The 228309-nt window shown below is 64.8% G+C and carries 203 protein-coding genes (2 of these 203 running past the window's edge); 125 read left to right on the plus strand and 78 right to left on the minus strand.

The features are described 5' to 3' along the window. The 6 genes from ACVZTU_RS00525 to ACVZTU_RS00550 all read left to right on the plus strand — a co-directional run. On the plus strand, positions 1–1295 hold the 3' portion of the coding sequence (locus ACVZTU_RS00525) for a transketolase-like TK C-terminal-containing protein (protein ID WP_482401102.1). It extends 1159 nt beyond the left edge of the window; 1295 of the gene's 2454 nt are visible here — the last part of the coding sequence; its start codon lies off the left edge, out of view; the stop codon is at positions 1293–1295. Positions 1296–1638: 343 nt separating this feature from the next. Beyond that, entirely contained in the window at positions 1639–3033 is a 1395-nt protein-coding gene (locus ACVZTU_RS00530) for an NAD-dependent succinate-semialdehyde dehydrogenase (RefSeq protein ID WP_139467696.1), read from the plus strand. A 378-nt stretch (positions 3034–3411) separates the two neighbouring features. Further along, a complete protein-coding gene (locus ACVZTU_RS00535; protein WP_139467697.1) occupies positions 3412–4128 on the plus strand; it encodes a FadR/GntR family transcriptional regulator in 717 nt (238 codons plus the stop codon). After that, positions 4125–5147: an asparaginase gene (locus tag ACVZTU_RS00540; protein ID WP_482401103.1), complete on the plus strand. Its 1023-nt coding sequence runs from the start codon at positions 4125–4127 to the stop codon at positions 5145–5147. Before ACVZTU_RS00535 ends, ACVZTU_RS00540 begins: the two co-directional genes overlap by 4 nt. A gap of 74 nt (positions 5148–5221) precedes the next feature. Beyond that, the gene (locus tag ACVZTU_RS00545) at positions 5222–6625 is read left to right on the plus strand and encodes an aspartate ammonia-lyase (RefSeq protein ID WP_482401104.1); all 1404 of its coding nucleotides are present in this window, start codon (positions 5222–5224) and stop codon (positions 6623–6625) included. Positions 6626–6719: 94 nt separating this feature from the next. Beyond that, a complete protein-coding gene (locus ACVZTU_RS00550) occupies positions 6720–8207 on the plus strand; it encodes an amino acid permease (protein WP_482401105.1) in 1488 nt (495 codons plus the stop codon). A gap of 40 nt (positions 8208–8247) precedes the next feature. Here the strand turns inward: ACVZTU_RS00550 and ACVZTU_RS00555 are convergent, their stop codons facing one another. The 4 genes from ACVZTU_RS00555 to ACVZTU_RS00570 form a co-directional block, all read right to left on the minus strand. Continuing rightward, entirely contained in the window at positions 8248–8982 is a 735-nt protein-coding gene (locus ACVZTU_RS00555) for a DUF402 domain-containing protein (RefSeq protein WP_482401106.1), read from the minus strand. Between the two features lie 133 nt (positions 8983–9115). After that, positions 9116–9499: a helix-turn-helix domain-containing protein gene (locus ACVZTU_RS00560; protein ID WP_139467702.1), complete on the minus strand. Its 384-nt coding sequence runs from the start codon at positions 9497–9499 to the stop codon at positions 9116–9118. Beyond that, on the minus strand, positions 9496–9837 hold the full coding sequence (locus ACVZTU_RS00565; RefSeq protein ID WP_139467703.1) for a DUF6204 family protein: 342 nt from the start codon (positions 9835–9837) through the stop codon (positions 9496–9498). The genes ACVZTU_RS00560 and ACVZTU_RS00565 overlap by 4 nt, the downstream gene beginning before the upstream one ends. Further along, positions 9834–10439: a TetR/AcrR family transcriptional regulator gene (locus ACVZTU_RS00570; protein ID WP_482401107.1), complete on the minus strand. Its 606-nt coding sequence runs from the start codon at positions 10437–10439 to the stop codon at positions 9834–9836. The genes ACVZTU_RS00565 and ACVZTU_RS00570 overlap by 4 nt, the downstream gene beginning before the upstream one ends. 207 nt (positions 10440–10646) lie before the next feature. Here ACVZTU_RS00570 and ACVZTU_RS00575 point away from each other — a divergent pair, with 207 nt between their 5' ends. From ACVZTU_RS00575 to ACVZTU_RS00585, 3 genes are read left to right on the plus strand one after another with little or no spacing between them, the layout of a single operon-like run. Beyond that, positions 10647–12287 (plus strand): class I adenylate-forming enzyme family protein, encoded by a 1641-nt coding sequence (locus tag ACVZTU_RS00575; protein ID WP_482401108.1) that lies wholly within the window; start codon positions 10647–10649, stop codon positions 12285–12287. A gap of 35 nt (positions 12288–12322) precedes the next feature. Further along, positions 12323–13651 carry a beta-ketoacyl-[acyl-carrier-protein] synthase family protein gene (locus ACVZTU_RS00580; protein ID WP_482401109.1) on the plus strand — a complete coding sequence of 443 codons (1329 nt, stop codon included), beginning with the start codon at positions 12323–12325 and terminating at the stop codon, positions 13649–13651. Then, a complete protein-coding gene (locus ACVZTU_RS00585; protein ID WP_139467707.1) occupies positions 13648–14853 on the plus strand; it encodes an acyl-CoA dehydrogenase family protein in 1206 nt (401 codons plus the stop codon). Before ACVZTU_RS00580 ends, ACVZTU_RS00585 begins: the two co-directional genes overlap by 4 nt. 26 nt (positions 14854–14879) lie before the next feature. Here ACVZTU_RS00585 and ACVZTU_RS00590 read toward each other — a convergent pair whose 3' ends face one another. From ACVZTU_RS00590 to pdhA, 5 genes are all read right to left on the minus strand, one after another. Next, the gene (locus ACVZTU_RS00590) at positions 14880–16394 is read right to left on the minus strand and encodes a sodium:solute symporter family protein (protein WP_482401110.1); all 1515 of its coding nucleotides are present in this window, start codon (positions 16392–16394) and stop codon (positions 14880–14882) included. Next, on the minus strand, positions 16391–16693 hold the full coding sequence (locus tag ACVZTU_RS00595; protein WP_259358100.1) for a DUF3311 domain-containing protein: 303 nt from the start codon (positions 16691–16693) through the stop codon (positions 16391–16393). Before ACVZTU_RS00595 ends, ACVZTU_RS00590 begins: the two co-directional genes overlap by 4 nt. Before the next feature lie 237 nt (positions 16694–16930). Beyond that, positions 16931–18448, minus strand: a complete 1518-nt coding sequence (locus ACVZTU_RS00600; RefSeq protein WP_482401111.1) for a dihydrolipoamide acetyltransferase family protein — start codon at positions 18446–18448, stop codon at positions 16931–16933. Next, positions 18448–19563 carry an alpha-ketoacid dehydrogenase subunit beta gene (locus ACVZTU_RS00605; protein WP_181271145.1) on the minus strand — a complete coding sequence of 372 codons (1116 nt, stop codon included), beginning with the start codon at positions 19561–19563 and terminating at the stop codon, positions 18448–18450. Before ACVZTU_RS00605 ends, ACVZTU_RS00600 begins: the two co-directional genes overlap by 1 nt. Further along, on the minus strand, positions 19560–20681 hold the full coding sequence (gene pdhA / locus ACVZTU_RS00610; protein ID WP_181271144.1) for a pyruvate dehydrogenase (acetyl-transferring) E1 component subunit alpha: 1122 nt from the start codon (positions 20679–20681) through the stop codon (positions 19560–19562). Before pdhA ends, ACVZTU_RS00605 begins: the two co-directional genes overlap by 4 nt. Before the next feature lie 288 nt (positions 20682–20969). Between pdhA and ACVZTU_RS00615 the strand changes: the two genes are divergently transcribed. The 3 genes from ACVZTU_RS00615 to ACVZTU_RS00625 all read left to right on the plus strand — a co-directional run bounded on the left by ACVZTU_RS00615 (position 20970) and on the right by ACVZTU_RS00625 (position 22614). After that, complete coding sequence (locus ACVZTU_RS00615) at positions 20970–21395, plus strand: hypothetical protein (RefSeq protein ID WP_039211600.1); 426 nt, start codon at positions 20970–20972, stop codon at positions 21393–21395. 129 nt (positions 21396–21524) lie between these two features. Then, complete coding sequence (locus ACVZTU_RS00620) at positions 21525–21944, plus strand: VanZ family protein (RefSeq protein ID WP_482401768.1); 420 nt, start codon at positions 21525–21527, stop codon at positions 21942–21944. A 109-nt stretch (positions 21945–22053) separates the two neighbouring features. Beyond that, a complete protein-coding gene (locus ACVZTU_RS00625) occupies positions 22054–22614 on the plus strand; it encodes a hypothetical protein (protein ID WP_062860487.1) in 561 nt (186 codons plus the stop codon). 505 nt (positions 22615–23119) lie between these two features. On the opposite strand, the gene ACVZTU_RS00630 is transcribed toward ACVZTU_RS00625, so the two are convergent. After that, positions 23120–23635, minus strand: a complete 516-nt coding sequence (locus ACVZTU_RS00630) for a YqeB family protein (protein ID WP_482401769.1) — start codon at positions 23633–23635, stop codon at positions 23120–23122. 109 nt (positions 23636–23744) lie between these two features. Between ACVZTU_RS00630 and ACVZTU_RS00635 the strand changes: the two genes are divergently transcribed. From ACVZTU_RS00635 to ACVZTU_RS00650, 4 genes are all read left to right on the plus strand, one after another. After that, positions 23745–24362 carry a TetR/AcrR family transcriptional regulator gene (locus tag ACVZTU_RS00635; RefSeq protein WP_482401112.1) on the plus strand — a complete coding sequence of 206 codons (618 nt, stop codon included), beginning with the start codon at positions 23745–23747 and terminating at the stop codon, positions 24360–24362. A gap of 165 nt (positions 24363–24527) precedes the next feature. Continuing rightward, on the plus strand, positions 24528–26477 hold the full coding sequence (locus ACVZTU_RS00640; RefSeq protein WP_482401113.1) for a hypothetical protein: 1950 nt from the start codon (positions 24528–24530) through the stop codon (positions 26475–26477). Between the two features lie 222 nt (positions 26478–26699). Further along, positions 26700–28592, plus strand: a complete 1893-nt coding sequence (locus tag ACVZTU_RS00645; RefSeq protein ID WP_259358107.1) for a siderophore-interacting protein — start codon at positions 26700–26702, stop codon at positions 28590–28592. Positions 28593–28661: 69 nt separating this feature from the next. Beyond that, entirely contained in the window at positions 28662–29675 is a 1014-nt protein-coding gene (locus ACVZTU_RS00650; protein ID WP_181271140.1) for an ABC transporter substrate-binding protein, read from the plus strand. 10 nt (positions 29676–29685) lie between these two features. Here the strand turns inward: ACVZTU_RS00650 and ACVZTU_RS00655 are convergent, their stop codons facing one another. Next, positions 29686–30141 (minus strand): Lrp/AsnC family transcriptional regulator, encoded by a 456-nt coding sequence (locus ACVZTU_RS00655; RefSeq protein WP_009883814.1) that lies wholly within the window; start codon positions 30139–30141, stop codon positions 29686–29688. A gap of 419 nt (positions 30142–30560) precedes the next feature. Here ACVZTU_RS00655 and ACVZTU_RS00660 point away from each other — a divergent pair, with 419 nt between their 5' ends. From ACVZTU_RS00660 to ACVZTU_RS00670, 3 genes are read left to right on the plus strand one after another with little or no spacing between them, the layout of a single operon-like run. Beyond that, positions 30561–31337, plus strand: a complete 777-nt coding sequence (locus ACVZTU_RS00660; RefSeq protein ID WP_139467716.1) for an electron transfer flavoprotein subunit beta/FixA family protein — start codon at positions 30561–30563, stop codon at positions 31335–31337. Between the two features lie 11 nt (positions 31338–31348). Beyond that, the gene (locus ACVZTU_RS00665; RefSeq protein WP_181271139.1) at positions 31349–32326 is read left to right on the plus strand and encodes an electron transfer flavoprotein subunit alpha/FixB family protein; all 978 of its coding nucleotides are present in this window, start codon (positions 31349–31351) and stop codon (positions 32324–32326) included. A 1-nt stretch (position 32327) separates the two neighbouring features. Beyond that, positions 32328–34967, plus strand: coding sequence for a cytochrome b/b6 domain-containing protein (locus ACVZTU_RS00670; protein WP_482401114.1), 2640 nt, complete (start codon positions 32328–32330; stop codon positions 34965–34967). Positions 34968–35082: 115 nt separating this feature from the next. Here ACVZTU_RS00670 and ACVZTU_RS00675 read toward each other — a convergent pair whose 3' ends face one another. Then, positions 35083–36204, minus strand: a complete 1122-nt coding sequence (locus tag ACVZTU_RS00675; RefSeq protein ID WP_482401115.1) for a YkvI family membrane protein — start codon at positions 36202–36204, stop codon at positions 35083–35085. Between the two features lie 198 nt (positions 36205–36402). Next, complete coding sequence (locus tag ACVZTU_RS00680) at positions 36403–37065, minus strand: GntR family transcriptional regulator (protein ID WP_482401116.1); 663 nt, start codon at positions 37063–37065, stop codon at positions 36403–36405. A 136-nt stretch (positions 37066–37201) separates the two neighbouring features. On the opposite strand from ACVZTU_RS00680, the gene glyA reads away from it, so the two are divergent. The 10 genes from glyA (at position 37202) to dapA (ending at position 49465) form a co-directional block, all read left to right on the plus strand. Beyond that, a complete protein-coding gene (glyA, locus tag ACVZTU_RS00685) occupies positions 37202–38593 on the plus strand; it encodes a serine hydroxymethyltransferase (protein ID WP_181271136.1) in 1392 nt (463 codons plus the stop codon). Then, entirely contained in the window at positions 38593–39810 is a 1218-nt protein-coding gene (locus ACVZTU_RS00690; protein WP_139467722.1) for a sarcosine oxidase subunit beta family protein, read from the plus strand. Before glyA ends, ACVZTU_RS00690 begins: the two co-directional genes overlap by 1 nt. A gap of 22 nt (positions 39811–39832) precedes the next feature. After that, on the plus strand, positions 39833–40123 hold the full coding sequence (locus tag ACVZTU_RS00695; protein ID WP_139467723.1) for a sarcosine oxidase subunit delta: 291 nt from the start codon (positions 39833–39835) through the stop codon (positions 40121–40123). Next, the gene (locus tag ACVZTU_RS00700; RefSeq protein ID WP_482401117.1) at positions 40120–43047 is read left to right on the plus strand and encodes a 2Fe-2S iron-sulfur cluster-binding protein; all 2928 of its coding nucleotides are present in this window, start codon (positions 40120–40122) and stop codon (positions 43045–43047) included. Before ACVZTU_RS00695 ends, ACVZTU_RS00700 begins: the two co-directional genes overlap by 4 nt. Continuing rightward, complete coding sequence (locus ACVZTU_RS00705) at positions 43040–43756, plus strand: sarcosine oxidase subunit gamma (RefSeq protein ID WP_139467725.1); 717 nt, start codon at positions 43040–43042, stop codon at positions 43754–43756. The genes ACVZTU_RS00700 and ACVZTU_RS00705 overlap by 8 nt, the downstream gene beginning before the upstream one ends. Further along, a complete protein-coding gene (locus ACVZTU_RS00710) occupies positions 43756–45222 on the plus strand; it encodes an L-serine ammonia-lyase (protein WP_482401118.1) in 1467 nt (488 codons plus the stop codon). Before ACVZTU_RS00705 ends, ACVZTU_RS00710 begins: the two co-directional genes overlap by 1 nt. A gap of 57 nt (positions 45223–45279) precedes the next feature. Further along, positions 45280–46134, plus strand: a complete 855-nt coding sequence (gene purU, locus ACVZTU_RS00715) for a formyltetrahydrofolate deformylase (RefSeq protein ID WP_092009573.1) — start codon at positions 45280–45282, stop codon at positions 46132–46134. A gap of 157 nt (positions 46135–46291) precedes the next feature. Beyond that, positions 46292–46960, plus strand: a complete 669-nt coding sequence (locus ACVZTU_RS00720) for a GntR family transcriptional regulator (protein ID WP_139467727.1) — start codon at positions 46292–46294, stop codon at positions 46958–46960. Between the two features lie 145 nt (positions 46961–47105). After that, positions 47106–48584, plus strand: coding sequence for a flavin monoamine oxidase family protein (locus ACVZTU_RS00725; protein WP_181271135.1), 1479 nt, complete (start codon positions 47106–47108; stop codon positions 48582–48584). Continuing rightward, positions 48581–49465 (plus strand): 4-hydroxy-tetrahydrodipicolinate synthase, encoded by an 885-nt coding sequence (gene dapA, locus ACVZTU_RS00730; protein ID WP_139467729.1) that lies wholly within the window; start codon positions 48581–48583, stop codon positions 49463–49465. Before ACVZTU_RS00725 ends, dapA begins: the two co-directional genes overlap by 4 nt. A gap of 17 nt (positions 49466–49482) precedes the next feature. On the opposite strand, the gene ACVZTU_RS00735 is transcribed toward dapA, so the two are convergent. Beyond that, positions 49483–50472: an Ldh family oxidoreductase gene (locus ACVZTU_RS00735; protein WP_139467730.1), complete on the minus strand. Its 990-nt coding sequence runs from the start codon at positions 50470–50472 to the stop codon at positions 49483–49485. A gap of 36 nt (positions 50473–50508) precedes the next feature. Further along, entirely contained in the window at positions 50509–51432 is a 924-nt protein-coding gene (locus ACVZTU_RS00740; protein ID WP_139467731.1) for an IclR family transcriptional regulator, read from the minus strand. A gap of 114 nt (positions 51433–51546) precedes the next feature. Between ACVZTU_RS00740 and ACVZTU_RS00745 the strand changes: the two genes are divergently transcribed. The 3 genes from ACVZTU_RS00745 to ACVZTU_RS00755 all read left to right on the plus strand — a co-directional run bounded on the left by ACVZTU_RS00745 (position 51547) and on the right by ACVZTU_RS00755 (position 55520). Continuing rightward, a complete protein-coding gene (locus tag ACVZTU_RS00745) occupies positions 51547–52140 on the plus strand; it encodes a dihydrofolate reductase family protein (protein WP_482401119.1) in 594 nt (197 codons plus the stop codon). Positions 52141–52368: 228 nt separating this feature from the next. Further along, on the plus strand, positions 52369–53997 hold the full coding sequence (locus ACVZTU_RS00750; RefSeq protein ID WP_139467733.1) for a GMC family oxidoreductase: 1629 nt from the start codon (positions 52369–52371) through the stop codon (positions 53995–53997). Continuing rightward, complete coding sequence (locus ACVZTU_RS00755) at positions 53994–55520, plus strand: aldehyde dehydrogenase family protein (RefSeq protein WP_139467734.1); 1527 nt, start codon at positions 53994–53996, stop codon at positions 55518–55520. Before ACVZTU_RS00750 ends, ACVZTU_RS00755 begins: the two co-directional genes overlap by 4 nt. Positions 55521–55651: 131 nt before the next feature. Here ACVZTU_RS00755 and ACVZTU_RS00760 read toward each other — a convergent pair whose 3' ends face one another. After that, positions 55652–56890 (minus strand): PucR family transcriptional regulator, encoded by a 1239-nt coding sequence (locus ACVZTU_RS00760; RefSeq protein WP_181271122.1) that lies wholly within the window; start codon positions 56888–56890, stop codon positions 55652–55654. A 249-nt stretch (positions 56891–57139) separates the two neighbouring features. On the opposite strand from ACVZTU_RS00760, the gene ACVZTU_RS00765 reads away from it, so the two are divergent. The 4 genes from ACVZTU_RS00765 (at position 57140) to ACVZTU_RS00780 (ending at position 60519) form a co-directional block, all read left to right on the plus strand. After that, positions 57140–58636, plus strand: a complete 1497-nt coding sequence (locus ACVZTU_RS00765) for a long-chain-fatty-acid--CoA ligase (protein WP_482401120.1) — start codon at positions 57140–57142, stop codon at positions 58634–58636. A gap of 91 nt (positions 58637–58727) precedes the next feature. Continuing rightward, positions 58728–59240, plus strand: coding sequence for a hypothetical protein (locus ACVZTU_RS00770; RefSeq protein ID WP_482401121.1), 513 nt, complete (start codon positions 58728–58730; stop codon positions 59238–59240). Between the two features lie 201 nt (positions 59241–59441). Further along, positions 59442–60245, plus strand: coding sequence for an ABC transporter ATP-binding protein (locus ACVZTU_RS00775; RefSeq protein ID WP_482401122.1), 804 nt, complete (start codon positions 59442–59444; stop codon positions 60243–60245). Positions 60246–60327: 82 nt separating this feature from the next. Beyond that, positions 60328–60519 (plus strand): hypothetical protein, encoded by a 192-nt coding sequence (locus ACVZTU_RS00780; RefSeq protein WP_039211572.1) that lies wholly within the window; start codon positions 60328–60330, stop codon positions 60517–60519. A 30-nt stretch (positions 60520–60549) separates the two neighbouring features. Here ACVZTU_RS00780 and ACVZTU_RS00785 read toward each other — a convergent pair whose 3' ends face one another. Both ACVZTU_RS00785 and ACVZTU_RS00790 read right to left on the minus strand, forming a co-directional pair. Next, positions 60550–61476, minus strand: coding sequence for a serine/threonine dehydratase (locus ACVZTU_RS00785; protein ID WP_482401123.1), 927 nt, complete (start codon positions 61474–61476; stop codon positions 60550–60552). 145 nt (positions 61477–61621) lie between these two features. Then, complete coding sequence (locus ACVZTU_RS00790; protein WP_482401124.1) at positions 61622–62986, minus strand: MFS transporter; 1365 nt, start codon at positions 62984–62986, stop codon at positions 61622–61624. Between the two features lie 289 nt (positions 62987–63275). On the opposite strand from ACVZTU_RS00790, the gene paaZ reads away from it, so the two are divergent. After that, on the plus strand, positions 63276–65312 hold the full coding sequence (gene paaZ, locus ACVZTU_RS00795) for a phenylacetic acid degradation bifunctional protein PaaZ (protein ID WP_482401125.1): 2037 nt from the start codon (positions 63276–63278) through the stop codon (positions 65310–65312). Between the two features lie 94 nt (positions 65313–65406). Here paaZ and ACVZTU_RS00800 read toward each other — a convergent pair whose 3' ends face one another. Genes ACVZTU_RS00800 through ACVZTU_RS00810 form a run of 3 tightly spaced genes read right to left on the minus strand, consistent with a single transcriptional unit; the run spans position 65407 to position 69625 of the window. Continuing rightward, positions 65407–66372 carry a diacylglycerol/lipid kinase family protein gene (locus ACVZTU_RS00800; RefSeq protein WP_181271117.1) on the minus strand — a complete coding sequence of 322 codons (966 nt, stop codon included), beginning with the start codon at positions 66370–66372 and terminating at the stop codon, positions 65407–65409. Next, the gene (locus ACVZTU_RS00805; protein WP_229664027.1) at positions 66369–68015 is read right to left on the minus strand and encodes an FAD-binding oxidoreductase; all 1647 of its coding nucleotides are present in this window, start codon (positions 68013–68015) and stop codon (positions 66369–66371) included. The genes ACVZTU_RS00800 and ACVZTU_RS00805 overlap by 4 nt, the downstream gene beginning before the upstream one ends. 5 nt (positions 68016–68020) lie before the next feature. Further along, positions 68021–69625, minus strand: coding sequence for a glycerol-3-phosphate dehydrogenase/oxidase (locus ACVZTU_RS00810; RefSeq protein ID WP_181271115.1), 1605 nt, complete (start codon positions 69623–69625; stop codon positions 68021–68023). Between the two features lie 67 nt (positions 69626–69692). On the opposite strand from ACVZTU_RS00810, the gene ACVZTU_RS00815 reads away from it, so the two are divergent. Then, positions 69693–70364 carry a TetR/AcrR family transcriptional regulator gene (locus tag ACVZTU_RS00815; protein WP_181271114.1) on the plus strand — a complete coding sequence of 224 codons (672 nt, stop codon included), beginning with the start codon at positions 69693–69695 and terminating at the stop codon, positions 70362–70364. A gap of 24 nt (positions 70365–70388) precedes the next feature. On the opposite strand, the gene ACVZTU_RS00820 is transcribed toward ACVZTU_RS00815, so the two are convergent. The 3 genes from ACVZTU_RS00820 to paaI form a co-directional block, all read right to left on the minus strand. After that, complete coding sequence (locus ACVZTU_RS00820; protein WP_181271113.1) at positions 70389–71090, minus strand: TetR/AcrR family transcriptional regulator; 702 nt, start codon at positions 71088–71090, stop codon at positions 70389–70391. Between the two features lie 107 nt (positions 71091–71197). Then, a complete protein-coding gene (paaK, locus tag ACVZTU_RS00825) occupies positions 71198–72493 on the minus strand; it encodes a phenylacetate--CoA ligase PaaK (protein ID WP_181271112.1) in 1296 nt (431 codons plus the stop codon). A gap of 159 nt (positions 72494–72652) precedes the next feature. Continuing rightward, positions 72653–73186 (minus strand): hydroxyphenylacetyl-CoA thioesterase PaaI, encoded by a 534-nt coding sequence (gene paaI / locus ACVZTU_RS00830; RefSeq protein WP_139467748.1) that lies wholly within the window; start codon positions 73184–73186, stop codon positions 72653–72655. A gap of 691 nt (positions 73187–73877) precedes the next feature. Here paaI and paaA point away from each other — a divergent pair. The 9 genes from paaA (at position 73878) to ACVZTU_RS00875 (ending at position 81797) form a co-directional block, all read left to right on the plus strand. After that, on the plus strand, positions 73878–74912 hold the full coding sequence (paaA, locus tag ACVZTU_RS00835; protein ID WP_259358138.1) for a 1,2-phenylacetyl-CoA epoxidase subunit PaaA: 1035 nt from the start codon (positions 73878–73880) through the stop codon (positions 74910–74912). Further along, positions 74909–75250, plus strand: a complete 342-nt coding sequence (gene paaB / locus ACVZTU_RS00840; protein ID WP_172172924.1) for a 1,2-phenylacetyl-CoA epoxidase subunit PaaB — start codon at positions 74909–74911, stop codon at positions 75248–75250. The genes paaA and paaB overlap by 4 nt, the downstream gene beginning before the upstream one ends. 13 nt (positions 75251–75263) lie before the next feature. Beyond that, entirely contained in the window at positions 75264–76244 is a 981-nt protein-coding gene (gene paaC / locus ACVZTU_RS00845; RefSeq protein ID WP_482401126.1) for a 1,2-phenylacetyl-CoA epoxidase subunit PaaC, read from the plus strand. Between the two features lie 5 nt (positions 76245–76249). After that, positions 76250–76795: a 1,2-phenylacetyl-CoA epoxidase subunit PaaD gene (gene paaD, locus ACVZTU_RS00850; protein ID WP_139467886.1), complete on the plus strand. Its 546-nt coding sequence runs from the start codon at positions 76250–76252 to the stop codon at positions 76793–76795. Further along, complete coding sequence (gene paaE / locus ACVZTU_RS00855; RefSeq protein WP_482401127.1) at positions 76795–77913, plus strand: 1,2-phenylacetyl-CoA epoxidase subunit PaaE; 1119 nt, start codon at positions 76795–76797, stop codon at positions 77911–77913. Before paaD ends, paaE begins: the two co-directional genes overlap by 1 nt. A gap of 105 nt (positions 77914–78018) precedes the next feature. Beyond that, entirely contained in the window at positions 78019–79182 is a 1164-nt protein-coding gene (locus ACVZTU_RS00860; protein ID WP_376905086.1) for a thiolase family protein, read from the plus strand. After that, positions 79179–80090, plus strand: coding sequence for an enoyl-CoA hydratase/isomerase family protein (locus ACVZTU_RS00865; protein ID WP_482401128.1), 912 nt, complete (start codon positions 79179–79181; stop codon positions 80088–80090). Before ACVZTU_RS00860 ends, ACVZTU_RS00865 begins: the two co-directional genes overlap by 4 nt. Beyond that, the gene (locus ACVZTU_RS00870) at positions 80087–80956 is read left to right on the plus strand and encodes a 3-hydroxyacyl-CoA dehydrogenase family protein (RefSeq protein WP_482401129.1); all 870 of its coding nucleotides are present in this window, start codon (positions 80087–80089) and stop codon (positions 80954–80956) included. Before ACVZTU_RS00865 ends, ACVZTU_RS00870 begins: the two co-directional genes overlap by 4 nt. A gap of 64 nt (positions 80957–81020) precedes the next feature. Further along, entirely contained in the window at positions 81021–81797 is a 777-nt protein-coding gene (locus ACVZTU_RS00875) for an enoyl-CoA hydratase/isomerase family protein (RefSeq protein WP_139467755.1), read from the plus strand. Here ACVZTU_RS00875 and ACVZTU_RS00880 read toward each other — a convergent pair. From ACVZTU_RS00880 to ACVZTU_RS00910, 7 genes are all read right to left on the minus strand, one after another. Next, the gene (locus ACVZTU_RS00880; RefSeq protein WP_139467756.1) at positions 81794–82543 is read right to left on the minus strand and encodes a TVP38/TMEM64 family protein; all 750 of its coding nucleotides are present in this window, start codon (positions 82541–82543) and stop codon (positions 81794–81796) included. The two genes, ACVZTU_RS00875 and ACVZTU_RS00880, sit on opposite strands and share 4 nt — an antisense overlap. Before the next feature lie 45 nt (positions 82544–82588). Then, positions 82589–84064, minus strand: coding sequence for a S1C family serine protease (locus ACVZTU_RS00885; protein WP_139467757.1), 1476 nt, complete (start codon positions 84062–84064; stop codon positions 82589–82591). A 133-nt stretch (positions 84065–84197) separates the two neighbouring features. Next, complete coding sequence (locus ACVZTU_RS00890; protein ID WP_139467758.1) at positions 84198–84806, minus strand: DUF998 domain-containing protein; 609 nt, start codon at positions 84804–84806, stop codon at positions 84198–84200. Next, entirely contained in the window at positions 84803–85240 is a 438-nt protein-coding gene (locus ACVZTU_RS00895) for a MarR family winged helix-turn-helix transcriptional regulator (RefSeq protein WP_139467759.1), read from the minus strand. Before ACVZTU_RS00895 ends, ACVZTU_RS00890 begins: the two co-directional genes overlap by 4 nt. Positions 85241–85510: 270 nt before the next feature. Further along, the gene (locus tag ACVZTU_RS00900) at positions 85511–85681 is read right to left on the minus strand and encodes a hypothetical protein (RefSeq protein ID WP_172172908.1); all 171 of its coding nucleotides are present in this window, start codon (positions 85679–85681) and stop codon (positions 85511–85513) included. Positions 85682–85696: 15 nt separating this feature from the next. Next, positions 85697–87067, minus strand: a complete 1371-nt coding sequence (locus ACVZTU_RS00905; RefSeq protein ID WP_139467760.1) for an L-lactate MFS transporter — start codon at positions 87065–87067, stop codon at positions 85697–85699. 204 nt (positions 87068–87271) lie between these two features. Further along, positions 87272–88057, minus strand: coding sequence for a SurA N-terminal domain-containing protein (locus tag ACVZTU_RS00910; protein WP_229664031.1), 786 nt, complete (start codon positions 88055–88057; stop codon positions 87272–87274). 248 nt (positions 88058–88305) lie between these two features. On the opposite strand from ACVZTU_RS00910, the gene ACVZTU_RS00915 reads away from it, so the two are divergent. Next, positions 88306–88662 carry a VOC family protein gene (locus tag ACVZTU_RS00915; protein ID WP_139906545.1) on the plus strand — a complete coding sequence of 119 codons (357 nt, stop codon included), beginning with the start codon at positions 88306–88308 and terminating at the stop codon, positions 88660–88662. On the opposite strand, the gene ACVZTU_RS00920 is transcribed toward ACVZTU_RS00915, so the two are convergent. Together ACVZTU_RS00920 and ACVZTU_RS00925 are read right to left on the minus strand one after the other, a co-directional pair. Then, complete coding sequence (locus ACVZTU_RS00920) at positions 88643–89818, minus strand: epoxide hydrolase family protein (RefSeq protein WP_482401130.1); 1176 nt, start codon at positions 89816–89818, stop codon at positions 88643–88645. The genes ACVZTU_RS00915 and ACVZTU_RS00920 overlap by 20 nt on opposite strands. Before the next feature lie 64 nt (positions 89819–89882). Further along, positions 89883–90665, minus strand: coding sequence for an NAD(P)H-dependent oxidoreductase (locus tag ACVZTU_RS00925; RefSeq protein WP_482401131.1), 783 nt, complete (start codon positions 90663–90665; stop codon positions 89883–89885). 67 nt (positions 90666–90732) lie between these two features. On the opposite strand from ACVZTU_RS00925, the gene ACVZTU_RS00930 reads away from it, so the two are divergent. Further along, complete coding sequence (locus tag ACVZTU_RS00930; RefSeq protein WP_180987771.1) at positions 90733–91068, plus strand: winged helix-turn-helix transcriptional regulator; 336 nt, start codon at positions 90733–90735, stop codon at positions 91066–91068. A gap of 56 nt (positions 91069–91124) precedes the next feature. On the opposite strand, the gene ACVZTU_RS00935 is transcribed toward ACVZTU_RS00930, so the two are convergent. Beyond that, a complete protein-coding gene (locus ACVZTU_RS00935) occupies positions 91125–91682 on the minus strand; it encodes a dihydrofolate reductase family protein (protein ID WP_482401132.1) in 558 nt (185 codons plus the stop codon). 159 nt (positions 91683–91841) lie between these two features. On the opposite strand from ACVZTU_RS00935, the gene ACVZTU_RS00940 reads away from it, so the two are divergent. Then, positions 91842–93041, plus strand: coding sequence for a M20 metallopeptidase family protein (locus ACVZTU_RS00940; protein ID WP_434592832.1), 1200 nt, complete (start codon positions 91842–91844; stop codon positions 93039–93041). A gap of 115 nt (positions 93042–93156) precedes the next feature. Here ACVZTU_RS00940 and ACVZTU_RS00945 read toward each other — a convergent pair whose 3' ends face one another. Next, positions 93157–94899: a BCCT family transporter gene (locus ACVZTU_RS00945; RefSeq protein ID WP_482401133.1), complete on the minus strand. Its 1743-nt coding sequence runs from the start codon at positions 94897–94899 to the stop codon at positions 93157–93159. Between the two features lie 74 nt (positions 94900–94973). Continuing rightward, positions 94974–95936 carry a flavin reductase gene (locus ACVZTU_RS00950; RefSeq protein ID WP_139467767.1) on the minus strand — a complete coding sequence of 321 codons (963 nt, stop codon included), beginning with the start codon at positions 95934–95936 and terminating at the stop codon, positions 94974–94976. Between the two features lie 142 nt (positions 95937–96078). Here ACVZTU_RS00950 and ACVZTU_RS00955 point away from each other — a divergent pair, with 142 nt between their 5' ends. The 6 genes from ACVZTU_RS00955 to ACVZTU_RS00980 all read left to right on the plus strand — a co-directional run bounded on the left by ACVZTU_RS00955 (position 96079) and on the right by ACVZTU_RS00980 (position 100925). After that, entirely contained in the window at positions 96079–96789 is a 711-nt protein-coding gene (locus tag ACVZTU_RS00955; RefSeq protein ID WP_139467768.1) for an amino acid synthesis family protein, read from the plus strand. After that, positions 96786–97337, plus strand: a complete 552-nt coding sequence (locus tag ACVZTU_RS00960) for an amino acid synthesis family protein (protein ID WP_181271102.1) — start codon at positions 96786–96788, stop codon at positions 97335–97337. Before ACVZTU_RS00955 ends, ACVZTU_RS00960 begins: the two co-directional genes overlap by 4 nt. Positions 97338–97352: 15 nt before the next feature. Then, positions 97353–98096 (plus strand): alpha/beta fold hydrolase, encoded by a 744-nt coding sequence (locus tag ACVZTU_RS00965; protein ID WP_172172890.1) that lies wholly within the window; start codon positions 97353–97355, stop codon positions 98094–98096. Then, a complete protein-coding gene (locus tag ACVZTU_RS00970) occupies positions 98096–99577 on the plus strand; it encodes an aldehyde dehydrogenase (RefSeq protein WP_259358149.1) in 1482 nt (493 codons plus the stop codon). Before ACVZTU_RS00965 ends, ACVZTU_RS00970 begins: the two co-directional genes overlap by 1 nt. A gap of 4 nt (positions 99578–99581) precedes the next feature. Beyond that, a complete protein-coding gene (locus tag ACVZTU_RS00975; protein ID WP_434592840.1) occupies positions 99582–99803 on the plus strand; it encodes a tautomerase family protein in 222 nt (73 codons plus the stop codon). Positions 99804–99878: 75 nt separating this feature from the next. Beyond that, positions 99879–100925, plus strand: a complete 1047-nt coding sequence (locus ACVZTU_RS00980; protein ID WP_434592843.1) for an LLM class flavin-dependent oxidoreductase — start codon at positions 99879–99881, stop codon at positions 100923–100925. A gap of 124 nt (positions 100926–101049) precedes the next feature. Here ACVZTU_RS00980 and ACVZTU_RS00985 read toward each other — a convergent pair whose 3' ends face one another. The 3 genes from ACVZTU_RS00985 to ACVZTU_RS00995 form a co-directional block, all read right to left on the minus strand. After that, positions 101050–101730 carry a GntR family transcriptional regulator gene (locus ACVZTU_RS00985; protein ID WP_172172886.1) on the minus strand — a complete coding sequence of 227 codons (681 nt, stop codon included), beginning with the start codon at positions 101728–101730 and terminating at the stop codon, positions 101050–101052. A gap of 312 nt (positions 101731–102042) precedes the next feature. After that, positions 102043–103257, minus strand: a complete 1215-nt coding sequence (gene fdhA, locus ACVZTU_RS00990; protein WP_482401134.1) for a formaldehyde dehydrogenase, glutathione-independent — start codon at positions 103255–103257, stop codon at positions 102043–102045. A gap of 171 nt (positions 103258–103428) precedes the next feature. Beyond that, positions 103429–104361, minus strand: a complete 933-nt coding sequence (locus ACVZTU_RS00995; RefSeq protein WP_139906551.1) for a LysR family transcriptional regulator — start codon at positions 104359–104361, stop codon at positions 103429–103431. A gap of 184 nt (positions 104362–104545) precedes the next feature. Here ACVZTU_RS00995 and ACVZTU_RS01000 point away from each other — a divergent pair, with 184 nt between their 5' ends. The 4 genes from ACVZTU_RS01000 (at position 104546) to ACVZTU_RS01015 (ending at position 111376) form a co-directional block, all read left to right on the plus strand. Continuing rightward, the gene (locus ACVZTU_RS01000) at positions 104546–105844 is read left to right on the plus strand and encodes an aromatic ring-hydroxylating oxygenase subunit alpha (protein WP_482401135.1); all 1299 of its coding nucleotides are present in this window, start codon (positions 104546–104548) and stop codon (positions 105842–105844) included. Continuing rightward, complete coding sequence (locus ACVZTU_RS01005; protein ID WP_482401136.1) at positions 105841–107355, plus strand: flavin reductase family protein; 1515 nt, start codon at positions 105841–105843, stop codon at positions 107353–107355. The genes ACVZTU_RS01000 and ACVZTU_RS01005 overlap by 4 nt, the downstream gene beginning before the upstream one ends. A 47-nt stretch (positions 107356–107402) precedes the next feature. Beyond that, positions 107403–108755, plus strand: a complete 1353-nt coding sequence (locus tag ACVZTU_RS01010; protein ID WP_181271097.1) for an MFS transporter — start codon at positions 107403–107405, stop codon at positions 108753–108755. Positions 108756–108817: 62 nt separating this feature from the next. Beyond that, on the plus strand, positions 108818–111376 hold the full coding sequence (locus ACVZTU_RS01015) for a GcvT family protein (protein WP_482401137.1): 2559 nt from the start codon (positions 108818–108820) through the stop codon (positions 111374–111376). Between the two features lie 141 nt (positions 111377–111517). Here the strand turns inward: ACVZTU_RS01015 and ACVZTU_RS01020 are convergent, their stop codons facing one another. The 3 genes from ACVZTU_RS01020 to ACVZTU_RS01030 all read right to left on the minus strand — a co-directional run bounded on the left by ACVZTU_RS01020 (position 111518) and on the right by ACVZTU_RS01030 (position 114218). Beyond that, a complete protein-coding gene (locus ACVZTU_RS01020; protein WP_482401138.1) occupies positions 111518–112576 on the minus strand; it encodes a PLP-dependent cysteine synthase family protein in 1059 nt (352 codons plus the stop codon). A gap of 92 nt (positions 112577–112668) precedes the next feature. Then, the gene (locus ACVZTU_RS01025) at positions 112669–113298 is read right to left on the minus strand and encodes a peroxidase-related enzyme (protein WP_482401139.1); all 630 of its coding nucleotides are present in this window, start codon (positions 113296–113298) and stop codon (positions 112669–112671) included. Between the two features lie 329 nt (positions 113299–113627). Beyond that, complete coding sequence (locus tag ACVZTU_RS01030) at positions 113628–114218, minus strand: TetR/AcrR family transcriptional regulator (RefSeq protein ID WP_482401140.1); 591 nt, start codon at positions 114216–114218, stop codon at positions 113628–113630. A gap of 116 nt (positions 114219–114334) precedes the next feature. Between ACVZTU_RS01030 and ACVZTU_RS01035 the strand changes: the two genes are divergently transcribed. The 11 genes from ACVZTU_RS01035 to ACVZTU_RS01085 all read left to right on the plus strand — a co-directional run bounded on the left by ACVZTU_RS01035 (position 114335) and on the right by ACVZTU_RS01085 (position 126093). Beyond that, positions 114335–115330, plus strand: a complete 996-nt coding sequence (locus ACVZTU_RS01035; RefSeq protein ID WP_482401141.1) for a hypothetical protein — start codon at positions 114335–114337, stop codon at positions 115328–115330. Continuing rightward, complete coding sequence (locus ACVZTU_RS01040; protein WP_482401770.1) at positions 115330–116613, plus strand: MFS transporter; 1284 nt, start codon at positions 115330–115332, stop codon at positions 116611–116613. The genes ACVZTU_RS01035 and ACVZTU_RS01040 overlap by 1 nt, the downstream gene beginning before the upstream one ends. Before the next feature lie 4 nt (positions 116614–116617). Beyond that, positions 116618–116959: a DUF1330 domain-containing protein gene (locus ACVZTU_RS01045; RefSeq protein ID WP_434592862.1), complete on the plus strand. Its 342-nt coding sequence runs from the start codon at positions 116618–116620 to the stop codon at positions 116957–116959. Between the two features lie 304 nt (positions 116960–117263). Further along, the gene (locus tag ACVZTU_RS01050) at positions 117264–118100 is read left to right on the plus strand and encodes an alpha/beta fold hydrolase (protein ID WP_482401142.1); all 837 of its coding nucleotides are present in this window, start codon (positions 117264–117266) and stop codon (positions 118098–118100) included. A 155-nt stretch (positions 118101–118255) separates the two neighbouring features. Then, positions 118256–119419, plus strand: coding sequence for a thiolase domain-containing protein (locus ACVZTU_RS01055; RefSeq protein ID WP_482401143.1), 1164 nt, complete (start codon positions 118256–118258; stop codon positions 119417–119419). Beyond that, complete coding sequence (locus tag ACVZTU_RS01060; protein WP_482401144.1) at positions 119419–121059, plus strand: AMP-binding protein; 1641 nt, start codon at positions 119419–119421, stop codon at positions 121057–121059. Before ACVZTU_RS01055 ends, ACVZTU_RS01060 begins: the two co-directional genes overlap by 1 nt. Continuing rightward, on the plus strand, positions 121056–121979 hold the full coding sequence (locus tag ACVZTU_RS01065; protein ID WP_482401145.1) for an SDR family NAD(P)-dependent oxidoreductase: 924 nt from the start codon (positions 121056–121058) through the stop codon (positions 121977–121979). Before ACVZTU_RS01060 ends, ACVZTU_RS01065 begins: the two co-directional genes overlap by 4 nt. An 84-nt stretch (positions 121980–122063) precedes the next feature. Then, entirely contained in the window at positions 122064–123101 is a 1038-nt protein-coding gene (locus ACVZTU_RS01070) for a DctP family TRAP transporter solute-binding subunit (protein ID WP_482401146.1), read from the plus strand. A gap of 1 nt (position 123102) precedes the next feature. Further along, positions 123103–123657, plus strand: a complete 555-nt coding sequence (locus ACVZTU_RS01075) for a TRAP transporter small permease (protein ID WP_181271090.1) — start codon at positions 123103–123105, stop codon at positions 123655–123657. Next, a complete protein-coding gene (locus tag ACVZTU_RS01080) occupies positions 123654–125198 on the plus strand; it encodes a TRAP transporter large permease (protein ID WP_482401147.1) in 1545 nt (514 codons plus the stop codon). Before ACVZTU_RS01075 ends, ACVZTU_RS01080 begins: the two co-directional genes overlap by 4 nt. Positions 125199–125325: 127 nt before the next feature. Continuing rightward, positions 125326–126093 (plus strand): SDR family NAD(P)-dependent oxidoreductase, encoded by a 768-nt coding sequence (locus ACVZTU_RS01085; protein WP_482401148.1) that lies wholly within the window; start codon positions 125326–125328, stop codon positions 126091–126093. Positions 126094–126197: 104 nt separating this feature from the next. Here ACVZTU_RS01085 and ACVZTU_RS01090 read toward each other — a convergent pair whose 3' ends face one another. Together ACVZTU_RS01090 and ACVZTU_RS01095 are read right to left on the minus strand one after the other, a co-directional pair. Beyond that, positions 126198–127154, minus strand: coding sequence for a PCC domain-containing protein (locus ACVZTU_RS01090; protein ID WP_482401149.1), 957 nt, complete (start codon positions 127152–127154; stop codon positions 126198–126200). 63 nt (positions 127155–127217) lie between these two features. After that, a complete protein-coding gene (locus tag ACVZTU_RS01095; protein WP_139467792.1) occupies positions 127218–128687 on the minus strand; it encodes an MFS transporter in 1470 nt (489 codons plus the stop codon). Between the two features lie 71 nt (positions 128688–128758). Here ACVZTU_RS01095 and soxR point away from each other — a divergent pair, with 71 nt between their 5' ends. Then, complete coding sequence (gene soxR, locus ACVZTU_RS01100; protein ID WP_139467793.1) at positions 128759–129226, plus strand: redox-sensitive transcriptional activator SoxR; 468 nt, start codon at positions 128759–128761, stop codon at positions 129224–129226. A 49-nt stretch (positions 129227–129275) separates the two neighbouring features. Here the strand turns inward: soxR and ACVZTU_RS01105 are convergent, their stop codons facing one another. Beyond that, positions 129276–130175, minus strand: coding sequence for a LysR family transcriptional regulator (locus ACVZTU_RS01105; RefSeq protein ID WP_139906565.1), 900 nt, complete (start codon positions 130173–130175; stop codon positions 129276–129278). A gap of 138 nt (positions 130176–130313) precedes the next feature. Between ACVZTU_RS01105 and ACVZTU_RS01110 the strand changes: the two genes are divergently transcribed. Then, entirely contained in the window at positions 130314–131777 is a 1464-nt protein-coding gene (locus ACVZTU_RS01110) for a M20/M25/M40 family metallo-hydrolase (RefSeq protein WP_482401150.1), read from the plus strand. Positions 131778–131856: 79 nt separating this feature from the next. Continuing rightward, positions 131857–133152: an MFS transporter gene (locus tag ACVZTU_RS01115; RefSeq protein WP_482401151.1), complete on the plus strand. Its 1296-nt coding sequence runs from the start codon at positions 131857–131859 to the stop codon at positions 133150–133152. A gap of 79 nt (positions 133153–133231) precedes the next feature. Here ACVZTU_RS01115 and ACVZTU_RS01120 read toward each other — a convergent pair whose 3' ends face one another. Then, a complete protein-coding gene (locus ACVZTU_RS01120; protein WP_482401152.1) occupies positions 133232–133933 on the minus strand; it encodes a YoaK family protein in 702 nt (233 codons plus the stop codon). Positions 133934–134137: 204 nt separating this feature from the next. Here ACVZTU_RS01120 and ACVZTU_RS01125 point away from each other — a divergent pair, with 204 nt between their 5' ends. The 3 genes from ACVZTU_RS01125 to ACVZTU_RS01135 all read left to right on the plus strand — a co-directional run bounded on the left by ACVZTU_RS01125 (position 134138) and on the right by ACVZTU_RS01135 (position 137039). Further along, a complete protein-coding gene (locus tag ACVZTU_RS01125; RefSeq protein WP_482401153.1) occupies positions 134138–135943 on the plus strand; it encodes a gamma-glutamyltransferase family protein in 1806 nt (601 codons plus the stop codon). A gap of 2 nt (positions 135944–135945) precedes the next feature. Then, positions 135946–136626 (plus strand): GntR family transcriptional regulator, encoded by a 681-nt coding sequence (locus tag ACVZTU_RS01130; RefSeq protein WP_482401154.1) that lies wholly within the window; start codon positions 135946–135948, stop codon positions 136624–136626. Between the two features lie 206 nt (positions 136627–136832). Then, positions 136833–137039: a hypothetical protein gene (locus ACVZTU_RS01135; protein ID WP_482401155.1), complete on the plus strand. Its 207-nt coding sequence runs from the start codon at positions 136833–136835 to the stop codon at positions 137037–137039. Positions 137040–137090: 51 nt separating this feature from the next. Here the strand turns inward: ACVZTU_RS01135 and ACVZTU_RS01140 are convergent, their stop codons facing one another. After that, on the minus strand, positions 137091–137588 hold the full coding sequence (locus tag ACVZTU_RS01140) for an SRPBCC family protein (protein ID WP_482401156.1): 498 nt from the start codon (positions 137586–137588) through the stop codon (positions 137091–137093). A gap of 1 nt (position 137589) precedes the next feature. Next, positions 137590–138000 carry an ArsR/SmtB family transcription factor gene (locus ACVZTU_RS01145; protein ID WP_420096894.1) on the minus strand — a complete coding sequence of 137 codons (411 nt, stop codon included), beginning with the start codon at positions 137998–138000 and terminating at the stop codon, positions 137590–137592. A 328-nt stretch (positions 138001–138328) separates the two neighbouring features. Between ACVZTU_RS01145 and ACVZTU_RS01150 the strand changes: the two genes are divergently transcribed. The 3 genes from ACVZTU_RS01150 (at position 138329) to ACVZTU_RS01160 (ending at position 141688) form a co-directional block, all read left to right on the plus strand. Continuing rightward, on the plus strand, positions 138329–139789 hold the full coding sequence (locus tag ACVZTU_RS01150; protein ID WP_482401157.1) for an APC family permease: 1461 nt from the start codon (positions 138329–138331) through the stop codon (positions 139787–139789). Continuing rightward, entirely contained in the window at positions 139786–140703 is a 918-nt protein-coding gene (locus tag ACVZTU_RS01155; RefSeq protein ID WP_376905053.1) for a universal stress protein, read from the plus strand. The genes ACVZTU_RS01150 and ACVZTU_RS01155 overlap by 4 nt, the downstream gene beginning before the upstream one ends. Before the next feature lie 133 nt (positions 140704–140836). Next, complete coding sequence (locus ACVZTU_RS01160) at positions 140837–141688, plus strand: fumarylacetoacetate hydrolase family protein (protein ID WP_482401158.1); 852 nt, start codon at positions 140837–140839, stop codon at positions 141686–141688. Positions 141689–141779: 91 nt separating this feature from the next. Here ACVZTU_RS01160 and ACVZTU_RS01165 read toward each other — a convergent pair whose 3' ends face one another. Continuing rightward, positions 141780–142307 (minus strand): hypothetical protein, encoded by a 528-nt coding sequence (locus ACVZTU_RS01165; protein ID WP_482401159.1) that lies wholly within the window; start codon positions 142305–142307, stop codon positions 141780–141782. Positions 142308–142587: 280 nt separating this feature from the next. Between ACVZTU_RS01165 and ACVZTU_RS01170 the strand changes: the two genes are divergently transcribed. From ACVZTU_RS01170 to ACVZTU_RS01220, 11 genes are all read left to right on the plus strand, one after another. After that, positions 142588–142935: a hypothetical protein gene (locus tag ACVZTU_RS01170; RefSeq protein WP_259358179.1), complete on the plus strand. Its 348-nt coding sequence runs from the start codon at positions 142588–142590 to the stop codon at positions 142933–142935. Position 142936: 1 nt separating this feature from the next. After that, the gene (locus tag ACVZTU_RS01175) at positions 142937–144385 is read left to right on the plus strand and encodes a sodium:solute symporter family protein (RefSeq protein ID WP_482401160.1); all 1449 of its coding nucleotides are present in this window, start codon (positions 142937–142939) and stop codon (positions 144383–144385) included. Positions 144386–144521: 136 nt separating this feature from the next. After that, positions 144522–145829 carry a CaiB/BaiF CoA transferase family protein gene (locus ACVZTU_RS01180; RefSeq protein ID WP_139467813.1) on the plus strand — a complete coding sequence of 436 codons (1308 nt, stop codon included), beginning with the start codon at positions 144522–144524 and terminating at the stop codon, positions 145827–145829. Between the two features lies 1 nt (position 145830). Beyond that, positions 145831–146298 carry an acetyltransferase gene (locus ACVZTU_RS01185; protein ID WP_180345552.1) on the plus strand — a complete coding sequence of 156 codons (468 nt, stop codon included), beginning with the start codon at positions 145831–145833 and terminating at the stop codon, positions 146296–146298. Positions 146299–146336: 38 nt separating this feature from the next. Beyond that, positions 146337–146897 (plus strand): dihydrofolate reductase family protein, encoded by a 561-nt coding sequence (locus tag ACVZTU_RS01190; RefSeq protein ID WP_482401161.1) that lies wholly within the window; start codon positions 146337–146339, stop codon positions 146895–146897. Between the two features lie 156 nt (positions 146898–147053). Continuing rightward, a complete protein-coding gene (locus ACVZTU_RS01195; RefSeq protein ID WP_482401162.1) occupies positions 147054–148001 on the plus strand; it encodes a hydroxymethylglutaryl-CoA lyase in 948 nt (315 codons plus the stop codon). 13 nt (positions 148002–148014) lie between these two features. Further along, positions 148015–149229 carry a CaiB/BaiF CoA transferase family protein gene (locus tag ACVZTU_RS01200; RefSeq protein ID WP_181271070.1) on the plus strand — a complete coding sequence of 405 codons (1215 nt, stop codon included), beginning with the start codon at positions 148015–148017 and terminating at the stop codon, positions 149227–149229. Positions 149230–149298: 69 nt separating this feature from the next. Continuing rightward, entirely contained in the window at positions 149299–150363 is a 1065-nt protein-coding gene (locus tag ACVZTU_RS01205) for a tripartite tricarboxylate transporter substrate binding protein (protein WP_376905047.1), read from the plus strand. Then, positions 150360–150956 carry a tripartite tricarboxylate transporter TctB family protein gene (locus ACVZTU_RS01210; RefSeq protein WP_376905046.1) on the plus strand — a complete coding sequence of 199 codons (597 nt, stop codon included), beginning with the start codon at positions 150360–150362 and terminating at the stop codon, positions 150954–150956. Before ACVZTU_RS01205 ends, ACVZTU_RS01210 begins: the two co-directional genes overlap by 4 nt. Positions 150957–150965: 9 nt before the next feature. Further along, on the plus strand, positions 150966–152480 hold the full coding sequence (locus ACVZTU_RS01215; protein WP_482401163.1) for a tripartite tricarboxylate transporter permease: 1515 nt from the start codon (positions 150966–150968) through the stop codon (positions 152478–152480). Positions 152481–152489: 9 nt separating this feature from the next. After that, the gene (locus ACVZTU_RS01220; RefSeq protein WP_482401164.1) at positions 152490–153188 is read left to right on the plus strand and encodes a helix-turn-helix domain-containing protein; all 699 of its coding nucleotides are present in this window, start codon (positions 152490–152492) and stop codon (positions 153186–153188) included. Positions 153189–153228: 40 nt separating this feature from the next. Here the strand turns inward: ACVZTU_RS01220 and ACVZTU_RS01225 are convergent, their stop codons facing one another. Then, positions 153229–153903, minus strand: coding sequence for an SRPBCC family protein (locus tag ACVZTU_RS01225; protein ID WP_482401165.1), 675 nt, complete (start codon positions 153901–153903; stop codon positions 153229–153231). A gap of 360 nt (positions 153904–154263) precedes the next feature. Between ACVZTU_RS01225 and ACVZTU_RS01230 the strand changes: the two genes are divergently transcribed. Both ACVZTU_RS01230 and ACVZTU_RS01235 read left to right on the plus strand, forming a co-directional pair. After that, the gene (locus tag ACVZTU_RS01230; protein WP_482401166.1) at positions 154264–156450 is read left to right on the plus strand and encodes a hydantoinase/oxoprolinase family protein; all 2187 of its coding nucleotides are present in this window, start codon (positions 154264–154266) and stop codon (positions 156448–156450) included. A gap of 131 nt (positions 156451–156581) precedes the next feature. Beyond that, the gene (locus ACVZTU_RS01235; protein WP_229664037.1) at positions 156582–158285 is read left to right on the plus strand and encodes a hydantoinase B/oxoprolinase family protein; all 1704 of its coding nucleotides are present in this window, start codon (positions 156582–156584) and stop codon (positions 158283–158285) included. 64 nt (positions 158286–158349) lie between these two features. On the opposite strand, the gene ACVZTU_RS01240 is transcribed toward ACVZTU_RS01235, so the two are convergent. The 8 genes from ACVZTU_RS01240 to ACVZTU_RS01275 all read right to left on the minus strand — a co-directional run bounded on the left by ACVZTU_RS01240 (position 158350) and on the right by ACVZTU_RS01275 (position 167354). Continuing rightward, positions 158350–159039, minus strand: a complete 690-nt coding sequence (locus tag ACVZTU_RS01240) for a FadR/GntR family transcriptional regulator (RefSeq protein WP_139467825.1) — start codon at positions 159037–159039, stop codon at positions 158350–158352. Between the two features lie 194 nt (positions 159040–159233). After that, positions 159234–160091, minus strand: a complete 858-nt coding sequence (locus tag ACVZTU_RS01245) for an HpcH/HpaI aldolase/citrate lyase family protein (protein WP_181271064.1) — start codon at positions 160089–160091, stop codon at positions 159234–159236. Next, the gene (locus ACVZTU_RS01250; RefSeq protein ID WP_139467827.1) at positions 160084–161457 is read right to left on the minus strand and encodes an MmgE/PrpD family protein; all 1374 of its coding nucleotides are present in this window, start codon (positions 161455–161457) and stop codon (positions 160084–160086) included. The genes ACVZTU_RS01245 and ACVZTU_RS01250 overlap by 8 nt, the downstream gene beginning before the upstream one ends. A 14-nt stretch (positions 161458–161471) precedes the next feature. Continuing rightward, complete coding sequence (locus ACVZTU_RS01255; RefSeq protein WP_139467828.1) at positions 161472–162626, minus strand: acyl-CoA dehydrogenase family protein; 1155 nt, start codon at positions 162624–162626, stop codon at positions 161472–161474. 4 nt (positions 162627–162630) lie between these two features. After that, positions 162631–163791 carry a CaiB/BaiF CoA transferase family protein gene (locus ACVZTU_RS01260; RefSeq protein WP_376905041.1) on the minus strand — a complete coding sequence of 387 codons (1161 nt, stop codon included), beginning with the start codon at positions 163789–163791 and terminating at the stop codon, positions 162631–162633. Between the two features lie 77 nt (positions 163792–163868). Further along, on the minus strand, positions 163869–164396 hold the full coding sequence (locus ACVZTU_RS01265; RefSeq protein ID WP_482401167.1) for a MaoC family dehydratase: 528 nt from the start codon (positions 164394–164396) through the stop codon (positions 163869–163871). A gap of 68 nt (positions 164397–164464) precedes the next feature. Next, complete coding sequence (locus ACVZTU_RS01270; RefSeq protein ID WP_180345554.1) at positions 164465–165805, minus strand: MFS transporter; 1341 nt, start codon at positions 165803–165805, stop codon at positions 164465–164467. Between the two features lie 55 nt (positions 165806–165860). Next, positions 165861–167354: an amidase gene (locus ACVZTU_RS01275; protein ID WP_482401168.1), complete on the minus strand. Its 1494-nt coding sequence runs from the start codon at positions 167352–167354 to the stop codon at positions 165861–165863. Positions 167355–167694: 340 nt separating this feature from the next. Here ACVZTU_RS01275 and ACVZTU_RS01280 point away from each other — a divergent pair, with 340 nt between their 5' ends. Then, a complete protein-coding gene (locus ACVZTU_RS01280) occupies positions 167695–168195 on the plus strand; it encodes an NADPH-dependent FMN reductase (RefSeq protein WP_259358188.1) in 501 nt (166 codons plus the stop codon). 183 nt (positions 168196–168378) lie between these two features. Here the strand turns inward: ACVZTU_RS01280 and ACVZTU_RS01285 are convergent, their stop codons facing one another. From ACVZTU_RS01285 to ACVZTU_RS01295, 3 genes are all read right to left on the minus strand, one after another. Next, positions 168379–168708, minus strand: a complete 330-nt coding sequence (locus ACVZTU_RS01285) for a putative quinol monooxygenase (RefSeq protein WP_139467834.1) — start codon at positions 168706–168708, stop codon at positions 168379–168381. Between the two features lie 82 nt (positions 168709–168790). Further along, on the minus strand, positions 168791–169576 hold the full coding sequence (locus ACVZTU_RS01290; RefSeq protein WP_446656385.1) for an acetoin reductase: 786 nt from the start codon (positions 169574–169576) through the stop codon (positions 168791–168793). A 169-nt stretch (positions 169577–169745) separates the two neighbouring features. After that, a complete protein-coding gene (locus ACVZTU_RS01295) occupies positions 169746–170573 on the minus strand; it encodes an IclR family transcriptional regulator (RefSeq protein WP_172172749.1) in 828 nt (275 codons plus the stop codon). A gap of 112 nt (positions 170574–170685) precedes the next feature. On the opposite strand from ACVZTU_RS01295, the gene ACVZTU_RS01300 reads away from it, so the two are divergent. The 8 genes from ACVZTU_RS01300 to ACVZTU_RS01335 all read left to right on the plus strand — a co-directional run bounded on the left by ACVZTU_RS01300 (position 170686) and on the right by ACVZTU_RS01335 (position 179386). Then, entirely contained in the window at positions 170686–171261 is a 576-nt protein-coding gene (locus ACVZTU_RS01300; RefSeq protein ID WP_482401169.1) for a hypothetical protein, read from the plus strand. After that, a complete protein-coding gene (locus ACVZTU_RS01305; RefSeq protein ID WP_482401170.1) occupies positions 171261–172862 on the plus strand; it encodes a GMC family oxidoreductase in 1602 nt (533 codons plus the stop codon). Before ACVZTU_RS01300 ends, ACVZTU_RS01305 begins: the two co-directional genes overlap by 1 nt. Positions 172863–173088: 226 nt before the next feature. Next, complete coding sequence (locus ACVZTU_RS01310; RefSeq protein WP_482401171.1) at positions 173089–173745, plus strand: dihydrofolate reductase family protein; 657 nt, start codon at positions 173089–173091, stop codon at positions 173743–173745. 80 nt (positions 173746–173825) lie between these two features. Beyond that, on the plus strand, positions 173826–174584 hold the full coding sequence (locus ACVZTU_RS01315; protein ID WP_482401172.1) for an HpcH/HpaI aldolase family protein: 759 nt from the start codon (positions 173826–173828) through the stop codon (positions 174582–174584). A 351-nt stretch (positions 174585–174935) separates the two neighbouring features. Next, on the plus strand, positions 174936–175784 hold the full coding sequence (locus ACVZTU_RS01320; protein WP_139467840.1) for an ABC transporter permease: 849 nt from the start codon (positions 174936–174938) through the stop codon (positions 175782–175784). An 11-nt stretch (positions 175785–175795) separates the two neighbouring features. Further along, on the plus strand, positions 175796–176824 hold the full coding sequence (locus tag ACVZTU_RS01325; RefSeq protein WP_172172741.1) for an ABC transporter substrate-binding protein: 1029 nt from the start codon (positions 175796–175798) through the stop codon (positions 176822–176824). A gap of 13 nt (positions 176825–176837) precedes the next feature. Continuing rightward, positions 176838–177617, plus strand: a complete 780-nt coding sequence (locus ACVZTU_RS01330; protein WP_139467842.1) for an ABC transporter ATP-binding protein — start codon at positions 176838–176840, stop codon at positions 177615–177617. Positions 177618–177736: 119 nt separating this feature from the next. Next, positions 177737–179386, plus strand: a complete 1650-nt coding sequence (locus ACVZTU_RS01335) for a M24 family metallopeptidase (RefSeq protein ID WP_482401173.1) — start codon at positions 177737–177739, stop codon at positions 179384–179386. A gap of 222 nt (positions 179387–179608) precedes the next feature. Here the strand turns inward: ACVZTU_RS01335 and ACVZTU_RS01340 are convergent, their stop codons facing one another. From ACVZTU_RS01340 to ACVZTU_RS01350, 3 genes are all read right to left on the minus strand, one after another. Then, positions 179609–181768 carry an aldehyde dehydrogenase family protein gene (locus ACVZTU_RS01340; protein ID WP_482401174.1) on the minus strand — a complete coding sequence of 720 codons (2160 nt, stop codon included), beginning with the start codon at positions 181766–181768 and terminating at the stop codon, positions 179609–179611. 109 nt (positions 181769–181877) lie between these two features. Continuing rightward, a complete protein-coding gene (gene kdgD / locus ACVZTU_RS01345) occupies positions 181878–182825 on the minus strand; it encodes a 5-dehydro-4-deoxyglucarate dehydratase (protein WP_139467845.1) in 948 nt (315 codons plus the stop codon). 100 nt (positions 182826–182925) lie between these two features. After that, positions 182926–183810 carry a LysR family transcriptional regulator gene (locus ACVZTU_RS01350; RefSeq protein ID WP_410709537.1) on the minus strand — a complete coding sequence of 295 codons (885 nt, stop codon included), beginning with the start codon at positions 183808–183810 and terminating at the stop codon, positions 182926–182928. A 199-nt stretch (positions 183811–184009) separates the two neighbouring features. Between ACVZTU_RS01350 and ACVZTU_RS01355 the strand changes: the two genes are divergently transcribed. Beyond that, a complete protein-coding gene (locus ACVZTU_RS01355; protein ID WP_139467847.1) occupies positions 184010–184807 on the plus strand; it encodes an IclR family transcriptional regulator in 798 nt (265 codons plus the stop codon). 73 nt (positions 184808–184880) lie between these two features. On the opposite strand, the gene ACVZTU_RS01360 is transcribed toward ACVZTU_RS01355, so the two are convergent. The 9 genes from ACVZTU_RS01360 to ACVZTU_RS01400 all read right to left on the minus strand — a co-directional run bounded on the left by ACVZTU_RS01360 (position 184881) and on the right by ACVZTU_RS01400 (position 195769). Continuing rightward, the gene (locus ACVZTU_RS01360; protein WP_139467848.1) at positions 184881–185813 is read right to left on the minus strand and encodes a beta/alpha barrel domain-containing protein; all 933 of its coding nucleotides are present in this window, start codon (positions 185811–185813) and stop codon (positions 184881–184883) included. A gap of 10 nt (positions 185814–185823) precedes the next feature. Continuing rightward, entirely contained in the window at positions 185824–187128 is a 1305-nt protein-coding gene (locus tag ACVZTU_RS01365; RefSeq protein ID WP_172172835.1) for a CaiB/BaiF CoA transferase family protein, read from the minus strand. A gap of 49 nt (positions 187129–187177) precedes the next feature. Continuing rightward, positions 187178–188659 carry a GntP family permease gene (locus tag ACVZTU_RS01370; RefSeq protein WP_482401175.1) on the minus strand — a complete coding sequence of 494 codons (1482 nt, stop codon included), beginning with the start codon at positions 188657–188659 and terminating at the stop codon, positions 187178–187180. 233 nt (positions 188660–188892) lie between these two features. Beyond that, the gene (locus ACVZTU_RS01375) at positions 188893–189993 is read right to left on the minus strand and encodes an alcohol dehydrogenase catalytic domain-containing protein (RefSeq protein ID WP_482401176.1); all 1101 of its coding nucleotides are present in this window, start codon (positions 189991–189993) and stop codon (positions 188893–188895) included. Then, entirely contained in the window at positions 189990–190682 is a 693-nt protein-coding gene (locus ACVZTU_RS01380; protein WP_482401177.1) for a phosphonatase-like hydrolase, read from the minus strand. The genes ACVZTU_RS01375 and ACVZTU_RS01380 overlap by 4 nt, the downstream gene beginning before the upstream one ends. A gap of 112 nt (positions 190683–190794) precedes the next feature. Continuing rightward, entirely contained in the window at positions 190795–192474 is a 1680-nt protein-coding gene (gene phnE / locus ACVZTU_RS01385; protein ID WP_482401178.1) for a phosphonate ABC transporter, permease protein PhnE, read from the minus strand. Continuing rightward, the gene (gene phnC, locus ACVZTU_RS01390; protein WP_482401179.1) at positions 192471–193388 is read right to left on the minus strand and encodes a phosphonate ABC transporter ATP-binding protein; all 918 of its coding nucleotides are present in this window, start codon (positions 193386–193388) and stop codon (positions 192471–192473) included. The genes phnE and phnC overlap by 4 nt, the downstream gene beginning before the upstream one ends. Positions 193389–193399: 11 nt before the next feature. Beyond that, the gene (locus tag ACVZTU_RS01395; protein ID WP_482401180.1) at positions 193400–194344 is read right to left on the minus strand and encodes a phosphate/phosphite/phosphonate ABC transporter substrate-binding protein; all 945 of its coding nucleotides are present in this window, start codon (positions 194342–194344) and stop codon (positions 193400–193402) included. A 309-nt stretch (positions 194345–194653) separates the two neighbouring features. Continuing rightward, positions 194654–195769, minus strand: coding sequence for a TIGR03364 family FAD-dependent oxidoreductase (locus ACVZTU_RS01400; protein ID WP_062860558.1), 1116 nt, complete (start codon positions 195767–195769; stop codon positions 194654–194656). Positions 195770–195956: 187 nt separating this feature from the next. On the opposite strand from ACVZTU_RS01400, the gene ACVZTU_RS01405 reads away from it, so the two are divergent. The 4 genes from ACVZTU_RS01405 to ACVZTU_RS01420 all read left to right on the plus strand — a co-directional run bounded on the left by ACVZTU_RS01405 (position 195957) and on the right by ACVZTU_RS01420 (position 199674). Further along, complete coding sequence (locus ACVZTU_RS01405; RefSeq protein ID WP_062860559.1) at positions 195957–196721, plus strand: GntR family transcriptional regulator; 765 nt, start codon at positions 195957–195959, stop codon at positions 196719–196721. 114 nt (positions 196722–196835) lie between these two features. Continuing rightward, complete coding sequence (locus tag ACVZTU_RS01410; protein ID WP_482401181.1) at positions 196836–198281, plus strand: dihydrolipoyl dehydrogenase family protein; 1446 nt, start codon at positions 196836–196838, stop codon at positions 198279–198281. Between the two features lie 22 nt (positions 198282–198303). After that, positions 198304–199245 (plus strand): phosphoglycerate dehydrogenase, encoded by a 942-nt coding sequence (locus tag ACVZTU_RS01415; protein WP_482401182.1) that lies wholly within the window; start codon positions 198304–198306, stop codon positions 199243–199245. A 39-nt stretch (positions 199246–199284) separates the two neighbouring features. After that, complete coding sequence (locus ACVZTU_RS01420; RefSeq protein ID WP_062860561.1) at positions 199285–199674, plus strand: MmcQ/YjbR family DNA-binding protein; 390 nt, start codon at positions 199285–199287, stop codon at positions 199672–199674. Between the two features lie 3 nt (positions 199675–199677). On the opposite strand, the gene ACVZTU_RS01425 is transcribed toward ACVZTU_RS01420, so the two are convergent. After that, positions 199678–200448, minus strand: a complete 771-nt coding sequence (locus ACVZTU_RS01425; protein WP_482401183.1) for a hypothetical protein — start codon at positions 200446–200448, stop codon at positions 199678–199680. Positions 200449–200597: 149 nt separating this feature from the next. Here ACVZTU_RS01425 and ACVZTU_RS01430 point away from each other — a divergent pair, with 149 nt between their 5' ends. The 4 genes from ACVZTU_RS01430 (at position 200598) to ACVZTU_RS01445 (ending at position 204451) form a co-directional block, all read left to right on the plus strand. Beyond that, positions 200598–201464: an aldo/keto reductase gene (locus ACVZTU_RS01430; RefSeq protein ID WP_482401184.1), complete on the plus strand. Its 867-nt coding sequence runs from the start codon at positions 200598–200600 to the stop codon at positions 201462–201464. Positions 201465–201502: 38 nt separating this feature from the next. After that, positions 201503–202033: a GNAT family N-acetyltransferase gene (locus ACVZTU_RS01435; RefSeq protein ID WP_482401185.1), complete on the plus strand. Its 531-nt coding sequence runs from the start codon at positions 201503–201505 to the stop codon at positions 202031–202033. A 43-nt stretch (positions 202034–202076) separates the two neighbouring features. Then, positions 202077–202787 carry a hypothetical protein gene (locus ACVZTU_RS01440; RefSeq protein WP_482401771.1) on the plus strand — a complete coding sequence of 237 codons (711 nt, stop codon included), beginning with the start codon at positions 202077–202079 and terminating at the stop codon, positions 202785–202787. 188 nt (positions 202788–202975) lie between these two features. Further along, on the plus strand, positions 202976–204451 hold the full coding sequence (locus tag ACVZTU_RS01445) for a PepSY-associated TM helix domain-containing protein (RefSeq protein WP_482401186.1): 1476 nt from the start codon (positions 202976–202978) through the stop codon (positions 204449–204451). A gap of 207 nt (positions 204452–204658) precedes the next feature. Here ACVZTU_RS01445 and ACVZTU_RS01450 read toward each other — a convergent pair whose 3' ends face one another. The 3 genes from ACVZTU_RS01450 to ACVZTU_RS01460 form a co-directional block, all read right to left on the minus strand. Continuing rightward, a complete protein-coding gene (locus ACVZTU_RS01450) occupies positions 204659–205579 on the minus strand; it encodes a carbon-nitrogen hydrolase family protein (protein WP_482401187.1) in 921 nt (306 codons plus the stop codon). A 150-nt stretch (positions 205580–205729) separates the two neighbouring features. After that, entirely contained in the window at positions 205730–207703 is a 1974-nt protein-coding gene (locus tag ACVZTU_RS01455) for a hydantoinase B/oxoprolinase family protein (protein WP_482401188.1), read from the minus strand. Between the two features lie 10 nt (positions 207704–207713). Then, entirely contained in the window at positions 207714–209801 is a 2088-nt protein-coding gene (locus ACVZTU_RS01460; RefSeq protein ID WP_482401189.1) for a hydantoinase/oxoprolinase family protein, read from the minus strand. Positions 209802–209977: 176 nt separating this feature from the next. Here ACVZTU_RS01460 and ACVZTU_RS01465 point away from each other — a divergent pair, with 176 nt between their 5' ends. Together ACVZTU_RS01465 and ACVZTU_RS01470 are read left to right on the plus strand one after the other, a co-directional pair. Then, complete coding sequence (locus ACVZTU_RS01465) at positions 209978–211129, plus strand: PucR family transcriptional regulator (protein ID WP_482401190.1); 1152 nt, start codon at positions 209978–209980, stop codon at positions 211127–211129. A gap of 9 nt (positions 211130–211138) precedes the next feature. Further along, positions 211139–213475: an MMPL family transporter gene (locus tag ACVZTU_RS01470; RefSeq protein ID WP_482401191.1), complete on the plus strand. Its 2337-nt coding sequence runs from the start codon at positions 211139–211141 to the stop codon at positions 213473–213475. 10 nt (positions 213476–213485) lie between these two features. On the opposite strand, the gene ACVZTU_RS01475 is transcribed toward ACVZTU_RS01470, so the two are convergent. After that, positions 213486–215147, minus strand: a complete 1662-nt coding sequence (locus tag ACVZTU_RS01475) for an AMP-binding protein (protein ID WP_482401192.1) — start codon at positions 215145–215147, stop codon at positions 213486–213488. A 172-nt stretch (positions 215148–215319) separates the two neighbouring features. On the opposite strand from ACVZTU_RS01475, the gene ACVZTU_RS01480 reads away from it, so the two are divergent. The 12 genes from ACVZTU_RS01480 to ACVZTU_RS01535 all read left to right on the plus strand — a co-directional run. After that, complete coding sequence (locus tag ACVZTU_RS01480; RefSeq protein ID WP_482401193.1) at positions 215320–216918, plus strand: acyl-CoA carboxylase subunit beta; 1599 nt, start codon at positions 215320–215322, stop codon at positions 216916–216918. An 8-nt stretch (positions 216919–216926) separates the two neighbouring features. Then, complete coding sequence (locus tag ACVZTU_RS01485; RefSeq protein WP_482401194.1) at positions 216927–218933, plus strand: acetyl/propionyl/methylcrotonyl-CoA carboxylase subunit alpha; 2007 nt, start codon at positions 216927–216929, stop codon at positions 218931–218933. Next, positions 218930–219724: an enoyl-CoA hydratase/isomerase family protein gene (locus ACVZTU_RS01490; protein WP_482401195.1), complete on the plus strand. Its 795-nt coding sequence runs from the start codon at positions 218930–218932 to the stop codon at positions 219722–219724. The genes ACVZTU_RS01485 and ACVZTU_RS01490 overlap by 4 nt, the downstream gene beginning before the upstream one ends. After that, positions 219721–220566, plus strand: coding sequence for a TIGR03084 family metal-binding protein (locus ACVZTU_RS01495; protein ID WP_482401196.1), 846 nt, complete (start codon positions 219721–219723; stop codon positions 220564–220566). The genes ACVZTU_RS01490 and ACVZTU_RS01495 overlap by 4 nt, the downstream gene beginning before the upstream one ends. Beyond that, the gene (locus tag ACVZTU_RS01500; RefSeq protein WP_482401197.1) at positions 220563–222341 is read left to right on the plus strand and encodes an acyclic terpene utilization AtuA family protein; all 1779 of its coding nucleotides are present in this window, start codon (positions 220563–220565) and stop codon (positions 222339–222341) included. The genes ACVZTU_RS01495 and ACVZTU_RS01500 overlap by 4 nt, the downstream gene beginning before the upstream one ends. Positions 222342–222345: 4 nt before the next feature. Next, a complete protein-coding gene (locus ACVZTU_RS01505; RefSeq protein WP_482401198.1) occupies positions 222346–223500 on the plus strand; it encodes an acyl-CoA dehydrogenase family protein in 1155 nt (384 codons plus the stop codon). Between the two features lie 28 nt (positions 223501–223528). Next, entirely contained in the window at positions 223529–225124 is a 1596-nt protein-coding gene (locus tag ACVZTU_RS01510) for an AMP-binding protein (RefSeq protein WP_482401199.1), read from the plus strand. Then, the gene (locus ACVZTU_RS01515) at positions 225124–225726 is read left to right on the plus strand and encodes a TetR/AcrR family transcriptional regulator (protein WP_482401200.1); all 603 of its coding nucleotides are present in this window, start codon (positions 225124–225126) and stop codon (positions 225724–225726) included. Before ACVZTU_RS01510 ends, ACVZTU_RS01515 begins: the two co-directional genes overlap by 1 nt. A gap of 310 nt (positions 225727–226036) precedes the next feature. Beyond that, positions 226037–226498: a MarR family winged helix-turn-helix transcriptional regulator gene (locus tag ACVZTU_RS01520; RefSeq protein ID WP_482401201.1), complete on the plus strand. Its 462-nt coding sequence runs from the start codon at positions 226037–226039 to the stop codon at positions 226496–226498. Between the two features lie 89 nt (positions 226499–226587). Beyond that, positions 226588–227631: a pirin family protein gene (locus ACVZTU_RS01525; protein WP_482401202.1), complete on the plus strand. Its 1044-nt coding sequence runs from the start codon at positions 226588–226590 to the stop codon at positions 227629–227631. A gap of 12 nt (positions 227632–227643) precedes the next feature. Next, complete coding sequence (locus ACVZTU_RS01530) at positions 227644–228018, plus strand: GNAT family N-acetyltransferase (protein ID WP_482401203.1); 375 nt, start codon at positions 227644–227646, stop codon at positions 228016–228018. An 8-nt stretch (positions 228019–228026) separates the two neighbouring features. Then, a protein-coding gene (locus ACVZTU_RS01535) for a carboxymuconolactone decarboxylase family protein (protein WP_482401204.1) crosses the window boundary here: on the plus strand, positions 228027–228309 show its 5' portion. 188 nt of this gene lie beyond the right edge of the window; only the first 283 of its 471 coding nucleotides appear in the window; it begins with the start codon at positions 228027–228029; its stop codon lies off the right edge, out of view.

Here is a 228309-nt window from a genome sequence, read left to right on the forward strand (position 1 = left end):
CGCAGATGCGCGAGCTCGCGGCCGCCTCGGGGATGGACTTGGACGATCCGTGGGTCGCCTTCGCTCCGGACACCCCGGCCGGCCGGTTCTGTGCCGAAACCGCGCGGCGGCTGCGACGGGAGCCGGTCACCGACCATGCCGTGGCCGCAGTGCCTGCCGAGCTGGGATTCACTCCGCGACCGCAGATCTCCACGCAGGCGGCGCTGGGCCGGTTCCTCTCCGACCTCAAGCACGTCGCCCCCGAGGTGGCCCAGCGGGTTGTGACCCTGTCACCGGACGTCGCGACGTCGACGAACCTCGGCGGATGGATCAACAAGACCGGAATCTGGTCACCGGCGGGCCGGCATGACTGGTTCTCCGACGATCGGGAACGGGTGCTGCGGTGGCAGGAGGGCACGAGCGGACAGCACATCGAACTCGGCATCGCCGAGGTCAATCTCGTCTCCCTGGCCGGAGAGCTCGGATCGACCGGGCAGCGCTGGGGACAGCCGCTGCTGCCGATCGCCACGATCTACGATCCCTTCATCAACCGTGCTCTCGAGCCCTGGACCTTCAGCCTCTACGCGGGTGGGCGTTCGATCATGGTCGGCACGCCCTCAGGGGTATCGCTTGCGCCCGAAGGCGGGGCCCACCAGTCGTTCAACACACCGTCGGTGACCTTGGAGATCCCGGGCCTGACGAGCTGGGAGCCGGCCTTCGCCCAGGACCTCGAGTGGACCCTGCTCGAAGCGCTGCGCGAACTCGCCGACCCGGACGGCGACTCCGCCTACTTCCGACTGACGACGAGACCGGTAGCGCAGGAGCTCGCAGATGTGCCCGAAGATCCGCTGCTGCGGGAACGCCGCCGTGATCAGGTCATCGCCGGCGGCTACCGGCTGACGACGAGACCGGCCGCCGAGGACGAGGTCACCCTCGTCGGCGCCGGGGCCATCATGACCGAGGTGATCGCGGCGGCGGCCCGACTGGAATCCCTGGGTGTGCGGGCGGGAATCGTCTGCCTCAGCTCACCGTCGAAGGTGTTCCGGTCGGTGCAGGATCGGTCTCGGGTCCGCTCGAGTGTCCGCTCGGCCATCGCTGACGAACTCTTCCCCGCAGAGCAACCGGCACCGCTGGTCACCGTCCTCGACGGGCACCCGCACACTCTCGCGTTCCTCTCCGGAGTGCGCGGGGACCGCACACGGAACCTCGGAGTCACCGAATTCGGTCAGGCGTCCTCGGTGGGGGAGGCCTATGCGATTCACGGGATCGACACGGACTCCATCGTGCGCGCCGGACTCGACCTCGTGGGGCGGTGAGTTCCCGCGACGCGAGGTGAACCGTTTCGATCCTCTGGTTCGATGAACAGGGACCGGAGCGGGCCCCTCGCCGAGGAGGGTGGTCCCCGATCGAGGCCGGAGTTCTCTCCTCGCGAGTGCGGTTCGGATTTCGTCGTGACCGATTCGGAATCCGCACCGCCTCGGCGAGGGGACCACGGGCGATCGGGGACTGAGGATTCCCCCAGGTTTCGGCACTTGTTGCGCGGGTCACGTATTGATAGCGTGGGTGGCAGGCATACGCATTCCGTCGATTCGGGCGGCAAACAGGTATGCAATTGCTTCAGCGGCGCCAACAGGCGCGCACAAGTCAAAGGAGTCTGGAATGAGCAACGTAGGCAGTGCTGCAGGCGGCTACCGTGTCGAGAACCCGGCCACCGGTGAAGTCGTCGAGAAGTTCGACAATGCCACCGACGAAGAGGTCCAGCAGGTCCTCGAATCCGCACACAAGGGCTACCTGAGCTGGCGCGAGAAGACGATCGAGGAACGCGCCGCGATCGTCAACAAGGTCGCCGCTCTCTTCGGCGAGCGCAAGGAAGAGCTCGCGAAGATCATCGCCGAGGAGATGGGCAAGCCCACCGCCGAAGGTGAGGAAGAGGCCGAGTTCTGCGAGGCGATCTTCAACTACTACGCCGACAACGGACCGAAGTTCGCCGCCGATGAGCCGATCGAATCGATGTCCGGCGGCAAGGCCTTCATCCAGCGCCGCCCCGTCGGCACGCTGCTGGGCATCATGCCCTGGAACTTCCCCTACTACCAGGTCGCCCGCTTCGCCGCACCGAACCTCGTGCTCGGCAATACGATCATCCTCAAGCATGCGGAGATCTGCCCCCGCTCCTCGGCGAAGATCGCCGAGATCATGAAGGAAGCCGGCATCCCCGAAGGCGTGTACTCCAACATCTACGCCACGCACGAGCAGATCGAGACGATCATCGCCGACGACCGCGTCGAAGGCGTGTCCCTGACCGGTTCCGAGCGCGCCGGATCGGCCGTGGCCGCCACGGCCGGCAAGTACCTCAAGAAGGCCGTGCTGGAGCTCGGCGGCTCCGACCCGTACATAATCCTCGACACCGACGACATGAGCGAGGCCGTCGACACCGCCTGGGGCACCCGCCTGTACAACACCGGCCAGGTCTGCAACGCGAACAAGCGGATGATCGTCATGGACGACATCTACGACGACTTCGTGTCCGGCCTGACCGAGCGCGCCCAGTCCTGGGAGAAGGGCACCCCCGCCGAGGCGGGCGACGGCAAGTACTCGCCCCTGTCCTCGCGTTCGGCTGCCGAGAACCTGCGCAAGCAGCTCGACCGTGCCGTCGAGCAGGGTGCGACCCTCGTCGGCGGCGAGCTCGCCACCGACGGATCCGCGTACGTCTCGCCGGCCGTGCTCACCGGAGTCACCTCGGAGATGGACGCCTACCGCGAAGAGCTCTTCGGCCCCGTGGCCACCGTGTACAAGGTCAGCAGCGATGACGAAGCACTGGCCCTGGCCAATGATTCGCGCTTCGGCCTCGGCGGCGCGGTGTTCGCCAAGGACGAGGAGCGTGCCGCGAAGCTCGCTCAGCGCCTCGATGTCGGCATGTCGAACGTCAACACCCCTGCCGGAGAGGGTGCGGAGATCCCGTTCGGCGGCACGAAGCGCTCGGGCTTCGGCCGCGAACTCGGCCCCTACGGCATGGATGAGTTCGTCAACAAGCGCATGTACTACGTGGCTGACTGACTGGGGCTTGGCTTCAGCCTTCGTCGAGAAACGGGCTGGGTGTCGAGAAACGCGTGTGCGCATGCGTTTCTCGGCACCCAGCCCGTTTTTCACTGTCTTGCATGTGGGCCAGCCCTTTCTGCATGGGCCGGGGTGTTCCCTGCGGGTGGATCCACCTCGAACTCTGCGCGGATGTCGCGGTGAATCCACCCGCAGGAGACACCCGCTCGCGGGCAGCACGGGCAAGCGACCGTGAATCTCAGAGTCTGAAACGCCTCTCTGATGGGTTGACGCACGTTGGGTGAGCGGGATTACACTCAAACCTGTCATACAGCTTGACAGGTTTGTCTGGTGGGCTGTGTGCCGGATCAATGATCGGATCGAACCGGAGGAGTGGTCATGGGGACGAACAGCCCGGCCGAACCCACGGCCAGACGCACGGCCGTAGAACGACTGTCCGCGGGTGAGGGCGTCGTGCGCAGTCTGCGTGCCGAGATCGCCGACGGCACCTTTCCCGTCGGCAACCGCCTTCCCTCCGAAGCGAAGCTCGCCGACCGATACGCCGTCAGCCGTCCCGTCATCCGCGAAGCCCTGCGCTCGCTGGCAACCCTCGGGCTGACAGAGACGAAGACGGGCAGCGGCACCTTCGTCATCGCCTCCGCTCCGGAGACCGGACTGCACCTCGGCGACTACTCCTCCCGGGATCTCCACGAGGCCCGACCGCATATCGAAGTTCCCGCCGCCGAACTCGCGGCCACTCGGCGCACCGAGGCCGACCTCGTCCGTCTCCACGCCCTGCTGCAGTCGATGAGCGCCGAGCCGAGTCCCCGCGGCTGGGTCGAGCTCGACGGAGAGCTGCACATCGCCATCGCCCGAGCCAGCGGAAACCGAGTCTTCGAAAGCGTCATCGCCGAACTCCGCGGTGCCCTGACCGCCCAGTCCGAGCTCCTCAACCTCGCCGCCAGCCGTCAACCGGACTCCGACGTCGAGCATGCGGAGATCGTCCGCGCGATCGAAGCCGGCGACAGCGCCCGTGCCCGCGACGCCATGGCCGAGCACCTCGCTCAGGTCGCTGTCGCCGTCACCGACCTCGCCCGAAATCCAGGAAGACCATGACCCACACAGCCACCCCCACCGCGACCCACCGCGCCCATGTCCCACTCGTCGAGGTCACCCGCGGTGATCTCGTCGAAGGCGTGCACTACGGTTCCTTCGCGGTCGTCGACTCCGAGGGCTGGCCGCTCACCTCCGCCGGTGATATCGATGCGCCCTTCTATCCTCGGTCGACCCTCAAGCCCCTGCAGCTGCTTGCGATGCTGCGTCTCGGCCTCGATCTGCCGACCGAGCTCCTCGCTCTCGCCGCGGCCAGCCACTCGGGATCCCCCGAACACATCGACGGTGCCCGCCGGATCCTTCATCAGTACGAGCTCGACGAGACCGCCCTCGGCAACGTCATCGACCTTCCCTATGGGGCGCCCGAGCGCGAAGCCCACCTCGCCGCCGGCGGACAGCGCAGCCGCTTGGCCCAGAACTGCTCGGGCAAACACGCGGCCATGGTCGCGACCTGCCGGATCAACGGCTGGGACCTCGCGGGCTACCTCGATCCCACCCACCCTCTGCAGCGGCACATCGGCGCCACCATCGCCGAACTCACCGGCGAGACGCCGGCGACCGTGTCGACCGACGGATGTGGAACACCGTTGCCGGCGATCTCGCTGACCGGAATGGCCCGCGCTTTCGCTCGCCTGTCCACCGTCTCGACCGGCACGAGCGCGGCGCGCGTCGCCGCCGCCATGCGCGACCACCCGGACATGGTCGCCGGTGCCGGGCGCGACGTCACCGCGCTCATGCGCACCGTCCCCGGACTCATCGCCAAGGACGGCGCCGAAGCGGTTCAGCTGCTCGGGATCGACGGCATGGGCATCGCCGTCAAGATCGCCGACGGCTCGGATCGGGCCAGGCTGCCGATCGCCACCCGGATCCTCTCTGCTCTGCCCGCACCGACCGAAAAGGCTGGCGACATCGTCAGCCCGCCCATCCTCGGCGGAGGACGGGAAGTCGGCGGACTGCGCGTGACCCGCGAGGTCGAGGACCGCCTCGGCGAGTGGGAACGCACCCGGTCGGTCGCCTCCTGAGCCTCCGCAGCCGAACCACCCACCAGCACCGACAGGCATCAGCAACAACGACGAACAAAGGCGACACGAGAACCATGAGCACGGATACACGCATCGAGCACGACCTCCTCGGCGACCGGGAGATCCCGGGCGATGCCTACTGGGGCATCCATACGCTGCGGGCGGTCGAGAACTTCCCGATCACCGCGCAGACCCTGCAGTCCAACCCCGACCTCATCCGCGGACTCGCCGCGGTCAAGCTCGCCGCCGCCAGGGCCAACCACGACCTCGGCCTCCTCGATGAGCAGCGGCGGGACGCGATCGTCGCGGCCTGCCGGGAGATCATCGACGGGAAGCTGCACGACCAGTTCCCCATCGACGTCATCCAAGGTGGGGCGGGCACCTCGTCGAATATGAACGCCAACGAGGTGATCGCGAACCGTGCGCTGGAGATCATCGGGCAGCCGCGCGGAACCTACACGCGGATCAGCCCGAACGACCACGTCAACCTCAGCCAGTCGACGAACGACGCCTACCCGACGGCTGTCAAGCTCGGTACGATCTTCGCGATCAAACGGCTGCTCACCGCCCTCGGGGAACTTCAGGACGCGTTCGCCGTGAAGGCGTCCGAATTCCACGACATCGTCACGATGGGACGCACCCAGCTGCAGGACGCCGTGCCGATGACACTCGGCCAGGCCTTCGGCAGCTACGCGGTGACGATCGGGGAGGACCGCGAGCGCCTCGGGGAGGCCGAGTCGCTGGTCCACGAGATCAACCTCGGCGCCACCGCCATCGGCACCGGCCTCAACGCACCCGCCGGATACGCCGAGGCGGTCCGCGACCATCTCGCGCAGCTGACCGGGCTGCCCCTGGTCACCGCACCCGACCTCGTGGAGGCGACCCAGGACGTCGGATCTTTCGTCCACCTGTCCGGGGTGCTCAAGCGCATCGCGGTGAAGGTCTCGAAGATCTGCAACGACCTGCGGCTGCTGTCCTCGGGTCCGCGAGCCGGATTCAACGAGATCAACCTGCCGGCAGTGCAGTCGGGATCGTCGATCATGCCGGGCAAGATCAACCCCGTCATCCCCGAGGTGGTCAACCAGGTTGCGTTCGAAGTCATCGGCAACGATGTCACGATCACCGCGGCCGCAGAATCCGGGCAGCTGCAGCTCAACGCCTTCGAACCCGTCATCCTGCACAGCCTGCACAAGTCGATCTCGCACCTCGAGTCGGCGGCACGGACGCTGACGACCCGTTGCATCGCGGGGATCACCGCCAATCCGGAGCTCACTCGCGCCGCCGTCGAACACTCCATCGGACTCGTCACCGCACTCAACCCCACCATCGGGTACCAGGCGGCGACGATGATCGCGCAGGAGGCGCTGAAGACCGGCCGCGGCGTCGCCGAACTCGTGCTCGAACACGGGCTGATGACCGCCTCCGAACTCGAACGTCTGCTCCGACCCGAACGGCTGGCGAACCTCACGACCGTGTGAGCGAACCGACTCCGGGCCGCCTGCAATCGACCACCTGACCACCTGACCGCCTGTTTCTGACAAGACCATCTGTACTCAACGAACGAGGACACTCATGACTGACAATCTCGGCTCCGACCGCAGCGCCGCCGTCGCACCCGCAGAACCGAGCTCGGGCCCGACCCGACCGAACCTCACCGCCGAGGACTCCGGGTATCAGAAGAACCTGGCCCCGCGCCAAGTGCAGATGATCGCCATCGGCGGGGCGATCGGCACCGGGCTCTTCCTCGGTGCGGGCGGTCGCCTCCACGAGGCGGGACCCTCGATCGTGCTGTCCTACGCGGTCTGCGGGTTCTTCGCGTTCCTCATCCTCCGCGCGCTCGGCGAACTCGTCCTGCACCGCCCGACCACCGGGTCGTTCGTCTCTTACGCCCGTGAGTTCTTCGGCGAGAAGGCCGCTTTCATCTCCGGGTGGTTCTATTGGCTGGTGTGGGCGACGACCGCGATCGTCGACATCACCGCGGCCGCGCTCTATATGGGCTTCTTCGGCCGCTACGTCGCCTGGATCGCGACCGTGCCGCAATGGGCGTGGGCGCTCATCGCGCTCGTCCTCGTCCTCGGACTCAACGTCATCTCCGTCAAGGTCTTCGGAGAGCTCGAGTTCTGGTTCGCGCTCATCAAGGTCGCCGCCCTCATCATCTTCCTCGTCGTCGGGGTCGGTTTCCTCATCTTCGGCACCCCCGTGGCCGGTCACGATCCCGGACTGTCGATGATCCTCGACAACGGCGGACTCTTCCCCAACGGTGCGCTGCCGGCGATCATCCTCATGCAGGGCGTCGTCTTCGCCTATGCCTCCATCGAGTTCGTGGGCACGGCCGCCGGCGAGACGGAGCACCCGGAGAAGGTGATGCCCAAGGCCATCAACTCCGTCATCCTGCGCATCGCGGTCTTCTACGTCGGATCGCTCACCCTGCTTGCCCTCCTCCTGCCCTTCACCGACTACGTCGACGGGGAGAGCCCGTTCGTCACCTTCTTCTCCTTCATCGGCGTCAAGGGCGCGGACACCGTGATGAACCTCGTTGTGCTCACTGCGGCCCTGTCCTCACTCAACGCGGGGCTCTACACGACCGGGCGCATTCTCAGGTCGATGTCGGTGGCCGGGTCGGCCCCGCAGTTCGCGCAGCGAATGAACCGCAGCGGCGTGCCCTACGGCGGGATCGTCATCACGGCAGTGGTCGCCCTCCTCGGCGTGCCGCTCAACTACCTGCTGCCGAGCGATGCGTTCGAGATCGTCCTCAGTGTCTCCTCGGTGGGGATCATCCTCACCTGGGGCATGATCGTGCTGTGCCAGATGCGGCTCAAGCGGTGGGCCGACCGCGGACTGCTCGAACGCCCCTCCTTCCGGATGATCGGTGCCCCCTATACCGGCTATGCGACGCTGCTCTTCCTCGCCGTCATCCTCGTCATGGTCTTCGCCGATTCCCCGCCGACCCTGGTCGTGACGATCATCGCCTCGGTGTGCATGGTCATCGGCTGGTTCGCCTGCCGGAAGCGGATCAGAGCCATCGCCGAGGCGGGGGAGGCCGTCGAGTTCGAGATGTGAGGTTGGTCGGTCGGCTGGGCCATGACGGTCGCGGGGCGGCTCAGTTCGCGTCGAAGTCCCAGGTCGCCTCGGTGTGGAGGTCAGGCATCGGCCAGTCGGGGTCCGGCTGGAAGTCCGGATAGTGCGAGTCGAAGGGAAAGGCCCAAGCGCGGATGTCGTCGATGGCTGAGTCCGCAGCGGCGCGGATGCGTGCGACTTTGTCGTCGGAGAACATTCCGGCTTCGCGCGCGAATTCGAGTTCGTCCTCGTCCTTGAGCCGGTAGGTGCCATCTGAGTCGACGACGATGTCGAGGACGTGGTCGGAGGTGAGGATGCCCCTGTCGAAGCGAGTGAAGGGGTCCTCGAGGTTGACGTAGAAGGAATCGCGTCGGGCCGACGCGACAGCCGCCCCGGACGAGCTCGCCTCGGCGGGGGCCGCCTCGGCGGTTAGTCCCGTGCGGTTCTCGAAGAACCACACCGAATAGTCGGCTCCCGGCTGGAAGACGGCGACGATGCCCGGTCCCTGCCACCGTTTGAGGCCCTGTGCCCGTGGGGCGCCGAAGCGGGCGGGTCCGTCAGCGGTGCGGATTCCAGAGCCGTCGGCGAGCACATGATGGAGCATCCTCGTCCCCGACTCCAGCCAGACGGCCAGGTGGTTCTCGTCGTCGGCGATGACCGTGACGGGACGTTGATCGTACAGGCCTGGGTGCGCTGGATTGGTGTAGGTCCACAGGATCTGGTCGCCGTATCGCCAGCGCTTCTGTACTGCTACGTCCCGGCTCCCTGCTCCGCTCATGCTCTCATTGTCCCGGACCGGGGTGAGCGTGAGCCGTGAGCAGGAGCTGGGAGCGGATGATCAGCTGTGGGCGGCTTTGAGGGCGGCGCGCTCCTCGGCGGTGGGGATCTGAACGATCGGGGCGAGGACGACGTCAGCGAATTCTCGTGAGGGTGGCGGGGTCGATGCCATTCGCCGTGAACCAGCGAGCTGCCGCCTTCTCGGCGATGCCTTCGGCTTGATCGACGAGGTGGCGTCCGCTGTCGGTGAGGGAGAACTCACCGGACTCTGCGCGCGAGAGCCAGCCGAGCTTGACGAGTGGGCTGCTGGAGCGGATGGTCTGCGATCGGGTCTCGCCCATCGCCTCGGCGAGGTCCTCCCTGGTCAGCCCCTGCGGATGTGTCCCGATGATGCGCAGTCGACGCAGGTCGTCGAGCGACAGGCCGACGCGTGCCAGGGCAGCGCCGACTGCCGTGTCGAGCGCACTCTTCGCCCAGGCGACGGTCAGTGCTGCCTCGAGGTTGGGTGCCGAGTTCATGACCGCCGTCCCGACCGTGTCTTGATGTCCTCGACGCACACTGCCGAGACCTCGGTGACCGCGCCTGCGAAGCCGCGGCGGTCGAGGTCGGTGGCGGCGAGCTCTTCGCCTCTGAGCTTGGCCAGCACCTCGGCGTCATCGGGATCGGACTCGTCGACGTCGATGAGGAACCGATGCTGGAAGAACACGAGCTCCGGTGTGTAGAGAAAGGTCCCCTCGGGCGTGAAGCGGGCGGCGAACATGTCGTGCTCGGACTGGGCCGCACGGAGGCGGCGGCGCTGCTCGTCGTTGAGGTCGGCAAAGCGGCCGCGGGCGGTGATGCGAAAGTTCCATGTCATGGAGCGGTCTCCTGGATACGGGTGGCGTGATCGAAGATGGCGACGATCTCTTCGGCAGCGATGTCGCCGTAGGTGGGCACCGCGGTGTCGAGGACCGAGCGCAGGGTCAGGGCCATCGTCGTGGGATCGAAGCTGCGCATCTCGCCTCGGCGCTGTCCGTCCTCGAAGAGCGCGACGAGGTCGGCGGCCGATTCGGTCGCGCGCTCGCCATAGCCGGCTGCTCCCGGTGCGCGCCTGGCGAGGTGACCGACAGAGGCGATGATGGCGGCAGCCCGCGTGGGATGTCGTCGGCAGTAGGCGATATGCGTCGAGATGTACTCCGCCAGCCTCTCGTTCGAACTCGCGGTCGAGGTCAGTGCGTGGCCGAGCTCGGGGCCGAGTTCGCCGACGATGGACTGCACGACGGCTGCGGCCAGGTCCTCCTTGTCGGAGAAGTTTCCGTGGACGGCGCCGCGGCTGAAACCGGCGTTCTCGGCCACCGCGACGAGTGAGGTCTCGGCGACACCGTGGTCGGCGAAGAGCGAGATCGCCGATTCGATGAGTCGCTGGCGAGTCGCTTCCTGACTTTCCCTGCGCGTCATGCGCTGCGGTGCTGAACTCATGACTTCAAGATACAGCAATGTATTTGAATACTGCAAAGTATTCGGGCCGGACTGGCGGAAACGGCCGGACCCCCTCCGCAGACCACAGCCGTCCTCGTCGCTCCTATACTGAGGATCGGTGCCCGGGGCCTGGTGATGACAGTCGAGGATCGGGCACATGCCGGTCCGGGATCGGGCCCGTGAGGAACGAATTCGAGGAGGACGGAATTGCCCATCACGTCGAGGATCCTCGAGGTCGCGGCCACCGATCCGGACCAGTTGGCCATCGTCGGCGGCCCCTCTGGCGGCCCTGCCCCAGATGACAGCGCCGACCCCGCCGCGGACGCACGAGCCCCACGCTCCCTCACGTATGCGCAGCTCGTCCGTGATTCGGCCACGATGTTCGCCGCCGTCGACGCCCTCCACAGTGCCCAGACCGACCCGCCGAATCCGGCCCCCGAAACCCACGGCATCCCGATCACGGCAGTGAGCCTCACCTCGGCGTTCGAGACCTCCCGCATCATCGCCGGTCTCGCCGGCTTCCGCGCGGTCTCGGCCACGATCGACCCCCGCTGGCCGCTCGACCACCAGGTCGGAGTCATCACGACCACCGGAATCGGCCTCGTCATCTCCGACTCGACCCGTCTTGCCGAGGCGCTCGCCGCCGCCGGTTGGACCGGAACCGTCATCACCGCGACCGAATTCCGTGCCCGCGAGGACGCCATCGACCCCGCCGACACCGCACCGCCGAGCGTTCGCGAAGCGTCCGAGCCGTTCCTCATGCTCTTCTCGTCAGGCACGACGAGCAACCCGAAGGCGTTCATCAAGACCCGCCAGCAGTACCGCGACAACGTGGCTGTGTCCTCGGCCCACCTCGAACCCTTCGCCGGAGTGGCCAGCCTGGCGCCTGGCCCCGTGTCTTACAGCCTCACTCTCTATGCCGTCATCGAAAGCCTCGCCACCGGCGGCAGCGTCCACATCGCCGATGACTTCGACCCGTTCACCATGGGGTCGCGCATCACCGACGAAGCTATCACCCGCGTCGTCGCTGTGCCCGCCGTGGTCAAGGCTCTCGCCGAGGCGGCCCGTCGAACGCCGGAGAACTTCCACGGCCTCGACCTCGTCGTCACCGGAGGAGCGAACCTGCCCGCTTCCATCCGCTCGGCACTCGCCGACGTCCTCCCCGACGCCCGGCTGATCAGCTACTACGGTGCCGCCGAGATCGGATTCATCGGCGACAGTCGTGATGGCGACGGCACCTGGATCTCGATCTACGACACCATCGGCGTCGAGGTCCGCGACGAATCCGGTGCCCGGCTGCCCGACGGAGAGATCGGCACGGTCTGGATCAGGGCCGCCGCCTGCTCCGACGGCTATGTCACCGGCACCACCGACGTTCGGCTGCGACGCCCCGACGGCTGGGCCACGGTCGGTGACCAGGGACGGATCGAAAACGGGCTCCTCCAACTCGCCGGACGGGCCGGTGACATCGCGATCACCGGAGGGCACAAGGTGTCCCTGCCCGAGGTCGAACGAGCCTTCGAGGGATTCGACCGCGCGGATCCGCGGTCGGGGCAGGGCCGCCTCGGCGAGGTCTGCGCGATCGCCTTGCCCGACGGCGGTCTCGGCAGCATCGTCGCCCTCGTCATCGAACCAGGCGCCCTGGGTTCGGGGAGCCATGCCGGGGATGGCGAATCGACTGCGCCCGACAAAGCAGCACTGCTCGACCACGCCCGGGCGGAACTGGCCCCGCAGTTCGTGCCAAGACGGTTCTACTTACTCGACCGGCTGCCGCGGACCGTCGGTGGGAAGATTCGACGCCTCGAAACCGTTGACTTGGTCATGAGCGGAAAGGCACAGCGGCTGTGAACGCATCCCGGAGCAATCGGCACCGGACAGATGGCGTGCGCGAGGTCGTCATCACGGGACTCGGCGCCATCACCCCGAGCGGCCAGGATCCCGAAACCCTCTGGCAGACTGTGCGCAGCGGCACCAGCGCCATCGACGTCCTCGCAGGTGAGCAGTTCGACGACCTCGCCGTGCGGATCGGTGGGCAGGTCAAGGACTTCGACGCCGAGGCGGTTCTGCCCCGGGCGCTCGCCCGCCGGCTCAGCCCCGTCCAGCATTGGGCCATCGCCGCGGCCGACCAGGCGGTGCGCGCAGGCGGAATCGAGTCCGCGGCCGACGATCTGCCTTGGGACCGCGACCGTACGGCAGTCATCGCGGCCACCGGCTCCGGACCCGTCGACGCCATGCAGGACGCGACGCGTCGCCTCGACGCCGACGGCCCCAGGTCGGTGCCGCTGACCCTGTCCATCCACGGTGCGCCGGACTCCGCGGCAGCGCTGATCAGCCAGCGCTTCGACCTGCGCGGACCCGGTCAGGGAGTCTCGGCGACGTGCGCTTCCGGGGCGATCGGACTCGGCGAGGCGATGCGTCGGATCCGCCACGGCTACGCCGACGCCGTGCTCGTCGTCGGCATGGAGGACTGCCTCGGTCCGGTCAATCTCGCCTCCAACTCGAACATGCGCGCGCTCGCCGCCGGATACGAGGACGATCCGACCGCCGCCAGCCGTCCCTTCGACCGGGCCCGCAACGGCTTCGTCATGAGCCAAGGTGCGGCTGCGATCCTCCTCGAATCCGCCGACTCGGCGGCCTCACGTGGGACGACGGAGCTGGCCGAGCTCGCCGGATTCGGCGCCGCCAGCGATGCCCACCACCCGACGAACCCGCATCCGCAGGGACGGGGAGCCGCCTCGGCAGTGGTTCAGGCTGTGAGAGACGCAGGGCTGGAACCCGGCGATATCGACCACGTCAACGCCCACGCCACGGGCACACCGGCCGGCGACCGAGCCGAACTCGCAGCCTTCGATGCGGCCTTGGGGAAGGCTGGACGGATGATCCCGATCTCGGCCACGAAATCGACGACGGGACACCTCCTCGGCGCATCGGGGGTCGTCGAGGCGATCATCGCGACCCTGACGATGCGTGACCAGACGCTGCCGCCGACGTTCAACCTCGACGACAACGAGTTCCCTGACTGGGACATCGTCGCAGGTCACGCCCGTGAGATGGGCGGTGGACCGAACCCCGCCGGGGCGGCCGTCGACACTGTGCTGTCAACGTCGTTCGGCTTCGGCGGGCACAACGGCGCGATCATTCTGCGCCGCAGCGCGCAGCCCGCGACACCCTCGACAGGCGCGACCGACCCCTCGACGAAGGAGAGACGATGACCGACCGCGAGACACGCGTGAGCGAGCTCGCCGCGCAGTACCTGCCTGATGATGTGCTCGAACGATTCCGCGAACGAGCCGACGTCTATGACCAGGAGAACCGATTCTTCGACGAGGATCTCGCCGAACTGGGGGACCTCGGCTATCTTCAGCTGTTCGTCCCGCAGTCGCATGGCGGGCCAGGGCTGAGCCTGTTCGAGGTCACCCGACTTCAGCAGCGGCTGGCAGCGGCGGCGCCCGGAACGGCTCTGGCGATCAACATGCACCTCATGACCACCGGTGTGGTCAAGGCGCTGGCCGACCGCAGTGACGACTCGCTGAACTGGGTGTTCGACGAGGTCATGGCCGGTGAGATCTTCGCCTTCGGCATCTCGGAACCGTCGAACGACTGGGTCCTGCAGGGTTCGAACACCGAGGCGGTGTCGACGGCCGACGGCGGATACGAACTGACCGGGGTGAAGATCTTCACCTCGCTGTCTCCCGTGTGGACCAGGCTCATCGTCCACGGTGCCGTGGCCGCCGACGACGACGGCATCGCCGGCCCCGATGCGGACGAGCCGGCCGAGGGGCAGCTCGTCTACGGATTCATCGAACGCGATGCACCCGGGATCACGGTCTCCGACGAATGGGATGTGCTGGGAATGCGGGCCTCGCAGTCGCGGGCGACGATCCTCGACCATGTGCCGATGAAACCCGAACGGGTCTCACGCGTCATCCCCGCTGGCAAGCACCCTGACCTGCTCACCTTCGCGATCACGAGCAACTTCCAGCTGCTCATCGCCGCCGTCTATGCCGGAGTAGCGGCCCGTGCGCTCGAGCTGGGCGCTGCCGGTCTGCACAAGCGGAAGTCCGCGAAGGCCGGCGTCACCTTCGCCGAGGTGCCCGAGGCCCGGACGCGCCTGGCCGATGCGCATCTCGACTTCATACCAGTGACGGCGATGATCGACGCCTACGCTCGGGACTTCGATGACCTCATCGACCACGGTGCCGGTTGGCCGTTGCGCCTGGTGGGGGCGAGGATCAAGTCCGCCGAGGCGGCCCGCCGCAACGCTGAGACCGCGCTGATGTGCACGAGCGGCAACGGGTTCGGCAACAAGCACGAACTCTCCCGCCTCTTCCGCGATGCCACGGCCGGGCTCTTCCACCCGCCGAGCGCCGACGCCGCCCGCCCGATGTACGCGGCTGCACTGCTCGACGGGTGAGGTCGCGCTGATCGAAGGGCTCGCGCCTACAACGCTGCCGCCTCGGTGCGCGTCTGCCGCTGAGCTGCGGGCACCCACCGTGGGTCCGGCTTCACCAGCGTGACCGCCACGACCACGATGAGGTTCGCCGCGACAGCCCAGAGACCGCCGTTGATTCCGAGCAGCGGGTCGAGTCCCGTGTAGTGGAGGGCGACCATGACGACGGAGCCGACGATGAGACCCGCAGCCGCCGCCTGCTTGCTCATGCGCGGCCAGTACAGGGAGAGCAGCGCGGCCGGCACGACCTGTGCCAGGCCCTCGTAGCTGAGCACGGAGAGCTCGACGAGCGCATCCGGCATGAGCAGGCTCATGATCAGGGCGATGATGCCGACGGTCAGGCACACCCACTGGGACAGTGTCTTCTGCCGCAGGCCCCGTGCGTTCAGCTGCTCAGGAGTCATCGAAGCGGCGTTCTTCGGTCCGGCCAAGCCGCCGCCCAAGACAGTCCGTCCCCACATCGAACCGATCGAGAGCATGTACACGCTCATCGGCACGATCGCCGAGAGCGCGCCTGCGACGCCGATGATCGCGACGATCGGCGCGGGCAGGGAATCGATGACCACGGAGAACAGGGCCAGGTCGGCGTCTTTGAGAGCAGGGACGACGAAGAGTGCAGCCACACCGACCATCATCGGCACGAGGAGCAGCAGCTGATACCACGGCAGAATGATCGAGTTGCGTCGCAGAGCATTCGCCGAGGTGCCCGACAGATAGCCGGCGATCGACGTGGGGAACACGGTGATCGTGATCCCGTTGAGGATGATCGTCGAGATGAACCATGCACCCCCGTAGATGCCATCGCCTGCGCCGGGGAAGGTCAGCCACTGAGATTTCTCACTCACGACGCGGTCAAGCAGAGGAGCCAGGCCGTCGAAATAGTGCAGCGGTACGTAGATCGCGAGGAACGCGACAGCGAGGATGACCAGTCCGTCCTTGAGGACGCTGACCCAGGCGGAACCGCGCAGTCCGGAGAAGAGGATGAACGCCTCGGCGACGATGAAGGAGACGATGGCGGCGATCTTGAGGTCGATCGCGCCGTAGCTCATCGCGTTGACGACCGCACCCATGCCCTGGATCTGCAGCTGGATGTAGGGAACGATGAAGATCGTTGCGAGGACAGCCACGAGGATCGCCAGCCCTCGTGAGCGAAACCGGTGTTCGACGATGTCGGAGAGACTGACGAGCTTGTGCCGGGCGGCGTAGGTCCAGAACAGTGGGCCGACGAGATAGGCGACGACGAGACCGATGCTCAGGTAGCCGATGAGGTAGAGGATCGGCACCCCGTAGGAGTAGGACCAACCGGCCGTGCCGAGGAACGAAAAGCTCGTATATGTTTCGCCTGCCATGAGCAGCAGGATGAAGACGAAGCCCAGCCCGCGTCCGGACACCGACCATTCGTCCAGCGACTTCTCCCGGCCGCGGCCGGACCAGATGCCGATGCCGATGGTCGCGAGCATGGCGAGGCCGAAGATGATGCAGGCGATGATCGCGGAGGTGCTCATTTCCCGGCCTCCTCGATCTCGTGGTCCTCACCGAATGCGACATCGGAAGGGATGTGCTCGGGCAGATCGTGCCGGTAGTACCGGTCGCCGCGAGCGGTCATCCACACGAAGAACCAGGTGAGGATCGTGACCGCGATCGTATAGGCGAGGATGAACGGCAATCCGGCGATGCGAGGCTCGACCGAGTTCGCCACGACCGGGGTGAGGGCGTAGAGGACCACGGGAACGATGAGGAGGACCAGCGAATACCGCCGCCGAGGCGACCCCGCCTGGCGTACCGAACTGGGGTTCCGTGACATGCTCAACCTCGTTTCCTTGCGTTCGCGTCCGCGGTGAGCGGACTCGGCAAGGTTAGTGCTGTGAGTCACAGACGGAATGGTCGTCCGAAGTGTGGAACCGGAGCGGGGAAGTGCAGTGCGGGAAGCGTCGTTCAAGGCGGCCCGCACTTGTCGAACGGTGTACTTATCGACAAGTGCGCTGCCGCTTGAACGAGCGTCGTGTCGGCTCCGAACTGGACGCTTCGACCGGGCCGGCCCTCAGAGTTCGGGCAGCAGCGAGATCGGGTTCTCGATGCAGTCGGCGACGAAGGTGAGGAACTCGCTCGGCTCCTGACCGTCGCACGCCCGGTGGTCGAAGACGAACGACAGGTACATCACTTCGCGCACAGTCAGCTCGCCGTCGACGACCCATGGGCGGTCCTTGATCCGGCCGAGGCCGAGCATGGCCACCTCGGGGAGGTTGATGATCGGGGCCGAACCGTCGACGCCGAACACCCCGTAGTTGTTCAACGTGAAAGTGCCGCCGGAGAGCTCGGACGGATCGAACCTCCCCGAGGCGGCCTTCCCGACGGTCTCGGACACGGAGTCGCGCAACTGCCGCAGGCTCATCTCGCCGGCCCCGTGGACGACGGGGACCATGAGCCCGCGCGGGGTCTGCGCGGCCAAGCCGAGGTTGATGTCGCCGTGGGTGACGATCTCGCCGGCGGTCGTATCGATCGACGAGTTGATGATCGGGTACTTCTTCAACCCGGCCACGACGAAGCGGGCGACGAGCGACAGCAGCGAATATCTCTCACCGGTGCGCGCCTCGAGCGCGCGCTTCGTGCCCAGCAGCTCGGTGGCATCGACATCGAGCCAGATGGTCGCCTCGGGGATCTCCTGCCGCGACTTCGTGAGGCGTTCGGACACGATCTTCCGCAGCCCCGTGATCGGGGTGCGGGTATCGCGGTCGGCCCGCCCGACAGGCGAAGGTGCCCCCGCCGAGGTGGTGCTACGTTCCGTGATCGACTGAGGTTCGCCGGCTCGTGACGTCCCCGCGGGGACGTGAGCGCTCGCCGCGCCGACGTTCGCAGCCGTGCCCGACTCGATCGCAGCGAGGACATCGGCCCTGGTCACGATCCCACCGGGACCGCTGCCGGGAAGGTGCTTGGCGCTGATGCCGTGATCCTTCGCCAGCTTGCGCACGAGGGGAGACGACACGGGGGAGACCTGCTCGCCGGCGGCCGTCGCCGACTCTCCGATGGCAGTCATCGACGAGTCATCGGTGGGAGTCTGTGCCTCTGTCGGCGGCTGCAGGGGAGCATCCGGGATGACTGTCGGGATGGCTGGGGCGGCGCCCGGGGTCACGGTGGAAGTCTCGGCCGGAACAGCCGTGTGCTTGCCGCCGAACGAGCGCTGCTTCGCCGACCGAGTTTTCGGCTCCGACGTGCCGTAGCCGATGAGATTCGCGCCGCTCGATTCGCCGGCGCTGTCGTCTGCGCTCGCGCTCGCCGCCGCACTCTCCGCCTCGGCGACAGAGAGCAGGGCCTGGCCTGCACTGACGGTGTCCCCAGCGGCGGCGTGAAGGCTGACGATCCGCCCGGCGTACGGGCAGGGGAGTTCGACGACTGACTTCGCGGATTCGACCTCGACGACCATCTGATCGACGTGGACCTCGTCCCCGATCTCGACCTTCCAGGAGATCAGCTCCGCCTCGGTGAGGCCTTCGCCGAGGTCGGGAAGGATGAACTCGCGCGTGCCAGTCCCGCGCATCCCGGTATTCAGATCAGCACTCATCACAGCTCCCAATCCCAGGACTCGAGCGCATCGAGCACGCGTTCGACGGTGGGCAAGTAGAACTCCTCGAGCTTCGGCGACGGATAGGGCACATCGAACCCGGCGACCCTCAGGATCGGGGCCGACAGGTAAGTGAAGTTGCGTTCGGTGAGGCGGGCGGCCACCTCGGCGCCGTATCCGCCGAACTGCGCGGCCTCGTGGATGATCGCCGCGCGCGAGGTCTTGCGCACGGACTCAGACACCGTCTCATCATCGAACGGAGACAGCGTGCGCAGGTCGATGACCTCGATGGACAGTCCGTGCTCGGCCCCGGCCTCGGCGGAATCGAGCGCCGTCCGCACCGTCGGACCATAGGCGAGCAGGGTGACGTCGGTGCCCTCGCGGATGACCTGCGCCCGATTCATCGGCGCCGTCGTCACCGGCAGACTCAGCGTCTCCTTCATCCAGTAGCGGGACTTCGGCTCCATGAACACGACCGGATCATCGGAGGCGATCGACTCGCGCAGCAGCGAATACGCATCGGCCGGATTCGACGGCGTGACGACGGTCAGACCCGGCGTCGACGTCCAATAGGCCTCGGACGAATCCGAGTGGTGCTCGACTCCGCCGATATCGCCGGCATAGGGAATCCGGATCGTGATCGGCAGGCTGACCCGGCCTTTCGTCCGGTTCCGCATCTTCGCCACATGGGACACGATCTGCTCGAACGCGGGGTAGGCGTAGGCGTCGAACTGCATCTCGACGACCGGCCGCATGCCGTTCATCGCCATGCCGATCGCGGTGCCGATGATGCCGGACTCCGCAAGCGGGGAATCCCACACCCGGTTCGACCCGAATTCGGCCCGCAGTCCTTCGGTGACCCGGAAGACCCCGCCGAGGCGGCCGACATCCTCACCGAAGACGAGCACAGTGTCGTCGTCGGCCAGGGAATCCCGCAGCGCCTGGTTGAGGGCCTTCGTCATCGTCACCGACGACGGGGCGGGTGCAGCGTCCGATGCCGCTGTGCCGTTCGCGGTCGCCGTGCTTGCCCCATCGTTCGCCGAGGCGGCGCTGCCCGTTTCGTCGTTCACCGCGGTCGGATCCGTGGTCGGGGTGGTGCCCGTCTCGACGCTCATGCCTGCCCTGCTGCGGCAAGTTCGGCACCGGCGAGTTCGGCCTCGAGGACCTGCTGCTGTTCGGCAAGGCCCGTGCGCGGGGTCGCGTAGACGTGGGCGAAGAGCTCGCGCGGGTCGACCTCGGCCTCTTGGTTCATCGCATCGCGGACGGACGCGGCCAGAGTCTCGGCCGCCTCGGCGACCTCTGCGACTGACGAATCGTCGAGTGCACCGGTCGACCGCAGGTACTTCTCCAGACGGTCGATGGGATCGAACTGCTTCCAGTGCTCGACCTCCTCGGCGTCGCGGTACTTCGTCGGATCGTCGGAGTTCGTGTGCGACTCCATCCGGTAGGTGAGGCACTCGATGAGGGTCGGACCGTCCCCGTTTCGACCGCGCTCGAGAGCGGTCGAGACGGCGGCGAACACGGCGGCGACGTCATTGCCGTCGACGCGCAGGCCCGGCATTCCGTAGCCGGCGGCTCGGTCGGCGAGCATCGTCGCGTTCGTCTGCTCCCGCAGGGGAGTGGAGATCGCGTACTGGTTGTTCTGCAGCACGAAGACCGTCGGCGTCTGCCAGACGGAGGCGAAGTTGAATGCCTCGTGGGTGTCGCCTTCGCTGCTGGCGCCGTCGCCGAGGAAGGTCAGAGTCGCTGCATCCTCGCCCTTGAGCTTCGCGGCCATCGCGAATCCGGTGGCATGCAGAGTCTGCGTCGCCAGCGGTGTCGCCGCAGGTGAGGCATGATACTCGTGCGGATCGAAACCGCAGTGCCAGTCTCCGCGGAAGGCGGCGAGGATCTCGGCGACGGGCACTCCGCGGGTCAGCAGCGCGGCCGAGTCGCGGTAGGTGGGGAAGAGCCAATCGTTCGGGGCCAGCGCGGTGGTGGCCCCCACCTCGGCGGCTTCCTGACCTGCCGCGGAGGGATAGGTCGCGAGTCGACCCTGTCTGGTCAGGTGCGTGACCTGCGCTTCGAACCGGCGGACGAGGACCATCTGCCGGTAGAGACCGGTGAGGGTGGCATCGCTGGGGATCCGCAGCCCTTCGGTCGGAGTGTCGGTGAGCCGGCCATCTGCGCCGATGAAGCTGATCGGCTGCAGCTGGGGCAGTGAACGGCCTGTGGTGGGAACGTCAATGGTCATGGCCCCATGGTGGCGTGAGCCGAGTCACGATTCCACGGCTGACGTGCAGGTGAGGACGGGCGGCCAAACGTGTCGCGAACTCGGGACGAAGGGACCGGTTCCGGCAGGCCGAGTGGACGTTTGGCTGGGCGGTGAGGGCTCTTTCACACAGCCGTGCGTGCAAGTCCAGCGCAGTAGATCAACATTTCTTGTGCAATTTCATCTTTTTGGGGGATGTGCGGGGGCCGAGTATGAACATAACCTCTATACCGGCTGAGAACTACCGGAGTTCCAGCAGAGAGGAATCATGTGAAGAAGATGCTCATTGCAGGGGTAGCGGCAGCGGCCCTGACGCTGGGGGTTTCAACCAACGCTGAAGCAGCAAGCTACACCTGGTATAACGCGGGATATAACGACGTGCAGAACGGCTCTCTCAACGCCCAGGTCTACTCCAATGGCAACCGTGTCTCGAAGGCCAAAGTCACGTACAAGAAGACGAAAGGTTCGGGGGTTTCGGTTAAGTTCGGATTCCAGGCGGTCAACAAGAAGGGCGGAGCTCAAGGCCCGGTGTCGTGGTCCGGAACCTACAAGATGAAGTCGAAGCAAACAAAGACAGCGACGTTCTCGGGCTCTGCGTCGTTGAGCAGCAAACGGCCATGCGCTCGTGCTCTGATGAAAGACACGATTTCGGGCAAGAACTACTACACGAGAACGACGTTCTGTACAGGACTGTAAATGCTTAGATATCTAACTGCACTGCCCTACGCACTTCCGGTCGCGGCAGTTGGTGTGATCGTTGCAGCAGTAATCGCAAAGCCTGTTGGCCGACGGCTTCGAGAGCATCCAGTAATCGTGTTCTTCTGGATGGCGAGCGTGTCCGTTGTGATCGCTGCGACAGTGACACCGTCAGGGCACGCGCCGGGATTGAACGATGGTTTGACGACGACCCGAGTCTGGGCGTGGTCGTTCCCGGCCCCAGGGGCGCTATTCTCGGTCAATTGGCAGTCGATGAACCTGTTGCTTTTTGCGCCATTAGGGGTAGCTAGTGGACTGTTCCTTCGGTTCCGCCACATTGTCAGGGCCGCTTCCATTGCAGCGTTACTGTCGCTTGCTGTCGAACTTGTCCAGTACATGGTTATCCCGCTGGGCAGAGCACAGTTCAACTCAGCGACGGTCGTAATCGGATGGGTCGGGATTGTAGTGGGAATGCTGGTGGGAAGACTGGTAGCGATCCAGATTCGGAAGACTAAACAAAAAGGGGATCAAGGCCAGCTGCAGAGCTGACTATGCCCCAAGTGTCAATACTTCAGACACGCAGATAGGGAACGAACATAGATGGGTCGAGTCGAATACGATGATTGGACTCCGGCCACACTGGATAGAACGGATAATTATGAAGAAGCTTGTCTCAATTGTTGGTGGGCTTGCCCTGGTCGCCGGTTCAACGTTCGCCGCGGGACCAGCATCGGCAGTGTTGAGTGAAGACATCCAGCCGGTAGCGTCTTCGCCTGCAGATGAAGACGCTCGAGTTGATTCGCTACTGAAAGACGGTGCCGAAGCAGACCCGCTGGAGCTTGTACCCGGTGCGACCACCGACCCTGACAAGGTCAAAGAGATTGACGAGTCGGGAGCTCCGGCAACTGTAGTGGTCGATCCTGACAACGGGAAGATCGTCGCAGCAAAACTGGAAACCACAATCTCGGCCCACAAGATATCAATTGTCGGCCCTGGGTGTTCGGCGGCGAGCGGATATTTCTGTATGAGGGGCTCTAATTACTACGGGTTCAAAGGAACTGGCTCTCTGTCCGGGAAGTGGAAGAGCATCAAGTGGTTCCACACCGGCAATAAGCAGGGTGCAGTCCGATATGGAGGAAAGTGGCAGGGCTGGCACCCGAAGAACCGGGCCGTGCAACTGACGAAAGCCGTTACAGTGACTGGGCTAAAACGGCAGTAAAAGAAAGAAACGCAACTGTCACACTAAACACAGCTGAAGCCATGGACTATTCAGCTTTCGGCATCGAATTATGCGCGTTGTATTTGGGAACGTTCTCAGCGCTAGATGCTTTCGGGGTCTCTACCCTGGTTCGCGGATAAGTCTGAAACCGGGACGTTGCGTCTAGCAAGCATGTGGACGTGTATGAGAGATTGCGTTTCTTGCCGCGTGGTTGCCTGCGTTCCCACATTGTTAATCGGCCTCGGAGAACAATATTTCGGGGCCGATTCTCATTCGTGCCGACGAGAGAGCAGCGGTGTCGGCTTGGCTCGGCAATCTTCGTTGTCGCGGTTGTGGACGACGACCGCAGGGTTGGCATCGAGGACGTTGAAAAGCCTTATCGATATCGCCCTCGCCAGCTCGTCACTTCTGGATTACTTCCTCCCGTCGATCGCATCAGCTCTCGGTGAGAAGTCCTCTCCGAGCGGGGCGATGTACGCCGTCCCAACCTTCGGCGCCGCGGCCCTCAGATCTCTCCCCACCGGTAGCCGCGGGAGGTGAAGGCCTCGGCGATTGCAGCCTTCTTGCCTTCGACATCTCCTTTGAAGGCCTGATGCCCGCCTTCGGTGACGACGACGAGCTTGCCGTCGGTGAAGTACGCGGTCGAGAACGAGGCGCGCGAGATGCGCAGCGGGTGGTCGTCATCTCGACCGATGGTGATTCCGTGCTCATCGATGACCAGGGGAGTTGTCGAGGCGGCGATGAAGAAGGCGGCGATGAGCCCGAGCGCCCCGCCGATGATCGGCCGGGCGATGACGACCCACGCCTGGTCGAAGCGACTGAGCTTCTCGATGACGTCCCCGAAGGGGATGGGGAATGTCGCGGCAATCGATCCGAGGGCCGGAAGGAAGAAGCCGAGAGCCATGCCGATGCCGATGCAGACGAGACCGATGACGACGACATCGGTCCGACTGAGCGCGAACGTCGCAGGGGCGTGGGGCCGCTGGGTTGCCGAGTCGTTCTTCTGCGGGGGCTGATCCATCACATGCTCGATCCTCGAAGGCGTTGTCGGTACTCCATGATACCAAAGTGGAACACAGGTGTTCCACAAGTAGACTGCTCTGTATCGTTCGCAGAGTCAGGGAGGGGTTGTGCCGGTGCAGGGAATGCGTCGATTGGGCCGAGAGGCCCTGGTCAGCGAGGCACTGACCCACCTTGCCGCGAACCCTCAGGCGTCGATGATCGAGCTCTCGCAGTCGATCGGCGTCGGCCGCACCACTCTTTACCGACATTTCGGTGAACGGGAAGCTCTCGTCGGCGCGGCGGCGAGGCTCGGGGCCCGGCGATTCGGTGAGGCGGTCATGAAGGCCCGTCCCGGCGAAGGGACCGGGCTGGCTGCGCTCGAACGGATCTGTGCGGAGCTGTTCACTCTGCCCGATGTGCTCACCCTGCTCTTCGCCGACAACCCGATCATCACCGATGAGACCTTCGCCGAGGCGGCCGCCGAGTCCAGCACGGGCGCTGAATCTGCGGGCGACGAAGATGATCCCCTCGAGGCCGTCATCGCGAGAGGGCAGGCGGACGGGTCCATCGATGAAGGAGTGCCGATCGGATGGGCGGCAGCGTTCGTCTACCTCACCATCGGCTCCGGACACCTCTACAGCATGAGCGTCGGCGTCGACGATCGGACCGCGCGCGCCCAGTCTCTCGAGTTGACCATCAGGGCGGTGCGGAAGACCCTGACGCCTCGTCAGAGGGCTGAGCACTGACCAGGGTTTGAAAACCGGCCGGGCCCGCAGCGCTGTGTGCGCTACCGCCGACTCCCGAAATGTGATCTCGGCGAAGCCGCGGGGCCATGCCGGGGCAGTTGTGTGGAGGACGAGTCCGGACTTGTTACCGTTATTGCTTCAGTTCATCCTCGGCAGGAGCAGTGCGTGTCTTCTTTCATCGACAGTCCCGAATTCCACGGTATGGCAGCGGGCGGCAAAGTCAGCCGCAATCCCGGCATGGGCGATCGGATGATGCGGGAGCTGGCGCCGTTCCTCAAGGCCGAAGGCGTTGACATCGATGATCCGAATGCGGACTTCACCGAAGCCGACTTGCACATTGCCATGGAGAAGGCGCAGGTGGAATACAACCGCCGACTATTCACCCCGGTCGGTGCCCACCGCGGGCTGGCTCTGGGGAAGCTTCGGTCGTTCTCCGTGGCCTTTGCCGAAGGCGACATCAAAACCGCCGAGGCTGTTGTGGCCTCCCTGCCCTCCGATCCCGAGGACTTCAGCCCGAGCGTCGCGCAGGTGACCGGGGCGGCGATGGGCCTCGTTGACGAATGGTTCACCGACGACGTGCACGGGCCGAAGCTCGGCGGAGTGATGGCACCGAAGTGGTCGGCGAAGAAATCCCGCAACGTCGCCCGCGACATCCTCGCCCTGGCACATAAGGGTCGCGTCGTCGACAGCCTCGATCGCCTCATCACCAACAACAGCGGACTCCCCGTCCTCGAAGGGGCCATGCTCGCCGTAGCCGCCGCGGTCGCGCGGTTGGCCAAGCGAAACAAGGTCTCGGAGCAGGAAGTCGTCGACGAGCTCTTGCCGCTCGACGGTTATCCGGAACCGGTTGAAGGCACCTACGGCTCCACCGGCCGAGTGTTCCAGGGCGACCAGGACGTCCAGGACGGCCCTGCCGCAGAACAGGGCCTGCCGGAGTGGCTCGGCGGATCGAGCGCCGAGGCGAGTGCACAGGCGAATCCCAACGCTGACCCGCAGGGCATCGATGCACGAATGGACGAGGTCGAGAAGACCGTCTACGAGATGCCGCTCTACCAGCGCTTCCGCGACTGGCTGGCCGAGACCTACGATGATGTCGATGAGGACTCAGAGGTCTTCGACATCGCCCATCTCCTGTTCTGCATCGCCGTGTCCTCCCGCGCAGATATCGACGAACCGGAGGGAATCGACGACCTCCTCGACGTCCTTGAAAGCTTCGCAGTCGACGGACAGGAGGAAGCGGAGAAGACCGATGGCGAATCGCCTTCGACGGTGATCTTCCTCGACAGCCTCGAAGCTCTCGACAACTATCTCCGCTTCCGCATGGACACCGGCGAGAACCCCGAACGCTGGAGTGCTGCCCGGGCCCGCGCCGAGGCCGCGAGCATGCGCACCGATCCGCTGCCCTCGGCGCTGATGGCCGCCGTCGAAGCCAATGCTCTGAGCGAGGAGCAGCTCGCGCAGCCTTTGCCGCACAACCGCCTCGTCGAGGGCGTGGTCGGCATCCTCGACTGGGTGGGCGAGTCCCGGCCGCTGACCGGTACGGGGCGGGTGAAGCGTGCCGATATCGCCGAGGCGGCCGAAAAGTTCGGCATCAAAGCCGTCGGAGTTGCGTCGAACGCCCGTTATGAAGACGGTGTGAACTATGCGCGCAGCGCCGACGAGGTGCCCGTCCTCGAAGCGATGTGGGCCGTGATGCAGAGTGCCGAGATCACCGAGATCACCGGCACCAAGGTCCGCCCGGGAAGCGCTGCCGACGAGTGGAAGAAGGGTGAGGTGAGCGCGGATACCGCACTGCCGGTCATCGGCGCCTTCATCTACGAGCGGCTGCTCGACGTGATCAACCTCGTTCCCGGAGAAGACTACGGCGCCCCGGCGATCACGATCGCCCAGCGCCTCATCGAGATCCTCACTCCCGACTCGGCACCGGAACGCCCCGAACTCGACCTCGGCGAGGTGCGCAGCGAACGGCTCTCCACGCTCTTGGAGGACGAACTGCAGGAGCTCACCGAGCTCGGGCTCCTCATGGCCGACGGAGACACGCTGTCAGCCGAGCCGGTGTACAAGCGCATCGTCGCCGGTGCCGCGCTCATGCTGCTGTCGGGACCGCGCGAATAAGACGAGGCGAGACCAGGGGTGTCGGAGCGAACTGAGGTGGCGGCCTCTGGTCGGTGTTGAAAATAAATGGTTGCACCTGCTGCGATCTCAGGTTAGGCTCACCTATGAGATATAGGGAACATCGGTCTTGCCTAAGGCAGTTGACACACCTGCTTGAAGTTGTGGGTCCGGCTTCTCTGTTTCTCGCTGTTTCATACGTCAAGAACCCTCGGAGCTGAATACATGCCGCGTACTTCCAGGCCTCTGCAGGTGCTGCCGATCATCCTGCGAGAAGTGGAAGTCACCGGCATCGTCGACATCACCCCGAACATGCGACGCCTGACAGTGGCAGGCGATCAATTGGCGGCCGGTGGGGTCGGCGAGGCTGCACGGCCTGCATTCCGCTCCGAGGGTTTCGACGATCACGTGAAACTCGTCATTCCCCCGCCCGACGGCTCATCCCTCGATATCGGCGAGCAGGAGGAGTTCCGCTTCAACTGGAATCGGGAAGCGCTCAACCGTGCCCGCGACTACACTGTTCGCAGCGTCGACCACGAGACGAACTCCTTCAGCATCGACATCGTGCGCCATGACTCCGGACTGGCCTCTGACTGGGCTTTCGGCGTCGCGGTCGGTGATCGGATCAGCTTCGCCGGACCGAAGACCTGCGCCGGGCTGGCCGACGGCATCGATTTCCACCTCCTCGTTGCCGACGAGACGGCGCTGCCCGCTGTCGGGCGCTGGCTCGAAGAGGCACCTGCTGGCACCCGCGGTCACATCATCATCGAAGTGCCCACCTCCGACGACATTCAAGACATCCCCACCGAAGCCGATGTCGAAATCGACTGGCTCATCCGCGGATCCACCGCACCGGGCGAATCGCGCCTGATGTTCGACGCCGTGAAGAATCTCGATCTGCCCGAAGGACGCACGTTCGCCTGGTGCGCGGGCGAGACGCTGACCATCGCCCCCATCCGCCGCTACCTGCGCCGGGAGATCGGCCTTCCCAAAGCGGACGTCGAGGTCGTCGGCTACTGGCGGAAGATGCCGACTCGTCCCGCCGCGCCAAGTGCGGCAGTCGCCTCCACGCCCGAGGCCACGCTCGAGGGATCTGGGGCCGAGTCCGGCCCGGCCGATGATTCGGCCCCTTCTGCAGCAGCCGGCAGCGAGGGCAGCGCCGAACCGGACGGAACTCTCGAGGTCCTCCACCAGGTCCACGAAATGACCGAACTGCTCCCCGCGATCATCACCCGGACAGCCGTCACCCTCGGCATCAACGACCTCATCGCCGGCGGAGTCGCCACCGCCGAGGCGATCGCCGCCGAACTCGATATCGATGCCGACCGTGTGCGCCCGGTGCTGACGGCTATGTGCTCCCTCGGGCTCCTTGCGCGTGAGGAGGAGAACTACCGCAACACCCCGACCGGAGCGGTCCTCACAGGCGACGGTGCCTCCGACGGACTTGACCTGAGCGATGCGGCGCTGCTCGACCTGTTCTCCCTCGTCGACCTCATCGATGTGCTCAGAGGCGGGTTCGCCTCCCGCACTTCGCGCGCCTCGACGATTCAGGCTCCCACCTGGCATGCCCAGCGCGACGCTGATTCCGAACTCGACTCCGCCCACCGGCGACGCAGCCTCGACCACCTGCAGTATGTCCTCGATCTCATCCTCGACCTCGAACCCGTGGCTTCGGCCGAGAGCCTCGCCGTCGTCGGTGATGTCGACGCCGAGGCGGCCGCCGCCCTGACGAGGAAGGCCTCGCACTCTGGGCGGACGATCCACACTCCCGGCGCACAGGGCCTGTCCGGTCGACGACCCTGGCCGGATGTCGACTGCACCCTCGTGATCGCCGGATTGACGGGGCGATCTCGGACAGAGGTGACCTCGTTGTTGGACCGGATGCTCGCCGCGAGCCGGACCCTGGTGATCGTCGAACCCTTCACCGATGATGCCGAGACCGACGACCATCAGGCCGAAGAACTCATCACGGTCCTGGCCACCACCGGGAATCCGTCGCTGACCAGCGGCGAGCTCGTCACGGATCTGCATAAGCTCGGAGCCGCGCACGTGCAGGTGAGAGACATCGGATGGGGGTTCGGCCGGTTCCGATCGGCCGTGATCGCCGCATGCTCCTGAACTGCCTCTCCGGGGCCTGGCCGCCTCACCCGGACGTTCACCAGATCAAAGAAGAATAAGGACAAACGTATGTCATTGACGCGCCTGACCGCTGCTGCCATCGCCGGAGCCACCGGCCTCGCTCTCCTCGCCGGATGCGCAGGCGGCAGTGAGGAAGCAAACCAGGGCGCTGCCTCCGAGACGCGCACCGTCACCGATGCGACCGGCGCGGAGGTCGAAGTGCCCGCGGCTCCGAAGGCCGTCGCGACACTGCACTACGCCGCCACCGAGACCCTCATGGATCTTGACGCGCCTCCCGTGGCGCAGGGCGAGTACCAGGATCCGGCCGTGCCCGAGGAGTGGCTCGATGAACTCGAGGGGATCCCCACAGTCAGTCAGCAGGAGCCGGACCTCGAGAAGCTCGCCGAGGCCGAACCCGACCTCATCCTGTCCCCGAACATCTTCGAACCGGAGATGATCGAGCAGCTCGAGGAGATCGCACCCGTCTACCAGTTCACCCTGCGCGGCGGAGACCGCGCGAATTGGCAGCAGCGTGTTGGGGAAGTCGCAGACGCCGTCAACAAGACCGATCAGCTCGACGAACTCGACAGAGAATTCACTGCTCGGCAGAAGCAGCTCGGCGAAAAGCATTCCGAGGTCACCGAGGGTACCACGATCGGAGTGGTGTCCTCCTTCGAGGAGAACTCGGCATATCTGTGGGGCAGTGAGAACATGCTCGGCACGATTCTGTCCCCACTCGGGTTCGATTGGTCGGCCGACGAGGACGCCATGGTGAAGAAGTACGGCAAGGCCGAACAGGGAGGCAATAAGTCAGGGACCGTCGAGCCCGAAGCTCAGATCTCGCTGGAAGTCCTCGACCGCAGTCTGTCCGATGCCGACATCATCTTCGTCAACTCGGACCTGCGCGGCGACTATGACTCGTTGACGAAGGCGCTCATGGACTCGGCTGTGTTCAAAGACCTCCCGGCTGTCCGGGCCGGACACGTCTATCCGATCGGCAAAGCCACAATCGCCGGATACGCCGACGCGGATTACGGTCTCGACCTTGCCGAGAAAGCCATCACCGAATACCAGAAGGACTGAGCCGCACTACTCAGCCGGCGCCCGGCCTGTGGCCCTCGGCCTCATCGAGGATGAGGAGCGAGCGGGAGGACACGACGCCCGGGACTTCGTGGATGCGGCGGAGGATCACCTGCGACAGTGCGGTGTTGTCCGGGGCGTTGACCGTCACCAAGGCGTCGATGTCCCCGCTGACGGCTTGAACCTTCTCGACGAAGGGGAGTGCTGCCAGGTCGTCACGGACCTGCGGCCAGGGGCGCTCGCCGATCTTGACGACGACGACCGCAGTCACGGTCATGCCGAGGGCCTCGCGGTCCACCTCGGCGGTGAATTTCCTGATCGCACCCGATTCGATGAGGGTGGTGAAGCGCTTATGCGCGGCGGAGCGGGAGATGTGGACGCGTTCGGCCAACTGGCGCACGCTCAGGCGCGAGTCCTCGACGAGGGCGGCGATGATGCTGCGGTCGATGTCGTCGAGGTCGAATGCCACGGGGCGCTCCTTCACCATTGATGTCTGCGTCTTGCCTGCGACCTCTGCGTCCAGCCTGCCCGGATGCACTCGCACGGAGGGGCGGCGATGGCCACCGGCAGGACTGGTCGGTCTGCGTCCCATTCTAGGGCCCCGCCTCGGCGATGGGACGACCCCGCGTCGAGGTCCCGACGTCGACGACAGGGGGACCACCTCGGTGGGGGAAGTGCACGAGGTTACAGAGTCCGACGCACTGGACAAATTCTGTCGATCGTTCGTACAGTAACGGAGATATCTGTGGTGCCTACCACGTACCATGGGTGATGGACATGATCGGTTCTAACCCGGACCCGGTCAACGGACGGAAATCAGCCACCTGTAGATTATGAGACGAAAGTCTCACGCAGCTGGAACTGCTTCACGAACCTAAGGAGTCATCCTTGAAGATCGCGGTGTTGGTCAAAGAGGTCCCGGATACGTACGGCGACCGCAAGTTGAACTTGGAAACCGGGCTCGCCGATCGCGGCGCCTCGGAAGCCGTCCTCGATGAGATCGGTGAGCGTGCCCTCGAGGTCGCCCTGACGCAGAAGGACTCCGACGGCGACACCGAGGTGACCGTCATCTCGATGGCGCCCGATACCGCGACCGCGACGATCCGCAAGGGTCTGGCCATGGGTGCCGACAATGCCGTGCACGTGGCCGATGAAGGTTTGGCCGGTGCGGATCTCGGGCTGACCGCCGAGGTGCTCGCCGCCGCTCTGCGCCGCGGTGAGTTCGACCTCGTCGTGACCGGCAACGTCTCCACCGACGGCAACGGCGGCATGATGCCGGCGATGCTCGCCGAGCACCTCGACTACCCGCACGTGACCGGCCTGACGACCGTCGAACTGACCGACGGCAAGGTCTCCGGCACCCGCGCGGTCGAAGGCGGCAAGCAGCAGGTCTCGGCCGAACTGCCCGCCGTCATCTCCATCACCGAGGCGCTTCCCGAGGCCCGATTCCCGAACTTCAAGGGCATCATGGCAGCGAAGAAGAAGCCCTTCGAGGTCATCAGCCTGTCCGATCTCGACATCGACGCCGAGGACCAGTCCGTGGCCCGCTCGATCATGGTCACCGTCGCCGAGAAGCCGCCGCGCGAAGCCGGCGAGAAGGTCGTCGACGAAGGCAATGGCGGAGTCGAACTCGCCGAATACCTCACCAAGAACCGTCTGGCCTAAGGAGAATCGTCATGTCAGAATTCCCGCAGGACTCCATTCTCGTCGTCCTCACCGCCGATGCCGAAGGCCAGCTGGAGAAGCCGGCCGCCGAACTGCTCGGCGGTGCCGCTGAGATCGGCTCACCCGTCGCCCTCGTGCTCGCCGCCGGCAGCGCCGACGCCGCTGCCGACAAGGCCGCCGAACTCGGCGCCGTGGCGACCCTGACCGCCGCAGCCACCGAGGGCAACCTCGGCACCGCGGCCGTCGACGCCGTGGCCGCAGCCGCGGAGCTCACCGCTCCCGACGCTGTTCTCGTGCCCAATACTCTCGACGGTCGTGACATCGCCGGTCGCTACGCCGTGCGCAGCGGATCGGCCGTGTCCGCCGACGCCACCGGACTCGAACGCGACTCCGAGGGCATCGTGGCCAACCACTCCGTCTACGGCGGCGGCTACACCGCCTCCTCGGCCCCGACCTTCGGTGCCCCCATCGTCACCGTGCGCCTGGGCTCGATCGAGGCTCGCGCAGAAGCGCAGTCAGCGAACACGCAGGCCCTCGAGGTCGCCGATTCCGGCAAGCGCTCGGCCGCGATCGACTCGTTCGAAGCCGTCGTCGAAACCTCCTCGCGTCCAGAGCTGCGCGGCGCGCAGAAGGTCGTCTCCGGTGGTCGCGGCGTCGGTTCGGAGGAGTCCTTCGAGCTCGTCGGCGAATTCGCCGACACCCTCGGCGCTGCCGTCGGTGCCTCCCGTGCGGCCGTCGATGCCGGTTACATCGCCCAGTCGCACCAGGTCGGCCAGACCGGTGTGTCGGTGTCCCCGCAGCTCTACGTGGCTCTCGGCATCTCCGGCGCGATCCAGCACAAGGCCGGTATGCAGACCTCGAAGACCATCGTCGCGGTCAACAAGGACGCCGAAGCCCCGATCTTCGACATCGCCGATTTCGGCGTCGTCGGCGACCTGTTCAAGGTCGTTCCCCAGGCCATCGAATCACTGAACGAGAACAAGTCCTGATATGGCAACCTATTCCAGTTCGCTGCGCTCGGGTCTGCCCCGGGTCGAAGGCGGAGACCCCTGGCCCCCGGAGGGCACCATCGGCGAACCTTTGGAAGAGGGCGCGTCGTGGCTGCCGGAGACTGCCGAGACGGAGGAACTGGATGAAGGTTCCCCCGCCGAGGCGGCCGAGTCCGATGTGACCGACGCCGAGGAGTCGACGGGGGCAGAGGCTTCCGCTGAAGCGGAGGAGCCAACTGAGGACTCCGTTGAGGACGCCGCTGAGGAATCGGTCGATGAATCGGCTGACGAATCGTCGTCGGGTGCTGCTGTTGCGGCGGGCGTCGGCGCTGCCGGTGTCGCCGCTGGTGCTGCGGGTGTTGCCGCAGCCGGTGCCGATGACGCGGGTGAGTCGGCTGACTCGACTCCTGCCGGTGAGCCTGAGGCCGACGCCGCTCCTGCGGCCGAAGTGCCTCTGCGCCGCGGCCTGCCGCGCGTCGAGGGTGGAGAGCCCTGGCCGCCGGAAGGTCTTGCTCCTGCAGGAGTGAAGGCCACCGGTGCCTCAGCTGCTCCCGTTGCGTCCGCTGAACCGTCGGCTCCGGAAGAGACTGCAGTCGAAGAGGATGTCGCTGTCGAGGATTCGACCGAGGACGCGGCGCCCGCTGAATCGGACGAACAGTCCTCGGCTGCCCCGGCTGCCGCTGCCGCGACGGCTGGTGCCGGAGAGGCTGCCGGCGCTGCCGTCGCCGCTTTCGGTTCGGACGATGAGTCGGCTGCCGCAGAATCTGCCGCCGCCGATGCTCCCGCTGCCGAATCGGCTCCTACCGCCGAGGTTCCGCTGCGTCGCGGTCTGCCGCGTGTTGCCGGTGGAGAGCCCTGGCCGCCGGAAGGCTTCGCGCCCGCCGGGGCCAAGGCCGCAGGCGGCTCGGCTGGCGCTTCTGCACCGGCAGCAGCTGCATCCGCTCCTGCCGAGAGCACTGCGGAGGAATCCGCAGCTCAGGTCGACTCTGCCGAAACCGCTTCGGCTGAAACGTCAGCCGATTCCACGTCTGAATCCTCGTCCGCTGCTCCTGCGGCGGCCGCCGCAGCTGGTGCTGGCGTTGCCGGTGCCGGTGTGGCTGCAGCAGCCGCGAACGGCTCGGGCTCCGGAGAACTCTCCGATGTACCGTTGCGCCGCGGACTTCCCCGCACCGCCGGGGGAGACCCCTGGCCGCCGGAAGGCTTTGCTCCGGCACACGCTGCCAAACCTGCCACAGGCTCGGCCGCCGCTTCGGCTCCGGCTGAAGAGAAGGCCGCCGGCGCCACGTCGACGGGTGCCGAATCTGCCGACGAAGCGCAGGCGCCGGCCGAGACGAAGCCGGATGCGAAGCCGGCTGCAGCTGACGAGTCCGGTGAGAAGAAGCCCCAGGGCCGACGCACCGGAATCGGCGGTGTCGGTGCCGGCGCGGCAGCCGCAGGTGCGGGAGCCGCTGCCGGTGCAGGTGCCGCAGCAGCGGGAGCCGCCTCGGCGTCGGAGAAGAAATCCGACGAAGCCGAGAAGAAGCCGGCCCAGCGCAAGCCGATGGCTAAGCCTGCGGCGAAGACCGCGGACAAGCCTGCCCAGCGCAAGCCGATGGCCAAGCCCGCAGCGAAGTCGGACGACAAGGCTGCGGCTCGCACCGCGGACAAGCCGGCCGCGAAGACGGCACCGGCTGCGAAGGCCACATCGTCGAGTTCAGGCAGCACCGCCTCGGCGAAGCCTGCAGCGAAGAAGGAACCGGTCATGATCGGTTCGAAGTCGCTGGGACAGTGGTCCAAGCTCGTCGGACTGGGACTCGGCGGACTCATCGTCGTGGCCGGGATCCTCATCCTCGCCGCGCGCGGTGTCACGACCCTGCCGGGCGTGCCGGAGTTCCTCGAACGCTACCCGGGCGAATACCACATCCCGGAATTCGTCGAGCCCGGCTTCCCGGGCTGGGTGCGGTGGACGCACTTCCTCAACATCTTCTTCATGGTGCTCATCATCCGTTCGGGTCTGCAGGTGCGTCATCAGCAGAAGCCGCCGGCGTTCTACACCCCGAAGAAGGGTGGGAAGAAGATCAGCATCAACCTCTGGCTGCACACGAGTCTCGATCTGCTGTGGCTGGCCAATGGTGTGGTCTTCGTCGTGCTGCTCTTCGTCTCCGGGCACTGGGCGCGCATCGTGCCGACCAGTTGGGAAGTGTTCCCCAACGCGCTGTCGGCGGCGCTGCAGTACGGAACGATGGAATGGCCGATGGAAGATGCATGGGTCAACTACAACGCTCTCCAGCAGCTGATGTACTTCATCATCGTGTTCATCGCCGCTCCGCTGGCCGCGATCACGGGTGTGCGGATGAGCGAATGGTGGCCGAAGAACGCTTCGACGCTGAACAAGATCTACCCGGCGCCGCTGGCACGGGCGATCCACTTCCCGACGATGCTGTTCTTCGTGTTCTTCATCCTCGTCCACGTGTTCCTCGTGTTCACGACCGGACTGCGGCACAACCTCGGCTACATGTTCGCGGGAACCGAGATGCTCGGTTGGGCCGGACTCGTCTGGTTCCTCATCGCGATGGTCGTGGTCGTGGCCGGTTGGTTCGCGGCCAGGCCGCTGCTGCTCGCCCCGATCGCGAATCTCTTCGGACGGGTGTCGAGCAGGTAGCGCTATCAGCCCAGACGCGCGGCGATTGACAGCGAAAGGCCCTGTCGGACATTCGGTCCGACAGGACCTTTCTCGTGGACGGATCGGGCCGCCTCGGCGAGGGGAATGTTCCGGCTCAGACCCTGCCGTGGGTGGCCACGTGGCGGATCGTGCGGACGATCATCAGCGCCAGGAGGACGATGCCGACGTAGCCGTTGATGACGTAGACGATGTTGACCATCTGCGAGAACGGCAGGACGAGGCCGATGATCGTGCCGAGAAAGGCGAGGGCGATTGTCACGTACTTGAACTTCTTCGTCTTGTCGTCGAAGAAGCGCGATGACACCGTCCACAGCAGCGGAATCGCGGTCGTGTAGATTCCGGCGAGGATCATCACGGAGATGAGCGCCCCGATCCACGGTCCGAGGCTGCTGGCGAGAACGAGCATCGGGATCTCGGCGTCGAAGACCTCGCCGATGTTGGCCAGCAGCCCGAGTCCGACGACCATGCAGGCCAGGGAGAAGGCAATGCCTCCGACGAAGCCGCCGGCCGTGGCCTCGCGCCGGTTCTTCACGGTCTTGCCGAGGGCGGCGAGGAATGCTGCGAGCCAGAGCATGCAGAATCCGACATAGGACAGCCCTGAGAGGAACCAGTTCGACGACGCCTGAGTGACGTCGAGGCTCGGCAGGATCTCAACTCCGGTGGAGACGCCTGCGGGGTCGCGCATGATGCCGTAGACGCCGAGGGCGATCGCGACGACGACGATGACCGGGCCGATCTTGCCGATGACGTCGACGAGGCTCGTCAGCCCGAACCACACGGTGGCGCAGACGACAGCGGCCAGGGCGATCCCGCCGATGAACTTCGACAGTCCGTAATGCTCCTCGAAGACCGCGCCGGCACCGGCGATCATCACGGTGAAGGACAGGAAGACGAAGAGGATCGAGAAGTAGTCGAAGAACGTGCCGAGGTACTTTCCGCCGTAGTAGTAGAAGACGCGTGAGGGTTTCTCGAACTGCTCCCGCCTGCCCGTGAGGAAGAGCTCGACGGCGACGTAGGAGATGAGCACGAGCACCAGAAGACCGGTGCCGAAGACGCCCCAGAAGCCGTAGGACGCGTAGTACTGGAGGATCTCTTGACCGGTGGCGAAGCCCGAGCCGATGAGGAACGCGATGATTGCCCCGGCATAGGTGATGACCCGCAGAATGCTGGTCTTCTCGGTCGTGGCCAGATGGGTGGCAGTGGAGGTCTCAGCCATGGAAGTCCTTCGTCGTTGAGGGAATGAGGTGGTCGACGGAGTCAGGTCGACAACTGATATATCACATTCATGCACGTTAGCGTGTGAATGTGATCACGTCAATGGCGGTCGAGGTTCAGCAGCGGCGCCGTTGTTGGTGCGGCTCTGGGCGGCTGGTTTCCAGTGGGGTCTGGGACTGCGTGCGGGTGAAGCGGGGACTCAGCGCAGGGTGGTGCGGACGGTCTTGTCGAATTCGCGGACGTGCTCGGCGGCGCGGGCGGCGACAGTCTCCTCGTCGCCGTCGAGGATGGCCTCGAGCAGATCGATGTGCTCGCGGATGTGGGTGACGAGATCCGGAATCCCCGGGATGACGAGGCACCAGATGCGAGTGGCCAGGTCGTCGAGGCGGATCAGCGTCTCCGACAGGTGCGGATTGTCCACTGAGCCGTAGATGAGGCGGTGGACGTCGAGGTCGCGTTCCATTAGCGTGCGCTGCTCGTCGGTCGATTCGAGTGCCTTGAGGTCGGCGATCGAGGCCGTGAAATCCGCGCGCCGCTCCGGGGTGAGGTTGCGTGCCGCACGCCGGGCGGCGATGGGCTCGAGTGCTTCGCGCATCTCGGAGATCGTCGACAGATCGGTGAGGTCGACATTCGTGGCGAAGGTGCCGCGCCGCGGATACGACACGACGAGGTGATCGCGCTCGAGTCGCTTGAGGGCCTCGCGGATCGGCGTGCGGCCGACCTCGAGCTCGGCGCTGAGGGCCGCCTCGTTGATCGGATCGCCAGGGGCGATGTCGAGCATGATGAGACGGTGGCGGAGGATCTCATAGGCGCGATTCGCCAAGGACGTCGTCGGTGACGTCGCGTCGGCGGATGTGCTCATGAGAAGCCCCTTCATAATCTCTGCGGCAAACGTATTGCATCGGCTGGAATTCTCTGCCTACACTACAGGAAAGCATCTGATATATTAGTTGCCGATCAGCTGGGAAAGGCCGATCGCGACAGGTCGAAGGAGATCCATGACAGAGCAACTCGCCAATCCTGCCGAAGCCGGCACGGCCAGTGCCCCGACAAGCGCTTCCGCTGGGACCTTCCCCAGCCGTGAACCCGTCGAACTGAGCACCTCGATCGCTGAACTCGATCCGCAGATCGCCGGATTCATCGACGCCGAACTGGCCCGGCAGCGCGAGGGCCTGGAGATGATCGCCTCGGAGAACCACACCGCCTCGGCCGTCATGGAAGCTCAAGGGTCGGTGCTCACGAACAAGTACGCCGAGGGCTACCCGGGCCGCCGCTACTACGGCGGCTGCGAACACGTCGACGAGATCGAACGCATCGCCATCGACCGCGTCAAGGCACTCTTCGGTGCCGAGTACGCAAACGTCCAGCCGCACTCCGGCGCCCAGGCCAACGCCTCGGTCATGCACGCACTCATCCGTCCCGGCGACACCGTCCTCGGACTCAACCTCGCCCACGGCGGCCACCTCACCCACGGAATGAAGATCAACTTCTCCGGCCGCCTCTACTCGATCGTCCCCTACGGTCTCGATGCCGAGACTGGACGCGTCGACATGGCCGAGGTCGAACGCCTCGCTCACGAGCACCAGCCGAAGCTCATCGTCGCAGGCTGGTCGGCCTACACCCGGCAGCTCGACTTCGCCGAGTTCCGCCGCATCGCCGACTCGGTCGGTGCCTACCTCATGGTCGACATGGCCCACTTCGCCGGACTCGTCGCCGCCGGACTCCACCCCTCACCGGTCCCGCACGCCCACGTCGTGTCGTCGACGACGCACAAGACCCTCGGCGGCCCCCGAGGCGGCATCATCCTCACCAATGACGCGGACATCGCGAAGAAGATCAACTCCGCCGTCTTCCCCGGACAGCAGGGCGGACCCCTCGAGCACGTCATCGCCGGCAAGGCAGTGGCCTTCGGCTTGGCCGCCACCGACACCTTCGTTGACAAGCAGAAGCGGACCCTGGCCGGGGCCGGCGAACTCGCCCGCCGCCTGACCGACGGCGATGTCGCCGAACGCGGAATCTCCGTCCTCACCGGCGGCACCGACGTCCACCTCGTCCTCGTCGATCTGCGCAACTCGACTCTCGACGGAGCCCAGGCCGAAGATCTGCTCGCTCAGATCGGCATCACCGTCAACCGCAACGCCGTCCCCGACGACCCCCGACCACCGATGGTCACCTCCGGTCTGCGGATCGGCACCCCGGCGCTCGCCAGCCGCGGATTCGGCAGCGAAGCATTCGCCGAGGCGGCCGACATCATCGCCGAGGTGCTCAAGGCCGGCACGGACGAGAACGGAGCCAGCCCGGAGACCATCGCCGAACTGAGCGAACGCGTCACCCGACTGGCGAACGACCACCCCCTGTACCCCACCCTCACCGAGATCGGAGCACGCTGATGGCTGACCAGCTTCCCGAACACCCCGACTTCCTGTGGCGCAACCCGGAGCCGAAGAAGTCCTACGAAGCCGTCATCGTCGGCGGCGGCGGACACGGACTCGCCACCGCCTACTACCTGGCGAAGAACCACGGAATGACGAACATTGCCATTCTTGAGAGAGGCTGGCTTGCCGGGGGCAACATGGCCCGCAACACGACGATCATCCGCTCGAACTACCTGTGGGACGAATCCGCCGCGATCTACGAGAAGTCCCTCAAGCTCTGGGAACAGCTGCCCGAAGAACTCGAGTACGACTTCCTCTTCTCCCAGCGCGGCGTGCTCAACCTCGCCCACACTCTTCAGGACGTGCGCGAATCCCAGCGCCGGGTGAACGCGAACAAGCTCAACGGCGTCGACGCCGAATGGCTCGATGCAAGCCAAGTCAAGGAAGTCTGCCCGATCATCAACATCGGCGACGACCTCCGCTACCCCGTGATGGGCGGCACCTATCAGCCGCGCGCCGGCATCGCCAAGCACGACCACGTCGCCTGGGCCTTCGCCCGCAAGGCCGATGAGATGGGCGTCGACATCATCCAGAACTGCGAAGTCACGGGCATCGAACGCATCGGCAATCAGGTCGTCGGCGTCCAGACGAACCGCGGACCGATCGCCACCGAGAAGGTCGCTCTTGCCGTGGCCGGCGACTCCTCGGTGCTCGCCGACATGGCCGGGATCCGCCTGCCGATCCAGACCCACCCGCTGCAGGCGCTGGTCTCCGAACTCTTCGAACCCGTACACCCGACCGTGGTCATGTCCAACCACGTCCACGTCTACGTCTCCCAAGCGCACAAAGGCGAACTCGTCATGGGCGCCGGCGTCGACTCCTACAACGGATACGGTCAACGAGGCGGCTTCCACGTCATCGAGGAGCAGCTGGCCGCCGCGGTCGAGCTGTTCCCGATCTTCGCCCGCGCCCATGTGCTGCGCACCTGGGGTGGCAACGTCGACGTCACCCTCGACGCCTCACCGATCGTGTCGAAGACGGAAGTCCAAGGACTCTACGCCAACTGCGGCTGGGGCACCGGCGGCTTCAAGGGCACCCCCGCGGCGGGCTTCACCTACGCACACACCATCGCGAACGACGAACCCCACCCGCTCAACGCCCCATTCGCCCTCGACCGCTTCGAAACCGGTCACCTCATCGACGAACACGGCGCCGCAGCCGTGGCTCACTGAGCGGAAGGAAAGAGACACCGACATGCTGCTCATCGACTGCCCGAACTGCGGGCCACGCGACGAAACCGAATTCCACTACGGCGGACAGGCGCACGTTCCCTACCCCGAAGACCCGCACGCCCTGACCGACAGGGAATGGGCCGAGTACCTCTTCTACCGTGAGAACAGCCGCGGCGCCTACGCCGAGATGTGGAGCCACAGCGCTGGCTGCCGGAAGTGGTTCAACGCCATCCGCGACACGGCCACCTACGACTTCACCGCCATCTACCCGATCGGCTCGCCCCGTCCCGACACGCAAGGAGAGGTTCGATGACGAACACCACCCGCCTGCACTCGGCGTCTCGTCTGCCCGGTGCCACCGGCATCGACACCGCCCGCCCGATCGACTTCACGGTCGACGGAGCGACCTACTCGGGCTTCGCCGGTGACACGATCGCCAGCGCGCTCATCGCCGCGGGCCGCATCGACTGCGGCAACTCGACCTATCTGGGTCGGGCCCGCGGCATCCTCGGCGCGGGCGTCGAGGAGTCCAATGCGCTCGTCCGCGTGCATTCCCGATTCCCCGGAGACGTCTCCGAGTCGATGCTGCCCGCCACCCGCGTCGCCATCGCCGAAGGACTCGAGGCCGACTACCTCGCCGGGCTCGGCATCCTCGATCCCGGCCAGGACGAACTGACCTACGAGCACAAACACGTCCACACCGACGTCCTCATCGTCGGGGCCGGCCCCGCCGGACTCGCCGCGGCCCGGGAGGCCGGCAAGTCCGGTGCGCGCACCCTGCTCCTCGACGACCAGTCGATTCCCGGCGGCTCGCTGCTCGCCGCGGGACCGGCCACGGCCGAAACGATCGACGACGTCGACGCCCTGGCGTGGGTCGAGTCCACCGTCGCCGGATTCGCCGAGCATGAAGAACTCACGTACGTGCCGAACACCACGGTCTTCGGCAGCTACGACTCGAACTACTTCGTCGCCCTCGAAGACCGCACCGACGCCGTCGCCGCTGCCGGTGGCCGCGGAGTGCGCCAGAAGGTCTGGCACATCCGCGCCGGTCAGGTCGTGCTCGCCACCGGTGCGCACGACCGTCCGATCGTCTTCGCCGACAACGACCGTCCCGGCATCATGCTCGCCTCGGCCGTGCGCACATACCTCGGCCGCTACGGTGTGGCCGCCGGTGACAATGTGGCAGTGACGACGACGAACGACTCCGCTTACGATCTCGTTACCGACCTCCATGCGGCAGGCATCACCGTCCCCGCGGTCATCGACTCCCGCACCTCAGCCTCGGCGATCGCCGAATCCGTCACCGCAGCCACGGGCACCCGTCTCATCCTCGGCTCCGCCGTCACCGGCACCGCCGGTGAAGGACCCGCCGGGCGGGTCAGCGCCGTCACCGTCGCCGGACTCGACGACGACGGCGTCGCAGCCGAGAACGGTGAGAGCATCCCCGTCGACCTGCTCGCGGTCTCCGGCGGACATTCGCCGGTCATCCACCTGCACGGTCAGCGCAAGGGTCCGATCCACTGGAACGTCGACATCGCGGCCTTCGTGCCGACGACCTCAGTGCGTGACCAGTTCACCGTCGGCGCAGTGACCGGGGACTACTCGCTCGAAGCGGCTCTGCGGCAGGGCGCCGAGGCGGGGAACCAAGCGGCGAACCGCACCGGCTTCCCGGCCGCGCTCGCCGTGCCCGCAGCCTCGGCGATGGCCTATGCTCCGGCCCGTCCGCTGTGGCTGGTCACCTCGGCGCATGACGATCACGCGAACCTGAGCACGCACTTCATCGACTTCCAGCGTGACCAGACCGTCGCCGATGTGCAGCGGGCGATGGGCGCGGGCATGCGCTCGGTCGAGCACATCAAGCGCTACACCTCGATCTCGACGGCGAACGATCAGGGCAAGACCTCAGCGGTCAACGCGATCGGCGCGATCGCCTCGGTGCTGGGGGAGGCCGACGATCTCGGTCAGGTCGGGCACACGACCTTCCGCGCCCCCTTCGCACCGGTGCCCTTTGCGGCGCTGGCCGGACGGCGCAAGGGCGAACTCTTCGACCCGGCCCGGGTCACCTCGATCCATCCCTGGCACGTCGCCCACGGTGCCGAGTTCGAAGACGTCGGGCAGTGGAAGCGCCCCTGGTACTACCCGAAGCCGGGCGAGGACATGGAGGCGGCGGTGCTGCGCGAGGGCAAGGCCGTGCGCGAATCCGTCGGCTTCCAGGACGCCTCGACGCTCGGCAAGATCGAGATCCGCGGGAAGGACGCCGGGGAATTCCTCGGCCAGATCTACACGAACGGCTTCAAGAAGCTGGGGGTCGGCAAGGGCCGGTACGGGCTGATGTGCAAGCCCGACGGAATGGTCTTCGACGACGGTGTGACCCTGCGCGTGGCCGAGGACCGCTACTACATGACGACGACGACCGGTGGGGCCGCGACCGTCCTCGAATGGCTCGAGGAATGGCACCAGACCGAATGGCCCGACCTCGACGTCGTCTTCACCTCGGTGACCGAACAGTGGTCGACCGTCGCCGTCGCCGGACCCCGATCGCGCGATGTCATCGCCAAGATCGCACCGAACCTCGATGTGTCGAACGAGGCCTTCGAGTTCATGGGCTTCCGTGAGACCACCCTGGCGAACGGCATTCCCGCTCGCATCTGCCGGATCTCGTTCTCCGGAGAGCTCGCCTTCGAGATCAACGTCGACACGTTCTACGGGCTGGCCGTGTGGGAGGCCGTCGCCGAGGCGGGTGCAGAGTTCGACATCACCCCGTACGGCACCGAGGTCATGCACGTGCTGCGTGCGGAGAAGGGCTTCATCATCGTCGGACAGGACACCGACGGGACCGTGACCCCGCAGGACGCAGGCATGGAATGGATCGTGTCGAAGGTCAAGGACTTCATCGGCAAACGCTCCTACTCCCGGGTCGACACGGCCCGCGAGGACCGCAAGCACCTCGTCGGAGTCCTGCCGGTCGACGGTACGACGCGTCTGGCCGAGGGCGCCCAGCTCATTGCGGCGGGCACGCCCGTTACACCGGAGGACGGTCCGGTGCCGATGATCGGGCATGTCACCTCGTCGTATATCTCGCCGAGCCTCGACCGGCCGTTCGGTCTCGCACTCGTCGAGAACGGCCGCAACCGCGAAGGTGAGATCGTCAAGTCTCCCTTCGGCGACACCCTCGTCGACGTCGAGATCACCTCGCCCGTCTTCTACGATCCGGAAGGAAACCGCCGCGATGGCTGACACCACCTATTCCACACTTTCCGCCACGACGGCCGCGGCAGGCACCACCCACGCCGGCACCGGGTCGAGCGGACTCGATGACCTGCGGGTCTCGCCGGCCGCGCACCTGGCCGGGCTGATGTCCGAGGCGAGTGCCGCCGGCGGCCGCAGCGTCGGCCTGCGCGAACTGCCCTTCACGGTGCAGATCGGCCTGCGGGCACAGCCTGACTCCGCATCGTGGACGTCACTCGAAGACACGTTCGGTCTCAACCTGCCGCGCAGCGTCGGCGAAGTCACCGGTGATCCGGCGGCTCAGCACGTGCTGTGGCTGAGCCCCGACGAGTTCCTCGCCGTCGATGTCTCCCGCGAGCAGCAGCCGGGAGAAACGATCGTCGCCGAGGCAGGACTCGAGGGACTGCCCGGACAGGCCGTCGATCTCTCGGCCAACCGGACGATCCTCGAACTGACGGGGGAGAAGGCCCGGGACGTGCTCGAGAAGAGCTGCCGCGCCGATCTCCACCCTCGCGCCTTCGGCATCGGATCCGCGATCGTCACGGCGCTGGGTCCCGTGCCGGTCATCCTCCACCACAGCGGTGAGGACACCTACCGCGTCTACCCGCGGGCGAGCTTCGCGGACTTCACGGTCCGTTGGCTGCTCGATGGAATGGCGGAGTTCCTCGACAGCGTCGATGCCAGCGGAGCCTCGGCGCGTGAAGAGGACGTCGGCTGATGGCACTCGGGGTCCTCGATCTGTTCTCGATCGGCATCGGCCCCTCCTCCTCACACACGGTGGGGCCGATGCGTGCAGCCTTGCGATTCGTCGACGAACTCGAGGGGCACGGTCTCCTGCACCGGGTGCGTCGGGTCCGGGTCGGACTCTATGGTTCGCTGGCCGCGACCGGCATCGGGCACGGTTCGGATTCGGCGGTGCTCGTAGGTCTGAGCGGTTTCGATCCCGAAACGCTCGACCCCGACCAGGTGGGTCCGCTGGTCGCCGAGGTGAAGACCCAACGCAAGCTCCACCTCGGCGGGCGTCTCGTCATCGAATTCGAACCGGAGACGGATCTCGTCCTGCACATGCGGAAGAATCTTCCCGGCCATCCCAATGGGATGCTCATCCGCGCCGAGGTCGATGATGAGGTCATCGAGCGCGAGTACTACTCGGTCGGTGGGGGATTCGTCGTCACCGCCGAGGAGCTCGCGGCCGAGAAGGACGCTGCCGAGACGATCGAGGCGTCTGAACAGGCCGGGCAGGAAGTCGGTCGGACGATTGATTTCGCCACGGCCGATGAACTCCTCGCCCGCTGCCGCGAGCATGGGCTGAGCATCGCCGAGCTCATGGCCGTCAACGAACGCGTGACCCGCAGTGATGAGCAGCTGCGGGAGAAGCTTTTGGCGATCTGGGCGGTGATGCGCGAATGCGTGCACAACGGGTGCACGCGGGAGGAGACGACGCTGCCCGGCGGGCTCAAGGTCCGCAGGCGCGCCCCCGAACTGCGGGCGAAGCTCGAAGCGGCGGACTACCGGGCATCGGGTTCGCTCGATGCCCTCGAGTGGGTCAACCTCTATGCCTTGGCCGTCAACGAGGAGAACGCCGCGGGCGGGCGGATCGTCACCGCTCCGACGAACGGGGCCGCGGGCATCATTCCCGCGGTGCTTCATTACATGGACCGGTTCGTCACCGGTGACGGGACGGCTGGCGCGGATGCGAGCTCAGACGACGGAGTTGGCACCGCCGCTGGTGCGAGTGCTGCCGACGATGCCGTCGTGCAATTCCTGCTCACGGCCGGGGCGATCGGGATCCTCTTCAAACGCAATGCGTCGATCTCCGGCGCCGAGGTGGGCTGCCAGGGGGAGGTCGGATCGGCCTGTGCGATGGCTGCCGCAGGCCTGTGCGCCGTACTCGGCGGAACTCCCGAACAGGTGGAGAACGCCGCGGAGATCGGACTCGAGCACAACCTCGGGCTGACCTGCGATCCCGTCGGCGGGCTCGTCCAGGTTCCGTGCATCGAACGCAATGCCATCGCCTCTGTGAAGGCGATCAATGCGGCCCGGTTGGCCATGCACGGCGACGGCTCCCACCGGGTGAGCCTCGATCAGGCGATCGAGACCATGCGGCAGACTGGAGCCGATATGAAATCGAAGTACAAGGAGACATCGCGCGGCGGCCTCGCCGTCAACGTCGTCGAATGCTGAGCACCATCCCGACCTCGCACCACACAGACCTTGCCCCACGGACAGAAGGACACGGACATGCAGGACTACATCTTCACTCTCGAATGCGCCGAGCGCCCCGGAATCACGCATGCCGTGACCGGTGCCCTGCTCACCCACGGCGGAGACATCAAGGAACTCAAACAGTTCGACGACCAGTCGACTCAGCAGTTGTTCCTGCGCATCGACTTCAGCGTCTCCGACGAGCCCGGCAATGGTGTCGAGGCTCTGCGGACCGACTTCGAAGCGATCGGCGAGGAGTTCGGCGCGACCTGGCAGCTGTGGCCGCAGGGGGAGAAGCGGCGGGTGCTCATCATGGTCTCGAAGTTCGAGCACTGCCTCAACGACCTGCTCTTCCGCGCCCGGGTCGGCGAACTGCCGATCGAGATCGCCGCGGTCGTCTCGAACCACCCCGACCACCGTGAGCTCGTCGAATGGCACCACATTCCCTTCTTCCGGATCCCCGTGACGAAGGAGACGAAGCCCGAGGCCGAGGCGAAGCTGCTCGAACTCGTCGACCGCTTCGAGGTCGACCTCGTGGTGCTCGCCCGTTATATGCAGATCCTCTCCGACGACCTCGCGCGCGAACTCACCGGACGCGCCATCAACATCCACCACTCGTTCCTGCCGTCGTTCAAGGGTGCGAAGCCCTACCACCAGGCATGGGAACGCGGAGTCAAGACCGTCGGGGCGACCGCGCACTTCGTCAACAGCGAACTCGACGAGGGTCCGATCATCGCTCAGCAGCTCGTCGAGGTCGACCATGCCTTCACTCCCGAGGACCTCGTGGCCGCCGGCCGCGATGCCGAATGCAAGGCGCTGTCCAACGCCGTGAAGTGGCACTGCGACGGCCGTGTGTTCCTCTCGGGCAAGAGGACGATCGTCCTGCGCTAGAACCGCTTTCGCGCCGACCGCTCAGGTTGCCGTCGCTGTACCGCGGTATGCGGCGAGCGGTCGACGGCAACCTGAGCGGTCGGCGTATCCACGGTGCCGAGGGGACGGAGGCCATGAAACCGCTGCATGCCGCCTCGGCGTGGATAGACTGTCGACTATGAGCGAGACCCAGACCGAGATCGGCCCGCGCATCGGCGACCAGGTGTTCGAAGCGCTGCAGGCGAGCATTCTCTCCGGCGAATATCGCAGCGGCGATCGACTGCGGATACGCCAGCTCGCGGCGTCCCTGGGTACGAGCGTCATGCCCGTGCGGGAGTCGCTGGCCCGGCTCGAGGAGGTCGGACTCGTCGAGACCAGCCCGCACCGCGGGGCCGTGGTCAAGGAATTCACCGCCGAGGAGCTGCTGCAGATCTATTCCGTGCGTCGCATCCTCGAGGTCGAAGCGACGGTCCAGGGCGCGCAGAAGCTCGACGGGGCGGGCCGGGCGCGGCTCGATGAGGAGTTCGCGGCGATGGAGGCGGCTCTCGACTCCGGCGATGCCTCGGAGTATCTCGACCACGACGAGGAGCTGCTCGCGACGATCTATTCTGCCTCGGGCAATCCCGTCCTCGTTGAGACGATCCGGACCCTGTGGCTGCGCTGCCGGGCGTACAAACTCGTCGGCGCCAGGCGGGAGATCGCGGCCGACGCCAAGGCGCCGCTGCTCAAGCACCAGCGCCGACTCATGGACGCCGTCGACGCCGGCGATCCGGGGGCGGCCGCCGAGGTGACCGAAGAGTCCTTCGACGACGCCGTCCGCCGCATCCGCGCCGGGTTGGGCGCTTGAAGGGCCGGCAAGTGCGGGCCTGAAGAAACTCCTGAAATCGGATGTGATCAAACACTTGCGGAAAAATGTGATCACATCCTATTCTGAGTGCAGTTGATCTGCGTGAAGGTGCGCGGACGCTCAGAGTAGAGAGGGGGTGCTCCCCATGAAAGATGCCGTCATCGTCGGCGGCGGACTCGCCGGACTGTCAGCAGCATGGCGACTGCGCAATTGGGATGTGACGCTGCTGGAATCGGGTTCCCGAGTCGGCGGTCGGATCCGTTCGGAGAACCGCGGACGCTATTTCCTCAACTGGGGCGGACACATGTTCGCCGGAGGCAAGACAGCGACGAATTCCCTTATCACCGAGACACAGACCCGCTCGTCGGAGATCCCCGGATCGCTGTCTGCGGTGTCGATGAACGGCAAGCTGCTCATTGACGGACCCGTCCAGTCGTATCCGTTCCGGATCCCGATGTCGTTGAAGGACCGCGCATCGATGATCAAGGCCGGGGTCAAGGTCTCCGCCGACGTCCTCCGCTACGCCAACGCCGTGCGACTGCGCCCGAACGAGAGCTCGGAGATGCGTCAGCAGAGGATCTACGACTTCGAGAACGACCGCTCGTTCGCCGACTATATCGGGGAACTGTCCGAAGACGCCGAGGCGATGTTCCGGCCGACGATCACCCGTTCGGCAGCCGACCCCGATGAACTCGCCGCCGGTGCCGGCATCGGCTACTTCAGCCTCGTGTGGAACATCGGGCAGGGTCTCAACCGCAGCATCGGCGGCGGGCCGTCCAACCTCGTCGAGTCGATCGCGGCTCCGCTGCAGGAGAACATCCAGCTGGATGCGAAAGTCTACGAGATCGTCCATAAGAAGGACCATGTCGTCGTCCGCTATCGGCAGGACGACATCGACCATGAGATCGAGGCCCTGTCCGTCGTGCTCGCCACTCCGGCGACCGTGGCCCATAAGATCGCCGTCGACCTGCAGGAGGATAAGCGCGAGGCGCTCGGGCAGATCGTCTACGGTCCCTATGTGTCCGCGGCGTTCCTCACCAACGAGACCGAACCTCAGCCCTGGGACCGGGCCTACGGGATCGCCACGCCGAAGCGCTCGTTCAACGTGGTGATGAACCAGGGCAACATCGTCCGCGGCACGGAATCGGAGCGTCAGCCGGGCGGAAGCATCATGACCTTCTCTCCGGCGAGCTTGGCTCGCAAGCTGCTCGACCAGGATGACAAGGACATCGTCGACACCTACATCGGCGACCTCGACGAGGTCCTGCCCGGGTTCGCCGGCATCGTCGAAGAGGCCCAGGTTCAGCGGTGGCGCACCGGCGCACCCTACTGCTTCCCGGGTCGCGGCAAACTTCAGCCGACACTCAACGCGCTTTCCGGGCGGGTGTTCCTCGCCGGCGACTACATGGGCACCTTGTACACGGAGACCGCCATCAGCTCCGGCTTCACTGCCGCACAAGAGGCGGCGAACATTCTCGTCACGGCGCGCCAGACCCGCCGGCACCACCCCGTCCAGCACCCCAACGAGAACGAACCGCCTCAGCATCAGGCGGGGACCGCCTCGGCGGGGGAGACGACGGACACCAACTCAGCATCGACCACCATCACTTCGGAGGCATCATGACAACCACCCTGCGCGGAGTCCTCACCGCACTGACCACCCCCTTCGACGCCGAGGAGAACATCGACTACGACGCCCTCGGGCGCGTCGTCGACCGTTCGATCGACGGCGGAGTCGACGGCCTCGTCGTCGGCGGCTCGACTGCGGAATTCGCCACGATGAGCGGGGACGAACGCCAGCAGATGCTCGAATTCGTCATCGAGCGCACCGCCGGGCGCGTGCCGATCGTCGCGCAGACGGGAGCCACCTCGACGCGGGAAGCCATCCGTCACTCCCAGGCGGCGCAGGCGGCCGGAGCCGATGTCCTCATGATCGTCACTCCTTACTACGAGCCTCTGACCTTGGCCGAGACCGTTGACTACATCAAGACCGTGGCCGCGGCCGTCGACATCGACGTCATGCTATACAACATCCCGGCCGCCACCGGCGTCAACCTCGACCCCGGCACAGTGAGGCAGCTCGCCGAGGATGTCGCGAACATCCGCTTCATCAAGGACTCGAGCGCGAACTGGGAACAGGCACTTCAGCTCATCCACCACCACAGCGACGTCATCTCCACCTTCATCGGCTGGGACAGTTACATCTACTCCGGCCTCGTCGAGGGAGCGGCCGGAATGGTCGCGGGGGCCGCGAACGTCCTGCCGTCCGAGATCGTGTCGGTGTCGACGAAGATCGCTGACGGCGACCTCCACGGGGCCCGCGAGGAGTGGCAGCGGCTCTACCCGGTCATCGACGCGATGATCTCAGAACCGTTCATCCAGGCGGTCAAGACCGGCCTCGAGCTGCGCGGCGTCCCCGTCGGTTCACCGAGGCGGCCCCTGGCCGCCACCGATCCCGACGCCCGGGAACGGATCAAAGCGGCACTGGCCACCCTCGGCAGCTGAGCACAGGCACCGACCGCTCAACTACGGCTGCGAGTGATCAGCGCAGAGTGGAGTTCCTCCGGCAGCTTGACGACCTCGAGGCTGCGTTTGCGGCCGAAGTCGAAGCCGAACCGTGCATGCAGACGGTCAAGATGCTCGGCGACCCGCTGCGAATAGTCAGGGTCGAAAGCATCTGCCGCGATCGCGATGATGAACAGGCCAGTGCCCGGACTCTCCTGTCCCGAGTCGAAGGCAGGTGCGTCGACGGAGAAGCGGCCCCCGCCGTGGACGGCGAGGAGTTCGATCATGAGAGCGACATTGCTGCCCTTGACCCCGCCGAATGGCAGCAGGGAACCGGCGAGGGCGGCCTCGGCATCGTTCGTGGCCGCTCCGCCGGGTGCGAGTGCCCATCCGTCGGGGATCGTCTCTCCTCGATCGGCGGCGTCGCGGACGTTGACCCACGCGGTAGCACTGGTCGCCTGATCGAACATCCGCGGGCCATCGGAATGGGGAACGGCGAACGAGAACGGGTTCGTTCCGGTCGCCGATCCCGGTGCGCCGAACAGCGACATCAGCGCCGGTGAGTTGGCCCCGGCAAACGCCACCAGGCCTCGTTCGGCCAGTCGCGTCGTAAAGTGGCCGAGCTCTCCGGCGGTGAAGGCGTTGGCGATGTTGAGGACGGAGATGCCGAGCGTTGCGACAGACGAGGCGTAGTCGTCGAAGGCTGCGTCGAAGGCGAGCTGCGCGGTGCCGCGGTCGGCGTCGACGTGGTGTGCGGCGGGCAATTGGTTCGTCACCTTCGGCTGCGCCCGCCCGTTGATGCGGCCGGCCTCGAGGCCGTCGAGATAATCGCCGAGATGCGCCGTGCCTACAGCAGTCTTGCCCCGTCGCTCGGCCGCCACTGTCGCGTCCGCCAGAGACTGCGCCAGCGCTGGTGATCCGCCGGCCGCGGTGATCGCTGCGATGCACAGGTCACGCAGTTCGGGAATCGTCAGGGACACGGTCGCGGCGTCAGGAGTCTCCGGCATGCCCATCACGCTACCGGACGCCGACCGCTGCTCGTCTCAGAGGTCGCCGGAGTCCGGAGTGAGATCGGATTGGGAGCTCAGCGCCTCGGCGATGGCCTTCGCCTCCCGGCGCAGCAGAGCGACGAGGCGTTCGACCCGGGAACCGGTGACACGGTCGGCGATCGAGGCGATCGACAGGGCCGCACGCGGTCGGGAGCCGCGGATACGCAGCGGAACCGCGACCGCCCACGACCCCTTGGCGAAGAGCCCCGGATTGTGGACGAAGCCGTCGATGCGGGCCTGATCGATGATGTCGCGCAGGTGCGGAACGGAGACCTTCGGATACCTCTCGGCGAGGATCTCGGCGTTGGCCTCGAACTGGGCGTCCACCTCGGCGGGGGAGAGCTCGGAGAGAATCGCCAGCGATCCGGCGCCGATGCCCAGCGGGTGGCGGTCGCCCACGGACAGGGCGTTGTTGAAGATCTCACCGAAGCCCTCCTCGCGGCGGGCGCAGATCGAATAGCTGCCCGTGCGCAGGGTAAGGAAGACGGTGTCCTGACTGAGTTCGGCCAAGCGCATCAGACTCGACTCGGACTCCGTGACCAGGGGGTCCACCGATTTCTGGGCCAGCTGACCGAGGATCTGCGACTGCACGCCGAGGCGGTACCCGCCCTCTTCGAGGCGTTCGACGTAGCCCATGGCGATGAGCGCCTGGAGCATGCGGTGGACGCTGGCCTTCGGGCGGCCGCTGATCGAAGCGAGCTCGGACAGGCTCGCGCCCTCGCGCCGCTCCCCGGCGATGAGCCCGACGAGGTTGAGCAGGGTCAGCGCGCGTTGGATGCTCTGAGCGCCGGTGCCCGGTTCGAGGCTGTCGACGGCGTGGGCGACGTTGAATGAAGCGGACCGACGCAGCAGCCGACCGCGCATCTTGATGCGATATTCCTCGCGGAGGTCCTCATTCGAATCGGCGGCATCGTGCATGACTCCATTATGGCCCGTCGCCGGAACCGGTGCCCGGGGGTGGTGCGCGCGGCCGCCGAAGCGCACACTTGGACCACCGCACCCACTTCGGGGCGCGTTCTGACAGGAGCGACCATGTCCGCGACCTACACCTTCGATGTCTTCATGAGCCTCGACGGGTTCGCCTCGATCATCCCCGAAGGCGACTGGGGAGGCTACTGGGGCAAACAGGGCCCCGAACTGCTCGACCACCGGCTGCGAACCTACAGCGACGGCTGCCGTGTGGTCCTCGGTGCGACGACCTTCCGCGAATTCGCCGCCATGCTCGCCGCCGCTGACGAGTTCCCCGATGTGCTCGACCCCTGGGTGACGGCCATGAGACAGAGCCCGACCACAGTCGTCTCGACCACTCTGGACGAGCCGCTCGATTGGCCCGATGCCACCATCGCCCGTGGCGATGCCGCCGATGTGGTCGCTGCGCTGAAGGACGAATCAGATGTGCCGATCCGCTCACACGGATCTCTGTCGATGAACAGAGCGTTCATGGTCGCCGGACTCGTCGACCGAGTCCAAGTCACCGTCTACCCCGTCATCACAGGTCAGACCGGGGCCCAGCCGGTCTTCGCCGGAGCCGCGGATTTCGACCTCGACCTCCTCGAATCGACGCTGCTCGACGGAAGCATTCACGAACTCGTCTACCGACCGAGACTGCACACCCGGGCCGACTGACACCGCACCGATCCCCCACTGCCGCCTGCGACGAGTCGAGGGCCGCCTCGGCGAGCTGACCTGGGACGATCCACCTTCCCGGAAAATGTGCCCGGAGTTCGGGGTCCATTTGTGGTCGACTCACAATCGAGCGCCGTGAAGTCTGGGCCGACTCACGAAGCATCCTCACTGTGGCCTGCACCACACTCGAACTGCACCCCGAAGCAATGACGCAACAGTGAGGACATCATGTACGACTACATCGTGGTAGGCGCAGGATCGGCCGGATGTGTGCTGGCCGCTCGGCTGAGCGAAGATCCCGACGTCAAGGTCGCGCTCATCGAAGCCGGAGCCGCCGACACCGCCGACGAGATCCACATCCCAGCCGCATTCAGCACCCTGTTCAAGAGCCAGTGGGACTGGGACCTCGACACCGAACCGGAACCCGAACTCCACCGCCGCCGCGCCTACCTTCCCCGCGGCAAGATGCTCGGCGGATCGAGCTCGATGAACGCGATGATCTACATCCGCGGCAACCGCGCCGACTACGATCAGTGGGCCGCCGACGGTGCCACCGGCTGGTCCTATGACGACGTGCTTCCCTACTTCCGGAAAGCCGAATCCAATGAGCGTGGGGCAGACGACTTCCACGGAGCCGACGGCCCGCTGACCGTCTCCGAATCCCGGTCGATGAACCCTCTGTGCGACGCCTGGGTCGACGGTGCCGTCGAAGCCGGATTCGACCACAACGAGGACTTCAACTCCGGTGAACAGCTCGGCGTCGGCCGCTTCCAAGTCACCCAACGCGACGGCATGCGCTGCAGCACCGCCGTCGCCTACCTCCACCCCGTGGCGGAGCGGAAGAACCTCACCGTCATCACCGACGCCCACGCCCGCAAGGTGCTCATCGAGGGCAGCCGTGCCGTCGGCGTCGAGATCGAACGCTACGGCGAGATCGAACAGATCCGTGCGAACCGTGAGGTCGTGCTCTCGGCCGGCGCCTACGGCTCCGCCCACCTCCTCCTGCTCTCCGGCGTCGGCCCGGCCGCCCAGCTCGACGCCTTCGGCATCGAGAAGGTCGCCGACCTGCCTGTCGGTGAGCGCATGCAGGACCACTACATGGTCATGCTCAACTACACGACCGACCTCGAAACGCTCAAGACCGCCGTCTCCCCGGCCAACGCCGAACTGCTGCAGACCGCCGGCCGCGGCCCGCTGACCTCGAACATCGGCGAAGCCGGCGGCTTCTTCGAAACCCGAGAAGGGCTGAACGGTCCCGATGTGCAGTTCCACTCCACACCCTGCCTCTTCGCCGAGGAAGGGCTCGGCGCCCAGACGGTCCAAGGACTGGCCGCCGGTCCCTGCGTCCTCAAACCCACGAGCACCGGAACGCTCACCCTGCGCTCGCCCGACCCGAAGGTCGCACCCCGGATCCTCCACAACTACCTCGGATCCGAAGAGGACAAGCAGAGCATCCTCGCCGGACTGCGCATCGCGCTGGACATCGCCTCCCAGCCGGCGATGCAGGCCGTCATCAAGGACGACTTCATCGTCCCCGAGGGCTTCAGCGACGAGGAGCTGCTCGACTTCGCCCGGCAGGTCGGACAGACGCTCTACCACCCGACCTCGACCTGCTCGATCGGCCACGTCGTCGACCCCGAGCTCAAGGTCATCGGCGTCGACGGACTGCGCGTCGCCGACGCCTCGGTGATGCCCACCGTCGTGCGCGGCAATACGAACGCCCCGACGATCATGATCGGAGAGAAGGCCGCCGACCTCATCGCCGAATCCCGCACCACCGCCACTCGCACCGCGAAGCCCACCACCGCCACCGAGGCGGCCACCCCCATCACACAGAAAGACGAGGTTCCGGCATGACCGAGATCCCCACCTACCGAATGTTCATCGACGGCCGATGGATCGACACCGCCGAGAAACACGCGATCACGTCACCGGCCACCGGGCAGACCGCCGCCCGAGTCGCCTTCGGCGGAGTCGAGCATGCCGATGCCGCGGTTGCCGCTGCCGTTGCCGCTCACGAAGAGGGCACGTGGCGGAACATGACGCCTGACCAGCGCGCGGACATCCTCGACCGGATCGCCGCGAGCATGGAGGCAAAGGCCGAGCGGCTGTCCGCCCTGGCGACCGCCGAGAACGGAGTCACAGTGCGCACCGCCGGCGCCTTCCACATCGGACTCGGTGTGGCGAACCTGCGCGTCTTCGCAGGCATGGCCCGCGGCTTCACCCCCGAACAGGACAACCCGCTGGCACCGGCCACCGGCGATGCTCGAGCGACCATCCGCCGCGAACCCATCGGGGTCTGCGCCGGCATCGTGCCCTTCAACTTCCCCCTCGTCCTCGCCGGATGGAAACTCGGACCGGCCCTGGCGGCAGGCAACACCTTCGTGCTCAAAGCCGACGAGAACACCCCGCTGACCCTGCTCGAACTCGCCCGGTCCGCCGAAGAGGCGGGCCTGCCGCCCGGAGTCCTCAACATCATCACCGGCCCCGGCGAGACCGTCGGAGCCCGGCTCGCCGAACACCCCGACGTCCGCAAGATCGGCTTCACCGGATCCACCGAGGTCGGCAAGAGCGTCCAACGCGCAGCCGCCGACAATCTCAAGAAGGTGACCCTCGAACTCGGCGGCAAGGGCCCGAACATCATCCTCGACGATGCGAACCTCGACGCCGCGATCGACGGATCGATCTTCGCCTTCCTCATGTACTCCGGGCAGGTCTGCGAATCCGGCACCCGACTGCTCGTGCCCAATTCGCGCAAGGACGAGATCGTCGACCGCCTCATCACCCGATTACAGGATGTGACTATCGGCGATCCGACCGATCCCGCCTCGGACATGGGCCCGGTCGCCTCCCAGGACCAGAAGGACCGGGTCGAACGGTACCTGGCGATCGCCGCCGAGGAGGGAGCGACGCTGGCCTACCGCGGGACACTTCCCGAGGGGGAGATGTTCGAGACTGGGGCCTGGGTGCCGCCGATCGTTTTCACCGATGTCACCAACGACATGCGCATCGCCCGCGAGGAGGTGTTCGGTCCGGTCCTCGTCGTCATCGGCTACGACGATGAAGCCGAGGCGGTCGCGATCGCCAATGACAGCGAATACGGACTCTCCGCCGGAGTCTGGGGCTCATCCGAGCGTGCCCGCGCTGTCGCGAACACACTCGAAGCCGGAACCGTGTGGGTCAACGACTGGCACGCGGGCTTCCCGTTCAACCCGTTCGGCGGGTACAAGCAGAGCGGAATCGGCCGGGAGCTCGGCCCCGATGCACTGGCCGAATACACCCAGGTCAAGGCGGTCCAGGAAAGCCTCGACGCCGACTGGGCCAAACACGGATACGCTCTCGTGCTGCCGGCGCCGGCCGAGGTTCCGGTTCCGGCCTGACCATCCGACGTCGGGTCCTGAGGATCCGACGTCAGGTCCTGAGGATCCGACGTCGGTTCGTGAGGTCATCGATCCCCACGCCGAGGCGACTCTCCCGTTCCGGGGATGGGCCGCCTCGGCGCGGGGATCGTTCAATTCGAGATCGGGACGTTTCCGCGCGCGGTGAGCATGCGGATGGCGATGATCGTCTCCTGCAGGTCGGTGAAGCTGCGGACGTTGCGGCCGGTGCGGTCGGCTGCGGTGTCGAGTCGGTAGTACGCGGTGTTCACGTGGACATGGAGGTGCTCGGCGGCGAGTTTGGCGTTGAGGTCACAAGCCGCGTATTCGAGCAGCGTTTCGATGAGGACACCGCCGGCGGCGAGATCGTCCTCGACGAAGCGGCGCAGTTCGGGGCGGATGAGGCGGTGGGCGACCTTATCGTCGAGGGTGACGAGGTAGTCGAGCGGAGTGAGGGCATGCAGCGACCTCACTCCCGGCACACCGTTGAGACTCTCCTGGGCGAGCACAGCCTCGCGGTACGCCTCGGGCACACGGTCGAGCCCCTCGTGGACGGTGGAGGTGCCCACGCACAGGTCGGTGCCGTGGCGGGACAGCTCCCGGTGGACACGTTCGAGATCGGCCAGGGTGGTCGTGCCGTCGGAGGTCACCGGGGTGATGCCGACGATCTGATCCTGGAGGACCACGGCGATGCCGCGACGGCCGACGTCGAAGACCGAGCGCAGGGCGGTGATGACCTCCCGCATCCCTCGATCATCTCGCAGCGGAGTCTGCGAGGTGGCCGTGGCGACGAGCACGCGCGAATCCGGGCGGAGGTCGGACACCTCGGCGAGGTCCGCGCTCGGCCCCGGTGCCAAGCGGCGACCGGAGAGCAGATCGTCGACGAGGTCACGGCGGACCCGGTCGCCCTCAGCCATCTCAAGCTGCTGGGTCTCAAGGAAAGCGACGGCCCCGACGGAGCTGCCGACCTCGATGACGCTCATGACGTGGATGGCGATGTGCAGCGCCTCGTCGCGGGTCTCCTGTTCGGAATCCGAGGCATCGACGATCGCCTCCCACAGAGTCTCCTGCCCGATCCGGAAACCGGTGAGGAAGTCCGGCAGGGTCACTCCCTGCCGCAGTCGCCGCCGGGCCTGGGAGGCGGTGATCGGGAAGTCCTCGGCGGTGGCGCGGCGGCCCTCCTCCAAGGGGGTGAGCGCGGCTTCGAAGACGGTGAACGTGTGTGCGGTGAGATCCTCGGCGAGATTCTTGTCCGGGCTGGCCGGATAAGCGGGCACTTCCCGCCAGGTGCGGCTGACCGAACGTTGGACCGTGGCCGGCAGCGTTGCTCGGACACGGTCGACGATGCGCAGGACGAGTGGATTGGCGACCATGGCAGAAGCTTACGGGCATCCTTGTCGTCCGACCACAATCGATGACCCGTGTTTCTGTTGCGCATCCTGTTGCCCGAGGTCGCCGGCAACGGCAGAGTGGGCACCATAGAGCCGGACGGCGGGAACCGAACGGGAGTCGGACACGTCCGCTCAGTCGACTCTTCTCCTGTGCTGGGGCCACAACCAGTGGTGGTCCCAGCGCCAGCACCGAGCCGATCAACGACGAACGAATCAAGCCTGGAGGAAGACATGACCAACCTCGCCGACAATCTCACCGCCACAGCGAGCCGGCACGGGCAGCGACCTGCCGTCCGCCTCGGCGATTCCGTGCTGACGTATGCGCAGCTGCAGGACCAGGCGCAGCGGGTGGCGACGATGCTCAAGGACAGGGGAATCGGGCCCGGCGACCGCGTCGGACTCGTCCTGCCCAACGTTCTCGAATTCCCCGTCCTCTTCTACGGTGCACTGTCCGTCGGCGCGATCGTCGTGCCGATGAACCCGCTGCTCAAGGACCGTGAGGTGCAGTACTACCTCGAAGATTCCGGGGCTCAGATCGTCTTCGCGTGGAAGGATATGGCGGGTGAGGCCGGGAAGGCAGCGGCCGCGGTCGGCATCGAATGCGTGCGCGTCGACCCCGCCGACTTCGCCGATCAGCTGTCCGTCTTCGACCCGACACCTGAGGTGGTGTCCCGCGCCGACGACGACACCGTCGTGCTCCTCTACACCTCGGGCACCACCGGACAGCCGAAGGGCGCGGAACTCACCCACTTCAATATGATGACGAACGCGGCCGTCACCGCCGAGACCCTCACCTTCCTCACCGAGGACGACATGGTCATGGGCTGCCTGCCGCTGTTCCACTGCTTCGGCCTGACCTGCGGACTCAATGCCTCTGTGCTCAGCGGATCCTGCCTTGCCCTCATCCCGCGCTTCGACCCGATCGAGGCCCTCGAGACCATTCAGGAAGCGAAGGTCAGCATCTTCATCGGTGTGCCGACGATGTACGCGCGCATGCTCAACGCCGAAGGGCGGGAGAACTTCGACGTGTCCAGCCTGCGCTCCTGCATCTCCGGGGGATCGGCGATGCCGGTCGAGGTGATGAAGAACTTCGAATCCGCCTTCGACTGCATCATCCTCGAAGGCTACGGGCTGTCCGAGACCTCCCCGGTCGCCTGCTTCAACCAGCCGGGTATGGAACGCAAGACCGGCACCATCGGCGTGCCCGTACGCGGAGTCGAGATGAAGCTCGTCGACGATGACGACAACGACGTTCCCGTCGGTGAGATCGGCGAGATCGCCATCAAGGGCGAACCCGTGATGAAGGGGTACTGGGGTCGGCCGGAGGCGACAGAGGTGGCCATCCGCGACGGATGGTTCCACTCCGGCGACCTCGCCGAGCAGGACGAGGACGGCTATTACACGATCGTCGACCGGAAGAAGGACCTCATCATCCGCGGCGGCTACAACGTCTATCCGCGTGAGGTCGAGGAAGCGCTCTACGAGCACGAAGCCGTCGCCGAGGCGGCTGTGATTGGCATCGCGAATGACGACCTCGGTGAGGAGATCGGGGCCGCCGTCGCCCTCAAGGCCGGCAGCAGCGTCGACGCCGAAGCGCTGCGTGAGTTCGCGAAGGACCGCGTTGCCGCATATAAGTACCCGCGCAATGTGTGGATCGTCGACGAGCTGCCCAAAGGCCCGACCGGCAAGATCCTCCGCCGCGAGATCTCGGCACCGGAGGACGCATGAGCGGTGTGCACGAGCCAGCACATGTGCCCTCGAAACACTGAGTCCTGTTCCTGGTGAGCGAATACAGTGCAGTCGGCGTAGAGTGCGGTTGATGAATACTGAATCTTCGAAGGGAGATCGCTTCCAGCGACTTCTCAATGATTCCGATAGAAGGCGCGAGTGGGTTCGAGCCTGGGCTCAGGCCGTGGGGGCGGGTGTTGATGATGCGAGATTCGACAAGCTTTGGGCGGACTTCTACGCATTGTGCGACCAGGGCAACATTGCAACATCGAACCGCATCCGTGTGTCTCCGTCTGAATCTGTTCTTCTGATTACTGCCTTCAATGACAATCAACTGAACTCTGAGTTGATGGGCATGGATCTATCTAAACATGTCTGCGTTAGAAGATCGAGATGGGAAAAATCTGATTACGAAAATGCCATAAATATACTCGAGGGAATTGAAGACGACTGTATTTATGAAGTTCGTGAATCAATCGACGTCGCTGGTGATATTCGGATTGAAGCAAAGATCTCTGCTGAAGTTAAGGAGATTATTCGAGACCGCATAAATGGTCTGCCAGAAGGGCTTGTTGCGGTTTCCTGCAACTACGATCAAAACTGAACTGAACTCACCTTTTCGAGCCGTCTGACCTGAACTGGATCTGATCACAGATCCACGATGCGGAACGTCGGCCCTGCAGCGCGGGGGCCGCCTCGGCGAATTGGGTCCTAGAATCGAGGAGCCCGGACGCAGACAGCTGCTCGGGACCGAACATCCGCCCATGGGCGATGCTCGACAGATGATCCGAAGGGTGAGTGAGACGTGGCAGAGACGGTTCTCGAAATCGCCGGTGTGACATTCCGGCGTGGGCAGACGCAGATCCTCCGCGGCATCGATCTGCGCGTCGGTGCCGGCGAGCACTGGGTGCTCATCGGGCCGAACGGGGCGGGGAAGTCGACCCTGCTGAGCTTCGCCTCGGCGCAGGTGTTCCCGACCTCGGGCACCGTCGATATCCTCGGATCACGCATGGGCCGGGTCGAGCTCGCGGCCCTGCGCCGGCTCATCGGACACGTCAACCCGCGCCATCCGCTGCGCTCGAACCTCACCGTCCGCGAGGTCGTCCTCACCGGGCTGACCGGCACCGTCGAACGACCCATGCGGTGGGAGCCCTCACCGGGGGATGTTGCGAAGGCCGATGCCCAGATCGCCGAGGTGGGACTGACGTCCCGCGCTGACGCCGGGTGGAAGGTGCTGTCACAGGGGGAGCGGGGCCGTGCGCTCGTCGCCCGGTCGCTCATCGCCGAACCTCAGCTGCTGCTCTTCGACGAACCGACCACAGGTCTCGACGTGGCCGCCCGCGAACAGCTGCTCGAGACCATCGACGCCCTGTCGGTGCGCTCGCCGGAGTTGTCGACGCTGCTGGTCACCCACCATCTCGAGGAGATCCCCGAGACCACCACGCATGCCGCGCTCATCTCCGACGGTCGGCTGACCGCCGCCGGTCCCGTCGCCGAGGTGCTCACCTCCGAGCAGGTCACCGCCGCCTTCGACCATCCGATCGAGGTGGGTTTCGCCGACCGTCGCTGGTCGGCCCGCGCAGTTCGGTCCGGTGCGGTGCTCGGCTGACGAACTGCGTCCGTGCTGAGGATCGGCTGGGACGATCACCGCGCGCATTGCACGGCTGTGCACTCGGGCCTAGGCTTGAGGCATGAAGATGAGTACCGTGTGGAGCATCATCGGCGCGATCATCGCCATCATCATCGCGTGGTGGGTGGTCAACGTCGCGTTCTCCATTGCGTGGTTCCTCGTCAAGGCCATCATCACCGTCGTCGTGGCGCTCGCGATCTTCGGCCTCATCAAGGCTTCGCTGAAGTCCAAGGACCGCGACCGAACGCGCTGACTTCCGGCTTTCGACCGCGCTGACTGCGCCTCAGAGCTCGCCGAGGCTTGTGTTCGCCCCGCAGAGGACGACGCAGACTTTCTCGCCCTCGGCCGGCACATAGCCGACACCGCTGACTCCCGCCAATGCCGTCGCCGCTGCATGCTCGACCGCCAGCCGGTGTTCGTCCCACAGTCGCTGGCGTGCTTCGACGATCGCGTCGTCGCTGACCAGCACCGAGGTGACCAGATCCGACCGTGCCGCCTCCAGAGCCAGCGGTGTGGCGCGACGGGCACCGAGCGAATCCGCGGCTACCGAATCGACCGTGACGTCGACCGGTTCGCCCGCTTCGATCGCTGCATTCAGCGCTCGGCAGTTCTCCGGCTCAACCGCGACAGTGCGCACTCCGTGATGAGTTGCCGCAGTCGCGACGCCGGCGAACAGTCCGCCGCCTCCGACGGAGACGACGACAGTGTCGAGGTCGGGCACCTGCGCCAGGATCTCGGTCATCAGCGTGCCCGCGCCGGCGGCGATGAGCGGGTGGTCGTAGGCGTGCGAAGCCAGCGCACCGGAGGACTCGACGAATTCCTGGCAGGCGGCGGCTGCCTCGGCGAATTCGGAACCGACCAACTCCACTCGCGCGCCATACGAACGCAGCCGTTCGACCTTCACGCTCGGCGCGGTAGTCGGCAGGAAGACGGTCGCCGGTACCCTGGCGGCACGGGCGGCCCAGGCGCAGGCGAGCCCCGCGTTGCCGCCCGAAGCGATCGTCACTCCCGCCTCGGGGAAGGTGCCTTCTGCAAGGTGAGCCTGGATGAAGTTCTGCGCACCGCGGGCCTTGAACGTGCCGGTGTGCTGCATGAACTCGAGGGCGAAGAACAGGCCGTCCTCACCAGCCGGGGCCACGGTCACCGGGCGCACACGGCCGGCGATCCGTGCAGCGGCGGCTTCGACGTCGGAGTACGTCAGCTCAGTCATCTCATCAGCCTATGCGAGAGCTGCTGAGGGGGTGCGCCGCCTCGGTGGATTGTTGGGTCGATCCACGGCGTTTCAGGCGGAGGAATCACCGTGGATCGACCAGGAAATCGAGGTGCAGGTGACGAACCAGGGGTTCGCGGCAGCCTCAGTGATGCTTCGTCAGGCCGAGGTCGTTGCCCTTCGGCTCCTTGACGAGGCTGACGCCGATGAGCGAGATGATGCACACGATGATCATGTAGATCGCGATCGAGATCGATTTTCCGGTCTCGGCGAGCAGGGTCTCGGCGATGGTCGGGGCGAAGGCACCACCGAGGATCGCGCCGAGCGCGTAGCCGATCGAGACGCCCGAGTAGCGGACCTCGACAGGGAACATCTCCGCATACATCGCCGACATCGGGCCATACGACAGGCCCATGCCGACGGTGAGGACGAAGATGCCGATGCCGTACATCCAGATGTTCGCCATATCGATCATGAGGAAGGTCGGGATGAGCCAGACGATGAGCAGGACGTACCCGATCTGGAAGGTCCGCACGCGACCGAGCTTGTCCGACAGCGCACCGCCCCACATCGTGAACACCAGCCAGCCGAAGCTCGCGAGCGTCGTCGCCAACAGCACGGGTGCACGGTCGAGGCCGACGGATCCGCCCTCGGCGATGGGGCGTGAGGCGTAGGCGGCGAAGAACGCGATGATCATGTAGCCCACGGCGTTGTTGCCGATGAAGATGAGCGCGGAGAGGACGACTTCCTTCGTGTTCTTCTTGAACAGGGTGCCCAAAGGAGCTGAGGATTCGGCCTTGCGCTCGGCGAGCTCGGCGAAGACCGGGGACTCCTCGACCTGCCGGCGGATGTAATAGCCGACGAAGACGAGGACGACTGAGAAGAGGAACGGGATCCTCCATCCGAAGCTCGCGAACTGTTCGGCGGAGAGGACCGTGGTGAGTACCCAGATCACACCGGTGGCCAGGATCATGCCGACCGGCACGCCGATCTGCGGGTACGCACCGAAGATGCCGCGCTTGGAGATCGGAGCATGCTCGACCGACAGCAGCGCGGCCCCACCCCATTCGCCGCCGGCGGAGAAGCCCTGGAGGATCCGCAGCAGGGTGAGCAGGATCGGCGCGCCGACACCGATCATCGCGTAGTTCGGGAGCAGACCGATGAGCGAGGTCGCGGCCCCCATGAGGATGAGTGTGAGCACGAGCATCTTCTTGCGTCCGATCCGATCGCCGAGGTGGCCGGCGATGATCGCGCCCAACGGGCGGAAGAGGAACGAGATGCCCAGAGACGCCCACGCCATGATCTGGCCGAGTGCCGGATTGTCCGCGGCCAAAGGGCCGAAGTACTGGGCGGAGAGGACGAGGCCGGCGGCCTGAGCGTAGATGAAGAAGTCATACCACTCGATGGTGGTGCCGACGAGGGTGCCGGCGAGGACCTTACGCTCCTCGCGGGTGATCGAATGAGGGGTGGCCGGATTCGGAGTGACCGGGCCTGAAGCGGTGGCGGACATGAGCGGAACCTTCTGTTGCTGGGCGACTTTGCCGGGTGCCGTCTCCGGAGGCGGTGGTCCTCGACTCTGAGTGATCGCCGGTGCCTCGGGTCTGGCGGCGGACGGATGGACGTCTGCCTCGACTGACTGCCTGGTCAGTAATTGAGAACGATCATAGGTCAGAATGCACCCCCGTGTCACTCGGTGACAATTACCGACCGATTGGTTAGTATATGTTGAGGAATCGGCAGCGGTGCCGAATGCGGCCGCCGTGGACCGGGAGACGTCGTTTCACCAGGGAGAGCAAAGCATGACCGAAATCCTCAGTTCCTATGTGGCCGGAACCTGGCACACCCCCGGCTCGGCCGACGGTGCCCGGCCCGTCCGCGACGCCGGCACGGGGGAACTCCTGCACTCGGTGAGCTCGGCCGGAGTCGACTTCGCCGCCGTCGCCGACCACGCCCGGACCACCGGCATCGCCGAACTGCAGAAGCTCACCTTCCACCAGCGCGGTGTGATCCTCAAGAAGCTCGCGACCTACCTCATGGAGCGCACGAAGGACTACCACGAGATCTCCTTCACCACCGGCACCACCAAGCGCGACGCCTTCGTCGACATCGAAGGCGGAATCGGCACACTCTTCACCTACTCCGGCGTCGCCCGCCGCCAGATGCCGAACTCGACTGTCCACCTCGACGGCGGAGTCGAACGCCTGTCGAAGAACGGCACCTTCGTCGGTCGCCACATCCTCACCTCCCGGCAAGGCCTTGCGCTGCAGATCAACGCCTTCAACTTCCCCGTCTGGGGCATGCTCGAGAAGTTCGGACCGATGTTCGTCGCCGGCGTCCCCGTCGTCGTCAAACCCGCCACCGACACCGCCCACCTGACCCACGCCGTGGTCGCGGATATGATCGAATCCGGTCTGCTCCCTGCCGGTGCGATCCAGCTGGTCACCGGTGACGTCACCCCGCTCTTCGACCACCTCGCCGAACAGGACGCGATCGCGTTCACCGGCTCAGCCAACACCGCCCGCACGCTGTCCGCGCTCGACTGCGTGACCCAGCGCGGCACCCGCTTCTTCGCCGAGGCGGACTCACTCAACTTCTCTCTGCTCGGTCCCGACGCCGCACCCGGAACGGAGGAATTCGACCTCTTCGTCTCCGGCGTCGTCGCCGAGATGACCGTCAAGGCCGGACAGAAGTGCACCGCGATCCGCCGCACCTTCGTCCCCGAAGCCCACGCCGAGGCGGTCGGCGAGGCCATCATCGCGAAGCTTTCCACCCAGGGTGTCGGAGATCCGCGCGAGAAGTCCACCCGCCTGGGCCCCGTGGTCTCCGACAAGCAGCGCACCGACGTTCTCGACGCGGTCGACCAGATCATCGCCGGGGGAGCGCATCTGCTCACCGGCGGCCGTGAGGAATCCGATCGTCTGGCCGCCGAACACGGCGGAGCCTATGTCGCGGCCACCGTCCTCCAGGCCGATGACGCCTGGGCCGATGCCGTCCACGACATCGAAGCCTTCGGGCCCGTGACCTCGATCATCGCCTATTCCGACACCGAGGAGGCCGTCCGCCTGGCCGCCCGTGGCCGCGGTTCGCTGGTCGGCTCCGTCGTCACCCACGACCGTGAGTTCGCCACCGAATTCGTCCGCAAGATCGCCCCATGGCACGGCCGCGTGCTCGTCCTCGACCGCGACGATGCCGAAGAGTCGACCGGTCACGGTTCGCCGCTGCCGAACCTCATCCACGGCGGCCCCGGACGGGCCGGCGGCGGTGAGGAGATGGGCGGACTGCGCGGTATCACACACTTCATGCAGCGCACCGCGATCCAGGCCTCCCCGGACATGCTCACCGCGATCGGCGGGGAATGGGTCAACGGATCGGAGCGCCGCCTCGGCGATCATCCGTTCACGAAGTCGCTGGCGGACCTACGCGTCGGTGACACACTCGATTCGGAATGGCGGGAGGTCACGCTCGACGATATCGAGCACTTCGCGAACTTCACCGGGGATACCTTCTACGCCCACATGAACGAGGAGGCGGCCGCCGCGAACCCGTTCTTCCCGGGACGCGTGGCGCACGGCTACCTCATCGTGTCCTTCGCCGCCGGACTCTTCGTCCAGCCGGACCCGGGCCCGGTGCTCGCGAACTACGGACTCGAAGGGCTCAACTTCATCACGCCTGTCTCCCCAGGTGACAAGCTCAAGGTGACGCTCACCGCCAAGCGCATCACCCCGCGTGAGACCGACGAATACGGTGAGGTCCGCTGGGACGCGCAGGTCGTCAACCAGAACGACGAACCCGTGGCGAACTACGATGTGCTCACCCTGGTGGCCAAGGAGTACTGAGGGCTCGGTTGGGTTGAAGGCCCTGCCGGTCGGACAGGCAGGTAAGAGTCGCCCCGCGCGGAGGATGTGCATCCTCGGCGCGGGGCGACGTCGTTCATGAGGTCCGGGGCACCCGGACCCTGAGCGAAGAAGGGCGGATCGTCACGGTCGCCGGGGTCTGTGCGACCGCGTCGCCGTCGGCGACGATCTCGACCGGTGCGGCACCGGCGGGAGTGTCGATGCGGATCTCGCGAGCCCGGCTGAGATGGATGTTCGGATGCCGGTCGTGCCTGCCGGACATGAACGCGACGAGTTCGACGGCGAGCTTCGGCAGCCATGCCTCCTTGAGGAGGACGACGTCGATGAGTCCGTCGTCGATCGCCGCCTCGGGTGACAGTGTGAGCCCGCCCCCGTAGCGGCCGGAATTCGCGAACCCCGCGGTCAGGCCCCGGAAGTCGAGGCGCTGTCCGTCGACTGTCAGCTCGAGGTCGATGCTCCTCGGCGGCAGGATCGCACGCAGGATCCCGTACAGGTACACCCAATGGCCCCGGACGACCCTGGTTGAGTTCGCATGCCGCTGGACGGTCGAGTCGAGGCCGAGACAGACGTTGCCGAGGCTGATCGTGCCATCGAGGTCGAGCACGTCGATCACTCGATCGCTGCCGTCGGCGATCGTGGCCACAGCCTCTTCGACGCGCTTAGGGATGCCGAGTTTGCCGATGAGGTCATTGCCGCGGCCACCGGCGATGACGCCCAGCGCTGTGTCCGTATCGACGAGGCCGGCGGCGACTGTACGCGCCATCCCGTCACCGCCGAGTGCGCCGACGACCTTGGCGCCCTCGGCGGCGAATGCTGCGGCGAGCTCCTTCGCATGTTCCTCGCTCGTGCTTCTCACAAGCCGTGCCTCGAGACCGTGTGCGGCGAAAGCGTGGACGAGCGGATCGATGCGTCTGAGCACCGCTCCGCGCCGTGCCGTGGGATTGAGGATCACGGGCACGACCGCCGGATCGGCGACCGGCCGCGCAGAGCCCCGGTCTGCGGAACCCGTGCCGAAGTCGCCCTTGTCTTCGATGCCGCTCACAGTCGATCCGGTCCGTTCATCAGCTTGCCGGGATTCATGATGCCGGTCGGGTCGACCTCGGCCTTGGCTGCGCGCAGCATCCGCAGCCACATCTGACCGGCCTCGGCGGGCAGCCACGGAGCGTGATCGGTACCGACGGCATGGTGATGGGTGATCGTGCCGCCACCGTTCACGATTGCCTCGCTGGCAGCAGACTTCAGCGCCTTCCACTGGGCGATCTCCGCCCCGACCTCCTGCTTGGCGAAGACCGTGTAGTACAGCGAGCAGCCGGTGGCATAGAGGTGCGAGACGTGGCAGAGCACGAAAGCAGGAGTGCCGCGATCGGCCATCGCCTTCTCGATTCCCGCGCCGATCGCACCGTGGAGGTCCTCCACCTTCGACCACGGGGCCGAGGTCTCCATCGTCTCGACGATCATGCCCTCACGCAGCAGCTGATCCCGCAGGTACGGAGTCGAGAAGCGGTGCTTCTCCCACGAGGCCTCCGGAACCGCGCCGAGGTTGACGCCCTTGTGCCTGCGCACGATCGAACGACCCTGGGAGCGACGCGCACGAACATCGGAGGGGGTGCCGTCGTAGCGGACGACCAGCAGGCAGGGAGTCGTGAGGCCGCGGGCGCGCAGGTACGCGAGAACGCCCTTGCGCTGCAGCTCGCTGCCGAGCTGCGCGAGACCGAACGCGGTCTCGTTGACATCCGAGAGACGGGCGATGTCGAGGTGCAGTCCCGACTGTTCCATCTCCCGCAGCGCCGCGGCCCCGGATTCGAAGTCCGGGAAGAACCAGGAGTCGCCCTGCACTGCCTTCGGCACGCGATGGATCCGCAGGGTCGCCTCGGTGATGATGCCCAGCGTTCCCTCGGAGCCGACGAACAGCTGGCGCGGATTCGGTCCGGCCGCCGTCGCCGGGGTGGTGCGCAGCTCGACGGGACCGTTCGGGGTCGAACAGCGCAGACCGCAGACGTTCTCATCGATGCGGCCGTAACCGGTCGACTGCTGACCGGCCGAGCGGGTGGCGACCCAGCCGCCGACGGTGCTGAACTCGAAGGACTGCGGATAGTGGGCCAGCGTGAAGCCGCGAGCCTGCAGCGCCTCCTCGAGGTCGGGTCCGAAGACTCCGGCCTGGACGGTGGCCGTCAGCGACTCCTCGTCGATGTCGATGATCCTGTCGAGGCGGGCCAGGCTGATGCTCACGACCGCCGCGAACTCGCCGCGCACGGCATCGATGCCGCCGACGACACTGGTGCCGCCGCCGAAGGGAACGACCGCCACGGATTCCTCGGCGCACAGCGCGAGGAGGGTGTCCACCTCGGCGTTCGAAGCCGGGTAGAGCACCGCATCGGGAGCGGTGACCAGCTCGCCGCTGCGCAGCCGGATGAGGTCGGGCAGGCTGCGCCCGGCCGCATGGGAGACGCGGACGGCGCGATCGTCGCGGACGAATTCCTCGCCCACCGCCTCGGCGAAACGGGCCCTGACTGCGGACGGCAGGACTGATTCGGGCAGCTCGACGTCCTCGAGCGCCACATGCGGCCTGTCGACTCCGGCCGGCCACCCGCAGTGTTTGCTCAGTATCATCTTCGCCCCGGGTTTGACCGGGCCGTCGTGGCCGTCTTCGCCCCAGCCCCACCAGCGCATACGCGGCTTGTCCATGGTCGTCATCCTTCGTGTCGTGATTCGGTGGTGAGTTCCGGAGCGAGCCGGGCCACAGCGTCATAGAGGTCAGCGCGGTCGGCGTCGACGAGTCCCCACCGGGTCCGCCGGTCGATGACGTCCTCGACCGTCAGCGCCAGTTCGTGTTCGACGGCGAAACGGACCTCCGCGCCGGTCAGCGGGATGCCCTCGCGTACGGGTTCGTTGAGGGAGGGGTCGGCATCGCCGTAGGCTGCCACCTTCGCTGCGTCGGTTCCGTAGCTGGCGACGAGGCGGTCGGGCAGGCCGGGTGCGGGTGTGCCCTTGCCGACGAGGCCGAGTTCGGTCGTCCGGCATGCTCCGACGCGCAGTCCGCCGACCTTGACGACGTCGTCGACGGCGTCTTCGGCCATGCGGCGGTAGGCGGTGAGCTTGCCCCCGACGATCGTCAGCGCCCCGGTCCGCGAGTCGCGCAGCAGGGCGTGTCTGCGGGAGAGGTCGGCGCTGCTCGAGGTGTCGCTTGTCTTGATCAGCGGGCGGAAACCGGCGTAGCCGCCGACGATGTCGTCAGTAGTCAGCTTGTCTTCGAGAACGGCGTTGGTCGTGTCGAGGAGGAACGCCTCCTCATCGCCGTCGGGCAGGGCACGGCCCGGGATCGGACCGTGGTGCGGATCGTCGGTGAGACCGATCATGACCAGACCGTTGGGCCACGGCACAGCGAAGACGTAGCGACCGAAGTGACCGGGCACCGGGGCGGTGATCGCGGCCTGTGGGTCGCCGAGGCGGGCGGCAGGAACGAGAATGTGCGAACCCTTGCTCGGTGCCAGTTCGACCTCGTCCGAGAGAGTGTCCGACCAGACGCCGGCTGCATTGACGATCTGTCGGGTGCGCAGCGTGTGCTCATCCCCGGTGAGGCGGTCCCTGATGTGAACACGAGTGGGTTCGATGTCGGTTGCCTCGGCGTAGGTGATGACACCCGCACCGTGTTCGGCGGCGGTCCGGGCCAAGACGACGACGAGCCGGGCATCGTCGATGAGCTGACCGTCCCAGCTGAGCAGCCCGCCGCGCAGACCGTCGGTCGCCGTCGTCGGGGCGAGCTGCCGGACTTCGGCGGCCGAGACGCGGCGGGGATGGGGGAGAAGCTCCTTCGGGGTGCGGGCGAGCATCCGCAGGAGGTCGCCGGCGTGGAAGCCGGTGTTCGTCATGGCCGCCTCGACGCGACCGACCCCCGGATGCAGCGGGAAGATCATCGGCAGCGGCCGGATGAGGTGCGGGGCGATGGTGTTCATCAGCCGGCCGCGTTCGACGGCGGATTCCCACGCGATCCCGACGTCGGCCTTCGCGAGGTAGCGCAGTCCGCCGTGGGCGAGTTTCGAGCTCCAGCTGCTCGTTCCCGAGGCGAGGTCGCCGCGTTCGACGAGGGTCACAGAGAGCCCGCGGCTGGCCGCGTCCAAGGCGACGCCGGCGCCGGTGAATCCACCGCCGATGACGACGACGTCGGAGACATTCGCCGAGGCGGCCGCGAGGTCACGTTCGCGCTGAGCGGCATTGAGGGACGAGGTGTTCGCTGTGGCTTGGGAGCCGAGTCCCGCCGAGGCCGTGGGGCCGTCGTCTGCATTGGTGGAGGTCATTCCCACCCTTTCTGGCACGATGCCGTACCAGTTTGCATTCGGCGATCAGTGTTGTCAAGATCACACTGTGACTAATCAAGGACGCCCCTACGCCGGAGCCAGCCGCGAAGCGCGGGAGAGTGCTCGGCGGGAACAGATCATCGCGGCAGGGATCGAACTGTTCGGGACTCAGGGATACCGGGCGGCCACGGTGGGCGCGATCTGCGATTCCGCAGGGTTGAACAAGCGCTACTTCTACGAATCCTTTGCCACCTTGGAGGATCTCCTGGTCGAGGTCTACGAGCGGGTGGTGGCCGATCTGCGGGCCGTGGTGCTCGCTGGTGGTGCGGCCGATGCAGGGGGCTCTGAGACTGTGACGGAGGCGCAGGGCGCCGAGGCCATGGCGGTGCTGCGCGGATTCATGGACGGGTTTCTCGGCTGGGCGCAGGCGAACCCGATCTTCGCGCGAGTCCACCTCTTCGAAGTGCTCGGAGTCAGTGGGCGCATCGACGAGCTCTACCGTCGGCACGGTCGGGTGATCGGCGGCGAACTCGCCGATGCGCTCTGCGTGGCCGTCTCGGGCACCGTACTCACCGGCACGCGTCGGAGAGTGCTCGGGGACCTGCTCGTCGGCGCCGGTATTCAGATCGTCGTCGACTGGGTGATCGGCGACTATCAGCCTCCGAGGCAGGAGCTGCTGTCCGAGATCGAATCGACACTCGGCTGGGTTCTGACTGCGGGAGTGATCGGGGAAAGCTGAGCCTCGGGGGCCAGGACCCGACCCTCAGGCCTCCAGGCCTTGGAAGGCCATCGTTGTGACCGCCTCGGCGATGGTGTCGGGGTCGACGGGATAGCTGGGGCGGTACCACTCGGTGATCGAGTTGACCATGCCGAAGAGCAGACGGGTGATGAGGCCGGGAGTGAAGTCCGAGAGCAGACCGCCCTCGGCGATGGCGGCCTCGACGAGCGCACGGACCTTCGCATCGATATTGCGTCGGGCCTCGAGGGCTTCGCGTTCCAGCGGTGAGTTTCCGCGCACGCGCAGCAGCAAGGTCACCGAATGGTGGTACTCGATGAGGATGACGACGCTGGCGCGCACGGCCAGCTGCAGGCGTTCGAGCGCGGTGACATTCTCTCGCAGGCTCTCGGTCTCCACAGCGGAATCGAGGGCGCGGATGCCGCGGCTGATCGCCAGGTGCAGCAGCTCTTCCTTCGACTTCACGTGATGGTAGATCGCGGATTTCGTGATGCCGAGCTCACGGGCGACCGTGTCCATCGACGTGCCGTCATAGCCGCGGGAGACGAAGACCTCTGTGGCCTTGTTGATCAAGGTCTCCCGGTCGTAGCCGGGACGGCCGCGGCGCGAGCGTTTGGGGGCGGTCGCCTCGGCGGGGGTCGTCGAGGACGTCGACGCGGCGGTCGTCGATTCCGCGGACGACGTCGTCGAGTCCGGAGCTGTCGACGCGGGTGAGGACGATTCGGGCATGCGCATCAGTCTAATCGGCCACCTCGGTGAGTGCCGCGATCCAAGTCACAGCACTCACCTCGGCGCGCGTCCGCAGCGCCGCTTCAGCGCACGCACTGCGCCTCATCTCAGCGCACGCCCTCGCGGCGGTCGATGATGCGCTTCATCTTGCCGACCGAGCGCGGCAGGTCCCCGGGCATCTTGATGTCGATGGCGCAGGAGACGCCGAGGCGCTCCTTGATGCGGGCGGCCACGAGCTTGTCGAGGCCGTCGAGCTCGACGGCGCCGACGCCTTCGCGGGCCTCGACCTCGACGGTCATCTCATCCATCCGGCCAGGGCGGGTGAGGATGAGCTGGAAGTGGGGGCTCAGCGGTGCGAACTCGAAGAGCACGGTCTCGACGTTCGCGGGGTAGACGTTGACGCCGCGGATGATCATGAGGTCATCGGATCGGCCGGTGATGCGCGAGATGCGGCGGAAGTTCGGGCGCGCGGTGCCCGGCAGCAGTGTTGCCAGATCGTGCGTGCGGTAGCGGATGATCGGCAGCGCCTCCTTCGTCAGCGAGGTGAAGACGAGTTCGCCCTCCTCGCCGTCGGGCAGCACCTCGCCGGTGAAGGGATCGACGATCTCCGGGTAGAAGTGGTCCTCCCAGATCGTCGGGCCGTCCTTCGTCACCGCGGATTCGCAGGCCACGCCGGGGCCCATGACCTCGGAGAGACCGTAGATGTCGACGGCATCGATGTTGAAGGAGTTCTCGATCTCCTTGCGCATCTCGTCCGTCCACGGCTCGGCGCCGCAGATCGCGGTCTTCAGGCTCGTCGTGGTCGGGTCGATGCCCTGCTTGTGGAATTCGTCGAGGATCGTGAGCAGGTACGTCGGGGTGGCCGTGATGATGTCCGGCTTGAAGTCCTGGATGAGCTGCACCTGGCGCGGGGTCTGACCACCGGAGATCGGGACGACGGTGAACCCGTGACGCTCCGCCCCGTGGACGCCGAGGCCGCCGGTGAACAGCCCGTAGCCGTAGGCATTGTGCATCATCTGTCCGCGCTTGCCGCCGGCACCGAGGATGGACCGCGCGATGAGGCTGCCCCACCGATCGAGATCGCCCATCGTGTACCCGACGACGGTCGGCAGGCCCGTCGTTCCCGAGGAGGCGTGGATGCGCGCGACCTGCTCCTGCGGGACGGCGAAGAGCCCGAACGGATAGTTGTCGCGCAGGTCCTGCTTGGTCGTGAACGGCAGCTTCGCAATGTCATCGAGGCTCGTGATGTCGGCGGGAGTCACGCCGAGGTCGTCGAAGGCCTTCCGGTAGAACGGCACCCGTTCGTACACCGAGGTCACCGTCGTCTTGAGGTTCTTCAGCTGGTCGGAGCGCAGCTCGTCCAGGCTCATCCGTTCGCCGGCGTCGAGGTCGGTCTCAGTCATCATCGTCTCCTTGCGAATCTCTTCTGTGTGTCAGATCCAAAAACCGCCGAGGTGGTCCACCGTTCTTCGGTGTTCGGTCGTCGACGGGTGGTTCGGTGGGGGTGGTCCGGCGCGGCATGGTGCCTGTCGCGGAGCCGGCGGCCGTGTGGTTGGTCGGGTCTACTTGCGGGCGGGCAGCGTGCGGGAGCGGCCGCGGTAGGTGGCGATGATGTCGTCGCCGCGCGTGACGGTGACGTCGTAGATGCCCGAGCGGCCCTGCTTGATGACCTCATGGCCGCGGGCGACGAGCTCGTCACCGAGGTACGTGGGTTTGAGGAAGTCGATGTCTCCGCCGGAGGCGACGGTGATCGAGCCGGGATAGTTGCAGGCCATCGCGAAGGTGGTGTCGGCGAAGAGGAAGATGTAGCCGCCGTGGGTGATGTCGTGGCCGTTGGTCATGATGTCGGTGACCGTCATCGAGCACTGCGCCCACCCGGGTCCGTGGTCATCGACGGTGATGCCCAGGTGCTGGGAGGCGCGATCGTTGGCGAACATCGCGGCGGCACCGGTGAGCTCGGGCGCCGCCTCGGTGGGGGCGTCTGCGGGGGACGGAGTGGTCGCCTCGGTGGGGGACTCGGGCGCCGCCTCGGCGGGGGTGGAGGTGTTCGGGGTCTGTGACTCCGCGGTCGTCGTATCGTGGGCGGGCTGTCCCATGGTCGGCTCCTCCTCGAGTCGCGGGTTCAGGCGCCGATGCACGAGGAGTGCCTGCGCCGCTGCGTATTGACGACGGTGAGAGTTCCCCGCGATTCCGGACGGTCAGCCCGTCGGAGAATTAACGACCATCTGGTCAATAAATATCGTTCCGATCGTCGTCGCTGTCAAGTCACGGGGTGTGTTCGGGGTGTGTTCGTCTGCGAATCGCTCACGCATCGTCAAGTGCAGGCGGGAATAGGTCACTATCGGATAGCTGCCGAGAAATATAGGTCGCTATCGGACATCTTCCGGCGCTGAAAGTATCTGATGCTGACCTATATTCGGCGGGCGCCGCTTCGGCCGGCGCCGCGCTGGTAGTGCGATTGTTGGGTCGATCCGCGGTGGTTTCGTTGCCGATGACGCCGTGGATCGACCCAACAATCCACTGATCGGCACGGCCGCGCGGCACGGCAACGCGGCATGGCGATCCCACAGTGCCGCGGCAGGGCGGCGGGGCTGAGCGGCTCTTTCGCGTGGGCGGCATTGCACCCGGGCCGGGGGTGTGCGACACTGGTGGCAACAATACAGAACAAATGGTCAGTAAATGGATGCCCTCGGGCCAGAGGTCTTACGATGGTCGGACCGATGAGGAGGTCGGCAGCCGCTGACCGAGCCGGGTCCTGACAAGGGCACATCCAAGGGTGGAGTGGTCATGACAACTCAAGTGAACGACAACCGCTTCGACGAGGCGCAGCTGCAGGAGCAGTTCGACGCCACGATCGAGGCCAAGGATCGGATCGAACCCCGGGACTGGATGCCCGAGGCCTACCGCAAGACGCTCATCCGCCAGGTCGCGCAGCACGCGCACTCGGAGATCATCGGCATGCAGCCCGAAGGCAACTGGATCTCCCGCGCGCCCTCCCTGCGTCGCAAGGCGATCCTGCTGGCGAAGGTCCAGGACGAAGCCGGACACGGCCTCTACCTCTACTCTGCCGCCGAGACCCTGGGCGCCACGCGCAACGAGCTCACCGAGAAGCTCGTCGCCGGCAAGCAGAAGTACTCCTCGATCTTCAACTACCCGACCCTGTCCTACACGGATGTCGGCACAATCGGTTGGCTCGTCGACGGGGCGGCCATCTGCAACCAGGTGCCGCTGTGCCGGACCTCCTTCGGCCCCTACGGCCGCGCGATGATCCGCATCTGCAAGGAAGAGTCCTTCCACCAGCGCCAGGGCTACGAGCTGCTGATGACGATGATGCGCGGCACCGAGGCTCAGCGCGAGATGGTCCAGGAATCGGTCAACCGCTTCTGGTGGCCGGCGCTGATGATGTTCGGACCTCCCGACGACAACTCGCCGAACACCGAGCAGTCGATGGCCTGGGGCATCAAGACCCACACCAACGATGAGCTGCGCCAGAAGTTCGTCGACATGTCCGTCCCGCAGGCCGAAGCCCTCGGCGTGACGTTCCCCGATGAGAACCTCAAATGGAACGAAGAGCGCGGACACTACGACTTCTCCACCCCGAACTGGGACGAGTTCTGGGCCGTCGTCAAGGGAGACGGACCCTGCAACGAACAGCGCCTCAATCACCGCAAGCGCGCCTGGGACGAAGGAGCGTGGGTGCGCGAAGCAGCGCTCGCCTTCGCAGAGAACCAGACCGCCGAGGCGGCCGCCACCCCGACCGCGGCCGATGCGACTCCCGCCGCCGGAGTTGACACCACCACCCCCGAGGAGACAGCGAAATGACCGAGACCAACCCCGGCTCCACCTCGGCGAAGGACGCATCCGCTGCAGGCTCGACCCGCGGCGAATGGCCGCTGTACGAGGTCTTCGTGCGCGGCAAGCGCGGACTCAACCACGTCCACGTCGGATCTCTGCACGCCGCCGACGACCAGATGGCCGTCCACCATGCCCGCGACGTCTACACCCGACGCAACGAAGGCGTGAGCATCTGGGTCGTCCGCGCCTCCGACATCACGGCCTCGAGCCCGGACGAGAAGGACCCGATGTTCGCCCCCAGCGGCGACAAGGTCTACCGCCACCCCACCTTCTACGACATCCCCGCCGATGTCCCCCATATGTGAGAAGGGGCGAGAGATGACTGCGAACAACGAACCCACCATCCACGTCGAACACGACGAAGCCGGCACGAACGTCGATCACGGCGACCACGACAACGCGTACTCCGGTCTGCTCGTCAACGACGCGAACTGGGCCTTCGGCACCGACTTCGAAGACCCCCTGGCCGGCGTCGACACGACCGTGCCCGACGGCGTCGACGCCAAGGACCTCGGCGCGTACTGCCTCATGCTCGGCGACGACGCCCTCGTCTTCAGCCAGCGGATCTCCGAATGGTGCTCGAACGCCCCTGACCTCGAAGAGGACATCGCGCTGGCGAACATCGCCCTCGACCTCCTCGGGCAGGCTCGTCTCCTGCTCGCCCGCGCCGCCGCAGCCGATCCGGAGCTCGTGCCCGAGCTGCCGGCTGGCTCCCCGGTGCCCGATGAGGACCGGCTCGCGTTCTTCCGCAACGACTTGGGCTTCCGCAATGTCCGCCTGGCAGAGGTGCCCAACGGCGACTTCGCCGAGGCGGTCGCGAAGATCCTCATCTACTCCACCTGGCGCCTGTCGATCTTTGAACGCCTCACAGACAGCCGCGACACCGTGCTCGCGGCCATCGCGGCCAAGGGCGTGAAGGAGATGTCCTACCACCGCGACTTCGCCGGACGCTGGGTCGTGACCCTGGCCCGCGGCACCGAGGAATCGAAGTCCCGCCTGGTCAAAGCCCTCGACGGTCTGTGGCCGCTGTGGTCCGAGCTCTTCGAGACCCACCCGGTCGAGACTGCCGTGGCCGAGGCCGGAATCGGCGTCGACCCCGCGACCGTGGCCGACGAGGCATCCGTCATCCTCGACCAGGTGTTCGCCGCAGCCGGAATCGACCGGCCCGAACGCGGCGGACTGGCCGGAGTCGGCGTCCACGGCGGCAAGGGCCGCGACGGACTCCACACCGAGGCCCTGTCGAAGCTGCTCGCCGAGATGCAGGTCGTCGCCCGGGAACACCCGGAGGGTCAGTGGTGACCGCCATGCTCGAGACCTACCCGACCGACACCCGCACAGCAGACATCACCGACGCCGAGGCGATCGACCGTGCCTGGGCCGCCGCCGAACGCGTGACCGACCCCGAGATGCCGATGCTCACCCTCCTCGACCTCGGAGTTCTGCGCGACGTCACGATCGAGAACGGCCACGTCGTCACCACCATCACCCCCACCTATTCGGGCTGCCCGGCGATGGCGACGATGCGCGATGACCTGCAGCGCGAACTCCTCGAAGCCGGATTCCCCGACGCCGAGGTGCGCGTGTCCCTGACACCCGCGTGGACGAGCGACTGGATCACCGAACGCGGCAGACAAGCACTCAAGGACGCCGGAATCTCCCCACCAGGGTCCGCCCCAGTCCGCACCGGCCCCGTGGCGCTGACCCTCATGCCCACTCGCCGCGCCGTGACCTGCGTGCTGTGCGGATCCGACAACGTCCGCCTGTCCTCCGAGTTCGGCGCGACCGCGTGCAAGGCGATGTACCAGTGCAACGACTGCCTCGAACCGTTCGACCATGTGAAGGAGATCTGATGACACAGACGATCGATCAGACCGCCGAGGCGGCTCCCGCCACCGAGCCCGCCGACGGACGCTCCCGGTCGGCTTTCTACCCACTCACCGTGAAGTCCGTCGACCACCTCACCGAGGATTCGGCCGCAGTGACTTTCGACGTGCCGGCCGAATACAGCGAACTCTTCGACTTCGCCGCCGGACAGTCCCTGACCCTGCGACGCATCATCGACGGCCAGGAGCACCGCCGCACCTATTCGATCTGCGCCCCGGCGGGAACCGCCCCGCGCATCGGTGTCCGCGAAGTCCCCGAAGGGCTCTTCTCCCTGTGGCTGGTCAACGAGGTCCGAGCCGGCGACACCATCGAGGTGCAGCCGCCCTCGGGCAGCTTCCGCGCCGACGCCTCCGCCGGCGGCCGGCACCTGTGCATCGCGGCGGGTTCGGGAATCACCCCGATGCTCTCCATCGCCTCGACCGTGCTGTCCAACCCCGACGCCTCGGTGACCCTGCTCTACGGCAACCGGCACACGAACACCGTGATGTTCGCCGAGGAGCTCGCCGACCTCAAGGACGCTCGCAACCAACAGCTCGACCTCGTCCACGTCCTCTCCCGCGAACCCCGCGATGTCGAGCTCTTCTCCGGCCGCCTCGACGCGGAGAAGCTGCGGGATCTGCTCACCGCCATCGTCCCGGTCGGCAGCATGGACCATGTGTGGCTGTGCGGCCCCTTCGGCATGCTCGAAGACGCCCGCAAGGTCCTCGCCGAATTCAACGTGCCGAAGGAGAAGATCCACTTCGAGCTCTTCTACGTCGACGAACCCCCACCGGAGGTCGTCCACGCGGACAAGGTCGTCGAAGGTGCGACGAGCGACGTCACGGTCATCCTCGACGGGAAGCGCTCCACCTCGGCGATGTCGCAGGGCAAGACCATCCTCGATTCCGCACAGGAATCCCGGTCCGATCTGCCGTTCGCCTGCAAGGGCGGCGTCTGCGGGACCTGCCGCGCGAAGATCTGCGGCGGCGAAGTCAACATGGTCCGCAACTACGCCCTCGAAGACGCCGAGGTCGAGGCGAACTTCGTCCTCACCTGCCAGACGTTCCCCGTCAGCGACGAAGTCACGGTCGACTTCGACTCCTGAGCGTCCCGAACCCCAGCGGCCCGAACCCCGGCGGGCGCGGGCCGCACACCAACGGGTGCAAGCCCGTACCATGTCACCTACCCGAACTCGTCAGCGAGGAGACCCATGCCCGAGGCATTCATTCTGGACGGACTGCGCACCCCCATCGGACGCTACGGGGGTGCACTGGCCGACCAGCGGCCCGACGACCTCGTGGCGACCACGATGAAGACCGTCGTCGAGCGGGCGGGCATCGAGCCGACCGATATCGACGAGGTGATCCTCGGCTCGGCGAACCAGGCCGGTGAGGACAACCGGAACATCGCGCGCATGGCCGTGCTCCTGGCCGGACTGCCCGAATCCGTGCCCGGGTTCACCGTCAACCGTCTGTGTGCCTCGGGGATGACCGCGATCACGACGGCACGGGCGATGATCGCCGCGGGAGATGCCGATGTGGTCGTGGCCGGCGGAGTCGAATCGATGACTCGAGCCCCGTGGGTGAGCGAGAAGCCCTCGCGTGCGTGGTCGAAGCCGGGACGGACCTGGGACACCTCCATCGGCTGGCGGTTCACGAACCCCGCCTTCGGTGAAGACACGACTCTGTCGATGCCGCAGACGGCCGAACGCGTCGCCGAGAAGTGGCAGCTGAGCCGTGAAGCCCTCGACGAATTCGCCTATCAGTCCCATCAGAAGGCGCTGGCCGCGCAGAAGGCCGGCAGCTTCGGCCCGGAGATCCTGCCCATCGGAGAAGTCACCGCCGATGAGGGTCCGCGCGATTCGACGTTGGAGAAGCTCGGCAAGCTGCGCCCCATCCACGGACCCGGGGGCGTCATCACCGCCGGAAACTCCTCCTCGCTCAATGACGGTGCCGCCGTCGTCGTGCTCGTGTCCGAGGACTATGCGAACAAGCACGGACTCAGCCCGCGCGCCCGGATCGTCGCCGGTGCCAATGCCGGTGTGTCCCCGGAGATCATGGGCATCGGACCCGTCCCCGCGACCCGGAAGGTGCTCGAGCGCACCGGGTGGAAGGTCGGCGAACTCGAGGCTGTCGAACTCAATGAGGCCTTCGCCTCCCAGTCGCTGGCGTGCATGGGCGACCTCGGCCTCGACCCGGAGACCGTCAACGGCTTCGGCGGAGCGATCGCGCTCGGCCACCCGCTGGGCTGCTCGGGCACCCGCATCACTCTGACCCTGCTCAACCGCCTGGAGCAGGCCAGGGCGAAGAAGGGACTGGCGACCATGTGCGTGGGCGTCGGCCAGGGTTCGGCGCTGCTGCTGGAGCGCGTGTGAGCGCCGGCGGCACCGGCGGGGACACGAACGGCGCACCCGGCGTGAACGATTCCGCCTCCCCGCTGCTCATCGAACGCCATTCCGACCGCACGATCATCCGCCTCAACCGGCCGGAGGTCCGCAACGCCATAGACCAGTCGATGGTCGATGCCCTCCACGCGGTGTGCGCCGAACTCGAGGCCGAACCGAAGGTCGCGATCCTCACTGGCACCTCCGGCATCTTCGCCGCAGGTGCCGATATCTCGCAGCTGCGCAATCGTCGCCGCGATGATGCCCTGGCCGGGATCAACTCGAAGATCTTCTCCCGCATCCAGGAGCTGCCGATGCCGGTCATCGCGCTCGTTGAGGGATTCGCCCTCGGCGGCGGAGCCGAGCTCGCCTTCGCCGCGGACTTCCGCATCGGGACCCCGTCGACGAAGATCGGCAACCCGGAGACCGGTCTGGGCATCCTCGCCGCCGCCGGAGCCGCCTGGCGTCTGCGCGAACTCGTCGGCGAGCCCCGCGCCAAGGAGATCCTCCTGGCCGGACGCACCCTGCAGGCCGACGAAGCCAAGGCGATCGGTCTGCTCAACGACGTCGTCGATCCCGAGGACCTCGAACTCGCCGGTCAGGCGCTGGCCGACCGGATTGCGAGCTTCGCACCCCTGGCCGTGCGGCTGAGCAAGTCGGCGTTCCACGCACCGCGTGAAGCCCATCCCCTCATCGACAATGTGGCCCAGGCCGTGCTGTTCGAAACCGATGAGAAGTTCGCCCGCATGGACGCGTTCCTGTCCAAACGCGAGGCCAAGAAGGCGAAGAAGACAGCCGAGCAGGAAGCGGCCGAGCGTGCCCGCGCCGAGGCCGTGACCATCGAAGCGATCGACCAGCAGCGCGATTCGCGCACCCGAGAAGAAGGCGACAACGCATGAGCGACACCACTGACACCCCCGCCGAGGCGGCCCCCACCACCGCCCGCGTCCCCGATGTCGTCGGCGTCTATGGAGGCGGTCGGATGGGTGCCGGAATCGCGCATGCCTTCGCCACCGCCGGTGCCCGAGTCATCGTCATCGAGAACACCGACGACACCGTGGCCGCAGCCCGGGAACGCATCGACGCGTCGACGAGTAAGTCACGGTCCAAGGGCATCGAGGTGCCCGGAACCGTCGTCGTCGACCGTGATCCCACCCTGCTCGACGAGGCTCTCCTCGTCGTCGAAGCCGTGCCCGAGATCGTCGAACTCAAGCAGGAGGTGCTCGCTGCCATCGCGAAGCACGCTCCTGCTGCGAGCATCGGCACGAACACCTCGGCGCTGTCGATCGACGAGCTCGCCGCAGCCCTGCCGCGGCCGCAGGCGCTCATCGGCCTGCACTTCTTCAACCCGGTGCCCGTGTCCGAACTCGTCGAGGTCGTCGTCGGCACCCACACCGATCCCAAGCTCGTCGACGTCGCCAAGGAATGGGTGACGGGTCTGGGGAAGACTGCGATCACGGTGAAGGACTCGCCCGGATTCGCCTCCTCCCGCCTCGGCGTGGCTCTCGCTTTGGAAGCGATGCGGATGGTCGAAGACGGCGTCGCCAGCGCGGAGGACATCGACCGGGCCATGACCCTTGGCTACCGGCATCCGGCCGGGCCGCTGAAGACGACGGACATCGTCGGCCTCGATGTGCGCCTCGGCATCGCCGAGCACCTCGCAGCGGAGATCGGTGAGCGCTTCACACCCCCGCAGATACTGAAGGACAAGGTCGCCGCCGGTGAACTCGGCCGCAAGACCGGACAGGGTTTCTACACCTGGTGACCACGGGCGTCCGCCCGGCGGGCACCGGCCGCACCACACTGACAGGACACGCAAAGGAGCATCCATGACCGAGATCCAACTGAAGAACCGCGGCCCGATCGCCGAGCTCGTCCTCGACGGACCCGAGTCCCGCAACGCCCTCGACGCGGACAACCTCCGCGACATCGCGGCCGCCGTGGCCAAGGTCGCCGAGGCGGTCCCGAACGTCCGCGTGCTCCTCATCCGCGGAGAGGGCAAGGTCTTCTGCTCCGGTCGCGATATCGCGAACGTCGACGTCGAGACGGATGACGCCCACGCCTTCCTCGCCGAGATCTTCGCCCCCGTCTTCCAGGCGATCAGGGCGCTGCCGATCCCCGTGATCGCCCAGGTCCAGGGGGCGGCCCTCGGGCTCGGGTACGGGGTCGCGGCGGCAGCCGACATCATCTTCGCCGCCGATGATGCGAAGTTCGGGTCCCCGTTCGCCGCAATCGGTGCGATGCTCGATTCCGGCGCCCACCACGTGTTCCTCGACCGGGTCGGCTATCACCGGACGATGGATCTTATCGTCACCGGTGATTTCATGACCGGCGCCGAGGCGGCCGCCACCGGGATCGTCTCCCGTGCGGTTCCCGCCGTGGAACTGACCGACTTCGTCGAATCGAAGCTGGAGAAGATCGTCACCGGACCGGCCGAGGCCTTCGCGATGGAGAAGGGCTTCGTGCAGAAGCTCGCCGACGAACGCCCGAATCTCGCCGAGGTGCTCGCCCAAGAGGCGGCCCTGCAGGAATCGGCGCGGCAGACCCCGGACTACGCCGAAGGGTTCACGGCGTTCCAGGAGCGTCGAAAGCCGAACTTCGACTAAGACTCAGGAACTTCAGGCGTCTCTGCCTGTGCGTGTTCGGCGTCTCGGGTGCGCTTCCAGCGGCGCATCGTGATGATCGTCAGCGTGATGACCAGTGCCCAGGAGATGCCCACGCCGATGCCGTTGAGGACATTCGGCTCCCCGATGAAGGCGCCGACGGCCACGAGGGAGAGCTGACCCGGCAGGGACGAGATGATGGTGGCGCTGAGGAATGTGCGGTTGTCGATGCCCAGTGCTCCGCTGCCGTAGTTGACCGGCCAATACGGGAACCCGGGCATGAGGCGCAGGGTGCACACTGCGTAGAAGCCGCCGCCGGTGAGCTTGGATTCGATCGTCTCGGCATGGGAGCCGAGCAGCCGCAGCACGGTGTCCCGGCCGAGCGCTCGAGCGATCCAGTAGCCGATCCAGCATCCCGCGACGACTCCGACCATCGACAGAATGGTGCCGAACGGCAGCCCGTAGATGAGTCCTCCGGCGGTGGCCATGATCGTCACGGGGATCGGGGTGGCGGCGACGGCCATGTAGATGAGGACGAAGACGGCGAAGCCCCAGAATCCGGCGGCCGCGATATCGGCTTGCAGCACGTCGACCGAGGGCAGCCGAACATTGAAGACCGCCCATACTCCGGCCAGAACGACGAGGGCGAGAGCGATATTGCGCAGGATCGTCGGCCAGTCGAGGCGCCAATGGCCCGACCGGGGGCGGTGCGACCACTCCGCGGGCGAGGCGTCTTCGTGTCCGGGCATGGCCCGATCTTACGTCTCGCCCGGGGTGGTTGGGCAATCTCCGGCTCAGGCTGCGGGGCCCTCGGTCAGAGTCACCTTCGCGCTGTGGGTCTGACCGTTGGCGTCCGTCCAACTCAGCGACACGGTGTCACCGGGCTTGTGCTCGGCGATGGCCGAGGAGAGGCCGGTGCCGTCGGTGATCTGGGTCGAGCCGATCCGTGTGATCGTGTCTCCGGCGGTCAGTCCCGCCTCGGCGGCGGGGGTGTCCTCATAGACTCCGGCGACGACTGCTCCTTCGGCCTGCGACGACGAGCCCGACTGGCTCGGCTGACCTGACTGGCCGTTCGAACTGCCGTCTCCTGGCTGGATCGACTGGCTGCCCTGGCCCGACTGGCTCGACTGCCCGTTCTGCGAATCCTGTTGGACCCCGATGCCGAGGAACGCCGGATAGCCGAGGGTGTTCGTGCTCGTCTGCTCGCCGTCGATGATCGACTCGGCCGTGGACAGCGCCGACTCGATCGGGATGGCGAAGCCGGTGACCGTGGCCGATCCCGACGAGGCCGCGGTATTCATGCCGACGACCTCGCCTTCGTCATCGAGCAGGGCCCCACCCGAATCGCCCGAGACGATATCGGCCTGGACCTGGATCATATTGTTCAGCGTCTCCGAATCCTCGGAGCCCTGAGCGGTGGTGGTGACGGAGGCGCCGAGGTCGGTGACCGTGCCGTCGGCGGCCTGCAGCTGTCCCTGTCCCTCGGAATTGCCGACGGCGGTGACGTCGTCACCGACCGTGACCGAGTCGTCATCGACCGTGGCCGGCTGCAGGTCCGAGGCGCCCTTGAGCTGGAGCACGGCGACGTCCTCCGTCGAATCGGAGCCGACGACGGAGGCCTCGTAGGTCTTGCCGGTGGTGGCTACGGTGACGGAGATCTTCGTCGAATCGGCGATGACGTGGTTGTTCGTCAGCACGAGACCGTCCTTGCTCAGCACGATGCCGGTGCCGGCCGCCTCGGCGTTCTCATAGCCGAGCTCGGTGTCGATGAGGACGACGCCGGTCGACTCCTTCTCACTCGCCGGGCTGGCCTCCTGCTGGGAAGAGCCGTCGCTGCCCTGGCCGGTGTCAGGGGACTGCGAGCCGCCGCCGGGAGCGGTGCCTCCGCCGTAGCTGCCTTGGCCGCCGTTTCCCTGTCCGAAGTTCGGGGACTGTGTTCCGTTCTGACCGCTGCCCCCTTGGCTGTTGCTGTTCTGCCCGCTGCCCTGGCTGGGGTCGGTCGGCTGCCCGGTGAAGGGGATGGCTGACTCGGTGGTCACGCCCGCGACCGTGCGGGCATGGGCCGCCGCGGCGCCCGGCAGGCCTGCAGTCGTTCCGATGCTCAGCGCCAGCGCCGCTGCCGCTCCGGTGACGGCCAGGGCGAGTCGACGCCTCCGGGGGCGGGATCGGGTGACGGATGCTGCCGTCGTCTCGGTGCCGAATGCGTTCTCACCGTTGTACCCAGCGCCGGTCGCCATCTGTGCTGACCTCATGCGCTTCGACTCGTTCATGGTCTGTGCCTTTCTCCGTTCTGCGGAAGTGCTCTGTGATTCCTATTGAGTACCCGCACGCTGTGGCCAAGCTGTGGCGCAGCTGGAGCGAAGCTTCGACTTTGTCAGTCGAGGGCTGAGAGGGTTGAGCCGATCAGCCGGCGATGACGATGATGCCGATCGCGGCGCCGATGTAGAAGAGGTTGACCGAGAGGATGAAGATGCGTTCGGCGATGCCGAAGAACTTCGGGCGCAGGGGCTTGATGATGAGCACGGCGACGCTGACGATGAGGGACACGAGTGCGAACCACGAGATCACCTGGAGGAGCTGTGCCAAGGGTGCCGGTCCCTCGGCGATGAAGAGTCGCACGAAGTTGCCCATGCAGGCGTAGCTGAGGGCGAACCAGGCGATAGCCATGAGATAGTGCAGTCGCCCGATCGTGGTCAGCTTCTCGCCTTCCAGATCGGTGGGGACGAAGGGCAGGGCGAGGAAGATCATCGCGAGGACCGCGAGGGCGATGCTGACGAACGTCGAATCCTCCCAATCCGGCAAGCCGACGACGACCGCCGCGGCGAGCAATCCCCAGAACGGCACCGTCACCCAGGTCATCGCGCTGCTCAGGCGCCGGGTTGAACCGACCGCATAGTCGCTGACGGCGTGGCTGACGATCGAGTACTCGCTCTTGACGAGGTGGAGAGCGATGAAGAGGGCGAGCCGAGCCAATCCGCAGGCGGCCGCGAGGGCGGCGAGGATGAGGGTCATGAGTGGTCCTTCGGGGTCTCGGAGCGGATGGTGCGGACCTCGTCGTGGAGGTCGCGGATCGTGGAGGCCAGAGAGTTCGGGTCGATGCCGATCGCTCGGGCATTGTCGTCGAGGGAGTGTCCGAGCAGGCGTGCGCAGTGCCCGCTTTTGTCTTCCCCCGCCGAGGTGAGGCGCAGTTCCCTACGATTGCCGGATCCCGGAGTCGCGCCGTTGGTGATGAGGCCGTCGGTCAGCAAGGCTTTGACGATCCCGGATCCGGCCGCCTCGGTGACGCCGAGTGATTTAGAGAGCGTGCGCCCGGTGATGTCGGGGTGCTGGCCGAGGATGACGAGGGCGACGTACTGGTTGTAGGTCAGTCCCTCGGGGCGCAGCATCTGCTCCGCCCACCGGTCGAGTGTGCGGACCAGGTCGTGGAGTTCATGAGCGAGATCCATGCTGTAAGTTAAGCACTTAAGTTAGTCGGTGGCAAGGGGCCGGCGAAGATTCTTCACTGAGGGGGAGGAAGACGGTCGGGGGTCACAGCAGGGCTGTCCACGGCCGGTCCGACCATGACTGAAGACGACCGAACCCCGGCAGAACCATGGTTCTGCCGGGGATCGGAAGGGGGCCCGCGTCGAGGACGGCGGGTGGGCGGCTGCGTAGGGGCCGCCTCGGCGAGGTGAGGATGGGGAACCGCCTTGACGGGGATCCTGTCTGAGGGAGTCTCAGCCGGTGAAGATCGCGACGGCCTTGACCACGGTCAGAGACAGGCCCCAGAGGAGGCCGCCGACCACGACAACGGTGAGGACGGAGCCGACGGCCTTATAGGCGCCGCCGACGGGGGACTGCGGCGATCCGGAGTCGGGGACGTGGGCTACGGGGGTGGAATCGTTCATGATCTGACCCTTCCTTCAGTTCTCTTCGAGGGCGGCGGCCTGCTTGGCGGCGACGTCCTCTTCACGTTCGAAGTATTTCTCGCTGACCGGGCGGACGAGCACATTGGCGATGAAGCCGATGACCAGCGCGCCGACCATGATGAACATTCCCGGAGTGTAGAGCTCGGGGCCTTCCTTCCCTGCCGCCTCGCCGGCCTCGACGACGGAGTTGACGATGAGCGGACCGGCCACACCGGCCGCCGACCAGGCGGTGAGCAGGGCACCGTGGATGGCTCCGACCTGGTAGACGCCGAAGAGGTCCTTGAGGTAGGCGGGGATCGTGGCGAACCCGCCGCCGTAGAAGGAGATGATGATGAGGGTGGCGAGCACGAAGAGGAAGATCGAGCCGCCGCCGAAGAGGGCGACGACGAGGTAGAGAATCGCACCGACGCCGAGGTACATCATGTAGTTGTTCTTTCGACCCAGGTAGTCCGAGGTCGTCGACCAGATGAACCGGCCGCCCATATTGCCGATCGAGAGCAGACCGACGAAGCCGGCCGCTGCGGCCGCGGTGATGCCGAAGTAGGACTGGATCATCGGGGCGGCGTTCTCGAGGATGCCGATGCCCGCGGTGACGTTGAGGAACAGGACGACCCACAGCAGCCAGAACTGCGGTGTGCGGATGGCATTGCGGACCGAGACGTTGCCCTTCGTCTGCATCGGCTTCGCCTTGACCTTCGAGGGGTCGAAGCCCTTCGGGGTCCATTCGGGGTGGGGGACGCGGATGACGAAGGCACCGGCGGCGATGACGACGGCATAGACGATGCCGAGGGTGACGAAGGTCGGGGTCAGACCGGCGACGAGGTGTTCCGGGTCGGAGCCGCCGCCGAAGAGGGCCATGAGCTGGTTCGACATCGGGCTGGCGATGAGGGCACCGCCGCCGAAGCCCATGATGGCCAGTCCCGTGGCCAGGCCCGGACGGTCAGGGAACCATTTCATCAGGGTCGAGACCGGGGAGATGTAGCCGATGCCCAGACCGATTCCGCCGATGACTCCGTAGCCGAGGTAGACCAGCCACAGCTGCCCGGTCATGATGCCGAGCGAGGCGATGAAGAAGCCGACGACCCAGCAGGTTCCGGCGGCAACCATCGAGGCGCGGGGGCCGTTCTTCTCCACCCAGGGGCCGAAGACGGCAGAGGAGATGCCGAGCATGAGAATCGCGATCGAGAAGATCCAGCCGATCGAGACCTCACCGGCGTCGAAGTGCGACATGAAGGGGATCTTGAAGACGCTGAATGCGTAGACCTGGCCGATGCACAGGTGGATGGCCAGAGCGGCCGGTGGGATCAGCCACCGGTTGAAGTTCTTCGGCGCGACGATCGCCGAGCGCGTGAGAATGGAAGCCACGGGAAGTCCTTTTCTGCAGTGGAACTCGTGTCACCGTCGACACCGGTCAGCGGACGGCAGGTGCGGCCGGCGGTCAGTTGACCGACCGGAGAGTCCACCTCAGAGTAAGTTCCACACAAGAGAAATGCGAGGAACACTCAGCATTTTCTTGAGAAAAGGCGGCAATTTCTTGCCAAGTGGGATGTCGTCCGTGGCTCTCGGGGCTCAGAGGTGGATCGTGACGTCGGCCTGCTTACGCAGCTTCTTCGCGAATTTCTGCGTCGCTTCCTGAGACTTCTGGTTCTTCACCTGTTCCTTGAGCTGGGGACGCATGTCCTCGATCGGCGGCATCTCCTGCTGGCCCTGGCCGCCCTGCTGCGCCATCTGCTCCTGCTGGGACTTCGCCTGTTCGTAGGCCTGCCCGATCTCTTCGCCGCTGACCTCGAACTCACCGTATTCGTCCTCGACGAGGCCCTCGATCTTCAGCTGGTTCTTCAGCTCCGAGCGGACGTTCTCCTCGTCCATGCCCTGGTCCTTCATGGCTTTGAGGAAGTCCTTCTCGCTCATCTGTCCCGATTTCGCGGATTCCTTGAGCCCCTTGTCGATGTCCTTGTCCGAGACGTCGATATTGCGCTTGTCGGCTTCCTGGACGAGCACTTCGGTGCTCACAAGGTTCTCGACCGTCTGCTTCTTCAGGCCCTTCTCATCGACCGGCTGACCGGACTGCTGAGCCTGCATCTGCATCTGCTGATACTGGGTTTCGAAGAGGGGAACGAAGTCGTCCTTGAGGATCTTCTCGCCGTTGACCTCGGCGACGACCTTCGGAATGTCCTTCGTGTTCGGTTTGCCCTGCTGGCCCTGTTGGTCCTGAGCAGAGTCGGCGCCGGGGGACTGTTCGGCCGCGGCCGAGGACTCCTTCGGCTTTGCTTCGTCGCCCTGACTGCCGCAGGCGGCCAACGCCACCACGGATACGGACATGGCCAGGCCCAGCAGCCACCGGTTCGTTCGCACATTCACTCCTGCTCATCGGTTTCAGCCTGCCAGGCTAACAGTGCCGACTCCCCGAAGAATGTGTGGAGTATGTGCGTCGCTTGGCAAGGACGATTGCGGTCGGCAGGATCGGGGAGGCCCCGGGTATCTTCTGTTCGTCTCGGATTCGTCGATCGGGCACTGACGGTCGGCCGCCTCGGCGGATACACTGCGGCTATCGGAATCGCACGGAGCACGGTCCGTGCCATCCGCAGCGAAGGGAGTTGGCCATGGAATCGACGTTTCGCGGAGTGTTCCTCACCTGCACAGACGCCGAGGCGACCGCCGCCTTCTATCGCGAGATCGCGGGGCTGCCGCTGACGACCGAGGGCGATGAGGAGTACTCCTACTTCGTCGTCGAGGCCGGGGGAGTGCAGGTGGCTCTGCACTCGGCCGAGGCGTTCGCCGACTATGCGTTCCCGCCGGTGACGGAGTCGAATCTCACGCACCTGTACTTCCGGATCCCGGATCAGGCGGAGTTCCTCGAACGGATCAAGAACGCGGGCACTCCGCTCGTGGCGGTCGACGATGTCGTCGTCACGGTCGAGGACCCCGACGGCCGGAAAGTCATGTTCGGCACGGCGTGAGGATTGCCGTCAGACCGGCCCTGAGGTCAGCGAGGAACTCGTGCGGTGCTTCGAGGGACGGGAAGTGTCCGCCTTTCGGGGCCGCCTGCCAGCGGACGATGCGCCGGTAGCGTTGCTGTGACAATGCGCGCGGATACCTTTCGATATCGCAGGGGTACATCGTGATAGCCGTGCGAACGTCGACTCGCAGATCGGGGTCGAGGGAGTCGTGGCTTTCGAAGTAGATGCGCGCCGAGGAGGCACCGGTGCGCATCAGCCAGTACAGAGAGACGTTGTCGAGCAGTCGGTCCCGTGAGATCTTCTCGAAGGGGCTGTCGCGGGTGTCCGTCCATTCGGCGAATTTGTCGAGGATCCACGCCAGTTGTCCGACCGGCGAGTCGACGAGGCCGTATCCGATGGTCTGTGGTCGGGTGGCCTGCTGATGGGCATATGCGGCCCGATTGGCCCAGAAGTCTGCAGCGTCTTCGGCCCATGCGCGCTCGCTTGCTGTCAGCTCGTCGAGTGATGCGTCGGGGACGCCAGGGGCGTAGGTGGTGTGGATTCCGATGAGATGGTCGGGGAAGCGTCCGCCGAGGATCGTGGTGATCACCCCTCCCCAGTCACCGCCGAAGGCTGCGAAGCGGTCGTAACCGAGCCTGCTCATGAGCGTCACCCAGGCTTCGGCGATCTTCTCCGTCGACCAGCCGGTGCTGCTCGGCTTGTCGCTGAATCCGAAACCCGGCAGTGAGGGAACGACGCAGTGGAACGCCGGTGCCTCGGGATCGGTCGGTTCGGCCAGTTCGTCGATGACATCGACGTATTCGGCGATGCTGCCGGGCCACCCATGGGTGAGGACCAACGGGGTTGCGTTGGGTCGCGAGGACCGGCGGTGGAGGAAGTGGATTCCGAGTCCGTCGATGACGGTGCGGAACTGGCCGATCTCGTTGAGCCGAGTCTCGAAGTTTCGCCACGAATAGTCGGTTCGCCAGTAGTCCACGAGGTCGACGAGGTCGGTGAGCGGGACACCCTGGGACCACCGGCCAGGTCCCGGTGCCGGCGTCTGGCCCGCGACGGTCTCTGCTTCGGGCAGGCGGGCAGTGGCGAGTCTGCGGTTGAGGTCATCGATTTCGGACTGCGGGAGGTGGAGGTCGAAGGGTTCGACGGCACTTGTGCTCATGGGTTCGGTGGGCCTTTCGATAGTGCGGCGTACGACGGGCTGCGGATCTGTATTGAGCGTCCGGTCAGCAGACGGTGTGGATCCGCAGCCCGTGCTCTCCGGGGCACAGGTGGGGCGCGAGTTCCCAGTCAGGTGTGTACTCGCCGGTGAACTGCGGCCGGTAGGGGACTGTCGGGGCAGTGAAGAGCTCGCCGAGTCGGTCGGTGAGGCGGGTGCGGATCGGTGTGAAGTCGTCGATGCGGTCGGCGCTGGGAATGGCGAACGGTTCGAGCACGCTCATGCCGGTGTAGGCGAAGGTCCCGTGCAGGAGGCCGAAGAGGAGTTCGTTGAGCTCGCCGGACTTCCCGCGGGGGCCGATGGCGTGCGGGCGATCTCCGAGGGTGGTGATGACGAATGCGCGTTTGCCGGTGAATGGGCCCTGTTCGAAGCGGAGCCGTCGTCCCGTGTTTTCGTCGGTGCCGAAGGCGAAGCCGCTGACGAAGACTCGGTCGAACCAGCCTTTGAGAATCGCCGGCATCCCGTACCACCACAGCGGGAACTGAATGACGAGCGCATCTGCCCGTCGCAGCTTCTCCTGCTCGCGGACGATCGCGTCAGGTTGGGCGCCGGTGAGGTGCGCAGTGCGGGTGTCGGCACTGATGCGGAACCGATCCGATGAGGGGATGCCGGCATCGCGAGGGCGAAGCACCGGGTCCCATTCCATGGCATAGAGATCGGATTCGAAGACGGTGTGGCCGAGTGTGCGCAGATGCTCGATTCCGATCGTGCGCAAGCTTCCGTTGAGCGAGCGTGGTTCGGGGTGGGCGCTCAGCCAGAGGACTGTCGAACGTGTGTCGTCGTATTGCATGTCTACATCGTGGACTCTTAGAGTACAAGCGTCTAGTACGGACATTTCTGTCCCTATGGAGGTGCATATGCGGTTGCCGGTCCGTCGCGCGATGGAGGTGTGCCCGGTCGAGGTGGCGGTCTCGGCGGTCGGCGGCACCTGGAAGCTCACTGTCATCAAGCATCTGCTCGAGGGAACTCGCCGATTCAACGAACTCGGGCGACTGGTGCCTTTGGCGAACACGAAGACTCTCACCAGGCAGCTGCGCGAGCTCGAAGAGGACGGCCTGGTTCTGCGCACTGTATATCCGGAAGTGCCGCCGCGCGTCGAGTACTCACTGACCGATCTGGGACGCAGTCTTCAGCCGATCGTCGAGGCGATGAACGAGTGGGGCAAGGACTTCGAACGCACTCACGCGGACTGAAGACAGGGGCAAGTGCCGTCCGCGGGCTCTGGCGCTCGGTCCTGCCGTATGGTGCTTCAGGCGCTCGGCTCGTAGGCCGAGTAGGTGATGCCGCTCGGGAAGGACTTCGCATCGATGAGCTTGAGGCGCGGCGGTCTGGCCGAGTGCGCGCCGTCGTGAAAGTAACCGCGTCCGCGACCCTGCCATACCGGATAGGTGAACATCCGATACTCATCGACGAGTCCCTCCGCGATGAGGTCGTGGGCCAGGGTGATGCTGCCGGTGACGATGACATCGCGTCCCGGTGCCTCGCGCAGGTCAGCGACCGCGCGCAGCGGATCGGAGCTGATGATCTGTGTGTTCTGCCAGCCCGGTTCGGTCAACGTCGAAGACACGACGCGTTTGTCGACCTGATTGAGGTGGTCCGCGACTCCGGTGGTGTCATCGGTGGCGTTCGGCCAATAGCCGCGGAAGTCCTCGAAGGTCTGCCGACCGAGCAGCAGCACGTCCTCGTTCGCGGATTGCCGCATGAGTTCGGCCGAGAGCTCTTCGTCCTGGGCCTGCGGATCGAACCAGTCGTCGAGCATCTCGACACGACCGTCGAGGGTGATGTTCTGAGTGATGATGATGCGCACGCTCGGTCTCCTCGTTGAGTGACGTGGGTAATCAACACTACTTGCCCGTGTAGACCGGCAACAAGGGTGCGTTGACCACCGGAGGGCATAGATTGGTAACAGCAGCCGACCGGAACCGGTCGAACCGAACCGCACGCCACCCACACGATGAGGAGCCCCATGACCACCCCAGATTTCCGCACCGAAGCTCAGGGCCACCTCGGCGATCTCATTTCCCTGCGACGGAAGCTGCACGCGAACCCCGAACTGGGATTCGACCTTCCTTTCACGCAGCGGACGGTGCTCGATGAGCTCGCCGGGCTGGGACTTGAGATCACCACGGGGGAGTCGCTCACCTCGGTGGTGGCCGTCCTCAAGGGCGGGAAACCCGGGCCCGCGGTGCTGCTGCGCGGCGACATGGACGCGCTGCCGGTCGTCGAGGACACCGGCCTCGACTTCGCCTCTGAGAACGGGAACATGCACGCGTGCGGTCACGACCTGCACACGGCGGGGCTTGTCGGCGCCGCACGCTTGCTCGCCGCTCACCGCGAGGAGATCCCCGGATCGATCATCTTCATGTTCCAGCCCGCCGAGGAGGTCGAAGGCGGGGCCGAGCCGATGATCGCCGAGGGCGTGCTCGAAGCCGCCGGTGTCCCGGTCGTCGCGGCCTACGGCATCCACGTCGAAGCCGACGTTCGAGGTCGCTTCACGACGAAGGGCGGGCCGCTCATGGCCGGCTTCGCCGACCTCAACCTGACCATCCACGGGGCGGGCGGACACAGCAGTCAACCGCAGGCGACCCGCGACCCCGTGCCGGCGCTCGCCGAGGTGGTGCTGGCCCTGAATACGATGACCGGTCGGTCCTTCGACATCTTCGATCCCGTCGTCGTCTCGGTCACTCAGCTCGAAGCTGCGCAGGCCAGCAACGTCATCCCGGACTCGGCGAAGCTCACGGCCTCCATCCGCTTCCTCTCCGCCGAGTCTGTGGCCCTGCTGCAGGAGCGGGTGACGGAGATCGCCGAGAACATCGCCCGGGCTCACCGCTGCACCGCCGAGGTGGACTTCCAAGTGGGATTCCCCGTGACCGTCAATAACCCCGCCGAGTCGACGGTCGTGCTCGAGCGACTGGGCTCAGTATTCGGGTCCGAGCGGGTCGTCGAGATGGAATATCCGCGGATGGGGTCGGAGGACTTCTCCTTCGTCTTGCAGAAGGTGCCGGGTACCTTCGTGTTCCTGGGCGCGACGCCCGAGGGCATCGACCCGGACGCCGAGACGAACCATTCGCCGAGGGTGGTCTTCGACGACGGCCTGCTCGGCGATCAGGCCGCGGCGCTCGCCCACTTGGCATTCGCGCGGCTGAAAGATGAGGAGAAGCGCTGACACCTCTGGCACAAAACAGTGGTCGCAATCGGATACTCAGGAGGTCGTCCTGAAAGTATCCGATTGCGACCACTGTTCGAGATTCCGTCTGAGGCGGTGGAGTCTGCCAGCGGGGTCAGTCGGCGGCGGGTGCCGGCTTGACGGTGGTGTCATCGATATCAACGGACTCATCGCCGCGCGTGCCTGTCCCGCCAGTTTCGAGGTCCCGGCGCCGCACCGTGCGGTACGCATCCATCGTCTGATCCTCGTGCAGCGTTTTGACGATGCAGTAGCCGAGCAGCGCCACGATGACCGCGAACGGCAGGGCGGAGAGCATCGCCGCTTGCTGCAGTGCCGCGAGTCCTCCGGCGAAGAAGAGGACCATCGCCGATGTTCCCGTGAGCGCACCCCAGACGGCGAGCACCCATCGGCTCGGCTCGAGCGTGCCGCGAGACGTGAGCATGCTGAGCACGAATGTGTTCGCATCCGCACCCGAGACGAAGTAGAGGACGACGAGAAGAATCGCGATCACCGAGGTGAGGCCCACCCAGGGCAGATGTTCGAGGGTCTCGAAGAACGCCGAGTTCACATCTTCGGCCGCTGCCGCGCCGATCCCGCCATCACCGTCCATGTCGATCTTGATCGCGGTGCCTCCGAAGATCGTGAACCAGACGAAGAAGACAAGACTGGGAATGCCCATGACGCCGAGGACGAATTCGCGGACGGTCCGCCCCTTCGAGATCTTCGCGAGGAAGACGCCGACGAAAGCGCCCCAGCTCAGCCACCAGGCCATCATGAAGTAGGTCCAGTACTGGTACCACTCGACGTCACCGGAGACCAGCGGAGTGAGCAGGCTGACCTTGAAGAAGTCGTTGAGGTACTCACCCGTCGAGCGGAAGAAGAGGTTTCCGATGAACCCGGTCGGCCCGACGATGAGGACGAAGAGGCCGAGGAAGATCGAGAGCACGGCGGTCGTCTGGCTGAGGAACTTGATCCCGCGGTTGACTCCCGAGAGTGCCGAGAGCGTGAAGACCACCGTGATGCCGAGGATGATGATGATCTGAACGAAGAGCTCGTTCGGGATTCCGAAGACTCGGTTGAGGCCCTCGCTGATCTGAGAGGCACCGAGGCCGAGCGACGTGGTCGTGCCGAACAGCGTGGCGATGACGGCGAGGATGTCGATGACATTTCCCAGCCAGCCGTCCATTGCCTTGCCGAACAGTGGCCGCAGCATCGGGGAGATCAGTCCGGTGTTGCCGCGCCGGTGAGTCGAGTAAGCGATGGCGAGGCCGAAGACTCCGAACACGGCCCAGGCATGCGGTCCCCAGTCGAAGTAGGAGAACTGCAGAGCACGTACGGCGGCTTCGTTGGTGCCGGGGTCGGCGAGCCCATGCGGCGGGGTGGTGAAGTGGGTGATCGGTTCGGCCGCACCGTAGCTGATGAGGCCGATGCCCATCACCGCGGAGAGAATCATCGTCAGCCAGGCCCAGGTGCTGTATTCGGGACGGTCATCATCGGCACCGAGGCGGACCCGGCCGAAACGACCGAAACCGAGATAGACGAGGAGGCCGATGCACCCGAGAGTGAGGACGAGATAGACCCATCCCACCTTCGCTGCGACAGCATCCATGGCAGTGGTCATCGCCGCAGCCATGCCGTCGGGAGAGAGGACTCCCCACAACGTGAATGTGCCGACACCGAGGATCGAGATCCAGAAGACGCGTCCAGGTCGGTGCCGCATGGAATCGGCATAGCGTACGGCCGGGCTCGGCCCGGTCAGAGAGTCGAGACCGCTGCCGGGCAGCTGTGCGCGGCGGTGTCCGCTCCGTTCCCCACTGTCATCGTCAACGTTGGGGTCATGGTCGGGTTCGGAATACATCAGGACTCCACTTCTTCGTGTGTCGTAGGGAGAGGGGTTCGGGCGGTATCGGAGTTCGCCAGGGCGGGGCGAGATCAGTTGAGAGAGGTGAGATCTTCGCTGTCGAAGAAGCGACCGGCTTTGTAGATCATCGGCTCGTCCTCGGACGCCTCGGCACTGCGGACACGTCCGATGAAGACCGTGTGGGTCAGCGCTTGGAAGCGCTCCTTGATCTCGACTTCGATCGATGCTGCTGAGCCGTCGATGAGTGGAGAGCCGCTGGCTCCCTTGTGCCAGTCGAGCTCGGCGAACTTGTCTGCGGCTTTGGACGCGAACGTGCCGATGGTGTCCCGCTGATTCCGGCTCATGATGTTGATGCCCATGTGCGTTGAGCGGAAGAGCGCGGGATACGTCGACGAGGTCTTCTGTACGCAGACGAGCACGAGCGGCGGGTCGAGAGAGACCGAATTGTAGGAGTTGACCGCGAGGCCGCGCGGCTTGCCGTCCTCGTCTGTGGTGGTGACGACGGTGACGCCGGTGATGAACTGACGGTTGAAGGCCTTGAGGGCATCGGCCGAGGGCTCTCCGGAGAGGTCATCGGTGACGACTTCGGGTTGAGCCTCGAATGCCGAGGACAGGGACTTCAGGCCCAGATCGGCCAGGAGCTCGTGGGCATCCCAGGTGACCTCTTCGCGGGCGATCCGGCCCTCTTCGAGGCGGATGAGATTGGAACCGTGCGTCGTCACCGGCTGTCCTGTGGGCGGAACGTCGTTGAGCGGCTGGGTGAAAGTGCCCTCCGAGTGCCAGTAGATCGCGCCCTGGTCGCCTTCGATGAGGATGTGGTCGATCGTCGTTGTGAGGTCGGGGAAGGCGGCGCGGATCTCATTGATCTCGGCCTTCGTCTCCTCGGCGGTCATGGTCCGACCGGAGTTGGCTGACACTCGCTGGTAGTCGTCGGTGAAGAGCGAATCGAGCGCATCGGTGCGCCCGCTGTCCCAGGCCTCGTGCCACACTGCGCGGATTTCTGTCTTGAGCTGTTCAATCGTGATCTGTTGCATGCTAGATAGCGTAGATAGAGTGTGATGCATTCGTCAATAGATCGTGAAAAACTCGTAAAACGCGCAATCTAAGAGAGCTATTGACATGCTTCGATGCATGCAAGTAGATTCCTTGTATGCAACAAACTCGAGAGAAGGACGCATGACAACCACCCCGACACGGCTGCAGAAGCCGGGCCTCGGAGCACAGAAGCCCAGCCTCGATCGATTGAATGATTTCGATGAGCTGCCGGCTGATTTCGACGAGCTCGCCTGGCGTCTAGGTGTCCGATCGATCACCGTGCAGCGTGAAGAGATCATCGCCGACGGCGGAGCCTCGCCGGATGCCCCGTTGACGCAGGCGGCCGCCATCGCCGTGCTCGCCAATCCCTGGGCGGGCACGGACACGCAGGCCGATCTGGCGCCGGCTGCCGAACAGGTTGCACCGGTGCTCGCAAAAGTGCTCACCGACAGACTGCTTGACGCGCTCGGGCCGGCTTCTGCGATCGAGGCCTTCGGCAAGGGTGCCGTCGTCGGTGTCGATGGAGAACTTGAGCACGCTGGGGCTCTCATCCACACTCCGTACTTCGGCAATATCATGCGAGAGATGCTTGAAGGCACTTCTGTTCTCTGCTTCGCCGACGGTCGATCGGGTCCTTCGGCATCGATCAGGGTGCCGATGTGGCACAAGACCCACGCCACCTCGCGAGACCACTATCAGACCATCGACCTGCGACTCACAGATGCTCCGAAGGCTGACGAACTCTGTGTGATTGCGGCGGCCTCAACGGGGCCGAGGCCCTTCGCCCGCATCGGCGACCGTCGCACCGACGGTGCTGTGACCACCGAAATCCTGAAAGGACTGACGAAATGAATATTCGCAAGATCACGACGGTGACCGAAGAGATCCTGGCCGAAGGCGGACGGCGAACGGACCCCGTCATCACTGTGGCTGCCGTGGCGGCAGTCATCGAGAACCCTTGGCATGGGCAGGGCTTCGTTGAGGACCTCGGCTCGGGAATCGACGCGACGGCGAGCGAACTCGGCGCTGTTCTCGCTCCACGGGTCATGGAGGCTCTGGGCGGCACGCTCGAGGCCTATGGCAAGGCCGCGATCGTCGGACTCTCGGGAGAGATCGAGCACGGTTCGGCACTCATCCACACCCTCAAGTTCGGCAACCACTTCCGCGACGCCGCGCAGGCCTCGACTCTTCTGCCGGCTGTGGAGAAGCGCGGCGAGGCCGGAGCTGTCTTCGACATCCCTCTGAAGCACTTCACCGACGCGACGATCCGGTCTCACCACCAGACCTTCGAGTGGAGAGTCGCGGACGCTCCGCACCCCGGCGAGATCCTCATTGCACTCGCGGGCTCCACCGGCGGTCGCCCGCAGCAGCGACTCGCTTCGCTCTCGACCGAGCAGTAGGAAACGAGACGGACGATGCCGACAGACGATGAAGTCCCGGTCGTGCTGCTCCACGGGGTCGGTCTCGACCGCACGGTATGGTCACGGGTCGAAGCACTGCTGTCCAGGACCGCCTCGGCGATCGACCTGCCCGGACACGGTGCGCAGCCGCCGCTGACCGGCCCCACGGACCTGGCGGCGATGGCATCTGATGTGCTCGCACGGATGCCGGCCGGTCAAGTGCACCTCGTGGGGTTCTCCCTCGGCTCGCTCGTCGCCCAGCAGATCGCGATCGAGGAGCCGACGCGCGTGCGCAGCCTCACCTGCGTGAGTTCCGTGTGCGCTCGCACGCAGGAGGAATCTGCTGCAGTGCAGGGGCGACTCGAAGGAGCGGAGTCGGACTTCCGCGGCAGCATGGAACGAGCACTCGACCGATGGTTCCCGGAAGATGAGGGAGATTCCGAAACGCTGCGGGACGAGACGCGGCCTGTGCTTCTGGCCAACGACCCCGATTCCTACCGCCACGCCTATGCCGTCTTCGCGGCGGGCGACCGGGAGCTCGAATCGAAGCTGAATGCGATCAGCTCACCGACCTTGGCGATCACCGGCGAACTCGACCCGGGATCGACTCCGGAGATGAGCGAGAGGATCGCGAACCGGATTCCGGACACACGGGTCGCGATCGTCTCCGGCGCACGCCACATGCTGCCCGTCACCCACCCTGAGGTGCTCACCGATCACCTCCGCGCCCTGATCAACCACACAGAAGGGAGTCGATGATGACTACGCGACTCGACCATTTCATCGGAGGGGAGCACCGCGCACCCGCCGACGGGGAATACCTCGAGAGCACGAACCCTGCGACCCTTGAGACGCTCTACAGCTTCGCTCGCGGCACAGGCGCCGATATCGCACAGGCAGTCGAGGCCGCGCAGCGAGCCTTCGACTCCACCGCTTGGCAACGGACCACGCCGACGCAGCGAGGGCACCTGCTGCGCCGATTCGGCGACCTCATCGGGCAGAACGCCGAGGAGCTCGCCCGTTTCGAGAGTCAGGACAACGGCAAGCTCCTGCGCGAGATGAAGGGGCAGCTGCAGGGCCTGCCCGAATACCTCTACTACTATGCGGGACTGGCCGATAAGGTGCAGGGATCGCAGATCCCGACGAATTCGCCCGAAGTCATCAACTTCACCCAGCGCGAGGCGCTCGGCGTCGTCGGACTCATCACGCCGTGGAATTCGCCGATGACCTTGACGATCTCGAAGCTCGCACCGGCGCTGGCGGCGGGCAACACGACGGTCATCAAGCCGAGCGAATACACCTCGCGAACGATTCTGCGCCTGGCCGAACTTGCGGACGAGGCCGGTTTCCCCGCCGGCGCCGTCAACGTCGTCACCGGCCTCGGCGCCGAGGCGGGACAGGCCCTCGTCGACGCACCGCAGCTGGCGAAGATCTCATTCACCGGCTCGACCCGGACGGGTTCGGCCATCGCCAAGTCCGCGGCCGGCCGCTTCATCGGATCGACGCTCGAATTGGGTGGAAAGTCTCCGAACATCGTCTTCGACGATGCGAACGTGTCCAATGCGGCGATGGGCGTCATCGCCGGCATCTTCGCCGCAGCCGGACAGACCTGCATCGCCGGGTCTCGAGTCTTCGTCCAGCGCGGGGTCTACGACGAACTCCTCGAAAAGGTCACCGCTCGGGCGGCATCGATCGTCATCGGCGATCCCATGGCCGAGGACACCGAGCTCGGACCGCTCGCCTTCGCGGCTCAGCGGGACAAGGTCGAGGAATACGTCCGCCTCGGCGAGGAAGAAGGCGGACAGATCGCCTACGGGGGCAATCGTCCCGATGTCGGTCTGCCCGGGTACTTCTTCGAACCGACCGTTCTCACGGAGACGACGAACGATATGCGCATCTGCCAGGAGGAGATCTTCGGGCCGGTCGCCGCGATCATGCCCTTCGACACCGAGGACGAGGTCCTCGGGCTGGCCAACGACACCGAATACGGACTGGCGGCCGGGGTGTGGACGCAGAACCTCGCCCGCGGGATGCGGATGTCGCAGCGACTCGATGCTGGCACCGTGTGGATCAACATGTATCGGGCGATGTCGCCGATGTCTCCTCGGCAGGGATTCAAGAACTCCGGGGTCGGGGTCGAACACGGTCTCGAGTCGATGCACGAGTACACCAGGCTCAAGAGCGTATGGATCAACACCGACGAAGGGCCGGTCGCAGATCCCTTCGTGCTGGGAAGGTGAGATCATGCCGCTCATCGATATCTCGATCGCGAGAGGGCGCACTCCCGAACAGCTGCGCGCCCTCATCGCCGGAGTTCATGAAGTCGCCGCATCCACGACGGGAGCCGCCGACGAGAACATCACCGTGATCGTCCGCGAAGTAGAGAAGGACCTCTGGTCGCGGACGAACACGACGATCACCGAACGCGAGAGTGCCGCGGCCGGTGTTCAGGAGACCGCCGGCTGAATACCGCCACGGCGATCACACATCACTGAAGAACATGTCGGAGGCACGGAGGCCTCCGCTGGGAAAGGAACCATCATGCGCTTTTCACTCTTCCTGCACATGGAACGCTGGGACGACTCGATCAGCCCTCAAGAGCATTGGAAGAACCTCGTCGAGCTCGTCAAGATCGCCGAAGCCGGAGGTTTCGGCACTGTCTGGATCGGTGAGCACCATTCGATGGAGTACGTATCCTCGCCGAGCCCGATGCCGCAGCTGGCCTACTTGGCCGCCGAGACGTCGACGATCCGACTGGGATCGGGCACAATCATCGCCCCGTTCTGGCATCCGCTGCGTGCAGCCGGCGAAGTCGCTCTGCTCGACGTGCTCAGCGGTGGTCGGGCCGAGGTCGGCATCGCCCGCGGTGCCTACCAGTTCGAGTTCAACCGCTTGGCCGACGGTATGCCGGCAGCCGACGGCGGCGAATATCTGCGCGAACTCGTTCCGGCGATGAAGGAACTGCTCCAAGGTGACTACGCCCATGAGGGCAAGCATTGGCAGTTCCCCGTCTCGACGGCCGTGCCGAAGCCGGTGCAGAACCCGACTCCTCCGATCTGGCTGGCCGCCCGCAGCCCCGAGACTCACGACTTCGCCGTCGCCAACGGCTGCAACGTCCAGGTCACGCCGCTGATGAAGGACGACCGTGAGGTCGAAGACCTGATGAACAAGTTCAACACCGCGGTCGCCGCTCACCCGGAGGTCGAGAAGCGCCCCGAGATCATGGTGCTGCGCCACACCTACGTCCACTCCCCGGAGGAGCCGGACGGTTGGAAGGTGGGTGCCGCCGGAGTGAACAAGTACTACCGGACGTTCTCGTCGTGGGCCTTCGGGAAGAAGGACCCCATCGACGGATTCCTCGATCCGACCCCGGAGGAGAACTTCGCCGACCGCCCCGAATTCGAGCTCGAGTCGCTGCACAAGTCAGCGATGATCGGCACCCCGGCGGAGGTGACCGAACGCATCCGCCACTACGAGGACCTCGGCTACGACGAGTACAGCTTCTGGTCGGACAACGCGCTCAGCCATGATGAGAAGAAGGCGTCCCTGCAGCTCTTCATCGACGAGGTGGTTCCGAACTTCCAGTGAGGTGACCAGTTCGCCTGACGGCGTACGCCAACGGGGCCGGGAAACACAGAGTTTCCCGGCCCCGCTGGCGTGCGTCAGAGGTGGCGACGGCTCAGCATCAGGTGGTCCGGCCGTTTTCTGGAAGTCAGGAGTCGCGCTCGAGAGACAGGGTGGTGCGTGTCTGCGGAACGAGGAGTTCCTGGGTCGAGGCGAACACGTGCGCACGCATCGTCGTTTCGGCGCCGAACGGGTCCTTGTCCTGGATCATCGTGAGAATCTGGCGGTGCTCTCGGCTCGAGTCCACTGCCCTGCCCGGATGGTTGAGAGTCTTGCGCACGAGTCTGAAGTAAGCGAGCTGATTCATCAGGCGCGAGTACTGTTCGACGAGTTTGTTGTTGTCCGCTCCGTCGACGAGGGTCTGGTGGAAGTCCTGAACCTGCGAAGCGTAGGTGTCTGTGTCGCCTGCGTTCGACGACACCTCTGATGCTGCGACGATCTCTTCGAGCTGGTCGAGTTCCGGGCAGGGCCCGCGGCGAGCCATCAGGGCGGCGGCCAGGCCTTCGAGGACCTCCTTGAGCTGGAAGAGCTCGACGATCTCGCGTCGGTTCGGCTCGCGGATGAAGGTGCCGACCTTTGGGCGGATTTCGATGAGGCCCTCGAGCTGGAGCTGCTTGAGGACCTCTCGGATCGGGGTTCGGCTGACATCGAACTCCTGTGCGAGGGAGACCTCGGAGAGCGGATTGCCCGGTTCCAGTTCGCCGCTGGTGATCTTCGACCGGATACGCTCGAGAAGCGTGGGTGGCGGGGAATCGGGAGAATTCTGCATAGCCCGATGCTATGTTGCATGCATCAAAAGGGTCAAGGCGAATGTGGTCTATCCTCGCGCTTGGCCGCAACGGCAATGTTTTCTTTGGCTGGGACCTAGGCTCGAGTGCATCTACACACGACTGCGTGGCAAATTCTGCCATGCAAGATACGTCACTTGGGTGCTCTCTTTTCGGTCCATGGGGCACAAAACAGTGGTCGCAATCGGATACTCAGGAGGTCGTCCTGAAAGTATCCGATTGCGACCACTTCTCACCGCTTCACCCGGCTTTCGGCCATGAGAAGCTCGGGCTCAGCGTGAGGTCTGAGAGCCTCAGGCGGAGATGAGGCCGTGCGGGTCGAGGACGAACTTCTTCGCGACACCGGAGTCGAAGTCGGCGTAGCCCTGCGGGGCATCCTCGAGGCGGATCGGGGTCGCATTGACGTTCTTCGCGATCGAGACCTTGTCGTGCAGGATCGCCTGCATCAGCCCCCGGTTGTACTTCATCACCGGGCACTGGCCGGTCACGAACACATGCGACTTCGCGAATCCGAGACCGAAGCGCATCGACAGCGACCCTTCCTTCGCCGCCTCATCGGGCGCGCCCGGATCGCCGGTGACATAGAGGCCGGGGATGCCGAGGCTGCCGCCGGCTCGGGTGATGTCCATGAGCGAGTTGAGCACCGTTGCCGGCGCCTCGTGGCTGGCGTCCTTGCCGTGTCCGCGCGCCTCGAAGCCGACGGCGTCGATTCCGCAGTCGACCTCGGGCTCGCCGAGGATCTGCGCGATCTGGTCCTTCGGGTCACCCTTGGAAACGTCGACCGTCTCGCAACCGAATCCGCGGGCCTGAGCCAGTCGATCCTCGTTGAGATCGCCGACGATGACGCAGGCCGCGCCGAGCAGAAGCGCCGAGGTGGCCGCGGCAATTCCGACCGGACCCGCACCGGCGACGTAGACCGTCGAACCCACCCCGACACCGGCGCTGACGGCGCCGTGGAACCCGGTGGGGAAGATGTCGGAGAGCATCGTGAGGTCGAGGATCTTCTCCATCGCCTGATCCTTGTCCGGGAACTTCAGGACGTTCCAGTCGGCATAGGGCACGAGCACGTACTCGGCCTGACCGCCGACCCAGCCGCCCATATCGACATAGCCATAGGCCGAGCCCGGACGATCGGGATTGACGTTGAGGCAGATGCCGGTCTTGCCTTCCTTGCAGTTGCGGCAGCGACCGCACGAGATGTTGAACGGCACCGACACGAGATCGCCGACCTTGACGAATTCGACGTCTCGGCCCACCTCGACGACCTCACCGGTGATCTCGTGTCCGAGCACGAGACCCTCCGGGGCAGTCGTACGGCCCCGGACCATGTGCTGGTCGGAGCCGCAGATGTTCGTCGCCACCGTCTTGAGGATGACACCGTGATCGACCTTGCGGCCGATATTGGCGGGATTGACTCCAGGCCCGTCCTTGAGGGCGAATTCCGGGTACTCGGTGTCGATGACCTCGACCTTCCCGGGACCTGCATAGCTGATTGCCTTATTGCTCATCGTTGAGCCTCCATGGGTGCGAAAGCGTGGGAATTCGATATGCGAGTGCGACGAACGGGAGCTCGTCGACAGCTCTGACATATCAGTCTGACATCAGACTTAGATGCAGTCTCGCCGTCGTGAGAGAGCTCTGTCAAGCCCCCGTGTCGGTGGCCGGGCAGAGGTGCCGTTTCAGGAGTCTTCGCGCAGGCGCGTCGAGAGGATGTACTGGGAGGTCGTGCGCAGATGTTGAAGGGAATCCCTGATCAGCGGGGATCTGCGACTGCCGGCGCGGACAGCGGCGATGATCTTCCGGCTCAGTCTCCCGGTGCCCGTCAGCCGCACCCGGCTGACGTTGTCCTCTCCGGCGAGGCTGGCCAGCCTCGGCAGCAGGCTCACTCCGACCCCGGCGCCGACCAGGGCCGCCGACGTCTCCCACTCCGCGGACTCGTGCGCGACCGTCGGCGTCACTCCCGCGGCGGTGAACGCGGCGATGAAGAGCGAATGATAGGGCGAGCCAGGGCCGGCCGTGATCCAATCCTCACCGGCGAGCTCGCTGAGAGTCACCGACTCCCTGCCCGCCGCAGGGTGGCCTGAAGGCACCATGACGTCGAGGGGATCGTCGAGGAGGTCGATGCTCTCGAAGCGGGGATCCTCCTCGACCTGGACATTGCCCTGCATCGAGACGATGACGGCGAGGTCGATGCGCTCGGCGACGAGGAGCTCGAAGCAGCGAGTCGGAGTCGCCTCGATCACGTGGACGCGGACCTTCGGCCGTGAAGCCCGCAGGTTCGCCGCCAAGGGCGCGAGCAGGTTCGAGGATGCTGTCGAGAAGCCCCCGATTCCGAAGTGAGTGGGGGCCTGATCCCCGGCCCCGAGCGCGCCGGCGCGGATGTCCTCCCACGCGGCGGTCAGTTCGTCGGAGCGGCGGACGAGGTAGCGCCCCGTCGCGGTCAGTCGCAGACCGCGACCGTCCTTGACGAGAAGGGTCATGCCCAGGGACTGCTGCAGCTCTCTGAGCTGGCCGGAGACCGCCGATGCGGAGTAGCCGGTGAGCTCGGCGGTGGCGGCGATGGTGCCGCAGGCGGCGAAGGTGCGCAGTGTCGTCAGGCGCGGATCGATCATGCGCACAATTATGCAGTGAATCCGCAGAATATGTAACGAAATCTCGCGCTTTTTCTGCAGGGAGTTCCTCGCTAGTGTGACTGTCGAGATCGTTCCGGCAGCACACGGTCTCCGCGGTCTCCGCCGAGGATTTCGCCCCTTCCATCGGTGGGCCGCTGCAGGCAGACATCAAGGGAGATGAGCATTGACAGCTACTAACCTGGCACCGACGAAGAAGGGCTTCCCTGCGGGGTTCACCGAGGAGAAGCTCGACGAGATCCGCGTCCGACTCGACACCCGTCGGGTCGGCTTCTCGCTCGAGGCACCGTTCTACACCGATGACAACCTCTTCAACCTCGACATGCAGGGCATCTTCGGTCAGCATTGGATCTTCGCGTGCAGCGTCGCCGAGATCCCCGAGCCCGGTGATTATGTCACGCTCGACTACGGTCCGTACTCCCTCATCGTCCTGCGAGGCGACGACGGCGGCGTCAACGTCCTCCACAACGTCTGCCGCCACCGTGGGGCACGAGTCCTCACCGATGCGCAGGGAACGACGGGCAACCTCGTCTGCGGCTACCACTCGTGGACGTACTCCCCCGAGGGCGACCTCATCCACGCCTCGGCGCCGGGGGAGATGACCTTCGACAAGTCCTGCTACGCACTCAAACGCGCGCACGGGAAGATCGCCGCCGGACTCGTGTTCATCTGCCTGGCCGAAGAGTCGCCGACGGACTTCCACGAGACCGCGAAGATCTTCGAACCTTATATCGCCCCTCATGAGCTGGCGAAGACGAAAGTCGCCTATCAGCAGAACATCGTCGAAGAGGGCAACTGGAAGCTCGTGATGGAGAACAACCGCGAGTGCTACCACTGCGACGGCCACCCGGAGCTCGCCTGCTCGCTGTTCCCGACATGGGGGCTGACCGATGAGACGATCCCACCGCATCTCGAAGACGTCTGGGACCGCAACCAGCAGGCGCAGGCTTCCCTCGAATACCGCTGCCGTCGCTACGGCCTGCCCTATGAGGTCGTTGAAGAACTCGACACCCGCGTCGGCGGCATCCGCATCTCCCGCGAATCGCTCGACGGAGCGGGGGAGTCCTTCTCGGCAGACGGGCGCCGGCTGTCGAAGAAGCTGCTCGGCGATCTGCCGGACTTCCGCCTCGGCCGCTGCTCGATGCATCTGCAGCCGAACTCCTGGTTCCACCTCCTCGGCGATCACGTCATCACCTTCGCGGCATTCCCGATCAGTGCCTCGAAGACCCTCGTGCGCACCACTTGGCTCGTCGCCGACGACGCCGTCGAAGGCGTCGACTATGACCTTGAGACCCTCACTCACACATGGAAGCAGACCAACCTGCAGGACAAGGCCTTCGTCGAACTCTGCCAGCAGGGAGCGGCGAGTCCGTTCTATGAGCAGGGTCCGTATATGAAGAGCGAATACCAGGTCGAAGCCTTCATCAACTGGTACGTGCAGCGGATGCGGGAGCACGTCGGATGAGATCCTCCGCTGTGCCCGCGTTGCCGCTGGCCCAGCGGGTGCGCGGACTGGAGATGCCCTGGAACCGCGTGCTCTCGAGCGCCTCGGGGCCGGCCGGAGCCGCCACCGCGCTGGGTCCGTGGCACCCGCAGGAATTCGCCGCCGAATGTGTAGAGACCATCCCCGAGGCGGGAGGGATGATGGTCTTCGTCTTCCGTCGCATGGACGGGGCGCCCCTGGCGTTCCGGTCGGGGCAGTACATCAACATCGACTTCCCCATCGACGGACCGACTGCCGAGCCGGTGTCGCGCAGCTATTCGATCTCCTCGGCCCCAACCGAGCCGTGGACGTTCTCTATCACGATCAAACGCGACCCCAAGGGCAAGGTGTCGCCCTGGGCGCATGACAATATCCGCCCCGGCACCGTCCTCGACATGCTCGGCCCGGTCGGTGCGTTCCACCTCGCCGATTATGACCGGCGAGCACGGTTCCTGCTGCTCGCTGCCGGAGCCGGAATCACTCCGCTGATGTCGATGATCCGCACCGTCCACTCGCTGCCCGGCCAGGCCGATGTCGTCCTCCTCTACCACGGAGCCGCCCCCGACTCCTTCGCCTTCTCCGAGGAACTCGACTTCCTCGCGAACGTGGATTTCCGGATCAAGGTCATCTACTGCCTCGGCGATCGGGAATGCGGCGACGAATGGGAAGGGCGGACGGGACGGCTGTCGACGTCGCTTCTCGAGGAGCTCGTGCCCGACGCCAACGGTCGGCAGGTCTTCGCCTGCGGCCCGGAGGGATACCTCAACTCCGCGACCGAACTGCTGCGCGAAGTCGGCGTCGACGACACCTCGGTGTTCATGGAGTTCTTCTCCGGCGATCGTGAGATCCGTGCCGAATACGCCGAGGAAGTCGCCATCGCCGGCGAGATCGCCGAGGAGATCGCGGCGACGACCGAGGAATACTTCGAGTCCCAGCCGGCCGCGCTCGACATGTACGAACCCGAGTACGACGCCGACGGACCGGTCGAGGCGGTCGGCGCACCGACCGAAGCCGTCGACGCCGAGGCGGTCGTGCCCGTCGACGACGAGGTCGAGATCGAGGTCGTCGGGGTCACCGATGAGAACCTCGCCGAGGTGGGGCCCGGATCTGAGTCCGACGCTGGGCCCGCGGTCCCGGCTGGGGATGGGGCGGCCGCCTCGGCGGGGGGATCGGGCGACGATGACGAAATCGCCGTCGTCGACCCGGCCGCACTGCCTACTGTGGGGCAGGGTGAGCACACGATGTCGTTCGTGCGCACCGGCCTCAACGTCTGCGTCGGGGAGGACGAAACGGTCCTCCAGGCCGCGCGGAAGGCGGGGGTGAAGATCCCCGCGAACTGTCAGGAGGGCATGTGCGGATCCTGCAAGGTCGTCAAGCTCGACGGCGATGTCGAGATGAACCATCTGGGCGGAATCCGCGCCAGAGAGATCGACGCGGGGAAGTTCCTGCCGTGCTGCTCGACGGCGAAGACCGACCTCGTCATCGACGCCTGAACCGGGCGCTGATTACCATATTCGTTCGGTGAGTCGAAGGAGACCACATGACACAGCAGAAGGACATCGACGGCATCGAGCCGGTCCGTCGTGATGCTTTCGCGCAGAGGACCGATGCCGGGCGGATCTCGATCGATGAGGCCCCGCTCAACCGGCTCGTGCTCCTCGTCGCGGTTGCGGCCTTCGGTGGGATCTTCATCGACGGCTACATCCTCGGCGTCATCGGCGGTGCCGTCGCTCCGGCGGCCGCGGAGCTGGGGCTGTCGGCATTAGGGCAGGGACTGATCGCGGCAAGTGCGCTCATCGGGATCTTCGTCTCCGGTCTGTTCTTCGGGCGGATCGCCGACCGCTATGGGCGCAAGCGGGTGTTCTTCTGGAACCTCGTCGGCTTCGTCGTCGTCTCGCTGGCCCAGCTCTTCGTCGTCGGCACGTGGGACCTCGTGGCCATGCGGCTGCTGCTGGGCCTGCTCATCGGCGTCGAATACGCGGTCGGCACCGCTCTGCTGGCCGAATTCACCCCGCGCCGCCACCGCAGCGTTCTGCTCGGGTCGATCGCGGCGTTCTGGTTCATCGGGTTCATCTCGGCATTCGTCGTCGCCCACGCCTGGGACGCGGATTCGTGGCGAATGCTCCTGGCCAGCAGCGCGGTGCCGGCCCTGGTCGTGCTCATCCTGCGCATGGCCCTGCCCGAATCGCCGAGGTGGCTGCAGGCACAGGGACGCACGACCGAGGCGCAGGCGATCGTCTCCGCCCACTATGGCCCGCAGTACGGACTGCCTCCGGCGCCGACCGAGGTTGTCAAAACCCGCCTGCGTGACTTCTTCCGCGAGAACGACGTTCGCACGGTGATCTACTCCGGACTGTTCTGGTTCTGCCAGGTCGGTCCGCTGTTCGCGATCTTCACGTTCATCGTGCCGGTGCTCGAGGACCTCGGACTCAACAGCGGATTCTCCACGGATCTGCTCATGAACGGGCTCCAGCTCCTCGGTGCCGGCGTGGGATTGTGGCTGCTGTGGCTGCTGCCCCGACGCACGTTCGTCAATTGGACCTTCGCGCTCATGGTGGTCCTGCTCGTCTTCCTCGGCGGCTGGACTGAGCTGCCGTCATTGGTCGTGCTCATCGTCTTCGGCGCTTTCGTCCTCATCATCACGGCGTCGAACAGCATCCAGTATGTCTATCCGCCGGAGATGTTCACCACCCGGTTCCGCAGCACCGGCGTCGGCTACGCCGCGGCATTCAGCCGAGTCGGTGCTGCCGGAGCCACCTACCTCTTCCCGGTCACGCTCGAACACCTGGGTGTCTCGAGCACCCTGCTCATCGCGGCGATCTTCCCTCTGGTCGGGTTCATCGCTTCGCTCTTCTGGGCACCGGAAACCAAATACTCCGCATTGGACGACTGAGCTCCGCTCCGGCGTCTGCTGCGACAACTGCCTCTACCACCGTCAATAACAAGGAGTACTCAGTGCCGATCTCATCACCACGAGTCGTCATCATCGGAGCCGGCATCGTCGGCGCCAACCTCGCCGACGAACTCGCGCAGCTGGGCTGGACCAACACCCTCGTCATCGAACAGGGCCCGCTGAACATCCCCGGCGGTTCGACCTCACACGCCCCGGGACTCGTCTTCTCCTCGAACGCGTCGAAGTCGATGACCGAATTCGCGCAGTACACGATCGAGAAGCTTACCTCGCTCAAGGACGCCGACGGGCGCGGATCGTTCCTGCCCGTCGGAGGCCTCGAGATCGCCACCACCGAGGATCGGCTGCAGGACCTGCACCGTCGAGCCGGATGGAACCGCTCCTACGGCGTCGAAGCCGACGTCATCGACGCCGACGAATGCGCGAAGCTCTTCCCAATGCTCAACCGGGACATGGTCCACGGCGGTCTGCTCACCCCGGGTGACGGCCTCGCATTGGCGGCGAAAGGCACTCAGATCGTCATCGATCGTGCCCGTGCCGCAGGGGTCGAATTCCGTGATCGCACAACGGTGACCGATATCGAGACCACAGGCGCTCGCGTCAGCGCTGTGATCTGCGGCGATGACCGGATTCCTGCCGATATCGTCGTCTCCTGCGCCGGATTCTGGGGACCCAAGATCGGTGAGATGGTCGGTACTCCGATCCCGCTGCTGCCGCTGGGCCACCAGTTCGCCTGGACCACCGAGGTGCCCTCGCTCATCGGGAAGAATGAGTTGCCGGCGGGTGCGCAGGCTCCGATCCTGCGCTACCAGGACAAGGACCTGTACTACCGCGAATGGGGTGAGCGGATCGGCATCGGCTCCTACGCGCACCGGCCCATGCCCGTCGACCTCGACACGCTGCAGACCTACTCACCCGATGAGATCACCAGCGAACGGATGCCCTCGAGCCTCGAGTTCACCCCGGACGACTTCGCCCCCGAATGGGAGGCGACGAAGACACTGCTGCCCGAACTCGCTCAGACTCAGATCCAGCGCGGCTTCAACGGCATCTTCTCATTCACCCCGGACGGCGGTTCGCTGGTCGGACAGTCCCGTCAGGTCGACGGATTCTTCGTCGCCGAGGCGGTGTGGGTGACCCATGGCGCCGGCATCGCCCGCGCTGTGGCCGAGCTCATCGCCGAAGGACGGTCGAAGACCGATCTGTCAGGCATCGACCTCAACCGTTTCGAGGATGTGCAGACATCAGCGGACTACGTCAGCGAGACCTCCCAGCAGAACTTCGTCGAGATCTACGACATCATCCACCCTCTGCAACCACGAGTCTCCCCGCGTGACCTGCGCTCGAGCCCGTTCCGGAGGCAGCAGGAGGAACTCGGTGCGTTCTTCCTCGAGACCTCCGGCTGGGAGCGGCCGCACTGGTTCGACGCGAACGCGAAGCTGCTCGAGGAAATGCCGTCCGAGTGGGCGGCACCGGAACGGGACGCCTGGGCGGATCAGTTCCATTCGCCCATCGCCGCAGCCGAAGCGTGGAAGACGCGCACCTCGGTGGCGATGTTCGACATGACCCAGCTCAAACGCTTCGAGGTCACCGGCCCCGGTGCCGGCGAACTGCTGCACGGGATGACCACTTCGTCGATGCTGCGCAAACCGGGAGCGGTCAGCTACACGTTGCTGCTCGACGAAGCCGGCGGCATCACGAGCGACATCACGGTCGCGATCCTCGACGAGGAGACCTACCAGGTGGGAGCGAACTCGAACATCGACCTCGCGGCCATCTCGCGGGCGGCCAAGCATCAGTCGGCCGCCGACCCGTCCAAGTGGGTGACCGTGCGCGAGACGACTCCCGGCACCTGCTGTATTGGTCTCTGGGGCCCGCTGGCCAGGGATGTCATCGCCAAGGTCACCGATGAGGACTTCAGCGATGCCGGACTCAAGTACTTCCGCACGAAGCCGGCGGTGCTCGGCGGTGTGCCGGTTACCGCGATGCGCCTGTCCTATGTCGGCGAACTCGGCTGGGAGATCTACACTTCGGCGGATCTCGGGTCGCGACTGTGGGACGTGCTGTGGGAAGCCGGTGAGGAATTCGGCATCATCGCCGGAGGCCGCGAAGCCTTCAACTCGATGCGGCTGGAGAAGGGGTTCAGGTCCTTCGGCACCGACATGACCAGCGAACACGAACCGGTTCAGGCCGGACTCGGATTCGCCGTGAAGGCGTCGAAGACCGACGACTTCACCGGCAAGGCCGCGCTGGAGTCGAGGGCCGCAGCCGCGACGACGAAACTGACCTGCCTCACCCTCGACGTGCCCTCTGACGTGGTGCTCGGCAAAGAGCCGGTGTACGTGGTCGGTGGGTCGGGTGTCGCGGACGGCGAGACCGCCTCGGCGAAGTCGGACGGATCGGACGGATCGGGAGTCGCGGACGGCTACGTCACCTCGGCGGCTTACGGATACACGATCGGGAAGTCGATCGCCTACGCCTGGCTGCCGAACACTCTGGCGGTTGGTGACGCTGTGCAGATCGAATACCTCGGCCGCCGCCTGCCGGCCACAGTCACCGCCGAGCCGCTCTTCGACCCGGGGATGACGCGCCTCAAGGGGTGAGGCATGGGGTGTGAAGGCTGAGTCTTAGCCCCGTGCCGAGACAATGGTCGAGCGCCGAGACGACTGTGCACTCGGTGCGCACAGTCGTCTCGGCGCTCGACCATTGTCTCAGTGTGAGAAGTGGTGCCCCGGATTTCCGCCTCAGGCGTGTGCTGCTGGGGCCGGTTCCGTTTCTCTCACGTCGTCGTTCGTCCGCTTGTAGAGTCCGGTTGAGAGGTATTTGAAGCCGTTGTCGGGATAGATTACGACGATGTTCTTGTCCTCTGCTTCCGGACGCTGAGCGATCCGCAGAGCCGCGGTGAGCGCTGCAGCTGCGGAGGTGCCCAGGAACAGGCCATCGGATTTCGCAGTGTCCTGCGCTGTTCGGTAGGCGTCTTCGGCTCTCACATCGATCACCTCGTCGAAGGCGAAGCCGTTGTTGAGGTTGGATCTGATGAGGGTCGGAACGAGGTCATCCGGAACATCTCCCACCGGCAGCGTGCCGTCGATGATGTTCCCGGTGAAGTCTTCACTATCGGGGCGTGAGGATTCTGCGGCTTGAACGCCGACGATTGTCACGTCAGGATTCTTCTCTCTGAGGTAGCGTGCCGTGCCGACCAGAGTGCCTGCGGTGCCGGCGGCGGCGACGAAGTAGTCAACGTGTCCGTCGGTGTCCTCCCAGATCTCCGGTCCCGTGGTCGCGTAGTGGAATTCTTGGTTGGCCTCGCTCACGGTCTGACCCGCATAGTAGTGACCCTGCTCGTCGGCGATGCGTTTGATGCCTCGGATGAGGTCATCGAGCACCAGGCCCTTCTCTTCGAAGTCGGCGACCTCTTCGAAGTCGGCGACCTCTTCGATGTCGGTGAGCGAGTGAGTGTCGAGACCGTATCCGTTGAAGATGTCGATGCGCTCCTGAGTGGTGCCCGGCTCGAGGTAGGGAATGAATTTCAAGCCCTTGGCATGTCCGATCGCGGCCAATGAGATTCCGGTGTTGCCGCTTGTCACGTCGACGAGCGTGCTCCCTTCCGAGATCTCACCCTTCTCCAGTCCCTCATTGATGAGGGCAACGGCAAGACGGTCCTTTACGCTGCCTGAAGGGTTGAGGTACTCGAGCTTTCCGATGACGTGGGCTCTGATTCCGTGCTGTTTCTGATAGTTCGTCAGTTCGACGAGTGGGGTGTTGCCGACGAGCTCGACAATCGACCGGTGGATGTTCGACATGGTGATGCTCTCTCTCAAGATGGGGCTGGGTCCAGTGGGGCTATGTGCACTGGTGGCTGACGGTCGCAGGCAGGTTCGGTGCGCGGCGCGGGTCAGCTCTCGAAGAACTGTTCGTCGGGAAGGACGCCGAGTGCGATGGTGAGTCTGTTGCCGGCAGCGAAGGCGATTACGACGTAGAGAGCCTCGGCGATCTGTTCGTTGCTCAGGCCGTGGCTGCGGAGTTCCGCGTAGTCACGGTCGGTGACGGAGCGAGCATCAATCGACACCTTCTCTGCGAATTCGGCCAAAGCGCGCTCGCGTGCGTCCAGTTCCGAGACCTCGCGATGGTCGAGTCCGATCCTCGTCGCCAGGGAATGGTCGTGAACGGTTCGGCCGTACGACTGGATGTGGTTGAGACGGCAGTATGAGCAGCCGTTGACTGCGGAGGTGACGAGGGCGAGGAAGTCTCTGTCCCTGTAACTCAGATTCCCCTTCGTCCCTAGGAGCGACAGAAGGAACGAATTGAGATGGAAGGCAGACTCCCCGCCGATCGCACCGGCGGCTGCCCAGTTCGGCAGATATCCGAGCTGGGACTCGAGTTGGCGGAGTTGGTTCTGCAGCGCTTCGGGGAGGTGCTCACGATCGGGGACCGGGAGTCGAGAGATGGGATTGTCCCGTCGCGGTGTCTCATCTCCGGTCAGATTCGCAGAGTTGATGTCTATGTGGTCGAGGGTGTCAGTCATGCGTTCCACTCCGTTCTCGTGTCGGCGCCGCCGATCGACGTCGTGATGGGAACACTAAGCAGTGAGGGGCGAACGGCATCGGGCGATGCGTCACAAACGGTTGAGCGGAGTCATGGAGTGAAAAGCCAGGTCACATCGTGACTTATTGGTTGAGGCCGTGACGCCACCCCTCTGTTTGTGGTCGGTCCACCGCGGTGAGATCGCTGGTTTCGCCGCGTCGCCTCGGTGGAGTCACCACAAACCCGATTCCGACTGCGCTGCGGTGTTCGCGATCGCGCTCCTTCAGGCCCCGAGGTAGCCACGTTCGGCGGCAGGGTTGTTCGTCCTCGTCAGCGTGACGTGACCTCGGCCGAGGCGACAGCCTTGATTGCGGCAGCGATCGGCTGATCGAGCCAGGTCGGGATCTCGCCGCCGATGTGGCTGCGCACCATGCCGTAGGGGGTATCCCTGGAAGCCAGGGCGATCAGCTCCAGTCTGCGCTGCGTGACTCTGCCGAATCGGCGTCGGGTGAGATCGGCGAAGAGGGCGGCCACCGGGTCATTGAGTCCGGTGAGGTCATCGAGCAGTCCCTTGGGCGGGTCGGCGAGCAATTCTGAGTGCCGGTAGAGGGTGAGAGTCCGGGCCTCGTCGGGATTCTCTCGACAGAACCGGGGGATGAGCAGGCCGGTCTCGACGATCGCCTCGAGCGGGTCATCGACATCCGTGATCGCTGCAAACGTGTCGTGGAATCGGTGCACGCACCGGATCCAGGCAGAAGCGAACAGCGACTCCCGAGTGGGGAAGCGGTGGTAGATCGAACCCGACGGTGCACCGAGCTCATGCGTCACATCGGCCACTGTGGCGGCATGGCCGCGTCGGCCGACAGCGCTGATGGCCGCCGAGAGAATATCGTCCCGCGAATAGAGTGCGCGTTTCGCCATGCTTGTCACGTCCTCTCGCTCCAGGTGTTCGGATCAGTCCGGCGAATCGGGGATTCTCGTTCGAAGGGTTGACCGTCGAGCCACCGTACCTCAAACTAGAGACTAGCATCTAGAGAATGTCCTCTAATTCGGGAGTCGCCGTGGCGAACGCACGGACATCAGCACCTGCACCTGTGACATCGCTGCAGCGCGCCGCCATCATCACGGCGATCGTCGCGGTTCTGCCGTATCTCGCCTTCAAGGTCCTGTGGCTGAGCGGTTCGTCGGTCGGTTCGACCACGTCGGCCGGAGGCGAGGGAATGCTTGCGCCGCGCTTTCTCATCGGTAACACCATCACTCTCGCGATGATGGTGGTGGGCGTGGCCTTCGTGGTGGCGCTGACACGACCGTGGGCGCAACGCATTCCGGCACCTGTGGTGTTCGTGCTCGGAGCCGGAGCGGCCGGGCTCCTCGGTCCGATACTGCTGGGACTGCCGCCGGGCATTCTCATTCAGGCGCTCATCGAAGGAGAGGTGCGACTGGCCGAACAGGGAATGCATCCCTGGGTGTTCGGGCTTGTCTACGCCGGATTCTGCGCTCTGGGCGTGGCGATGGCGATCGTCGTCGGAGCCTATGTGATCCGGCGCTGGGGCGATCTTCTGAACACTCCGCCCCCGGCACCGTCGCCGACCATGATCGTCTGCGGTGCACTCGGCATCCTGCCCTTCAGCTGCGCCATGGCCTTCTGGGCGATTGCGGGACCGGGAAGCACCGGGCCCCAGGGAATGGAGCAGCCGGCACAGCGGATGGTGTTGGCTATGACCGCGCTGTTCGGGTTCCTCTGCCTGCTGTGTCCGATGTTCTCGCGCTATCTCGGGAGATGGCCGCGCGCGGCGTGGCTGGTGACCTGGACCGGGTGCTGCGTTGTGGCTCTCCAGGGGCCGACGCAGATTCTTCTCGCTCAGGGCGGAGAGATTGCGCCGGTGGTCGTCGGGATCGCTGCCCTCGCGACTCCGGGCGCCAGCCTCTTCGGTCTCGCTGTGCTGAGAACCCACCTGCGCAGGCTGGGCCGGACTCACGTGCCGTCTAGCCGGGACCGGCCCCGGCTCGGTGGTGCGGATCGGTCAGCGTGATGCCGTCCTGGCTCTTCGTCCTGCTCGCAGTCTCGTTCGTCCTCTATACGGACGACTATGTCATCGCCGGAATTCTGCCCGAGATCGCAGCCGACCTCGGGGTGACCGAAGGTCGGGCCGGTCAGCTCGTCACGGCATTCTCGGCGACCGTAGCCGTGGCCGCGCCGGTGGCGGCCGTCGCGCTCGCCCGGGTCCCGCCTCGGCGGCTGTTCCTTGTCGCGCTCATCATCTTCGCCTTAGCGAATTTCGGCGCGGTGGGAACTTCGTCCTTCGCCGTGCTGATGGTTCTGCGGGTGGTGGCGGCCGCGGCGACAGCCAGCGCCACCCCGGCCATCTTCGCGTTCGCTGCGTCCCATGCGCCGACGGAGAAGACTGGCCGCTACCTGGCGACCGTCTCCCTTGGGGTGACCGGATCAATCGCGCTCGGTGTCCCACTGGGGACGTGGATCGGCGGCGCATTCGGATGGCGGGCGACCTTTCTGGCCGTTGCCGTAGCCGGGATGCTCGCGCTCATCGGTGTCCTCCTCACTGTTCCCGGAAGCGGCCGCGGCGACCGCTCTCCACGACTGTCGGAACAGCTGCGCAGCCTCACGCGCGCCCCGATCGCCGTGAGTCTCGCGGCGAACTGCCTGCTCATGGCGGGGACGATGATGGTCCTCACCTACCTGGCGCCCTATCTGAGTGCGACCGCCGGATCCGGAGTCGAGGAACGGGGAGTGGCATTCGGGCTCTCCGGGTGCGCGGGCATGGCCGGAATCTGGCTCGGCGGTCAGGTCGCAGACCGGTGGGGTCCGGGGCGAGCACTGTTCTTCGGGATCGGCGTCATCATCGCCGCCATGGTCGCGATGTGGGCGATGTGGGCTGTCCGGCCAGTGCCCATCTGGCTCGTGCTCATCGTCACGACAGTGTGGGGCGGAATGGCCTTCTGGAACTCACCCGCGATCCAGATGCGCTTGCACAGACTTGCCGGGCCCCTGGCCGGACAGGCACTGGCGCTCAACACTTCTGGGACCTACCTGGGCATCGCATTCGGGGCCGCCGTCGGCGGGGCCGTGCTCACCGAGACGGGTCCCGGAGTCCTGCCGCTGACCGCAGCGGGATTCGGGCTGGTTGCCCTGTTTCTGTTGGAACTCGTCCGGCGGTCGCCGCCGGCTGGACGGGCGCGAGACACCGATGTGACGCCGCCTGCTGGCGAGGCGTCCCACGGCAGCAAATCCTCGAACCACGGAGATCAATCGCACCACCGCAACTCATCGAAGCACACAGAGAACACAGGAGAGTGACACCATGACCGCCTACGCGATCGCCCACCTGCAGCAGTTCGCGCCGCACCCCGAGGTCGCCGAGTACATCGACCGGATCGGCGAGACCTTCGAACCCTTCGGAGGACAGTTCCTCGTCCACGGCACCGCCCACGAGGTGATGGAAGGGCGGTGGCCGGGACACGTCGTCATGATCGCCTTCCCCGACGCTCGGCTCGCTCACGAATGGTGGGACTCACCGGCCTATCAGGACATCGCCCCACTGCGTTCGCGCCATATCGACACCGACATCGTCATCGTCGAGGGAGTGGCCGAGGGCTACGATCCGCGGACCACGGCTCAGGCCCTGCGCGAACAACTCGGCTAGCCGCCGAGCTGGCGGGGCTTTATCGAAAAACGCACGGAGCGTCGAGAAACGGGTGTGCGCGCCCGTTTCTCGACGCTCCGCCCGTCTTTCGGCGGCTACGCCAGTGGTGGTGTTTAGAAGGCCGACACCAATGTTCCATATGGTGGATTTTCGTTGCCTCGCGGAACGTGAACGATGACGATAGCGAGACAGGGTCGAAATGAGGTCACAAAGGGGTCTTCTCTGCGTCGAGTTTCGTGCAATGGCGACTCATCGGGTCGGCTCTGCCTGTTCACCGGACCGGTGCTTTCTGAAGGAGCGTGCCATGCCTTTTCTCACCACCAACGATGGAGTGAACTTGACCTACCGCGACAGCGGAGGAAGCGGAGTTCCCCTGGTTATGCTTCACGGCTGGGGCCAAACCCAGGCAATGTTCCGCTACCAGCTCGCCGGATTGGCGGGGAGCCGTCGAGTCATCACGCTTGATCAGCGCGGTCACGGACTCTCTGAAAAGCCTCACCACGGCTACCGGATCGCGCGTCTCGCTCAGGATCTCAGCAATCTTCTGGATGACCTTGGACTCGAAGAGGTAGACCTTCTCGGCTGGTCGATGGGCGTCTCCGTGTCCTGGAGTTATATCGATCAGTACGGTACTGGACGGATTCGACGTTTCGTCGCTGTCGACCAGCCAGCTGCCGTCGCAGCGGTTCCGTGGCTGACTGAGGACGAACAACGCGAATGCGGTGCGATCTTCGGTGTTGACGGACTCCTCGAGCTGGGCAGTGCACTCAACGGACCTGACAGTGAACAGGTGTGTGAGGACTTCGTGCGAGGAATGTTCTCCGGAGAACCCGATCCAGAGGTATGGAACTTCGTCGCCGAGGAGATCAAATCGTTCCCCTCCTATGCCGCGGTCCCACTGCTCTTCGACCATTGCGCTCAGGACTGGCGAGACATCCTGCCCCACATTGATGTGCCCACTCTTGTGCTCGGGTGCGATGGAAGCCATGTCAACCCCGATTCCCAACGTTATGTTGCCGCACAGATTCCCGACGCACGCATTCACGTGTTCCCAGTCGAAGAGGCGAACTCGCATTTTCCGTTCCTGGAGAACCCGCAGGCGTTCAACGGGGTCGTTGAGGAGTTCCTCGCAGCACATTGATGGTGCCGGACCAGTCTTGGGGACTGGTGGGAGAAGCGGGCCACCCCCGACACCAATGTTCCATATGGTGGATTTTCTTTGACCAGCTGGTGGGACCGGGAAAGTATGAGAGGACAGTGCTCGTTCCGCAGAGCCCGGTACCCGAAGGAGTGTCCATGTCCTCACCTGCGATCATCGGCTGGTCCCACGGAAAGTTCGGACGATCCGAATCACCGCTGCCCCAGATGATGACCGACGTCGCCCGCGACGCCATCGCCGAGGCGGGATTGGAACCGGCTGACATCGACGTCATCCACGTCGGCGTCTTCAACAACGGACTCTCCCGCCAAGGCTTCGAAGCCGCACTGCCGGGCACCGTGTTCCCCGAACTAGCCCGCACACCCGCCCACCGGCACGAGAACGCCTGCGCCACCGGTTCCGCCGCGATCTTCGCAGCCCACGACTCCATCGCAGCCGGCCGCCACAAGACCGCCCTGGTCATCGGCGCCGAACGCATGACCCAGGCCTCCGGCCACGACGTCAACGAAGTGCTGCTCAGCGCCAGCTTCCGGGAAGAGGAAGAGCACTATAAGTCCTTCGCCGGAGTCTTCGGCGAGATCGCCCGCCAGTACTTCGACCGATACGGCGACCACTCCGAAGCACTCGCGAAGATCGCCGCGAAGAACCACGCCAACGGATCGCAGAATCCTCTGGCACACATGCAGAAGGACCTCGGCTTCGAGTTCTGCAACACCGTGAGCGAGAAGAACCCGTACGTCGCCGAACCCCTGCGCCGCACCGACTGCTCGATGGTCTCCGACGGGGCCGCGGCCCTGGTCCTGGCCGCCGAGGATGTCGCCGCCTCCGCATCGCAGGCCGTGACCTGGAGAGGCATGGGCAACGCCAACGACGTCCTGCCGCTGTCCCAACGCGACCCGCTCGAGATGGCCGGCGCCCGCGCCGCCATGGAGCAGGCGCTCACAGCTGCCGGCATCGGCATCGACGACCTCGACTTCCTCGAGACTCACGACTGCTTCACCATCGCCGAGCTCCTCGAATACGAAGCCTTCGGACTCGCCGCCCCCGGGCAAGGCCACACCCTGCTCGACGACGGTGCCACCGAGGTCGGCGGCCGCCTGCCCGTCAACCCCTCCGGCGGACTCAAGGCCAAGGGCCACCCCATCGGTGCCACCGGTGTGTCCATGCACGCCCTCGCCGCCGCCCAGCTGACCGGTCGCTCGCCTGGCATCCAGATCGAGACCCCGGAACTCGCCGGTGTCTTCAATATGGGCGGTGCCGCCGTGTCGAACTTCGCTTCCGTGCTCGAGCGCGTCCGCTGATGCGCGCCATCTCCCAGACGTCCCCGGCCAAGGACTTCACGCCCACGCCTCGGCGCGGGGTCAACGTCTCCCACTTCCTCACCCAGACGGCCCGCCGGATCCCCGACCGCCTCGCCGTCGTCGACGACGACCACGGGCAGCGGTGGACCTGGGCCGAACTCGACGCCCGCGCCGAAGCGCTCGCCGCCGCCCTGCAGACCGGTGGAGTCGATCGCCGCGACACCGTCCTCCTCGTCTCGGCCAACCACGCCGAGGTGATCCAGTCCTTCTGGGGCATCCTGCGCTCCGGCGGTGTCATCGCCCCACCGAACGCGGCCCTGTCGACGGAGGAGCTGCTCGGCATCAGCGCCGAAGTCGCCCCCGCCGCCGTCATCGCCGACCGCGCCCACGCCGACTTCGTCACCGCTCTCAAAGACACCGGCTTCACCGGCCCCGTCTTCCGGATCGGGGACCTGCCCACGGCGCAGGCGGCAGCCGCACCGGCAGAAGCCGTCGACTCGACTGTCGACGAGGACGACCCCTGCTGGTACTTCTTCACCTCCGGGTCGACCGGGCGACCCAAGGCTGCGACTTTCACGCACCGCCACCTCGGCGCGGTGCTGATGAATCACCGCTGCGACCTCTTTCCCAACGAGGACGAGACGGGGGCCTCCCTCGTGCTCGCGCCGCTGTCGCACGGTGCGGGCATCCACATGCTCGGTCAGGTCTTCGGCGGCACCCCGTCGATCATCCACCCCGGTGGCAAGCCCAGCGTGGAGTCCCTGTGGCCGGCCATCGATGCCTACGGGATCACGAACGCCTTCACCGTCCCGACCATCCTCAACCGCATCGCCGCCGGCTACTCAGAAGGCCGCGGACCCGAGGACCACACCCTCGAGCGGGTCATCTACGCCGGAGCCCCGATGCTCGCGACCGACCAGGCCCGGGCACTCGAAAGGCTCGGGCCCTGCCTCGTCCAGTACTTCGGACTCGCCGAGGTGACCGGAGCGATCACGATCCTCCGCCCCGAGGACCACGGAGCCATCCCCGTCGACGACGCCGGCATCGGCACCTGCGGCCGAGCCCGAACTGGAGTCGAGATCGTCATCGTCGACGAGACCGGCGCGCAGCTGCCCGCCGGTGAGCAGGGCGAAGTCTGTGTGGCCGGACCGACCGTGTGCGCCGGCTACCTTGGCCGCCCCGATGCGAATGTCGAATCCTTCGCCGGAGGGCTCTTCCACACCGGCGATGTCGGCTACCTCGACGAACGCGGGTACCTCTTCCTCACCGGCCGCAAGTCCGATATGTACATCTCCGGCGGTTCGAACGTCTACCCCCGCGAGATCGAGGAGCTCCTCCTCACCGACACCGAGGTGGCCCAGGCCGTCGTCGTGGGCGTGCCCGACCCGCAGTGGGGCGAGATCGGCGTGGCCGTCATCGAACGCGCGCCGTCGACCGGGAACGAAGGTGCCGGTGGCGCCGATGCCGATGCGGAGGACCTGGCCGAACGGCTGACCGCGCTGTGCAAGTCGGGGCTGGCGAAATACAAGGTGCCCAAGGAGATCCACTTCGTCGAGACCATGCCGGTCACCGCCTACGGCAAACTCGCGCGCAAGGAACTCAAGGCCGAATACTCCCAAGGACGGGGCAGCGCACGATGAACACGACAGAGACGGCAGCCGTGTCAGTGCCGACAGGTAGGTTAGTCGGCACGACGATCATTGCCATCGGCTGCGGCACTCCGGACGGGGAGGTGAACAACGGCTTCGCTGCGGCGATCGGATTCCTTCGCGAGGGAGCGAAGGTCTGCATCGTCGACCGTGACCCGAGGGCGCTTGACGAAGCGACGCGGGCCCTCGCCGAGGCGGCCGCCGCCGACGGTGAGCCCGACCGCGACACCGGTGCCGATCGCGTCCCCGGCACGGGCGTCCACCTCGGCGGGGTCGACCTCGACTCTCAGCTGACCACGGTTGTCGCCGATGTCGGCGACGAAGGCTCCCTGGCCGCGGCGTTCGCGCACTGCGCCGACCGCCTCGGTGGACCGACCGTGCTCCACTACAACGTCGGCATCGTCGTCAACGGGGGAGTCGACGAACTCGACACCGACGACTTCCGACGTGCCCTCGATATCAACCTCACCGGGGCGTTCTCCTCGATCAAGCATGCTCTGCCGCATATGCGTGCGGCCGGGCACGGGTCGATCATCACGGTGTCCTCGGTCGGCGGCATGCGCTACATGGGGTATGACTATCCGGCGTATGCGGCGTCGAAGGCCGGACTCATCGAGCTGACGAAGGTCGTCGGCGCGCAGTACGCCTCCGAAGGCATTCGCGCCAACTCGATCGCCCCGGGCCTCATCGAGACCCCGCTCATCCACCGCTCGATCTCGGGCCACTACGGCTCGGTCGAGGAGATGCTCGCCGCTCGGCATGCGCAGTCACCGACGGGGAAGATGGGTCGGCCCGAGGACGTAGCGGACCTCGCGGTGTTCCTCGCATCAGGCGAATCGGCTTACATCAACTCCACACTCATCCCCGTGGATGGGGGACTGACCCATTACGCGGGGATGCCGAAGCGATGACGCGGACGGCGGCGGTCGCCTCGGCGAGGGCCTGATCCCACCGAACTCAACGACAGTGACATAACGGAAATCAAGGAGGCAATGGTGCCGAGAATACGGACGACGAGGACCATGCTCGTCTGGTCCGCCGTACTGATGGTGTGCGCCCTGCTGCTGGCAGGGTGCGGAACGAACTTCGGCACCACCGACGACGGCAAGCAGCGCTACCGGTGGAAGATGACGGTGACGACCGGATCGACCTCGACGTGGTACCTCGCGGCGGAGAAGTTCGCGAAGGACCTCGACGAGGAGACCGACGGACGGATCACCATGAAGGTCTTCGCCAACGAACGGCTGTCGGCCGGTGAGGCCACGGCCGGAGTCGAACAGCTCATGGACGGGGCGAAGGACTTCTCCTACAACTCGCCGATCATCTACGCCGGCGTCGACCCGCGCTTCGGAGCCGTCACCGCCCCCTTCGTCTTCGACTCCGTCGAGGACGGTCAGAAGGCGCTCGCCGGAAAAGGCGGGGACGTCTACGGCGACTACCTCGCCGAACGCGGAGTGCACCTGCTCGGCTTCGGCGAATCCGGAATGCGGCAGCTGACGAACACGCACCGGCCCATCCACACGCCCGAAGACATGAAGGGCATGAAGTTCCGCATCCCCGGCTTCGGCATGTACACCGACCTCTACCGCGGACTCGGCGCGAACCCGACGACGATGCCCTTCGGCGAGGTCTTCACCGCCCTGCAGCAAGGTGCAATCGACGGGCAGGAGAACCCGATCGACGTCATCTATTCGGCGAATCTGCAGGAGGTCCAGCCGTACCTGACGCTGTGGAACTACTCCTACGACCCGCTCGTCCTCGGCATCAACAAGGACCTCTATGACTCGCTGACTCCGGAGGACCAGAAGCTCGTGAGCCGCCTGGCCGGCGAGGCCAACGACTTCCAGATCAAGAAGAACCGGGACGGCGAGGAGAAGCTCATCGCCGAACTCGCCGACTCCGGCATGGAGGTCAACGAACTCAGCGACGAGGAGAAGGACGCCTTCCGCGCCAAGCTGGGTCCGATCTACAGCGAATACCGCAAGGTCTGGGGACCGGACATGTCCCAGGCGTTCATCCCGAAAGGACTGTGAGATGAGAGTCATCAGATTCTTCGAGGATTGGGTCGTCATCGCCTCATTCATGGTGATCGTCCTCGTCACCTTCGTCAACGTCCTCTCCCGCTACATCTTCAAGGCCTCACTGGCCTTCTCCGAGGAGATCACCATCAACCTCCTCGTCGTGCTCACGATGATGGGAGCCGTCGTCGGGATCCGCCTCGGCGCGCATCTCGGGTTCACCTACCTGGTGGAGAACGCGAAGGGAAGTGTCCGTCGGGCACTGCTCATCATCGGCACCACCCTCATCGTCGTCTTCCTCGCCGTCCTCCTCATCTGGGGCGGCGAGATGACGATCGCGCAGGGGCTGCGCGGACGGGCGACGCCGTCGCTGGGGATCCCGCAATGGCTGTTCACTCTGTCGATTCCCTTGGCCGGTCTGCTCGGAATCTTCCGCAGCCTCCAGGCTCTGCGGACGGCACTGCATGAGGACACCTCCGCCGAGGCGGTCGTCGAGCGGCTCGCCAGCGAAGCCGCCCCGACCATCGACTCGTCCGAATTCTCAACCGACTCCGAAGGAGGCCGGAAATGATCGCGCTTCTGCTCTTCGGCAGCTTCTTCCTCTTCCTCGGCCTCGGGATCCCCGTCGCCTTCGCCCTCGGCCTCTCCGCCGTCGTCACCCTGGTGACCACCGACGGTGTGCAGGTCCTCGACGTCGTGCCCTCGGTGATGTTCCCGTCGATGAGTTCGGGCACGCTGCTGGCGATCCCGTTCTTCATCCTCGCCGGCATCGTCATGCAGTACACGGGCATCTCGCAGCGACTCGTCGACCTCGCGTTCCTCATCTTCGGGCGCCTGCGCCACGGCCTGGCCGCGGTGACGATCATCTCCGCGTTCTTCTTCTCCGCGATCTCCGGATCGGGACCGGCCACCGTGGCCGCGATCGGTGCGATCCTCATCCCCGCACTCGTCCGCAACGGGTACCAGAAGAAGCACGCGGTCTCCCTCGTCGCCGCGTCCGGTTCGATGGGCATCGTCGTGCCGCCGTCGATCGCGTTCATCATCTTCGCCGTCGTCGCCGCCGAGTTCGGCAAGATCTCGATCTCCCGACTGTTCATCGCCGGCATCGTGCCCGGCATCATCATGGCCGTTGCGTTCTTCATCGCCGCCCTGTTCGTCCCTAGGGTGCGTGAGCTCGCCGGTCTGCCGGTGAGAACGAAGCCCGACGCCGAGGCGGTCACGGGGTCGACGTCGATCGGAACGTCGGCGTCCGGTTCCGCCGGTGCTGACTCCGCCGGGAACGGCGGTTCGGGTGACAGCGCGGCAGGGAGCAAGACCCAGCTGCTGACGGCGAACGGGAAGGCCGCCTCGGCGAGTTCCGGGGTTTCCGGGACTTCGAGGTCGGTCGGGTCCGGGTCGGTCGGATCGGCGGATCCGACGGTCACGGTCAACCCCGAGGGCGGGTTCGGCGAGATCATGGCCGCACTGGTCAAGGCGATCCCGGGCCTGCTCATTCCGGTGATCATCCTCGGCGGGATCTACGGCGGAATCTTCACCCCCACCGAGGCGGGAGCCGTCGCATCCGTGTACGCGCTCATCGTCGGGGTGTTCGTCTACCGGGAGCTGAGTTGGAAGGACATGCCGAAGGTGTTCCTCGAGTCCGGGGTCTCGACCGCGGTCATCATGTTCATCGTCGGCGTGGCCAGCCTCTTCTCCTACGTCATCACCGTCGAGGGTGTGGCCGACCGGATCTCGGCGGCAGTGCTCGGCGTGACGGACAACAAGTACCTCATCCTCGCGGCGATCACGATCATCCTGCTCATCGTCGGCGCCTTCGTCGACGCGATCAGCGCGTTCTACCTGTTCATCCCGATCCTCGTGCCGATCCTCATCGGCGTGGGTGTGGACATGACGACGATCGGTGTGTTCATGACCGTCAACCTGGCGATCGGCCTGTTCACGCCGCCGGTCGGGCTCAACCTCTATGTGGGTGCGGGCATCGGAAAGGTCAAGCTCGAGGAGGTCGTGCGCGGGATCATGCCGTTCCTCATCTGCGCGATCATCGCCCTGCTGCTCATCACCTACATCCCGGCGATCTCGAACTGGCTGCCGGACCTGCTCGGGGTCGGATAGTCGGGGCTGTCGGCGTCGGCGCCTGCGAGCACTTGTGGGCGCCGTTCCGGCGTCGGCCCGGGCAGGTCCCGGCCGGACGGTCGGGCCGGGGAATTCACGCCTTACTCAACTCTGTCGAAGGAGAATCATGGAACCGTATCTGCTCACGAACAAGACGGCCCTGGTCACCGGTGCCGCGCAGGGCATCGGCCTGGCGATCGCCACTGCACTCGCCAGGCGGGGTGCCTCGGTCGGGATCGTCGATCTCAAGGGCGCCGAGGAGGCCGCCGCGTCGTTGGCTTCGGAGTACCCGGACCAGCGGTTCGCCGCGTTCTCCCTCGATGTCCGGGATGTCGCCGAGGTGATCGCTGCGGTCGGATCGTTCGTCGAGACGTTCGGGGGACTCGACATCCTCGTGAACAATGCGGGCACGGCCGCACGCATCGGCATCGACGAGATCACCGCCGAACAGTGGCAGCGCGACATCGAGACCAACCTCGGCGGGACGTTCAACTTCATCAAGGCCGCCGTCCACCCGCACATGATCGAGGCTGGAACGGGGTCGATCATCAACATCTCGTCGATCTCCGGCATCAACGGCGGAGCGGTCTCCGACGGGGAGGCCGGGGCCCGGTCGGGTCCGGCATATGCGGCGAGCAAGGGCGGGATCATCGCCCTGACGAAATGGGTGGCCAAGGAATACGGACGCCAGGGAATCCGCTGCAATTCGGTGGCCCCGGGCCCGGTCGAGTCCGCGCTCACCGCCGGTCAGGATTACGACACCTCGGGGCAGGCGCTTGACCGCATGGGCCAGCCCGATGAGATCGCCGCGGCGGTCGCCTACCTCGCTACCGACGGTGCCGCGTTCACGACCGGACAGATCCTGCGGGTTGATGGCGGGGCCGTGATGTCGTGAGCGTTTGAGTGTTCTGAGCTCGAGCGGACGATCCCCGCATCATCCTCAGGATGGTGCGGGGATCGTTGTCTCTGCGGACCTGTCTGGCTGGGCGACGTGTCCGGTCAGGCTGTGCGGCGGACGAAGAGTTCGAAGGTCACGGCCACGGGGTTGGCTTGAGGCTTGAGGGTGCCGGAGCTGACCTCTCCGGCGACGTCGACGACTTCGCCGGAGAGGGTGATCAGTGGAGTTGAGTTTCGCGCTCCGATCACGGCGCCGCTCAGATGGGTGAACTCGACGGCCGGCCACGGGGCGGTGCCATCGGTGAACACGGCTCCGGTCGTACTGCCGAGACTCGCGACCACCTCGGCGGAGTCGAAGCCAGCGGTGCGGCAGACGGCGAGGACCGCCTCGTCGAGGATCTCACCGGGACGTACGCGGGTGACGACGGCTTCAGTGGGGCGGGCCGCCGCGGCGAGATCGGGCGCGGTTGATGATGACGCGGTGGCGTGTGCCGGTGTGACCGGGTGCGGTGCGAAGGCGGAGAACCCGGTCTCGGGGTCGACCTCACTGATCAGCTTCGCATCGTGAAGGGTGAAGAGTCGGATCGTCAGTCCTGCCGGCCCCGCCAGAGTGCCCGACAACAGGTGTCCGCCTTTGGTTTGGCCGTCCGCACCGGTCCATGAGGCGTGGACGTGGCAGAACGGTGTGCCCTCACGGAAGCCGATCGTCGCAGATGCGTGGCGAAGCTTCGTGGGGCTGTCGACGGCGAATGCCTCGGTGAACGACATCGGGTGCTCGGCGTCGGGGCCGTAGGCCGGATGAACATAGTCGATATGGCCGAACTGTCCGGAGACGAACTCGGCCATGATGCCGGGAACGGCGAAGTCGGTCAGGGATGCTTCGAGTGAGGCGAACAGGTCCGCGCCCTCCGGCAGTTCGAGGACATGCTCGGTGCAGCGGGTCGGGACGGAGACGATGCGGGGGCTCTGTCGCTGACCCGCGTGGACGACCGCAGTTCCGGGTGCCTTCAGCGGGAAGGTCGGCTGTTGCAGTGCTGTCGTCTCGGCTCCATTGCTCATGTCTCGATTATGGTCAGGCGCCAGGGCCGGTGTCGCCGAAGATCCAAGTGGTGGAACATGAGCTCAGACATCTGACGGAACGGCGGCGGCCGCCTCGGTGCCGCGCATGATCATCACGGTACCGATGATGCCGATGCCGCCGAGGACGGCGATGCCGGCACCCATCGTCATCGCACCGGTCGCGCCCGGACCGCCGACGGCGACGAACACTCCGACAAGTGCTGAGGCGATCGTGTTGCTGATGAGCTCGGCGGTGCCGAGCCCGGCGGCCGCCTTGGATCCTTCGACGGGGTCATCGCTGCTGCTCATCGCCGCGACGTTGAGGTGCGGAAAGGCGAGGCCGATTCCGGAGCCGGCGAGCACCAGACTTACGGCCCAGACCCAAGCGATCCACTCCGCGTCGACGAATTGAGTCGCGGCGTAGATGACCAGCCCCGCGGTCACAAGGATGGGGCCGAGGGTCATGAGCCTCCGGCCGGTGCGAGAATCATCGATACTCGCGCTGAACAGCTGGACGAAGCTCCAGCCGACCGAGATGCTAACGCCGAACACAGCCGCCAACAGTGGCGGCATGCCGACGAGATCTTGACCGAACTTCGGCAGAAAGATCTCCACCATCGCCGCGGAGCTGAGGATCCCGATGACGAGGTAGATCCACTTGAGCGGATTGCCGCGCTGGTAGGTGATGTGCGGGAGGACTGGAGAAGCGGAAGTCCGATCGACGGCGATGAAGGTGATGATGAGTGCCGCTCCTGCAACAAGAGCGATCGTCGTGGGCCAGCCCGTGTGAACCACTGCGGCAATGCTGAAGGCAGCGGAGGCAAGGACGAGCAGCGACAGCGAGGGGATCGGAAGGCGGCCGAAGTCCCGTTGACCGGAAGCCTCGAGGGGAAGGCTGCGCAGCGCCATAAGGCCGAGCACAACCGATATCAGCGTCAGCAGACCGAAGGCCCCGCGCCAGTACCCGACCTGGGCGAATGCTCCGCCGACGGCTGGGCCGATAAGTGTGCCGAGCCCCCACATCGCCGAGACCAGTCCTGTCGCGCGAGTCCAAAGGCGCTTCGGCAGGGCATCGCGGATCACCGAGTAGCTGAGCCCGGCGAGCAGACCTCCGCCGAGTCCCTGAACGACCCGCGCGATCACCAGCAGCTCCATGGTAGGAGCGAGCGCGGCGCCGAGCGAGCCGACAGCGAAGAGGCCGAACGCGAGCAGGTACGACCACGCAGCGCCCATCGAACCGAGCACTCTGGCGACGAGCATTGAGGCGAGCACAGAGGCGACGAGGAATGCCGTGGTCACCCATGCGAAGTACTGCTGCCCGCCGATGTCGGCGATCGTCGACGGCAGAAGGGCTGCCGTGACGAAGGTGTTCATCGCGAACACTGCGATGCCGCCGGCGAGGACGAGGGAGGCGCTTGCATGCTCGGCGCTGAAGAGTTCCCGCCAGCCGCCCGTCGACTGCGCTGCGGCGGCATCCGCGGTTGCGCCTTCGGAGGGGTGTTCGGGAATCGCACTCTCGTGTTCGTCTCTCATATCGATTACGCTAGAACCTCAACTTAAGTTGAGGTCAATAGGTCTCTGCTGAGCGAGGAAAAAGAATGTCCATGAGCGACAAGAAGCCGTCGCCGACCGATATCCTGTCCGTGGGCGATGTGGCTGCACGAACCGGAGTCGCCGTCTCTGCGTTGCATTTCTACGAACGGCAGGGCCTGATCGCCTCGGTCCGTACCGCTGGAGGCCAGCGCCGATACGCCCGTCATGTTCTCCGCCGGGTTTCGGTGATCCAAGTGGCGAAGAGGATGGGCATTCCCCTCGCCGAGGTGGCCGAGGTGTTCGAGGATCTCCCTGCCGATCGGATGCCCGGGAAGTCCGATTGGCGACGGATCAGCGAGCGCTGGAGGGGCAAGTTGGAAGCCCGTCGCAAGGAGATCGAGCGGATGGAGAGCGAACTCGTCGAATGCATCGGCTGCGGCTGCGTCTCACTGCGCAGCTGCCGAGTGCTCAACCCCGATGACGCGCTCGGCTCGAGCGGTTCGGGCCCACGCCTGCTTCCGGAATTCCCCTCCGAGTGAGGGGATGAACGGTTCTAAGAGAAGAAGAATGTGAAGAACCCGGAACATCTCACAAACTGTTCTGCAGAGCCTCCACTACGAGATCGAGACCGTGGGATTCGCGGCGCGGATCGGCTTCGAGGACCTGAATGTAGCGCGATTCGATATCCGGATCGACGATCGGAATCGCTTTGCAGCCAACTGCATTGAGATTCGTCGGAATGGTTCGCCCGGCCATCATCGCGATCATCGACGTTCCCACGAGAGAGCGCAGCATGAGAACCGGACATGTGGCCTCAAGTGACGGGGAGAAGACCTGCCCCTGGGCCCGGACTGCCTGCTCGATGCGCATCCGAGCAGTGTTCCCGGCGGGAAGTGTTCCGACAGGAAAGTCCGTCATATCGCTGATGAAAAGACTGGACCGGTCAGCCAGCGGATGGTGTCCGTCGAGAATCGCAAAGTTCGTCGCTTCCACTTCGGCGACTTTGCGGACCCCCGGTAAGGTTCCGAATTCGTGGCTGGAGACCGAGAAATTCACGCACAGGTCGGCCCGACGGTTCCGCAGCACCTGCAGAGCTTCGACCGAACCGCGGTCGATGATGCTGACCTGAACTCTGTCAGTCATCCGCATCAGTCGGTTGATGGCATCGGCCACCACGGTCTGCCCCAACCCGGTGCTCGTCACGATCGAGACTGTTTCGACCGCGCCCGAGTACTCCCCGAACGAGTCGGCGAGCAGTTCCGACTCGGCGATGGTTCGGCGGGCAAAATCCGCGACGGCCAGGCACTGTGCTGTGGGATTGACTCCGGCACTCGTCCGTTCGAAGAGCTGTGTGCCGTAATGCTCTTCCAGGCTCCTGATCTGACGGCTCGCTGTCGAGTGCGAGATGAAGATCGACCTCGCGGCGAGATGGATCGACCCGTATTCGACGACGGCAAGCAGGGTCTTGAGACTGCGGAGATCGGTCATCGTGGTCGTCCTTCGGCCGGGTGCGACTCCAGAGTACGTCGGTGGTGCAGCAAACGCACCACCTCGGTGCGGGAAACGCACCTGGGTGTGGACGGATCCGGGTGTTGTCGTGCCGTCTGCTGGGCGATGCTGACAGTCATGAACGCAGAGAACACTGTCCGCGAGGGTGCGGAAGATTCCCCCGAAACCCGAACTGACCTTGCCCGGCGTGCAGGCGAATTCGTCCGCGGCGCAGACTTCATCGATCGACTCTCCCGCAGAGTCGCCCGGCGCACCGAAAGCCAAGCACCCGGAGGCGGGCCGGCAGCGCTGGCCTACCTCAGCGAAGAGCTGATTCCAGAACTCGACGAACTCGATTTCGTTTCGACCATCCACGACAATCCGGAATCGGACGAACACCCGCTTCTCATCACCAAGCGCGTCGAGGACCCGAAGCTGCCCACGGTGCTGCTCTACGGCCATGCCGATGTGCAGTTCGCCCACGATTCGCAGTGGGCCGAGGGCCTCGACCCCTGGGTGCTCACTCGTGACGGTGACCGCCTGTATGGCCGCGGCACTGCCGACAACAAAGGCCAGCACAGCGTGAACACGGCGGCATTGAAGACCGTGCTCGACGGCCTCCGTGCAGAGCACGGAACCGGCGAAGCCAGTCTCGGCTACAACATCACGATCCTCATCGAGACCGCTGAAGAGGCGGGGTCCAAGGGCTTGCGCTCGTTTGCGGCCGCACATGCCGATGACCTCTCGGCCGAGCTCTTCCTCGCCTCCGACGGTCCACGGATCGCCGCCGAGGTCCCCACGCTGTTCCTCGGCTCCCGTGGGGCACTGAATTTCCGGCTCATCGCCCACGAGCGCGACGGCGACCACCACTCGGGCAACTGGGGCGGTCGGCTGCGGAACCCGGCCACGGTCATCGCCGCCGCGATCAACGCTCTGGTGGATGCCAACGGCGTCATTCGGATCCCTGCACTGCGCCCTGACGATCCTCCCGCCTCGGTGCTCGATGCAGTGGCGAAGCTGCCTGACATCGCCGAGGAAGGTGCACCGGAGACCGATCCGGACTGGGGTGAGCCCGGCCTGAGCCCTGCTGAACGGGTCTTCGCGTTCAATGTGCTCGAGGTCCTCGCCCTCGATGCGGGCGACCCGACTCAGGTTGTCAACGCGATCCCCGGCGCCGCCTCGGCGAGCATGCAGCTGCGATACGTCGTGGGCACGGATGTCAGCGATTTCGAGAACCGGGTCCGGATCTTCCTCGAAGAACAAGGGATCCATGGGGTCGCGGTCGAGCTCGAACACTGCATGCCGGCCACACGTCTGGACCCGGAAGCACGAGTCGTCACGGCGGCGGTGGACTCGATCCGCGAAACGACCGGACTCGACGTCGCCGTCGAGCCGAACCTCGGGGGAACCATTCCGAATGATGTCTTCGCCGAAGTGCTCGGACTGCCGACCGTCTGGGTGCCGCATTCCTACCCGGGATGCAACCAGCACGCACCGAATGAGCATGCGCTGGTATCGATCCTCGAGCAGGGTGCGGAGATCATGACGGGAATGTTCTGGGACATGCGCATGCGTCCGGGCGACTGGTTCTCCTCGAAATGATCCCGCCAGCTGTCGGAGACCCCATGTCGCCGACAACCAAGTCGACCCACCACCACACTGCAGGCAAAGGAGCCCAGTCATGACAGAACAGCTGTCAGCGCAGAATACCGCTGAGAACAAACCGGTGAAATCGTGGAAGGTCATCACCGCGGCCTCGATCGGCAACGCCCTCGAGTGGTACGACATCTCGGTCTATGCGTACTTTTCCGTCTACATCTCCGTGGCGTTCTTCCCCTCCGAGAGTCATGCGGTCTCAGTGATGCTGGCCTTGGGCACTTTCGCTCTGTCCTTCTTCATCCGCCCGGTCGGAGCAATCGTGCTCGGCAGCTTTGCTGACCGGAAGGGACGCAAACCGGCACTGACGCTGACGATCTGGCTGATGTTCGCAGGCACACTGATGATCGTGCTCATGCCACCGGCACATGTCATCGGACTGGCTGCACCGCTGCTCATACTGCTTGCCCGACTCATTCAGGGGTTTGCCGCCGGAGGCGAATTCGGTTCGGCAACCTCGCTCATGGTCGAACACCTGCCCGATCGCCGAGGGTTCGCTGCAAGCTGGCAGTTCACCTCGCAGGCGATGTCGACAATTCTCGCCTCCGTCATCGGTGTGGCCGTAACGACGACGCTGACGCAGGAACAACTCGAGACCTGGGGCTTCCGCCTGCCATTCATCGTCGGACTCCTCGTCGGCCCGGTCGGACTCTACATACGTCGGCATGTCCCCGAATCTCCCGAGTTTGCCGCTGCCCAAGCTGAGAAGCCCAAGGAAGCAGCAGCAATCGGAGGGGTGCTGCGACATCACAAACTCGCAGTGCTGTTGGCGATCGGTGCGATCGCTGTCTCGACCTGCCTCAACTACTTCATCACGTATGTGCCGACTTACGCTGTCGACAACCTCGGTATGAACAGCTCCGCAGGATTCTGGGCAACGCTTGTGTCCGGACTCGTGCTGTTCCTCTGCACACCGGTCGCCGGCTACTTCTGCGACAAGGTCGGACGGTTGACCTTCATGATTCCGGCGGCGCTCGCGGTCATGGTGCTCACTTGGGTTCTCTTCACCTGGGTAGTCGCGGCCAACGCGCTGACGGTGCTCATCGTCGTGGTCGTCATCTTCTCGATCCTGAAAGCCGCCTATTACGGGCCGCTGGCCAGCGTCATGGGCGACATCTTCCCGACTGAGGTGCGAGGGACCGGGTTGTCACTGGGCTACAACGTCGGCGTTGCCATCTTCGGAGGACTGACCCCGCTGGTCGCGGCCTGGCTCATCGGCGTCACCGGTGATGCGAAAGCCCCGGCTTACTGGGTGCTGCTCGCCGGAGCGCTGAGCGTGGCGGCGATCCTCGTGGTGTGGAAGAAGCTCGGCGTGCGCTGACGCCCAGGGCATGGGTGCCGCCGTGAGATCGGGGCCGTGGTCGATTGCGACCACGGCCCCGACTGGGCGAATACGGAACTCAGGCGTTCGAGGCAACGGCGGCGGCCGTCTCGGCGCGGGTTCGTCTCTTCTTCTCCCCGAGGTGGCCGATCACGGCTGCGGTGGCGATCATGACGGCGACGAGGGCGATGCCGATCCACTGGTTGAGCATGAGCGTGGCGGCACCGGCCAGCGCTCCGATGAGGATGAGGACGACGGCGAGGGCTCGGCGGATCCAGCGGATGTTGTCGCCGCCGGCCAGGCTCGAGTCTGCTGCGAGGCCGACGATCGTCGAGGTCACGACCACGGTGGTGACATCGGCGATCTTCATCTTCCGTGCAGCCGCGGCCTGCGCGCCCATGAGCGCGGACAGCGCCGAGGTGAAGATCGTGCCGGCAAGCCCGATCTCGGGGTCGGGGACGACAGCGACGTAGACGGATAATGCGGCACAGCCGACGGCGACGCCGGAGAAGATTGCGGTCGTCCGGTGGTGCCAGTTCTCGCCGATGTCGCCGAGGATGCGACCCGACAGTGCCGCGCCGACCATGAAGAACACGAGGGCGAGGGCGGGGCGGAGGACGGGAACGCCGTCGGCGCCGGCGAGGCCCATGCCGAGGATGACGACGTTGCCGGTCATATTGCCGGTGAAGACTTTGTCGAAGCCGAGGTAGCCGATGGCGTCGACCATGCCGGTGGAAAAGGTCAGCAGCAGGAGCATGGCCAGGTCGAGGCGACGAGTCATGGTGTCCTTTCCGGGCGAGTGGAGCCGGCGGCAGTGCCGGAATGTCGCCGTGAGGGGTAATTTGTATACAAAACTGTAATCAGATGACGATTGGCATGCAATCGAGAGTTGGCTGGAGTTGTCCGGGTATCGTCGTTATCGACAGCTGACCAAGGCTTGCACGCCGAACCACGATCAGCTGACCACTGCTGAAGGACTTCGATCATGACCTTTACCCCGCCCCCAGCGTTCACCACGCGCCCCACCCTCGAGGGGCACTTCGGGATGACGGCATCGACGCACTGGTTGGCCACTGCAACATCGCAGGCGGTGCTCGAACGCGGCGGGAACGCCTTCGACGCCACCGTCGCCGGAGCCTTCGTCCTCCACGTCGTCGAGCCCCACCTCAACGGACCCGGAGGTGACATGACCGGGATCTTCGCCACCGCCGCCGAGCCTTCCCGGCCACAGGTGATGATGGGTCAAGGGCCGGCTCCGGCCGCGGCGACGATCGAGCATTTCCTCGGCGAGGGCCTCGATATGGTCCCCGGCTCCGGGGCTCTCGCCGCCGCCGTTCCCGGAGCCGTCGACTCGTGGCTCAACCTGCTCGAACACCACGGGACGTGGGAGCTCGCCGACGTCCTCGACTTCGCCATCGACTACGCCGACAACGGGCATCCGATCCTCGCCCGAACAGCCGGGACGATCGCGAAGGTCAGCGAACTCTTCACCGAGCACTGGCCGACCTCGGTCGCACAGTGGATGCCCGAAGGCCGAGTTCCCGATGCCGGCGAGCTGGTGTTCAACCACGCCTACGCCGATGTGCTGCGCAGACTCATCGCCGCCGGTGACGGCGCTGCGACACGTGAAGAGCGGATCCGAGCGGCCCGGCAGGAGTGGAAGTCCGGATTCGTCGCGCGGGCGATCACCGACTTCATCACCACCGCGCACAGACACTCGACCGGAGGCGACCACGCCGGAGTCATGACGCTGAAGGACATTTCCGTCTTCGACGCTGGGTTCGAAGATCCCGTCACCATCGACTTCCGCGGATATCAGGTCGCGAAGATCGGCGCCTGGGGTCAAGGTCCGGTGCTGCTGCAGACTCTGAAAATCCTCGAGGGCTTCGACGATGACCGCCTCGACCCGTCGACCGAGAGCGGAGCGCACACGATCCTCGAAGCGCTGAAGCTGGCCATGGCCGACCGTGACACCTACTACGGCGATGCCGACGTCGACCTCGACTGGCTGCTCAGCGACTCCTATGCGGCCTCCCGACGAGAACTCATCACCGAGCAGGCATCGGCGGAATTCCGGCCCGGTCTCGGCCGGGACGGTGCGGCGCCCGTCTTTACCACCCCCCTCATTCCCGAAGGTGATGACAAAGAAGCGCTGATCAAAGCCGGCATCGGGGAGCCGACCGTACAGAAGAACGGCGTGAACAACGGCGACACCTGTCACCTCGACGTCGTCGATCGGTGGGGCAATATGATCTCGGCGACCCCGTCCGGAGGGTGGCTGCAATCCTCGCCGACCGTCCCCGGGCTCGGATTCTGCCTCGGCACCCGGCTGCAGATGATGTGGCTCGACGAGGCGGCCCCCTCGGCACTGCGCCCGGGCAAGCGTCCGCGCACGACATTGACCCCGACCTTGATCTCCCGAGACGGGCAGCCGGTCATCGCCCTCGGCTCACCCGGCGGTGACCAGCAGGAACAGTGGCAGCTGCTGCTGATCCTGCGCATGCTCGTCGGCGGCTACCGTGCGCAGGAGGCCATCGACGCACCGGCACTGCACACGACGTCGTTGGCGGGATCGTTCTGGCCGCGCACCTGGGTTCCGGGTGGGGCGGTCGTCGAGGACCGCCTCGGCGAGGACGTCATCAACGGACTCATCAACCGCGGTCATGACGTGACCAGGGCGGGGGAGTGGGAGCTCGGTCGGCTGTCGTGCGTGACCCGGGATCCGGCGACGGGGCGGCTGAGCGCCGGAGCGAATCCGCGTGGAGCGCAGGGTTATGCGGCGGGGAGATGATCATGGCTGATTCGCACGATGCGCCACTGGATGTCGCCGCGCAGATCCGCACCGACATCATCAAGGGCAAGCTCGAGCCCGGGACCAAGCTGCGTGAGGTCGCCCTGGCCGAACGCTACGAGGTGTCGCGGATTCCGATCCGGGAAGCGCTGCGAACTCTTGAGGCCGATGGGCTCGTCGAGTCCCGGAAGTTCAGCGGTTCGGTTGTCGCGCCCTCCCCGGCCGAGGATGCCGAGGATCTGTTCGAGATCCGCATCGTGCTCGAATCGGCGACCGCGAAGCGCGCCGCCCGCCGGGCCGCCGAGCTCAGTGCCGGCGGCGAGCATGATGCGAAGTGGTCGGAGATCCGCGCGGAGATCAACGAGATCCTCGAGGCCGGCGACGCCGTCATCGCTGATGAGCGCTTTGAAGACCTCGCGGTGCTGAATATGCGATTCCATTTCGCGGTCGCCGAGCTCAGCGGGAGCCTGTCGTTCATCAGCCTGCTGCGTCAGATCTCCGGCAAGATCGAGTGGCTGTACTCGCTCAACCTCATGCGTCGAGGCCCACAGGCGTGGCCGGAGCATCGCGAGATCATCGCTGCCATCGATGCTGGCCAGGTCCAGCAAGCCGCCGGGACAATGGCCCGACACGTGCGCCGCAGCCGCGATTCCTACTTCGCCACCATGTCCGAACGCCCCTAATTGCTACCTGACGGCGGCTCAGCAACCTGGCGCCAGGTTGCTCAGCCGCCGTCAGGTGCCTTGGAGAGCGAATTTCATCCTTTTGTGGGAGATACATCGACTCGGAGACCCGCTACTGTTGAGTGGCCCCGTCGCCGTTACGACGCCCGTTGAAGGTTCGTCGGACGTGATGACGGTCCAGTCAGCCCAGCCCATCAACTGGAACGGTGATCAGAAACTTGCAGGAACCCGCCCGTCGCTCCCTGCTGCTGACAGCATTGAGCTATCCGCTCGTCGTTGCGGGAATCATCCTGCTGATCCTCGCGGTCGAGGTCCCGGGTGCAGTCCTGCTGGGCTCTGGTGTCTTCCTCATCGGCATCAACGAGCTGTGCCTGTACATTGCGAAGTCGTCCGACCCCTCCCGAACTACCTGACGGCGGCTCAGCAACCTGGCGCCAGGTTGCTCAGCCGCCGTCACGTAGTAATTAGGCCTCGACGAGGAGGCGGTCGAGCTTGTTGTAGCCCTCGACGATGCCGTGCTCCATACCCGAGGCGACCATGCCGTCGCGGGATTCGAGCGAGTCGAAGATCGAGGTCGACATCAGCCGTGTCCGCCCGTCGCCGAGGTCCGTGAGTGTGAGGATCTCGAGGTTGACCGCGTCCGGGAATCCCTCAAAGGTGAAGGTCTGGACGATGCGCTCGTTCTCCCGCACCTCGTGGAACGAGCCGAAGAACGCGTACTCGCCGCGATCGTTGTTCGAAACATAGCTCCAGTTCCCGCCGGTCGTCGCATTCCATTCGCGGATCGTGTTCGTGATCGAGTCCGGTCCGCACCACTTGACGAACAGTTCGGGGTCGATGTGGGCCCGGAACACCTTGTCCGGTGAGGCGGCGAAATCGCGGGTGATCGAGACGGTCTGCACCCCCTCGGGGACGTCGAGCTTGAGAGTCGAATAGTCGGCTGCGGTGTCTGTGGTGGTCATGTCATGCTCCTTTGCGTGATTTTCTGTGGGGTGATGTGTCCTCGAATCCCTCCGCCGAGGCGGCGCTGGAGTCCGAGTCGTTCGCTTCCTCGTCCGCGTTCATCGCTTCGAGGACCCCGTCGAGGCGTTGGTAACGTTCCTCTGCCTGCTGCTTGTATCTTTCGATCCATTTCGTCATCAGATCGAACACATTGTCTTCGAGGTGGACTGGTCTGCGCTGGGCGTCACGGGTGCGGGAGACCAGTCCGGAGTCCTCGAGCACCTTGAGATGTTTCGATACGGCCTGCAGGCTGACGTCATAGGGTTCGGCGAGTTCGTTCACCGTCGAGTCCGCGACGCTGAGTCTGGCCACCATGTCCCGCCTCGTCGGGTCGGCCAGAGCGGCGAAGACCTTGGACAGCTGATCGGCCACTTGAGCCTCCTGTGAATCTGAATCGAAACAATCATTCAACCAATGGGTTGATGAAAGGGTATGTCTGCCAGTTCCCGTAAGTCAACCATTTAGTTGAATAAAGTATTCGTTGGAGCGTATCTCGTGCTCCACCTGCAGTGACGTGCGCAGGGTCGGGGCCGCCTCGGCGAGAGGCGACGGATTTCGCACCGATGAATTCCGGTAGAAACCGAATTGGACCGCGCAGTCTGTCGTATGGTCTCAGTAGCGGCGAGCAGCGAGCGCACCTGACCGGTGCGCGACGGGCTCCGCCGACAGGCAAGTAAGACGATGAAGTCTGGAGATGAACATGCCCACACTGCGACAGCAGCTGTTCCGGATCAAACCGGTTCCGCGGCAGAAGGAAGACGTCGAGACCGATCTCAAACGCACGATCGGGCTGTTCTCGCTGACGATGGTCGGCGTCGGCTCAACCATCGGCACCGGCATCTTCTTCATCCTCTCCGAGTCCGTTCCGGTGGCGGGACCCGCCGTGATCTGGTCATTCGTCATCGCCGGCGCCGTCGCCGGCCTCGCGGTCATCTGCTACGCCGAGCTCGCAGGATCCGTCCCCGTCTCCGGTTCCTCCTACTCCTATGCGTACGCGACCCTCGGCGAACTGCCGGCGATGGGGGTGGCCGCGTGTCTCCTCCTCGAATACGGAGTCGCCGGTGCGGCCGTCGCGGTCGGCTGGTCGCAGTACGTCAACCAGCTGCTGTTCAATCTTTTCGGATTCCAGATCCCGCACGCCCTGGCCTACGCGCCGGAAGAAGGCGGCATCGTCAACCTGCCTGCCATCCTGCTGCTGGCGATGTGCTGCTTCCTGCTGGTGCGCGGCACCGGCGAATCCATCGTCGTCAATGCGATCATGGTCTGCCTCAAGATCGGCGTGCTCATCTTCTTCATCTGCGTCGGCGTCACCGGCTGGGACTCGAATAACTTCGCCGACTTCGCCCCCTTCGGCATCTCCGGAGTCGTCGCCGGCTCGGGTCTGATCTTCTTCAGCTACGTCGGCATGGACGCTGTCGCCACGGCCGGCGATGAGACGAAGAACCCGAAGAAGACGATGCCCCGAGCTCTCATCGCTGCCCTCATCATCGTCACCTCCGTCTACGTCCTCGTCGCCGTCGCCGCCCTGTCCGCCCAGCCGTGGGAGAAATTCGACGGACAGACCGCAGGCCTGTCGGCCATCCTCGAGAACATCGTCGGCTCGCAGTGGCCCGGCACGGTCGTGGCCGCCGGCGCGGTGATCTCGATCTTCTCCGTCACCCTGGTCTCCATCTACGGCCAGTCCCGCATCCTCTTCACAATGGCCGGCGACGGAATGATGCCCAAGCTCTTCCGCGAGGTCAATCCCCGCACACTCACCCCGGTCAAAGGCACGATCGTCGTCTCCGCCGTCATCGCGGTCCTCGCCGGCTTCATCCCGTTGAATTTCCTCGCCGAGATGACCTCGATCGGCACCCTCGTCGCCTTCGTCGTCGTCTCCCTGGCCGTGATCATCCTGCGCGTGCGCGAACCGAACCTCGAACGCGGCTTCAAGGTCCCGTTCTATCCCGTCCTGCCGGTGCTCTCGATCATCGGCTGCTTCTGGATCATCTCGAGCCTGCAGGTCATCACTATCGTCGTCTTCATCATCTGGACCGCCTTTATCCTGAGCCTGTACTTCATCTTCGGCCGCAAGTCCTCCGTCCTCGGCAAGCAGCTCGCCGAGGCGGGACCCACCAATCCCGAATCCCCCGGACCGGACTCCACAGGAGGAGCCAAATGAGCATCGTCGTCGGTCTTGCCCCAGGTCAGGACAACCGCGCAGCCGTCGAGCTGGGCATCGTCCTCGCCCGCACTTATCGACGCCGGATCGTCGCAACCGCCGTGGACTCCGCTGCGTTCCCGATGGCGCCCGTGCACTTCGAGAGCCAGTACGAGAACAGGTTCCGCACCGTCGCCGAGGCGGCCCTCGACGAGGCGCGTGCGCTCATTCCCAGCGATATCGAGTCCGAATGCGTCCTCCACTCCGCGCGGTCGTCGCGGCGCGGTCTGCTCGAGATGTGCGAGAAGACCGACGCCTATCGCCTCGTCGTCGGACCATCGTCGGAAGGGAAGCCGGGCAAGATCGCGCTCGGGTCGGTGTCGAACGGTCTGCTGCACAGCGCCAGGCTGCCGGTGGCCCTGGCCCCGGCCGGATTCGAAGCGCCTGCAGGGGCGCGGCTGGAGCGGATCACTGCCGCGTATTCGGGGTCGTCCACCTCGGCGGATCTCATTCTTGGTGCTGCGATGGTTTCGGCGGAGTCGGACGTGCCGTTCCGCATCGCTTCGTTCGCCCCGCGTTCGCGTGTGGTCGCCTCGGCGAACGTGCCTTTCGACATGGAGTCACGCGTCATCGACGAATGGACGAAGACCGTCCAGCGTGACACGGACAAGATCCTGTGCTCGATCGAGCAGCTGCACATCAAGCCAGGTGAGACGGACGTCGTCGTGGGAACCGGCGCCGATTGGGCCGCGGCGCTCGGCGCTGTCGAGTGGAAGCATCCGGAAGTGATGATGCTCGGATCCTCCGGGCTGGGTGCGCTCAAGCGGGTCTCGCTCGGCAGCCACGCAATGCGGATCCTGCAGAACTCTCCGGTGCCGATCGTCGTCGTACCCCGTCGAGCGAAGGCCGATTACACGCGCCAGCAGACCGTGTGACGGTCGGTCCGGGTGGGCGCTTCGACGCCTGCGGGTGTCCAATGCTTGAGCAGTTCCAAATTAGCGCAGGCAGTCTCGCTAGCCTGGCGACAGGTCACAACGACGTGGCCGAGAGCTAGTAGAGAGGAACCGCATGGAACTGCTGCGACTGGGACCGATAGGACACGAGATTCCGGCGGTCCGCCATGACGGAGTCTGCTTCGACCTCCGCCCGCTGACCGATGACATCGACCCGGACTTCTTCGCTGCCGACGGCATCGGACGCGTCCGAAGCGCGCTTGACGCTGGGGAACTCAAGCCGCTCGATGGTGCTGATGAGATGCGCATCGGCGCGCCGCTGACCCGACCTTCAGCCATCGTGTGCGTGGGCATGAACTATGCAGCGCATGCTCGTGAGGCCGGAGCCGAACCTCCCGAGCGACCCGTCATCTTCTTCAAGATGCCCTCGACCATCGCCGGGCCCAACGACCCGATCGAACTGCCGCCGTATGCGGCGAAGGCCGATTGGGAGGTCGAACTCGGAGTGGTCATCGGATCACGGACCTTCAGGGCCGCCTCGGCGGAGGAAGGACTCAATCACGTCGCCGGGTACGTGCTCGGCAACGATCTGTCCGAACGCCGACTGCAGATCGAGGAGTCCGGGGGCCAGTGGTCGAAAGGGAAGAATCTGCCCGGGTTCACCCCGATCGGGCCGTGGATCCGCCCCGCCGCCGAGGTGGACCCCGGCAACCTGCGCCTGCGCAGCTGGGTCAACGGCGAAGCCAGGCAGGATTCGTCGACGAGCGACCTCATCTTCTCCGCCGGCGAGATCATCTTCCAGCTCAGCCAGGCGATGGCCTTCGAACCGGGCGACGTCATCCTCACCGGCACACCGCAGGGCGTCGCGCTGTCGGGGCAGTACCCGTACCTGGTCGACGGCGACGTCGTCGAAATCGAGCTCGAGGGCCTCGGCCGACACCGACAGATCGTGACCGTCACGGAGTGAATGCACGAAGCGGCGCACCGATGACTGGTGCGCCGCTTGTGTTTGCGGATCGGCGTCTCAACGATGACGCCGGATCAGGTGAGGGCTGAGATCAGCGGTTCTCGTCGAAGCCGCCCTGCTCGCCACCGAAGCCACCCTGGGCCTGATCCCGGCCGTCGAAGCCGCCCTGCTCCTGCTGATCCGACTGACCCTGCTGGCCGCCCTGTTCGCGGTCGTTGTCTCCACCGAAGCCGCCGGACTGCTGTCCTTCCTGGGACTGCTGGCCACGGTCGTCTCCGCCGAACCCGCCGTCGTTCTGACCGCCCTGAGCCTGCCGGCCGCGATCATCGCCGCCGGGTCCGTCCTGTTCCTGACCCCTGGGCTGGCCACCCTGCTCACGGTCATCTCCACCGAATCCGCCGGACTGTTCCTGGCCGCCCCCGAAGCCGCCCTGTTCCTGGCCGCCCTGGGCCTGCTGATCCTGGCCGCCGAAGCCACCCTGCTCCTGCTGGCCCGACTGGCCCTGCTGGCCACCCTGATCGCCGAAGCCACTCTGCTGTCCCTCGGGACCGCTCTGCTGCTCATTGCCGAAGTCGTTCTGACCGCTGTCGTTGTTGCCTGCGAAATCGTTCGATTCCATGTCCAACTCCTCATTCGGTGACGAATCATCGCTGTCTGCGACTCGATTGCCAGTCTTCGGTACCCAGAGCCTGGCTGACAATAGAGTTCAAGGAATGTTGCACGAAGTTCACTCAAGCCGCAGCTGATGTTCAGCCAAGGGGGCTTTTCAATGCGACTTTGCTGTCAGCGGCATTTCGTCACCGTCCAGCACCGATTGTGGAGAGAAGATGGACGTGGTCGTGACCATGGTGGTCGGACCGCCGGCCGAGCAGACCGGCCGAACGAGTGCGGGAGGCACAATGAGTACACCCGATTCCGACACACGACGGGTGACGAAAGGTCGCGTCACGGTCTGGGCGGTTCTCTGTCTCATTCCGGTGATCGCCGCCTTCGTCCTCCAATGGCTGCCGATTCTCAACGGCCCACATCTGTTTCTCGGGCTGCCGACCATCTTGTGGTGGACCTGTGTGCCCGGCAGCCTCCTCGTCACCGGCATCCTCCTGATCATTGAGAAGACCCGCCCCGATCTCGAACGGCAGGGCCACCTCGACGACCTTGCCCTCGAAGAAGCCGAGAGGCTCGAATCGGCCAAAGTCGGAGACCGACCGGAAGTGCAGGCACACCCCGACAACGGTCGGGAGGGCTGAGATGAGCACTATCGAGATCGTCACCCTCGGCGGAATCGTCCTCGTCGCAATTCTCGGTTTCATCGGACGCAAGAAGCCCAATGCCGACCTCTCCGAGTGGACCGTCGGCGGCCGACGCTTCGGCGTGGCCACGACCTGGCTGCTTCAGGCCGGCGAAACCTTCACCACCTTCACCTTCCTCGGTACCGCCGGACTCGTGGTCTCGGGAGGCGCCGCCGCCTTCTACTCGATGCCCTACGTACCCCTCGGCTACCTGGTCCTCTACTTCATCGGCCCGAAGATCTGGCGCATGGCCAAAGCACGCGGGCACCTGACACAGGCCGACTTCCTCGAACACAGCTACTCCTCGCGCACCCTCGGAGTCATCGCAGGCATCTGCGGAGTCATCTTTCTGCTGCCCTACCTGCAGCTGCAGATCACCGGACTCAGCCTCATCGTTCAACTCGTCACCGGTAACCGAACGACGGGCGTGTGGTCAATGGTCATCGCTTTCATCCTCGTCGTCGCCTTCGTCCTGTGGTCGGGTCTGCGAGGCGTGGCCACGACCGCGTACTTCAAAGACGCGCTCATGCTCGTCATGCTCTTCGTCGTGTGCATCTCGATCCCCATCCATTTCACCGGCGGATTCACGAACGTCTTCGACACCGTCGCTGCGACCATGCCCGACCTCCTGAGCGTCCACGGCACAGAGGAATACGGCATCCCCTGGTACATCTCGAACATGGCGATCAGCGCCATCGGCGTGGCCTTCGTGACTCTTCCGCACATGTGGCCGCCGATCCTCGCAGCCCGCAGCTCCGCGGTGCTGCGTCAGAACTACCTGTGGCTGCCGATCTACAACACCTTCATCGTCCTGCCGCTCATCGTCGGCTACGTGGCCGTCATCATCCTCGGTCGGAACACCGACGCCGACTCGGCTCTGCTCCACCTGTCCGGACAGATGTTCCCCGATTGGGTGATCGGAGTCCTCGCCGTCGCCGGAATCACCACGGCGATGGTGCCCTCGGCCGCGCTGCTCATCGGTATCTCGACCCTGGCTTCACGCAATGTCTTCCGGATCAGATCCGAACGGCATCAGTTCACTGCGACTCAGATCATCGTCGTCGTCGCCACTGCCCTGTCGCTGCTGCTGGCCATCGTCATGCCCGACCTGCTGGCGAACCTCCTGCTGCTGACTTTCTCCGGCCTCGACCAGCTCGCCCCTGCGATCGCCGCGGCTCTCTTCTTCCGCGGTCGTCTCAGTGTTCGCTCGATCATCGCCGGTCTCGCGGCGGGACTGATCGTCGTCATCGCCTACACGTTCTGGCTGCCGTTGCCGTGGGCGATCAGCGAAGGCATCATCGGCCTCGGCGTCAACATCCTCGTCGTTGCGGTCTGCGAAGCCGTGCGTGCCGGGGTCGGTCGGTCGAAGGCTGAGATTCCGACCGAATCCATCGGTCAACGCGCGTAGGTCACGCTGCGGAACAGCTGAGCACCGCCTCGGGGAGGTGGACCGTCCGACCGCCCGGGCGGCGGATATCCGCGCCGATCGCCCCGACACCTGGCACCATGGGAGAACCGAACCACGCACAACTAGGAGCATCGTCATGAGCACGCACCGACTTCCCCTTTCCGGTGTGCGAGTCCTCGAACTCGGAAACTACATCGCCGCACCCACCGCCGGGCGGATGCTTGCGGACTTCGGCGCCGAGGTGATCAAGGTCGAACGCCCCGGCACCGGCGATGAGCTGCGCAATTGGCGGCTCAAGGCCGGCGACACCTCGATGCTCTACCGCACGATCAACCGCAACAAGAAGTCGGTCGTGCTCGACCTGCGCAGCGACGAGGGACGCGAAGCTGTGCTCGAACTCGTCCGCCGCAGCGACATCCTGCTCGAGAACTTCCGCCCCGGCACCCTCGAGAAATGGGGACTCGGCCCCGACGTGCTCGAAGAGGCGAACCCCGACCTTGTGTTCGTGCGCATCTCAGCGTTCGGCCAGACCGGACCGATGTCGTCCCGGCCCGGTTTCGCCGCCGTCGCCGAAGGATATTCCGGCTTCCGCGAACTCGTCGGCGACCCCGACCGCCCGCCGGTGCGCGTGGGCATCTCGATCGGCGATTCGATCGCCGGAATGCAGGCGGCGTTCGGTGCCGTGATGATGCTCTTCGACCGACAGCGGCAGAAGATCGCCGGAGCCGCCGAGGCGGTCGTCGGATCCGCGCACAGCTTCGAAGGCAAGGGTCCGCTGTCGGAGCGGACCGTCGACGTCGCGCTCAACGAGGCGATGTTCTCCGTGATGGAATCCCTCGTCCCCGACTACTCCGCATTCGGCGAGGTCCGCACCCGCACCGGCGGTCGGATGGAGGGCATCGCGCCCTCGAACGGCTACATGTGCGCCGGCGGGAAGTCCGTGGTCATCGCCGGTAATGGGGATGGAATCTTCCCGCGGCTGATGACGGCGATCGACCGTCCCGACCTCGCCGAGGATGCCGACCTGCAGACGAATGCCGGCCGTTGGCAGCGGCGCGACGAACTCGACGAAGCCATCGGGGCGTGGTGCGCGCAGCGTTCAGTCGAGGACGTCGTCGAGACTCTGGAGGAAGTGGGCGTTCCGGCGGGACCCATCTACACGGCCGAAGATCTCGTCGCCGATGAGCAGCTCGCCGCTCGCGGGATGATTCAGAACCTCGACGTCTCCACCGGCGAAGAAGTCCTCGAAGACGTCGCCTTCCCCGGCATCACCCCGGTCATCGGCGGCGAATCGATCGCGATCGACCACCTCGGGCCCGACTTGGGCGAACACACCGACGAGGTGCTGTCGTGGCTGGGCCTCGCCTCGGCCGCACGCGGTGAGGCGGATTTCGGTGCCGACTCGGAGGGGAACGTCGATGGTGCCGCCAAAGACACGGACTGATATGACAGCCCTCAGGCTTCGGCCCGCATCCGGGTGCTCTGACGTCCCTGCCCTTGTGGCGATCTGGCGCAGCGCTGTCGACGCCACGCATGATTTTCTGTCCGACGACGACCGGGACGAGATCGAGAAGCATCTGGCTGCGGACTACTTTCCGGCCGTGAGACTCACCGTCGCTGAATTGGACGGCCGAGCCGTAGGGTTTTGCGGGGTCGTCGACGGAGACCTCGCGATGCTCTTCATCGACGCTGGTGAACGGGGCCGGGGGATCGGCTCCGCGCTGATTGACTATGCGATCGAACACGAGGATGTGACCACGGTCGACGTCAATGAACAGAACACCTCAGCGCTGGAGTTCTACCGGCACCAGGGGTTCGAAATGATCGGACGCAGTGAGACCGATGAAGCCGGGCGGCCCTATCCGATCCTGCACATGAGGTTGGCTGGGGATGCCGACGCCAGCGGGAATTGACTCTTCCAGCAGTGCCCGCCCAGGTCTACTCTTATGCCATGGGCGAGCTGAGGTACTCGATCAACGTCACCGTCGACGGCTGCTGTGATCATCGCGTGGGAGTCATCAGCGATGATTTCCATCGCCATCATGCGAACAATCTCAAGCGTGCCGACGGGCTGATCTTCGGTCGCATCACCTACCAGATGATGGAAGACGCCTGGCGCCGGCCCGAAGGTGACACGACCCCGGAAAAGGACCTCGACCCGTTCATTGCGGCCATCGACCCGGCTCGCAAATTTGTCGTCTCCAGCACCCTGGACAGCGTCGACTGGAACTCCGAACTCATCCGCGGCGATCTCGGCACCGCTGTCCGCGAGCTCAAGGAGCAATCGGTGACGGGACTCGCTACAGGGGGAGTGACGCTGCCGCTGGCTCTGGCCGAACTCGGTCTCATCGACGAGTTCGAGATCGTCGTCCACCCCTGCATCGCCGGGCACGGACCCTACCTCTTCGCAGGACTGAGCGACGTTGTCGACCTGGAACTCGTCGACCGCAGCGAACTCGAAGCCGGCCACGCGATTCAGACATACCGGCCGAAGAAGCAGGCTTCCCGATAGACGGGACTGAACTCAGGCAATTCTTCCCGACCTCTCATATGCCGAACAAAGCCTGTTGCCTGGACTGAGCGCGTTATATAACGAGAGTGGAGTCGCGCATGGTCGCGCGGCGACGAACCGTTTCCCGTTCAGCGGGAGCCTGCGTGAAGGAGTCCCATGGTCCGGCCCACTTCCGTCGATATCCTCGACACCACTCTGCGCGACGGGCTGCAGATCGAAGAAGCCATCGTGCCCACCGATGTCAAGGTCGCCCTGGCCGAGAAGCTCATCGGCTCGGGACTCAAGCACATCGAGGTCGGCTCCTTCGTCAATCCGAAGAAGGTCCCGCAGATGGCCGACACCGACGAACTGCTGCGCCGTCTGGCACCACACGAGGCCGACGGGGTCGAGTTCTTCACCCTCGTCTTCAACCTCAAGGGCGCCCAAAGGGCCGTCGACGCCGGGGCGAAGAACATCAAACTCGTGCTCTCGGCCTCCGAAGGACACTCGAAAGCGAATTCCGATGCCTCCATCGCCGAGGCGTCCGACCGCCTCATGGACGCCGCCGTCTTCGCCCGTGACCGGGGACTGCGCTTCGACATCACGACCGCCGTGAGCTTCATCTGTCCCTTCGACGGGATCACCGAGGCTGACCACCTCGTCGAGGTCCTCCGTCCCTTTGTCGACGCCGGAGCCCACAGTGTCGGGGTGGCCGACACCATCGGCAACGCCAACCCATCGCTGGTCCGCCGCAACACCTCGGCGGTTCTCGACGCGTTCCCGGACAAGCCGGTCAACCTCCACCTCCACGACACCTACAACTTCGGCATGGCCAACGTCATCGCCGCCCTCGATCTGGGGATCGCGAACTTCGACGCGGCCATGGGCGGACTCGGCGGCTGCCCCTTCGCCCCGGGCGCCGCCGGCAACATCGGCACCGACGACCTCGTCCACCTCCTCCACCGCGAGGGCGTGGCCACCGGCGTCGACGTCGAGGCGCTCACCGAGGTGCGCGACCCCCTCATCGCCGCCGTCGGACACGACCTGACTTCGAGCCTGTCGGACATCCCCGCGACCCCCGCGGTCTTCGACGACCGGTTCGCGGCCGCCTCGGCGAAGGTCTGAAATGACTTCCCACATGACCGCCGAACAGACCCAGGCAACGACCCCCGAACCGCTGCCGCTCGAAGGCATCCGCGTCATCGAGTTCTCCCACATGGTCATGGGTCCCAGCTGCGGGATGATCCTCGCCGACCTCGGCGCCGAGGTCATCAAGATCGAACCCCGCGGAGCCGGCGACAAGACCCGCTACCTGCCCGGGTCCGGATCCGGGCTGTTCCCCGCGTTCAACCGCAATAAGCACAGCGTCCAACTCGATATCGCCGAGGCGGCCGACCGTGACCGTGTCCTCGACCTCATCGATTCCGCCGATGTCCTGCTCGAGAACTTCCGCGTCGGGAAGATGGAATCGATCGGCTTCGGATACGAGGAGCTCTCGGCCCGCAACCCCGGACTCATCTACTGCTCACTCAAGGGATTCCTCTCCGGGCCCTACGGGAACCGCGCCGCCCTCGACGAGGTCGTCCAGATGCTCGGGGGATTGGCGTATATGACCGGTCCACCCGGCCAGCCGCTGCGCGCCGGAGCCAGCGTCAACGACATCATGGGCGGAATGTTCGGAGTCATCGGCATCCAGTCGGCACTGCGGGTGCGCGAAACCACCGGCCGCGGAAAACTCATCAACTCCGCACTGTTCGAGAACAACGCCTTCCTCGTCGGCACGCACATGGCTCAATCCCAGATCAGCGGCGAACCACCCCGCCCGATGCCGACCCGGCAAGCAACCTGGGCCGTCTATGACATCTTCCGCGATGCTGATGACAACCAGGTCTTCGTCGCCGCCGTCTCCGACGGGCAGTGGCGCGACCTCTGCGACGAATTCGGACTGACGGGGCTGGCCGCCGACCCGGACATGCTGACCAACCAGGGCCGAGTCGACCAGCGCGACCGTATTCATCGCGAGCTCCAGCAGGCACTGTCACAGCTGAGCCTGGCCGAGATCGAAGACAAGTGCACCCGGCGCGGCCTGCCCGTCGCTCCGGTCAACACCCCGGCCGACCTCACCGACGACCCGCACCTTGTGGCCTCCGGAGCGCTCGCCCACACCGGGCTGCCGACAGGTGCAAGGGTGGATGTGCCGCTGCTGCCGCTGACCTTCGACGGGAACCGGCTCGGGCTGCGCAGCGACGTGCCCGAACCCGGCCGCCACAACAGCCATTACCGGGACGGCCCCGCAGTGCCGACGGGCCCGCCGGTCGACGGACCCCAGCCCGACGAAAACCGCCTGGACTGACAACTCAGCCAGCGGCACCACCAAGCACACCACTGAATATCGAGAACCGAACACACAAGGGGACAGCTCATGCGATCAACGACGATCACACGCACACGGACGGCCGCCTCGGCGAAGGAAGGGTCGACGAGTACCCGCAAGCGCGCGGCGAAGATCGGGGCGGTGCTCGCTTCGGTCGCCCTCGTCGCCGCTGCCTGCGGGAACAAGGCGCAGCCCCCGGGCGAGGGCGGGGACTATCCGAAGGGACCGGTCTCGGTCACCGCTCCGGCTGAACCCGGATCCGGCTGGGACACCACGGCACGCGCGCTGGTCGAGGCGCTGCAGAAGGAAGACATCGTCTCCTCGCCGCTGCCCGTGCAGAACAAGCCCGGCGGCACCGGCTGCTCGTGGCTGACGTCGATGATGCAGCAGGAGAAGGGCAAGGACGATCAGATCGCCATCACCTCCCTGGCCAGCCAGACGATGAAGGCGCGCAACCTCTGCGAGTTCGGTCCCGAGGACACGACGCTCATCGCCACCCTCTACGTCGAGGACTTCATGGTCGTGACGCCGAAAGACGGGGACTTCAAGGATCTCGACGCCCTGGTCAAGGCGCTCAAGGACGACCCGCAGAAGGTCACCGTCGCGGCCGCCGGAGACGACACTCTGCCGTTCGCCCTGTTCGCGAAGGAAGCCGGCGTCGACCCGGCCGACATCAACTTCGTCAACTACGACGGCGGTGGCGAGCAGACGACCGCCATGCTCAACGGGGACGCGAAGGTCGCCATCGCCGGCATGAGCGAATTCCGCTCCGTCATCGAAGCCGGCGACATCGAACCCCTCGTCACCTTCGCCCAGGAACCGCTGGCGGCGCCCTTCGACACGGTGCCCACCGCGAAGGACTCCGGCTACGACGTGACCTTGGGCAACTGGCGCGGAGTCTACGGACCCGCCGAGATGCCGCAGGAAGCCGTGGACTTCTGGGCCAAGGCGCTCGAAGACGTGAGCAAGTCCGACGCCTGGCAGGAGACGCTGAAGAACAACCAGTGGGCCACCGAGTTCCACACCGGCGACGACGCCCAGGCCTACGTCGACGACGCGGCGAAGACGGTCGCCGAAGGCGTCAACGAGACCGACCTGGGCAACAGCAAATGACCGCTTTCCGCACCGACCTCATCACCGGCGGCGCCATCGCCGTCATCGGCGCGGTGTACTACATCGCGACGTTCTCCATCCAGGAGACCGCGAACATCGTCACCCCGCGCACCTTCCCCGCCATCGTCGGGATCGGACTCATCGTGCTCGGCCTCTTCCTCGCCGGCCAGGCCGTCGTCCGGCACCGGAAGGACACCCTCGCCGAGGCGGGGACCGGGTCCGGGGGAACTGCACGTACGACTCCGGCGAGGGACGGGGACGGTACGGCCGCCTCGGCGGGGGAATCATCCCTTGAAACCGCCGACCGATCCTCCGGTCAGGAGGGGGTCAGCGGGATCGTCCTCGAAGCCCCGCCGGAGCCGCAGGTGCGCAAGGTCGTATTCCAGTTCGCGCTCTTCTTCGTCTATCTGGCGATCCTCATCCCAGTCGGATTCCTGCTGTCGACGGCGGCGTTCCTGATGGGGCTGACCAGCATCTACGCACCTGAGAAGTGGATTCGCAACCTCATCTTCTCCGTCCTCTTCGCGGTCGTGGTCTACACGGCGTTCGTCTACGGACTCGCCGTGTACCTGCCGGTCGGGATCCTGGGTTAGGGGGCGGGCATGGACACTCTCATCGATCTGGGAGGCGGCTTCGCCTCGGCACTCGAGCCGGTCAGCCTCGCCTTCGCCCTCCTCGGCGTGCTGCTCGGCACAGTCGTCGGAGTGCTGCCGGGAATCGGACCGATCTCCGCGATCGCGATCCTCATCCCGGTCTCCTTCGGCATGGAGCCGGTGCACGGCCTCATCCTGCTGTGCGGAATCTACTACGGGTCGATGTACGGCGGTTCGATCACCGCTACGCTCATCAAAACCCCCGGTGAGGTCGCCAGCGCGGTGACCGCGATCGAGGGCTACGAGATGGCCCGCCGCGGTCGGGGCAAGGCCGCCCTGGCGACCGCGGCGATCGGTTCGTTCCTCGCCGGCACCCTGGCGATCATCGGGCTGACGTTCCTGTCCCCGGTGCTCGTCAAGCTCGCGAACGTCTTCGGCGCCACCGAATACTTCCTGCTCATGGCCACGGCTCTGCTGCTCGCGTCGACGATGTCGGCGGGCTCGCGGGCGAAGGCGCTCATCTCGATCTTCATCGGATTGGCCGTCGGCCTCATCGGCCTCGACTTCCAGACCGGGCTGCCCCGGCAGACGTTCGGGATGAGTCTGCTCTCCGACGGAATCGACTTCACGATCTTCGCGATGGCGCTCTTCGCTATCCCCGAGGCGATCCGGAACCTCGCGCTCGGACGTGGGGCCAAGGACGAGATCCAGAGCTTCGGCAACGACAAGTGGATGACGAAGGAAGACTGGCAGCGGTCGGCCGGGCCGTGGGCGCGTGGTTCCGTGGTCGGCTTCATCATCGGCATCCTGCCCGGAGTCGGTCCCTCGCTGGCGTCGTTCATGTCCTACATCATGGAGAAGCGGATCTCGAAGCGGAAGGACGAATTCGGCCACGGTGCCATCGAAGGCGTGGCTGGTCCGGAGGCGGCGAACAATGCCGGTGTCGGCGGTGCGATGATTCCGCTGTTCAGCCTCGGCATTCCGGGTTCGGCGACGACGGCGCTGCTGCTGTTCGTGTTCACGATGTACGGCCTGCAGCCGGGGCCGCTGATCTTCCGGGACGAGACCGGGCTGATCTGGACGATCATCGCGAGCATGTACATCGGCAATATCGCGCTCATCATCCTCAATCTGCCGCTAGTCGGGGTGTTCGTGAAGCTGTTGAAGATGCCCAAGGAGATCCTCTTCTCATCCATCCTCGTACTTGTGGTCATCGGCGCCTACGCCATCGAATTCAGTCTGTTCGGGCTGATGATGCTCGGCATCTTCGGCGTCATCGGCTACCTCATGGAGAAGGGCGGCATCCCCTTGGCTCCGGCGATCCTGGCGCTCGTGCTCGTGCCGCTGCTCGAGGACAACTTCCGGCGCATGCTGCAGATCTCCGGTGGATCGTTCGCACCCCTGGTCACCAGGCCGGTGTCGCTGTCGATCATCATCCTCATGGTGCTCGGCATCATCGGACCTATCATCTTCCGGTGGTGGGTGTCCCGGCGGAAGCTGCTCGCTGATGTGACGGTGTCGTGAGGAGTGGGAATGAAGAGTTCTGACCAGGCGCCGGCGGAGATCGGAGTCATCGACCGCAGTGCGGCCATCCTCGAAGTCCTACAGGACTCGCCGATGACGGCTGCGGAGGTGTGCCGCCGACTCGGCTATTCGAAGTCGACGACGTATCGGCTGCTGACCGACCTGCGGGCGCACAAGTTCATCGTCCGTGACTCCTCGGGGCTGCTGCGGTTGGGGCCCTTCCCGGGCAGGCGCAATATCGCCACGACGAACTCGGTGCTCGACCATCTGCGGACGATGACCGGGGAATCCGTGCAGCTGTGGGTCCGCGTCGGTGAGGACCGTGTGTGCGTGCGCAACGTCGAAGCCGATCATGAGCTGCGCGTCTCGCGCGGAGTCGGTGCGGTGCTCCCGCTCGTCGACGGCGGCTCGGCTGCCCTGGCGCTGTGCGGGCCGGGAAATCCGGCGGAGTTCTACGCGACCAAGCAGGCACGGGTGGCCGGGACCGCCTCGGCGAGTGTGGCCTTCACCGTCGGTGCGATCGTGTTCGCGCTCTGTGTGTCCTACCCGCTGACGCGGGAACCGGACAACGTCGCCGGCGCCTATCGCAGCCTGCTCAGCCGGGCTGCCGTCGAGCTGCGGGCGTTGCTCGACGGCAGCGAGGAACTCGAGGTGCTGCGCGATATCGCCCGGTTGGCGCTGGGTGCCCGGAAGCAGGCGGGAGAGTAGGGAGGACTATTCCGCCGTTGGCTCAGTCAGCGGATGAAGGTCACTCTGCCGGAGGCTGGCCGAGGTAGAAGCCGGTGGTGCGTTCTGCGGCGGCGCGCGCCTGATCGACCGGGGTTCCTGCCGCCGCCGAGGCCTCGCCCCAGCGGGCGCTGGAGGTGCGGACGAATTCCTGGGCCGACGCCGAGGCGACCCATTCATTCTCGTCTTCCGGGCGTCCCGTACCGGCCACGAGATGGTTGGCGAGACCGAGGAGGGAGATGTCCCACCCGACCCCGGTGGCGCCGGGTCCGAACTGCACCCAGAAATCGGCGTGCGCCTCACCTGCGTGCGAGTGCTCGAGGGTCAGGCGTGCGCCGCCGTCTGCCTCGGCGAAGCGGACGGTGACATGGCTGACTCCTCCCGCAAATTCCCAGGTCAGCGAGTAGAAGTGGGGCGGTTCGCAGTTCTCGATCGTGCCGGAGGCATTGCCTTCGATCTGGTAGCGACCGCCGAGTTCGAGGTCGCCGCTGACGGGTGCGAACCAGCGCTCGAGCCGAACCGGATCGGTGCAGGCTTCCCAGAGGTCTGCGACGGTGGTCGGGTAGGTCTGGCTCAGCGTCTGGACCGTGTGCTGGGTGTCGCCCTCGACGGTGATGTTAAGCCCGCGGTCGACGGCGTCGGCCTGCGCGGCGAGGACCTGGTCTTCGGTGGGGCGACTGGAGTCGGGGGTGGTCATGGAAGCTCCTCGGAGGTCGTCGATGATCTGACGGCGGTTGAAGGTGAGGTGCGGGAGGTTCGCCGAAGATCGGCGGTACTTCATGGTAACCAAGGATGCGCGGCGGTGGAATGGTGTCTGATTCGGCTTCTGCCAGACGGCACTGTCGCTTTGCGCGGGCGATCTCGGCTGACAGCATGTCCGATTGCGGGACCCAGAAACGACGGAATGGAGTGAGCCACTCGTCGACGCCGCGCAGTAGTGCCGCCTCGGTGTCGAACGGAGTGGAACTGGATCCGGTTTAGAGGGGGTATCCCAATCGCTTAAACATCAGGTGTTTATGTAAGTATTCTCGTGAATTCCTGGAGATATTGTCGAGAATTGGGTCTAGCGGCCTCTATATATCTGATGTATATTCGCTTCAGTGGTGCGCACAGAGCAGTGTCAGGCATCACTGAAATCCTCCTACACATTGATTGGACTTCCATGAGACGACTTGGAGTTGACGTCGGCGGAACTTTCACCGACCTGGTCCTATGGGACGACGACGGCACAACCACAGTACATAAGACACCTTCGACCAATGAGGACCCGTCAGTCGGCACGATGAAGGGGATCTCTGCGCTGGAGGTCAAAGCGGAGATCGACCTCGAAAGCATCGACATGTTCTTCCACGGGACGACTGTGGCGACCAACATCGTCCTCGAGCACAACGGTGACGATGTCGGCCTGATCACGACTGAGGGGTTCAGAGATCTCCTCCACATTGCGCGGAAGAAGCGTCCTCTGAACTATTCGAACTATCAGGAGCTGCCTTGGCAGAAATGGCAATTGGTTCCTCGCCGAAACAGGCGGACAGTGCCCGAACGCATTGATGCGTCCGGAGCCGTTCTCACCTCGCTGGACGAAGACGCCGTTCGACAGGAAGCGCGGCTCCTGCGGGAGCGTGGAGTTGCCGCGGTGGCCATCGCGTTCCTGCACGCCTACAAGAATCCCGCCCACGAACAACGGGCACGCGAAATCGTAGAGGAAGAGTTCCCAGAGGCGTTCATCTCTCTGTCCAGCGAAGTTGCCAGCCAGTATCGAGAGTACGAGCGATTCTCGACGACCGCTCTCAACGCCTTCGTCGGACCGAAGACATCGAACTACATCTCGAAACTCGTCGACGAGGCGAGTGCTGCGGGCGTAAGTGACGACGTCCACCTCATGACCTCTGCTGGCGGACTCGTCACTGCCAGGAGTGCTCGCCAAACCCCGGTTTCGCTCCTGACGAGTGGTGTCGTCGCCGGGCTCATCGGAGGCTGCGCAATCGGAGCGGCCTCCGGCTATCCGAGCGTCATCACGCTCGACGTGGGAGGCACATCAGCCGACGTTGGAGTCGCACCCGACGGACGCCTCCGGATGAAACACTTGCTCGATACCCGTATCGGCGACTATCACGCAATGGTTCCGATGGCCGAAGTTGACACCATCGGGGCGGGTGGAGGCTCGATCGCTTCGATAGATGAAGGAGGCATGTTCCGTGTCGGCCCGCGCAGCGCCGGTGCCGTGCCGGGTCCTGCTTGTTTCGACCGCGGCGGCACTGAACCTACCTCGACTGACGCCATGGTGGTCCTCGGGTGGCTGCGCGAGAAGAGCTTTCTCTCCGGAACCATGGAAGTCCGACCGCAGCTCGCCGAGCAGGCAGTGAGGAATCACATCGCTGAGCCTCTGGGCCAAAGCACCGAGAAGGCGGCCATGGGCATCTTTACGGTGCTCGCACATTCAATGACCGAAGCGATCAGTCTGCACTCGGTCCGCAAGGGCTACGATCCACGAGACTTCTCACTGGTCGCAGAAGGCGGCGCCGGTCCGCTGTTCGCCTGGCATATTGCAAAGCAACTCGATATTCCGCGGATCATCGTGCCAACGCACCCCGGGATCACCTCGGCAGTGGGCCTCCTGGCCACCGACATACGCTACGAAGTTCCGACAACGGTGTGGACCTCGTCGGACCAGGCTGACATCGACCTGCTTGCACGCGAAGTCGCCCGCCTGACCGACCAGGCCGTCGCGCAGCTCAAAGGCGACGGAATCCCCGATGAGCACATTGACCTCGAGTGCAGCGTCGACTGCAGATACGTCGGACAAGGCTACGAACTGCGAGTCCAGGCACCCAGCGGAGAGATCGACGCCAACTGGGTGGAGCAGGTCGCTCAAGCTTTCCACGAGCAGCACGGGCGTATGTACTCGCAGCGGTTCGACGACAAACCGGTCCAATTGGTCAATGTTCGGATGACCGGTATCGGAATGGTGCCTCAGATCAGGCTTCCGAAGATAGCCGTTGGCGATGCCGACTCTACTCCTGCGAAGGTGGCGACGGCACAGACCCTGATGTGGACGGATGATGCGGGCAGTCCGAAGTGGGTCGACACAGACGTCTATTCTCGAGAGCTTCTTCGAGCGGGCAACGTCTTCGACGGACCGGCCATTGTCGAACAATTCGACTCGACAACTGTTATTGGAATCGGACAACGGGCCACGGTCGATGAGCTCGGACACATCATCATCGAAAGGTGCGCACAATGAGTGAAACAACAATGCCGATGACTGGTGTCTCACTGGCACCTGAAGTCCCTCATCGCACGTGGAACTCGGTTGAGGTAGACCCGATCACCTTGCGAGTGATCGGAGGTGCCCTCGATTCTATGGCGAAGGAGATGGCCCAGGTTCTCTACCGGATGGCGTATTCGAGTCTCATCCGAGAATCAGAGGACTTGGGAGCTGGAATCTTCGATGTCTATGGACGAGAACTCTGCGAATCGGACTCGACACCGATGCACTGTGGGTCGATCCCCGCCTATATCAAGGGAGTAAATCGCCGGCTTGCAGGAAGCTACCGTCCCGGAGATGTGATTCTCCATAACCATCCGTACCACGGTGCAGCTCACTCGCCTGACTACGGAATCATCATTCCCATTTTCTGGAACGACGAACACATTGGATTCGCCGGATGCACAGGGCACGTATCGGACATTGGCGGTAATTTCCCGGGACTGTGCATGGACGTTGTCGACGTCTGGGCAGAGGGCAAGCTGATGGACTCGATGAAGATCTACGATGCGGGCGTGCGCAACGACATGCTCATTCAGCACATCCTCGACAACGTCAGAACGCCGGAGCAGAACCGCGGCGACCTCGAGGCGCTCGTGTCATGCGCTCGTATCGGGGAAAAGAGATTCGTCGAACTCCTCGAGACGTATGGCCTCGATACTGTGATGAGCGCGAGCGAAGCCTGGATGGACTATTCGGAGAACATGCTCCGGAGCCGGATTCGCGAATTGCCGAACGGCAGCTACGAAGCACCGATCGGCTACCTCGACGATGATGGGAAGAACCGCGGAGTCCCGTTGAAGGTGGCAGTCCGAGTCGACATCGAAGACGACGAAGTGCTTATCGATCTCACCGGTTCGAACGACCAGGTTCCTACAGCATTCAACGTTCCTTTCGAAGGCTCGGTGTTGCCGGTTGCGGTGAGCGCCATCCGAACGATATTGCTCGACGAGGAGACGACTCCAGAATACGTCCCTCAAAACGACGGCTGCTTCCGTCCGGTCCGGGCCTATGCCCCCGAAGGAACAATATTCAACCCAGACTTCCCTGCTTCGTGCTTTGCCCGATTCTCACAGGTCAATCGTGTCTTCGACTCGATCAACTTGGCGTTGGCACCGATTCTGCCGGACCAGGCGGTTGCCGGTTCATCGTCCGCGCTCTGCGCCATCGCATATTCGGGAGTTGCGGAAGATGGAGAGAGCTACTGGGTATACATCGAGATCAATGAAGGTTCGTACGGTGGTCGCAACGGCCGAGATGGGCTCGACGCCGTCGACGCGCTGATGGCGAATACGAGAAACAACCCGATTGAGGAACTCGAACTCAACCACGCCATGCGCGCCGAACGATACGAGCTGCGCGATGAATCTCCGGCACCGGGACAATGGAGAGGCGGCATTGGCAGTGTCCGCCGCTGGCTGATGATGACGGACACCTTCCTCGGGTCCGAGGCCGACAACCGAAGCGATCCGCCTGCGGGTGTGTTGGGCGGCGCTGACGGAGTCTCCGGGTCTTTCGTTCGCAATCCGGGAACGGAACGAGAAGAGGTGCTCCATTCGAAGGTCACTCAGGAGGTCGTTCACGCAGGAGATACCTTGGAGATCCGGATGCCCTCAGGAGGCGGATTCGGCGACCCTTTCAAGAGAGACCCCTTCGCGGTTCTCCACGATGTATGGGATGAGTATCTGACCTCGGAAGAGGCTGCTCGTGATTATGGTGTCGTCGTCGATACTGAACGGTGGGTCGTCGACGACGCGGCAACGTCGGCACTGAGGTCTCGAGATTCTCAAACTCGAAACGCCGAGAATTGATCTGCGCAATGCTCAGCATCAGTGAGGGCCCTCTTCTTGTAGGAGGGCCCTCACTAGTGCTGAATCAGAGACCGCGACTGCGGTAGTACTCAGAGACGGAATCCAGATGCTGGCGCATGAGTGACATCGCGGCCATAGAGTCGCGGCGGACGATCGCGTCGAAGAGCGCCGAATGATCGTGGCTCACGCTCGTGCCGATGTTTGCAGCAGCATTCGCTTCGCCGACGATGTTCTGAAGTGCATTGAACAGTGGGATAGTCACGACTTCGAGCAGGGGGTTGTGCGCCGCCTCGACGATCTGCTGATGGAAAGTCGAATGGCTGGAGAACGACGATTCTTCGCTGCGCAGACTCGGATCCGAGTTACGCAGCTTATTCAGGTCGTCGTCGGTTCGTCTCGATGCAGCATAGCCGGCTGCCGGAACTTCGGTGATATGCCGGATCTCCATGAGGTCATCGATCGAGATCGAGTCCGAAGAGGCCAGGAGAGTGACCCCGACTTCCAACTGCGAACCCAAATGACCGACGGTCGGAATCGTGACGAACGTGCCCCCATTGACGCCGCGAACGCTTTTGACCAGATGTTCGCTCGACAGGGTGCGAAGTGCTTCGCGAATGGTGCTCTGTCCGACAGCGTAGGTCTCGCGCAAGTCGGCGTCTGAGGGCAGCCGAGAGCCGGGGGCAAAAGTCCCGTCGAGGATGTTTCGACGGATCTTCTCAGCGACGACGGCATAGGCGGTTTTCGACTCAACCATGTGAAGTCCTGACCAGCAATCGATTGAGGCGGGTGCACTGAGGCATTCTGTCTACTCTCCTTGTCAGGCTGTTCGAATCGGTGGTCTGCAGCCGAAGACGATCACCTGTGATGCCATGGTAGTGCGATACCCTTCCACGGACCGCTCAGCTCGCGCAGATCCGTGTCGGATCGCATTGCCGCCGGGTGCTCAGGTCACTGGGTCCTGGCGAGAACTCCTTCCGCCCTGCGGATGATGACTTCGTCGACGAGCTCGCCATCGAGGACGAACGCGCCTGCAGCTCGAGATTCGGCCTCAGAGACCACGGCAGCTGCCCAAGCCACCTCTGACTCGCTGGGAGCGAACTCGCCGCGAATGATTTCGATCTGTCTCGGGTGAATCGCCAGTTTGCCGTCCATTCCGTATGCTGACGCCACCGCGGCGGCCCGTCGCAGCCCCGCATCGTCCGCCACAGTGGCATGCACCGAGTCAATGACGGGAACGTGGTGAGCTCGACCCGCGAAGAGGAGTGTCGCCCGGGCAAATGCGAGCAGGTCCTCGAACACACCAGCGGTCCCTTTTGTGTCGCGCGATCCCAGATCCAATTGCAGATCTGCCGTTCCCAGGGCCAAAGCATTGACGTTGGGGTGAGCCGCGATGCGATCGGATTCGACGACCCCGCGAGCCGTCTCGACGAGGGCGACGACGCTGAAGTCAGCTAGCTGAGTGAAGGGCTGATGTGATTCAGCCATCGGAACCATGACCGAACGGAAGCCCATCTCCCGTGCGAGTTCGAGGTCCCTATCGGCGTGCGCAGTAGACAGGCCGTTGATACGCAGACAAGCCCGCCTCGGTACGGACTCGGATCGCCGCAGCAGGCTTCGGGCTTTCTCCTTATCGGCTTCGCGAACTCCGTCTTCGAGGTCGATGACCATCTGGTCGCTGACTGCTGCGGCTTTCTCGAAGCGCTCTGGTCGGTCGGCCGGGACGAACAGCCATCCGGGACCCAACACGTCTGTTTCCGGCGGGTTCGTGGCGGTGACGCTCCCCGGTCCGCTGTCGACGTCAACCACAGAAATCTCCGATGACAGCGGCGGCTGGCCGGCCGACAGGAGCATCTGTCACGGTTGCCGCGATCTCTGCTGCTCGTACCGAGCCGACGACTGGTGATGCGCAGGCGGAGAACTTCTCAGCCACCTCGGCGTTCGTCAACGGGCGGGATTCGTGACCACGATTGATCTGCTCCGCCTCGTGGAAGGTGGTGCCGTCGTCGAGTGTAATGGCCAGGTCTCCGGAGAATGCTTTCGGATAGAGGCTCGCTGGGTCGTGCTGTATATCCACCCGTGCTGCGACGCTGAGGACCGACTCGTCGGCGCGAGCCGTCTCGTCGAGTTCGGCGAACGTGATCTGCCCGTGCTGCAGAGCCGCAGCTGTGAGATAAGGCAGGCTGAACTTGGCGTCGTACTCGCTGCGAGGTCGCAGCTTGTCCGCAGCCGGTTCGCAGACCACCGCACCGGGTACATCATGGATCTTCGCCGAGATCGACGCGATTCGGTCGAAGTCGAAGTTCGGTTCTTGCCGGAGGCGCAGCGCAATATCGATGAACGAATGTGTGAAGTGACAGGTGGGGAACGGTTTGACAGCAACATTCGCCACTTCCCATGTCTCACCGAGGGTTTCGAAGACCTCGAGCCCAGGCGCATCTTCACCCTGGATATGAGTCCGATACAGACCGAATCGGCCCTCGTAGATTTCCGTCGGACCGGTGTACCCGGCAGCGGCGAGCGAAACAGCATGGAGGCCGGCGTTGGCCGCCCAACCCGGGTGCAGCCGTTTCGTAGGGGCTCCCTCATCGAGGAACTGGAGGAGTCCGGAGGAGAACGAACCGACGATGCCCTGAGCGTCAACGAGTTTGTCGACCGGAAGGCTGCGCAGGACTCCGATGCCGACTGCCGATCCGAACGCTCCGAGGATACCCGTGGGGTGGAATCCTTTGTCGTGGAACCGTCCGTCGACGGCCATCCCCAGACGGGAGTTCACCTCGATGGCGAGGATGTAGCCGAGCAGGAGGTCGCCGAAGCTGATTGATTCGTCGGCGGCGCTCGCGCTGATGACGGCGGCAAGAGAGGAGGCACTGACGTGCGATACGGCGGCTATGTGCGTGTCATCGAAGTCGTGGCCGTGGATCATCAGGCCGTTCGCGATCGCCGCTCCGGTCTTGGAAAGCGTGGTCGAGCTGCCGATGACCGGAGTCTCACCAGGGTCGAGCTCAGCGAGTCCGGCCAAGGTGACTGCCGCGAAATCCTGATTGCTGGCAGCAAGGGCGACCCCGACCGAGTCGAGCATAAGATGACGGGCACGCGACTGCACTTCTGCGGGAATGTCATCGAGCCTGATCGAAGCGACTGAAGAGGCAATGGATTCTGAGATGCTGGTCATGAGGTCTCCTGAAATCAGATCGCGGTACGGCCGGAGAAGATCGACTTGGCGATCACGGTATTGAGGATGTCATTCGTGCCTTCGCCGATGCTCATCAGCGGGGCGTCGCGATACAGCCGTTCGATCTCATACTCCTTCGAGTAGCCGTAGCCGCCGTGGATGGACATGGCTTCGATTGCGGATTCGAGGGCGACTTCTGAACAGAAGACCTTTGCCATACCGGTCTCTCCGTCTGCCCGACCTTTGAGCAGCGACTGAGCCGACCAGTACATCAGCTGACGCGCCGCCTGCACCCGTGTTGCCATCCGGCCGACCCGCAGCTGGATCGCTTGGAACTGGGAGATGGGCTGACCGAAGGATTCGCGTTCCTGGGCGTAGGCGACTGATTCTTCGAGCGCCCTCTGCGCGATGCCGACGGAACGGCCTGCAATATTCACTCGTCCCCATTGCAGTGCAGAGAGCACCTGCTGCATACCTCGGCCCTCGACTCCGCCGAGCAGAGCGTCGGCGCTCACTTCGCAGTTGTCGAAGACGATCTCACAACTCTCGGGGCCCTTGTAGCCGAGCTTCGGGATGTCCTTGGTGACTTCGAAGCCGGGTGTGTCCGCACTGACCAAAAGGATGCTCATGCCCTTGTGCGCTGGCGTTGTCGAGGTATCTGTCTTCACGAGAACCGGCAGCGGATCGGCATGCCTTGCGTTCGTGATCCACATCTTGGCCCCGTTGATGACGTACTTTTCACCGATCTTCTTCGCCGTCGTCTTGATGCCCTGCAGATCGGTTCCGGCATCGGGCTCGGTCAGAGCGAGGGCCGTACGCCGCTTTCCCGAAGCGAGAGCAGAGAGGTGCTTCGACTTCTGCTCGTCTGTGCCGTGTTCGGCGATCATCTTCGCCGCCATCGTGTGGCTGCCGAGGACTCCAGCGATGCCCATCCAGCCACGGGCAAGCTCCTCGAAGACGATTCCGAAAGAAACGGGATCGATGCCCAGACCGTCGTGCTCCTCGGGGATGGTCAGTCCGAACAGCCCCATTTCTTTGAGCTTGTCGATGATTTCGGCCGGGTATTCACCCGCTGCTTCCATCTCTCGGGCGACGGGGACGATCTCCTTGTCGACGAAAGTCCGCAGCGATGTCTTGAAATCGTTCTGCTCTTCGCTGAGTTCGAACATGGTCTCAGGCTCCTTTGCTGTTCAAAGTGGTGCCGATCTCTTTCAGGAGTTCGGCGCGGTGTTCATCGATCGTCGGAGCTGCTCGATTGCTCGTCAGCGGAGGTCCGACTCGCGGGGCCGTCGCAATATTGCGGATCGTTCCCCACCGATGGTGTTCGGTGTCGAAGACCAGGCCGCGTTCGGCGATCAGCGGATCCTGCAGCGCCTCTGCCACGCTCTTGACCTTGGCCACAGGGACTCCGGCTGTTTCCAACAGCTCGACCCACTCATCGGCGGGGCGCTGGAGGAAAGCCTCGTCGAGGATGTCGAGAAGTTCTCCTCGGTGTTCGATCCGCTTGTCGAAGCTCGAGAACCTGTCGTCGTTCAGCCTTTCGTCTCCGACCACCTCGGCGAGGCGGAGATAGAACTTCTCTTTGGCGCAGCCGACGGTCATCCAACCGTCGCTGGTCTCGAACGCCTGGAACGGGACGAGCGACGGATGTGAGGACTTGGGGGTCCGCTGCGGTTCGAATCCCTCGTTGAGATGCCAGTTGCCCACGTAGGTGAGCATCGACACCGCCGTGTCGAAGAGGCTGAGGTCGCAGTCGGTGCCCACTCCGTCTCGACGGGCGGCATGGACCGCCGCGAGCATCGAGATTGCGGCGACGAGTCCGCCGCTGAAGTCGACGAGAGACAAGCCTGATTTCGTGGGTGGTCCGTCGGGCTCGCCCGTGATGTCCATCCATCCGGCCGCGGATTGCAGCATGTAGTCGTAGCCCGGCCGCTTCGCCGCCGAACCTCCGCCGTAACCGGACAGGTTGCAGCACACGATCTGGGGATTGATGTCCTGGAGGTCGGCGTAGGTGATGCCGAGCTTGGCCGGAACATCGCCGCGGAGATTCGAATAGACGACGTCGGCACCGGCAACGAGGCGGTCGAAGATCTCACGATCGGCTGCATCACTCAGGCTCAGCGCGATGCTGCGCTTGTTTCGGTTGAAGGACTCGTAGAAAAGCGAATCGGTTCCCTCGCGATACGGCGGAACATAACGTCCGATATCGCCGCCGGTGCTCGGGTCTTCGATCTTGATGACATCGGCGCCCAGATCGGCGAGTTGCATGGATCCCCAGGGGCCCGCACCGTACTGTTCGACAGCGATGATTCGGATGTCTTCAAGGGGCTGCATCCTGTCTCCTCTTGAGTTCGTTGTGTTGTCTTGATGCGGAGTCCGCGGCTGCGGGAAAGGCGTGTTCATCATGGTGCTCAGCTGTAGTCGCTGACCGAGTCAGCAGTCTCGGGGAAATGCCCTTGGCCGATTCCGCTGTCTCTCGTGGCGATCATGACCGAGCGCTTCCAGCTGACCACGGTGACGCCGTCCTGGTTGAGGCCGCGAGTCGTCATCGAGATGATGCCTGCGTAGTCACGGGACTTCGACCGACGAGCCTCGGTGCACGCGCTTTCCGCGTAGAGCGTGTCGCCGACATAGACGGGGTGGCGGAAGTTGATGTCCGTGAAGGCGAGGTTCGAGATAGCGTTCTGACTCATGTCGAACACGCTCAGGCCGAGCACCATGGCCACAGTGAGACCGGAGTTGACGATGACCTTGCCGCCAGTGATCGGATTCTGCGAAGCGAAGTGTTCGTTGAAGTGGTTCTGGTTCGTATTGAGGGTCAGGTTGGTCAGCCAGACGTTGTCCGCCTCGGTGATGGTGCGTCCGAAAGGGTGCTGATAGATGTCACCGACGTTGTAGTCCTCGAAGAACCGGCCGATGGTGGCGTCGTGGATTGTCATGTTTCTACTTTCTTAGTGGGCAGTGGCTGAAAAGTCAGGGGAGTGCTGTCTCATCGGGCAAGGCGAGATCAGGAGATCTCTTCGAGGCTGCGTCCGCGGGTTTCGATGGGTATCGCAACGACGACGGCGATCATGCACACGGCCATGGCGCAGACGAAGCCGATGGGGCCGAAGATCCCGAATGCCACGAACAGTCCCGACATGACGAACGGCACGACGATCGACGCGCCGCGAGCGAAGGTGTATGAAATGCCGGTTCCGCGCAGACGGAAGCGGGTCGGATAGAGCTCGGGCATGTAGGAGTAGAGGACAAACGTCACCAGGGTGTAGATCGCAGTAACGAGCAGAATGCCGATGACGACGATCATGAGGATCGACTGCGCGGCCGCATAGGCCAGGCCGAGTGGTATGACGATGATCGAGAACACGACGATTGCCGTACGTCGGTTGAGCTTATTGATGAGCAGCAGGCAGACGAGGCCTCCACCAGGTGCGCCGAGAGCCATCGCCGTCGTATAGGCCAGGGAGTGGGAGACGTCGATGCCCTGTTCGACGAAGAACGTCGGCATCCAGGAGATGAAGCCGTAGACGAACATGTTGACTCCGACGGCAAGGACGGTTCCGAGTACGGCAAGCTGCCAGAACGGGCGTTTGGAGGTTGTCGGCGATTCGTCGGCGTTGGTGGCAGTGGTCGGTGCAGGCGGATTGGTCTCCAAGGTCGTCGCCGATTTCGCTTCGAACCGTTCGACGATCGCCTGAGCCTCGCTCAGTCGTCCCCTGACCACAAGCCAGCGGGGCGATTCCGGGCACCTCCGGCGTGCCAACCAGACGATGACCGCCAGAACGGCCCCGATGACGAACATCCAGCGCCATCCGAAGTTCGAGATCACCAATGCGCCGATCGCCGAGGCGAAGAGCAGACCCGAATTCACGAGGATGCCGAGGGCTGCTGTCCACCTCCCGCGACTACGTGGGGGAATGAACTCGCCGAGGATGGCAGCGGCGAGGACGAGTTCGGCCCCGAGTCCGATACCCATAACGAATCGGGTGCCGACGAGGAATTCGAAGTTCGGAGCCAGTGCGGCGGCGAACCCAGCGACGGCGAAGATGGCCAGATTGATCTGATAGCTCATCCGTCGTCCGAATTTGTCCCCGACGAAGCCGGCAGTTGCCGCTCCGAGCAGCATGCCGAAGAACGTCATGGACATGAAGACTGCGATCTCGTGGACCCCGGCGAAGCCTGTCGAGACCAGTGCCGCCGAGACACCGGCCGCGACATAGATGTCGTAAGCATCAATCATGGCCCCAGCCCCGATGTAGGCGAAGAGCTTCTTGTGTTCTGTGTTGGGGGTGAGCGCATCCATGCGCGCCCCGATTTCTATTTGTTCTGCAGTGGTGTCAACGGACATCCTTGTCGCGCCTTTCATCGGATTCATACCGAAATAGTGGTGATTCTCTGGGCAGTCATTTCTGTGGTTGTCTGCAGGTCTCTGCAATAGTCGCCGCGACTGCGAGCAGCGCCCGGTCGTCGTAAGGGCGGCCGATGAGCTGAAGTGCAGGCGAGAGGCCTCCTCCTGCAGTTGGCAGCGGGACAGTGATCGCAGGCAGTCCGAGATAGTTGATGGTGCGTGTGTACCTGCTGGCTCGCATGTAGTCGCTGCGAGCACGGGAACCTGTCGCGTTGGACGTCGACATCTGTGGCGCGAGGATCGGGCTCGTCGGTGTGAGGAGGAACCGCGAACCTCCCATAGCCGTGGCGAGAAACTCGGAGGTCAGGGCCGAACGGCAGGCGAGAGCATCTGCGTAGCCGATCGCGGGAATCGCAGTTCCACGGATCACGCGTGAGAGGACCTGGTCGCCGAGGAGGTCCCAGTTCCATCCGAGGATGCTGCCGACGTTTCGTGCGGCCTCGACGCTGACAACTGTGACGGACCTTCTGTTGAGCTCGGCATCGTCGATGTCGACTCCCTTTCCGTCCAGACGTCCGAATCCACTGGTATTGCTCAGTCCGATCTCCTCGACGACGTCGAGTGCACTAGCGAATGCGGAGGCGACCTCGTCCTCGCAGTCTCTGTCGACGGCAGACCGGGACAGGTGTGTGAAGCCGGAGAACTCTGAGGCATTGCAGGTTTCGAGCCGGCTGCGAGCTTCGATATAGACGACCGAGGGGTCGGAGACGAGAACCTCGAAGGCCTGCTGCGCAATCGTGGTGTCGGAGGCCAGCAGACCGATGGTGTCAAGAGTCTCGGAAAGCGGGATGAGACCGGAATGGGAGAAGAGGCCATTGGTGGGTTTGTATCCGACGAGGCCGCAATAGGCAGCTGGAAGCCGTACGGATCCTCCGGTGTCCGTACCCAGAGAGAGATCGCAGGCGCCGGTGGCGACGGAGATTGCCGAGCCACTCGACGAACCCCCGGACAGGTGGGAAGCGCTGAGGGGATTGACGCCGTCTCCGAACCATTGGTTGTGGCCGGTGGGACTCAGCGCGAATTCCGCCATATGGTTGGCCCCGATGATCGCTCCTCCTGCCGTTTCGAGTGAGCGGAGTATGGGGGAGGTGGTCTCTGCTCGCGTGTCCGACAAGGCCGGGCTGCCAGCAGTGATCGGATAGTTGCGGATGCCGATATTGTCTTTGTGGGTGATTCTCAACCCGGACAGTTCATATGTCAGTACAGGTGCGCCAGTGACCGTGGACTCTGTGTATGTGCGGAAGATTCCGGTTCTCGGGGACTCGTCGACGGTGTTGTGCCAGTGAACATCTGAGGAATCGACTGAAGTGCCTGGTGGATTGAGCCAGTGAGGCGGTGACGGTGGTGTGAACGAGCGGTCTATTTCGGTGGCACTCGCGGCAACTAGGGATTCTGCACGGTCATTGCCGACAGAGCCGAGGAGGTTGTCGACGGCTCCGCTGATGCGCGCCGCCGGGTGCGCATCGTGGTTCTCAGAGGTGGTGCTCATTTCAGCCCGTTCTCATTGCGATGTGCGGTGCAGCGCGGCTCTGCGCGCACCGGCCATGGAGCGACTCGAGGCGATCGAGTGGAAACTCCTGATGGCAGAATCGAGCTTAAACCTATGATGTTTATACGTCAATAGGAATCTTCTAGAGCTAAAGCTGGCTCTGAGGCTCGTTAATATCTGATCAATTGGGCTTCGATGTGGCTATGTGACGGTGAAACGCGTCTGTGACTCCCTGTGACTGTGGCGAAATAGGACTCTGGTCTGCATGGTTAGGGTGACTGTCATGGAAGGCGGCGAATGTCCGTCCTTCATCGGCTCAACTGTTGGGAGAGGACCCCTTATGACCACACGCATCGCCGTCGTCGTCGGCAACCCGAGCTCGAATTCGCGAACCCGCCAAGTGGCCGAAGACCTCGCCGCCAAGATCGCCGAGGTGACCGGATCCGAGATCGACGAAACCATCGAACTCGCCGAGGTGACCGACGAGATCTTCGAATGGAAGTCCGACCGCCTCAACACACTCACCGAACGTCTGGCCACCGCCGACTACGCCGTCATCGCCACGCCGACCTATAAGGCCAGCTACACCGGACTGCTCAAAGCCTTCCTCGACCGGTACGACGCTGGCGGTCTGCACGGGCTGACCGCGATCCCGGTCTTCACGATCGGGTCCCCGGCGCACACGCTCGCGGTGGAGACGACCCTGCGTCCGCTGCTCGTCGAACTCGGCGCCAGCGTGCCGACGAAAGGTCTGGCGTTCCCGACCGCAAAATTCGATGACCGCGCAAACGTGCTCGACGAATGGGTCGACAGCCAGAAGGCGTACCTGCCGCAGAGGTGAGCCTTCAGCTTGGTGAACCTGCAGCGGCTTAGTGCAGGGGCCGAGCTATTGCAGTTTCACCACGCGGGAGAGCTGGCCGGTGCCGGGAACGTGGCGCGGGCCCGCTGAACGCATCAGCGGACCCGCGCGACATCCTCGGCGAATGAGGTCGCCCCGATCGGGGACGGGTGCCTCGGTGGGGGTTCAGCCGATCTGCAGCTCGCCCATCGCATCCCAATCGTCACCGTCGATCTGACGGGAGATGATCTTCGGGGTCGCTGCCAGCGCGGAGTGCATCGGCCCGCCTTCGGCGGTCGCGGCCTGGAAGTGGTCGGACTTCACGTGCGCTTCGGCGGCATCGTCGTCGAAGGCTTCGACGAGGACATACTCGTTCGGGTCATCGAGGCTGCGCGACCAGTCGAACCATTTGTTGCCCGGTTCGGCACGGGTCGCCTCGGTGAATTCGCGGGTGAGTTCGGGCCACTGGTCGGCCATTTCGGGCTTGACGGGGAACTTCACGACGATGAAGATCATGGCTTCTTCCTTCTCTCTGTGGTTGTTCTCTCGGGTGGAGATGTGGGTGTGGCGGTGTCGGTTTCTGCTATCAGCGACAACGTTACGAGAACTGCATTCCGCCGTCGACGAGCATGGTCTGCCCGGTGATGTAATCGGAGTCCTCGCTGGCGAGGAACGACACGAGGTTCGCGACGTCCTCGGGCACGGACACCCGGCCCATGAGGATGTCACCAGCATATTTCTTGATCGCCTCACCCTTGGCCAGTCCCTCCTCGGCGGCGAGCTTCTCATCGATGAGATCCCACATCGCGGTGCCGACGATGCCGGGCCCGTAGGCGTTGACGGTGATGCCGTGCTTGGCCCACTCCATTGCCGCACCCTGGGTGAGCCCGCGCACCGCCCATTTCGTCGCCGAATACGGCGACAGGAGGGCGAAGGGGCGGAACGCGACGATCGAGGCGGCGCCGATGATCTTGCCGCCGTTGCCCTGCTCGATCATCTGCTTCGCCGCGGCCTGATACGACAGGAACACCCCGGTGAGATTGACGTCGACGATCTTCTCGAAATCGGCCTTCGAATATTCAATGAGGGGTTCGACCTGCGCGATTCCGGCGTTGGCGACGAAGACGTCGAGTTTTCCTCCCGCTTCCACGGCGACCTCGACGAGGCGGCTCAGCGAATCCTCGTCCGTGACGTCGACCTCAGCGACGGTGGCCCTCCCACCTGCGCTTTCGATCGTTGTGACGGTCTCCGCCACCCCGTCCTGCATGCTCGGCAGGTCAGCCACGATGACATGATGGCCATCGGTTCCGAGCCTCTGCGCGATGCCCTGACCGATTCCCCGAGCGGATCCCGTCACCACTGCGACGCTGTTGTTCGTGCCCATTTCTCCTCCTTGAGTTCTCAACTGTGAGCGAGCACGATCATTCTCAGCAGAGCCGGCAGCCGGAGGACATGGTTCTTCTCATGTGGCGATAAAGCTGGGGGTCACACGTGGCCGGTTGTGGGGCGGGTGGTCGCTGTCGCGAGTGCTGTCTCCATCGGGAGTTCGGGGCTCAGGCGTGTTCGGCGACGGGGACGGTGACCGACCCGCCGCGCAGGTAGCTCGACGCCAGTCCCGCATGCTCGCGCAGGGTCGACTCGACCAGCTTCGCGCGACCCGCCATCTTCGACGAGGGGGTGCTGATCGCCATCGCCCCGACCTGCATTCCCGTGCCGTTGCGCACCGGCACGGCCGCGCAGGTCTGACGGGGCAGGAACTCCTCGTGCTCCCAGGCGATTCCGCGGGTGGCCACCTCGGCGAGGTGGGGGTCGAGGGCCTCCCGACTGATCATCGTCTGCGGGGTGAGCACCTGCATCCCGCGCGCCTCGAGGTAGTCGGTGCGCTGCGGTTCGGGCATTCCGGCCAGGAGGATCTTGCCGAAAGCGGTGGCGTGCGCCGCCTCGTGGAAACCGAAGCGCAGAGGCCGCAGCCGCGGATGCTTCTCGCAGTCGGAGCAGTAAGTGAGGATGATGTCCGAGCCGCGGTAGATCGCGAAATAGGCGGCAGTGCCCAGCGACCGGTGGAGCTGATCGGTGATCTGCCGGATCGGATGCGGAGCGACGAGGCGCTGCTGGAACGACAGTCCGAGTTCGAAGCATTTGGGACCGAGCTCGAAGCGCTTGGTGTCCTTGAGGTAGACGAGATACCCGGAATCGGCGAGCTCGTTGAGGAGCCGGTAGACGGTGGGCAGCGGGATCTCGAGGCGGGTGGCCACGGTCTTCGCGGCGGCACAGCCCGAAGCGGCGACGGCCTCCAGGACGGAGAAGGTTCGTTGGATCACGGCACTGTTGGACACACGGTCTCCTGACTGTGCGATCGCCTCGGCGATCGACTTTTTCATGTGATGAGAATGAGGATAGTCCATGGTGTCGCGGGTCACATAGGTTGCTCATGTCAGGACAGTGGCGGGCGTGCGTCGATGCCGCCTGCCGAGTGGAGCAAAGGAGCATCCGATGGCATTCCCTGCAAAATACCCATCGCTGAATGCGATGGAGATGACGGACGAGGCGAAGCAGACCCTCATCCGAGTGCTGCGCGTGGCATTCCCGCACGCAGATTTCCCCGACGGACCGTATTTGCGCACCGCGGAGAAGATCCTCATCGCCGCCGATGAGGAGACGTGGTTCCGGGTGGCCCTCATCCAAGGGCTGCTGTCGTTGGATCAGCTCTCCGACGGTGATTTCTGCGGACTCGATGATGACTCCGCGCTCAAGGTGCTGCGCCGGGTCGAGTCCACCGAGTTCTTCGGTTTCGTCCGCCGCACCGCCGTGCTCAACCTCTATGACGATGTCGAGGTGTGGGAGACGCTCGGCTACGAGGGGGCGTCGTTCGACAAGGGCGGCTACATCAACCGCGGCTTCGACGATCTCGACTGGCTGCCCGAACCGCGGATCGTCTACCCCGAGGACGAGCCGCTGCCGGAGCTCGGCGACGGGGTTGCGGGTGTCCGCAGCGGCAGCGCTGCCGGTGACGATTCGACCAATCAGCCGGCGCCGCAGAGCGTCGAGATGGGTGAGGTGAAGAAGTGATGACACAGGAACGGAACGCAGGTCGAAGTGTGACCGGATACAGCGTCGATCCGGACGAGGAGGCCGTCGTCATCGTCGGCTCCGGCGCCGGTGGGGGAACGCTGGCCTACGAGCTCACCGCGAAGGGCATTCCCGTCGTCGTGCTCGAGGCCGGGCCGTATCTGCGCAACGAGGACTACGTCAACAACGAATGGGAAGCCTTCAACCAGATGGCCTGGCTCGATCCGAGGACGACGACGGGATCGTGGCGGATCGCCCGCGACTTCCCGAACCTGCCGGCCTGGATCGTCAAGGCCGTGGGCGGGACGACGACCCACTGGTCGGGCGCGACCCCACGCTTCAAGAATCACGAGTTCAAGGCCCGCAGCGTCTACGGCCGCATCGACGGCGCCAACCTCCTCGACTGGCCGATCACGCTCGAGGAGATGGCCCCGTACTACGACCGGGCCGAGAAGGCGATGGGATCGACCCATGTCCACGGGCGCCCACCGCTGCCGGCGAACAACAACTACAAGGTCTTCGCCGGAGGGGCGAAGGAGGTCGGCTACAAGTTCTACGCCACCGGCCCGTACGCCACGAACGCCGAAGAGTACGACGGCCGGCCCGCCTCCATCCAGGACGGCTTCAACTTCCAGGGCGATAAGAACAGATCCAAATGGTCGACCCTGGTCAGAGAGCTGCCGCGGGCTGCGGACACCGGTCTCCTCGACCTTCGACCCGAGTCCCAGGCAGTGCAGATCACACACGATGCGAACGGTCGCGCCGACGCCGTCCTCTACCTCGACAAGGACGGCAGCCTGCACCGTCAGGCTGCGAAGCTCGTGTGCGTGGCCGGCAACTCGATCGAGACGCCGAGGCTGCTTCTGCTGTCCGGCACACCGTCCTTCCCCGACGGGTTGGCGAATTCCTCCGGCCATGTGGGACGGAACTATATGCGCCACCTGACCGGCACCGTCTGGGGTCACTTCGACAAGCCGGTGCGGATGTACCGCGGGGAGACGATGGCCGGAGTCATCGCCGACGAGTCGATCCATGATCCCGACCGCGGATTCTCCGGTGGTTACTACATGGAGACGATCTCGCTGGGCCCGGCATTCATGGCCTCCTTCGTCGAACCCGGCGGGTGGGGACCGGACTTCGCGGCGCTGCTCGACCGGTACCTCAACACCGCGGGAATGTGGATCGTCGGCGAGGACATGCCGCAGGAGAACAACCGGGTGACGCTGAATACGACGGTCAAGGACACGAACGGACTGCCCGTGCCCAACGTCCACTACGACGACCACGCCAATGACCTCGCAATGCGCGAACACGCCTACGCCGCAGGTCAGAGAGTCTACGAGGCGGTCGGAGCGCAGACCTCCCACCACACTCCGCCGTACCCGTCGACACACAACCTCGGCACCGCGCGGATGAGCGAACGGCCTGAAGACGGAGTCGTCGACAAATGGGGTCGGACCCACGACGTGAAGAACCTCTTCATCTCCGACGGATCGGTCTTCACCACCGGTGCCGCGGCGAACCCGACCCTGACGATCGTGGCGCTCGCGATCCGGCAGGCCGAGTACATCGCCGAGGCGCTGCGGACCGGGGAGGTTTGAGGCTAGGTTTCGGCTGATCGTCTGGATGGTTGCCTCTCCGTGGCCGGCCTCGGCTTGGTGAAACTACAGCAGATTGGCCCAGGGGCCGAGCTGCTGCAGTTTCACCGAGCTGGTGAGAGGCACTCACCAGCATCGGCCTGCGCTGCAAAAAGTGCCCTGCCGCGCGGCACCCTCGGCAGGAGGCCCCATAGGATGAAAGGGAGACCGACTCAGGAGGAGACTGCCCGTGGCACGTACCGTCTACTACACCGCGACCACGCTCGACGGGTTCATCGCCGACCCGAACGACTCACTCGAATGGCTGCTGCGCCAGACCGAAGAACCGCCGGATGACGGGTTCATCGACGGCGTCGGAGCCGTCGTCATGGGGGCCACGACGTACGAATGGGTGCTGCGCAACCTCGATGGCCCGTGGCCCTACGAGGTTCCCGCCTGGGTGATGACTCACCGGAAGCTCGGCCTGCCCGAAGCCGGGACGGACGGGAAGACCCCCGATATCCGATTCGCCAAGGGATCGGTCTCTGACCACTATTTCGAAATGTGCACCGCCACCGGCGACCGTGACCTGTGGGTGATGGGCGGCGGCGACCTCGCCGGGCAGTTCGCCGACGAGGGACTCCTCGACGAGATCATCACCTGGACCGCGCCGGTGGTCCTCGGCAAGGGACGGTCGCTGCTGCCGCGCCGCCTCGACCTCGAACTCATCGAGGTCGGGTCCAGCGCCCCGTTCGTCATCGCCCGCCACCGAGTCATCGGCCCCTCCTCGAAGACAGCCCTGCCGAATGATTCCCCTCGCCGAGGTGGGACGACGTTCCGTGCGGGAGGATCCCTAGTACGGATGGTCGGGGCCGCCTCGGCGAAGGAATCGATGAATCGTTCGTAAGTGTGGGCCGCCTCGGCGAGGTTCATCCGGATATCGGGCACCTCTGGTGGACGGGCGGGATTCCGTGATTCGATGCAGTCATGACTGTTGCGATTGAGAATCATCGGGCCCGCCTGCGCGCGGGGGAGATCTACAACGGACTGTGGATGATGTCGACGAGTCCGGAGCTGGCGAAGATCGGGGCGGCGGCCGGGTTCGACTATGTCTGCCTCGATCTGCAGCACGGGCTGGTGCGGCCGACCGACGTGCTGCGGCTGACCGATGCGGTACGTGCCAGCGGGGACGCGCTCGTGACGGCGCGGGTCGCGGCGAACCGCTTCACGGAGATCGGGGCGCTCTCCGACGCCGGGGTCGAGGCGATCATCGTCCCGCTCGTGTCCTCGGTCGACGAGGCACGGGCCGCTGTGGCCGCGCTTGACTATCCTTCGCGGGGAGGGGATCGCTCGTGGGGACCGACCGCCGAGATCATGCACAATGCCGTGCAGGACACTCGGGATGAGCGGCCGCTGCTGTTCGTCATGATCGAGAACGAGGAGGGCCTGGCCGCGGTCGAGGACATCTGCGCCGTGCCGGGAATCGACGGGGTCTACGTCGGTCCGGCCGATCTTGCGTTCGCCGTCGGTGCGCTGCCAGGTCAGCCGAATGAGGCCCACGCCGAGGCGCTCGTGCGGATCCGCACGGCCGCCGATGCCGCCGGGGTGGTTCCGGGAATCCACTGCGGAAACGGCGAGGAGGCGAAGCTGCGCAAGGAACAGGGCTTCCGTTTCATCACCTCATGTGGTGATTTGGGTGCGGCGGGCCGAGCCTTCCGCGAGGACTTAGGCGCCGCCCGGGGATGAAACTTTCCCCAATTACTACCTGACGGCGGCCCAGCAACCTGGCGCGAGGTATCTGGGCCGCCGTCGGGTAGTTCTGAAAGGTGGTGGGTCCGCGTTGCGCGCGACGTTGCCATGGTGCGCCAGGATGTTCTTGGGAAGTCCGAGTATCCTGGCGTTTCTCAATTCAACTCTCGAGTTTTTCCTGCCTGCACAAACTCATTGATGCAATTCCTTCAGGGTATCGAAACATGCGAAAACAATCTTGGACAGGCATCGTTGAGTCGCGAATACTGGAACGCATCACAGTTGTTCCACGTCACAAATGCAATGCCACACCTGCTCATGGACCAGAACCCAATGGAGGGATCGCCAATGACAACAGCACCACGCATCGATACCGATGCAGTTCGACCTGTGGAGCCCAGCCCTGCGCCGGCAGCTCCGCCGACTGCATCTAGGCTCAAACCTGAGTCATTCACAGCGGGAATCAAAGCTGTTGTCGGGCTCGTCGGATTGTTCGCGATCTGGGAGCTAGCAGTCTTCATCTTCGACTTCCCGAAGTATCTGCTTGTCGGTCCGATTTCGGCGTTCGAAGAATTGTTCACGAACCCGGGATACTTCGCGGTCAACGCTCTCACTACCCTGCAGGAAGGTCTCGCAGGCTTTGCGCTCGGCACAGCATTGGGCGTTCTGTGTGGAGCACTCCTCTATTACGCTTCCTTCCTTCGTCCCTTCCTCTATCCGGCGCTCATCGCCATCGACACGATTCCGAAGGTCGCTCTGGCGCCGCTGTTCATCGTCTGGTTCGGCTTTGGCTTCGAGTCGAAGGCTTTCGTGGCAATGGCCATCGCATTCTTCCCGCTCGTCATCAACACATTCGACGGGCTCAACTCTGTGCCGCACGAGCTGCAAGACCTTGCACGCATCAACCGTGCCTCGAAGCTGAAGAAGATGATGAAGATCGATTTCATCTATGCGCTTCCTTCGATCTTCACGGGAGCTAAGATCTCGATCTCGCTGGCTGTCGGCGGTGCCGTGGTCGGTGAGTTCATCGCCGGGTCCAAGGGACTCGGATACGTCATTCTTCTCGCGAACTCTCAGGTCGACCTCCCCTCGATGTTCGCAGCATTCATCGTGCTTGCGGCGATCGCATTGCTTCTCTTCTTCATCATCGACCTCATCTCGAAGAAGCTGCTGCCGTGGAAGAACTACACGAAGTGAGAGGCGGAACCATGCACATCTTGAAGAAACTGCTAGTTGCGCCGCTCCTGCTGTCTGTCGTCACTCTGACAGGATGCACGCCAAAGGACGGACTCGATGACTTCAACCTCATGGTCGACGTCGCCTATCTGCCGAAGCACGCACCGTTCTTCGCAGCTGAGGCCGAGGGGTTCTTTGAAGAGGAAGGTTTCGACGTCTCGCTGATGCCGGGTTCCGGCTCAACGAACACCGTGACTTCCGTCGAAACCGGGAGAGTCGACGCCGGATGGGCCGATTTCGGCGCGACCATCCTCAGCCAGGGCAAAGGAGCTCACGTTAAGCAGGTGAATCTGCTTCAGGCCCGATCAGCGTACGCGACTATCGCACTCGAGAGTTCGGGTATCAAAACCTGGGAGGACATGAAGGGCAAGACGGTGGCGACTGAGGGTGCCGGTGCCATGACGGCTATGTGGCCGCTCGCGCTCGAACGCAGTGGCCTCAAACAGGATGACGTCAACGTCGTCCACGCCACCGGCGAATCGAAGATTCCAGGTCTGCTGGCCGACCGCTGGGATGCGAACCTCGCGCTCTACGTCTCCGACGAGCCGGCGCTGATGGCGCTCGGTGAGAAGGCGAACATCCTCAAATGGTCTGACGTCGGCATCGACCTCTACGGCAATGGCATCGTGGTCTCGGATGAGGCCCTGAAGAATGATCCCGAGCGTGTTGAGCGCTTCAACCGCGCGATGCAGAAGGGCTTTCTCTGGGCCTGCGACCACCCGGATCAGACTGCAGAGGACTTCACGAAGGAAGTTCAAGGGTACGAACCGGAGACCGTGACCTATGCGCTCAAGTCGCAATGCGAGTTGAACTGGGCCACCGGAAAGTCAGACGACCAGTTCGGTGTGATGACCGACGATGGAGTTGGGCAGATGCTGAGCGTGGCCACTGACTTCCTCGGTCTCGAGAATTCGACCGACCTCACCGTCGATGACATCTATACGAACGACTACATCGACCCGATTCGCCATGACGAAGACGTTGCGGCACCCACAAAGTGAATGGAGTACGACCATGACCACTGACTATGCGATCTCAGTCAACAACGTCGGCAAGACCTACACCTCGCGAGACGGGCAGGAGAACGTCGTCCTCAAGGGACTCGACTTCCATGTCAACCCGGGGGAGTTCGTCTCGATCGTCGGCCAGTCCGGCAGCGGAAAGACCACTCTGCTCAACACGATCTCGGGTCTGCAGGAAGCCTCTGAAGGCGAAATCCTCATCCGCGGACGTGAGATCAGCGCCGCTCTCAAGGACATCGGAATGGTGTTCCAGAGCCCGGTCCTCCTGCCCTGGCGGAATAATCTTGACAATGTCCTCCTGCCCTTGGAATTTCGTGACGCCGTCACATCGGAATCCAAGGACCACGCCATGGAGCTGCTGCATATGGTCGGACTTGGAGAGAAAGCGACCCGGTACTCCTACGAGCTCAGCGGTGGGATGCAGCAGCGCGTCGCCATTTGCCGCGCGTTGGTTTCACGTCCGGAAATTCTCCTCATGGATGAGCCATTCGGCGCACTCGACGCGATGACGCGTGATTCGATGAACTTCGAAATCCAGAGGATCTGGCGCCGCACGGGCTGCAGTGTCCTCTTCGTCACCCACAGCATCTCTGAAGCTGTATGGCTGGCAGATCGAGTCGTCGTTGTCGGTGATCGTCCGGGACGGATCGTCGCTGACGTCAAGGTGGACATCGAACGTCCCCGCGCGAAAGAGCACAAATTCTCAGAGAACTTCGCCAGCTACGTGGCGGAGATCGAATCCCACATCGGCGTCACCGCCGGAATCAGCTGAGCGGTCCGCCCGACCGGCCCGACGAACACATGCCAGGGATGGCCGGCAGGGATCCTTCGGCCCAAGGCACACCGCACGAGGCGAACACGTCTCAAGGAAGATATGGAGTTGGAAACGCAATGATCAAACTGACAACCGACAAGACGCGTCTGGCAGATTCGTTCGGACTAGATGCCCAGAAGAGCCTTCTGTTCTCTGCGATTCGCCTTGATTCGAGTCCTCTGGTTGCACCGATCATCGCCGACACGACCGACGGTGAAGTGCTGCTTGTTCGCCAGCAGGAGCAGGGAAACGCCCTGTCCGCCGGGGTACCGAAGGAGCGGATGAGATTCTATGCGCCGTGGGTGACGATCGATCCCCGAATTGTTGCCGATACACCAGCCTCAGCATCACTCTCGACATTGGTTGAGGAGCTCGCAGAAGGGGATCAGGTCGGTCTCGACTCCGGTGTTGTCATGAAGCACTACTCGACGTTGTCGAAGAGCCTCGATGTCGTCGCCGACAAGCAGCCGACTACTCCGGTGGTCGCCTATGAGATCGACACCGCAGCGGTTCTTGAGCGCTTCTCTCGCTGGCGTGTGCTCGGAGCGGAGACTGCGACGCGGCTCATCGACGACGTCGAACATCTTGACGGACTGGACAAGGAGATCCAGTCGCAGACCGACACACGCTATTCGGCGCTGCAGTCGATGGCGAAGGACCGCGGTCTCGACGCCGTCATCATCGCCGCTCCGCCGAACTTCAGCGAGGTCGTCGGAACTCAGCAGAGCGAAGATCAACTGGCGGTTTGGTCAACGCAGGACGAGAAACTCTACGTTCTCGCCCCGGAGACCGCGCACGGTGTGTCCGGCACTCCGATCGGCCGCTTCGCCGGACTTGGTGCGGCAGCTGTGGCACTGGCTCATGGCAATCAGATCGGCGTTGAGGAGGAGTGGATCGCAACCGGTCTGGCACTCGAACTCGAAGCCGAAGGCGCCGTCCTCAATGAGTTGTCGACCGCTCTCGGTCACTGGCGCGATATTCGTGACCACGAAGACCTCGGGTTCCAGATCGTTGCTGCCAGGTGCAGCGTCTTCGCCATCGAAGAGGCTCTGAAATGGGCGGAGGAGTCGTTGGCGGCGGGGCTTGAGTTCACCGAGCTCGACATCTACGCGCGCTATGTGGACAAGATCGTCGAATTTCGCACGGACAACGTGATTCCGTTTGCGATCGAACCGTACTTCACCAACTTGCACTCCTCGAACAGAATGCTGTTTCCCGGACCTCCCGTCGATTTCCCGATCAACGATGACACGAAGTGCATCCAACTCGACGCCGGTGTGCGGATCACCTTTGACGGGATCACTGTGGCGACCTCCGATATGGCACGGTCGCTTCCGCGTACCGATAGTGCCAAAGAGGCCTATGAGTTCTTCTTCGACGTGGTCCGTGAGGGAATCATCGGCCAGTTGCGTCCCGGAGTCGTGTGCGAGGATGTCCATCAGGGGACATTGGACTACTTGGCGCCCCACCTCGACAGGATGATCGAGATCGGCATGCTCGGTGCAGACGTGGATTTCAACACGGAATACCGGAAGCGCAATGTCGGGCACCTCATGGGCAAGCAGGAGTCATTCGCCAACGAGCTGCGTCCCGGCTACAAGCACGTCTTGGAGGTCGGTTCCTTCGGCGCCGCGGAGATCCCGTGGCGGTACGGCAATGTGGCGATCGGCACTGAGGACCTCTGGTTCATCGGGTCGGACCGTACCTATATTCTCTCCAAGCGCTGAGGCGGGACCTCTCCACTTCGATGTGTCTCACGCAGGACGCTCAACTCCTTACAGGTTGAACGGGGCGGACATTCCCACAAGGGAGTGTCCGCCCCGTTGCGTAGATTGAAACCAGCAGAAGAGTGAGATGCAGTTACCTTTTGGTCAGCAGGGAATTGAAAGCGGTCCGGTCGTTGAATCGACCGGACCGCTCTGCGTTTGTGCTGTCAGCTTGGCAGCTGATCAGCTGGGGCGGAGTTCACCTGGACTCTTGAGCTTGACCACGGCTTCGATCTCAACCGGTGAGTTCGCAGGGAGACGCGGGACTCCCAGAGCAGTGCGTGCATGACGGCCTACGTCTCCCAGAGCATCGACAAGGAGTTTGGATGCCCCTTCAGCGACGACGGGGTGCTTACTGAAGTCTGTCGGACTGGCCACATAGACGTTGAGTTTGGCGATGCCCTCGACATTGTCGAGGCCGAGGTTCGTCTCCAGCTGGGCAATGAGATTCACCGCGCACAGCTGAGCTGCCGCAATTCCGTCCTCTATGCTCAGATCCTCACCGACGACTCCCTGGACCGGTACTTCTCCGCCTTGTTTGGCAATCTGCCCGGACACGAAGGCCAACTGGCCGGCGACGGTCACCGTCTCGTAGCTGTAGCTGGCGGGATTGGCTTCGGGAAGGTCGAATCCGAGTTCATTGAGACGGTGGCGCACGCCGTCTGCGATGGATTTCGCCGAGACAGCTGCGTCGGTAGCGGCCGAGGCATCGCCACGCTGTGCTGCAGTGTATCGACCATCGAGCACCCGGGCGACCGCCCAAGGATTGGCGTCCTGGAGGACCGGATGAAGAATGGCCTGCGGGACGTTCTGGTAGGCGACCGGGCGGAGGAACCTGTCGATCGCAGTTGCACCCACCGAGGTGGTCTGCGGAGCTGACGTCGCTGGAAACGGTCCACCATGGATCATCGCATGGCCGACATCGACTCCTGTCGGCCAACCGTTGACGATGATCCGTCCGACGGTGAGTTCCAGCGCGCGCACAAGCGCGTCGGCCACCTCGGTGTCCTGTTCACCCATCTGCAGTGTCGCAGTCAGCTGTCCTTCGAGCTCTGCTACGACATGCTCCAGCTCATCAGTCGAGTGATAGCGCACGACGAGGGCAGCGGACCCGAAGATCTCATTCTGCAGTTCCTTGTTCGACGCGAAGTCCTGGATCGAGGTCGTGAACACGCGGGGCCCGGGCGCGTTGAGCGTCTCCCCATCCGCCCCCTGAGCCAGAGATGAGACGCCCGGCTGTGCTGAAAGCTGGTCGACTCCACTCTGCCAGGCTGCGGCTATGGAGGGAGTGAGCATCGTTTGACCCTTCGCCGCGTTGAATTCCTCAGCAATGCGAGCCGTCAGAGCATCTCCACGGTCGCCGTTGGGAACGAAGAGAATTCCAGGGGAGGTGCACAACTGACCGGAGGAACCGGTCACTGCTCCGAAAAAGCCTTGGGCCACCTCGGCGACGTCATCGGCAATGGCGCCTGGCAGGACGAACACGGGATTGATTGAACTCATCTCGGCATAGACAGGGATCGGTGTGGGTCGAGCCGCGGTGGCGGCCGACAATGCCAGTCCGGCAGCCCTGGAACCGGTGAATCCTACGGCCGTGATTCGCCGGTCCGTGGCTAGCTGCTGCCCGACCTCGGAGCCAGCCCCATAGACGAGTGAAAAGACGCCCGGGTGAAGCCCGCTGTCGCGAACGGCACGAGTGATGGCGGCACCGACCAGTTCGTTGGTCCCGGGGTGGGCATTATGGGCCTTGACGATGACCGGGCATCCGGCAGCAAGTGCGGAAGCGGTGTCACCGCCTGCGGTTGAGAAAGCAAGGGGAAAGTTGCTCGCGCCGAAGACAGCGACGGGGCCCAGAGGAACCTTGCGCTGACGAATATCGGGGCGCGGCAGCGGTGCGCGGTCCGGGAGCGCGGGATCAATGCGCACGCCGTGGGCGTCACCGAGCCGAACGACCGATGCGAACAGGCGCAGCTGGTTGGAGGTTCTGGTGATCTCGCCATTCAGGCGCCCCGCAGGAAGTCCGGTCTCCAGAACGGCCCGGTCGACGATGCGCCGCGCGTCAGACTCGATATTGGCTGCGATTCTCTCGAGAAAGGTTGCGCGGATCTCCGGCGAAGTGCCGCGGTACGAAGGGAACGCATCGTGGGCCTCGGCGATGGCTGCGGATACCTGCTCCTCGGTGAGCAGCGTGTATTCGGGATCTAAGGTCTCACCTGTCGCCGGATTGATTGCACGGCTGGTCTCCCCCTGTCCTGGCGTCTTCGTGCCGGCCACAATTGATGTGCCGGAAAGTGATGTGTCGACGTCCGAGTCGGTCGTCGCGGTAGTGAACTGCGTCGTCATAAGTGACCTCTATTCCTGATAGCGATGTCGGCGCCGACCGGCTCAAGCCGATCGGCGCCGATCTGTGGGTGGGGCTGTCTCAGCCGCGGATTCGTGGCGGACTGAACGTTCAGGCGACCGCGGACGCGGTGCGGTCGAGTCGGATGCCGGCAGCGGACATAACTTGTTCGAGATCCTGCAGGTCTGCCTCGGTGAGGTTCTGCAAGGGTGGCCGGACCGGCCCGCAGTCGCGGCCGATGACTTTGAGGCCGCCCTTGACGATGGAGACGCCGTAGCCGGCCACTCGTTCGCGGATCTTCGAGTAGGGCAGGACGAAGGAGTTGAGCTTCTCTGTCACGGCGGCGCGGTCCTGTTTGCGCACCGCATCGTAGAAGTCGAGGGCGAATTCGGGTGCGAAGTTGAACATGGCGGATGAGTAGGTGCTCATTCCGAGCTGCAGCAATGGCAGTGCATAGACTTCGGCGGTCGGAAGTCCGCCGAGGTAGAAGAGGCGGTCGCCGGTGCGGGCGTAGACCTTCGTCAGCTGCTCGATGTCGCCGAGGGCGTCCTTGAAGCCGATGAAATTCTCATGGGTGTCGGCGAGGCGTTCAACGGTCTCGGGCGAGTAGATCGCATTTGCCCGGTTGTAGACGATGACGCCGATCTTGGTTGCTTTGCAGATGGCGGATACGTGCTCGAAGAGGCCGTCTTGGCTGCATTCAGTGAGATAGGGAGGAAGGGCCAGAAGGCCCTCTGCTCCGGCTTCCTCGGCGTCGATCGCATTCTGCACGGCGTGTGCAGTGGCACCCCCTGCCGAAGCAAGGACCGGCACTTCAGTACGTGAATTTGAAACTGCCAAGCCCACGACTTGTTTCGCTTCCGGGGGAGTGAGGCTGAATCCCTCGCCGGTTCCGCCAGCGGCGAAGAGTCCTGCGACGTCGAAGCTCGACTGCCAGGTGATGTGGTCGGAATAGGCGTCGGCGTCGAGGGACAGGTCTGCGTTGAATGCTGTTGCGGGGAAGGAGAGGAGTCCGTCCTTGAGGTGGTCGGCAAGTTCTTGAGGTTGGTAATTGGCCACGGAATGACGTCCTTGTTAGTCGGGATAGTGATCCCACTGTAAGAACGAGGAATAATTCCTGTCCAAGATTATTTATATATGCATTGATGCCCAGAAGGTATTATCTTAATTCTCTGCGAATCAATGCGAGGACTTCCTTGAGTGCCGGGTTGCGGGACTCCGGATTCCAGATCGCATGAAGTTCGACGACATCGCGTGGAGCGTCGTGGAGCGGCACATATGTGACACCGTCGACGCCGAGGCGAGCAGCTGATTCCGAGACGACGGCGATGCCGCGACCAGCAGCGACGAGATTGACGATGGTCAGGATCTGGCTCAGCGAATGAGCCACCTCATTGGCTTCGACATCGATGTAGCGAACGGTGAGATCGTAGAAGTATCGAGCCCTCGTGGCATCGTGCATGAGCAGTCGCTGACCGGAGATCTCCTTTGTGTCCACAGAGTCACGTGCGGCGAACGCATGGTCCGAAGGGACTGCCAGTACGAGCTGCTCAGACAGGACCAGGGTCGCGTCGATGGTTTCGGGAATGCGGCCCACTCGCCCCAGGCCGATGTCGATCTTGCCCTCAGACAAGGCCTTGATCTGTTCTGCCGTAACCATCTCGGCGATCTCGACGCTTATGCCCGGCAGCTGTTCTGCCAGGGTCGAGACCAGACTGCCGAGGACGCCGAACGTCGAGACCGCAGTGCACCCGATGGTGATCTGACCCCAGGAGCCCTCGGCGATCTTCTGTGCTCGCCGCGGGGCACGCTCGACGGAGGCGAGCAGACCGTATGCCTCAGCGAGGAAGGCCTCACCTGCCGGCGTAAGTGTGACGGTGCGATTGTTGCGTTCGAAGAGGTGGACACCGATCGATTTCTCCAGCTTCTGGATCTGCCGGCTCAACGGTGGCTGGGTCATATTCAGCTCTTCAGCGGCGCGTCCGAAGTGAAGGTTTTCGGCCACCGCGATGAAGCCGGTGATCTGTGCCAAGGTGAACTGCATCGCTCGCTCGTTTTCTTTCGTGGGCCACGGCCTGTGCTGTTCAGCAGTGTATCGGGCGTGCGGCACCTCGCTTTCAGTTGTCGGCAACTCCCTCCGCGCTACCCGACGGCGGCCCAGATACCTCGCGCGAGGTATCTGGGCCGCCGACACGTAGTTCTGGGCGGGGCACGTTGAGTCCATCGCGACTAAGCTGGCAAACATGACCGATGCGGACAAGCAAGCCGGGCGCCAGAACCAACTTCTGGTGCTCGGGAAGATTTCTGCGATCCTCGACGCCTTCTCGCTGCGTGCTCCGGAACGGACGCTCACTGATATCCGCGACGCAACTGGCTTGCCGGCATCGACCGTCCAACGACTTGTCGCCAACCTCGTCGAGCAGGGGTTCCTCGAGAAGACCGAGGACAAGTACCGGATCGGCATGCGGATGGCCTTCTGGGCGGCCCCGGCCACGACTGGGCGGGATGAACACGATGTCGTCATCCCGGTGCTCAGGGAGCTGCGGGATCTTACTGGGGAATCGGCTGTGCTGTTCCGGCGGGAGGGCGACTACCGAGTGTGCATCGGCCTGGCCGAGACCCGGCATGCGCTGCGCCGGGAGCTGCATGTTGGGAAGATGATGCCCTTGCATGTCGGCTCGGCCTCACGGGTCCTGCTCGCATGGGATCCTGAAGCGATGGAGCAGCTGCTCGATGCCACGCTCGACCCGCTCACGGATGCGACGATCACCTCGCCGGACGAATTGCGTCAAGTGGTCGCGCAGACGAAAGCTGACGGGTTCGCCATCACCATTGGCGAACGCGAATCGGGCGCATCGGGACTCTCGGCGCCGGTCTTCGATGCCAGAGCGAGGATCACCTCGGCGGTCTCCATCAACGGTCCTGTCTTTCGGATGCCCCGCGAGGTCTGCGAGGAATGGATCGAACCTGTCGTCGACGCGGCCGAACGGATCACTCGGCTCCTCGGCGGACGCTTCCCCGGCGAGGCCGCGGAATCCTGATCGTCGGCCGCGGATATTCCGCAGTCCGAATGCACCGGTTCGTCTGCGACCTCTATTGGCCAATCCTTCGCAATCAGGTCGTAGGGATCACCCAGGGAAAGGCCTCCGCCTTGGAGCGGGCGCCCTGTGCAGCCTTTGATCGCGGTTCTTCACCGAGTTCAGTGGTGATCGATTCCGAAAGCTCGACGAGGTCGGCGAACGTCCCCGGCGTCAGCCATTCAGGACGAGTGGCGAAGAGCAAGTCCTCGCTCGAAGTATTGCCGCTGGCACCCGGAGCAAACGGGCATCCGCCGAGTCCGCCGAGAGCTCCATCGAGGACTGCGGCACCGGCAGAAGCGGCCACGAGACTGTTGGCGACTCCCAAACCCCATGTGTCGTGGCCGTGGAAGACGACCCGGCGGTCTCTGTTCGTCTCGGCTGCGGCAGCGATGAGCGACGACACCTGGGCCGGCACGGCCTGACCCAGTGTGTCGCAGATGACGATGTCGTCGGCGTCGATCGCGCGCGGATCGCGGGCAATGGCCAGTACCCGTTGCGGGTCGACTTCGCCGTCGAACGGGCAGGTGAACGACGTCGCCAGGCACAGTTGGATGCGTCCGCCCGCGGACCTGACGATGTCGAAGCTCTCGGGGAAGGCAGACATGCTGGTCTCCGTGTCGCGGCCGATGTTTGCCTTGTTGTGAGCGTCGGACACGGACAGACAGTACTGGATGTTGGTGATGCCGGCGTCGACGGCCCGTCGGACCTGACCGGGAGTGGCCACCCAGATCCAGCAGTGGGCGAGTTCGTCCTCGGTGAGCGCCTCGACGACTTCGAGCGTGTTGGCCATCGGCGGTACGAGGTCGGGGCGGGCCATGGAACCGAGCTCGATCTCCTCGACGCCGGCGGAGATGAGAGCTCTGACGACGGCAACCTTGCGTTCGGTGCTCAGCAGCTTTCCCGTGAGCTGGAGCCCGTCGCGCAATGTGACGTCGCGGAGGATGGGAGTTGTGGAAGCGGCGGTCAAGGGAACTCCTTCAGTCCTTCTTCGTGGCCATGCGGATGTCGGCGGTGCTCATTCCAAGGCGGTCGCCGAGGATCTCCTCAGTGTGCGCGCCGAGGTCGGGCCCGAGCGTACGGATCGGCAGAGACCTCTCGCCGATCACAGGGACGATTCCAGGGAATCCCACCTCGGTGAGCGTCTCCTCGCCGGTCGACACCTCGCGGTACTGAATCATGTCGCGCGCGATGAATTGGGGCTCGTTGACGATGTCCGCGGCTGTGTGGATGGCTCCGGCCGGGACGCCGGCGGCATCGAGAGTGTTGAGTGCTTCGGACACGGTGCGGGTGAGGGTCCACGCTCCGATTGCGGCGTCGAGGTCGTCCCGGCGGTTCCACCGTCCAGCGTTGGTCTGAAGGTCGGGGTCCTCGGCGAGATCCGGCCGGTCGATGGCTTCCATATACCGTTTGAAGATTCCGTCTCCATTGCCCGCGACGACGATGGAGCCGCCGTCGCCGCACAGATAAGCGTTCGATGGGGCGATGCCCTCCATCCGTCCGCCGGTGCGCTCGCGTTCAGTTCCATAGGCGCTGTAGTCAGGGACGAGGGATTCGAGCATGGAGAACATCGCCTCGTGCAATGCGACGTCGACCATCCGGTTGGGTGCGGCTGAGCGGCTGGCGGGTTCCGCATCGGACGTCTGGTCCGGTCCAGTGGTGGCGTGGTGTTGTGCATCGCGGAGTGCGAGGCGTTGGAATAGGGAAATGGCGGTGCCGAAAGCGGCGTAGAGTCCGGCAATAGAGTCGCCGATTGAGACTCCGACCCGGACCGGAGCGCGGTCGGGGTCGCCGACGAGGTTGCGGAATCCGCTGAAGGCCTCGGCGACGGCGGCGAAGCCCGGGCGCTCGGCGAGCGGACCGGTCTGTCCGAAGGCAGAAATGCGCGTGATGATGATGTCCGGATTGACCGCGTGCAGGACGTCAGGTCCGATCCCCCAACGCTCAAGCGTGCCCGGACGGAAGTTCTCGAGAAGGACATCGGAGTCGCGGACGAGATCGAGGATCGCCTGGCGGCCGATTTCCGAGCGAAGGTCAAGTTCCACGGACTTCTTGTTGCGATTTATCGTCCGGTAGAGCATGGACACACTGCCCTTCTGCAGCCGCCAATTGCGCAGTTCGTCCCCGGTGTGCGGGCGCTCGATCTTGATCACTTCGGCGCCGAAGTCCGCGAGGAGGCGCCCAGTGGTGGGAGCGGCAATGTAGTTGCCGAGTTCGATGACACGCACACCTTCCAGGGGAAGTGGCGCCTCGGATTGTGAAGTGGTCGTCAGGAGCGTGGGCATGTCCCAGGGAGTGGGGGCGGCAGCAGTCAAGGGGGATCCTTTCGGTGGTTCAGATGAACAGGCTCAGGGCCAGGACGCAGATGAGGGCGACGACGGAAGCGATGGAGAGTGAGACGGTGACGGTCTTCAGGGCTCCGCGGACTGTCTGGCCGAGGAGGGTCTGCAGCAGCCAGAAGGTATTCGAGGTGACGTGGATGATGAACAGTGAACCGGCGCCGGCAGCGAGGGCGATGAGCACAGGGTCGAGTCCGATGCTCGGTGCCACGGGAGCGAGGAGCCCGGCGGCGGTGATCGCCGAGAGAGTGACGGAGCCGACGGCCACGTGGAGGATTGCGGCGATGCCCCAGACGACGAGGAGAGGAGCCACGGTGCTCGCAGAGAAGACCTCTCCGAGAATGTCGCCCATGCCGGCTTCGGTGACCACAGCGGCCAGGGAGCCGCCGACGCCGGTGAGGAGAAGGATTTGGCCGCTCTCCCGGAAGCCGCTGGTGACGGCATCTTCGATGCCTTCGCGTCCGATGCAGAAGTGCGCAACGACCATAGTTCCGAGGAGCCCGATGAGCAGAGCGATGTTGGGTTCGCCGAAGAAGAGGGCCCAGCCGGGCGTGAATCCGGCGATGTCGGCCACAGCGCCACCGGCGATGAAGAACAGGGCCAGCAGCAACGGACCGAAGAGCAACCACAGTGGTGGTTGATGGGTTGACGTCGACTCGGCCGTCGCGGTCATGACGGCACCGCCTTCATCGGCGGGACGGGAAGGGTCATCAGGCTGTGACGATGTCCTGGCGGCACCTGATGATGCACTAGCCGAAGAGCGGGCTCCTGCGGTGGACGTCCCAGCCGCAGAACCGGCGGTTGAGGTCGCCTCCGCCAGTTCCTTCTCGACTTCTTGTTCGTCTCGTTCCTCCTTCCACCAGCCCCGGCGGAAGAGGAATGAGGTGATGAAGATGGTGAGGAGAACGGTGGGCACGACGACGAGCAGACCGAAGACGAGCATCTTGCCCAGGGGGACGCCGAGGAGTCCGGCGAGGGCGAGTGCGCCGACGCCGGGGACGGTGAAGACGATGCCGCACTCTAGACCGACGGCCATTGCGACGGCCATCTTCGGAGTTCCGAAGCGACCGATCCTGTGTCCGACGCGTTTGGCCAACGGTGCAGTGATGACGAGAAGGACATCGACGAAGATCGACTGCAACACAGTTCCGACCGCCGTCCCCAGCGCATAGGGGATGCCGCGGGAGCCGAAAATGCGGAGCAGCCCATCGACGAGGCGGGAAATCGCTCCGGTGGCGTTGAGGATCGATCCCATCAGGATGCCGAAGGCGATGAGAAGTCCGAGGTCGACCATGATGTCGCCGAAACCCTTGGTGATCGTCTCGACGGTCTTCTCCACTCCCATCCTTGTGATGAGGCCGAGGTAGAGCGAACCGATGACGAGGGAAACGACTGGATTGACCTTGAAGCGCACGATCAATACAACAGTGGCGACAACCGCGATGGCTGTATTGACGATGATGGCGACGTCGGACATCAACACTCCTATGTGTGTGTGCGTGAGTCATTGCTGACTCACGATATGAGTGCAAACTCACAATGTCAATATTGCGGGAGACCGCTGGAGCGTCGATCCATTAGAGGAGACCCCGGGTCGCCATGCAGTACCTGGTCCCCGGCTGGACCTTCGACGAAAAGTAGCCCTGCCTAGTCCGCTAATTGCTACCCGACGGCGGCCCAGATACCTCGCGCGAGGTATCTGGGCCGCCGTCACGTAGTAATTAGAGAGACTATTGTGCGGAGGGCTTTGGTCGGGGACGCGAACTCCTGCGGCAGGTCCCTCAAGGGGATCGGGCCGCCTAGGATGTCCTCCCACGGCAATGTCACGCCGTCGGCTGCCAAGAAGTCCACGGCCTCGGCCAGGTGGTGAGGTTCGAAATTGTGGACTCCGGTGATCGTGCGCCATCCGCGCACCATCTGCTCGGGATCGATCGACACCTGCGGCCCCGGCGTCACGCTGCCGGCGAGGACCACAACGCCCCCGACGCCCAACGACGAAATGCAGGAGCGCACCCCCGCCTCGGCGCCCGAGAGCTCGAGCGCGACGTCGACATCGGCGATCGCCACACCTGGCTCCACGGACCGAGCAGCCCCCGCCCGGTCGGCCAGAGAGCGGCGGTCCGGATGGGGATCGGCGGCGATGACCTCGGCAGCACCGCGGGCCAGAGCTGCCCCGACAGCGGTCAACCCGAGCATCCCGATTCCATTGACGAACACCCGTCGTCCCCGCAGGTCACCGGCTGCTTCACACATCGCCATGACGGTGGCCACGGCGCATCCCGCAGTCGCCGCCACCCCATCGGGCAGCGAATCCGGCACCGGGACCACGGCCACCCCGGCCGGCAGGTGGATATGGCTGGCGTAGGTGCCCGACAGTGCCCAATCCGACTCGGCCGATTCGTGGCCGACCTTGCGCACCGAGGTGCATTTCGCGCTCAGCCCGCGTCGACAGTTCCGGCACTGACCGCACACCGAGGTGACCGAGAAGACCACGCGCGTGCCGACGGGCACATCCCCACGCGTCTCCTCGACGATGCCGACACCCTCGTGGCCGAGCACCGAGGGGCACGCCCCCGGACGACATCCGCTGACGGTGTGCCGATCGGACCCGCACACCGTCGCCGCAGTCAGCCGGATGAGGCTCTCGCCCGGTGCCAGCCGCGGCCGGTCGAACGTGCGGAGCTCGAATTCCGATCCTCCGGTCCACACCTGGGCAAACGGCTGAGCGCTCGCGCGGACACGATCGGCCGCCTCGGTGCCGGTCATCGTCGAATCGGCTGCGGTCGCTGTCGAATGAACCTGAACCGTCACTTCGCGACCACCGCGGTTTCCTGCTCGGCGAGGACCGCGGGCAGGTCCGCCACGGAATCGAGGACGAGGTGCGCGCCTTCGGCCGCGAAATCCTCCCGACTCAGGTGCCCGGTGAGAACGCCCACGGCTGTGACCTCGGCGTTGAGCGCCGATTCGATATCCGCCGAGGTGTCTCCCACACTGACGACGGCAGCGCGGTCGGTGACTCCGACCGTGTCCATGACCTTGTTGATCAGGTCCGGCGCCGGACGGCCGGCGGGCACCTCGTCACCGGTGACCGCGACGTCGAAGGTCTCTCCCGGCGCCCAGCCCATGGTGGAGAAGATGAGGTCGGCGATCTCGCGGGAGAACCCGGTGGTCAGGCCCACCTTGATCCCACGCTCACGCAGGGTCGACAGGGCCTCCTCGATTCCGGGCAGCGGACGCGGAGGATTCTTGGTGTAGGTCTCGCGCAGCTCGGCACGGAACCAATGCCAAGCCCGCTCGTGGACCTCCTCGGTGACCTCGATTCCGCCGAGGCGAAGCAGATTCTCGATCGCCCAGTGCTTCTCCGTGCCCATCCACTTCTGGAAGACCTCATCGGAGTAGTCCGCGCCCTCCCTTTCGGTGGCCTCGCGCAACACGCGGTAGACCTCGTCACGTTCGTCGATGGTGGTTCCGGCCATGTCGAAGACGGCAAGTTCAGTCATGTCGATTCTCTTTCTCTTGACGGTGTCGCCCACGCGAGTTCGTGGGCTCTGCTTCGCCCGCTTGATCGGCGGACGGAAATTTCGGTGGGCAGGTGGACTTGATTGCGCAGCCTCAGCGCACGGCTCGGCGCAGCCACATGGACAGGGCCTCGACTGCAAGGACGACGGCGACCATGAGGATGAGCACCATCGTCACGACATCGAACTGGTTGACCCGCGAGGCGTTGAGCAGCAGGAATCCGATGCCTCCGGCGCCGACGACGCCGAGCAGCGTGGCCGAGCGGATGTTCGTATCGAGCAGGTACATGATGTGGGCGACGAACGCCGGCGCCGCCTGCCGCAGGGTGGCCGAGAAGAACACCTGCGCCTCGCCGGCTCCGGTGGCCCGCACCGCCTCCTGGACCTGGAGGTCCGTCTCCTCGATGGAGTCGGCGATGAGCTTCGAGAGCAGGCCGATCGCACCGATGGACAGGGCCAGGGTTCCGGCCACCTCGCCGAGTCCGGAGATGACGACGAAGATGATCGCGAGGATGAGCTCGGGGATGCCGCGGACGACGACGATGAGGACCCGGAACGTCTTGTGCACCGCCCGATTCGCCACGACATTGCGGGCGGCGAGGATGCCGATGGGCACCGCGAGTATCGCCCCGATGAACGTCGCCGCCAGCGAGATCTGGATGGTGACGAGCAGCTGTTCGATGAGGTTGGTAGGCGTTCCGCCGGTCGACGGCGGGAAGAACAGGCTCACGGTCTGCGGCAGGTCGAGCAGACCCGCGGCCAGGGCCGACCACGACACGTCCACCCGCCAGAGGGCGGCGATCGTGAGGACGATGAGCACCGCCGCCGAGGCGAAACGACGGAACCGTGCCACGCTCCACGGCGGGGTGAGCGTGAGATCGCCGACCCCGGTGACTCGGCCCCGGTTGAACATCCGGTCGACCCAGGTGCCGCCGGTGATCTTCGCCCCCGTCGAGGCCATGAGCGCGGCCCGGATGGAGCCGGAGACGAGTTCGATGACGATGCACAGGACGAGCACGATGACCGCCAGCGCCATCCCGCGCTGGTAGTCCAAGGTGCGCAGCGAGTCCGCGATGGCCAGGCCGATTCCGCCGACGCCGACATAGCCGAGCAGCACCGAGGTGCGCAAATTGATGTCGAAGCGGTGCAGGGCCGTGGCGATGAGCTGCGGCATGAGCGTCTGCGGGATCGCGGTGAGGATCTGCTGGGAGCGGCTGCCGCCGACGGCTTCGATCGATTCTCGGGGTCCGTCGTCGAGCTCTTCGATGGCATCGGCGTAGAGCTTGCCGATCATCCCCACCGAATGGATGCCCATGGCGATGATGCCGGCTGTGGCGCCGAGGCCGAACATCCGCAGGAACACGATGGCGAGCACGAGGTCGGGAATCGCCCTGGCGAGGACGATGAGGGTGCGCGCTGTCCACTGCGAACCGCGACCCATCCGGGTGGGACGAGCGGCGAAGAGGGCGACGGGGATCGAGAGCACGACGGAGAGCAGAGTCGCCAGGAACACGATGGCCAAGGTCTCGACGACAAGCGAGACCGTCTCCCCGAACGCCGGGAAGTCGAGCGGGACGATGCGGGAGAAGAACCCCACGGCATTGTCGAACGACGAGGCGATCGTGGCGATGTCGATGCCGAGTGACCACACCGACCAGGCGCCGGCGACGGCGAGGCCGATGAGCACGATGACGGCCACGGCGGAGTTTCCCGACGGTCGGGGACGCTGCGGTTCGACGACGGCGGGAGCCTCTCGGTCGAGCACGAGACTCATCGGGTGGCTCCCACCCGGGCGGCCGCCTCGGTGCCGGGCCTTGCCATCTGCGATCCGGCAGTAGTCGCACCGGCACGCTCGCTCGCCTCGGCGGCGGTGTCCATTCCGGACACGCTCGAGTAGATCTGGGAGGCCTCCTCGGCGCTGAGCCCGGCGGTCTTGCGGTCGAGGACGACCCGACCGGTGCGCAGACCGATGATCCGGTCGGCGAAATCGATGGCCAGCTGCACCTGATGCAGGGAGGCGATGACGGTGAGGTCATCCTCGGCGGAGATCTGCCGCAGCAGGTCGATGACGTCGCGGGCCGATACCGGGTCGAGGGAGGCGACCGGCTCATCGGCGAGCAGCACCTTCGGGTGCTGCATGAGTGCGCGGGCGATCGCGACCCGCTGCTGCTGACCGCCGGAGAGCGTGTCGGCGCGCTGGTAGGCGCGGTCGGCGAGACCGACCCGGTCGAGTTTCTTCAGGGCTTCGCTGCGGATAGCCTTCGGGTACATCATCAGCGTGATGCGCGGTCCGCGCAGCGATCCCAGTGCCCCGGCGCAGACGTTCTCGAGCACGGACATCGGACCGACGAGGTTGAAGGACTGGAAGATGACGCCGATGTCGCGGCGCACGGCCTTCAGCTCCGATCGGCGCAGCCGGTCCATGTCCTCACCGAGGACCCGCACCCGCCCCGAGGTGGGGGTGTGCAGTCCGTTGATATGGCGCAGGAGGGTGGATTTGCCCGAGCCGGAGAGGCCGAGGAGGACGCTGATTCCGCCGGTGCGAAAACCCAGGTTGACGTCGTCGAGGCCAAGGACTCCGCCGCCGAAGTCCTTCGTCACATGGTCGAGTTGGACGGAATAGATGGAGTCGATCTCCTTTTGGAGTTCGGGCGTGGTCGGTTTGCGGGTGGGGTGCGGGAGTGTCATGGTCATCCTTCTCAGCCGATGTTCTTGCAGGCGTCGGCCTGGGTGGCGTCGCAGATGTCGCGGATCGAATCGAAGTCGGAGTCGGAGACTTCCTTGTAGCCGTAGGTGATCTCTTCGGGCAGGACGCAGTCGTCCTCCGAGTCGCAGATCCCGGCTTCGACCATCGCCGGGACGTTGGCCTTCTCACGCAGGATGTTGGTGATCTTCGCGGCCGTATCGGCGTCGAGGGAGTCGTTGTTCACCGCGATCGGGTCCTCGGTGATCGGGTCGGATTCCCACACGGGTTCGAGGCTGCCCTTGTTGACCTGACCGGACTTCTCGAGAGTGGTGAGCATGGCGTCGTGGGCGAAGGCGACGTCGCAGTCACCGGAGTTCAGCGACAGCAGCGAGGCGTCGTGGCCACCGGACATCACCTGTTCGAGGTCCTTGTCCATGTCGATGCCCTCGTCTTGGAGGCCCTTCATCGGCACGAGGTAGCCGGAGGTCGAGGCGGCATCGACGAAGCAGACCTTCTTTCCCTTGAGGTCTTTCAAGTCTTTGACGTCCGAGCCCTTCTTCACATAAGCCAGCGAGGTGTAGGCGGGATCCTTGGCTTTGTCGTTCGTCGGTGCCGCGGCCGGTTCGATGTTGATGCCCGAGTCCTTGGCGATGACGTAGGCGAAGGGGCCGAAGGAGGCGGCGTCGATCTGGCCGGTGCGCATGCCTTCGACGACGGCGGCGTAGTCCGAGGCGTTCTGGAATTCGACCTTCTTGCCGGTCTCCTCCTCGAGCAGCTTCGTGACTTTCTCGAAGGAGGATTCCAGCGTCGAGGATGATTCGGCGGGGACGGCGGCGAAGGTGATCGTGTCGTCGCTTCCTCCTCCGGAGCTGCCGCAGGCGGCGAGCAGGGGCAGGGAGAGGAGACCGGCGGTGATCGTGCGGAACGCGCGAGAGCGGAAGGGGGAGGTCATGGTCATGGCGTGGTGGCCTTTCGGAGAGCAGTGCGGCAGAGGCGCTGAGGTGATCGTTCGAATTCATCGTGTCGAGATCACCGGAGAATGTCTATACAAGTAAGGGAAGTTCACCGACTGGACATGACAACTTCACGGTCGGTTCGGAGTTACCCCGACGTATCGTGGGACCGGTCACTGAAATGGACGGGTGGGTGCAAGCCGGACGTCGCATCTCTGAGGGCATCGAATCGGCCCCGAGGTGGTCGCGGATGGGCGCGACCGCCTCGGGGCCGATTGGGTTTGTCGGTGTCAGGGCGGGGAGGGGGAGTTGCCTCAGATGTCGGCGGTGCCGCCGGAGAGGATGAGGTCGGCGATGCCGAACGACAAGGTCATGCCGATCCCCGAGGCAACGACGGCGACGGTCGTGCGTTCGTCCGGGCGCTCGAGGACGAGGTTCGTCGTCGGGCTGTCGGCGTACATGCCCAGCCACCGCTGCAGCACACGCGGGCGCTCAATCCCGAGCATCGAGGTGGCACGGTCGAGCAGCAGCGAACCGACCCGCTCGTCGATGAAGGGTTCCGGGCTGAGGTCGTAGGCGTGTGAATCGCCGATGAGCAGGCCCTGCGGGATGTCGGTGACCATGAGGTTCGCGATGCAGCCGCGCAGCTCCGGTTCCCGTTCGTCGAGGTCGTGGCGCAGCGCCTCGGCGCCGGGCATCGCCGCGAACCCGTCGTAGCGGGCCAGGGAGGTGCCGGTGAGCATCGCGAAGCCGGTCGGAATGTGCTGCGGGGCCTCGATGAGCGACATGACGAGCGAGCAGATGCGGATCTCGTGGGATTCGGCGATCTCGGGGAAGAGGCTGGTCAGCTGATAGCCGGGGCAGACGACGACCTGCTCGGCGTGGAAGTTCCCGCGTGTCGTCGACACGGTGCCGTCGGCCACCGCGGTGACGTGCGTGTTCCAGGTGAATTCCACGCCCTGACCGGCCAGCCATGCGGCGATTCTCGGGGCGGCCTGTCGCGGGTCGACGCGCATGTCCTGCGGCAGATGTGCGCCGCCGATGGCCGGGAGGTCGGGGTTGCCGACCGCCTCGACGATCGCCTCCGGGTCGAGCAGTCGAACTTGGTCGGGGCCGCGATGGGCGGCGAACTGCTCGAGGACGGTCAGCTCGGCCTCGGTCATGGCCGGGATGAAGGTTCCGGTCTCGGCGGCCCAGAGTCCCGTGGCGGCCGCGGCGTCGAGCCAGCCCTCGCGGGCCTTCGATGCGATCGGCTGCGCGGCATCGGACTGGCCGGTGAAGCAGGCGTGGCCGAAGTTCTGGATGGACGAGCCCACGGGGCGGTCGGAACGGTCGATGATGTGGACGCTGCGGCCCTGTCGGCGGGCGAGGAATGCGGTGGCCAGGCCGAGGATGCCCGAGCCGGTGATGATGAGATCTGTTGTCGGCATTCCCTCATATTCGTGCGGTTGTCGGATAAGATGAAGATATGTATGTACAAGTTTGATGTCTGTTCACCTGAATGTGACATTCGGACTTCGTTGAGCCATGCCGAGTTCACCGAGACAGCGCTTCCTCGACTCTGAGGCGCTGTCCTCTGAGCCGTCGAATGAGCACCGTCGAAGGAGAAGTGAGGTCATGACCACCGGCCCGAGGCACCGCACCCGTCAGCAGCATGACGAGATCGCGCACTATCTGCGCACGGCGATTCGTGAAGGCTCGTTCCAGCCCGGCGATGAGCTGCCCTCCGAGGCGGAACTGACGCGGAAGTTCGCGAGTTCGCGTGGACCGGTGCGGCAGGCGATGTCCGCTCTGCGCGGGGAGGGGCTGATCTCCTCGGGGCGGGGGAGGCGCACGGTCGTGCTCGACAACGTCCTCACGCAGTCCTTCGACGACGTCATCTCCTTCTCCCAGTGGTGCCACGCCTCGGACATCGTGCCTGGTCAGGTCACGCAGCGTGTGGCGCGGGAACCGGCGGAGAAATCACTGGCCGCGAGCCTGCGGATCGAAGAGGGCGATCCGATCGTCTCGGTGTTCCGGCTGCGGCTCATGGACGAAGCTCCGGCCATGGTCGAGAGGCTGAACTATCCGTTCGAGTTCGGACGTCACGTGTTGGCCTTCGACACGGATTCCGGGTCGATCTATCAGGAGCTCATCGACCAGGGCGTCGACATCAACCGGGCGTCACGCACGATCGATGCGGTCGGAGCGAACGATGACGATGCCAGGCTCCTCGAAGTCCCCGTGGGCACCCCGCTGCTGCGGGTGCGCCGGAGGGCGTTCACGACCGCCGGTGATGTCATCGAGTCCTCCGATGACCGGTACCTGCCGTGGAAGGCGAGCTTCACGATGAACTCCACCCGCGGAAACCCGAGCTCCATGTCCCTCATCTCCGGCGACTAATTCCCTAATTACTACCCGACGGCGGCCCAGCAACCTCGCGCGAGGTTGCTGGGCCGCCGTCACGTAGTAATAAGGGGCGGGTACAGTGACAGACACCGGCTCGAGAGGACGAGCATGACCACAGAGACAGTGACGCAGCAGGGCACCTCGACCGAAACCACCCCATCCTCCACCCCCACCGGAGCCGACCACACCGAACACGTCCACCTCCTCGTCATCGGCTGGGGCAAGGGCGGCAAGACTCTGGCCGCGACCATGGCCCGCGCCGGCAAGAAGGTCGCCGTCGTCGAACAGTCGGAGATGATGATCGGCGGCTCCTGCATCAACATCGCCTGCATCCCCACGAAGATCCTCGTCCACGACGCCGAGAACAAACGCGCCGATGACGACGTCGACGAATACTTCGCGAAAGCCGTCAAACGTCGCGACACCCTGACCGGGGCGATGCGGAAGAAGAACCACTCGATGCTCGCCGACCTCGATTCAGTGCTGCTGGTGAGCGGCCGCGCCGAGTTCACCGGCGAACGCGAGGTCCGCGTCTCCGGCGGCGCCGACACCATGACGATCACCGCCGACACCGTCGTCGTCAACACCGGATCCGTCGCAAACATCCCACCCATCGACGGCGCCCAGCTCGGTGGCCGCATCCACGACTCCGAATCCCTGCAGCACGTCGATCCTTTCCCGAATCGCCTCGTCATCGTCGGCGGCGGGTACATCGGACTCGAGTTCGGATCGATGTTTGCCCACTTCGGCTCGCAGGTCACCGTTCTCGACCGCGGACCGCGCCCGCTGGCCAATGAGGACGACGATGTCGCTGAGGTGGTCGCCCAGGCTCTCGCCGACGACGGGGTCACCATCGTCAACGACGCCTTCGTCACTGCAGTCGACGACGGCGCCGACGCCGCGACCGTGACCTATGAGGTCGACGGAGAAACGAAGGCCATCGACGCCGAGGCGGTCCTCCTGGCCGTCGGACGCAAACCCGCGACCGCGGACCTCGGCCTCGAGAAGGCCGGCATCGACACCGACGACCGCGGGTTCATCGTCACCGACGAGCACCTGCGCACCTCCGCCGAAGGCGTCTACGCGTTCGGTGATGTCAACGGCGGACCGATGTTCACCTACATCTCGCTCGACGACAATCGGATCCTCGCCGACCAGCTGCTTGGTGAGGGCAAACGGTCGACGAAGGACCGCGGATCCGTGCCGTACACGATGTTCCTCACCCCGCCCGTCGCCCGCGTCGGCCTGACCGAGAAGGCCGCTCGCGACGAAGGCTATGAGATCAAGGTCGGAGCGAAGCTCCAGGCCGATATCGCCGCGGCACCGCGGGCGAAGATCGAAGGCGACCCGCGAGGAATCGTCAAGTTCGTCGTCGACGCGACAACCGACCTCATCCTCGGCGCGGCCCTCGTCCACGTGCACTCGCAGGAGGTCATCAACACCGTGGCGCTCGCGATGCGCCACGACGTCACCGCAACCGAGCTGCGCGACACGATCTACACCCACCCCTCCGCCACCGAGGCGCTCAACGAGGTGCTCGGCGCACTCAAGTGAAGCCCGCGATAGGCTCGCCATCATGAGCCGTCGCATCGTCATCACCACCGACTACCTCGAACCCGGCGACAGCGTCGACCGGCTGCTGAGGGAGCACGGACTCGAACCCGTGTATTCCCCGGCGGCCGGTCGACGCACCGAGGATGTACAGCGCAATCTCCTCAAAGGTGCCGTCGGTGCCATCGTTGCGAGCGAACCGATCACCCGTGACATGCTCGCCGAGGCGGCCGACCTCCGGATCCTCGCCCGCAGCGGAGTCGGATACGACTCCGTCGACACCAACGCGGCCCAGGAGTTCGGCATCCACGTGGCCAACACGCCCGGCGTCAACCATCACGCCGTCGCCGAACTCACGCTCGCTCTCATGCTCAACTGCGCCAAACACTTCAGTGACGTCATCAGCGGCGTCAACGCAGGTCAGTGGCCGCGCACCGCAGGCACGGAACTGCGCGGCAAGACCCTCGGCGTCATCGGATACGGGCCCAGCGGAAAAGCGATCGCGCAGATCGGCGCGGCCCTGGGGATGCGCGTCATCGTGGGCACTTCCCACCCCGACACCGAGGCGGGCCCGAGCATCGAATTCGCCGACGTCGACACCGTCGTCGCGGCCGCCGACTACCTCACCCTCCACGCTCGGGCGACCGGCACCCCGATCATCGGCACCGACCGACTCGCTGCGATGAAGGACACCGCGTTCCTCATCAATACCGCCCGCGGATCACTCATCGACGAGGCCGCCCTCGTCGCCGCGCTCAACAAAAAGCAGATCGCCGGTGCCGCCCTCGATGTGCTCGAGACCGAACCGATGACGAAGGACAACCCGCTGCGGAAATTCGACAACGTCTGGGTCACCTCGCACCTGGCCGGTCAGACGGTCGAAGCCCGTGAACGCGCCGGGTTGGCCGCCGCTCAAGCCGTCATCGATGTAATCGACGGAAAGGAACCCGTCGGACTCATCGTCTGAAGAGTCCTATCCTCACCTGCCGGGGCGTACCGTTGACTCATGGCGCATCCGCAGATGTTCGATGACGACGATCCGATGCTCGAGCGGGTCCGCGCGATCGCGCTCGGCCTGCCCGAATCGGCCGAGAAGATTTCGCACGGCAGACCGGCCTTCTTCACGAAGAAGATCTTCGCTCACTACGGCGGCACTGAGAAGCTGGCATCGGGGGAGATGGTGCAGCACCCGCAAGCGCTGCTCGTCCTGCTCGACCCCATGGACGCCGAGGTGGTGCTCGAGCGACTGGACTCCTTCGTTCCCATGTACCTCGGCCCCTCCGGCTGGGTCGGTCTCGGACTCGACGATCTCGACGACGAGGAGCTGCGCGAACTGATTATCGATTCGTACCGCAGCACCGCCTCGGCGAGGTTGGTCAGAGAACTTGAACCCTGAGTCTCAGCGCTGCCGCGTCCGAGCCCTCGCGACAATGAGCAGAACAACACCCAGCACGGCCAGGATCAGCCCCGCGATAAATCCATAGAACGGAAATCCGTGTTGCGTCACCGAGAACTCCTGACCGGTGACGGTGTCGCCCGAGCAGGTCAGGCTCGGCGGCAAATAGTCGGCCGTGACCGAGAAACCCAGCACACCGTCACCGCCGACGGATTCCGGGCAGATCTCAAAACCATCAGACGCCGCGTACCACTGAAAATACTGTCCAAGCATCATCAACGACAGCACGAAGACCCCGATCGCAATGAGCCGCAGCGGCCATCGATCTCGACCCGGTTCGGCCAGCGGCGACCGGTACAGCCCGAGCAACCGGGTCACCGCGAACGCGATCAGCACACCGAGAAGCACCGCGACGCTGAGAGCGGCGAATGCCATCGAGAACATGAACATCGCCGAGGTGGCTCCGGAGTGCTCGACCATCGCCGTGCCGCTGTCGACCGAGGCGCGGCAGACGAACCCGGACGGTGCGCGATCCTCGATTTCGATCGCATCGGGGTCGACGCTGAGGGTATCGACCAGATCGGAACAGGCATCGCCGGCACCCTGTGCACGGGCGACCGCTGTTGATATCCACGACGTCACCCACTGGGCAGCGTGGAGCAGCGCGGCGACCACCAATCCGGCGCTCGGCAGGAGAAAGGCCACCCGCCACCGCGAAAGCCTGCGAATACGGCGAAGGAATCCCCGCTCCGCAGCTCGCGCGTTCGTCTCCATGCGTCCACGCTAGCCCAAGCCGCATTGTGAGAATCCCGCGTCAGTGCTTCCTCGGAGGATCTCACAGGAAGAGTTCACCCACGACATCCTGCTCGAACTCAAGGAGAATGCTCTGGCCAGCGCCGCCTCGGCGGTCATAGGGTGAATACATGACGACCCCAGCGAACACCCCCGTACAGAACTCACCGATCCCCACCCTCGACCTCAACGACGGACGCGCGATCCCGCAGCTCGGGCTCGGCATCTACGCGATGAAGGGCGACGAGGGGGTCGACGCCATCGTGGGTGCCGTCGACAATGTCGGCTACCGCCTGCTCGATACCGCGGTGAATTACGAGAACGAACGCGAGGTCGGGCGGGCCATCGCCGACTGTTCCGTCGCTCGCGAGGACCTGTTCGTCACGAGCAAGATCCCCGGCCGCCATCACGGCTTCGACGAGGCCATCGCCAGCACCGAGGAATCGCTGGCCCGCCTCGGTCTCGACTACCTCGACCTCCACCTCATCCACTGGCCCAACCCCAGCGTCGGCAAGTACGTCGAGACCTGGGAGGGCCTCATCGAACTGCGCAGACGCGGTCTGGTGAAGTCGATCGGCGTCTCGAACTTCACCGAGGAGATGCTCACCGAGCTCGTTGAGAAGACCGGCGTCACCCCGGCCGTCAACCAAGTCGAGCTCCACCCGTATTTCCCGCAGGAGAAGCTCATCGCCTTCCACCGCTCCATCGGTGTGCAGACCGAGAGCTGGTCCCCGCTCTACCGTGACCAGGGACTGTTCGACGAAGCCCCCATCGCCGAGGCGGCCGCCGCTCATGGTGTGACCCCGGCCCAGGTCGTTCTGCGCTGGCATATCGAGATCGGCAGCATCCCGATCCCGAAATCGGCGAACCCCGAGCGTCAGCGCCTCAACGCCGATGTCTTCGAGTTCGAACTCACCCCCGCCGAGGTGGCCGCGATCTCCGGACTCGAGCGCGGTCGCATGAAGGACCGGGATCCGCTCACTCACGAAGAGATGTGAGGCAGCACGGCGGTTGTTGACGCCGACCGCGAGGACACATGGAATTCCGACGGACGACACGGGCTGACTTTCCGCTGCTCGCGCGATGGCTAGGCTCGCCCCACGTCGCCCGCTTTTGGAATCACGAGACGACTCCGGAAGCGATCGAACGAGACTTCGGCGAAAGCATCGACGGCACGGAACCGTCATTCGACTTCATCGTCGAGGACGCCGGGGTGCCGGTCGGGTTCATCCAACGCAGTGCGATCTGGGATTATGCGGACGAGCAGCGGGAACTCATCGAGTTGGCTGACGCCCCTCGGGATGCGCTGACGATCGACTATTTCATCGGCGAAGTCGATGCGATGGGCAAGGGGCTCGGCACACGGATGATCCGGGAGTTCACTGAACTCTGCTTCGCTGACTGCCCGACTGCCTCGGCGATCATCGTGCCCGTGATCGCGGGGAATCCGGCGTCGTGGAGGGCCCTCGAGGCTGCTGGATATGAGCGGTTCGCCGCGGGGCGCATCCAGCCCGACAACCCGATCGATGACGGGTGGCACGTCATCTATCGCCGGGATCGGCATTGAATGCTCGGGTGGGGCCCACCTGTGTGAGAATGTCACCGTGGAGATGGAAGTCAGGCACCGGCGCGCTCTGCGCGGCACTCTCGCCGCAGCATTCGCGACCTTTGTCGCACTGACGTCGCACATCCTCGGCGGGGGAGCCTTCCCGACCGCGATGGGTGTCGTCGTGCCTCTGGCGCTGTCGATCCTCGTCTGTGTCCTTCTGTCCGGGCGCCGACTGTCGCTGCCTCGACTGACGGTCTCCGTCGGAATCAGCCAGACGCTCTTCCACCTCCTGTTCTCCCTCTTCACGCCGCACGCTTCTGGCTCACCGGCCGCCTCGGCGCAATCCGGCGGCGGGCTCGCCGCGCTGCTCGGATCGCACTCTCACCACTCACCGACTTATGGTGCCGACCACGAGTCGATGCACGGCAGTGCGATGCAGATGACCCATGATTCTGCGGTCATGCCTGCCATGGACGGGTCGGTCGGTGCAGCTGCCGAGATGCACGCGCACTCGTCTCCGGGGATGCTGCTGGCCCACTGCGTTGCCGGGATCGTGACGATCGCGATGATCTATTGGGCCGAACGACTTCCGGTCATGCTCGGCGACTTCGCCCGCCTTATCATCAGAGCCGTCATCCCGCGCCTCGTCGTCCGGCGGGCGCAGATCGAGAAGCCTCGGTCGCTGATCGGCTTCGAGCCCGAACTGCCTCGCAGTCTCGGTGTGCGCCGATCCCCGGTGCTCCGGCGAGGGCCACCACAGCCTGCTTTCTGACACTCATCACATCCGCGCATCGGCTCCCGTGAGCCGGTGCGATCACTGCCGACCGTATCTGGTCGTCGACCGCGACTGCGTGTCGTACGCGACCACTGTCGACCGAAGCTGCCCGTCGACTGCATCTGCTCGTCGAGGGCATCGGGCCGACCCGATCCGGCTCAGCGCAACTGAGAGAAAGCATCATCATGACCACACCTTCATCAACCGTGCCCGAAAGCTCGGGTCCGGAACCGGCCGGCCACCGTGACCCCCGCGACCGCTCCGTTCCATGGCTCGGCCAGCTCCTGCGCCGTCTCCACTTCTATGCCGGCATTCTCATCGGCCCGTTCATCCTCGTCGCCGCGCTCACCGGAGCGGCCTACGCCATCAGTCCGACGGTGGAGAGAGCGATCTACGCCGACGAACTCAGCGCCCCGGCCACCGACCATCCGCTGCCACTGGCCGACCAGATCGAGGCCGCGAACACCGTCATCGGAGACAGCGACGCGACGCTGTCCGCCGTGCGGCCGGCGCCCGAACCGGGCGACACCACCCGCGTGATGTACGACGACCCCAGCCTCGGCGAGAGCGAATCTCGGGCGATCTTCGTCGATCCCGGAACCGCCGAGGTGGTCGGTGACCTCACCGTCTACGGAACCTCGGGTGCCCTGCCGCTGCGGACCTGGATCGACCAGATGCACCGCAGCCTCCACCTCGGCGACGTCGGGCGGCTCTACAGCGAACTGGCCGCCTCATGGCTGGGAATCGTCGCCGCCGCGGGGCTCGTGCTGTGGATCCTCCGCGCTCGCCGGACGCGGAAGCCGACCGCGATGCTGCGACCGAGCCGGAAGGGGAAGGGGTTGAGACGCACCTTCTCCTGGCATGCCTCTGTCGGAGTGTGGGCGGTCATCGGCATGCTCTTCCTCTCGGCCACCGGCATCACCTGGTCACAGCTCGGTGGGGAGAACGTGACGAAGCTGCGCGGGGCGCTGAGTTGGGAGACTCCGGCGGTGTCGACGGAACTCGGCGGCGCCTCGGCGATCGGCGAGCACGCCCATCATGGTGGCGGCTCGTCCGCCGAGGAGGCCGACAGCGCTGCCGATCACACCGCGATCGATCCCGCCGACTTCGACATGATGCTGTCGATGGGACACGACGTCAATATCGATACCGGGCTCGTCGAGATCCTGCCTCCAGCCGATGCCGATTCGGCCTGGGTGGTGCAGGAGATCCAACGCAGCTTCCCCACGAAGGTCGACGCCGTCGCCTTCGACCCCGAGACGGTGGAGGTGACCGACCGGGTCGACTTCTCCGATTACGGTGTGGCGGCGAAACTCGCCCGCTGGGGCATCGACCTGCACATGGGCACACTGTTCGGACTGGTCAATCAGATCGTGCTCTTCGCGCTCGCCATAGGCATCGCGGCCATGGTCGTCTGGGGATACGTCATGTGGTGGCAGCGGCGGCCGAAGCGGAATCCGGCGAAGTGGTTCGGATCCGCGCCGCCTCGCCGAGCTCTGGCTGATGCGCCGTGGTGGGGCGTCGGTGCGGTTGTCCTCGCCGCCGTCGCAATCGGGTTGTTCCTGCCGCTGGTGGGCATCAGCCTCATCGTGTTCCTCGTCGTCGACGTGGCTCTCGGGCTGAGGACGCGGCGACGCGAGCGACGGGCCATGGCGAGCTAAGGCGCGCAGTCTCCCGCCTACGTGCTGAAACATCGCTTCAGTTGCAAGTCGACATCACGTTAGGTGCAGGCTGTCATCACCTTTTGCGCAGGTCATCAGGTTGCGAACCGATGATCTGTCCAAAAGGTGATGCGGCCAGAAGCTCGGGCTGGCAGGCGCGGAGTCGAGCGGCGCGGGCGGCCGACGTGATTGGCCGCCCGCGCCGCATCACTCGAACGACACGGAACCTTTCGCACGGGTGTCGACTCGCAGCTCGAAGACGTCCGGCCGGGAGTAGTGGCCGACCGAGTCGAAGTCGAGGTGCGAACGGGTTTTGGCACCGAGGTCGATGTCGGCGTAGAGGATCGTCTCCTCCTCGTAGACCGGTCCGGCCAGCACCTGGCCGGTAGGTGCGATGATGACGCTGCCGCCGCGGATGGCGGTCTCACCGTAGGGCAGTTCTTCGTCGAAGGGATGGTCGTCGGGGAATTCGCTCTTTGTGATGAACTGGCATGCCGAGAGCACGTGAGTGCGGCCCTCTAAGGCGATATGCGTCATCGTCGCCGTCCACGTCGGACGGTCATCGACGGTCGGCGCGCAGTAGAGTTCGACTCCCTTGGCATACATCGCCTGGCGCAGCAGCGGCATGTAGTTCTCCCAGCAGATGACACTGCCCACTCGGCCGAAAGGTGTGTCCATCGTGTCGAGGGTCGACCCGTCCCCGAAACCCCAGATCACACGCTCGGTGCCGGTGGGCATGAGCTTCCGGTGTGCGCCGACGACCCCGAGTTCCGGGTCGACCATCACGGCTGTGCAATAGAGGGTGTTGCCGGAACGTTCGATGATGCCGATGACGACGAAGGCACCGACCTCGCGGGCTGCCTCGGCGAGCTTGCCCATCTCGGGGCCATCGACGGCGACCGCTCCGTCGAAGTACCGCTGGAACTGCGCGCGACCTTGCTCGGTGCGCATCCCGACGGGGGCACCGAAGGTGCTGCCCTTCGGATAGCCGCCGATGAATGCTTCGGGGAACACGACGAGCTCGGCCCCGTTGCCGGCGGCCTCCCTCAGCCTGGCGATCGCCTTGTCGACCGACGCTTCGGCATCGAATGGAACGGAACCTGCCTGGACGACTGCCACTGTGCGCATAATGCTCGACCCTCTTCGCTCGATGGAATCTCCTGGCTCAACTGTCGAACGGTTGACAGTAAAGGTCAAACAGCCGGAGCGCTCGCCTCGAACGGACGGGCGCCCCGCGATTCTGTATCGAATCGCGGGGCGCTCTTTCAGTAGGGGGCATCAGCTCCAGAACGAAGCGGACCGAGTCCGCATACTGTCGCGGAACTGTCCTGTTGACTTCTCGAGCAGTTCACCGGTGCCCCAGTCGAGGACGACGCCGTACTGGCGGATGACGTCGTGGACGGTGATCTCGCCGTCGCGGTAACGGCGGGCCACCTCGGCGGGGTCGGCGTCCAGCCAGGATGCACGTTCGGAGCGGATCCGTTCCCGTTCCTTGGCTGTCGCGGCCTCGTCGATCTCGTATTCATCGAGTTCGGCATCGATCTCACGGACGACCACGCCATAGTCCTTGGTCGCACGGTCGATGGAGACATAACCGTCGATGACGTCCTCGAGCACCTCGGCTGTGCTCCGCTCGAGCGGATCCCCGAAGCCTCCGCCTCCGGCGCTGGGGCGTTCGAACGTGTCACCAGGGCTGATGGCTACGTTCGAGAATGTGGCGCCCAAGTAGCGCGGGTTCTCCGAAGAAGGATTGAGCCAGACTCCGTGAGGGATCGATGGCAGTCCGCCATTGATGCCCCACGTCGTCGAACGACCGCGGTCGCAGCAGTAGCTCATCACGGCACCTGTTGCATCGGCGAGGATGCCGCCCTTATTGACTCCGCAGCCTCCGCGGAATCTGCCGGGACCACCTGAGTCGATGTTGATCGAGTGCTGGGTGGTGACCACCGGGGTCAGCCGCTCCTGACCTTCGACCGGCTGGACTGCGAGTCCGGTGCCGAACACCGGTGACGTCGCCGACGATCCGTCCTTCGTCGACCGGCCGCCCCAGCCTCCGGCCATCCAGTCGTACCACATGAAGTACGGGCTTGATTCGGACCTGGCATCATGCCCGCCAACGAGCAGATACTCGAGATTGAACGCGCACGCCATCGCGCGTTCGGGCATGATGTGGGACCACAATTCGAAGATCGCGTTCATGACCTTCTCGTACGGCCCCGAGCAGAACCCAGTCACCGCATGGGGCCAGCCCGCATTGACGACAGTTCCCTCTTCCCCGATTTCCGCGGTCACCGCCTGATAGAAGCCAGAGTTGAGAGGTACCTCCGGGAAGAACGTCTTCGTCCCTGCGTAGATCGCCGAGAACGTCGTCCCATAGCCGGAGTTGAGGAAGGTTGAGACCGCCTCGGCGGAGCCGGTCAGGTCGTAGTGGATGCCTGTTCCGTCGAGGGTGAGCTTCACCCGGATCGGAGCCAGACCCTCACCCTTGGCGGGGTCGCCGTCGAGGAAGTCGACGGTCTCCCACTCGCCCTTCGGCAGGTCGCCGAGGCCGGCGAGGACCGTGCGGCAGACATAGTCCTGCGTCTCCTGCATCGCGTCGAGGACCGTGTCCTTCGAATATTTGTCGACGAGGCGGAGCACTTCACGTTCGCATACAGCAGTGGCTTCGGCCTGGGCGTTGAGATCACCGAGCGCCTGGTCCGGAGCGCGAGTGTTCGATACGAGCAGCTGCGCGACATCGTGGAGGAACCGGCCCTTGTGCCACACTCGCAACGGGGTGATGCGCAGTCCCTCACCGAAGTGCTCACTGGCCGAGACATCGAACGAGCCGGGTACGGATCCACCGATATCGGCCCAATGCCCCTTGTTCTGCGCGAAGCCGATGATCTCGTCGTCCGCGAAGATCGGACGGATGAAGCTGACATCGTTGAAGTGCGTGCCGCCGCGGTAGGGGTCGTTGATGAGGAAGACGTCGCCGGGGTTGATGTCGTCACCGAACTCCTCCATGACGGCCTTGCACTGGAAATGCAGGGTGCCGACGTGAACGGCGATGTCAGCACTGCCCTGCATGACGGTGTTTCCGTAGCGGTCGCAGAGAGCTGACGAGAAGTCGCGGGAATAGATGACAAACGAATAGCAGGTCCGCAGGATCTGCTCGCTCATGAGGTCGACGCTGGTGGCGAAGGCGTTCTTCAGCACTTCGAAGGTCACCGGGTCGAGAGTGGACGTCGACTGTTCCGTAGTTGTGGTCATGGGTTTCTCCTCACAGGCCGTTCTGTGTCGTTTTCTCGGAGGCGGAAGCCAGCGCCGGCTCGCCTGCCTCGGAGTTCAGTGCGATGCGGATGTTGAACCATTCGTCGATCACAGCCGAGGAATTCGGCGGGATGACAGTCGTCGAATCGATCTGGTTGAGAATCGCCGGTCCGATGAACGCCGCGCCCGACGGCAGGTTCTCGCGCTGGTAGACCGGCGTCGCATGCCACTGACCGTCGAAGTAGACATCGCGGACCTCGATCGGCTCTCCGGGTTCCTTGCTGCTGACCGGTGTCGGTTTGAAGGTCGGTTTCGGCGTTCTGCCGAGCGCTTTGAGATGGAGCTGATAGATCTCGACGGGGGTGTCATCCTGCCGGAAAGCGTACTGTTTCTCGTGTTCCTCGTGGAAGAGCTGGACGGCCTCGCGCAGAGCGTTCGGTCCCGATCCCATCTTCACCTGCAGCGACCTCCACTGGCCGTGATAGCGCATCGAGATCCCGCGTTCGAAGACCGCGTCTTCGTCAGGGACCTTCTCATGTCGCAGCCGATCTCGACCTTCGAGCTCGAGCTCACGGAAGTGCTGTTCGACGGATTCGGCATCAGCGGAGTCCGCGACGCCGGTGAACATCTGCGACAGGTCGTGCTGAATGTCGACGAGGAGGCATCCCAGCGCCGAGGTGACTCCCGGGCTGGGCGGGACGATGACCGAGGGGATGTTGAGTTCGCGAGCCACATCCGCTCCGTGCAGGGCGCCCGCTCCGCCGAAGGCGATGAGCGCGAAATCTCGCGGATCGAGGCCTCGGCGGATGGACACGAGACGGACCGCATCGGCCATGTTTGCATTAGCGACCTTGACGATGGATTCGGCTGCGGTGTCGATGTCGAGCCCGAGCGGGTCGGCGATCTTCTCCTTGATTGCCGCCTGAGAGCTGTCGCGGTCCAGAGTCATCTCGCCGTCAGCGAGATCGGTGCCCAGCCGGTTGAGCCAGAGGTTCGCATCTGTGTTCGTCGGTTCCTTCCCGCCTCGTCGATAGCAGACAGGACCTGGGTCGGCACCCGCTGACTGAGGGCCGTTTCGCAGTGAGCCGGCAATGTCGATGTGTGCCAGCGATCCTCCGCCTGCTCCGATTGTGAGCACCTCGATGCTGGGGAAGACGATGGGGTGACCGTATTCGACTTCCCACTCGTTCGTCTCCCGCAGCTCACCATCTGCGATGAGCGAGATGTCTGTCGAGGTGCCGCCCATGTCCAGTCCGACAGCATTGTCGTACCCACACTGTTCGGCGACGTGCTGGGCGGCTATGGCTCCTGCGGCGATCCCCGAAGCCGCCAGTCTGACAGGAAATTTCTTGACCATTTCCGATGTCATCGAACCGCCTCCGGAGTGGAGCAGCAGCAGTTCTCCGGCATAGCCGTCGTCGGCCAGGCTGCTGTCGAGCTGCTCGACGTAGCCGGACACCAGCGGTCCGAGCACGGCATTGGCAACCGTCGTGTTGAATCGGTTGTGCTCAAAGATCTCCGGCAGCACTTCCGCCGACGTCGAGATGCTGGCCTCGGGCAGCTCCTCGGCGAGGATCTCTCGCATCCGGATCTCATTTGCGGAGTTCGCATAAGAATTGATGAAGCAGACGGCGATGGTCGTCGCTCCGCGCTTCTTCAGCAGTCGCCCGAGCTTCCGGGCCTCATTTTCATCGAGTTCGGTGACGATATTGCCGGCGTAGTCGACGCGTTCTGTGACTTCGAATCGGTCGCGGCGACGAATGTATGGACCGGAGACGTCTGAGTACGCGTCCCACAGGTCGTCCTTCGTGCCATCACGGATCTCGATGACATCGCGGAATCCTTTGGTCGTCACCATCGCCGATTTGGGGAATCTACGAGTGATGAGCGCGTTGGTCGCCACGGTCGTTCCGTGCGAGAAGAGTTCAACCTGGCTGAGGTCGATGTTCGCTCGCTTCACTCCGTTGAGAACGGCCTCCATCGGGTTGTCCGGAGTCGAAGGTACTTTCGTCACCCTCATCTTCTGGGTGGATTCGTCGAAAACGCAGATGTCGGTGAACGTTCCGCCGACGTCGACTGCGACGCGTAGATCTGCCACGGTCATCTCCTTTGATTGAGGTGTTCTCCATAGACTGGCCTTTCGCAAACGAGCAGGTCAATGGAGCAGACGAAGGAAGAATCAGTAGGATTTGTGAAAATCACAAAAGCTCATCATCGTTGCTGGAAGCCGGCCCGCCGGTGTGTCGGCAATGGCGACGCCAAGGAGAGACGCAGATGTGTTCGAACCGAAATTCGCTGACCCGAGAGCAGATCTTCGACGAGCTGATGAGCGGTCTCAACTCCGCAGATCCCCTCGAGTCGACCCTTCTGCGTGCCGCGAGAATCTGCAGAGGTGCGGGACTCGTCGTCAACGAGCTCGGAGAGGTCGTCCGATCGGTCGGTTCGGCGCCGACTCATCTCATCTCTCAGTGGATACATGATGAAGTCGTCACGGACGCTGACAGTGCACGGTGGGGCGAACCGAAGGCAGCAACAATCGGACGCTGGCACGTTCACGCTCAGGCCGTTCGTCTTCGCAGTCGCAACCACATCATTGTCGTCGCAGTGCACGGTGATGAGTTGGTGGAAAGAGAGGACGGCGCAGCCGGTGGGCGGATCCTCGACGTCTTGTCCAAGTTATTGCGGGCTTTCGAGGGCTTCGAATCGTTCTCGATCAGCAATCGGCGGGAGGAATCGGTCCGAGTCCTGCGGGATCTGGAAGCTGGAGTCTCACCGGGACGTGAACCGGCGCTGTGGCGGCTCCTCGAGAGCTTCGGATTCGTCGCCTACGAGCCGATTCGAGCCGTGCGGATTCGTCTCGACACTGCGGACTCCGAGTCAGCGCGACCGGCTCTGCCTCCTGGAGGCGGACTCGTCATCAGGGAATCTGGGTATGGAGCATCGGCGATCGACCAGACCGTGGTGTGCTCGGGGGACTTCGATATCGAGGGCCGCCTGGATACTCCAGGTCTTCTCGGCGTCGGAGTATCTGGTCTCTTCACTGCACTGAGCCAGGTGCCGGAGATGCTGCAGACGGCGAATGTGGCACTCGGCTCAGTGCGAGGTACGAAGTTCGCGTTCGTCGACCGAATGCGCCCGATCGAATGGGCCGCGGCGCGCATGAGCTCGCGTTTCGACCGTCGGCTCGTCGCTGCTTTCCTCAACCCGATAGTGACCAAGCCCGAAACTTCCACCACACTGCGCACATACGTGGACAGCGGCGGAAACATTTCTGAGGCTGCCGCTCGGCTGCATGTGCACGAGAACACTGTGCGTTATCGAATCGGGCAGATCGAGAAGGTATTGGGCGCACGCCTCACCGATCCACGGGCCGCGGCGGAGATCGTCCTCGCTCTGCAATGCCTCGATACGGCCGAACACGCGTAACCTGAGACCATGCCCCGTCACCTCCTGACCTCGACGCCGCCGAACCCCGACCCTCGCCGAGGGGGTCCCGCCGGTGACGACGTAAACGGCGCCGACACAGCTGCCGCGCCCAAACCGCACCCCACAGGTCCCGTCCGCGGACGTGGTGCACTGCTGGCTCTCTGCGCCGTCCTCCTCATCGCCTGGGTCGGCATCTCCGGTGTCGGGGGACCGTACTTCGGCAAGATCTCCGAGGTCGCCACGAACGACCGCTCGTCCTTCCTTCCCGAATCCGCGGAGTCCACGCGCGCTCAGGAGCAGATCGAGAAGTTCAGCGACCTCGACTATGTTCCCGCGATCGTCGTGCTCGAGAACAGCGACGGAGTCACCGACGACGATCGGTCCCGACTCGATGAGCTGACGAAGTCGCTCGAAGATGATGAGCTGCTGGCCGCCGATCCCTCGCCGGCCATTCCCTCCGATGACGGCGAGGCCCTCCAGCTCATCCTCCCGGTCTCACAGGCGACGACGTCCGATGATGTCGAGTCCATCAGAAGCGCGATCGGCAAGGTCTTCCCGACTGCGGTCGCTGCTGATATGACCCCAGGTCAGACCAGCAATCTCCCGACCACCGTGGCAGACGTCCACGTCACCGGCCCGGCGGGATTCTCCGCGGACCTCTCCGAAGCCTTCGCCGGCATCGACGGCATCCTCCTGCTCGTCGCGCTCATCGCGGTCTTCGTCATCCTCATCATCGTCTACCGGTCACCGCTGCTGCCCGTCATCGTCCTCTTCACCTCGGTCGCTGCGCTCGCCGCCTCGATCTTCATCGTCTGGCATCTCGCCGATGCCGGTATCCTCCTGATCAACGGGCAGGTCCAAGGCATTCTCTTCATCCTCGTCGTCGGCGCCACCACGGACTACTCCCTCCTCGTCGTCGCCCGGTTCCGCGACGCACTCCTCCACGAGTCCGACCGAGTCAGAGCCGGTCTGAGCGCCGTCAAGGGAGTTCTCGAACCGATCGCGGCCTCCGGCGGTACGGTCATCGCCGGACTCCTCGTCCTCCTGCTCACCGATCTTGCCTCGACTCGTGCACTCGGCCCCGTCGCCGCGATCGGCATCGTCGTGGCGATGCTCGCGGCCCTGACCTTCCTGCCCGCCGCACTGATGATCATCGGCCGAGCCGTGTTCTGGCCCTTCCTTCCGCGTGTGCAGGCTGAAACGGCGAAGCCCAAACGCGGGATCTGGGCCCGCATCGCCGAGGCGGTTGCCGACCATCCGCGCCGCATCTGGGTCACGCTCGTCATCATCCTCGCCATCCCGCTGCTCGCCCTCCCGCAGTTCAAGGCCGAGGGAGTCCCACAGTCCGACTTCGTCCTCGGCGACTCCGAAGCTCGCGACGGCCAGGACATCCTGGCCGATCACTTCCCCGGCGGCTCCGGGTCCCCGGCACAGATCGTCGTGGCGAAAGATGAGCTCAGCGATGCCGCGAAGGCTGTCGGCCGCCTCGGCGGGGTCGAATCGATGACCGTCGTCGCGAACGATTCCCCGAGCGGGACGCTGTCCATCGGCAAGGACGGCGAGCTCGAACAACCGCGCGGTCGCCCGGGAGCCGCCGGCTCGGGCGTGTCCGGGCAGCCGGGGGAGTCGCAGCCGACCCCGACCGAGGTCGACGGCAAGGTCCTGCTGGAGGCGACCCTGACCTCCGTCGCGGATTCGGACGAGGCCGAATCGACGGTCACCGAGATCCGCGATGCCGTGCACGACATCGACGCGCACGCCCTCGTCGGCGGGGAATCCGCGGTCGACCTCGACACGAACACCACCGCCGAGGCGGACCGGACCTTGGCCATCCCGCTCATCCTCGTCGTCATCACGGTCATCCTCATCCTGCTGCTGCGGTCCCTGCTGGCCCCGCTGCTGCTCGTGGTGCTCACCGTGCTGTCCTTCGGCACTGCGCTGGGCGTCTCCGCGCTCGTGTTCAACGATGCCATCGGGTTCTCCGGTGCCGATCCCTCGGTGCCGCTCTATGCGTTCGTCTTCCTCGTCGCACTCGGCATCGACTACAACATCTTCCTCATGTCCAGGGTGCGGGAGGAATCGCTGCACCTGGGAACCCGGGAAGGGGTGCTCAAGGGACTCGTCTCCACGGGCGGGGTGATCACCTCGGCGGGCATCGTGCTGGCGGCAACCTTTGCCGCGCTCGCCGTCATCCCGGTGATGTTCCTCTTCCAGCTCGCCTTCATCGTCACCTTCGGCGTGCTGCTCGACGCGATCCTCGTGCGCTCGCTCGTCGTTCCGGCGTTGGTCCATGACCTGGGCCGAAGCGTCTGGTGGCCCTGGCGCAAGCGCATCCCTCGGGACTGATGGCAGAGCCTCACGAGGGACTTGCCGACGATTCGTCGGCCAGTCCCTGCCTCAGCTTGTACTTGAGGATTTTGCCGCCGACGGTCGACGGCAGTTCGTCACGGTAGATCACGTGCTTGGGTGTCTCGAAGCCTGCCAGATGCTCACGGGCATAGGCGATGATCTCTGCCGGGTCGGGGGCCTGACCACGGGGCACGATCACCGCGGTGACCGCTTCACCCCACCTCTCGTCGGGCAGCCCGACGACGGCGGCCTGGGCGACCGCGGGATGTTGGACGAGCACTGATTCGACGCGCAGGGATGACACATTCTCACCACCCGACTTGACGATGTCCTTGAGGCGGTCGACCATGATGCGACGGCCGCCTTCCCCATAGCGGCATGAGTCTCCGGAACTGAACCATCCACCCCGAAACGCTTCCCGGGTGGCGTTCTCATCCTTGTAGTAGCCGGCAACCATGACCGGAGAACGGTAGACGGCCTCTCCGACCGTATCCGTGTTCTCGTCGATCGGCTCTCCCAGGGGATCGACGATCCGAGACGCGAGGAGCGGGCTCGGATAACCGACGTAGTTCTCGGTGGGAGAAGTCCGTCGGTAGAGCTCGTCGTCGCCGTCCGGCCAGAATCGGTGACATGAGATCGACTCCGTCTGTCCGAAGATCGCAAAGGGTTGGACCTGTGGTGCCCGCGCGCGCAGCCGGTCGAGGACGGATGGGGGCAGAGCGGCCCAGCCGTAGGTGAGGGAGGTGAGGTGCGGAAGGGAGATGTCGTGCTCCTCGAGCTCCGAGGTGAGGGTATCGACCATCGCCGGTGAGCCGCCCCAGAGGGCCGTGGCTTGCTCGGCTGACAGCGCCTCTGCGATGACTGCGGGATCGGGTCGTCGCCCCATGACGAAAGTGCCCCCGACAGCCATGGTCGCAAGTGCGAAGATGTGGTGTCCGATGTGGTACATCATCGGCAGGCAGGTGACCAGGACGAGGTCGCTTTCGAACTTCAGTCCTCGAGTGAGGCTGAGGGCGAATCCATGCGCGGCCAATGTCGCACTCGTGTGAGAGAGCATGACGCCCTTGGGCATGGCTGTGGTCCCCGAGGTGAACAGGATCTCGGCGATATCGTCGCCGTGGACTGTGCCTGAGGGCTCGCGATCGGGCTGTCCCTCGACGAAGTCGTCGAACGACACAGTGCCGGCAACTGCCGATCCGCCGATCTCGAATGTCATGTCCGCCTTCAGCCCGGCTTCGTCGAGGCCGGGCGAGACCCGATCGAAGAGTTCTGCGTCGACGGCGATGAAGCCGGGGTCGAGCACTCCCAGCGTATGCGCGATGACATCCGAGCGCAGCGCAGGATTGATCGGTGCGACCACTGTTCCGATCTTCGCGGCGCCGAGGCGGAAGACATAGGCTTCGACGGAATTCTCCACGAACATCGCGATCCGGCCGCCCCGATCGAGGCCTGCGCCGAGGAGGGCGTGGGCGACGCGGTTGGCGAGCTCGTCTGCTTCTCGGTACGTCAGTCGTGCATAGCGGTCGGACGAAGTCGCGCCATCGAGACCGACGATGGCGTCGTGCTCCGGCGTGCTCCACGTGACCCGCTCGATGAGGTCAGCTGTGCAGACGCGGTTCCACCGCTGGTCCGCGCGCCGGTTGTAGAGAGAGGTGACATCTAGAGACATGTGGGTGCTCCTCGTGTGGTAGTCGACAACTGTGTCGCCCACCCAGCATAAGTGACTTGCAATTCACTATTCAATACCTTGACTGAGAGTAAATCACGTCTAGTATGTGAATCATGAGTCACTTAAAACATTTGGGAATCAGTCCTGGGCGCACTGTGGCGAGGAGGACACCATGCAGGTTCTGAAAAGCACTTTCGACTTCGACAGCGATATCGCGGCGGAGAATCGCAAGGGCAATCTCGCTCTCATCGCGGCTTTGGAGGAGGAGCAGCGCAAAGCTGCCGCCGGAGGCGGGGAGAAGTACGTTCTTCGCCACCGCGACCGCGGGAAGCTGCCTGTGCACGACCGTGTCGAACTGCTGCTCGACGAGGACGCCCCGTTCCTTGAGCTTTCGACCGTCGCCGCCTGGGGCACCGACTACCAGGTCGGAGCCAGCGCAGTCACCGGCATCGGCGTGGTCAGCGGTGTCGAATGCATGATCATCGCCCATGACCCCACGGTCAGGGGAGGAGCATCGAACCCGTACACGTGGAAGAAGGTGCTGCGGGCGACGGCGATCGCGCAGGAGAACCGCCTGCCCGTCATCAACCTCGTCGAATCCGGAGGCGGAGACCTCGAACGGCAGTCGGAGCTGTTCGTCCCTGCCGGACGCCTGTTCCACGACCTCACGGCCCTGTCGGCCTCCGGGGTTCCCACGCTCGCTCTCGTCTTCGGCAACTCGACGGCCGGCGGCGCCTATGTTCCTGGCATGTGCGATTACACGGTGATGGTCGCCGAGCAGGCGAAGGTGTTCCTCGGCGGACCGCCACTGGTGAAGATGGCGACCGGTGAGGACACGGACGACGAGAGCTTGGGCGGCGGCGACATGCATGCGCGAGTGTCCGGTCTCGCCGACTATCTCGCTCAGGACGAACGCGAATGCATCGCCATCGGTCGTCAGATCGTCGAGCACCTGTCGTGGCGGAAGCTCGGCCCCGGGCCCACGGAGGCGGCAGACGAACCGATCTACGATCCCGAAGAGCTGCTCGACATCGCATCGGTCGATCTCAAGGTGCCATTCGACCCCCGGGAGGTGCTGGCACGCGTCGTCGACGGTTCCCGCTTCGAGGAGTACAAGCCTCTCTACGGATCCGCTCTCGTGACCGGGTGGGCTTCGATCCACGGCTATCCGGTCGGCATCCTCGCCAACGCTCGCGGGATCCTGTTCAACCAGGAGGCGAAGAAGGGCGCTGAGTTCATCATGCTCTGCAACCAGACCGACACGCCGCTGATCTTCCTGCAGAACACCACGGGTTTCATGGTCGGCACCGAATACGAGCAGAACGGCATCATCAAGGACGGATCGAAGCTCATCAATGCGGTCACGAACAGCCGTGTGCCTCATCTGACGATCAACCTCGCTGCGTCCTACGGCGCAGGCAACTACGGCATGTCGGGCCGGTCCTACGACCCTCGTCTCCTCTTCACCTGGCCGAATTCGAAGACCGCGATCATGGGCCCAGAGCAGCTCGGCGGGGTGATGTCGATCGTCGGGCGCCAGGCCGCCGCCGCGGCAGGACGAGAATTCGACGAGGAGGCCGACGCCCGCCGTCGGGCCGAGACGGAAGAGAAGGTCGAAAGTGAATCGCTCGCCCTGTATATGAGCGGTCAGTGCTACGACGACGGAATCATCGACCCCCGTGACACCCGCACAGTGCTCGGCATCGGTCTGTCCATGTGTCACACGCAGAAGATCAGCGGCACCCGCGGCTTCGGCGTATTCAGGATGTGAGGAAGAGAATGATCAGAAAGATTCTTGTCGCCAACCGGGCGGAGATCGCCTCTCGTGTCTTCCGCACTGCTGCAGACATGGGGCTGTCCACCGTCGCAGTGTATTCCGATCCCGACCGGGACGCCCCCTTCGTCAGCGATGCCGACGAAGCGGTGCCGTTGGGCGGGTCCACACCTGCCGAATCCTACCTGCGCGCCGATGCGATCATCGCAGCCGCCGAACTCACCGGAGCCGACGCCATCCACCCCGGCTACGGCTTCCTCTCGGAGAACGCCGAGTTCGCGCAGTCATGCGCCGATGCGGGAATCCGCTTCATCGGGCCCAGCCCCGATGCGATCACGAAGATGGGGTCCAAGATCGCCGCTCGTGAGCTGATGGAACGATCGGGAGTCCCGGTCCTTCCGGGAAAGGACCTCACAGGCACCGACGCGGATACGGCCGCCTCCTACGCCGACGAGATCGGCTGGCCGGTGCTCGTGAAGGCGTCGTTCGGTGGAGGCGGGCGCGGCATGCGAGTCGTCCGCGACCGCGGAGAACTCGCCGAGGCGATCGAATCGGCCCGTCGAGAGGCGGGCTCGGCCTTCGGCAATGACACCGTCTTCCTCGAGCACTATGTCGACGAGCCGCGACATGTCGAGATGCAGATCTTCGGTGACGAGGCGGGCACGGTCGTGCATCTGAACGAGCGCGAGTGCTCCATCCAACGTCGCCACCAGAAGATCCTCGAAGAGTCGCCGTCGCCGGCGGTCGACGAAGAGCTGCGCGCTGCGATGGGCGATGCGGCAGTCAAGGCAGGAAAAGCACTGAGCTATGTGGGTGCCGGCACCGTCGAATTCCTCCTCGCACCCGATGGCAGCTTCTACTTCCTCGAGGTCAACACTCGTCTGCAGGTCGAACACCCCGTGACGGAGCTCGTCACCGGGCTCGATCTGGTCCGACTGCAGATCGATGTCGCCGACGGACGTCCGCTGCCGAGCGATCTGTCGAATCCGAGTATCAGCGGCTGGGCGATCGAAGCCCGCCTGTATGCCGAGGACGTCGAGCAGGGGTTCCTGCCCGCTGCCGGAACCCTCGACGAGTTCGACGTTCCGATGCTGCCGGGGGTCCGGCTCGACAGCGGGGTGGTCGCCGGCAGCGTCGTATCGACGAACTACGACCCGATGCTGGCCAAAGTCATCGCCCACGGTGCCACTCGTGCGGAGGCGCTGGCCCGGTTGGCCAAGACGCTGAGACAGACGAAGGTCGCGGGCGTGACGACCAACCGCACGCTGCTCGTCGGCGTCCTCGAGGACCAGGACTTCGCATCCGGCCGCATGGACACGCACTTCTTGGACCGAGTCTCGATCTCGGACCTCCAGGCGGTCGGCGACATCGGCGACGCGAACTGCTTTGCGCTTGCAGCAGCACTGGCGGATCAGGCCCTCAACCGCTCACGTGCCCGCTCACTGACATCTGTGCCCACGGGGTTCCGCAACAGTCCTGTCGGACTGCAGGAACGCACTCTGCTCCGAGGAGAGACAGAGCACCGGGTCGAATACCGGCTGAATCGCGCCCCCCTCTTCCGCGTCGACGGAGAAGAGCTCGACGTGACCGTGGAGAACGCGACGGCTGAGGCAGTGGCCCTCATCGTCGATGGTGTCCGTCGTAGCTTCACGATCAGTTCTGTGAACGAGACAGTGATCGTGTCCGAGCCGCGCGGGAGCGTGACCTTCGCCCGCGCACCGCGCTTCCCCGATGCCAGCGATCAGATCGATCCCGGTTCCCTCGTCGCTCCGATGCCGGGAACGGTCGTCCGCCTCAACGTGTCCGTGGGCGATGTGGTGGCCGAAGGCGATACGCTCGTCGTCCTCGAGGCGATGAAGATGGAGCATTCGGTGAAAGCCGCCACCGGCGGCACCGTCACCGAAGTCCCGATCGCGGCCGGATCACCGGTCGACAACGGTCAGACGCTCGTCGTCCTCGCCGGGGACACCGAAGAGACGAGCGCCGAAGACGCAGCCGAAGGAAAGGAGTGAACACAGTGGCGGAGGAGACGAACACCGCTGGAGAAGAGGTTCTCTACGAGGTCATCGATCGGACAGCGTGGATCACGATCAACCGTCCCCAGGCCCGCAATGCTCTCAACGCCGCGGTTCGGGAAGGCCTCAAGGAATGCTTCCTCGCAGCCGAGGGCGACGACGAGGTGGCCGTCATCGTGCTCACGGGCGCCGGCCAGAAAGCGTTCTGCGCGGGCGGAGATCTCAAGGAGATGGCCGATGCGTCATTGACCATCCCCCCGCCCGATTACGTGCCTCAGCCGAATCGCACCCTCGACATCAGCAAACCGATCATTGCGGCCGTCAACGGCCTCGCTCTGGCGGGCGGATTCCTGCTCGCACAGTCCGCTGACCTCATCGTGGCGGCGGAGAACGCCAAGTTCGGCGTCACGGAGATCAAGATCGGACGCGGGGCTCCCTGGGCGGCACCACTGGCATGGCTGATACCACCGCGGATCGCTATGGAGATGCTCGTCACCGGAGATCCCCTTGCAGCGGAACGGGCCTACGAGGTCGGCCTCGTCAATGATGTGGTGCCCGCCGAGCGACTCCGGGAACGGGTCGGCGAACTCGCGGCCACGATCGCTGCGAACGCTCCGCTCTCGGTGCGAGCGGGCAAGGCGACCGTCTATGCGACGGCTCATCACACGAGAGATGAGGCCTTCGATGCCGCCGAGGACATCTGGCACGATGTCTATCTCAGTGAGGACGCCCAGGAGGGGCTGCAGGCGTTCGTGGAGAAGAGGAAACCGATGTGGCAGGCTCGATGACCAAGACGGAGGTCGTCGAAGAACTGTGCGGCGACCTCGTACGGGAGCAGAATCGGCTGCGCGAGGTCCTCGACGGTCTCGCCGAGCCTGACTGGGCAGTGCCCACACCGGCGGAGAACTGGACGATCCACGACCAGATCGCGCATCTCGCCCATTTCGACTTCATCACTCACCTGGCGATCTCACAGCCCGACCGCTTCGTCGTCGTACGCGACACGATGGTCGACCTGCAGACCTATGTCGACCTCATCGGACCGGCGAACCTGTCTCGGACAGGTGAGGACATGCAGCGATGGTGGAGCGAGGAGTCGTCGAAGCTCATCGACGCGATCGCGACGGCCGACCCGGAGAAGCGAGTCCCGTGGTTCGGTCCTCAGATGAGCCTGCCGTCGAAGATCACGGCACGCATCATGGAGACCTGGGCGCACGGTCAGGACATCAGGGACGCGCTGGGAGTGACCTCCTCGCCCTCGCCCAATCTCGTCCACGTCGCCAGGATAGGCGCACTCGCCCTTCCCAACAGCTTCGCGGTCCGCGGCATGGACGTGCCGGCAGCCGCCGTCCGCGTCGAGCTCGATGCCGATGACGGAACGGTGTGGAGCGCGGGACCCGAGCATGCGGCGGAGAAGGTGACCGGGCCGCTCGAGGATTTCTGCCTCGTCGTCACCCAACGACGGCACGTCGCCGACACTGCCCTGCAAACCGACGGTTCGACGGCTTCCACATGGATGGAGATCGCGCAGGCATTCGCCGGTCCTCCCGGGCCCGGACGCGCGCCGGGCCAGTTCGCCGCCGCCCCTACGCACTTAACTCCCGACCACCGAAACGGAGGCCAATCATGACCGCACAGCGACCCGTGCGCATCGGCAACTACGCCGGATTCTACGGTGACCGTCTCTCAGCAGCCCAGGACATGGTCACACAGGGTCCCATCGACGTGCTCACCGGCGACTATCTCGCCGAACTCACCATGCTCATCCTGTGGAAGGCCAAGCAGAAGGATCCGGACGCCGGCTTTGCCAAGACGTTTCTCCTGCAGATGGAGGAGATCCTCGGCACCTGCCTCGATCGTGGCATCAAAGTGGTCGCCAACGCGGGTGGGCTCAATCCCGAAGGTCTCGTCACCAAGCTCTCGCAGCTCTCGGAGCGCCTCGGCCTCTCACCCCGACTCGCCTACGTCGACGGTGACGACATCCTCGATCGCATCCCTGAGCTGCAGGCACGGGGCATCGATCTTGCGCACCTCGACACGGGGACGCCGCTGGCCGATTCCACCGGAGACCCCGTCACGGCCAATGCGTACCTGGGCGGGTGGGGCATCACCGAGGCACTGGGAGCGGGAGCCGACATCGTCGTGTGTCCGCGCGTCACCGATGCCTCCCTCGTCGTCGGCACCGCGGCCTGGTGGCACGGATGGGAACGCACGGATTTCGATGCACTCGCCGGAGCCGTGGCGGCAGGTCATGTCATCGAATGCGGACCGCAGGCCTGCGGCGGAAACTATCCCTGGCTCGACGAACTCGAGGACCGGCGTCAGCCGGGATATCCCATCGCCGAGGTAGCCGGGGACGGTTCGTCGGTGATCACGAAACACGAGGGCACGGGCGGAACGGTGACGGTCGGCACGGTCACCGCCCAACTGCTGTACGAGATCGGTCCACCCGGCTACCTCAATCCCGATGTCATCGCGCGCTTCGACACCGCCCGACTGTCTCAGGAAGCCCCTGATCGGGTCCGTATCGAAGGAATCCGCGGGGAGGCACCGACCGATTCGCTCAAGGTGGCGCTCAATCGCCGAGGAGGATACCGGAACTCGGTGACCATGGTGGTGACCGGGCAGTCGATCGAGGAGAAGGCGGCCTGGGCTCAGGAGCAGCTTTTCGCGGAGCTGGGCGGACGCGATCAGTTCGACGACGTCGACGTGCAGTTGGCCCGATTCGATCGTACCGACGCCGAGACCGAACAGCTCGCAGGCGCCCATCTGACGGTCACGGTCAAGAGCGCCGACAAAGAGAAGGTGGGACGCCGGTTCTCCAATGCGGCCACGGGCCTCTACCTGGGCGGCTATGCGGGCTTCCACACGCTCACTCCTCCATCGGACGCCTCGTCATTCGGAGTGTATTGGCCCACCCTGGTGCCGGCAGCGGAGGTCGAACACACCGTCACGCTGCCTGACGGGCAGGTCCGCACGATCGCACCGATCAGGGCATCCTCCGAGGAGCAGCGTGATACCCAGGTCCCCGACGTTCAGCTGCCTCCAGTTCCCGAGGGCCCGACCGAACGCGCGGCACTCGGGCTCATCTGCGGAGCCCGATCGGGCGACAAGGGCGGAAACGTCAACGTCGGACTCTGGACGCGGGACGCGCATGCCTACTCGTGGCTGCGCGAGTGGATGACGATCGAGCGTTTCCGGTCGGTTGTCCCCGAGATCGGCGACCTTCCGGTGGCCTTGTACGAGCTGCCGAACCTGTACGCCGTCAACTTCGTCGTCACAGGACTGCTGGGCGACGGAGTTGCGTCGTCGACACGTCCTGACCCCCAAGCCAAAGCCCTCGGAGAATACGTCCGTTCGCGCTTTGCCGACATCCCGAAATCACTTCTGAACAGAGGAGAATGAGCCCATGGATTTTGCTCCCAACGACGATCATGAGGCACTGCGGGAGGCGATTCGCGCCGTCTGCAGAGACTTCGACAAGAGCTACTACGTCCAGCGGGCGGAAGCCGGCGAGCCGACGACCGAGGCGTGGAAGGCCCTGGGCGACCATGGGTTCATCGGCATCAACATGCCGGAGGAATACGGAGGCGGCGGGGCCGGACTGACCGAACTGGCGATCGTGTGTGAGGAATCCGCTGCGGCCGGAGTTCCGCAGCTTCTGCTCCTCGTCTCGAGCGCGATCTCGGGAGAGGTGATTGCGAATTTCGGGACGCAGGAGCAGAAGGAGAAGTGGCTTCCCGGGATGGCCGACGGCTCGAAGAAGGTCGTCTTCGCCATCACCGAGCCCGATGCGGGAACGAACTCCCATCGCATCGCGACGACGGCTCGTGAGGTCGAGGGCGGATGGACGCTGTCGGGGACGAAGCACTTCATCTCCGGTGTCGATGAGGCCGACGCGGTGCTCGTCGTCGCGCGCACTGGTACTAACGACGCGACCGGCAGCGGCGAGCTCTCGCTCTTCATCGTCGAGACCGACGCTCCTGGTCTCGTCCGCCACCGTCTCCCGGTGTCGGTGGCACTGCCCGAGAAGCAGTTCACCCTGTTCTTCGACGAGGTGTCGGTCGGGCAGGGCAGCCTCGTGGGCGAGATCGGAAAGGGGCTCAAGCAGGTGTTCCACGGGCTCAACCCCGAACGGATCACCGGAGCAGCGATCTGTGTCGGAGTCGGTCGGCTCGCGCTCGAGCGTGCGTCGGACTATGCCCGTGAGCGCCGTGTCTGGGACGTGCCGATCGGTGCGCATCAAGGTGTCTCCCACGCTCTTGCGCAGGCGAAGATCGAGGTCGAGCTGGCCGGCCTGATGACCTCGAAGGCAGCGTGGCTGCACGACCACGATCTGCCGGCCGGGGAAGCCTCGAACATGGCGAAGTACGCTGCGGCGGAAGCCGGCCTGGCTGCGACGGATGCCGCGATCCAGATCCACGGCGGCAATGGGCTCGCGACCGAATACGGACTCCTTCCCTATTGGGCGCTGGCACGACTGCTGCGGATCGCTCCGATCAATCGCGATATGATTCTCAACCATGTCGCTCAGCACTCGCTGGGCCTGCCCCGCTCGTATTGACCGAACACGACGACGAAGGATGACGATGATGTCAGAGCTCGAGAACAACCTCATCCACCGGGTGAATGTGGGCGACAGCCTCACGCGCTCGGCTGCGCGCTACCCGGCCAGGACCGCCGTGGTCGACGGCGACCGCACGTTCACCTATACGGAGTTCAACCTCTGGGTGAACCGTGTCGCCAACGGTCTGCTGTCGCGCGGATACGCCCGAGGCGACTCCTTGGCCTTGGCGGCCGGCAACAGCGCGGAGTTCCTCGCAACCTACTACGCCTGCGGGAAGATCGGGGTCGTGTGCGTACCGATCAATCTGGGGTGGCGTTCGCCCGAGATCGAACACGTGCTCACCCATTCCTCTGCCCGTGGCATCGTCATCGAATCCCAACTCGTCGATGCCATGCGCGACGCGGTGGAGGGCGCCGAGTCTGTCTCCGATGTCGTCATCGCTCCCGGTACCCAGCCGGAGGCCGGGCTCGGGCAGGGTATCGAGGGGAGGGCGTCCGTCTCGTTCGCGGACTTCGCGTCCGACTGCGAGGACGAACCGATGGTCTTCGTCGACGATCGAGATTCCCTGTCCTATCTCTACACAAGCGGGACCACCTCGGCGCCGAAGGGCGTGATGGGCAGCCACACGTCGATCTATCTCGAATCGCTGTCGATGGCGCTCGAGGCCCGTTTCGACGACACCGATGAGTTCCTTGCCATCATGCCGATGTTCCACACCGCGCAGCTCAACTGCCACTGCACCCCGGCACTGATGGTCGGAGCAGCGATCCACATCATGCGCGGATTCGACGCCGACGAGCTGCTCTCGATCATCGAGGACCGGGGGATCACTCAGCTGTTCGCCCTGCCGATGATGTTCCGACAGCTCCTGGAGCATCCGCGCATCACCGGCACCGATCTCTCGAGCCTGCGGCGGGCGCTGTACGCTATGGCGCCCATGCCGCAGAATCAGCTGGAACGCTGCATCGAGGTCTTCGACTGCGATTTCTACCTGCTCTTCGGTCAGACGGAGATGAGCCCCACCGCCACCCTGTTCAGGCCGGAGCACCAACTGTCCCACAACGGTGCGGCGGGCACGCCCGTGGCCAATGTTCAGGTGGCCATCATGGATGAGAGCGGAACGCTCCTGCAGCCGGGGCAGAGCGGCGAGATCGTCTATCGGGGACCCCATACGATGTCCGGGTACCTCGACAATCCCGAAGCGACGAAGGCGGCATTCGAACACGGATGGTTCCACTCCGGGGACATCGGACACTTCGATGACGACGGACTTCTGTGGTTCACGGATCGGAAGAAGGACGTCATCAAGACCGGTGGAGAGAATGTCGCGTCGATCGAGGTGGAGAAGGCGATCCTCGAAGTCGATTCGTCCGTTGCCGAAGTGGTCGTCGTCGGCTTGCCTCACGCACACTGGACAGAGGCGATCACTGCTTTCGTGGTCCCGATGGAAGGTGAGCGGATCGATCCCGATGCTCTCATCGCTTCCGTCAAGACGGTCATCGATCCGTACAAGGCGCCGAAGTCCGTGATCATCGTCGAACACCTTCCCAAGACTTCGACGGGTAAGATTCAGAAGCATCTTGTCAGGCACGAATTCGAAGGGCACTATGCGGGAGAATGATGGCGACCGAGACCGATGATCTGCGTGTGACTCGGTCGGGTCGCACTCGAGACCCGGGGCGAAAGGAGAAGATCATCCGCGCCTCGGTCTCACTCATCGCGGAGAACGGCTTTCACGACGTCTCGATGGCAGAGATCGGTGCGGAGGCGGGGATCGTCGGCTCCGGGGTCTACCGACACTTCGAAAGCAAGTCCGCGATCCTCGTCGAGGTCTTTGAACGTGTGATCGATTCGCTGCTGGTCGATCAGAAGGAGATCCTGGACTCCGGGCAGGAGCCGGCAGACGCGTTCGCAGGACTCATCGACGGGCAGATCGATTTCGTCGTGGGTGATCGCGCCGTGGCCCTGGTGTACCACCACGAGGTCCATAATTTGCCCGACTCTGACCGCCGACGTCTGCGCCGCAAGCAGCGGATCTATCTGGAAGGGTGGGTCCAACTTCTGCAGGAGCAGCGGCGGACTCTGGACGACTCCAGCGCGCGAACCCTGGTGCACTGCTCGATCGGTGCGATCCAGTCGACGCTCTTCCACAATGTCGGTTTAGCGGAGGAGCAGCTTCGAGACGTCCTGCGGCGTGCTGCCATTGCCGCCCTCAACTCGTGAATCCGCCGATCGTCTCCGACATCGGATGCGACGTCGGGTAGACAGTCGCGACAACAGGTCATGCTGGCGAGGTCGAAACGACGGCAGGGAAGCGTGCGAGGCAATACGATACCCCCGGAGTGAGATCGGAGTCGTGGGGCGACTCTGTTCGATCTCTGCAGCCGGGGGTACGTTGGGGATGTACCGGATATTGACTTCGAGGGGTGGTCGACGAGTCCCCGAAACGGGGCCGGGTATACCATTGAACTACGGTTTTGTTGACTATGCAACAAAAGTGTGGCAGGACACATCGACTAGCGAAGGCGGACCGATGGACGCGACGACTCCGGTGAGCAGCATGATCAGGCAGAACGGTCCGATCAAGATCGCTGCCTGGCGTCTGATGATGGAGAAGTACCAGGACTTCATGACGAGGTTCGAACACGAGTTCCGGACCCGGCACAAACTGACCGTCAATGAGTTCGACGTGCTCATCAATGCCCGACCTGAGTCTCAGGTGCGCCACCGTGACCTGCTGCGCAGCCTGGTGATCAGCCGCAGTGCGCTCAGTCGGCTGCTCGGCAAGCTCGAGGAGCGAGGGCTCGTGAGACAGGAGCCCGACCCGGAGGACCATCGCGGCGTGTTCGTCGCCCTCACCGAGGAGGGAATCCGGCTCTGCGACGAGGCGGCCGCGACGAATGCGGAGATCATCCTCGCCGGTTTTGCGGGGCTCACCGATGCCGAGGCCGACGAGATCTTCGAACTCGTCTCGAAGGTCTGCCCGGTCGAGTAGGGCAGAGGACGGCTCCGCAGACCGGGGCCGCGCTCCAAGGAGGTGCTACACCACTCCCCGCCCACTGGGAAGAGGGCTACGATGTGGCCATGAGCAACGTTGAGACCCGTCCCGAGCAGGTAGTCTGCAAGGCCGGGGGACTACCCGGGCCCTCCTGCGACCAGCAGGGACGTTCCCCAGTCGAGATCATCACCTCCCGCGACGTGCCGCTGGGTGGGCCCCGCGCGATGACCGTGCGGCGGACCCTCCCGCAGCGCCAGCGTTCTCTCATCGGCCCGTGGTGCTTCGTCGACCACTACGGCCCGGCGGACGTCTCCGTCACCGGCGGAATGGACGTCGCACCCCACCCGCACACCGGATTGCAGACCGTCAGCTGGTTGTTCCAGGGCGCCATCCAACACATCGATTCCGGCGGAAACGCGGGCCTCGTCCTGCCCGGCGAAGTCAACCTCATGACCGCAGGCGCCGGCATCTGCCACTCCGAAGTCTCGACCGACGACACGACGACCCTGCACGGCGTCCAACTGTGGCTGGCTCTGCCCGATGCCACCCGACACCAGCCCGAACGCGAATTCGAGCATTTCGAACCCGAGCCGGTGTCGCTAGACGGAGGGGAGATGCTCGTCTTCCTCGGCCGCCTCGGCGAAGGTTCCTCACCGGTGCACACGCACACCCCGCTGGTCGGCGTCGAGATACGCCTCGATCCGGGCGCAACCATCGACCTGCCCGTAGATCCGCGGTTCGAGCACGGCCTTCTCGTCGATTCCGGTGATATTGCGCTGGAGAACGTCGATCTGCCGGTCGCGGCGATCGGCTATACGGGCATCGGCGTCGAGGAGCTGCGCATCGCCAATCGCAGCGACGAACCCGGCCGGCTCATCCTCATCGGCGGTGAACCCTTCGGCGAAGAGATCGTCATGTGGTGGAATTTCCTCGGCCGCACCCACGAGGAGATCGCCCGGTACCGCGAGGAATGGCAGGCCGAAGGCGATCGCTTCGGCGCCGTCGACGGCTACGTCGGCAAGGGCGGTCCTGGTCAGAACGCCGATGGCATGGGCAGGCTCCCCGCACCGAGGATGCCCGACGTCACGATCAAAGCGCGGAGGAATCCGCCCCCGCAGGTCCAGAAATAAGGAGCGTTAACCATGTCGAAGACATTCGAAGACAAGACCGGCGCCGAGGTGACCGTGACCTTCAACGAGGACGGCCAGTCCTATGACATCGCCGTAGCCGATGGGACCGTCGCTGGGCACGCGTTCTTCCTGCCCGGACCCGACGCGGAGACCGAGCGCATCTTCCATCACACCGTCGTCGACGAGCAGTTCGGCGGTCGTGGGTTATCGAAGATCCTCGTCGCCGAGGCACTCGAGGACTCACGCGAACGCGGAGTGACCGTCGTGCCCGTCTGCCCGCTCTTCGTCAAGAAGCTGCAGGAAACCGGCGATGACTATGCGGCTCAAGGCGGTAAGTTCCGCAATGCCACCGGCGCCGATATCGACATCGTCAAGCGACAGGCGTGAGTGAGGGTATGAGCAACGCAAGTCGACCATTCATCGACAAGATCCACCCCGAGAACTACAAGGCGATGGCCCAGGCGGCCGCGAGTTCGCGGAAGGCGTCGCGCGAAGCGGGTCTTGATGACGCGCTCATCGAGCTCGTGAACACGCGGGTCTCGCAGATCAATGGCTGCCGCACCTGCCTGAGCATCCATGCCCCGGCGGCAAGGAAGGCCGGTGTCTCCCAGCTCAAGCTCGATGTGCTGCCGAGTTGGCATGAGGCCGAGATCTTCACTGATCAGGAGTTCGCGGCGC

The organism is Brevibacterium sp. OS20, assembly GCF_056837565.1.

Excerpts from the sequence above, each read along its gene's own strand:
- pdhA (WP_181271144.1), bottom strand. The coding sequence starts at position 20,681 with ATGACCATTGACGTTCCCACCACAGGCCGTTCACTGCCCCAGCTGCAG.
- paaZ (WP_482401125.1), top strand. The coding sequence starts at position 63,276 with ATGACCGAAATCCTCAGTTCCTATGTGGCCGGAACCTGGCACACCCCC.
- ACVZTU_RS01395 (WP_482401180.1), bottom strand. The coding sequence starts at position 194,344 with ATGACCATGACCTCCCCCTTCCGCTCTCGCGCGTTCCGCACGATCACC.
- ACVZTU_RS01260 (WP_376905041.1), bottom strand. The coding sequence starts at position 163,791 with ATGCAGCCCCTTGAAGACATCCGAATCATCGCTGTCGAACAGTACGGT.
- ACVZTU_RS01380 (WP_482401177.1), bottom strand. The coding sequence starts at position 190,682 with ATGACTGAACTTGCCGTCTTCGACATGGCCGGAACCACCATCGACGAA.
- ACVZTU_RS01020 (WP_482401138.1), bottom strand. The coding sequence starts at position 112,576 with ATGTCGAACATCCACCGGTCGATTGTCGAGCTCGTCGGCAACACCCCA.
- ACVZTU_RS01130 (WP_482401154.1), top strand. The coding sequence starts at position 135,946 with ATGGCTGATTCGCACGATGCGCCACTGGATGTCGCCGCGCAGATCCGC.
- ACVZTU_RS01165 (WP_482401159.1), bottom strand. The coding sequence starts at position 142,307 with ATGGAATCGAACGATTTCGCAGGCAACAACGACAGCGGTCAGAACGAC.
- paaI (WP_139467748.1), bottom strand. The coding sequence starts at position 73,186 with ATGGGACAGCCCGCCCACGATACGACGACCGCGGAGTCACAGACCCCG.
- ACVZTU_RS00590 (WP_482401110.1), bottom strand. The coding sequence starts at position 16,394 with ATGAGCACCTCCGCGATCATCGCCTGCATCATCTTCGGCCTCGCCATG.
- ACVZTU_RS01225 (WP_482401165.1), bottom strand. The coding sequence starts at position 153,903 with ATGACCACCCCCGACTCCAGTCGCCCCACCGAAGACCAGGTCCTCGCC.
- ACVZTU_RS00670 (WP_482401114.1), top strand. The coding sequence starts at position 32,328 with ATGGCAACCTATTCCAGTTCGCTGCGCTCGGGTCTGCCCCGGGTCGAA.
- ACVZTU_RS00770 (WP_482401121.1), top strand. The coding sequence starts at position 58,728 with ATGAATACTGAATCTTCGAAGGGAGATCGCTTCCAGCGACTTCTCAAT.
- ACVZTU_RS00995 (WP_139906551.1), bottom strand. The coding sequence starts at position 104,361 with ATGATCGATCCGCGCCTGACGACACTGCGCACCTTCGCCGCCTGCGGC.
- ACVZTU_RS01175 (WP_482401160.1), top strand. The coding sequence starts at position 142,937 with ATGAGCACTATCGAGATCGTCACCCTCGGCGGAATCGTCCTCGTCGCA.
- ACVZTU_RS01185 (WP_180345552.1), top strand. The coding sequence starts at position 145,831 with ATGACAGCCCTCAGGCTTCGGCCCGCATCCGGGTGCTCTGACGTCCCT.
- paaC (WP_482401126.1), top strand. The coding sequence starts at position 75,264 with ATGACTGCGAACAACGAACCCACCATCCACGTCGAACACGACGAAGCC.
- ACVZTU_RS01240 (WP_139467825.1), bottom strand. The coding sequence starts at position 159,039 with ATGGTTGAGTCGAAAACCGCCTATGCCGTCGTCGCTGAGAAGATCCGT.
- ACVZTU_RS01090 (WP_482401149.1), bottom strand. The coding sequence starts at position 127,154 with ATGAGCAATGGAGCCGAGACGACAGCACTGCAACAGCCGACCTTCCCG.
- ACVZTU_RS00895 (WP_139467759.1), bottom strand. The coding sequence starts at position 85,240 with ATGGATCTCGCTCATGAACTCCACGACCTGGTCCGCACACTCGACCGG.
- ACVZTU_RS01060 (WP_482401144.1), top strand. The coding sequence starts at position 119,419 with ATGCGCGCCATCTCCCAGACGTCCCCGGCCAAGGACTTCACGCCCACG.
- ACVZTU_RS01515 (WP_482401200.1), top strand. The coding sequence starts at position 225,124 with ATGGCGACCGAGACCGATGATCTGCGTGTGACTCGGTCGGGTCGCACT.
- ACVZTU_RS01320 (WP_139467840.1), top strand. The coding sequence starts at position 174,936 with ATGACAACAGCACCACGCATCGATACCGATGCAGTTCGACCTGTGGAG.
- paaK (WP_181271112.1), bottom strand. The coding sequence starts at position 72,493 with ATGACTGAGACCGACCTCGACGCCGGCGAACGGATGAGCCTGGACGAG.
- ACVZTU_RS01155 (WP_376905053.1), top strand. The coding sequence starts at position 139,786 with ATGAGCATCGTCGTCGGTCTTGCCCCAGGTCAGGACAACCGCGCAGCC.
- ACVZTU_RS01195 (WP_482401162.1), top strand. The coding sequence starts at position 147,054 with ATGGTCCGGCCCACTTCCGTCGATATCCTCGACACCACTCTGCGCGAC.
- ACVZTU_RS00890 (WP_139467758.1), bottom strand. The coding sequence starts at position 84,806 with ATGACCCTCATCCTCGCCGCCCTCGCGGCCGCCTGCGGATTGGCTCGG.
- ACVZTU_RS01420 (WP_062860561.1), top strand. The coding sequence starts at position 199,285 with ATGGCGCATCCGCAGATGTTCGATGACGACGATCCGATGCTCGAGCGG.
- ACVZTU_RS01170 (WP_259358179.1), top strand. The coding sequence starts at position 142,588 with ATGAGTACACCCGATTCCGACACACGACGGGTGACGAAAGGTCGCGTC.
- ACVZTU_RS01075 (WP_181271090.1), top strand. The coding sequence starts at position 123,103 with ATGAGAGTCATCAGATTCTTCGAGGATTGGGTCGTCATCGCCTCATTC.
- ACVZTU_RS00695 (WP_139467723.1), top strand. The coding sequence starts at position 39,833 with ATGCTGCTCATCGACTGCCCGAACTGCGGGCCACGCGACGAAACCGAA.
- ACVZTU_RS00680 (WP_482401116.1), bottom strand. The coding sequence starts at position 37,065 with ATGAGCACATCCGCCGACGCGACGTCACCGACGACGTCCTTGGCGAAT.
- ACVZTU_RS00975 (WP_434592840.1), top strand. The coding sequence starts at position 99,582 with ATGCCGCTCATCGATATCTCGATCGCGAGAGGGCGCACTCCCGAACAG.
- ACVZTU_RS01035 (WP_482401141.1), top strand. The coding sequence starts at position 114,335 with ATGTCCTCTAATTCGGGAGTCGCCGTGGCGAACGCACGGACATCAGCA.
- ACVZTU_RS01410 (WP_482401181.1), top strand. The coding sequence starts at position 196,836 with ATGACCACAGAGACAGTGACGCAGCAGGGCACCTCGACCGAAACCACC.
- ACVZTU_RS01030 (WP_482401140.1), bottom strand. The coding sequence starts at position 114,218 with ATGGCGAAACGCGCACTCTATTCGCGGGACGATATTCTCTCGGCGGCC.
- ACVZTU_RS00945 (WP_482401133.1), bottom strand. The coding sequence starts at position 94,899 with ATGTATTCCGAACCCGACCATGACCCCAACGTTGACGATGACAGTGGG.
- ACVZTU_RS01370 (WP_482401175.1), bottom strand. The coding sequence starts at position 188,659 with ATGTCCGACGTCGCCATCATCGTCAATACAGCCATCGCGGTTGTCGCC.
- ACVZTU_RS01315 (WP_482401172.1), top strand. The coding sequence starts at position 173,826 with ATGACTGTTGCGATTGAGAATCATCGGGCCCGCCTGCGCGCGGGGGAG.
- ACVZTU_RS00915 (WP_139906545.1), top strand. The coding sequence starts at position 88,306 with ATGGAATCGACGTTTCGCGGAGTGTTCCTCACCTGCACAGACGCCGAG.
- ACVZTU_RS01275 (WP_482401168.1), bottom strand. The coding sequence starts at position 167,354 with ATGAGCACCACCTCTGAGAACCACGATGCGCACCCGGCGGCGCGCATC.
- ACVZTU_RS01050 (WP_482401142.1), top strand. The coding sequence starts at position 117,264 with ATGCCTTTTCTCACCACCAACGATGGAGTGAACTTGACCTACCGCGAC.
- ACVZTU_RS00930 (WP_180987771.1), top strand. The coding sequence starts at position 90,733 with ATGCGGTTGCCGGTCCGTCGCGCGATGGAGGTGTGCCCGGTCGAGGTG.
- ACVZTU_RS01510 (WP_482401199.1), top strand. The coding sequence starts at position 223,529 with ATGTCAGAGCTCGAGAACAACCTCATCCACCGGGTGAATGTGGGCGAC.
- ACVZTU_RS00920 (WP_482401130.1), bottom strand. The coding sequence starts at position 89,818 with ATGAGCACAAGTGCCGTCGAACCCTTCGACCTCCACCTCCCGCAGTCC.
- ACVZTU_RS01255 (WP_139467828.1), bottom strand. The coding sequence starts at position 162,626 with ATGTTCGAACTCAGCGAAGAGCAGAACGATTTCAAGACATCGCTGCGG.
- ACVZTU_RS00755 (WP_139467734.1), top strand. The coding sequence starts at position 53,994 with ATGACCGAGATCCCCACCTACCGAATGTTCATCGACGGCCGATGGATC.
- ACVZTU_RS01190 (WP_482401161.1), top strand. The coding sequence starts at position 146,337 with ATGGGCGAGCTGAGGTACTCGATCAACGTCACCGTCGACGGCTGCTGT.
- ACVZTU_RS00600 (WP_482401111.1), bottom strand. The coding sequence starts at position 18,448 with ATGAGTGCTGATCTGAATACCGGGATGCGCGGGACTGGCACGCGCGAG.
- ACVZTU_RS00745 (WP_482401119.1), top strand. The coding sequence starts at position 51,547 with ATGTCCGCGACCTACACCTTCGATGTCTTCATGAGCCTCGACGGGTTC.
- ACVZTU_RS01140 (WP_482401156.1), bottom strand. The coding sequence starts at position 137,588 with ATGACCACCACAGACACCGCAGCCGACTATTCGACTCTCAAGCTCGAC.
- ACVZTU_RS00900 (WP_172172908.1), bottom strand. The coding sequence starts at position 85,681 with ATGAACGATTCCACCCCCGTAGCCCACGTCCCCGACTCCGGATCGCCG.
- ACVZTU_RS00765 (WP_482401120.1), top strand. The coding sequence starts at position 57,140 with ATGACCAACCTCGCCGACAATCTCACCGCCACAGCGAGCCGGCACGGG.
- ACVZTU_RS01455 (WP_482401188.1), bottom strand. The coding sequence starts at position 207,703 with ATGACCACAACTACGGAACAGTCGACGTCCACTCTCGACCCGGTGACC.
- ACVZTU_RS00985 (WP_172172886.1), bottom strand. The coding sequence starts at position 101,730 with ATGCAGAATTCTCCCGATTCCCCGCCACCCACGCTTCTCGAGCGTATC.
- ACVZTU_RS01440 (WP_482401771.1), top strand. The coding sequence starts at position 202,077 with ATGGAAGTCAGGCACCGGCGCGCTCTGCGCGGCACTCTCGCCGCAGCA.
- ACVZTU_RS01350 (WP_410709537.1), bottom strand. The coding sequence starts at position 183,810 with ATGCAGTTCACCTTGGCACAGATCACCGGCTTCATCGCGGTGGCCGAA.
- ACVZTU_RS01235 (WP_229664037.1), top strand. The coding sequence starts at position 156,582 with ATGGCCCAGGTTCTCTACCGGATGGCGTATTCGAGTCTCATCCGAGAA.
- ACVZTU_RS01045 (WP_434592862.1), top strand. The coding sequence starts at position 116,618 with ATGACCGCCTACGCGATCGCCCACCTGCAGCAGTTCGCGCCGCACCCC.
- ACVZTU_RS01300 (WP_482401169.1), top strand. The coding sequence starts at position 170,686 with ATGGCATTCCCTGCAAAATACCCATCGCTGAATGCGATGGAGATGACG.
- ACVZTU_RS00535 (WP_139467697.1), top strand. The coding sequence starts at position 3,412 with ATGGGGACGAACAGCCCGGCCGAACCCACGGCCAGACGCACGGCCGTA.
- soxR (WP_139467793.1), top strand. The coding sequence starts at position 128,759 with ATGAGCGACAAGAAGCCGTCGCCGACCGATATCCTGTCCGTGGGCGAT.
- ACVZTU_RS01200 (WP_181271070.1), top strand. The coding sequence starts at position 148,015 with ATGACCGCCGAACAGACCCAGGCAACGACCCCCGAACCGCTGCCGCTC.
- ACVZTU_RS01525 (WP_482401202.1), top strand. The coding sequence starts at position 226,588 with ATGAGCAACGTTGAGACCCGTCCCGAGCAGGTAGTCTGCAAGGCCGGG.
- ACVZTU_RS00805 (WP_229664027.1), bottom strand. The coding sequence starts at position 68,015 with ATGGACAAGCCGCGTATGCGCTGGTGGGGCTGGGGCGAAGACGGCCAC.
- ACVZTU_RS01095 (WP_139467792.1), bottom strand. The coding sequence starts at position 128,687 with ATGAGAGACGAACACGAGAGTGCGATTCCCGAACACCCCTCCGAAGGC.
- ACVZTU_RS01530 (WP_482401203.1), top strand. The coding sequence starts at position 227,644 with ATGTCGAAGACATTCGAAGACAAGACCGGCGCCGAGGTGACCGTGACC.
- ACVZTU_RS01285 (WP_139467834.1), bottom strand. The coding sequence starts at position 168,708 with ATGATCTTCATCGTCGTGAAGTTCCCCGTCAAGCCCGAAATGGCCGAC.
- glyA (WP_181271136.1), top strand. The coding sequence starts at position 37,202 with ATGACAGAGCAACTCGCCAATCCTGCCGAAGCCGGCACGGCCAGTGCC.
- ACVZTU_RS00820 (WP_181271113.1), bottom strand. The coding sequence starts at position 71,090 with ATGCCCGAATCGTCCTCACCCGCGTCGACAGCTCCGGACTCGACGACG.
- ACVZTU_RS01270 (WP_180345554.1), bottom strand. The coding sequence starts at position 165,805 with ATGTCCGTTGACACCACTGCAGAACAAATAGAAATCGGGGCGCGCATG.
- ACVZTU_RS00570 (WP_482401107.1), bottom strand. The coding sequence starts at position 10,439 with ATGAGTTCAGCACCGCAGCGCATGACGCGCAGGGAAAGTCAGGAAGCG.
- ACVZTU_RS00550 (WP_482401105.1), top strand. The coding sequence starts at position 6,720 with ATGACTGACAATCTCGGCTCCGACCGCAGCGCCGCCGTCGCACCCGCA.
- ACVZTU_RS01520 (WP_482401201.1), top strand. The coding sequence starts at position 226,037 with ATGGACGCGACGACTCCGGTGAGCAGCATGATCAGGCAGAACGGTCCG.
- purU (WP_092009573.1), top strand. The coding sequence starts at position 45,280 with ATGCAGGACTACATCTTCACTCTCGAATGCGCCGAGCGCCCCGGAATC.
- dapA (WP_139467729.1), top strand. The coding sequence starts at position 48,581 with ATGACAACCACCCTGCGCGGAGTCCTCACCGCACTGACCACCCCCTTC.
- ACVZTU_RS00960 (WP_181271102.1), top strand. The coding sequence starts at position 96,786 with ATGAATATTCGCAAGATCACGACGGTGACCGAAGAGATCCTGGCCGAA.
- ACVZTU_RS01110 (WP_482401150.1), top strand. The coding sequence starts at position 130,314 with ATGAACGCAGAGAACACTGTCCGCGAGGGTGCGGAAGATTCCCCCGAA.
- ACVZTU_RS00585 (WP_139467707.1), top strand. The coding sequence starts at position 13,648 with ATGACCGACCGCGAGACACGCGTGAGCGAGCTCGCCGCGCAGTACCTG.
- ACVZTU_RS01215 (WP_482401163.1), top strand. The coding sequence starts at position 150,966 with ATGGACACTCTCATCGATCTGGGAGGCGGCTTCGCCTCGGCACTCGAG.
- ACVZTU_RS00605 (WP_181271145.1), bottom strand. The coding sequence starts at position 19,563 with ATGAGCGTCGAGACGGGCACCACCCCGACCACGGATCCGACCGCGGTG.
- ACVZTU_RS00665 (WP_181271139.1), top strand. The coding sequence starts at position 31,349 with ATGTCAGAATTCCCGCAGGACTCCATTCTCGTCGTCCTCACCGCCGAT.
- ACVZTU_RS00725 (WP_181271135.1), top strand. The coding sequence starts at position 47,106 with ATGAAAGATGCCGTCATCGTCGGCGGCGGACTCGCCGGACTGTCAGCA.
- ACVZTU_RS00690 (WP_139467722.1), top strand. The coding sequence starts at position 38,593 with ATGGCTGACCAGCTTCCCGAACACCCCGACTTCCTGTGGCGCAACCCG.
- paaE (WP_482401127.1), top strand. The coding sequence starts at position 76,795 with ATGACACAGACGATCGATCAGACCGCCGAGGCGGCTCCCGCCACCGAG.
- ACVZTU_RS01405 (WP_062860559.1), top strand. The coding sequence starts at position 195,957 with ATGACCACCGGCCCGAGGCACCGCACCCGTCAGCAGCATGACGAGATC.
- ACVZTU_RS00790 (WP_482401124.1), bottom strand. The coding sequence starts at position 62,986 with ATGTCCGCCACCGCTTCAGGCCCGGTCACTCCGAATCCGGCCACCCCT.
- ACVZTU_RS01330 (WP_139467842.1), top strand. The coding sequence starts at position 176,838 with ATGACCACTGACTATGCGATCTCAGTCAACAACGTCGGCAAGACCTAC.
- ACVZTU_RS00650 (WP_181271140.1), top strand. The coding sequence starts at position 28,662 with ATGTCATTGACGCGCCTGACCGCTGCTGCCATCGCCGGAGCCACCGGC.
- ACVZTU_RS01340 (WP_482401174.1), bottom strand. The coding sequence starts at position 181,768 with ATGACGACGCAGTTCACTACCGCGACGACCGACTCGGACGTCGACACA.
- phnE (WP_482401178.1), bottom strand. The coding sequence starts at position 192,474 with ATGAGTCTCGTGCTCGACCGAGAGGCTCCCGCCGTCGTCGAACCGCAG.
- ACVZTU_RS01125 (WP_482401153.1), top strand. The coding sequence starts at position 134,138 with ATGACCTTTACCCCGCCCCCAGCGTTCACCACGCGCCCCACCCTCGAG.
- ACVZTU_RS01445 (WP_482401186.1), top strand. The coding sequence starts at position 202,976 with ATGACCACACCTTCATCAACCGTGCCCGAAAGCTCGGGTCCGGAACCG.
- ACVZTU_RS00870 (WP_482401129.1), top strand. The coding sequence starts at position 80,087 with ATGAGCGACACCACTGACACCCCCGCCGAGGCGGCCCCCACCACCGCC.
- ACVZTU_RS01470 (WP_482401191.1), top strand. The coding sequence starts at position 211,139 with ATGCCCCGTCACCTCCTGACCTCGACGCCGCCGAACCCCGACCCTCGC.
- ACVZTU_RS01005 (WP_482401136.1), top strand. The coding sequence starts at position 105,841 with ATGAGATCCTCCGCTGTGCCCGCGTTGCCGCTGGCCCAGCGGGTGCGC.
- ACVZTU_RS00875 (WP_139467755.1), top strand. The coding sequence starts at position 81,021 with ATGACCGAGATCCAACTGAAGAACCGCGGCCCGATCGCCGAGCTCGTC.
- ACVZTU_RS00630 (WP_482401769.1), bottom strand. The coding sequence starts at position 23,635 with ATGGATCAGCCCCCGCAGAAGAACGACTCGGCAACCCAGCGGCCCCAC.
- ACVZTU_RS00710 (WP_482401118.1), top strand. The coding sequence starts at position 43,756 with ATGGCACTCGGGGTCCTCGATCTGTTCTCGATCGGCATCGGCCCCTCC.
- ACVZTU_RS01465 (WP_482401190.1), top strand. The coding sequence starts at position 209,978 with ATGTGTTCGAACCGAAATTCGCTGACCCGAGAGCAGATCTTCGACGAG.
- ACVZTU_RS00780 (WP_039211572.1), top strand. The coding sequence starts at position 60,328 with ATGAAGATGAGTACCGTGTGGAGCATCATCGGCGCGATCATCGCCATC.
- ACVZTU_RS00705 (WP_139467725.1), top strand. The coding sequence starts at position 43,040 with ATGGCTGACACCACCTATTCCACACTTTCCGCCACGACGGCCGCGGCA.
- ACVZTU_RS01120 (WP_482401152.1), bottom strand. The coding sequence starts at position 133,933 with ATGACTCGTCGCCTCGACCTGGCCATGCTCCTGCTGCTGACCTTTTCC.
- ACVZTU_RS01475 (WP_482401192.1), bottom strand. The coding sequence starts at position 215,147 with ATGTCTCTAGATGTCACCTCTCTCTACAACCGGCGCGCGGACCAGCGG.
- ACVZTU_RS00925 (WP_482401131.1), bottom strand. The coding sequence starts at position 90,665 with ATGCAATACGACGACACACGTTCGACAGTCCTCTGGCTGAGCGCCCAC.
- ACVZTU_RS01055 (WP_482401143.1), top strand. The coding sequence starts at position 118,256 with ATGTCCTCACCTGCGATCATCGGCTGGTCCCACGGAAAGTTCGGACGA.
- ACVZTU_RS00595 (WP_259358100.1), bottom strand. The coding sequence starts at position 16,693 with ATGTCACGGAACCCCAGTTCGGTACGCCAGGCGGGGTCGCCTCGGCGG.
- ACVZTU_RS01085 (WP_482401148.1), top strand. The coding sequence starts at position 125,326 with ATGGAACCGTATCTGCTCACGAACAAGACGGCCCTGGTCACCGGTGCC.
- ACVZTU_RS00720 (WP_139467727.1), top strand. The coding sequence starts at position 46,292 with ATGAGCGAGACCCAGACCGAGATCGGCCCGCGCATCGGCGACCAGGTG.
- paaA (WP_259358138.1), top strand. The coding sequence starts at position 73,878 with ATGACAACTCAAGTGAACGACAACCGCTTCGACGAGGCGCAGCTGCAG.
- ACVZTU_RS01430 (WP_482401184.1), top strand. The coding sequence starts at position 200,598 with ATGACGACCCCAGCGAACACCCCCGTACAGAACTCACCGATCCCCACC.
- ACVZTU_RS01305 (WP_482401170.1), top strand. The coding sequence starts at position 171,261 with ATGACACAGGAACGGAACGCAGGTCGAAGTGTGACCGGATACAGCGTC.
- ACVZTU_RS01010 (WP_181271097.1), top strand. The coding sequence starts at position 107,403 with ATGACACAGCAGAAGGACATCGACGGCATCGAGCCGGTCCGTCGTGAT.
- ACVZTU_RS01025 (WP_482401139.1), bottom strand. The coding sequence starts at position 113,298 with ATGACTGACACCCTCGACCACATAGACATCAACTCTGCGAATCTGACC.
- ACVZTU_RS00810 (WP_181271115.1), bottom strand. The coding sequence starts at position 69,625 with ATGACCTCCACCAATGCAGACGACGGCCCCACGGCCTCGGCGGGACTC.
- ACVZTU_RS00760 (WP_181271122.1), bottom strand. The coding sequence starts at position 56,890 with ATGGTCGCCAATCCACTCGTCCTGCGCATCGTCGACCGTGTCCGAGCA.
- ACVZTU_RS00885 (WP_139467757.1), bottom strand. The coding sequence starts at position 84,064 with ATGAACGAGTCGAAGCGCATGAGGTCAGCACAGATGGCGACCGGCGCT.
- ACVZTU_RS01485 (WP_482401194.1), top strand. The coding sequence starts at position 216,927 with ATGATCAGAAAGATTCTTGTCGCCAACCGGGCGGAGATCGCCTCTCGT.
- ACVZTU_RS00675 (WP_482401115.1), bottom strand. The coding sequence starts at position 36,204 with ATGGCTGAGACCTCCACTGCCACCCATCTGGCCACGACCGAGAAGACC.
- ACVZTU_RS00735 (WP_139467730.1), bottom strand. The coding sequence starts at position 50,472 with ATGCCGGAGACTCCTGACGCCGCGACCGTGTCCCTGACGATTCCCGAA.
- ACVZTU_RS00940 (WP_434592832.1), top strand. The coding sequence starts at position 91,842 with ATGACCACCCCAGATTTCCGCACCGAAGCTCAGGGCCACCTCGGCGAT.
- ACVZTU_RS00980 (WP_434592843.1), top strand. The coding sequence starts at position 99,879 with ATGCGCTTTTCACTCTTCCTGCACATGGAACGCTGGGACGACTCGATC.
- ACVZTU_RS01205 (WP_376905047.1), top strand. The coding sequence starts at position 149,299 with ATGCGATCAACGACGATCACACGCACACGGACGGCCGCCTCGGCGAAG.
- ACVZTU_RS00555 (WP_482401106.1), bottom strand. The coding sequence starts at position 8,982 with ATGAGCGGAGCAGGGAGCCGGGACGTAGCAGTACAGAAGCGCTGGCGA.
- ACVZTU_RS01105 (WP_139906565.1), bottom strand. The coding sequence starts at position 130,175 with ATGACCGATCTCCGCAGTCTCAAGACCCTGCTTGCCGTCGTCGAATAC.
- ACVZTU_RS01150 (WP_482401157.1), top strand. The coding sequence starts at position 138,329 with ATGCCCACACTGCGACAGCAGCTGTTCCGGATCAAACCGGTTCCGCGG.
- ACVZTU_RS01415 (WP_482401182.1), top strand. The coding sequence starts at position 198,304 with ATGAGCCGTCGCATCGTCATCACCACCGACTACCTCGAACCCGGCGAC.
- ACVZTU_RS01080 (WP_482401147.1), top strand. The coding sequence starts at position 123,654 with ATGATCGCGCTTCTGCTCTTCGGCAGCTTCTTCCTCTTCCTCGGCCTC.
- paaD (WP_139467886.1), top strand. The coding sequence starts at position 76,250 with ATGCTCGAGACCTACCCGACCGACACCCGCACAGCAGACATCACCGAC.
- ACVZTU_RS01160 (WP_482401158.1), top strand. The coding sequence starts at position 140,837 with ATGGAACTGCTGCGACTGGGACCGATAGGACACGAGATTCCGGCGGTC.
- ACVZTU_RS00645 (WP_259358107.1), top strand. The coding sequence starts at position 26,700 with ATGCCGCGTACTTCCAGGCCTCTGCAGGTGCTGCCGATCATCCTGCGA.
- ACVZTU_RS00700 (WP_482401117.1), top strand. The coding sequence starts at position 40,120 with ATGACGAACACCACCCGCCTGCACTCGGCGTCTCGTCTGCCCGGTGCC.
- ACVZTU_RS00560 (WP_139467702.1), bottom strand. The coding sequence starts at position 9,499 with ATGAACTCGGCACCCAACCTCGAGGCAGCACTGACCGTCGCCTGGGCG.
- ACVZTU_RS01325 (WP_172172741.1), top strand. The coding sequence starts at position 175,796 with ATGCACATCTTGAAGAAACTGCTAGTTGCGCCGCTCCTGCTGTCTGTC.
- ACVZTU_RS01365 (WP_172172835.1), bottom strand. The coding sequence starts at position 187,128 with ATGCCCACGCTCCTGACGACCACTTCACAATCCGAGGCGCCACTTCCC.
- fdhA (WP_482401134.1), bottom strand. The coding sequence starts at position 103,257 with ATGAGCAATAAGGCAATCAGCTATGCAGGTCCCGGGAAGGTCGAGGTC.
- phnC (WP_482401179.1), bottom strand. The coding sequence starts at position 193,388 with ATGACACTCCCGCACCCCACCCGCAAACCGACCACGCCCGAACTCCAA.
- ACVZTU_RS00785 (WP_482401123.1), bottom strand. The coding sequence starts at position 61,476 with ATGACTGAGCTGACGTACTCCGACGTCGAAGCCGCCGCTGCACGGATC.
- ACVZTU_RS01295 (WP_172172749.1), bottom strand. The coding sequence starts at position 170,573 with ATGAAAAAGTCGATCGCCGAGGCGATCGCACAGTCAGGAGACCGTGTG.
- ACVZTU_RS00970 (WP_259358149.1), top strand. The coding sequence starts at position 98,096 with ATGACTACGCGACTCGACCATTTCATCGGAGGGGAGCACCGCGCACCC.
- ACVZTU_RS01220 (WP_482401164.1), top strand. The coding sequence starts at position 152,490 with ATGAAGAGTTCTGACCAGGCGCCGGCGGAGATCGGAGTCATCGACCGC.
- ACVZTU_RS00880 (WP_139467756.1), bottom strand. The coding sequence starts at position 82,543 with ATGCCCGGACACGAAGACGCCTCGCCCGCGGAGTGGTCGCACCGCCCC.
- paaB (WP_172172924.1), top strand. The coding sequence starts at position 74,909 with ATGACCGAGACCAACCCCGGCTCCACCTCGGCGAAGGACGCATCCGCT.
- ACVZTU_RS00540 (WP_482401103.1), top strand. The coding sequence starts at position 4,125 with ATGACCCACACAGCCACCCCCACCGCGACCCACCGCGCCCATGTCCCA.
- ACVZTU_RS00955 (WP_139467768.1), top strand. The coding sequence starts at position 96,079 with ATGACAACCACCCCGACACGGCTGCAGAAGCCGGGCCTCGGAGCACAG.
- ACVZTU_RS00965 (WP_172172890.1), top strand. The coding sequence starts at position 97,353 with ATGCCGACAGACGATGAAGTCCCGGTCGTGCTGCTCCACGGGGTCGGT.
- ACVZTU_RS01435 (WP_482401185.1), top strand. The coding sequence starts at position 201,503 with ATGGAATTCCGACGGACGACACGGGCTGACTTTCCGCTGCTCGCGCGA.
- ACVZTU_RS01425 (WP_482401183.1), bottom strand. The coding sequence starts at position 200,448 with ATGGAGACGAACGCGCGAGCTGCGGAGCGGGGATTCCTTCGCCGTATT.
- ACVZTU_RS00750 (WP_139467733.1), top strand. The coding sequence starts at position 52,369 with ATGTACGACTACATCGTGGTAGGCGCAGGATCGGCCGGATGTGTGCTG.
- ACVZTU_RS00625 (WP_062860487.1), top strand. The coding sequence starts at position 22,054 with ATGAAGAAGCTTGTCTCAATTGTTGGTGGGCTTGCCCTGGTCGCCGGT.
- ACVZTU_RS01210 (WP_376905046.1), top strand. The coding sequence starts at position 150,360 with ATGACCGCTTTCCGCACCGACCTCATCACCGGCGGCGCCATCGCCGTC.
- ACVZTU_RS00565 (WP_139467703.1), bottom strand. The coding sequence starts at position 9,837 with ATGACATGGAACTTTCGCATCACCGCCCGCGGCCGCTTTGCCGACCTC.
- ACVZTU_RS01265 (WP_482401167.1), bottom strand. The coding sequence starts at position 164,396 with ATGACAATCCACGACGCCACCATCGGCCGGTTCTTCGAGGACTACAAC.
- ACVZTU_RS00860 (WP_376905086.1), top strand. The coding sequence starts at position 78,019 with ATGCCCGAGGCATTCATTCTGGACGGACTGCGCACCCCCATCGGACGC.
- ACVZTU_RS00620 (WP_482401768.1), top strand. The coding sequence starts at position 21,525 with ATGGCGAGCGTGTCCGTTGTGATCGCTGCGACAGTGACACCGTCAGGG.
- ACVZTU_RS00545 (WP_482401104.1), top strand. The coding sequence starts at position 5,222 with ATGAGCACGGATACACGCATCGAGCACGACCTCCTCGGCGACCGGGAG.
- ACVZTU_RS00530 (WP_139467696.1), top strand. The coding sequence starts at position 1,639 with ATGAGCAACGTAGGCAGTGCTGCAGGCGGCTACCGTGTCGAGAACCCG.
- ACVZTU_RS01400 (WP_062860558.1), bottom strand. The coding sequence starts at position 195,769 with ATGCCGACAACAGATCTCATCATCACCGGCTCGGGCATCCTCGGCCTG.
- ACVZTU_RS01250 (WP_139467827.1), bottom strand. The coding sequence starts at position 161,457 with ATGACCAGCATCTCAGAATCCATTGCCTCTTCAGTCGCTTCGATCAGG.
- ACVZTU_RS01115 (WP_482401151.1), top strand. The coding sequence starts at position 131,857 with ATGACAGAACAGCTGTCAGCGCAGAATACCGCTGAGAACAAACCGGTG.
- ACVZTU_RS01480 (WP_482401193.1), top strand. The coding sequence starts at position 215,320 with ATGCAGGTTCTGAAAAGCACTTTCGACTTCGACAGCGATATCGCGGCG.
- ACVZTU_RS01180 (WP_139467813.1), top strand. The coding sequence starts at position 144,522 with ATGAGCACGCACCGACTTCCCCTTTCCGGTGTGCGAGTCCTCGAACTC.
- ACVZTU_RS01335 (WP_482401173.1), top strand. The coding sequence starts at position 177,737 with ATGATCAAACTGACAACCGACAAGACGCGTCTGGCAGATTCGTTCGGA.
- ACVZTU_RS01290 (WP_446656385.1), bottom strand. The coding sequence starts at position 169,576 with ATGGGCACGAACAACAGCGTCGCAGTGGTGACGGGATCCGCTCGGGGA.
- ACVZTU_RS01355 (WP_139467847.1), top strand. The coding sequence starts at position 184,010 with ATGACCGATGCGGACAAGCAAGCCGGGCGCCAGAACCAACTTCTGGTG.
- ACVZTU_RS01040 (WP_482401770.1), top strand. The coding sequence starts at position 115,330 with ATGCCGTCCTGGCTCTTCGTCCTGCTCGCAGTCTCGTTCGTCCTCTAT.
- ACVZTU_RS01450 (WP_482401187.1), bottom strand. The coding sequence starts at position 205,579 with ATGCGCACAGTGGCAGTCGTCCAGGCAGGTTCCGTTCCATTCGATGCC.
- ACVZTU_RS00740 (WP_139467731.1), bottom strand. The coding sequence starts at position 51,432 with ATGCACGATGCCGCCGATTCGAATGAGGACCTCCGCGAGGAATATCGC.
- ACVZTU_RS01500 (WP_482401197.1), top strand. The coding sequence starts at position 220,563 with ATGACCGCACAGCGACCCGTGCGCATCGGCAACTACGCCGGATTCTAC.
- ACVZTU_RS01495 (WP_482401196.1), top strand. The coding sequence starts at position 219,721 with ATGACCAAGACGGAGGTCGTCGAAGAACTGTGCGGCGACCTCGTACGG.
- ACVZTU_RS00950 (WP_139467767.1), bottom strand. The coding sequence starts at position 95,936 with ATGCAACAGATCACGATTGAACAGCTCAAGACAGAAATCCGCGCAGTG.
- ACVZTU_RS01065 (WP_482401145.1), top strand. The coding sequence starts at position 121,056 with ATGAACACGACAGAGACGGCAGCCGTGTCAGTGCCGACAGGTAGGTTA.
- ACVZTU_RS01505 (WP_482401198.1), top strand. The coding sequence starts at position 222,346 with ATGGATTTTGCTCCCAACGACGATCATGAGGCACTGCGGGAGGCGATT.
- ACVZTU_RS01280 (WP_259358188.1), top strand. The coding sequence starts at position 167,695 with ATGACCACACGCATCGCCGTCGTCGTCGGCAACCCGAGCTCGAATTCG.